At 28.6% G+C, this 230686-nt stretch carries 235 protein-coding genes, 4 tRNA genes, 1 other RNA gene, 2 pseudogenes and 2 riboswitches (2 of these 244 cut by a window edge); of the genes and pseudogenes, 99 read left to right on the forward strand and 143 right to left on the reverse strand.

Annotated features, from left to right (window positions below; translation table 11 throughout):
- Nucleotides 1–224 carry the 5' end (the start) of a molybdenum cofactor biosynthesis protein B gene (gene moaB / locus ACIJYH_RS04620; RefSeq protein ID WP_435095586.1) on the reverse strand. Its footprint begins 277 nt before the window's first position, so the window shows 224 of its 501 coding nt (coding positions 1–224); it begins with the start codon at nt 222–224; its stop codon lies beyond the left edge, outside the window.
- A gap of 14 nt (nt 225–238) precedes the next feature.
- Here moaB and ACIJYH_RS04625 point away from each other — a divergent pair, with 14 nt between their 5' ends.
- From ACIJYH_RS04625 to ACIJYH_RS04635, 3 genes are all read left to right on the forward strand, one after another.
- Entirely contained in the window at nt 239–985 is a 747-nt protein-coding gene (locus tag ACIJYH_RS04625) for a sulfite exporter TauE/SafE family protein (RefSeq protein ID WP_435162489.1), read from the forward strand.
- A 38-nt stretch (nt 986–1023) separates the two neighbouring features.
- Entirely contained in the window at nt 1024–1614 is a 591-nt protein-coding gene (locus ACIJYH_RS04630) for a putative 2OG-Fe(II) oxygenase (RefSeq protein ID WP_435162490.1), read from the forward strand.
- Nucleotides 1615–1705: 91 nt separating this feature from the next.
- Nucleotides 1706–1769: riboswitch (SAM riboswitch) on the forward strand.
- Between the two features lie 8 nt (nt 1770–1777).
- Nucleotides 1778–2680, forward strand: coding sequence for a homocysteine S-methyltransferase family protein (locus tag ACIJYH_RS04635; RefSeq protein WP_435162491.1), 903 nt, complete (start codon nt 1778–1780; stop codon nt 2678–2680).
- On the opposite strand, the gene ACIJYH_RS04640 is transcribed toward ACIJYH_RS04635, so the two are convergent.
- Together ACIJYH_RS04640 and ACIJYH_RS04645 are read right to left on the reverse strand one after the other, a co-directional pair.
- Complete coding sequence (locus tag ACIJYH_RS04640; protein ID WP_435095595.1) at nt 2673–3560, reverse strand: DMT family transporter; 888 nt, start codon at nt 3558–3560, stop codon at nt 2673–2675. The two genes, ACIJYH_RS04635 and ACIJYH_RS04640, sit on opposite strands and share 8 nt — an antisense overlap.
- Nucleotides 3557–4039 carry a YbaK/EbsC family protein gene (locus ACIJYH_RS04645; RefSeq protein WP_435162492.1) on the reverse strand — a complete coding sequence of 161 codons (483 nt, stop codon included), beginning with the start codon at nt 4037–4039 and terminating at the stop codon, nt 3557–3559. The genes ACIJYH_RS04640 and ACIJYH_RS04645 overlap by 4 nt, the downstream gene beginning before the upstream one ends.
- A gap of 135 nt (nt 4040–4174) precedes the next feature.
- Here ACIJYH_RS04645 and glnA point away from each other — a divergent pair, with 135 nt between their 5' ends.
- Nucleotides 4175–5581 (forward strand): type I glutamate--ammonia ligase, encoded by a 1407-nt coding sequence (glnA, locus tag ACIJYH_RS04650; protein WP_435087570.1) that lies wholly within the window; start codon nt 4175–4177, stop codon nt 5579–5581.
- Between the two features lie 7 nt (nt 5582–5588).
- Here glnA and ACIJYH_RS04655 read toward each other — a convergent pair whose 3' ends face one another.
- From ACIJYH_RS04655 to ACIJYH_RS04695, 9 genes are all read right to left on the reverse strand, one after another.
- Complete coding sequence (locus ACIJYH_RS04655) at nt 5589–5759, reverse strand: hypothetical protein (protein ID WP_435087572.1); 171 nt, start codon at nt 5757–5759, stop codon at nt 5589–5591.
- Nucleotides 5760–5825: 66 nt separating this feature from the next.
- Nucleotides 5826–6161 (reverse strand): HesB/IscA family protein, encoded by a 336-nt coding sequence (locus tag ACIJYH_RS04660; protein ID WP_435162493.1) that lies wholly within the window; start codon nt 6159–6161, stop codon nt 5826–5828.
- Nucleotides 6161–6460 (reverse strand): SUF system Fe-S cluster assembly protein, encoded by a 300-nt coding sequence (locus tag ACIJYH_RS04665; protein ID WP_435087576.1) that lies wholly within the window; start codon nt 6458–6460, stop codon nt 6161–6163. The genes ACIJYH_RS04660 and ACIJYH_RS04665 overlap by 1 nt, the downstream gene beginning before the upstream one ends.
- A 1-nt stretch (nt 6461) precedes the next feature.
- Nucleotides 6462–6926, reverse strand: coding sequence for a Fe-S cluster assembly sulfur transfer protein SufU (sufU, locus tag ACIJYH_RS04670; protein WP_435087578.1), 465 nt, complete (start codon nt 6924–6926; stop codon nt 6462–6464).
- Complete coding sequence (locus ACIJYH_RS04675) at nt 6923–8143, reverse strand: aminotransferase class V-fold PLP-dependent enzyme (RefSeq protein WP_435162494.1); 1221 nt, start codon at nt 8141–8143, stop codon at nt 6923–6925. Before ACIJYH_RS04675 ends, sufU begins: the two co-directional genes overlap by 4 nt.
- The gene (sufD, locus tag ACIJYH_RS04680; protein WP_435162495.1) at nt 8140–9378 is read right to left on the reverse strand and encodes a Fe-S cluster assembly protein SufD; all 1239 of its coding nucleotides are present in this window, start codon (nt 9376–9378) and stop codon (nt 8140–8142) included. Before sufD ends, ACIJYH_RS04675 begins: the two co-directional genes overlap by 4 nt.
- Nucleotides 9378–10112: a Fe-S cluster assembly ATPase SufC gene (sufC, locus tag ACIJYH_RS04685; protein WP_435162496.1), complete on the reverse strand. Its 735-nt coding sequence runs from the start codon at nt 10110–10112 to the stop codon at nt 9378–9380. Before sufC ends, sufD begins: the two co-directional genes overlap by 1 nt.
- Nucleotides 10113–11555: a Fe-S cluster assembly protein SufB gene (gene sufB / locus ACIJYH_RS04690; RefSeq protein WP_435162497.1), complete on the reverse strand. Its 1443-nt coding sequence runs from the start codon at nt 11553–11555 to the stop codon at nt 10113–10115. It abuts the gene before it with no gap.
- Between the two features lie 3 nt (nt 11556–11558).
- Nucleotides 11559–11984: an Rrf2 family transcriptional regulator gene (locus ACIJYH_RS04695; RefSeq protein WP_435087588.1), complete on the reverse strand. Its 426-nt coding sequence runs from the start codon at nt 11982–11984 to the stop codon at nt 11559–11561.
- A gap of 149 nt (nt 11985–12133) precedes the next feature.
- On the opposite strand from ACIJYH_RS04695, the gene ACIJYH_RS04700 reads away from it, so the two are divergent.
- Entirely contained in the window at nt 12134–12778 is a 645-nt protein-coding gene (locus ACIJYH_RS04700) for an alpha/beta hydrolase (protein WP_435164253.1), read from the forward strand.
- Here ACIJYH_RS04700 and ACIJYH_RS04705 read toward each other — a convergent pair.
- Entirely contained in the window at nt 12775–13923 is a 1149-nt protein-coding gene (locus ACIJYH_RS04705; protein ID WP_435162498.1) for an anhydro-N-acetylmuramic acid kinase, read from the reverse strand. The two genes, ACIJYH_RS04700 and ACIJYH_RS04705, sit on opposite strands and share 4 nt — an antisense overlap.
- Before the next feature lie 47 nt (nt 13924–13970).
- Between ACIJYH_RS04705 and tyrS the strand changes: the two genes are divergently transcribed.
- Nucleotides 13971–15200 (forward strand): tyrosine--tRNA ligase, encoded by a 1230-nt coding sequence (tyrS, locus tag ACIJYH_RS04710; RefSeq protein ID WP_435162499.1) that lies wholly within the window; start codon nt 13971–13973, stop codon nt 15198–15200.
- On the opposite strand, the gene ACIJYH_RS04715 is transcribed toward tyrS, so the two are convergent.
- The 3 genes from ACIJYH_RS04715 to ACIJYH_RS04725 form a co-directional block, all read right to left on the reverse strand.
- Complete coding sequence (locus tag ACIJYH_RS04715) at nt 15197–17620, reverse strand: hypothetical protein (protein WP_435162500.1); 2424 nt, start codon at nt 17618–17620, stop codon at nt 15197–15199. The two genes, tyrS and ACIJYH_RS04715, sit on opposite strands and share 4 nt — an antisense overlap.
- A protein-coding gene (gene prfB / locus ACIJYH_RS04720; RefSeq protein ID WP_435164256.1) for a peptide chain release factor 2 occupies nt 17617–18649 on the reverse strand; the annotation gives its coding sequence in 2 pieces (ribosomal slippage) (nt 17617–18132 and nt 18134–18649; 1032 coding nt in all). The genes ACIJYH_RS04715 and prfB overlap by 4 nt, the downstream gene beginning before the upstream one ends.
- Before the next feature lie 63 nt (nt 18650–18712).
- A complete protein-coding gene (locus ACIJYH_RS04725) occupies nt 18713–21049 on the reverse strand; it encodes a penicillin-binding protein 1A (RefSeq protein ID WP_435162501.1) in 2337 nt (778 codons plus the stop codon).
- Nucleotides 21050–21153: 104 nt separating this feature from the next.
- Between ACIJYH_RS04725 and ACIJYH_RS04730 the strand changes: the two genes are divergently transcribed.
- Nucleotides 21154–22980, forward strand: coding sequence for an Rne/Rng family ribonuclease (locus ACIJYH_RS04730; protein ID WP_435162502.1), 1827 nt, complete (start codon nt 21154–21156; stop codon nt 22978–22980).
- On the opposite strand, the gene ACIJYH_RS04735 is transcribed toward ACIJYH_RS04730, so the two are convergent.
- Nucleotides 22973–23749 (reverse strand): thiazole synthase, encoded by a 777-nt coding sequence (locus ACIJYH_RS04735; RefSeq protein WP_435162503.1) that lies wholly within the window; start codon nt 23747–23749, stop codon nt 22973–22975. The genes ACIJYH_RS04730 and ACIJYH_RS04735 overlap by 8 nt on opposite strands.
- Nucleotides 23750–23968, reverse strand: a complete 219-nt coding sequence (gene thiS / locus ACIJYH_RS04740) for a sulfur carrier protein ThiS (protein ID WP_435087600.1) — start codon at nt 23966–23968, stop codon at nt 23750–23752.
- Between the two features lie 16 nt (nt 23969–23984).
- On the opposite strand from thiS, the gene aroQ reads away from it, so the two are divergent.
- The 3 genes from aroQ to accC are packed head-to-tail and all read left to right on the forward strand — an operon-like array spanning nt 23985 to nt 26198.
- Nucleotides 23985–24425 (forward strand): type II 3-dehydroquinate dehydratase, encoded by a 441-nt coding sequence (gene aroQ / locus ACIJYH_RS04745; protein ID WP_435162504.1) that lies wholly within the window; start codon nt 23985–23987, stop codon nt 24423–24425.
- A complete protein-coding gene (locus ACIJYH_RS04750; protein WP_435162505.1) occupies nt 24422–24856 on the forward strand; it encodes an acetyl-CoA carboxylase biotin carboxyl carrier protein in 435 nt (144 codons plus the stop codon). Before aroQ ends, ACIJYH_RS04750 begins: the two co-directional genes overlap by 4 nt.
- Before the next feature lie 4 nt (nt 24857–24860).
- Nucleotides 24861–26198 carry an acetyl-CoA carboxylase biotin carboxylase subunit gene (accC, locus tag ACIJYH_RS04755; RefSeq protein ID WP_435095643.1) on the forward strand — a complete coding sequence of 446 codons (1338 nt, stop codon included), beginning with the start codon at nt 24861–24863 and terminating at the stop codon, nt 26196–26198.
- Here the strand turns inward: accC and ACIJYH_RS04760 are convergent.
- Together ACIJYH_RS04760 and ACIJYH_RS04765 are read right to left on the reverse strand one after the other, a co-directional pair.
- Nucleotides 26195–26599 (reverse strand): DUF2155 domain-containing protein, encoded by a 405-nt coding sequence (locus ACIJYH_RS04760; RefSeq protein ID WP_435162506.1) that lies wholly within the window; start codon nt 26597–26599, stop codon nt 26195–26197. The two genes, accC and ACIJYH_RS04760, sit on opposite strands and share 4 nt — an antisense overlap.
- Nucleotides 26562–26921: an NADH-ubiquinone oxidoreductase subunit NDUFA12 family protein gene (locus ACIJYH_RS04765; protein ID WP_435095649.1), complete on the reverse strand. Its 360-nt coding sequence runs from the start codon at nt 26919–26921 to the stop codon at nt 26562–26564. Before ACIJYH_RS04765 ends, ACIJYH_RS04760 begins: the two co-directional genes overlap by 38 nt.
- A gap of 114 nt (nt 26922–27035) precedes the next feature.
- On the opposite strand from ACIJYH_RS04765, the gene ACIJYH_RS04770 reads away from it, so the two are divergent.
- Nucleotides 27036–27860: a ribonucleotide reductase gene (locus ACIJYH_RS04770; RefSeq protein ID WP_435162507.1), complete on the forward strand. Its 825-nt coding sequence runs from the start codon at nt 27036–27038 to the stop codon at nt 27858–27860.
- A gap of 2 nt (nt 27861–27862) precedes the next feature.
- On the opposite strand, the gene aspS is transcribed toward ACIJYH_RS04770, so the two are convergent.
- Genes aspS through ACIJYH_RS04785 form a run of 3 tightly spaced genes read right to left on the reverse strand, consistent with a single transcriptional unit; the run spans nt 27863 to nt 31386 of the window.
- Nucleotides 27863–29647 (reverse strand): aspartate--tRNA ligase, encoded by a 1785-nt coding sequence (aspS, locus tag ACIJYH_RS04775; protein ID WP_435162508.1) that lies wholly within the window; start codon nt 29645–29647, stop codon nt 27863–27865.
- Entirely contained in the window at nt 29648–30310 is a 663-nt protein-coding gene (locus tag ACIJYH_RS04780) for a DNA replication protein (protein WP_435162509.1), read from the reverse strand. It abuts the gene before it with no gap.
- The gene (locus ACIJYH_RS04785; RefSeq protein WP_435162510.1) at nt 30307–31386 is read right to left on the reverse strand and encodes a hypothetical protein; all 1080 of its coding nucleotides are present in this window, start codon (nt 31384–31386) and stop codon (nt 30307–30309) included. The genes ACIJYH_RS04780 and ACIJYH_RS04785 overlap by 4 nt, the downstream gene beginning before the upstream one ends.
- Before the next feature lie 11 nt (nt 31387–31397).
- Here ACIJYH_RS04785 and purM point away from each other — a divergent pair, with 11 nt between their 5' ends.
- Nucleotides 31398–32429, forward strand: coding sequence for a phosphoribosylformylglycinamidine cyclo-ligase (gene purM, locus ACIJYH_RS04790; protein ID WP_435162511.1), 1032 nt, complete (start codon nt 31398–31400; stop codon nt 32427–32429).
- Nucleotides 32407–32985 (forward strand): phosphoribosylglycinamide formyltransferase, encoded by a 579-nt coding sequence (purN, locus tag ACIJYH_RS04795; protein ID WP_435162512.1) that lies wholly within the window; start codon nt 32407–32409, stop codon nt 32983–32985. The genes purM and purN overlap by 23 nt, the downstream gene beginning before the upstream one ends.
- Here purN and ndk read toward each other — a convergent pair.
- Together ndk and ACIJYH_RS04805 are read right to left on the reverse strand one after the other, a co-directional pair.
- On the reverse strand, nt 32975–33385 hold the full coding sequence (gene ndk, locus ACIJYH_RS04800) for a nucleoside-diphosphate kinase (protein WP_435162513.1): 411 nt from the start codon (nt 33383–33385) through the stop codon (nt 32975–32977). The genes purN and ndk overlap by 11 nt on opposite strands.
- On the reverse strand, nt 33378–34835 hold the full coding sequence (locus ACIJYH_RS04805) for a leucyl aminopeptidase (protein ID WP_435162514.1): 1458 nt from the start codon (nt 34833–34835) through the stop codon (nt 33378–33380). Before ACIJYH_RS04805 ends, ndk begins: the two co-directional genes overlap by 8 nt.
- A 61-nt stretch (nt 34836–34896) precedes the next feature.
- Between ACIJYH_RS04805 and ACIJYH_RS04810 the strand changes: the two genes are divergently transcribed.
- The 6 genes from ACIJYH_RS04810 to rsmA all read left to right on the forward strand — a co-directional run bounded on the left by ACIJYH_RS04810 (nt 34897) and on the right by rsmA (nt 42444).
- Nucleotides 34897–36012, forward strand: a complete 1116-nt coding sequence (locus ACIJYH_RS04810) for an LptF/LptG family permease (protein WP_435162515.1) — start codon at nt 34897–34899, stop codon at nt 36010–36012.
- A 1-nt stretch (nt 36013) separates the two neighbouring features.
- On the forward strand, nt 36014–37087 hold the full coding sequence (locus ACIJYH_RS04815) for an LptF/LptG family permease (protein ID WP_435162516.1): 1074 nt from the start codon (nt 36014–36016) through the stop codon (nt 37085–37087).
- A complete protein-coding gene (locus tag ACIJYH_RS04820; protein WP_435162517.1) occupies nt 37077–39779 on the forward strand; it encodes an LPS-assembly protein LptD in 2703 nt (900 codons plus the stop codon). Before ACIJYH_RS04815 ends, ACIJYH_RS04820 begins: the two co-directional genes overlap by 11 nt.
- A 123-nt stretch (nt 39780–39902) precedes the next feature.
- A complete protein-coding gene (locus ACIJYH_RS04825) occupies nt 39903–40709 on the forward strand; it encodes a peptidylprolyl isomerase (protein WP_435162518.1) in 807 nt (268 codons plus the stop codon).
- The gene (locus ACIJYH_RS04830) at nt 40699–41658 is read left to right on the forward strand and encodes a 4-hydroxythreonine-4-phosphate dehydrogenase PdxA (protein ID WP_435162519.1); all 960 of its coding nucleotides are present in this window, start codon (nt 40699–40701) and stop codon (nt 41656–41658) included. Before ACIJYH_RS04825 ends, ACIJYH_RS04830 begins: the two co-directional genes overlap by 11 nt.
- Nucleotides 41659–42444, forward strand: coding sequence for a 16S rRNA (adenine(1518)-N(6)/adenine(1519)-N(6))-dimethyltransferase RsmA (gene rsmA, locus ACIJYH_RS04835; protein WP_435162520.1), 786 nt, complete (start codon nt 41659–41661; stop codon nt 42442–42444). It abuts the gene before it with no gap.
- Here rsmA and gmk read toward each other — a convergent pair.
- The 4 genes from gmk to fabD are packed head-to-tail and all read right to left on the reverse strand — an operon-like array spanning nt 42433 to nt 45022.
- Entirely contained in the window at nt 42433–43065 is a 633-nt protein-coding gene (gmk, locus tag ACIJYH_RS04840; protein ID WP_435162521.1) for a guanylate kinase, read from the reverse strand. The two genes, rsmA and gmk, sit on opposite strands and share 12 nt — an antisense overlap.
- An 8-nt stretch (nt 43066–43073) precedes the next feature.
- The gene (locus ACIJYH_RS04845; RefSeq protein WP_008544320.1) at nt 43074–43313 is read right to left on the reverse strand and encodes an acyl carrier protein; all 240 of its coding nucleotides are present in this window, start codon (nt 43311–43313) and stop codon (nt 43074–43076) included.
- 48 nt (nt 43314–43361) lie between these two features.
- Nucleotides 43362–44099, reverse strand: a complete 738-nt coding sequence (fabG, locus tag ACIJYH_RS04850; protein ID WP_435162522.1) for a 3-oxoacyl-ACP reductase FabG — start codon at nt 44097–44099, stop codon at nt 43362–43364.
- Nucleotides 44096–45022, reverse strand: coding sequence for an ACP S-malonyltransferase (gene fabD, locus ACIJYH_RS04855; RefSeq protein WP_435162523.1), 927 nt, complete (start codon nt 45020–45022; stop codon nt 44096–44098). The genes fabG and fabD overlap by 4 nt, the downstream gene beginning before the upstream one ends.
- Nucleotides 45023–45109: 87 nt before the next feature.
- Here fabD and rpsF point away from each other — a divergent pair, with 87 nt between their 5' ends.
- The 11 genes and pseudogenes from rpsF (at nt 45110) to ACIJYH_RS04910 (ending at nt 56592) form a co-directional block, all read left to right on the forward strand.
- Nucleotides 45110–45463 (forward strand): 30S ribosomal protein S6, encoded by a 354-nt coding sequence (gene rpsF / locus ACIJYH_RS04860; RefSeq protein WP_435162524.1) that lies wholly within the window; start codon nt 45110–45112, stop codon nt 45461–45463.
- Between the two features lie 2 nt (nt 45464–45465).
- Nucleotides 45466–45738: a 30S ribosomal protein S18 gene (gene rpsR / locus ACIJYH_RS04865; protein WP_435085215.1), complete on the forward strand. Its 273-nt coding sequence runs from the start codon at nt 45466–45468 to the stop codon at nt 45736–45738.
- Nucleotides 45739–45740: 2 nt separating this feature from the next.
- Nucleotides 45741–46199, forward strand: coding sequence for a 50S ribosomal protein L9 (gene rplI, locus ACIJYH_RS04870; protein WP_435162525.1), 459 nt, complete (start codon nt 45741–45743; stop codon nt 46197–46199).
- Between the two features lie 68 nt (nt 46200–46267).
- Nucleotides 46268–47686 carry a replicative DNA helicase gene (locus ACIJYH_RS04875; RefSeq protein WP_435087648.1) on the forward strand — a complete coding sequence of 473 codons (1419 nt, stop codon included), beginning with the start codon at nt 46268–46270 and terminating at the stop codon, nt 47684–47686.
- Nucleotides 47687–47706: 20 nt separating this feature from the next.
- A pseudogene (locus ACIJYH_RS04880) lies at nt 47707–50098 on the forward strand (efflux RND transporter permease subunit).
- A gap of 6 nt (nt 50099–50104) precedes the next feature.
- Nucleotides 50105–50650, forward strand: a complete 546-nt coding sequence (locus ACIJYH_RS04885) for a CvpA family protein (RefSeq protein ID WP_435162526.1) — start codon at nt 50105–50107, stop codon at nt 50648–50650.
- The gene (gene purF, locus ACIJYH_RS04890) at nt 50604–52085 is read left to right on the forward strand and encodes an amidophosphoribosyltransferase (protein ID WP_435162527.1); all 1482 of its coding nucleotides are present in this window, start codon (nt 50604–50606) and stop codon (nt 52083–52085) included. Before ACIJYH_RS04885 ends, purF begins: the two co-directional genes overlap by 47 nt.
- A 64-nt stretch (nt 52086–52149) precedes the next feature.
- Complete coding sequence (locus ACIJYH_RS04895) at nt 52150–53445, forward strand: glutamate--cysteine ligase (protein WP_435162528.1); 1296 nt, start codon at nt 52150–52152, stop codon at nt 53443–53445.
- Nucleotides 53435–54361: a glutathione synthase gene (gene gshB / locus ACIJYH_RS04900; protein WP_435162529.1), complete on the forward strand. Its 927-nt coding sequence runs from the start codon at nt 53435–53437 to the stop codon at nt 54359–54361. Before ACIJYH_RS04895 ends, gshB begins: the two co-directional genes overlap by 11 nt.
- A complete protein-coding gene (locus ACIJYH_RS04905; RefSeq protein WP_435095730.1) occupies nt 54358–55218 on the forward strand; it encodes a DMT family transporter in 861 nt (286 codons plus the stop codon). The genes gshB and ACIJYH_RS04905 overlap by 4 nt, the downstream gene beginning before the upstream one ends.
- A gap of 57 nt (nt 55219–55275) precedes the next feature.
- On the forward strand, nt 55276–56592 hold the full coding sequence (locus tag ACIJYH_RS04910) for an MFS transporter (RefSeq protein WP_435162530.1): 1317 nt from the start codon (nt 55276–55278) through the stop codon (nt 56590–56592).
- An 8-nt stretch (nt 56593–56600) separates the two neighbouring features.
- Here ACIJYH_RS04910 and ACIJYH_RS04915 read toward each other — a convergent pair whose 3' ends face one another.
- Both ACIJYH_RS04915 and ACIJYH_RS04920 read right to left on the reverse strand, forming a co-directional pair.
- Nucleotides 56601–56972 (reverse strand): TlpA family protein disulfide reductase, encoded by a 372-nt coding sequence (locus ACIJYH_RS04915; protein ID WP_435095736.1) that lies wholly within the window; start codon nt 56970–56972, stop codon nt 56601–56603.
- Between the two features lie 66 nt (nt 56973–57038).
- Nucleotides 57039–58058 carry a D-2-hydroxyacid dehydrogenase gene (locus ACIJYH_RS04920; RefSeq protein WP_435162531.1) on the reverse strand — a complete coding sequence of 340 codons (1020 nt, stop codon included), beginning with the start codon at nt 58056–58058 and terminating at the stop codon, nt 57039–57041.
- Between the two features lie 71 nt (nt 58059–58129).
- Here ACIJYH_RS04920 and ACIJYH_RS04925 point away from each other — a divergent pair, with 71 nt between their 5' ends.
- A complete protein-coding gene (locus tag ACIJYH_RS04925) occupies nt 58130–58615 on the forward strand; it encodes a YajQ family cyclic di-GMP-binding protein (RefSeq protein ID WP_435162532.1) in 486 nt (161 codons plus the stop codon).
- Between the two features lie 290 nt (nt 58616–58905).
- Here the strand turns inward: ACIJYH_RS04925 and ACIJYH_RS04930 are convergent, their stop codons facing one another.
- Nucleotides 58906–59490: a hypothetical protein gene (locus tag ACIJYH_RS04930; protein ID WP_435162533.1), complete on the reverse strand. Its 585-nt coding sequence runs from the start codon at nt 59488–59490 to the stop codon at nt 58906–58908.
- Nucleotides 59491–59942: 452 nt separating this feature from the next.
- Here ACIJYH_RS04930 and ACIJYH_RS04935 point away from each other — a divergent pair, with 452 nt between their 5' ends.
- The 12 genes from ACIJYH_RS04935 (at nt 59943) to ACIJYH_RS04990 (ending at nt 68053) form a co-directional block, all read left to right on the forward strand.
- Nucleotides 59943–60269: a hypothetical protein gene (locus tag ACIJYH_RS04935; protein WP_435162534.1), complete on the forward strand. Its 327-nt coding sequence runs from the start codon at nt 59943–59945 to the stop codon at nt 60267–60269.
- 313 nt (nt 60270–60582) lie between these two features.
- A complete protein-coding gene (locus ACIJYH_RS04940; RefSeq protein ID WP_435162535.1) occupies nt 60583–60966 on the forward strand; it encodes a hypothetical protein in 384 nt (127 codons plus the stop codon).
- A gap of 63 nt (nt 60967–61029) precedes the next feature.
- A complete protein-coding gene (locus tag ACIJYH_RS04945) occupies nt 61030–61761 on the forward strand; it encodes a hypothetical protein (RefSeq protein WP_435162536.1) in 732 nt (243 codons plus the stop codon).
- A 255-nt stretch (nt 61762–62016) separates the two neighbouring features.
- Nucleotides 62017–63453, forward strand: a complete 1437-nt coding sequence (locus ACIJYH_RS04950) for a hypothetical protein (RefSeq protein ID WP_435162537.1) — start codon at nt 62017–62019, stop codon at nt 63451–63453.
- A gap of 1 nt (nt 63454) precedes the next feature.
- Nucleotides 63455–64285: a hypothetical protein gene (locus ACIJYH_RS04955; RefSeq protein ID WP_435162538.1), complete on the forward strand. Its 831-nt coding sequence runs from the start codon at nt 63455–63457 to the stop codon at nt 64283–64285.
- Complete coding sequence (locus ACIJYH_RS04960) at nt 64285–65259, forward strand: MotA/TolQ/ExbB proton channel family protein (RefSeq protein WP_435162539.1); 975 nt, start codon at nt 64285–64287, stop codon at nt 65257–65259. Before ACIJYH_RS04955 ends, ACIJYH_RS04960 begins: the two co-directional genes overlap by 1 nt.
- Nucleotides 65259–65948, forward strand: coding sequence for a hypothetical protein (locus tag ACIJYH_RS04965; protein ID WP_435162540.1), 690 nt, complete (start codon nt 65259–65261; stop codon nt 65946–65948). The genes ACIJYH_RS04960 and ACIJYH_RS04965 overlap by 1 nt, the downstream gene beginning before the upstream one ends.
- 160 nt (nt 65949–66108) lie before the next feature.
- Entirely contained in the window at nt 66109–66384 is a 276-nt protein-coding gene (locus ACIJYH_RS04970; RefSeq protein WP_435162541.1) for a hypothetical protein, read from the forward strand.
- Nucleotides 66381–66923, forward strand: coding sequence for a thermonuclease family protein (locus ACIJYH_RS04975; protein WP_435162542.1), 543 nt, complete (start codon nt 66381–66383; stop codon nt 66921–66923). Before ACIJYH_RS04970 ends, ACIJYH_RS04975 begins: the two co-directional genes overlap by 4 nt.
- 35 nt (nt 66924–66958) lie before the next feature.
- Nucleotides 66959–67138, forward strand: coding sequence for a hypothetical protein (locus tag ACIJYH_RS04980; RefSeq protein ID WP_435162543.1), 180 nt, complete (start codon nt 66959–66961; stop codon nt 67136–67138).
- Nucleotides 67138–67728 (forward strand): HD domain-containing protein, encoded by a 591-nt coding sequence (locus ACIJYH_RS04985; RefSeq protein ID WP_435162544.1) that lies wholly within the window; start codon nt 67138–67140, stop codon nt 67726–67728. Before ACIJYH_RS04980 ends, ACIJYH_RS04985 begins: the two co-directional genes overlap by 1 nt.
- Nucleotides 67729–67825: 97 nt before the next feature.
- Nucleotides 67826–68053, forward strand: coding sequence for a hypothetical protein (locus ACIJYH_RS04990; RefSeq protein WP_028036629.1), 228 nt, complete (start codon nt 67826–67828; stop codon nt 68051–68053).
- On the opposite strand, the gene ACIJYH_RS04995 is transcribed toward ACIJYH_RS04990, so the two are convergent.
- The 6 genes from ACIJYH_RS04995 to mobA are packed head-to-tail and all read right to left on the reverse strand — an operon-like array spanning nt 68046 to nt 74242.
- Complete coding sequence (locus ACIJYH_RS04995) at nt 68046–69098, reverse strand: threonine aldolase family protein (protein ID WP_435162545.1); 1053 nt, start codon at nt 69096–69098, stop codon at nt 68046–68048. The two genes, ACIJYH_RS04990 and ACIJYH_RS04995, sit on opposite strands and share 8 nt — an antisense overlap.
- A 1-nt stretch (nt 69099) precedes the next feature.
- Nucleotides 69100–70215 (reverse strand): serine/threonine protein kinase, encoded by a 1116-nt coding sequence (locus ACIJYH_RS05000; protein WP_435162546.1) that lies wholly within the window; start codon nt 70213–70215, stop codon nt 69100–69102.
- 6 nt (nt 70216–70221) lie between these two features.
- Nucleotides 70222–71439: an aminopeptidase P family protein gene (locus tag ACIJYH_RS05005; protein WP_435162547.1), complete on the reverse strand. Its 1218-nt coding sequence runs from the start codon at nt 71437–71439 to the stop codon at nt 70222–70224.
- The gene (locus ACIJYH_RS05010) at nt 71440–72345 is read right to left on the reverse strand and encodes a DMT family transporter (protein WP_435162548.1); all 906 of its coding nucleotides are present in this window, start codon (nt 72343–72345) and stop codon (nt 71440–71442) included.
- Between the two features lie 51 nt (nt 72346–72396).
- On the reverse strand, nt 72397–73641 hold the full coding sequence (locus ACIJYH_RS05015) for a molybdopterin molybdotransferase MoeA (RefSeq protein WP_435162549.1): 1245 nt from the start codon (nt 73639–73641) through the stop codon (nt 72397–72399).
- Nucleotides 73634–74242, reverse strand: a complete 609-nt coding sequence (gene mobA / locus ACIJYH_RS05020) for a molybdenum cofactor guanylyltransferase (protein ID WP_435162550.1) — start codon at nt 74240–74242, stop codon at nt 73634–73636. The genes ACIJYH_RS05015 and mobA overlap by 8 nt, the downstream gene beginning before the upstream one ends.
- 43 nt (nt 74243–74285) lie before the next feature.
- Between mobA and ACIJYH_RS05025 the strand changes: the two genes are divergently transcribed.
- The 6 genes from ACIJYH_RS05025 to ACIJYH_RS05050 are packed head-to-tail and all read left to right on the forward strand — an operon-like array spanning nt 74286 to nt 81892.
- Complete coding sequence (locus ACIJYH_RS05025) at nt 74286–74684, forward strand: iron-sulfur cluster assembly scaffold protein (protein WP_435162551.1); 399 nt, start codon at nt 74286–74288, stop codon at nt 74682–74684.
- Complete coding sequence (locus tag ACIJYH_RS05030; protein WP_435162552.1) at nt 74685–75161, forward strand: HPP family protein; 477 nt, start codon at nt 74685–74687, stop codon at nt 75159–75161.
- Nucleotides 75162–75164: 3 nt separating this feature from the next.
- Nucleotides 75165–76004: a formate dehydrogenase accessory sulfurtransferase FdhD gene (gene fdhD / locus ACIJYH_RS05035; protein WP_435162553.1), complete on the forward strand. Its 840-nt coding sequence runs from the start codon at nt 75165–75167 to the stop codon at nt 76002–76004.
- Nucleotides 76005–76017: 13 nt separating this feature from the next.
- Nucleotides 76018–77673: an NADH-ubiquinone oxidoreductase-F iron-sulfur binding region domain-containing protein gene (locus ACIJYH_RS05040; RefSeq protein ID WP_435162554.1), complete on the forward strand. Its 1656-nt coding sequence runs from the start codon at nt 76018–76020 to the stop codon at nt 77671–77673.
- On the forward strand, nt 77673–80441 hold the full coding sequence (fdhF, locus tag ACIJYH_RS05045) for a formate dehydrogenase subunit alpha (RefSeq protein ID WP_435162555.1): 2769 nt from the start codon (nt 77673–77675) through the stop codon (nt 80439–80441). Before ACIJYH_RS05040 ends, fdhF begins: the two co-directional genes overlap by 1 nt.
- 5 nt (nt 80442–80446) lie before the next feature.
- Complete coding sequence (locus ACIJYH_RS05050) at nt 80447–81892, forward strand: protein adenylyltransferase SelO (RefSeq protein WP_435162556.1); 1446 nt, start codon at nt 80447–80449, stop codon at nt 81890–81892.
- Between the two features lie 3 nt (nt 81893–81895).
- On the opposite strand, the gene ACIJYH_RS05055 is transcribed toward ACIJYH_RS05050, so the two are convergent.
- From ACIJYH_RS05055 to ACIJYH_RS05065, 3 genes are read right to left on the reverse strand one after another with little or no spacing between them, the layout of a single operon-like run.
- Nucleotides 81896–82405 (reverse strand): class I SAM-dependent methyltransferase, encoded by a 510-nt coding sequence (locus ACIJYH_RS05055; RefSeq protein WP_435162557.1) that lies wholly within the window; start codon nt 82403–82405, stop codon nt 81896–81898.
- Nucleotides 82406–82410: 5 nt separating this feature from the next.
- A complete protein-coding gene (locus ACIJYH_RS05060; protein ID WP_435162558.1) occupies nt 82411–83514 on the reverse strand; it encodes an NAD(P)/FAD-dependent oxidoreductase in 1104 nt (367 codons plus the stop codon).
- A gap of 2 nt (nt 83515–83516) precedes the next feature.
- A complete protein-coding gene (locus ACIJYH_RS05065; protein ID WP_435162559.1) occupies nt 83517–83984 on the reverse strand; it encodes a TspO/MBR family protein in 468 nt (155 codons plus the stop codon).
- 21 nt (nt 83985–84005) lie between these two features.
- On the opposite strand from ACIJYH_RS05065, the gene ACIJYH_RS05070 reads away from it, so the two are divergent.
- Nucleotides 84006–84767 carry an SDR family NAD(P)-dependent oxidoreductase gene (locus ACIJYH_RS05070; RefSeq protein WP_435162560.1) on the forward strand — a complete coding sequence of 254 codons (762 nt, stop codon included), beginning with the start codon at nt 84006–84008 and terminating at the stop codon, nt 84765–84767.
- Here ACIJYH_RS05070 and ACIJYH_RS05075 read toward each other — a convergent pair.
- From ACIJYH_RS05075 to ACIJYH_RS05120, 10 genes are all read right to left on the reverse strand, one after another.
- Entirely contained in the window at nt 84764–85312 is a 549-nt protein-coding gene (locus ACIJYH_RS05075) for a DUF3833 domain-containing protein (protein ID WP_435162561.1), read from the reverse strand. The genes ACIJYH_RS05070 and ACIJYH_RS05075 overlap by 4 nt on opposite strands.
- 18 nt (nt 85313–85330) lie before the next feature.
- Nucleotides 85331–86509, reverse strand: coding sequence for a class I SAM-dependent methyltransferase (locus ACIJYH_RS05080; protein WP_435162562.1), 1179 nt, complete (start codon nt 86507–86509; stop codon nt 85331–85333).
- The gene (locus tag ACIJYH_RS05085; RefSeq protein WP_435162563.1) at nt 86509–87273 is read right to left on the reverse strand and encodes a DUF1365 domain-containing protein; all 765 of its coding nucleotides are present in this window, start codon (nt 87271–87273) and stop codon (nt 86509–86511) included. The genes ACIJYH_RS05080 and ACIJYH_RS05085 overlap by 1 nt, the downstream gene beginning before the upstream one ends.
- Nucleotides 87266–88513 carry an NAD(P)/FAD-dependent oxidoreductase gene (locus tag ACIJYH_RS05090; RefSeq protein WP_435162564.1) on the reverse strand — a complete coding sequence of 416 codons (1248 nt, stop codon included), beginning with the start codon at nt 88511–88513 and terminating at the stop codon, nt 87266–87268. Before ACIJYH_RS05090 ends, ACIJYH_RS05085 begins: the two co-directional genes overlap by 8 nt.
- 10 nt (nt 88514–88523) lie before the next feature.
- Complete coding sequence (gcvP, locus tag ACIJYH_RS05095) at nt 88524–91382, reverse strand: aminomethyl-transferring glycine dehydrogenase (RefSeq protein WP_435162565.1); 2859 nt, start codon at nt 91380–91382, stop codon at nt 88524–88526.
- The gene (gene gcvH / locus ACIJYH_RS05100) at nt 91383–91763 is read right to left on the reverse strand and encodes a glycine cleavage system protein GcvH (protein ID WP_435087714.1); all 381 of its coding nucleotides are present in this window, start codon (nt 91761–91763) and stop codon (nt 91383–91385) included.
- Nucleotides 91760–92866 (reverse strand): glycine cleavage system aminomethyltransferase GcvT, encoded by a 1107-nt coding sequence (gene gcvT, locus ACIJYH_RS05105; RefSeq protein WP_435162566.1) that lies wholly within the window; start codon nt 92864–92866, stop codon nt 91760–91762. Before gcvT ends, gcvH begins: the two co-directional genes overlap by 4 nt.
- Before the next feature lie 77 nt (nt 92867–92943).
- A riboswitch (glycine riboswitch) is annotated at nt 92944–93033 on the reverse strand.
- Between the two features lie 23 nt (nt 93034–93056).
- Nucleotides 93057–93935 (reverse strand): DMT family transporter, encoded by an 879-nt coding sequence (locus tag ACIJYH_RS05110; RefSeq protein WP_435162567.1) that lies wholly within the window; start codon nt 93933–93935, stop codon nt 93057–93059.
- The gene (locus ACIJYH_RS05115; protein ID WP_435162568.1) at nt 93935–94879 is read right to left on the reverse strand and encodes a biotin-dependent carboxyltransferase family protein; all 945 of its coding nucleotides are present in this window, start codon (nt 94877–94879) and stop codon (nt 93935–93937) included. Before ACIJYH_RS05115 ends, ACIJYH_RS05110 begins: the two co-directional genes overlap by 1 nt.
- Nucleotides 94872–95546 (reverse strand): 5-oxoprolinase subunit B family protein, encoded by a 675-nt coding sequence (locus tag ACIJYH_RS05120; protein WP_435162569.1) that lies wholly within the window; start codon nt 95544–95546, stop codon nt 94872–94874. The genes ACIJYH_RS05115 and ACIJYH_RS05120 overlap by 8 nt, the downstream gene beginning before the upstream one ends.
- Nucleotides 95547–95574: 28 nt before the next feature.
- On the opposite strand from ACIJYH_RS05120, the gene ACIJYH_RS05125 reads away from it, so the two are divergent.
- Genes ACIJYH_RS05125 through ACIJYH_RS05135 form a run of 3 tightly spaced genes read left to right on the forward strand, consistent with a single transcriptional unit; the run spans nt 95575 to nt 97453 of the window.
- On the forward strand, nt 95575–96348 hold the full coding sequence (locus tag ACIJYH_RS05125) for a 5-oxoprolinase subunit PxpA (RefSeq protein WP_435162570.1): 774 nt from the start codon (nt 95575–95577) through the stop codon (nt 96346–96348).
- Nucleotides 96348–96836, forward strand: coding sequence for a tetratricopeptide repeat protein (locus ACIJYH_RS05130; protein ID WP_435162571.1), 489 nt, complete (start codon nt 96348–96350; stop codon nt 96834–96836). Before ACIJYH_RS05125 ends, ACIJYH_RS05130 begins: the two co-directional genes overlap by 1 nt.
- A 5-nt stretch (nt 96837–96841) precedes the next feature.
- Nucleotides 96842–97453 (forward strand): YjbE family putative metal transport protein, encoded by a 612-nt coding sequence (locus ACIJYH_RS05135; RefSeq protein WP_435162572.1) that lies wholly within the window; start codon nt 96842–96844, stop codon nt 97451–97453.
- Here the strand turns inward: ACIJYH_RS05135 and panB are convergent.
- The 9 genes and pseudogenes from panB to ACIJYH_RS05180 form a co-directional block, all read right to left on the reverse strand.
- Nucleotides 97454–98226: pseudogene (gene panB, locus ACIJYH_RS05140) on the reverse strand (3-methyl-2-oxobutanoate hydroxymethyltransferase).
- A gap of 4 nt (nt 98227–98230) precedes the next feature.
- Nucleotides 98231–98650: a VOC family protein gene (locus ACIJYH_RS05145; RefSeq protein WP_435162573.1), complete on the reverse strand. Its 420-nt coding sequence runs from the start codon at nt 98648–98650 to the stop codon at nt 98231–98233.
- Between the two features lie 22 nt (nt 98651–98672).
- Nucleotides 98673–100235: a glutamine-hydrolyzing GMP synthase gene (gene guaA / locus ACIJYH_RS05150; protein WP_435162574.1), complete on the reverse strand. Its 1563-nt coding sequence runs from the start codon at nt 100233–100235 to the stop codon at nt 98673–98675.
- Nucleotides 100225–100662, reverse strand: a complete 438-nt coding sequence (locus tag ACIJYH_RS05155) for a tetratricopeptide repeat protein (protein ID WP_435162575.1) — start codon at nt 100660–100662, stop codon at nt 100225–100227. The genes guaA and ACIJYH_RS05155 overlap by 11 nt, the downstream gene beginning before the upstream one ends.
- Nucleotides 100662–101738, reverse strand: coding sequence for an IMP dehydrogenase (gene guaB / locus ACIJYH_RS05160; RefSeq protein WP_435162576.1), 1077 nt, complete (start codon nt 101736–101738; stop codon nt 100662–100664). Before guaB ends, ACIJYH_RS05155 begins: the two co-directional genes overlap by 1 nt.
- Before the next feature lie 37 nt (nt 101739–101775).
- The gene (locus ACIJYH_RS05165; RefSeq protein ID WP_435162577.1) at nt 101776–102387 is read right to left on the reverse strand and encodes an RlmE family RNA methyltransferase; all 612 of its coding nucleotides are present in this window, start codon (nt 102385–102387) and stop codon (nt 101776–101778) included.
- On the reverse strand, nt 102388–103287 hold the full coding sequence (locus ACIJYH_RS05170) for a glycosyltransferase (protein WP_435162578.1): 900 nt from the start codon (nt 103285–103287) through the stop codon (nt 102388–102390). It abuts the gene before it with no gap.
- Nucleotides 103287–104093: a CDP-diacylglycerol--serine O-phosphatidyltransferase gene (pssA, locus tag ACIJYH_RS05175; protein WP_435162579.1), complete on the reverse strand. Its 807-nt coding sequence runs from the start codon at nt 104091–104093 to the stop codon at nt 103287–103289. The genes ACIJYH_RS05170 and pssA overlap by 1 nt, the downstream gene beginning before the upstream one ends.
- 2 nt (nt 104094–104095) lie before the next feature.
- Nucleotides 104096–104743, reverse strand: a complete 648-nt coding sequence (locus tag ACIJYH_RS05180) for a phosphatidylserine decarboxylase (RefSeq protein ID WP_435162580.1) — start codon at nt 104741–104743, stop codon at nt 104096–104098.
- Nucleotides 104744–104818: 75 nt separating this feature from the next.
- On the opposite strand from ACIJYH_RS05180, the gene ACIJYH_RS05185 reads away from it, so the two are divergent.
- Nucleotides 104819–106033 (forward strand): NADP-dependent isocitrate dehydrogenase, encoded by a 1215-nt coding sequence (locus ACIJYH_RS05185; RefSeq protein WP_435162581.1) that lies wholly within the window; start codon nt 104819–104821, stop codon nt 106031–106033.
- On the opposite strand, the gene alaS is transcribed toward ACIJYH_RS05185, so the two are convergent.
- From alaS to ACIJYH_RS05215, 6 genes are all read right to left on the reverse strand, one after another.
- The gene (gene alaS, locus ACIJYH_RS05190) at nt 106025–108691 is read right to left on the reverse strand and encodes an alanine--tRNA ligase (RefSeq protein ID WP_435162582.1); all 2667 of its coding nucleotides are present in this window, start codon (nt 108689–108691) and stop codon (nt 106025–106027) included. The two genes, ACIJYH_RS05185 and alaS, sit on opposite strands and share 9 nt — an antisense overlap.
- Before the next feature lie 100 nt (nt 108692–108791).
- Nucleotides 108792–109940 (reverse strand): recombinase RecA, encoded by a 1149-nt coding sequence (recA, locus tag ACIJYH_RS05195; protein WP_435162583.1) that lies wholly within the window; start codon nt 109938–109940, stop codon nt 108792–108794.
- A 107-nt stretch (nt 109941–110047) separates the two neighbouring features.
- Complete coding sequence (locus ACIJYH_RS05200; RefSeq protein WP_435162584.1) at nt 110048–111340, reverse strand: TolC family outer membrane protein; 1293 nt, start codon at nt 111338–111340, stop codon at nt 110048–110050.
- Nucleotides 111337–112266 carry a uridine kinase gene (locus ACIJYH_RS05205; RefSeq protein ID WP_435162585.1) on the reverse strand — a complete coding sequence of 310 codons (930 nt, stop codon included), beginning with the start codon at nt 112264–112266 and terminating at the stop codon, nt 111337–111339. The genes ACIJYH_RS05200 and ACIJYH_RS05205 overlap by 4 nt, the downstream gene beginning before the upstream one ends.
- Nucleotides 112267–112274: 8 nt before the next feature.
- The gene (locus tag ACIJYH_RS05210; RefSeq protein WP_435095870.1) at nt 112275–112640 is read right to left on the reverse strand and encodes a GFA family protein; all 366 of its coding nucleotides are present in this window, start codon (nt 112638–112640) and stop codon (nt 112275–112277) included.
- A gap of 14 nt (nt 112641–112654) precedes the next feature.
- Nucleotides 112655–112852, reverse strand: a complete 198-nt coding sequence (locus ACIJYH_RS05215; protein WP_435162586.1) for a hypothetical protein — start codon at nt 112850–112852, stop codon at nt 112655–112657.
- Nucleotides 112853–113022: 170 nt separating this feature from the next.
- Here ACIJYH_RS05215 and ACIJYH_RS05220 point away from each other — a divergent pair, with 170 nt between their 5' ends.
- Together ACIJYH_RS05220 and ACIJYH_RS05225 are read left to right on the forward strand one after the other, a co-directional pair.
- A complete protein-coding gene (locus tag ACIJYH_RS05220) occupies nt 113023–113418 on the forward strand; it encodes a translesion error-prone DNA polymerase V autoproteolytic subunit (RefSeq protein ID WP_023648087.1) in 396 nt (131 codons plus the stop codon).
- Entirely contained in the window at nt 113396–114673 is a 1278-nt protein-coding gene (locus ACIJYH_RS05225) for a Y-family DNA polymerase (protein ID WP_435162587.1), read from the forward strand. The genes ACIJYH_RS05220 and ACIJYH_RS05225 overlap by 23 nt, the downstream gene beginning before the upstream one ends.
- Nucleotide 114674: 1 nt before the next feature.
- Here the strand turns inward: ACIJYH_RS05225 and ACIJYH_RS05230 are convergent, their stop codons facing one another.
- The 7 genes from ACIJYH_RS05230 to ACIJYH_RS05260 all read right to left on the reverse strand — a co-directional run bounded on the left by ACIJYH_RS05230 (nt 114675) and on the right by ACIJYH_RS05260 (nt 122274).
- Complete coding sequence (locus tag ACIJYH_RS05230) at nt 114675–116072, reverse strand: hypothetical protein (RefSeq protein ID WP_435162588.1); 1398 nt, start codon at nt 116070–116072, stop codon at nt 114675–114677.
- A 130-nt stretch (nt 116073–116202) separates the two neighbouring features.
- Nucleotides 116203–117126: a hypothetical protein gene (locus ACIJYH_RS05235; protein ID WP_435162589.1), complete on the reverse strand. Its 924-nt coding sequence runs from the start codon at nt 117124–117126 to the stop codon at nt 116203–116205.
- 340 nt (nt 117127–117466) lie between these two features.
- On the reverse strand, nt 117467–118633 hold the full coding sequence (locus ACIJYH_RS05240; RefSeq protein WP_435162590.1) for a DUF1501 domain-containing protein: 1167 nt from the start codon (nt 118631–118633) through the stop codon (nt 117467–117469).
- The gene (locus ACIJYH_RS05245) at nt 118630–119376 is read right to left on the reverse strand and encodes a DUF1800 family protein (protein ID WP_435162591.1); all 747 of its coding nucleotides are present in this window, start codon (nt 119374–119376) and stop codon (nt 118630–118632) included. The genes ACIJYH_RS05240 and ACIJYH_RS05245 overlap by 4 nt, the downstream gene beginning before the upstream one ends.
- A complete protein-coding gene (locus ACIJYH_RS05250; protein WP_435162592.1) occupies nt 119343–120074 on the reverse strand; it encodes a DUF1800 family protein in 732 nt (243 codons plus the stop codon). The genes ACIJYH_RS05245 and ACIJYH_RS05250 overlap by 34 nt, the downstream gene beginning before the upstream one ends.
- A 2-nt stretch (nt 120075–120076) precedes the next feature.
- The gene (locus tag ACIJYH_RS05255; RefSeq protein WP_435162593.1) at nt 120077–120949 is read right to left on the reverse strand and encodes a glycosyltransferase family 2 protein; all 873 of its coding nucleotides are present in this window, start codon (nt 120947–120949) and stop codon (nt 120077–120079) included.
- A gap of 2 nt (nt 120950–120951) precedes the next feature.
- Complete coding sequence (locus ACIJYH_RS05260) at nt 120952–122274, reverse strand: glycosyltransferase family 39 protein (RefSeq protein WP_435162594.1); 1323 nt, start codon at nt 122272–122274, stop codon at nt 120952–120954.
- A gap of 79 nt (nt 122275–122353) precedes the next feature.
- Here ACIJYH_RS05260 and ACIJYH_RS05265 point away from each other — a divergent pair, with 79 nt between their 5' ends.
- Complete coding sequence (locus ACIJYH_RS05265; protein WP_435162595.1) at nt 122354–122875, forward strand: TraR/DksA family transcriptional regulator; 522 nt, start codon at nt 122354–122356, stop codon at nt 122873–122875.
- Between the two features lie 8 nt (nt 122876–122883).
- Here the strand turns inward: ACIJYH_RS05265 and ACIJYH_RS05270 are convergent, their stop codons facing one another.
- From ACIJYH_RS05270 to ACIJYH_RS05295, 6 genes are all read right to left on the reverse strand, one after another.
- Complete coding sequence (locus ACIJYH_RS05270) at nt 122884–123672, reverse strand: MOSC domain-containing protein (protein WP_435162596.1); 789 nt, start codon at nt 123670–123672, stop codon at nt 122884–122886.
- Nucleotides 123673–123744: 72 nt separating this feature from the next.
- The gene (locus ACIJYH_RS05275) at nt 123745–124371 is read right to left on the reverse strand and encodes a glutathione S-transferase family protein (protein ID WP_435162597.1); all 627 of its coding nucleotides are present in this window, start codon (nt 124369–124371) and stop codon (nt 123745–123747) included.
- On the reverse strand, nt 124368–125384 hold the full coding sequence (locus tag ACIJYH_RS05280) for an NAD(P)/FAD-dependent oxidoreductase (RefSeq protein WP_435162598.1): 1017 nt from the start codon (nt 125382–125384) through the stop codon (nt 124368–124370). Before ACIJYH_RS05280 ends, ACIJYH_RS05275 begins: the two co-directional genes overlap by 4 nt.
- Nucleotides 125385–125705, reverse strand: a complete 321-nt coding sequence (locus ACIJYH_RS05285; RefSeq protein WP_435087789.1) for a 2Fe-2S iron-sulfur cluster-binding protein — start codon at nt 125703–125705, stop codon at nt 125385–125387.
- Nucleotides 125706–125766: 61 nt separating this feature from the next.
- A complete protein-coding gene (locus ACIJYH_RS05290; RefSeq protein ID WP_435162599.1) occupies nt 125767–126768 on the reverse strand; it encodes a fatty acid desaturase in 1002 nt (333 codons plus the stop codon).
- A gap of 77 nt (nt 126769–126845) precedes the next feature.
- Entirely contained in the window at nt 126846–127613 is a 768-nt protein-coding gene (locus tag ACIJYH_RS05295; RefSeq protein WP_435085334.1) for a bacteriorhodopsin-like, read from the reverse strand.
- A 214-nt stretch (nt 127614–127827) separates the two neighbouring features.
- Between ACIJYH_RS05295 and ACIJYH_RS05300 the strand changes: the two genes are divergently transcribed.
- Together ACIJYH_RS05300 and ACIJYH_RS05305 are read left to right on the forward strand one after the other, a co-directional pair.
- A complete protein-coding gene (locus tag ACIJYH_RS05300) occupies nt 127828–129729 on the forward strand; it encodes a propionyl-CoA synthetase (RefSeq protein WP_435162600.1) in 1902 nt (633 codons plus the stop codon).
- The gene (locus ACIJYH_RS05305; RefSeq protein WP_435162601.1) at nt 129722–130054 is read left to right on the forward strand and encodes a DMT family transporter; all 333 of its coding nucleotides are present in this window, start codon (nt 129722–129724) and stop codon (nt 130052–130054) included. The genes ACIJYH_RS05300 and ACIJYH_RS05305 overlap by 8 nt, the downstream gene beginning before the upstream one ends.
- Here the strand turns inward: ACIJYH_RS05305 and ACIJYH_RS05310 are convergent.
- Complete coding sequence (locus ACIJYH_RS05310) at nt 130047–131354, reverse strand: dihydroorotase (RefSeq protein ID WP_435162602.1); 1308 nt, start codon at nt 131352–131354, stop codon at nt 130047–130049. The genes ACIJYH_RS05305 and ACIJYH_RS05310 overlap by 8 nt on opposite strands.
- 43 nt (nt 131355–131397) lie before the next feature.
- Here ACIJYH_RS05310 and ACIJYH_RS05315 point away from each other — a divergent pair, with 43 nt between their 5' ends.
- A complete protein-coding gene (locus tag ACIJYH_RS05315) occupies nt 131398–132288 on the forward strand; it encodes a YgfZ/GcvT domain-containing protein (RefSeq protein WP_435162603.1) in 891 nt (296 codons plus the stop codon).
- Nucleotides 132289–132292: 4 nt separating this feature from the next.
- Here ACIJYH_RS05315 and ACIJYH_RS05320 read toward each other — a convergent pair whose 3' ends face one another.
- Nucleotides 132293–133681 carry a dienelactone hydrolase family protein gene (locus tag ACIJYH_RS05320; RefSeq protein ID WP_435162604.1) on the reverse strand — a complete coding sequence of 463 codons (1389 nt, stop codon included), beginning with the start codon at nt 133679–133681 and terminating at the stop codon, nt 132293–132295.
- 62 nt (nt 133682–133743) lie between these two features.
- A tRNA-Leu gene (locus ACIJYH_RS05325) sits at nt 133744–133829 on the reverse strand.
- Nucleotides 133830–133885: 56 nt separating this feature from the next.
- Between ACIJYH_RS05325 and nadA the strand changes: the two genes are divergently transcribed.
- Both nadA and nadC read left to right on the forward strand, forming a co-directional pair.
- Nucleotides 133886–134875 carry a quinolinate synthase NadA gene (nadA, locus tag ACIJYH_RS05330; protein ID WP_435162605.1) on the forward strand — a complete coding sequence of 330 codons (990 nt, stop codon included), beginning with the start codon at nt 133886–133888 and terminating at the stop codon, nt 134873–134875.
- A 4-nt stretch (nt 134876–134879) separates the two neighbouring features.
- Nucleotides 134880–135713, forward strand: a complete 834-nt coding sequence (gene nadC, locus ACIJYH_RS05335; protein ID WP_435162606.1) for a carboxylating nicotinate-nucleotide diphosphorylase — start codon at nt 134880–134882, stop codon at nt 135711–135713.
- Here the strand turns inward: nadC and ACIJYH_RS05340 are convergent.
- On the reverse strand, nt 135710–136081 hold the full coding sequence (locus ACIJYH_RS05340) for a phosphoribosyl-ATP diphosphatase (protein ID WP_435162607.1): 372 nt from the start codon (nt 136079–136081) through the stop codon (nt 135710–135712). The genes nadC and ACIJYH_RS05340 overlap by 4 nt on opposite strands.
- 66 nt (nt 136082–136147) lie before the next feature.
- Here ACIJYH_RS05340 and fumC point away from each other — a divergent pair, with 66 nt between their 5' ends.
- Nucleotides 136148–137536, forward strand: coding sequence for a class II fumarate hydratase (gene fumC, locus ACIJYH_RS05345; RefSeq protein WP_435162608.1), 1389 nt, complete (start codon nt 136148–136150; stop codon nt 137534–137536).
- Here fumC and ACIJYH_RS05350 read toward each other — a convergent pair.
- The gene (locus tag ACIJYH_RS05350) at nt 137524–138819 is read right to left on the reverse strand and encodes a hypothetical protein (RefSeq protein WP_435162609.1); all 1296 of its coding nucleotides are present in this window, start codon (nt 138817–138819) and stop codon (nt 137524–137526) included. The genes fumC and ACIJYH_RS05350 overlap by 13 nt on opposite strands.
- A 230-nt stretch (nt 138820–139049) precedes the next feature.
- Between ACIJYH_RS05350 and ACIJYH_RS05355 the strand changes: the two genes are divergently transcribed.
- Both ACIJYH_RS05355 and ACIJYH_RS05360 read left to right on the forward strand, forming a co-directional pair.
- Nucleotides 139050–141086 (forward strand): ATP-dependent helicase, encoded by a 2037-nt coding sequence (locus ACIJYH_RS05355; RefSeq protein ID WP_435162610.1) that lies wholly within the window; start codon nt 139050–139052, stop codon nt 141084–141086.
- Nucleotides 141083–142777 (forward strand): M24 family metallopeptidase, encoded by a 1695-nt coding sequence (locus tag ACIJYH_RS05360; RefSeq protein ID WP_435162611.1) that lies wholly within the window; start codon nt 141083–141085, stop codon nt 142775–142777. Before ACIJYH_RS05355 ends, ACIJYH_RS05360 begins: the two co-directional genes overlap by 4 nt.
- On the opposite strand, the gene ligA is transcribed toward ACIJYH_RS05360, so the two are convergent.
- From ligA to ACIJYH_RS05465, 21 genes are all read right to left on the reverse strand, one after another.
- A complete protein-coding gene (gene ligA / locus ACIJYH_RS05365) occupies nt 142760–144790 on the reverse strand; it encodes an NAD-dependent DNA ligase LigA (RefSeq protein ID WP_435162612.1) in 2031 nt (676 codons plus the stop codon). The two genes, ACIJYH_RS05360 and ligA, sit on opposite strands and share 18 nt — an antisense overlap.
- 1 nt (nt 144791) lies before the next feature.
- Nucleotides 144792–145631, reverse strand: a complete 840-nt coding sequence (locus ACIJYH_RS05370) for an outer membrane protein assembly factor BamD (RefSeq protein ID WP_435162613.1) — start codon at nt 145629–145631, stop codon at nt 144792–144794.
- Nucleotides 145632–145677: 46 nt separating this feature from the next.
- Nucleotides 145678–146598, reverse strand: coding sequence for a UDP-3-O-acyl-N-acetylglucosamine deacetylase (gene lpxC, locus ACIJYH_RS05375; protein WP_435162614.1), 921 nt, complete (start codon nt 146596–146598; stop codon nt 145678–145680).
- 64 nt (nt 146599–146662) lie between these two features.
- Complete coding sequence (locus ACIJYH_RS05380; protein ID WP_435162615.1) at nt 146663–146995, reverse strand: hypothetical protein; 333 nt, start codon at nt 146993–146995, stop codon at nt 146663–146665.
- An 80-nt stretch (nt 146996–147075) separates the two neighbouring features.
- Complete coding sequence (locus ACIJYH_RS05385) at nt 147076–147357, reverse strand: hypothetical protein (protein WP_435162616.1); 282 nt, start codon at nt 147355–147357, stop codon at nt 147076–147078.
- Nucleotides 147350–148006 carry a cell division protein FtsQ/DivIB gene (locus tag ACIJYH_RS05390; protein WP_435162617.1) on the reverse strand — a complete coding sequence of 219 codons (657 nt, stop codon included), beginning with the start codon at nt 148004–148006 and terminating at the stop codon, nt 147350–147352. Before ACIJYH_RS05390 ends, ACIJYH_RS05385 begins: the two co-directional genes overlap by 8 nt.
- Nucleotides 147987–148901 carry a D-alanine--D-alanine ligase gene (locus tag ACIJYH_RS05395; protein WP_435162618.1) on the reverse strand — a complete coding sequence of 305 codons (915 nt, stop codon included), beginning with the start codon at nt 148899–148901 and terminating at the stop codon, nt 147987–147989. Before ACIJYH_RS05395 ends, ACIJYH_RS05390 begins: the two co-directional genes overlap by 20 nt.
- A 1-nt stretch (nt 148902) precedes the next feature.
- Nucleotides 148903–149808 carry a UDP-N-acetylmuramate dehydrogenase gene (gene murB / locus ACIJYH_RS05400; RefSeq protein ID WP_435162619.1) on the reverse strand — a complete coding sequence of 302 codons (906 nt, stop codon included), beginning with the start codon at nt 149806–149808 and terminating at the stop codon, nt 148903–148905.
- Nucleotides 149808–151202, reverse strand: a complete 1395-nt coding sequence (gene murC / locus ACIJYH_RS05405; protein WP_435162620.1) for a UDP-N-acetylmuramate--L-alanine ligase — start codon at nt 151200–151202, stop codon at nt 149808–149810. Before murC ends, murB begins: the two co-directional genes overlap by 1 nt.
- The gene (locus ACIJYH_RS05410; RefSeq protein WP_435162621.1) at nt 151192–152262 is read right to left on the reverse strand and encodes a UDP-N-acetylglucosamine--N-acetylmuramyl-(pentapeptide) pyrophosphoryl-undecaprenol N-acetylglucosamine transferase; all 1071 of its coding nucleotides are present in this window, start codon (nt 152260–152262) and stop codon (nt 151192–151194) included. The genes murC and ACIJYH_RS05410 overlap by 11 nt, the downstream gene beginning before the upstream one ends.
- A 1-nt stretch (nt 152263) precedes the next feature.
- Nucleotides 152264–153391: an FtsW/RodA/SpoVE family cell cycle protein gene (locus ACIJYH_RS05415; RefSeq protein ID WP_435162622.1), complete on the reverse strand. Its 1128-nt coding sequence runs from the start codon at nt 153389–153391 to the stop codon at nt 152264–152266.
- A complete protein-coding gene (gene murD, locus ACIJYH_RS05420) occupies nt 153381–154682 on the reverse strand; it encodes a UDP-N-acetylmuramoyl-L-alanine--D-glutamate ligase (RefSeq protein WP_435162623.1) in 1302 nt (433 codons plus the stop codon). The genes ACIJYH_RS05415 and murD overlap by 11 nt, the downstream gene beginning before the upstream one ends.
- Nucleotides 154682–155767, reverse strand: coding sequence for a phospho-N-acetylmuramoyl-pentapeptide-transferase (mraY, locus tag ACIJYH_RS05425; protein WP_435162624.1), 1086 nt, complete (start codon nt 155765–155767; stop codon nt 154682–154684). Before mraY ends, murD begins: the two co-directional genes overlap by 1 nt.
- 5 nt (nt 155768–155772) lie before the next feature.
- Entirely contained in the window at nt 155773–158610 is a 2838-nt protein-coding gene (locus tag ACIJYH_RS05430) for a UDP-N-acetylmuramoyl-L-alanyl-D-glutamate--2,6-diaminopimelate ligase (protein ID WP_435162625.1), read from the reverse strand.
- 2 nt (nt 158611–158612) lie between these two features.
- A complete protein-coding gene (locus tag ACIJYH_RS05435) occupies nt 158613–160304 on the reverse strand; it encodes a peptidoglycan D,D-transpeptidase FtsI family protein (protein ID WP_435162626.1) in 1692 nt (563 codons plus the stop codon).
- Nucleotides 160304–160609 (reverse strand): cell division protein FtsL, encoded by a 306-nt coding sequence (locus tag ACIJYH_RS05440; protein WP_435115944.1) that lies wholly within the window; start codon nt 160607–160609, stop codon nt 160304–160306. The genes ACIJYH_RS05435 and ACIJYH_RS05440 overlap by 1 nt, the downstream gene beginning before the upstream one ends.
- Nucleotides 160606–161616, reverse strand: coding sequence for a 16S rRNA (cytosine(1402)-N(4))-methyltransferase RsmH (gene rsmH, locus ACIJYH_RS05445; RefSeq protein ID WP_435162627.1), 1011 nt, complete (start codon nt 161614–161616; stop codon nt 160606–160608). The genes ACIJYH_RS05440 and rsmH overlap by 4 nt, the downstream gene beginning before the upstream one ends.
- Nucleotides 161617–161634: 18 nt before the next feature.
- Nucleotides 161635–163116, reverse strand: coding sequence for a cell division protein FtsZ (ftsZ, locus tag ACIJYH_RS05450; RefSeq protein WP_435162628.1), 1482 nt, complete (start codon nt 163114–163116; stop codon nt 161635–161637).
- Nucleotides 163113–163586, reverse strand: coding sequence for a division/cell wall cluster transcriptional repressor MraZ (mraZ, locus tag ACIJYH_RS05455; RefSeq protein WP_435164259.1), 474 nt, complete (start codon nt 163584–163586; stop codon nt 163113–163115). Before mraZ ends, ftsZ begins: the two co-directional genes overlap by 4 nt.
- Nucleotides 163587–163841: 255 nt before the next feature.
- Nucleotides 163842–164196, reverse strand: an RNA gene (gene rnpB, locus ACIJYH_RS05460) — RNase P RNA component class A.
- 41 nt (nt 164197–164237) lie between these two features.
- Nucleotides 164238–164789, reverse strand: coding sequence for an N-acetylmuramoyl-L-alanine amidase (locus ACIJYH_RS05465; RefSeq protein WP_435162629.1), 552 nt, complete (start codon nt 164787–164789; stop codon nt 164238–164240).
- Between the two features lie 290 nt (nt 164790–165079).
- On the opposite strand from ACIJYH_RS05465, the gene ACIJYH_RS05470 reads away from it, so the two are divergent.
- On the forward strand, nt 165080–165877 hold the full coding sequence (locus ACIJYH_RS05470; protein ID WP_435162630.1) for an MlaA family lipoprotein: 798 nt from the start codon (nt 165080–165082) through the stop codon (nt 165875–165877).
- Nucleotides 165878–165900: 23 nt separating this feature from the next.
- Nucleotides 165901–166485, forward strand: a complete 585-nt coding sequence (locus tag ACIJYH_RS05475) for an MlaC/ttg2D family ABC transporter substrate-binding protein (RefSeq protein WP_435162631.1) — start codon at nt 165901–165903, stop codon at nt 166483–166485.
- Between the two features lie 6 nt (nt 166486–166491).
- Here ACIJYH_RS05475 and ACIJYH_RS05480 read toward each other — a convergent pair.
- From ACIJYH_RS05480 to ACIJYH_RS05500, 5 genes are all read right to left on the reverse strand, one after another.
- A tRNA-Ile gene (locus ACIJYH_RS05480) sits at nt 166492–166569 on the reverse strand.
- A 59-nt stretch (nt 166570–166628) separates the two neighbouring features.
- Nucleotides 166629–166703, reverse strand: a tRNA-Val gene (locus ACIJYH_RS05485).
- Between the two features lie 7 nt (nt 166704–166710).
- A complete protein-coding gene (gene rpoD / locus ACIJYH_RS05490; protein WP_435162632.1) occupies nt 166711–168537 on the reverse strand; it encodes an RNA polymerase sigma factor RpoD in 1827 nt (608 codons plus the stop codon).
- Nucleotides 168538–168604: 67 nt separating this feature from the next.
- Nucleotides 168605–170380 (reverse strand): DNA primase, encoded by a 1776-nt coding sequence (gene dnaG, locus ACIJYH_RS05495; protein ID WP_435162633.1) that lies wholly within the window; start codon nt 170378–170380, stop codon nt 168605–168607.
- Nucleotides 170380–170841, reverse strand: a complete 462-nt coding sequence (locus ACIJYH_RS05500; protein ID WP_435162634.1) for a GatB/YqeY domain-containing protein — start codon at nt 170839–170841, stop codon at nt 170380–170382. The genes dnaG and ACIJYH_RS05500 overlap by 1 nt, the downstream gene beginning before the upstream one ends.
- Before the next feature lie 126 nt (nt 170842–170967).
- Here ACIJYH_RS05500 and carA point away from each other — a divergent pair, with 126 nt between their 5' ends.
- The 4 genes from carA to ACIJYH_RS05520 all read left to right on the forward strand — a co-directional run bounded on the left by carA (nt 170968) and on the right by ACIJYH_RS05520 (nt 178947).
- Nucleotides 170968–172161 carry a glutamine-hydrolyzing carbamoyl-phosphate synthase small subunit gene (carA, locus tag ACIJYH_RS05505; RefSeq protein WP_435162635.1) on the forward strand — a complete coding sequence of 398 codons (1194 nt, stop codon included), beginning with the start codon at nt 170968–170970 and terminating at the stop codon, nt 172159–172161.
- Nucleotides 172139–175363, forward strand: coding sequence for a carbamoyl-phosphate synthase large subunit (gene carB, locus ACIJYH_RS05510; protein ID WP_435162636.1), 3225 nt, complete (start codon nt 172139–172141; stop codon nt 175361–175363). Before carA ends, carB begins: the two co-directional genes overlap by 23 nt.
- A gap of 108 nt (nt 175364–175471) precedes the next feature.
- On the forward strand, nt 175472–177340 hold the full coding sequence (locus ACIJYH_RS05515) for a glycosyltransferase family 2 protein (RefSeq protein ID WP_435162637.1): 1869 nt from the start codon (nt 175472–175474) through the stop codon (nt 177338–177340).
- A gap of 2 nt (nt 177341–177342) precedes the next feature.
- Entirely contained in the window at nt 177343–178947 is a 1605-nt protein-coding gene (locus tag ACIJYH_RS05520) for an EAL domain-containing protein (protein ID WP_435162638.1), read from the forward strand.
- Nucleotide 178948: 1 nt separating this feature from the next.
- Here ACIJYH_RS05520 and ccoS read toward each other — a convergent pair whose 3' ends face one another.
- The 8 genes from ccoS to ccoN are packed head-to-tail and all read right to left on the reverse strand — an operon-like array spanning nt 178949 to nt 186363.
- Nucleotides 178949–179110, reverse strand: coding sequence for a cbb3-type cytochrome oxidase assembly protein CcoS (ccoS, locus tag ACIJYH_RS05525; protein WP_435085395.1), 162 nt, complete (start codon nt 179108–179110; stop codon nt 178949–178951).
- Between the two features lie 2 nt (nt 179111–179112).
- Nucleotides 179113–181332, reverse strand: a complete 2220-nt coding sequence (locus tag ACIJYH_RS05530) for a heavy metal translocating P-type ATPase (protein WP_435085397.1) — start codon at nt 181330–181332, stop codon at nt 179113–179115.
- Nucleotides 181284–181745: a FixH family protein gene (locus ACIJYH_RS05535; protein ID WP_435162639.1), complete on the reverse strand. Its 462-nt coding sequence runs from the start codon at nt 181743–181745 to the stop codon at nt 181284–181286. The genes ACIJYH_RS05530 and ACIJYH_RS05535 overlap by 49 nt, the downstream gene beginning before the upstream one ends.
- A 1-nt stretch (nt 181746) precedes the next feature.
- Nucleotides 181747–183168, reverse strand: coding sequence for a cytochrome c oxidase accessory protein CcoG (gene ccoG / locus ACIJYH_RS05540; RefSeq protein WP_435085400.1), 1422 nt, complete (start codon nt 183166–183168; stop codon nt 181747–181749).
- A 10-nt stretch (nt 183169–183178) separates the two neighbouring features.
- On the reverse strand, nt 183179–184057 hold the full coding sequence (gene ccoP / locus ACIJYH_RS05545) for a cytochrome-c oxidase, cbb3-type subunit III (RefSeq protein WP_435085401.1): 879 nt from the start codon (nt 184055–184057) through the stop codon (nt 183179–183181).
- Nucleotides 184041–184211, reverse strand: a complete 171-nt coding sequence (locus ACIJYH_RS05550) for a cbb3-type cytochrome c oxidase subunit 3 (RefSeq protein ID WP_435162640.1) — start codon at nt 184209–184211, stop codon at nt 184041–184043. Before ACIJYH_RS05550 ends, ccoP begins: the two co-directional genes overlap by 17 nt.
- Nucleotides 184208–184948, reverse strand: coding sequence for a cytochrome-c oxidase, cbb3-type subunit II (ccoO, locus tag ACIJYH_RS05555; RefSeq protein ID WP_435162641.1), 741 nt, complete (start codon nt 184946–184948; stop codon nt 184208–184210). The genes ACIJYH_RS05550 and ccoO overlap by 4 nt, the downstream gene beginning before the upstream one ends.
- Nucleotides 184945–186363, reverse strand: coding sequence for a cytochrome-c oxidase, cbb3-type subunit I (gene ccoN / locus ACIJYH_RS05560; RefSeq protein WP_435113492.1), 1419 nt, complete (start codon nt 186361–186363; stop codon nt 184945–184947). The genes ccoO and ccoN overlap by 4 nt, the downstream gene beginning before the upstream one ends.
- A gap of 80 nt (nt 186364–186443) precedes the next feature.
- Here ccoN and ACIJYH_RS05565 point away from each other — a divergent pair, with 80 nt between their 5' ends.
- A complete protein-coding gene (locus tag ACIJYH_RS05565) occupies nt 186444–186656 on the forward strand; it encodes a heme exporter protein CcmD (RefSeq protein WP_435162642.1) in 213 nt (70 codons plus the stop codon).
- 44 nt (nt 186657–186700) lie between these two features.
- Nucleotides 186701–186889 (forward strand): hypothetical protein, encoded by a 189-nt coding sequence (locus tag ACIJYH_RS05570; RefSeq protein ID WP_435162643.1) that lies wholly within the window; start codon nt 186701–186703, stop codon nt 186887–186889.
- 2 nt (nt 186890–186891) lie between these two features.
- Here the strand turns inward: ACIJYH_RS05570 and ACIJYH_RS05575 are convergent, their stop codons facing one another.
- From ACIJYH_RS05575 to ACIJYH_RS05610, 8 genes are all read right to left on the reverse strand, one after another.
- Nucleotides 186892–187575, reverse strand: a complete 684-nt coding sequence (locus ACIJYH_RS05575) for a 2OG-Fe(II) oxygenase (RefSeq protein WP_435162644.1) — start codon at nt 187573–187575, stop codon at nt 186892–186894.
- A gap of 11 nt (nt 187576–187586) precedes the next feature.
- Nucleotides 187587–188675 carry a ribonucleotide-diphosphate reductase subunit beta gene (locus ACIJYH_RS05580; protein ID WP_435113498.1) on the reverse strand — a complete coding sequence of 363 codons (1089 nt, stop codon included), beginning with the start codon at nt 188673–188675 and terminating at the stop codon, nt 187587–187589.
- Nucleotides 188676–188677: 2 nt separating this feature from the next.
- A complete protein-coding gene (locus ACIJYH_RS05585; RefSeq protein WP_435113500.1) occupies nt 188678–189100 on the reverse strand; it encodes a plastocyanin/azurin family copper-binding protein in 423 nt (140 codons plus the stop codon).
- Nucleotides 189097–189330, reverse strand: coding sequence for a hypothetical protein (locus ACIJYH_RS05590; protein ID WP_435087880.1), 234 nt, complete (start codon nt 189328–189330; stop codon nt 189097–189099). The genes ACIJYH_RS05585 and ACIJYH_RS05590 overlap by 4 nt, the downstream gene beginning before the upstream one ends.
- A 4-nt stretch (nt 189331–189334) precedes the next feature.
- A complete protein-coding gene (gene nirK / locus ACIJYH_RS05595; RefSeq protein WP_435162645.1) occupies nt 189335–190420 on the reverse strand; it encodes a copper-containing nitrite reductase in 1086 nt (361 codons plus the stop codon).
- Between the two features lie 173 nt (nt 190421–190593).
- Complete coding sequence (locus ACIJYH_RS05600) at nt 190594–190848, reverse strand: DUF6868 family protein (RefSeq protein WP_435162646.1); 255 nt, start codon at nt 190846–190848, stop codon at nt 190594–190596.
- On the reverse strand, nt 190836–191477 hold the full coding sequence (locus ACIJYH_RS05605; protein ID WP_435162647.1) for an aspartyl/asparaginyl beta-hydroxylase domain-containing protein: 642 nt from the start codon (nt 191475–191477) through the stop codon (nt 190836–190838). The genes ACIJYH_RS05600 and ACIJYH_RS05605 overlap by 13 nt, the downstream gene beginning before the upstream one ends.
- Before the next feature lie 322 nt (nt 191478–191799).
- Nucleotides 191800–191970: a hypothetical protein gene (locus tag ACIJYH_RS05610; protein ID WP_435162648.1), complete on the reverse strand. Its 171-nt coding sequence runs from the start codon at nt 191968–191970 to the stop codon at nt 191800–191802.
- Nucleotides 191971–192129: 159 nt separating this feature from the next.
- Here ACIJYH_RS05610 and ACIJYH_RS05615 point away from each other — a divergent pair, with 159 nt between their 5' ends.
- The gene (locus ACIJYH_RS05615; protein WP_435162649.1) at nt 192130–192573 is read left to right on the forward strand and encodes an Hsp20 family protein; all 444 of its coding nucleotides are present in this window, start codon (nt 192130–192132) and stop codon (nt 192571–192573) included.
- A 40-nt stretch (nt 192574–192613) separates the two neighbouring features.
- Here ACIJYH_RS05615 and ACIJYH_RS05620 read toward each other — a convergent pair whose 3' ends face one another.
- Entirely contained in the window at nt 192614–193330 is a 717-nt protein-coding gene (locus ACIJYH_RS05620) for a Crp/Fnr family transcriptional regulator (RefSeq protein ID WP_435162650.1), read from the reverse strand.
- Nucleotides 193331–193409: 79 nt separating this feature from the next.
- Between ACIJYH_RS05620 and ACIJYH_RS05625 the strand changes: the two genes are divergently transcribed.
- Nucleotides 193410–193937, forward strand: a complete 528-nt coding sequence (locus tag ACIJYH_RS05625; RefSeq protein WP_435162651.1) for a hypothetical protein — start codon at nt 193410–193412, stop codon at nt 193935–193937.
- 5 nt (nt 193938–193942) lie between these two features.
- Here ACIJYH_RS05625 and ACIJYH_RS05630 read toward each other — a convergent pair whose 3' ends face one another.
- Nucleotides 193943–194605, reverse strand: a complete 663-nt coding sequence (locus tag ACIJYH_RS05630) for a hypothetical protein (RefSeq protein WP_435162652.1) — start codon at nt 194603–194605, stop codon at nt 193943–193945.
- Nucleotides 194605–195549 (reverse strand): mitochondrial fission ELM1 family protein, encoded by a 945-nt coding sequence (locus tag ACIJYH_RS05635; RefSeq protein ID WP_435162653.1) that lies wholly within the window; start codon nt 195547–195549, stop codon nt 194605–194607. The genes ACIJYH_RS05630 and ACIJYH_RS05635 overlap by 1 nt, the downstream gene beginning before the upstream one ends.
- Before the next feature lie 21 nt (nt 195550–195570).
- On the opposite strand from ACIJYH_RS05635, the gene trxB reads away from it, so the two are divergent.
- The gene (gene trxB / locus ACIJYH_RS05640; protein ID WP_435089861.1) at nt 195571–196515 is read left to right on the forward strand and encodes a thioredoxin-disulfide reductase; all 945 of its coding nucleotides are present in this window, start codon (nt 195571–195573) and stop codon (nt 196513–196515) included.
- Nucleotides 196516–196556: 41 nt separating this feature from the next.
- The gene (locus ACIJYH_RS05645) at nt 196557–197576 is read left to right on the forward strand and encodes an NAD-dependent epimerase/dehydratase family protein (protein WP_435162654.1); all 1020 of its coding nucleotides are present in this window, start codon (nt 196557–196559) and stop codon (nt 197574–197576) included.
- Here the strand turns inward: ACIJYH_RS05645 and ACIJYH_RS05650 are convergent.
- The 3 genes from ACIJYH_RS05650 to ACIJYH_RS05660 form a co-directional block, all read right to left on the reverse strand.
- Nucleotides 197573–200002, reverse strand: coding sequence for an FAD-dependent oxidoreductase (locus ACIJYH_RS05650; protein ID WP_435087894.1), 2430 nt, complete (start codon nt 200000–200002; stop codon nt 197573–197575). The two genes, ACIJYH_RS05645 and ACIJYH_RS05650, sit on opposite strands and share 4 nt — an antisense overlap.
- An 83-nt stretch (nt 200003–200085) precedes the next feature.
- A complete protein-coding gene (locus ACIJYH_RS05655) occupies nt 200086–200742 on the reverse strand; it encodes an NAD(P)H-binding protein (RefSeq protein WP_435087896.1) in 657 nt (218 codons plus the stop codon).
- Between the two features lie 3 nt (nt 200743–200745).
- Nucleotides 200746–201933, reverse strand: a complete 1188-nt coding sequence (locus ACIJYH_RS05660) for a pyridoxal phosphate-dependent aminotransferase (RefSeq protein WP_435087898.1) — start codon at nt 201931–201933, stop codon at nt 200746–200748.
- 35 nt (nt 201934–201968) lie between these two features.
- Here ACIJYH_RS05660 and uvrB point away from each other — a divergent pair, with 35 nt between their 5' ends.
- Genes uvrB through pgsA form a run of 5 tightly spaced genes read left to right on the forward strand, consistent with a single transcriptional unit; the run spans nt 201969 to nt 207705 of the window.
- Nucleotides 201969–204140 carry an excinuclease ABC subunit UvrB gene (gene uvrB, locus ACIJYH_RS05665; RefSeq protein WP_435096082.1) on the forward strand — a complete coding sequence of 724 codons (2172 nt, stop codon included), beginning with the start codon at nt 201969–201971 and terminating at the stop codon, nt 204138–204140.
- Nucleotides 204122–204874, forward strand: coding sequence for an SDR family oxidoreductase (locus ACIJYH_RS05670; RefSeq protein ID WP_435087902.1), 753 nt, complete (start codon nt 204122–204124; stop codon nt 204872–204874). Before uvrB ends, ACIJYH_RS05670 begins: the two co-directional genes overlap by 19 nt.
- Nucleotides 204871–205296 carry a dihydroneopterin aldolase gene (locus ACIJYH_RS05675; RefSeq protein WP_435087903.1) on the forward strand — a complete coding sequence of 142 codons (426 nt, stop codon included), beginning with the start codon at nt 204871–204873 and terminating at the stop codon, nt 205294–205296. The genes ACIJYH_RS05670 and ACIJYH_RS05675 overlap by 4 nt, the downstream gene beginning before the upstream one ends.
- Nucleotides 205283–207118 (forward strand): excinuclease ABC subunit UvrC, encoded by a 1836-nt coding sequence (gene uvrC, locus ACIJYH_RS05680; RefSeq protein ID WP_435162655.1) that lies wholly within the window; start codon nt 205283–205285, stop codon nt 207116–207118. Before ACIJYH_RS05675 ends, uvrC begins: the two co-directional genes overlap by 14 nt.
- A gap of 2 nt (nt 207119–207120) precedes the next feature.
- Entirely contained in the window at nt 207121–207705 is a 585-nt protein-coding gene (gene pgsA, locus ACIJYH_RS05685; RefSeq protein WP_435087906.1) for a CDP-diacylglycerol--glycerol-3-phosphate 3-phosphatidyltransferase, read from the forward strand.
- Here the strand turns inward: pgsA and ACIJYH_RS05690 are convergent.
- A complete protein-coding gene (locus ACIJYH_RS05690; protein ID WP_435162656.1) occupies nt 207702–208583 on the reverse strand; it encodes a branched-chain amino acid aminotransferase in 882 nt (293 codons plus the stop codon). The two genes, pgsA and ACIJYH_RS05690, sit on opposite strands and share 4 nt — an antisense overlap.
- Before the next feature lie 71 nt (nt 208584–208654).
- Between ACIJYH_RS05690 and ACIJYH_RS05695 the strand changes: the two genes are divergently transcribed.
- Genes ACIJYH_RS05695 through ACIJYH_RS05705 form a run of 3 tightly spaced genes read left to right on the forward strand, consistent with a single transcriptional unit; the run spans nt 208655 to nt 211062 of the window.
- Nucleotides 208655–209092, forward strand: a complete 438-nt coding sequence (locus tag ACIJYH_RS05695) for a MarR family winged helix-turn-helix transcriptional regulator (RefSeq protein ID WP_435087910.1) — start codon at nt 208655–208657, stop codon at nt 209090–209092.
- Complete coding sequence (locus tag ACIJYH_RS05700; protein ID WP_435162657.1) at nt 209085–209762, forward strand: response regulator; 678 nt, start codon at nt 209085–209087, stop codon at nt 209760–209762. The genes ACIJYH_RS05695 and ACIJYH_RS05700 overlap by 8 nt, the downstream gene beginning before the upstream one ends.
- The gene (locus tag ACIJYH_RS05705) at nt 209743–211062 is read left to right on the forward strand and encodes an ATP-binding protein (protein WP_435162658.1); all 1320 of its coding nucleotides are present in this window, start codon (nt 209743–209745) and stop codon (nt 211060–211062) included. The genes ACIJYH_RS05700 and ACIJYH_RS05705 overlap by 20 nt, the downstream gene beginning before the upstream one ends.
- Here the strand turns inward: ACIJYH_RS05705 and ACIJYH_RS05710 are convergent.
- On the reverse strand, nt 211040–211285 hold the full coding sequence (locus tag ACIJYH_RS05710) for a hypothetical protein (RefSeq protein ID WP_435162659.1): 246 nt from the start codon (nt 211283–211285) through the stop codon (nt 211040–211042). The genes ACIJYH_RS05705 and ACIJYH_RS05710 overlap by 23 nt on opposite strands.
- A gap of 32 nt (nt 211286–211317) precedes the next feature.
- Between ACIJYH_RS05710 and lgt the strand changes: the two genes are divergently transcribed.
- From lgt to ychF, 7 genes are read left to right on the forward strand one after another with little or no spacing between them, the layout of a single operon-like run.
- Nucleotides 211318–212088 carry a prolipoprotein diacylglyceryl transferase gene (lgt, locus tag ACIJYH_RS05715; RefSeq protein ID WP_435162660.1) on the forward strand — a complete coding sequence of 257 codons (771 nt, stop codon included), beginning with the start codon at nt 211318–211320 and terminating at the stop codon, nt 212086–212088.
- A complete protein-coding gene (locus ACIJYH_RS05720) occupies nt 212078–213133 on the forward strand; it encodes an SAM-dependent methyltransferase (RefSeq protein ID WP_435162661.1) in 1056 nt (351 codons plus the stop codon). The genes lgt and ACIJYH_RS05720 overlap by 11 nt, the downstream gene beginning before the upstream one ends.
- Nucleotides 213126–213884, forward strand: coding sequence for a peptidoglycan editing factor PgeF (pgeF, locus tag ACIJYH_RS05725; RefSeq protein ID WP_435162662.1), 759 nt, complete (start codon nt 213126–213128; stop codon nt 213882–213884). Before ACIJYH_RS05720 ends, pgeF begins: the two co-directional genes overlap by 8 nt.
- 7 nt (nt 213885–213891) lie before the next feature.
- Nucleotides 213892–214824 carry a ribose-phosphate pyrophosphokinase gene (locus tag ACIJYH_RS05730; RefSeq protein ID WP_435096115.1) on the forward strand — a complete coding sequence of 311 codons (933 nt, stop codon included), beginning with the start codon at nt 213892–213894 and terminating at the stop codon, nt 214822–214824.
- 45 nt (nt 214825–214869) lie between these two features.
- Nucleotides 214870–215571, forward strand: a complete 702-nt coding sequence (locus ACIJYH_RS05735; RefSeq protein ID WP_435162663.1) for a 50S ribosomal protein L25/general stress protein Ctc — start codon at nt 214870–214872, stop codon at nt 215569–215571.
- A 37-nt stretch (nt 215572–215608) separates the two neighbouring features.
- Nucleotides 215609–216172, forward strand: coding sequence for an aminoacyl-tRNA hydrolase (gene pth / locus ACIJYH_RS05740; RefSeq protein WP_435087927.1), 564 nt, complete (start codon nt 215609–215611; stop codon nt 216170–216172).
- A complete protein-coding gene (gene ychF, locus ACIJYH_RS05745) occupies nt 216172–217245 on the forward strand; it encodes a redox-regulated ATPase YchF (RefSeq protein ID WP_435087929.1) in 1074 nt (357 codons plus the stop codon). The genes pth and ychF overlap by 1 nt, the downstream gene beginning before the upstream one ends.
- On the opposite strand, the gene ACIJYH_RS05750 is transcribed toward ychF, so the two are convergent.
- From ACIJYH_RS05750 to petA, 3 genes are read right to left on the reverse strand one after another with little or no spacing between them, the layout of a single operon-like run.
- Nucleotides 217222–217989 carry a cytochrome c1 gene (locus tag ACIJYH_RS05750; RefSeq protein WP_435164262.1) on the reverse strand — a complete coding sequence of 256 codons (768 nt, stop codon included), beginning with the start codon at nt 217987–217989 and terminating at the stop codon, nt 217222–217224. The genes ychF and ACIJYH_RS05750 overlap by 24 nt on opposite strands.
- A 13-nt stretch (nt 217990–218002) precedes the next feature.
- Nucleotides 218003–219265: a cytochrome b gene (locus ACIJYH_RS05755; RefSeq protein WP_435087932.1), complete on the reverse strand. Its 1263-nt coding sequence runs from the start codon at nt 219263–219265 to the stop codon at nt 218003–218005.
- A gap of 8 nt (nt 219266–219273) precedes the next feature.
- Entirely contained in the window at nt 219274–219783 is a 510-nt protein-coding gene (petA, locus tag ACIJYH_RS05760; protein ID WP_435087934.1) for a ubiquinol-cytochrome c reductase iron-sulfur subunit, read from the reverse strand.
- A 90-nt stretch (nt 219784–219873) separates the two neighbouring features.
- On the opposite strand from petA, the gene ACIJYH_RS05765 reads away from it, so the two are divergent.
- From ACIJYH_RS05765 to greA, 3 genes are read left to right on the forward strand one after another with little or no spacing between them, the layout of a single operon-like run.
- Entirely contained in the window at nt 219874–220332 is a 459-nt protein-coding gene (locus tag ACIJYH_RS05765; RefSeq protein WP_435087936.1) for a tRNA (cytidine(34)-2'-O)-methyltransferase, read from the forward strand.
- Nucleotide 220333: 1 nt separating this feature from the next.
- Nucleotides 220334–221161 (forward strand): oxygen-dependent coproporphyrinogen oxidase, encoded by an 828-nt coding sequence (gene hemF, locus ACIJYH_RS05770; protein WP_435087938.1) that lies wholly within the window; start codon nt 220334–220336, stop codon nt 221159–221161.
- Between the two features lie 3 nt (nt 221162–221164).
- The gene (gene greA, locus ACIJYH_RS05775; protein ID WP_435087939.1) at nt 221165–221641 is read left to right on the forward strand and encodes a transcription elongation factor GreA; all 477 of its coding nucleotides are present in this window, start codon (nt 221165–221167) and stop codon (nt 221639–221641) included.
- Here greA and ACIJYH_RS05780 read toward each other — a convergent pair.
- The 4 genes from ACIJYH_RS05780 to ACIJYH_RS05795 all read right to left on the reverse strand — a co-directional run bounded on the left by ACIJYH_RS05780 (nt 221638) and on the right by ACIJYH_RS05795 (nt 225554).
- On the reverse strand, nt 221638–222912 hold the full coding sequence (locus ACIJYH_RS05780) for a CCA tRNA nucleotidyltransferase (protein ID WP_435162664.1): 1275 nt from the start codon (nt 222910–222912) through the stop codon (nt 221638–221640). The two genes, greA and ACIJYH_RS05780, sit on opposite strands and share 4 nt — an antisense overlap.
- Before the next feature lie 3 nt (nt 222913–222915).
- Nucleotides 222916–222989, reverse strand: a tRNA-Gln gene (locus tag ACIJYH_RS05785).
- Nucleotides 222990–223022: 33 nt separating this feature from the next.
- The gene (locus ACIJYH_RS05790; protein WP_435162665.1) at nt 223023–223868 is read right to left on the reverse strand and encodes a 4-(cytidine 5'-diphospho)-2-C-methyl-D-erythritol kinase; all 846 of its coding nucleotides are present in this window, start codon (nt 223866–223868) and stop codon (nt 223023–223025) included.
- Nucleotides 223869–225554: a tetratricopeptide repeat protein gene (locus tag ACIJYH_RS05795; protein ID WP_435162666.1), complete on the reverse strand. Its 1686-nt coding sequence runs from the start codon at nt 225552–225554 to the stop codon at nt 223869–223871.
- A gap of 11 nt (nt 225555–225565) precedes the next feature.
- Between ACIJYH_RS05795 and ACIJYH_RS05800 the strand changes: the two genes are divergently transcribed.
- The 3 genes from ACIJYH_RS05800 to ACIJYH_RS05810 all read left to right on the forward strand — a co-directional run bounded on the left by ACIJYH_RS05800 (nt 225566) and on the right by ACIJYH_RS05810 (nt 228162).
- Nucleotides 225566–226285 carry a uracil-DNA glycosylase gene (locus tag ACIJYH_RS05800; RefSeq protein ID WP_435162667.1) on the forward strand — a complete coding sequence of 240 codons (720 nt, stop codon included), beginning with the start codon at nt 225566–225568 and terminating at the stop codon, nt 226283–226285.
- A gap of 141 nt (nt 226286–226426) precedes the next feature.
- Nucleotides 226427–226999 (forward strand): ribonuclease HII, encoded by a 573-nt coding sequence (locus ACIJYH_RS05805; protein WP_435162668.1) that lies wholly within the window; start codon nt 226427–226429, stop codon nt 226997–226999.
- Between the two features lie 92 nt (nt 227000–227091).
- Nucleotides 227092–228162, forward strand: coding sequence for a site-specific DNA-methyltransferase (locus ACIJYH_RS05810; RefSeq protein ID WP_435162669.1), 1071 nt, complete (start codon nt 227092–227094; stop codon nt 228160–228162).
- Here ACIJYH_RS05810 and ACIJYH_RS05815 read toward each other — a convergent pair.
- Nucleotides 228159–229310, reverse strand: a complete 1152-nt coding sequence (locus ACIJYH_RS05815) for an NAD(P)-binding protein (protein WP_435162670.1) — start codon at nt 229308–229310, stop codon at nt 228159–228161. The two genes, ACIJYH_RS05810 and ACIJYH_RS05815, sit on opposite strands and share 4 nt — an antisense overlap.
- A complete protein-coding gene (locus tag ACIJYH_RS05820; protein WP_435162671.1) occupies nt 229307–230290 on the reverse strand; it encodes an A/G-specific adenine glycosylase in 984 nt (327 codons plus the stop codon). The genes ACIJYH_RS05815 and ACIJYH_RS05820 overlap by 4 nt, the downstream gene beginning before the upstream one ends.
- Here ACIJYH_RS05820 and ACIJYH_RS05825 point away from each other — a divergent pair, their 5' ends adjacent.
- Nucleotides 230291–230686: the 5' portion of a DUF721 domain-containing protein gene (locus ACIJYH_RS05825; protein WP_435162672.1), read on the forward strand. The gene runs 93 nt beyond the window's last position; 396 of the gene's 489 nt are visible here — the first part of the coding sequence; it begins with the start codon at nt 230291–230293; its stop codon lies beyond the right edge, outside the window. It begins immediately after the preceding gene.

Raw genomic sequence — 230686 nt, forward strand, 5'->3', positions numbered from 1 at the left:
CCAGTAAGCCCTGTTCCTCCAGTGGTGATAACTACATCAATATCTTTTTTATTAATCCAATCTTTTAAAATTAAAACAATATCTTCTTTGTTGTCTTTGCATATTTTTCTATCAATTAATTTATGGTTAGCTTCTTTAATTTTTTCTACAAGAATAGCTCCAGATTTATCATTATCAAATGTTCTGGTATCTGTTACAGTCAATAAAGCAATATTTACATTCATAAAATTTTTTAAGCATGATTATATTATCAATATTTTTTCTTATAACATCAATATTATATTCTAGTGTTGGTTTTGGAGGTGGGTCTACTTATCTGGCTTTAATGTTAATATGGGAAATTCCTTTTTACATCATTCCAATATTGGCATTATGTTGCAACATCATTGTGGTTTCGGGTAATTCAATAAATTATATAAAATCTGGTAATTTTAGTCTCAATCTACTTTTACCCTACGTAGTGGGGTCTGTTCCTTTGGCATTTTTTGGTGCTTCATTATCAATTTCAAAAGAATTATTTGAAATATTGTTATTTATAATTTTAGCTATTGCTGGAATTCTATTATTAAATAAAAGTAAATTTTTTGATAGTAATAAAATTAAAATAAATCAAATCCCAAAAAAAATATCTATTCTTATTGGTTGTGTCATAGGATTTATTTCAGGAATTGTAGGTATCGGTGGCGGTATCTTTTTAAGTCCAATACTTTTTTTAATAAAAGCTGGTTATCCAAAACAAATTGCTACAACTGCATCCTTATTTATTTTAATCAATTCTATTTTTGGAGTGGCTGGACAATTAACAAAAGATATTGTTTTAAATCAATTTTTAAATTTCTGGCCTCTTTTCTTGGTAGTCTTTATGGGTGGTCAAATTGGTAATTTTTTAAATATTAAGTTTTTATCGAATAAAACCTTGTCCTTAATTACATCTTTATTGGTCATATTTGTGGCTATAAGGATGGGTTTAAAGCTATTACCATAATCTTGATTTAATTAACATTTACTATATCTAAACATTCAATGAAAAATATTAAACCTTTTGGGCCATCAATTGGAAGAGCAAGAATTTCGAATAAATTTTTTAAATGTCTAAATAATGAGTTTAATGAAAAATCTAAATCAAAAAAAATTGACTATAGTTCTAAATTAGCAAGCCAAATTAAAAAAGAATTAAAAATTTCAGAAAAATTTGTCAAAAAAAATCTAGAAAAAGAATTAATGAACCATATTACAAAATTTTTAAATAATGAAAAAATTAAGAATATAAAAGAAATTAAGATCTTAAATTTATGGGTTGTTCGACAATTTAAAGGTGAATACAACCCTATTCATTACCATGAAGGAGATTTATCAGGTGTGGGTTACTTAACAATACCTAAAAATATGACTAACAATAAAATGGTAAAGAATAAAAAGATTAAAACAAATGGAACTATAGATTTCATAAATGGACAAAAAGGTTTTTTAAGCAAGAGTATATATAATGTGGTACCAAAACTTAAAGAACTTATCATTTTTCCAAATTATTTACTTCATACTGCTTATCCTTTTAATATTAGTGGTGAACGTAGATCGTTTTCTTTTAACGCTAAAATTATATTAAAAAAATAATATACAAATACAAATATAATTAGTATAAATAATTTGCCGATTTGATCTTATTGCGGGCATAAACTGCTAAAAAGAATAATTCCCACAAAATCAATAAGCGAGGTAGTTGAACTATATTGTACACCTAGCATAAAGCTGAAGTACTAAAAAAGTAAGGACTAAAGTGGATTTAAATTTTTTCAAAAAAACAAGGGTGCTAGATGGTGGAATGGGCCAAGAACTTCTAGCAAGAGGCATGAAACCTAACGGAACATTATGGAGTGCTAACGCTATATTAGATGAAAATTACCATCAACTCTTATTTGATACACATAGAGATTTTATAAAAGCTGGTGCTGAAGTAATAGTCACAACAACTTTTACAACAAGACGAAAAAGATTAAGAGATAACAATGTTGAGGAAAAATTTGAATACTTAAATAAAAAAGCTGGTCAAATCGCACATGATGTTAAAAAAGAATTTCCAAATATTCTTGTAGCAGGTGGAATACCTCCTCAAAATTTAACTTACGAGGCAGATGAAAGAAGTGAAGAAGAGATTATTAAAAACTTTAATGAACAGGCAAAATTATTAGATCCTTATGTGGATTTTTTTTATTTTGATGTATGGAGTAGCATTAAAGAATTTAAGTGTGGAATAGAGGCAATTAAAGAATTTAATAAACCTTATCTCATTGGTATTCATATATCTGAAGGTACAAATTTACCGAGTGGCGAAAATATTTCAGATATTAAAAATATTATTGATGAACAATTACTTGGTATTATGCTTTCATGTGTGTCACCTGAAAACTATGAGGCTAATCTTGAGGAGCTAAAAAGTTTAAATGTTCCTTTTGGCTTTAAGATAAATGGGTTTATAACTACTAAACCCAAAAATGGTTACACCTCAACTTTCTCAAAATCTAATGGTAATCCAAATGAATTCTTAGGACAAAGAAAAGATCTTACGCCTAAAAAAATTGGAGAAATTGTTAAAAAATTTAAAGATAACGGTGCAACGATATTAGGAGGGTGCTGCGAAACTAGGCCAACACACATAAACGCAATGGCTGCAGTTAAATAGTTTTTTTATTATCAGCTTTTTTAACAAAATAGATACCAATACAGACAGCTATTAGAGATATTAAAACCTTAATCGTTATTAATTCTTTCAAGAATATATATCCAAGTATAGTGCCAAATATTGGTATTAGATACGATACTTGTGATTGAAAAATTAAACCATTGTTTTTTAAAATTCTGAATCTTAATAACCAAGCAACGCCTGTTGGCACTATACCAAGATATATAACTGATATTAATGAGTCAGTTCGTGGAATTGATTGCCAAGGTTGCTCTATAAAACTCATTAATGGTAATAAAATTATAATTGCCCAAATTAAAATTGACCCTGTTACATTTTCATTTTTTTTCTTACTTATCTTTAAAGTTAAAACACCACCAACAACATAACAAGTTGAACCAAGCAATATTAGTAATGCTGAGTTGAAATTATTTTCATCAATTAAGATATTGTCAGAAAATAAAAATACGATTCCTGAAAATCCAATTAAAATTCCAAATGTTTTTACCAAATTGAACTTTTCATTCTTAGTAAAAAAATGTCCAAGAACAGTAGAGCTTAATGGTGTAGTAGACATTAATATTGCTGCTAAATTACTTTGAACAGACTTTACCCCATATGCTATTAAAAAAAATGGCGCTACTAAGTTGATAAATCCAATCATAGCAAACCAATGCCAGTCCTTTGAAAATGCTTCTATTTTTATATTTTTGTAATAACAAAGAAGTAAAACTGGAATTGCTCCAAAAAAAACTCTTAAAAAAGCAATTGTCACGGGTCCAAATGAATATGTTGCAATCTTAATATTAAAAAAAGCTGACGCCCAAATTAAAGCTAATGTTGTTAATAAGATGTAATCTATTAATTTTGGTTGTCTCATTCTGTTATCTCTTTTATTTCACCGGTAGTTAAAATTTTTAATTGACTAAAATCTATTCTAAAGACACAATTTGGGTGCCCAGCTGCAGCGAAAACCGTTTTAAATCTATTTAAATTACTATCAATAAAAATTTTTACTTTATTTAGGTGCCCAACAGGTGAAACTCCTCCAATTGTGTAGCCAGTAATTTTTTTAACATCATTTGGATGGGCCATGGACACATCTTTTTCATCTAAAATTTTTTTAAGTTTATTTAAAGAACATCTTTTATCGCCTGATACCAAACAAAGTACAAAGTCATTACTTGAATTAAATAGTAAACTTTTAACAATTGCCCCAACATTACAACCTAAAGCTGTAGCCGCATCCTTTGCTGTTCTTGCTGTTTGCTCTAAACAAATAATTTTGAGATTTGGATCAAAATCTTTAATAGTTTTTCCAGCTCTTTTGACTGGTTCTTTTTTTAATAAAGGGTTCACTGTAAATAATTATTTAATAATATTGCATAAATACACCACTTATGTGAAAATTGCATAGGTGTTATTTGTTAAATAAGCAATATTTTTCAAGATTATTTTGTTATTTAGCAGTTATAAAATTATACAGGAGATACAATGAGTGCAGCAAATGTTTTAAAATTTATAAAAGAAAAAGAAGTTGAATTTGTAGACTTAAGATTTACAGACCCAAGAGGTAAACTTCAACATCTAACAATGGATGTAACTATTGTTGACGATGAAATGCTAGATGATGGAGTTTTTTTTGATGGCTCTTCAATAGCAGGCTGGAAAGCTATTAATGAATCAGACATGATTTTAAAACCTGACACTTCAAGAATGGAAATGGACCCATTTACCTCTCATAATACATTGATTCTGTTCTGTGATATTTTAGATGCTGTTAAAAAATCCCCTTACGAAAGAGACCCTAGAGGAACTGCTAAAAAAGCAGAGGAATATTTAAAATCTTCAGGTGTTGGTGATAAAGCTTTTTTTGGTCCAGAACCAGAATTTTTTGTGTTTGACGATGTAAGAATTAGCAATGACCCAAATAACACCGGATTTGTTTTAGATAGCAAAGAAGGTCCATACAACTCTGGAAAAGTTTATGAAAATGGAAATATGGGTCATAGACCTCCTGTAAAAGGTGGTTATTTTCCCGTACCTCCTGTTGATAGTGAGCAAGATATGCGAGGAGAATATTTAAAAAATTTAAAAGAAGTTGGAATTAAAGTTGAAAAACATCACCATGAAGTTGCTCCAAGTCAACATGAATTGGGAATGTATTTTGGAACATTGGTTGATCAAGCAGATAATGTTCAATTATATAAATATGTTGTACAAATGGTAACCCACTCATTTGGAAAAACTGCTACGTTCATGCCAAAACCTGTTGCAGGAGATAATGGTTCAGGAATGCATATTCATCAATCTATTTGGAAAGGGAATACACCTGTATTTTCTGGTGATGCATATGCCGGTTTATCAGAAACAGCTCTACATTATATTGGTGGAATTTTAAAACATGCTAAGGCGATTAATGCTTTTGCTAACTCAACAACAAATAGTTACAAAAGATTAATTCCTGGTTTCGAAGCACCTGTACTACTTGCGTATTCAGCAAGAAATAGATCTGCTTCTTGTCGTATACCAATTACATTAAGTAAAAACGGTGCTAGATGTGAAATAAGATTCCCAGATGCTTCTGGAAATCCTTATTTAACTTTTGCAGCAATGCTAATGGCTGGCCTAGATGGAATTAAAAATAAAATTCATCCAGGTGAATCATTTGATAAAGATTTATATGAATTACCTCCAGAAGAAGTTAGTGCTATCCCAACTGTTTGTGGCTCATTAAGAGAAGCTATGGAGAGTTTAGATAAAGATAGAGAATTTTTAACGCAAGGTGGTGTATTTACAGATGATCAAATTGATGCTTACATTGCACTTAAGTTTGAAGAAATTCACAAATTTGAACATGCACCTCATCCTGTTGAATTTGAGATGTATTACAGTAGCTAGTAATTAATTACTGTCTAGTTGTTGCGATTGTATCTTTGTTAACACCTTTTTTCACAACGTAGTCCTGCGTGCCGTTTGCACCAGTCTCTACTTCTTTACGAAGATCTTTAAAAAAAGTTCTTTGCTTTAAAGAATTTTTAAGGCTTTTAACAAGATTTTTAAACTCAAATGTGTTCATACGTGATTCTTACACTAGATATGCAAGATATGCAATACTGATATGCAAATAGTAGGACAATACGTCCTACTCTATCTTAAAAGACTCACCACACCCACAACGCTCAGTTTCATTTGGGTTATTAAAGACAAATGATGAAGATAATTCCTCTTTTTTATAATCCATTTCAGTTCCTAAGAGATACATAACTGCTGCAGAATCCACAAATACCTTAACACCTTTTTCTTCAATAACTTCATCGTTTGGATTAACTTTCTTGGTGTATTCCATAACATAAGACATTCCAGCACAACCACCTGTTTTAACTGACACTCTTACACCCAGTGAGTCTTTTTCAGCATTAGACATAATTTCTTTAATCCTAAATGCTGCATTATCACTTAGTTTTATTATAGGGTTCATTATAGATTTAGCTCCAATTTTGCTGCCTCTGACATCATATCTTTATTCCACGGTGGGTCCCAAACTAATTCAAGATCAACATCATCTATTCCCTCAACTTGCATAGCACCATCTTTGACTTCCTTGGGTAAACTTTCTGCTACTGGACAATTGGGTGTAGTTAATGTCATTTTAATTTTTGCAAAATTATCATTTTCGACTTGAACATCATAAATTAAACCAAGTTCATAAATATTTACAGGCAGTTCTGGATCATAAATCTTTCTGATCTCTTCAATAATTTTTTCTTTTTTTGTCATCTTAATTCTCCGTATTTACTTGATCTTTTTTATTTTCAAAAGCTGAGACTAATGTGTGCCATGATAAAGTTGCACATTTTACTCTCATTGGGTATTGTTTTACTCCAGATAAACACATTAGTTTTGTTTTTTCATCTTCTTCTAGATATTCTGATTTAAGTTCAGGGTTTTCTTTGATCATCCCTAAAAAATCTTCGACAATTTCTTTTGCTTCATTTTCGTTTTTACCTTTAATTAAATCTGTCATAATAGATGCAGACGCCATTGAAATAGCACATCCACTTCCTTCAAAAGAAATATCTTCAACTATCATTTGTCCATTAAGTTTTAAATAAACATGAACATTATCTCCACATAAAGGATTGTTACCTTTGGCATCTTTATTGAAACCATCAGTCTTCCTCAAATTTTTTGGATTTTTACCATGTTCCAATATTATTTCTTGATATAATTCTTTTAAATTCATTTTAAATTAAATATTTTTTTACAGTTTTTAATTGAGTCGTTAAGCTTATCTAAATCATCTTTTGTATTATATATTCCAACTGATGCCCGTGCACTAGCAGGTATATTTAATTTATCATGTAATATTTGGCAGCAATGATGTCCTGCTCTTATAGCAACACCATCTTCATCTAAAATAGTTGCAATATCATGGGGATGTATACCTTCAATAGTAAAAGATAAAACCCCACCTTTGTCTTTAGGGCTTCCAATTAATTTAACAGAATTATTTTTTTGTAAAAGATCTTGACCATATTCAACTAATTCTGCCTCATGTTTCATAACATTGTCTATTCCAACACTCTCTAAAAATTTAATGGATTGGTCAAATGCTATAACTTGTGCCGTAGCCATCGTACCAGCTTCGTATTTATTAGGTAAATCACCGTAAGAAATCATATCTTTTTTAACTTCTTTGATCATGCCACCACCTCCTTGATATGGCGGCAACTCCTCTAACCATTTTTTCTTTCCATACAAAACACCCAACCCAGTTGGACCATACATTTTGTGACATGAAATAGCATAAAAATCACAATTAAGATCTTGCATATCTAGTTTTAAATGAGGTGCGCCCTGACAACCATCGACTACAACTACTATGTTTTTAGAGTGAGCAAGCTCGGTTATTTCTTTAATTGGTAAAATAGCACCTGTAACATTTGATAAATGTGTGATTGAAATTACCTTTGTTTTAGGTGTCAATTTTTTTTCTATTTCTTCTAGTGTGATTTCACCTTCTTCATTAATTTCTGCAAAATTAATTCTAATATTTTTTGATTTTCTTAAAAAATGCCAAGGAACATAATTAGAATGATGTTCTAGTTCTGTAATAAGTACTTCGTCTCCTTCTTGAAGAAAATTTTGACCCAAAGTATTAGCAACTAAATTAAGTGCTTCTGTAGCACCTTTTGTAAAAACAATTTCATTTTTATCTTTTGCATTTATATATTTTTGAACAGAGCTTCTTGTCCCTTCATATAAATTAGTAGCAGCAACAGCAAGATAATGAACACTTCTTCCTACATTGGAAAATTGCTTTGTATAAAATTCATTTATTCTATCAATTACAACTTTTGGTTTTTGTGAAGAATTTGCACTATCTAAATAAACTAGATCATTATTTTGAATTTTTTCATCAAAAATTGGAAATTCTTTTTTTATATTATTTATGATCATTCTTGAATGCCTGTTAATTTTTTAACTAAGGATTTTACACTTTCATTTGTAATCTTTTCAACAACCTCATTTAAAAATCCATTTGTTAATAGTTTTTTTGACTGAACATGACTTAGACCTCTAGACATTAAATAAAAAATAGAGTTTTCATCTATATTGCCTGAAGTTGATCCATGAGAGCATTTTACATCATCAGCATAAATTTCTAATTCAGGTTTTGCATTAAACTCCACATCATCATTAAGCAATAGAGCTCTACTTAGCTGATAGCCATCAGTTTTTTGAGCCTTAGAGTTTACATAAATTTTACCTTGATAAACTCCTTTGGAATTTTCATGTAATACACTTTTTATTAATTGATAACTTTTACAATTTTCTTCGTTATGATTAATCGAAGTTTTAATCTCATGGTGTTTTTTATTATCTAAATCAATAACCCCATTAAGTACAACTGAGCCATGATCGTTATTAAGAGAACAATTAATATCGTGTTTTGCAAATTTTGAACCTTTTGATAAAATAAAATACTCTAAATGACTATTTTTATCTAAATCAATATCTTTAAATGAATACTTAATATTAGATGTTGGATTGATGTCTAAACTATAATTTTTAAGAGTAGCATTTTTACCGATATTAATTTTTTGTCTGAAATTTAAAAAATTATTTTTTGTAGTCTCGTTTGAAATGTTGATTACATCCATAGAAGTGCCATCTTCAAGATCAATGTCTAGTCTCATATTTAAACCACAACAGTCTAAATCTGATGTTAAATAATTGTATAAAACCAATGGTTTTTGTAACTGATATCCCTTATTAATTGTGATTTTAATATAGCTAGAAAGAAAGGCAGTATTTAAGTTTAGTAACACATTTTCATTCAGCTCATTATCCAGTTCTAAATTTTGGTTTATACTAATTTTTTCTTTATTTTCATAACCAAAATCAATCTTAGATACGTTGCCGTTAATAAAAACTATTTTATTATGCTTAAATTCATTAATAAAATCATCATTAATCCTTGATGTATTATTTTCTTTATAAAAATCTAATTTTTCAAAATTAGTTGAAATGATTTGGTTTAAATCAGAAAATTTCCAATCTTCTTTACGTTTATTTGGAAAGCCTTGTTCTAAAAATTTATTAAAATTTTTTTCTTTAATTTCTTTTTGTGAAATTGAATAATTTCCTTCACTTAGAGATTTTTCAAAATTTAATTTGATTTCATTTTGCATTAATTAAAATCCTCATATCCAACTTTTTCTAATTCTTTAGCTAACTCATAGTCACCTGATTTAATTATTTGACCATTTTTTAACACATGTACAAAATCTGGTTTAATGTAATCAAGTAACCTTTGATAGTGAGTAATAATTAAAAAAGAATTTTCTTTATTTCTTAACGAATTTACACCTTCCGAAACTATCCTTAAAGCATCAATATCTAGGCCTGAGTCAGTTTCATCTAAAATAGAAAGTTTGGGATTTAAAATTGACATCTGTAAAATTTCATTTTTCTTTTTTTCACCACCTGAAAAGCCTACATTTAATTGTCTACTTAATATTTTTTCATCAAATTTTAATTCTGCTGATTTTTGTTTAATCAATTTTAAAAATTCAATAGCATCTAATTCTTTTTCGCCTCTAGCTTTTTTAATTGCATTAATTGAAGTTTTTAAAAAAGTATTAGTGTTAACTCCTGGAATTTCTAATGGATATTGAAATGCTAAAAAAATTCCTTTATGCGCTCTTTCCTCTGTTTCTAAATCCAATAAATTTTCACCCTCAAAAGTAACATTTCCATTTACTTCGTACCCTTTTTTTCCTGATAAAATATTTGATAATGTACTTTTTCCAGAACCATTTGGGCCCATAATTGCATGCACTTCTCCAGGATTTATATTTAAATTTAATCCTTTTAATATTTCTTTTTCTTCAATCTTTGCTTCTAAATTTTCAATCGTTAACATTTAACCAACACTCCCTTCTAAACTAATTCCAACTAACTTTTGTGCTTCAACGGCAAATTCCATAGGAAGTTGTTGTAAAACTTCTTTGCAAAAGCCATTTACAATCAAGCTAACCGCCTCTTCTTGATTTAATCCTCTTTGATTGCAATAATATAACTGTTCATCACTTATTTTTGATGTGGTTGCTTCATGTTCAATATTTGATTTTAGGTTTTTGTTTTTAATGTAAGGGATAGTGTGAGCGCCACATTTATTGCCCATCAATAACGAGTCACATTGAGTAAAATTTCTTGAATTATCAGCCTTTGAAGAAATATCAACTAAACCTCTATACATCATATCAGAATTACCAGCTGATATTCCTTTAGAAATTATCTTACTTTTTGTATTTTTTCCTAAGTGGATCATTTTAGTTCCTGTGTCTGCTTTTTGATGATTGTTTGTAATTGCTATAGAGTAAAATTCTCCTACAGAGTTATCACCTTTTAAAATACAGCTTGGGTATTTCCATGTTATTGCAGAGCCAGTTTCAACTTGCGTCCAAGAAATTTTAGAATTTTTTCCCTTACACAAACCACGTTTTGTAACAAAGTTGTATATTCCACCTACGCCATCTTTATCTCCAGGATACCAATTTTGTACTGTTGAATATTTAATTTCAGCATCATCCAATGCAATCAACTCAACGTTAGCAGCATGCAATTGATTTTCATCTCTCATTGGTGCGGTGCAACCTTCCAAATAACTTACATAGCTTCCTTTATCAGCAATAATTAATGTTCTTTCGAATTGACCAGTTTCTGATGCATTAATTCTAAAATATGTTGATAGTTCCATTGGACATTTTATTCCCTCTGGAATGTAAACAAAAGAACCATCTGTAAATACTGCCGAGTTAAGAGTTGCAAAGAAATGATCTGTTGTTGGTATAACAGAACCTAGATATTTTTTGACCAAGTCAGGATGTTTTTGAATAGCTTCAGACATTGAGCAAAAAATAATTCCTTGTTTAGTTAATTCCTCTTTAAATGTTGTTGCAACAGATACCGAGTCAAACACAGCATCAACGGCTATACCATTTAATCTTGCTTGTTCTTGCAATGGAATTCCAAGTTTTTTATAAGTTTCTAAAAGTTTTGGATCAAGCTCATCAAGGCTCTTGGGTTTATCATCCATGCTTTTGGGTGCTGAATAATAATATAAATCTTGATAATCTATTTTTGGATACTTTGGTTTTTGCCAATTAGGTTCTTTTAATTGTTTGAATCTTTCAAATGCCTTAAGTCTAAAATCGAGCATCCATTGAGGTTCCTTTTTAATATTAGAAATAAACTTTATTACATCTTCATTTAGACCTTTAGGCGCTCTTGTGTTCTCAATATCAGTTGAAAAACCATATTTGTAATCTTTTAAATTATCAATTTCTTTTTGTCTGTTATCCATCTTTTAATTACTTTGATTGTTATTGTCTTTTAATAAATCCTCTAAACTTTTCTTCTCAAAAAAACTGTTAATATGTGTTTCCAACTCATCCCAAAGATTGTGAGTAGAGCATTTTGTGGTTTTACCATTACAGCCTTTTTTTGACTCTTTTTTACATTGAACAGTTTTTACCTTTTCATCGACAGCATGAAAAATATTGGTAAGCTTTATCTCGTTCGGTTTTTTAGAAAGCACATAACCACCTTGTGTTCCCCTGGTACTTTGAACAATTTGATTTTTTTTTAATTTAGAAAAAATTTGCTCCAAATAATCCAGAGATATGCCCTGGCGCAAAGAAATGTCTCTTAGTGATACAGGATTAATGCCATCAAACCTGGCTAAATCTGCTAATGCCATTACTGCGTATCTACTCTTTGATGTTAATTTCATATTACCCTTTAAAATTGTGCGTTTTAAACATACCTGACTAAAATGGTCAAGTATATATTGGTCTAAAAAAACTAACATATTGTCGCTCACTTATGATAAACGTAGTTTTTTTTTGAGAATAATAATCAATATCGCATATGGATAATAAAATTTTAGAAATATTTATTCCAGGTCCCGCTGGAAGACTAGAAGCAAAATACTATAAGAGTAAAAAAAATACATCTCCAATTGCACTAGTGTTACAGCCACATCCTCAATATGGAGGAACTATGAACAACAAAATTGTGGTAGATACTTTCCATACATTTATGGATAATGATTTTTCAGTATGTAGAGTAAATTTTAGAGGTGTTGGTAAAAGTGATGGTGAGTTTGATAACGGACAAGGTGAACTTGCAGATGCAGCTGCTGCATTAGACTGGCTTGAAAGAGAAAATTTTGACAACTCACAATGTTGGGTATCAGGATTTTCTTTTGGCTCATTAATTGCTATGCAACTATTAATGAGAAGACCAGAAATAAATAGATTTATTGCAATCTCTCCTCAACCAAATGTTTATGACTTTTCTTTTTTATCACCATGCCCTACCTCTGGACTAATGATTTATGGTAAAAAAGATGAATTAGTCCCTTTAGAATATATTACTGAACTAGACAAAAGATTAAGTGCTCAAAAAGGTATTAAAGTAGAATTTCAATCTGTCCCTGAAGCAAATCATTTTTTTTCAAAAACAGAAGAATCTTTAATTACAAATCTTGATAAATATATAAAAAAAGAAACTGCTCTTTACTAAAAGTTTTTAACTAACTTGCCACCTACTGTAGGTAATTCACAACCAGTAGTTTTTGGATATGATATTGGTAAATTTAAAAATGATCTAATTGCAAGATAACCAAATGCTTGAGACTCAATAAAATCTCCATTTAAATTATAATCATCAATAGAGTTTAAACTTATATTTCGTTTGTGTAATAAATAATCTTTAACACTTTGGATAAGAAAAGTATTTTTTCTCCCCCCACCGCAAACTAAATATTTTATTGGTCTAATATTGCTTCCATTAGCATGTTCAATACCTTTTGCTATAAGGTAAGCAGTAAAATTAGTGATTGTTGCACAACCATCTTCTAATGATAGTCCTCTTGCAAATGAAATATCAAAATCTTTAACATCTAAAGATTTATCAAAACTATCTATTTTGAAGTTATCAATTACTTGATTTAATATTAATTGATTAATTTTACCAGATTTTGCAATTGAACCATTCTCATCAAAATTATTTTTTGAATTTTTTCTTACCCATTCGTCAATCATACAATTGCCAGGACCCGAATCAAAAGCTTCTAAGTTCTCTTCTAATTTTTCATCTTTTTTAATTATTTTAGTAATATTAGAAATTCCTCCGATATTAAGAAAGCAAAGAGGAAAATTTATTTGGAGTTTTTCATTTATTCTTTTAGACAATAAGTTATGAAAAATAGGTGTTAACGGGGCGCCTTGACCTTTATTCGCTAGATCTTCTTGTCTAAAATCATAAATAACTTTTTTTTTAACTAATTGGGACATTAACCTTCCATCTCCTAATTGTTTTGAAATCTTTTGCTCAGGATTATGAAAAATTGTTTGCCCATGAAAACCGACAAAATCAATCTCATCTTGATATTTTAAAGACATCTCACTAACAATTTCACTGTGAAATATAGTAATTTCTCTTTCAAGCTCGTTTAATCTAGAAGAGTACAGCTTCAAATCGTTACTGCTTAAAATTAAATTTCTTAATTTAATTAATTGTTGATGTAAATTTTCATTATATTCAAAATATTCATCTAAAACATTGGTAAATTGATTAAATCCATCTGATCTAATCAATGACACATCAACGCCATCCATTGAAGTTCCACTCATCAACCCAATAGCTGTATATAATTTATTTTTCATTGATATTCTTTTTAATAAAAATTTGTATATTGTGTAACTATAAACTTATGAATAAATTTTTAAAAGAATTTAAAGATAGAGGACTCTTCTATCAATGTACAAATGAAGATGAATTGTCCAGCTTAATGGACAAGGAAAAAATTAAAGCATACATCGGATTTGATTGCACTGCTGAAAGCTTACATGTTGGCAGCCTATTACAAATCATGTGTCTTAGATTATTGCAAAAAAACGGGCATAGACCAATTGTGCTACTGGGTGGAGGCACAACAAGAATTGGTGACCCTTCTGGAAAAGATAAAACAAGAAAAATACTAAGTGAAGAAGAAATTGAAAAAAATATTAAGAATATAAAAAATATACTAATAAAATTTTTAGACAACAACGACCCAGAAACAAAACCTATATTTGTAAATAACTATACATGGCTTAAAAATTTGAATTATATTTCTTTTCTTCGAGATATAGGTAAACATTTTACGATTAATAGAATGCTAACTTTTGATAGTGTAAAGTTAAGATTAGATAGAGAACAATCGTTAAGCTACATGGAATTTAACTATATGATTTTGCAAGCTTATGATTTTTTAGAACTAAGCAAAAAAGAAAATTGTGCCTTACAAATCGGTGGCTCAGATCAATGGGGAAATATTGTTAATGGTGTTGAGCTTATCAAAAGATATTCAAACAAACAAAGTTATGGTCTAACGACTCCCTTAATTACTCTGGCCACAGGAGCTAAAATGGGAAAATCTGAAAATGGAGCAATTTGGTTGGATGAAAAATTTTTTTCAGCTTATGACTATTGGCAATTTTGGAGAAACACAGATGATAGAGATGTTGTAAAATTTTTAAAAAATTTTACTGATATGAAAATGGAAGATATTAAAAAAATTGAAAATAATAACATCAATAATTTAAAAATAATTTTAGCTAATGAAACAACCTCTATGCTTCATGGTGAAGAAGCTGCTAAAAATTCAGAACAAGCTGCAAAAGAAGCATTTTCAGGTAATTCACTTGGATCAAGCTCCCCTTCTATCAAGATTAATTCAAAAAATATGGATAATAAATTGGATATAATTGATCTAATTATTCTTTCTAAATTAGAAAAATCTAAAAGTGAAATAAGAAGATTAATTAAAGGTAATGCAGTAAAAATTAATGATAAAGTTATTTCTGATGAGAAGTTAATTATTACAAATGAATTTTTTAATAAAAACTACCTTAAACTTTCTATTGGAAAAAAAAGACATTTAAAAATTGAATTAGATTAGTTTTTTTTAATCTTTTCTAGCGTCCTAGTTATAAACCTTGGAGTTAATGTTTTTATTGGATTTACAGTTGTTTCAAGTTTTTTCGGAGGACCCTTCACTTTAAAACTTACGCCAAAAACACCTTCACCAGCTTTCTTTCCAATAAGCAAATCTCCAATTAATGGAATTGAAGCAATGGATCTATTAATTGTAGTCGCAGGAACCAATGTGCCTCTTAAACTAATTAAATCATTTTCATCAATATAACCTTCAATTAAAATAGATATTGCTGGTCCAATTGCATACAACTCTTTAATTGTCATAAGTTCATTTTTGTTTGTAAAATTCATTTCAAAATCTGTAAATCTAATACCTTCTCCTGTTAGTAAATCTGCTATCCCCTGAAGAGAAGCAAGGGCAAGTAACTTTGCCAATGCAGGAATTTCTTTGACTTTAAAATTATCTATAATCAATTTTGAATTTGCAATGCCATCCTTTTTTGAAGAATAAAAATCTAAATAACCCTCATTATTATCTTCAAAACCTTTTATAAATTTATATCTTTTTACAAGTGGTTTGGCCCTAGATGAAAATAGAGTGGTAATTTTTTCATCATCTTTGGTTTTTATTGTAAATGTTAAATTTTCACTATTATCATATAGTGCTGATATATTAGCTTTAGTTACTCTGTTATCAACAATTCGAAGTTTCCCATTTAAATTTTTAACAACGTTGTCATTATCAAGATAAACATTAGAAAAATTAAGTGTAATATTTATATTTTCTTTAAAAAGATCTAGTTGTTGATCATCTTTACTTTTTAGCAAACTCGTAATCAGACTATCAGCATTAAATAAGGATCCATTTAGCTCATAATCATTATTTTTAGTCCTACTAAATGTAAATTTGTTTTTCTTGCCACTATTATCAAAATAATCTAAGTCGATTTTATCCACTTTCACTAATTTATTGTTTTTGTCTATTATTAGATCATGAATTACCAGGCTGTTATTCTTTGATAAAAGACTAATCTTTTTAAAATCAAGTCCAAATTTTTTCGTGTAGTTTCCATTTATTCTTAATTGAGAATTTAAGTTTTTATCTTTTGTATAATTAATAAAGTCTATATTTAAAGGTGTGTCATTAATCTCTAAATTAGTTTCAAATTTATATTTGTTATCTTTTGTTGAAAAAAAATATTCTATTTTATTCAATTCTTTCTCTAACTTAATTTTACCTGAACCTTTCAGTGATAAATCATTACCTTTATAATTTAATTTAATTTTATGATCTTTTAAATTTAAGATTTCTTTTGTTTTAGGAAAGTAACCTTTAATTAGATTTTGGTTTTTAATATCTAATTCACTTAATTGAATATTTAATACTAAATTTAAATCAGAGTCGTTATTTGTGATTTCATAATCAATAAATTCAAATTTGTTTTGAAGCTTAACCTGTCCCTTTCCTTCAATCGATAATTTCTTATTAGTATATGATGCTTTTATCTCGTGATCTTTTAAATCAATTAAGTCATTAATTTCGCTGAAATTATTACTAATTAAATTATTTTTTTTAAACTGAGAATTATGAATTAAAATGTTTGAATTGATTGCCAAATTATCAACTTTTAGCTTATTATTAATATTAAATGAAAAATCATTATCTGACTCAAAGTTTGCATTAATTAGATTAAATTGAGGATATTTTAATTTGATTGTTTTAAGTAATTTTTCATTTAAGGGGGAATTTTTGTTTCTTATATTGCCTTCAAGAAAATAATCTTTTTTGTTTTTTTTTATATTTAGTCTCTCAGATAAAAAATTGATATTATTTGTATCAAAACTTATATCTGTAAAGCTAAAATTGTTTCCTGTAATATTAAAAAGAAAATTTATTTTTTCTAATTCATTTTTTTTAAATAAACTTATTTTACCATCTTTAAGTAATCCATTAACTTTATAATCTTCCCGGAGTTTACCAAACTCATCAAAATTAAACTCTAAATCAGCTATTAGATATCCTTTCTTTATAAATCGCTCTAAAAAAAATAATTCAGGCTTATCATTAATTGATCTTACAAATGATACAAAATTCTTAAGTAAAATTGGTTTAGTTGATATTTCTATGTGTGATGTAACTAATTGATTTTTGATTAATGAATTCAATGATATTTGAGTTTTTATGTATTCAAGCTCAATTATCTTGTCTCCAAAAATTATTTTAGTATCTATTGTTTTTGCGTTAAACTTAAAATTAAATGGGTCTAAGGTAAGTTTTATTTTTTTTAAACTAGTATCAAATTTATTATTTTTTTGCTTTACAAGATCTTGAATTTGTTTGTTAAATTTTTCTGTCTCGATACCAATAGTGCTCAAATAAATTATTAATAAAACAAAAATTCCTACTATTATAGATATATATTTTAATATTTTTTTACTCATTTGATTTGATACAAAGATTGTTCTAAAAATTCATCTAAATCTCCATCTAAAACTTTATCTGGGCTCGTGCTTTCAAAATTTGTTCTATTATCTTTCACAAGTCTGTACGGTTGTAAAACATATGATCTAATTTGGTGTCCCCATCCAATTTCAGATTTAGAATTTTCTGTGTTTTGATTTTCTTGTTCTTTTTTTTTAATTTCATAATCATATAATCTTGCTTTTAGCATGTTCATACATGTTTCTTTATTTTTATGTTGAGATCTCTCATTTTGACATTGAACAACAATTTTAGATGGCATGTGAGTAATTCTTACAGCACTATCTGTTGTATTTACATGCTGGCCACCTGCTCCACTAGATCGATATGTGTCAATTCTTAAATCTTTTTCAATAATTTCAATATTGATATTTTCATCAACTACTGGATACACCCATATACTTGCAAAACTTGTATGTCGTCTCGCTCCAGAATCAAATGGTGATATTCTAACCAATCTATGGATCCCAGAACTCTTTTTTAAGCCAACCAAAAACATAATCACCTTCAACTTTAATTGTTGATGATTTAATGCCAGCCTCATCTCCTTTATGTTCGCTAATTAAGTTTGATTTAAAATTTTTTTGGTCTGCCCATTTTAAGTACATTCTTCTCAACATTTCTGCCCAATCTTGGCTTTCGGTGCCACCAGCACCCGCGTGTATTTCTATGTAACAATCAAGAGAGTCTGCTTCATTTGATAAAAAACACTTAACTTCATTTTTTTTTACTAAAGTTCTTAGTTCTTTAATGTTTTGTAATACTTCTTTTTGTACAGACTCATTTTTTTCTTCTAAGGCTAACTCACTTAAATCATCTAAATCTGAGAGCTTTTCAATTGAAATTTGATAAGTGTTTAGCAGATCCTCAAATAATTTCTTTTCTTTAATTACTTTTTTTGAATTATCTTTATCTTGCCAGAAATTAGCTTCTAACATTTTAGAGTTTAATGCTTCAAGTTTTGAATGAATATTATTTTTTTCAAAGATACTCCTTAACTCTTGAGTTAATCTTTTCTATTTCTTTTTTATAATCTTGATATTTATCATCCATTAGTAAAATTTTAATATATTATTAGCATCTAATCTATCATTATTTGAATATAAAACTTTTCCATCAATCACATTTTGTTTTTTAAAGACTTCAATTATGGTATTTTTAGAATTAAATTTTGCTTTTTGACCAGTATTTGGATCAACCACCATCATTACCATCCCCTCTGCTGCTTTGAATGGTCTTGCATCTGATTTATTAACTGTTTTTTTAATAAATTCTTTAAAAATAGGTAAAGCTGTTTTTGAACCAGTTTCATACCTTCCTAGGGGTGAAGGATTATCCAAACCAACATAAACACCAATTAATAAATTAGAAGTATATCCAATAAACCAAGTATCAGTATTTTTATTAGTAGTGCCAGTTTTTCCTGCAATGTTTAACTCCAGATCTCTTAATTTTTTAGCTGTTCCTCTTTGAACAACCCCTTCAAGTATTGAGGTCATCTGATAAGATGTTTGAGGAGAAAAAATTTTTTTATAATTATCTTTTATAATTGGATAATCTTTACCTAAGTAAGAAATTTGATCACAATTAATACATTTTCTTTTACCATTATTAAAAATAGTTTTTCCCTCACTATCTTGAATCCTGTCAATTAAAATTGGGTCAACAAGTTTGCCTCCATTAACAAATACTGAATAAGCTGAGGTTAATTTTAACAAAGTTGTTTCAGTAGATCCAAGTGAAATGGACAAAAGTTCTTCAGGATTATCGTATATACCTAGATTTTTTGAAAAATTTATTATCTTTTTTACACCTAAATCTTGAGCTATTCTGACAGTCATCAAATTTCTTGATTTTTCTAAACCAATTCTCAAAGTTGAAGGTCCATAAAATTTTTTTCCATAATTTTCTGGTTTCCACATTTTAAGATCTTCTCCTTGATCTAAAACAATAGGAGCATCCAAAATTAAGGTTGTTGGGGTGTAATTATTTTCAAGAGCCAAAGCATAAACAAATGGTTTGAAAGCAGAACCAGGTTGTCTAAAGGCTTGTGTCGCTCTATTAAATTCACTTTTTTTAAAACTAAAGCCACCACTTAAAGCCAATACTCGACCTGTATAAGGATCCATAACAACTATTCCACCATTGATATTTGGTAATTGTTTCAAACTATAACTTTTAGCACCAATTTTTTTTACATAAACTATGTCTCCAACTTTGAATAATTGATCGAACTCTTTTTTTGTCCAAGAAATATCTTTGAATTCAATTTTTCCATTTAATTTATCTTCAGTTTCAATATTTACTGAAAATTTATTTAATTTTTTAATAATTGCTAATTTCCAATTAATTGAGTCTTCTAAATTATACTTCTCAAGATCCTTATTCCAATTTTTTGAATAATTTTTATTTGTTAATACTCCCCTCCAACCTTTTCTTTTATCATATGATATTAACCCATCTCTAAGTGTTTGGGTTGCTATTTTTTGAAATTCTAAATTTATTGGTGTGTTAATATTAAAACCTTGCTTGTAAACTTTGTCATAAGTTAAAGTCTCGATTACCTTTTTTCGAACATCTTCAATATAATATTGAGCGTCTTCTAAGAAAACTTTTTTTGATTTATTTAAATTAATTTTTTTATCTTTTAGATAATTGTATTTTTTTAAATCTATATATTTGTTTTCTAACAAGTTTTTTAAAACTAAATTTCTTCTAAATTTAGCTAACTCAATATCTCGATATGGATTATATTTACTTGGTGCCTTTGGAAGGGCGGCTAAAAGAGCTGCCTCACTATAGTCTAGATCTTTTATGGATTTGTCAAAATATTGTAAACTTGCTGCAGCAACACCATATGCACCGCTTCCAAGATAAATTTGATTTAAGTATAATTCTAAAATTCTTTGTTTAGATAGCGCTCTTTCTATTCTAAATGCTAAAATTGCCTCTTTAATTTTTCTGTTAAGACTAACCTCATTTGATAACAAAAAATTTTTAGCTACTTGTTGAGTTATTGTCGAAGCACCCTCAAGTCTTTTTGATGAAATTATGTTAGAAATATTGTTAATCACTGCTCTTAAAACTCCTTTTGCATCCACACCTGGGTGAGAAAAAAAATTTTTATCCTCAGCAGATAAGAAGGAATTAACTACATTTTTTGGAATTGAGTTAAATGGAACAAATATTCTTTTTTCTTTTGAAAAATCTGCAACAAGCTCCCCATCGCCAGAGTATACTTTGCTTGATACAGGTGGTTTGTAGTTTTTAAGAAATCTATAATCAGGAATATTTTTTGAATAAGTCCATAAAATTCCAAATATCAAAATACCTAGCAATAAAAGAAGAGATAACGAAATAAATAGTGTATTTTTTATAAATTTATTCATTTTATTTCCATTATATCTTGGAATTTGTTAAAGATAAGGCATTAGAAATAAACAAAATTTTATATACAATTAAAATATTAAATGAATCAATCAAATAAACAATTATGGAAAAAAATTTATATATCGATGCATCGCATCCTAATGAAACTAGAGTTGTTCTTAAATCAGATGACAATATTGAAGACTACGAGTACGAAGGTTTAAAGAACAATTTAATAAAAAATAATATATATTTAGGTAAAGTTAGTAGAATAGAACCATCCCTTCAGGCTGCATTTATTGATTTTGGACGAGATAGACACGGGTTTCTATCTTTTAATGATATTCAATCAGATTATTACCAAATACCTAAAGCAGATTTAGATAAAATTAAAAAAGAAGAGGAAAAAGCTAGAGAAGAACTTTCTAAGGAAGTTGAGGCTAAGGAGGAAGAAAATATTGCTGACGGGAAACTTGAAATGGATGACCCTATTAATATTGAAAAAGACCCCTCAGAGGAAAATGACAATGGTCTTGATGAAAAAAATAATTCAAATGAGGAAAAAAATAAAAAGAAAGAGACTAGATTTAAATTTAAAAGATATAAAATACAGGAAGTTATAAAACCAAATCAAGTTATTTTAGTACAAGTTATCAAAGATGAGCGTGGACAAAAAGGTGCAGCACTAAGTACGTTTATTTCAATTGCTGGAAAATATATTGTCTTAATGCCAAATACTCCAAAAGGTGGTGGAATATCTCGTAAAATATTTAATCCAGCAGATAGAAAAAAGATAAGAACTATTTTAAATGAAATTGAAATTCCAAAAGAAATGGGATTAATTGTAAGAACAGCAGGTAGCAATAAAACTAAAAATGAAATTAATAATGATTTAGAAACTCTAATCAAAACATGGAGTCAGATTAAAGATACTGCGATCAATTCTATAGCTCCATCATTAATTCATCAAGAAAGTGAAATTATAAAAAGAACTTTAAGAGATATGTTTGATGAAAATACTCAAAATATAATAGTTGAAGGTAACGAAGGTTATAAAAAAGCACAAACCTTTATGAAAATGATTATGCCATCTAGTGTTAAAAAGGTAAAAAAATATAGAGGTAAGGTTCCTCTTTTTATTGAAGAAAATATTGAACAAAAATTAAACCAAATATTTGACTCAGAAATAAAACTTAAATCAGGGGGATATTTAGTAATTAACCCTACCGAAGCACTTGTATCAATCGATATAAATTCTGGAAGCTCAATTAAAGGTAAAAATGTAGAGAGCACTGCATTAGATACAAATATTGAAGCAGCTGAAGAAATTGCAAGGCAAATTAAAATAAGAGATTTATCTGGTCTAATTATAATCGACTTCATTGATATGCTTAGTTATGGAAATAGAAGATTGGTTGAAAGGAAACTTAAAGAAAAATGTAGAACTGATAGAGCAAGGATCCAAATTGGAAGAATAAGTAATTTTGGTCTTCTTGAGATGTCTAGACAAAGGTTAAGGGAAAGCGCAATTAAATGGAAAGTAACTCTAACAGACGAGTCATTTGCTCAAAAATTACTTAAAACTGTTGAATTAAAAGCAGTAATTAATAAAGCTAAATTTGTTGAGCTTAAGGTGTGTGAGAAAATTTCTGATTTTTTAAAAGAGAATTTTGTTGATGATTTAACTTATTTTGAAAAGAAAAACAAAATGACAATAGATATTGTTAGCGATCCCACTCTTATTATTCCAGAATATATTATTAATATTCAAAATAAATCAAAAAAAACAATTGAACTCATCGAGCATTTTGAAAAATTAAAAAACTTAGAAATACAGATTAAAGAAGACAAGATTATTGATAAGAAAGAAGCTAAAAAATTTCACAAAAAACCTTTTAAAAAGAAACCTTATTTCAAAAAAAAGTTTGTAAAAAAAGCAGTAGCTATTTAATAATTCCTGTTTTTGGTGAAGATGCATTTCCGTATATATATTTATTGATACGTCCAGCTAAAAATGATTGTCTACCAGCAATCACAGCATTTTTAAATGCAAGCGCCATATCAAATGGTTTTTTTGCTTTAGCAATAGCAGTGTTAACTAAAACACCATCACACCCTAGCTCCATAGCAATAGTTGCGTCTGATGCTTGGCCTAAACCAGCATCTATAATTAATGGTAACTTTGTCTGCTTTCTAATAATTTGAATATTTGTTTTATTTTGAATGCCCAAGCCCGAACCAATAGGTGCGGCTAACGGCATGATCGCATCTGCACCTGAGTTTTCTAATCGTTTCGCCATTAATGGATCATCGTTGCAATAAACCATGACCTTAAAACCTTCCTTGGCCAAAACCTCTGTTGATTTTAAAGTTTCAATCATATCAGGAAATAAATTTTGCTTATCACCTAAAACTTCTAATTTAACTAATTTCCAACCACCAATTTCCCTAGCTAGCCTAAGTGTTCTTAAAGCTTCCTCTGAAGTAAAACATCCTGCTGTATTTGGTAAATAAGTAATTTTTTTTGGATCAACATAATCCATAAGAAGTGGTTTTTTTTTATCAGCTATATTTACCCTTCTAACTGCAACAGTTACGATTTCAGCTCCAGAAAGTTTAATTGCTTTTGCACATTCTAACATGTTTTTGTATTTGCCAGTGCCAACAATTAATCGAGAATTAAATTTTTTATTTGCAATAATTATTTTATCATTTTTCATTTAACCTCCTCCAATAAAATGAACTATTTCAATTTTATCATTCTTTTTTATACTAATTTTACTAATATTTTTTTTATCTATTATCTCTCGATTAAGTTCAATTGCCACTTTTTTTAATGGGATTTTTAGATCTTTTACTAAATCTAAAATTTTAAAATTATCAGAAATAGATCTTAATTTACCATTTACTTTAATTTCTATTTTTTTTATTTTTTTCATCGTATATAAGTGTTGAATGAATAATAAAATTATTATTATTAATGGTCCAAATCTTAATCTATTAGGTGAAAGAGAACAATCACAATATGGCTCAACTACCTTTAAGCAATTAAAAGAAAGCTGTTTAAAAAAGTCAAATGAGATTGATTTAGAATTAGAGTTTGTTCAATCAAATATTGAGGGAGAAATTGTAGATTTAATTCAAAATGCTAGAAAAAAATACGATGGTATGATTATTAATGCTGCAGGTTTTACGCATACTTCAGTTGCAATCAGAGATGCTCTTGATTTATTTAAAAAGCCAATAATTGAACTTCATATATCAAATATATATAAAAGAGAGGAATTTAGACATAAATCTCTTATAAGTGATATAGCAACAGGAGGAATTTTTGGTTTAGGAGTTGAAGGTTATATTTTAGCCATAATTTCAATAGAAAAGATCTTAAAAAAATGAAAATAGATAAAAGTATTATAAAAGAATTAAGTGATTATTTGGATGAGTTCAATCTCACTGAGATTGAAATTACTGAAAAAGATACTAAAATTAAAGTTTCTAAGAATAATGTATCTATTAGCAATCAGCCAGTCATTACAACAGCAAGTGCACAAACTGGAAATGAAAAAGTTTCTGAGAAACCAAATATAAAATCAGGTACCGAAATTACCTCACCAATTATTGGTACCGCCTACCACGCTCCAGAACCTGGTGCGAAAAAATTTGTTGAAGTTGGTAGAAAAATTAAAAAAGGTGACACTATAATGATAGTTGAAGCGATGAAAACAATGAACCATGTGCCTTCAACAGCAGATGGTATTGTAAAAGAAATTTGTGTTGAAGACGGTCATCCTGTTGAGTTTGGTCAAACCATTATTATTCTAGAGTAAAATAATGTTTAAAAAAATCTTAATTGCAAACCGTGGGGAAATTGCAGTTAGAATTATTAGAGCTTGTAAAGAATGGGGAATTCCAACTGTTGCTGTTCATTCTGATGTTGATAGAGAAAGTATGCATGTGAGAATGGCTGATGAAAGTGTGTGCATTGGATCTCACCAACCTGCAAATAGTTATTTAAATATTCCTAATTTAATGTCAGCAATTGAGCTTACTAATGCTGATGCGGTACATCCTGGTTATGGATTTTTATCTGAAAATGCTAGTTTTGCAAAAATTCTTGAAGAAAATAAAATAAGTTTTATTGGTGCATCATCAAAACATATTGAAATGATGGGTGACAAAATTCAAGCAAAGAGAATTGCTAAAGAGAATGGTTTACCAGTAATTGAGGGTTCTGAGGGTGGTGTTACTGATATAGCTCAAGCTAAAGAACTATGTAAAACAATTGGATTTCCTGTTTTAATTAAAGCTTCGGGTGGTGGTGGCGGAAAAGGTATGAAAATTGTTTACAAAGAAGAAGAGTTCGAAACTTTGTTTTCTACCGCAAAATCAGAAGCGCAAAAATACTTTGGTAATGATGAAGTGTATATTGAAAAGTTTTTTCAAAATCCAAGACATATAGAGGTCCAAATTTTAGCTGGTAAAAATAATGTTGTTCATCTTCATGAAAGAGACTGTTCTGTCCAAAGAAGACATCAAAAATTAATTGAGGAAACACCGAGTCCAGTTCTTAATGATGAAATAAGAAAAGATTTATTTGAAAGAACTGTGAAGATGGTTAAAAAAATTGGTTATTTGGGTGCTGGAACTGTAGAATTTATTTACGAAGATGGAAAATTTTATTTTCTGGAGATGAATACGAGAGTTCAAGTTGAACACCCTGTAACAGAAATGGTAACTGGTATTGACATAATAAAAGAACAAATTTGGATTGCTTTTTCAGGAGAAACAGCTCTCAAACAAAGTGATATTAACCCAAGAGGTCATGCAATTGAATGTAGGATAAATGCAGAAGATGCTAGCAAGAACTTTCAACCTTCCCCTGGCACTATAGGTATGTGTCATCAACCATCTGGTTTCAGAACAAGAGTAGATGGGGCTATTTTTCAAGGATATAAGGTTACTCCTTATTACGATAGTATGGTTTGCAAACTGATCTGTCATGGAAGAAATAGGACTGAGGCAATTCAAAGAATGAACAGATCTCTAGATGAATTTGTTATAGAAGGAATTACCACAACTATTCCTCTACATAAAAAACTACTTAGTCATAAAAAATTTATTAATTCTGATTTTAACGTAAGCTGGTTAGATAAAGATACTATAGTCTAATAGCATTTAACAAGCCAAACATCGTATACTGGATGATCAAAGGGAGTAATTGATGGACTTGATGAAAACATCCAGCCATTAAATACGAATACCTCATTATTATTTTCAGCAGTTAGATCTTTAACTTGTATATAGGCAGTAATTTCAGGATTATCATCAAATTCTGAATTTTTACACTTTAAACTTTTTATAGAGAGATCTTTAAATGTAATTAGCTCTCCATTTTTCAATTTTACTAAGGTATTTTTTGAACTAATTTTATCTAAAATTTTTAAATCTGTAAAAACACCTTCGGTGTTATCTTTTGCAAATGAGTGATTTATTAAAAAAAAATAAACTAAAATAAAAAGATAAAAATTAAATTTATTGTTTCCAGCTAGAATATTTTTTTTTGATTCCATCTTTATCTTTGTTTGGATAATAAGCTTTTTCAGTGCCAGTTAAATTAGATTGATGAGGTTTTTGCCAATCATATTTTTTAAGTTCATGCGTTTTTTCTATTTTATTAGGTGTGAAATGCATCCAAGAGTACCATTCAACTGGTATTTTAGAGGCATCGATAGTGTTTGCATAAATAACCCATCTCTTTCCATTTTTATTTTCATAATATTTGTTACCAAGCTCATCACTACCAACTAATTTTCCAAAAAAAATTGTTTTTAATCTAGTACCAAAGGTATCTTGATTCCACCAAGTGAAAATTTTTTTTAAAAGTGTCAACATAAAATATTTTTATTTATTCAATTAAAAATTGTATAATTTAAATTAGACTAAAATATGAATATGTATATAAATTAATTGATTCAATATTCAAATTAAAATTTAAATTGGAGTTAAATGGCAAAATATTTAGTTGAGACTTACTACACATGTACGTTTAAAGTTAATCATTACTTGGATGATATAAATGAAACAGAGTTAAAAAATCTTGAAAAAAGAGATGATGGAAAATTCGAGGTACTAGACGTAAAACTTGATAATCGTAAAACAAAAAGTCTTGATCCAAATAATAATAAAGTCATTGAAAGTAAAAAGGTAGAAGTCGTAGCTGAGGTAAACCAAGCTAGCACGGAAAATAAAGAAAACATTATTGCAAACTTCAATAAATCATCTGAAAGAGGTGGTAAAAGATTTGGAATGCCAGATAGAAGAAAAGGTTACATTCAGAAAGCTACTATTGGAAATCATAAAGTTTATCTACATACTGGTGAGTATGAGGATGGCAAAATAGGAGAAATTTTCATTGATACAAGCAAAGAAGGAGAATTAGTAAAAGCTCTAATGAACAATTTTGCAATCGCTGTATCATTAGGACTTCAATATGGTGTGCCACTTGATGAGTTCATAAGTGCATTTGTTGGCACAAAATTTGAGCCATCTGGAAAAGTGCATGGTAATGACAGAATACTAAGTGCAAGTTCAATACTGGATTATATTTTTAGAGAATTAGCAATATCATATCAAAATAGAGAAGATCTGGCTCATACACCTTCAATTGGAGGAAGCGAGTCAGCTACAAATGAAGAAAATCAATCTGAGGACCAAAACCAATTATTAAAAATTGTAAAAGATATAACCAGCAAAGGTTTTGTAAGAAATAATTATAAAAAAAATTTAGTAGATCTTTCAGATGTTAAAATAAGCTTAAAAGGTAAAAAATAATTTTATTTCTTATTTTTTATAGCAATACCTAGTTCTTTTAATTGGTCCTCGCTTACGTCAGATGGAGCTTTCATCATTAAGTCTTGTGCATTTTGGTTCATTGGGAACATTGTTACTTCTCTAATATTTTTTTCATTTGCTAGCAACATTACTATCCTATCAATACCAGGGGCTATTCCTCCATGAGGTGGGGCTCCATAACTCAATGCATTAATCATACCACTGAATTTTTCATCTACTTGTTTCTTGTCATACCCCGCAATTGAAAAAAGTTTGTACATAAGTTCTGGCTTATGGTTTCTTATCGCACCAGAAGAAAGTTCAATACCATTACAGACAATATCGTATTGATAAGCTAATATATCCAAAGGTTTTTCAAAATTTTCTTCATTTAAATTTCCCTGTGGCATAGAAAATGGATTGTGACTAAATTCAATTTTATTAGTTACTTCATCTTTCTCAAACATTGGATAATCAACAATCCAACAAAATGCAAAAACATCATCGTCAATTAAATCTAGATCTTTAGCTATTTTATCTCTAGCAAGTGAGGTAATTTTTTCTAGATCATTTTGCTTTCCGCATGCCATGAAAATACTATCACCTACTTCTGAGTTAGTTTGTTTCATAATTTCTTCTAAAGCTTCATGTGAAAAAAACTTTCCAATTGGTCCTTTAGCTGAAAGCTGATCTTCTTTTTCAAAAGTAAAATATGCTAATCCTGAAGCACCCTGTTCTTTCGCCCATTTATCAATATTGTCAAAAAAGCTTCTAGGTTTATCTTTTGTATTTTTAGTTGAAATACATCTGACTTTTGAACCAGATTTTACAAGTTTTTTAAATATCTCAAACGATACATCTTCTCTTGTAAATATTTCTGTAATATCATTTATAAGTAATGGGTTTCTTAAATCAGGCTTGTCACTTCCATAATTTAACATTGCATCAGCATATGAAATTTTTGGAAATTTATCGTAAAATAGTTTTTTATTTGAGAATTTTTTAAAGGTATTAACCATTAAACTTTCGACAACATTAAAAACATCTTCTTGTTCCACAAAAGACATCTCTAAATCTAATTGATAAAATTCCCCTGGACTTCTATCTGCTCTAGCATCTTCATCTCTAAAACAAGGAGCAATTTGAAAATATTTATCAAAACCAGAGACCATTATTAATTGTTTAAATTGTTGAGGTGCTTGTGGTAATGCATAAAATTTTCCAGGGTTTAGTCTGCTTGGAACCAAAAAATCTCTTGCACCCTCTGGACTTGATGATGTTAAAATTGGTGTTTGAAATTCTAAAAAACCAAGTTTAGTCATTTCATTTCTGATATATGAAATCACTTTTGATCTTAAGATTATATTTTCATGAATTTTTTTTCTTCTTAAGTCTAAAAATCTATATTTTAATCTTATTTCTTCAGCGTACTCTTGATCACTAAAAACTGGCATTGGTAATTCTTTGCAAGTTCCTAATATTTCAAATTCATTTATAACAACTTCAATTTCACCAGTTTCAATCTCATTATTAATCGTCTCATCAAAACGGCTAACAACTTTTCCACTTACTTTTATGACAGTTTCAAGTTGAGTTTTTTCTAAATCTAAAAAATTTTTATTTTCTTTATCTATAATACATTGGGTAATTCCGTAGTTATCTCTGAGGTCAATAAATAAAAGGTTCCCATGATCTCTTTTTTTATTAATCCACCCAGAGATTGAAATGTCTTTATCTAAATCATCTTTTCTCAATTCGTTACAATTATGTGATCTATATTTATTCAATTATTCTCCTAGGGCTTCTTTTATAATTTTAAAATCGATTGGTTTTTTTCGTTTTAAACTAATTTTGTCAATTTTATATATGAAATCAAAAATTTTGCCATACGATCTATCAATTCTTTTAATAATAAAATCAACTAATTTCTTATCTATAGATATTTGGCGATCAGATAAGTTTTTTAATATAAGCGCAAACATCAAATCATCTCCTGGTTTCTCAATATTACACAATAAAAAATTTTTTGATCTTGAATTTAAATCACTTAAATTAAAAGAGTGGTCAACAAGAGGAGTTTTCGAGGTTAAAATTAAATATTTATTGTCCTGATCAACAATATTAATTAAAGTAAATAATAAATTTTCATCAATTTTATCATTAAAATTTTCAATAATTATATTTTCAAAGACTTTAATTTTTTTTAGAAATTCATTATTGATTTCACTAGCCTCTATCTTAATTCCTTTAAACTTATGTAAAAAGATATTGACCAAATGAGTTTTGCCAGAAAAATTTTCTCCAATTAAATTTACAAAATTTTTTTCCCACTTGGGCCAACTATTTAATAATTTAAATGCAAACTCATTGCTTTTTGAAACATAAAAATCTTGATCTTTAAAATTTTGATCATAATCAAAATTTAATATTAATTGATTTAAATCACTCATTTAACTACCCAAATTTGATTTTGAATATCAAATTCATAATTCTTATTTTTCATAATTTTAAGAAAGTAATCTGGTGATCCATTAAATATAACTTTATAAAAATTATCTTTATTGTTTAATTTAAAAATATGATAATCATATATCAAATCTGTATTGTCTAATATTTCTTCAAACTTTGAAATTTCTGAATTGTCATTGTTATTAATTGAAATAGTTAAAGATATCTTTACCGATGTATTAATTTCATTTTTACTCTTCCAATAATTTTCATAAATACTTTTTAAACTTTCAATTAATTTATCTGCTTCTTTATAATTATCTATATTAAGATTTTGAAAACTAATATTTTTAAGATCTTCTTCTTGATTAAAGTTTATTTTATTTAAAACTTTAATTGCATTATTTTCTTTATAGATGATTGATATAATATAATCATCAAGACTATATTTTTTAATAATTTCATTAAAATTATAACTTTCCAAGATTTTTGAATATCTTTTTATTGAATTGAAATCATCTAGATCTTCAGTGGGTAAAACATATCTTAATAAATGATATTTTTGGTTATTAAAATTCCAATTATTAAAAATATAGTTTTCAGAAAAAATTGAAATTTCATCTTTATTTTTATCTACTAAGATTGGTAAAAAAAATATTTTTTTTTCAACTGGAAGAGATGGGAAAATATTTTTTTTTTCCATTAAATTTAATATTTTTTTTTTATTAAATGATACATTTAAAGATAAATAATAAACTTCATTAATAAATTTTTCCTCTTGAATTGAAAAAGTTTCAATCATACTTTTGATTAAACCAATTGGTGTTTTACTTAGTTTTTTTTGATCTTGTGTTTGCAATATGGATAAAGCCAACCTATTAAATGCCTGCGCAAAACCTTCGTCAATTATCTTATTTTTATCAAAATTAATCTCAAAAGGAGTTGATATTTCTATATCATTGATTGAGAAAGTCTTTGCTTGAATGTTTTCTGTGGAAAAAAAAATATTTAACAAAGCAAGTAAGCAAAAAAGAATATATAATCTTTTACAATTAAAAAGTTTAATATTAAATTTCATAAAACATATTAATGAATAATAAATTAATAACCTATAAAAAAAGTGGAGTTAACATAAATGCTGCTGATAAATTTGTTAATTTCATTTCATCTGTTTCATCAAAAAAAAGGGGCAAAAAAAAGTTTTCAAATATTGGTGGATTTGGTTCCATATCAGACATTCCCAATCATATAAAACAACCTAAAATTGTTGCCTGCACTGATGGTGTTGGCACAAAAGTAGAAATTGCAAACATACTTAATAAGTACGACACTATTGGTATTGATTTGGTTGCAATGAGCGTTAACGACTTAATTGTTCAGGGAGCTAAGCCTCTGCTATTTTTAGATTATATATCTATAAATAAAATTGATTTAAAGAAATTAAAATCCATCATTAAAGGCATTGTAAAAGGATGTAAGCTATCTCAATGTGAATTAGTTGGTGGAGAAACAGCTGAAATGCCTGGAACATATGAAAAAGGCAAGTTCGATATTGCAGGTTTTGCAGTTGGGATTGTTGGTAAAGATAAAATTTTAAGTAAAAATAAAATTAAAAATAATGATTTAGTTTTGGCTATTCCTTCAAATGGTTTGCATTCAAACGGTTATTCTTTGGTGCGTTATCTTCTTAAACAAAAAAAAATAGATATCAAAAAAAATAAATTTTTAAAAAAAGAATTAATTAAACCAACTAAGATTTATGTAAATGAAGTTTTGAAATTATTGGATAAAAATTTAATTAATGGATGTGCAAATATTACTGGGGGTGGTTTAGCTGATAATATCAAAAGAGTAATTCCGAATAAATTTTCAGCAGAAATAGATTTAGAAAAAATTAAAACATCTAAAATTTTCAAATGGTTACATAAAAATGGTATATCTAATAAAGAAATGCTTAAAACATTCAATTGTGGTGTTGGCTTTTGTTTAATAGTCAATCCAAAAAAATTAGATAAAATCAAAGGATATTTCTCAAATAATTTTAAACCGTATGTTATTGGAAAAATTACTAAAAATTTTAAAGATAAAGTTAAATTAAATGGCTCTGTCAACTGGATCTAATAAAATTAAAACAGCAATTTTTATTTCTGGAACAGGTAGTAATTTAAAATCTCTTATCAAATTTTCTAAACTTAAAAAATCACCAATAATCATTAAGATGATTATTTCTAATAATTCTAAAGCAAAAGGCTTACAATATTCAAAGATTTATAAAATTAAAAAAAAGGTATTTGATTTTAAAAACGTATTATCTGAAAAAAAAATTATCAATGAATTAAAAAAAAATAATATAGATTTAATTTGTCTTGCAGGTTTTATGAAAATTTTATCGAAAAGTTTTATTAAGAACTTTAAAGGAAAAATCCTAAATATTCATCCTTCTCTTCTTCCAAAATATAAAGGATTAAATACCCACGAAAAAGCAATCAAAAACAAAGATAAATATTCCGGATGTACTGTTCACTTTGTAAATTCTAGACTAGATTCTGGTAAAATTATTAGTCAAAAGAAAGTTAGAATTAGTAAGTTTGATACCCCTAGTATCTTAGCAAAAAAGGTTTTAATTCAAGAGCATAAACTCTACCCAGCTGCTATTTTAAAGATACTTAGTCTTTAAAGAAAAAGTCTATTTCAATTTTTGCATTTTCGACACTATCTGATCCATGTACAGAATTTTTATCAATAGAAATTCCATATTTTTTTCTTATAGTTCCTTCTTCAGCATCATTTGGGTTAGTAGCACCCATTAACTCTCTATTACCTAATACTGCATTTTCTTTTTCAAGTACCATTACCACAATTGGTCCTGAAGAAAGATAAGCACAAAGATCGTTATAAAATGGCTTTGTTTCATGAACCTTGTAAAATTTTTCTGCTTCTGCCTTTTCAATTTGAATCTTTTTTTCTTTTATGATTAAAAATTCTTTGTTTTTAAACATTTCTTTTATTTCATTATCTAAATTTCTCTCAACCGCATCTGGTTTGATAATTGACAATGTTTGCTCTGTATTACTCATAATCGTCCTCTATTAGTTTATTTAATAATCTTACTCCGTAGCCAGTTGCTCCACCAGAATTTAATGCACCTCCATATTTTGAAAAAGCCATTCCAGCTATATCTAGGTGTGCCCAAGGGGTTTTGTTTAAAACAAATCTTTGTAAAAATTGCGCTGCTGTAGTTGATCCTGCTCCACCAACGTAATTAATGTTTTGCATATCAGCATTTTTTGAATTTATTAATTTATCAAAATTTTTATGTAGTGGCATTCTCCACAACTTTTCTTCAACCTTATCTCCCGCTTCTAATAATTGTTTGGATAATTTGTCATCGTTTGAAAAAAGACCACCATATTCTGAACCAAGGGAAACTATAATAGCACCTGTTAGAGTTGCTAAATCAACTATAAATTTAGGTTTGAATTTTTTTTCAGTAAAAGTAAGAGCATCAGCTAAAACCAATCTACCTTCTGCATCTGTATTCAGTATTTCAATTGTTTTACCACTATAAGATTTTACAATGTCTCCTGGTCTTTGGGCATTTCCACCAATCATATTTTCAACTAGACCCACTACTCCAACAGCATTAATTTTTGCTTTTCTTACTGCAAGTGTTTTCATTAATCCAACAACTGATGCAGAACCAGCCATATCATAAGTCATGTCTTCCATAAATTTTGCTGGTTTTAAAGAAATACCACCTGTATCAAAACAAACACCTTTTCCAACAAATGCTAAGGGTTTAGAATTATTTCTTACACCATTCCATTCCATTGTAACAAGGTATGACCCTCTAATACTACCTTGGCCGACTCCAAGTAAAGCATTCATGCCAAGTTTTTTTAATTTTTTTTCATCATAGATATTAATTTTTAAACCAAATTTTTTAAGGGATTTAATTCTTTTTGCATATTCATCGGGGTGCAAAACATTACCTGGTTCTGAAACAAGGTCTCTTGCAAAAAAAGTTCCTTCTTCTAATGCTTTAAATCTTAATTTATCATGTGTAGATATTTTATTTTCATTTCCAATAATATTTACAGAAACAAGTTTTTTATTTTTTTTTGATTTATAAATATTGAATTCATAGGATTTTAATTTTAATCCATGTAAAAAAAATCCTACAAAATTATTTATTTTGCTATTGATTGTATCTGAGTTAACAAAATAATCGTTTTTCTTATTAAAATCTATATAACCATGAAATTTAGCACCCAAACTTTCTATATCAGATGTTTTAATATCTTTCTTAACAGACACTAAAAATATTGTTTTTGTTGAATTAATTTTGAAAAAAAGTAAATCTTTTTTTATATCACTAGTCTTTAATAAATCTGAAATGTATAAAAATTCAGAATTTGAAATATGGGTTTTTAATGCACTAATATTGAATTTTTCATTAACAAATAACACAAGATTTGACGAAACATTTTTTGAAATTGTACTTTTATAATTAATTTGAACTGTCATAAATTTTAAATACACTCCTTACGAGTAGGGTGCTATATATTGTTAAAATTAAGATATTTCAATGAAAAAAATTATATTTAGAAAACTATTGTTAGATTGTTTAACATATTTCCTACTAGCACTATTTGGTATCAGCACAATAATCTGGGTTTTCCAGGCAGTAAATTTTTTAGATATTATTATTGAAGGTGGTAGAAATTATAATATTTATTTTGAGTATACGCTACTAAACTTTCCAAAAATTGTCAGCAGAATTTTACCTTTTGCACTTTTTTTTAGCTTTTCTTATACATTTATTAAATATGAAGCCAACAATGAATTAATTATTTTTTGGAACCATGGTGTTAGCAAAATAAGTGTAGTTAATTTTTTTTTTTGGATTTCAATTTTAATCATGTTGATCCAAATAATATTTCTGTCAATCCTTGTTCCAAAATCACAGGAATTAGCTAGATCAACATTAAGAACTTCAAATGTGGATTATTTTGAGGGGTTAATAAAACCAAAAAAATTTAATGACAACATAAGAGGACTAACCATATTTGCCCAAGAAAAAGATGTTAACGGGGAGCTAAAAAATATTTATATAAAAAAAAATAATAAAACAAAAGGTTTTCAAATTACATTTGCAAAAAAAGGGATTTTTGAATTAAAAGGTAATAAAAAAATTTTAGTTCTCTATCAAGGTCAAACCTTAAATCAAAATGGTGAAAATGTTACAAACTTTAATTTTTCTAAATCAGATTTTGGAATAACAAATATGAACTCACATATTGTTACTTATGAAAAAATCCAAGATCAAACAACATTTATCCTAATAAAATGTGTTCAATCTATTTTTGAGATTAAGATAAATAATACAATAAGTTGCAAGTCACCAAAAATTATTTACAAAGAATTATTTCAACGATTGATAAGTCCTTTTTATTTGCCTGTATTAATTTTGATTTCCTTATTATTAATTTTAACTACAAAGGAAAATCAGAAATATAACAAAAATAAATTTTTTGTTTTTCTTGCAGGTTTTGCAATAATTGTTTTATCTGAAAGTTCACTAGGCTATATTACTAATAGTTTGACTAAGAATATTCTAATCTCAATTTTACCAATTATTATTACTTTGATCATTTACTTTATTTTTGTCTATAAATTAAAAATATCCTATAGAAAATTATAATATGAAAACTTATACAAAATTTTTAATAAATGGATTTATAAAATCGTTTCTTAACGTTTTCTTTATAATGGCTAGTCTAGTATTTATCTTAAATATTCTTAAAGAGATTGAGTATTTGAGTGATAAAGAAATTAGTTCATTATATCCGATTTATTTATCTATGATGAGTTCACCGTCTATAATTTTTGAAATGCTTCCTTTTATTTTTTTAATTGCAACTCAATTCTTTTTTCTTAAACTGTTTAACAATGATGAAATAATTATTTTTAAATATTCAGGTTTAAAAAATATTAAAATAATTAATATATTGAGTTTAGTTAGCTTTGTTATTGGAGTTTTAACTATAACAATTTTCTATTCACTTTCCTCCAACTTACAACATTATTATCTTCAAGTTAAAAATCAGTTTTCTAAGGATAAAGTTTACTTGGCAGTTATAAATAAAAATGGATTATGGATGAAGGATGTTGTTAATAATCAAACTAGTATTATAAATTCATCTAAAATTGATAATAACTTTTTATCCAATACTTTTATAACAACATTTGATGAAGAATTTAATTTAATCAGAAGTCTAAAAAGTGACAAGATTGATATTAAGGATAATGAATGGTTAATTTATGATGCCACAATTTTCAAAGATAATGTAAGTAAAAAAAGTGATTTGATAAAATTTCAATCAAATTTCAACCAAAAGAGAGTTGAAAGTTTATTTTCAAATTTATCTTCTTTATCGTTATTAAAACTTATTGATTTAAGACAAAACTATAAATCACTAAATTATTCTACGGTAGATGTTGATATGCAGATTTATAAAATCGCTACATATCCTTTATTATTAGTAATAATGACGATTTTATCATCAATAATAATGCTCAACACAAAAAAATCTAATAGCAAAATCATAAAGATAATAATTGGTCTATTTTTTTCAGTTGTAATTTATTATATAAATAATTTTTTTAATGTAATGGGTTCGACAGAAAAGCTTCCCTTAATGGTATCAATATGGACACCTATCGTTTTTTTGGGTTTAATAAATTCAATACTGTTGATTAATATAAATGAGAAGTAAATTTAAAAGTTCAATATATATTTTTCTTAGTTTTTTACTTGTATTTAATAGTGTAAATGCAAATGAGCCTTTTATATTTGATGCAACAGAAATTGAGATTTTAGAAGATGGAAATCAAATCAATGGTTATAAAGGAGGTACGGCAACCTCCAAAGATGGCAGCACCATTACAGCTAAAAAATTTTTTTATAATAAACTTACAAATATTTTAGAGACAACTGGTGATGTAAAATATTTAGATAAAGCAAAGAACATTCTCATCACAACTGATAAAGCGATTTATTTTAAAAATAAAGAAAAAATAAGTACATTTGGTAATTCAAAAGTTGTTAGTGACAAGAATATGATTACAGCATTAAATCTTGAGTATGATAAAACTAAAAACTTCTTTGAAGCAAAAAAAAATGTCATACTCAATGATTTTGAAAAAAACACAACAATTTATGCTGACGAAGTCTTATACTTAAAAAATGAAGAGAAAATTTTTACAAAAGGTAGAACTAGAGCCTTAATAGAAAAAAAATACATATTTAATTCGGAAAATGTAACTTATCATAGAAATTCAGAAGACATATTTTCTTTAAACAAATCATCAATAGAAGATGATAATGGAAATATTTATAACCTAGAAAACTTTTCGTATAATATTAATAAAGAGCTACTTAAAGGTAAAAAAGTTGAAGTTTTAGCAAAAATTGAGGAAAACAAAATTGATCGATATTTTTTTTCAGAAGGTTTTTTTAATTTTAAGGATAAAAGTCATTTAGCTAAAGAAACTAAAATTAAAACACATAAAGATATATTTGAAAATATAAATCAAGATCCAAGAATATATGGCTCATCTTCATATAGTGATCAAAGCAAAACTGTTGTTAATAATGCAATTTTTACTAGTTGTAAAATTAATGACAATTGTCCGCCTTGGAGCATAAAAGCTAAAAAAATAACTCATGATAAAATTAAAAAGAATATGGTTTACGAAAATGCAGTTTTAAAAGTTTATGATGTTCCTGTAATGTATTATCCTGTTTTTTTTCATCCAGATCCTTCAGTAAAAAGAAGAAGTGGTTTTTTGCAACCTCAATTTAATAATTCAGAAACTTTAGGTTCGTCATTATACATTCCTTATTTTAAAGTATTAGGACCTGATAAAGATCTAACATTTAAACCAACTTTTTTTGAAAAAATTACAAAATTTGAAAAAGAAAAATATATCTTGCAAAGTGAGTTTAGAAAAAAAGGTAAAGACTCGTCACTTATTGCAGATTTTGCTTTTTTAAGGGATTATAAATCTTCTACGGGAAATAAAACTAAAAATATCAATCATTTATTTTTGAATTATGAAAATGACCTAAAGATACCGAATTATATAGAGAGTAAATTTGAAACTCAAATTGAAAAAGTCACTAACGACACATATTTAAAAGTTTTTCAAAGTAATCTATTTGATACTCCCGTAATGCCAGAAAGCCAAACAACAATGAATTCAAATTTTAGATTATATCTTCAGCAAGAAGATCAAAATTTAACAACTGGAATTGAAGTGTATGAAAATTTAGGAACAAAACATAGTGATAGATACCAATATACTTTACCTTATTATGATTTTTCAAAAAATATAACTTCCATAATTTCAGATAATTCTATTAATGGTTCTCTTAATTTCTATTCGTCAGGAATTAATAAACTTTCGGATACAAATAATTTAAGAACTACTGTTGTTAATGATATTAATTATAGTTCTGACAATTTTATAACAAAATCAGGGTTTATGAATAATTTTGACCTTTATGTTAAAAATTTAAATTCAGTTGCAAAAAATGACTCAAAATATACTTCTGATCCACAAATAGATTCAATGAGTATTTTAATGATTGATACCTATTATCCATTAATAAAATCAAGAAATACAATTACAGAAACATTTACACCCAAAATTTCTTTTAGAGTAAATCCAGGAAATAATATGGATAATTACAGTGGATCATCAACGAACATTACTGCAAATAATGTGTTTGATATGAACAGACTTGGACTTTCAAATGATTTTGAGGCTGGAAGGTCTCTTACACTGGGTTTGAATTATAAGTATAATCAACTAGAAAACAATCTGTCAGAAGATGCAAGAAATAAATATTTAGAATTTAATTTAGCAACAGTTGTTAGAGATAAAAATGAAAATAATATACCAATAAGCTCAACACTAAATAGAAAAAATTCTGATTTGTTTGGATCAATCAACAATCAATTATTTAATAATGTTAATTTAACTTATGATTTTTCATTAGATAACGACATGAAAACTTTAAATTCTAATTCAATAAATGCTGAAATTTCAATAAATAATTTTGTGACAACTTTCAATTTTATTGAGCAAAGAAATGGGTTAGGGTCAACTCATTTACTCTCAAATACTACAAAATATGAAATTGATGACAATACTTCTTTAAAGTTTTCAACAAGAAGGAATAAAGAAATTAATTTGACAGAATACTACGATCTTAGTTATGAATATCAAAATGACTGTTTAACAGCAGCTTTGAGATTTAACAAAAGTTTTTATCAAGATAATGACTTGAAACCTACAGAGGATTTATTTTTTTCAATAACATTAATCCCTCTAACTACCTATGAGAGAGAAATTTATAAAAAAACACCAGGCCAAAATGCATTGAAAGGATGGTTTAGATAAATGCTAAAAAAAAATTTTTTGGTATATTTTGTTCTCATTGTTTTTATTTTAAACACAAATTCAAATAGTCTTGAGAACAAGATATTATTAAAAATCGAAAATCTAATAATTACCAGTTTAGACGTGAATAATGAATATAAATACTTGGTTGCATTAAATCCAAGTATAAGAAATTCAAAAGAAGAAGATATTTTTAAACTTTCAAAAAGATCAATTTTACAAGAAAAAATAAAAAAAATTGAAATTGAAAAAAATTTTAATAACCCAAAGATACCCCAAAAAATTTTAGAACAAATTTTACAAAATGCTTATTCTAGAATTGGCATTTCTAATCTTAATGATTTTAAAAAATATTTAACCAATAATAATGTAGATTTTAACGATGTAAAAAATAAATTAGAAATTGAAGCCCTGTGGAATGAATTAATTTTAATTAAATTTTCATCAAAAATTAAGATTAACGAAAAAGAATTAAGAGATAGAATAAAAAATAACAACAAATTTTTAAAATCATATTTATTATCTGAAATTTCTTTTGAAATTTCAAATCTTAAAGAGCTAGATAATAAATTTCAAGAAATCAGCAAAGTGATAAGTCATAAGGGTTTTGATTTTGCGGCTCTCAAATACAGTGTATCTCCAACATCTAATTTTGGAGGTAAGTTGAATTGGATTAATGAAAATTCACTGAACAAAAGTATTAAAGCAGCAATAAACAATCTAAAGATAAATGATTTTACAAAACCTATTAATGTGCCAGGTGGTTTTTTGATTTTACAAATTAATGATATAAAAAATACTAAAATTGAAATTGATATTGAAAAAGAATTTAAAAAATTAGAAAATTTTGAAAGAAATAATCAACTAAATCAATATTCAAAAATTTATTTTAATAAAGTTAAAAAAGATTTGGAAATTAGTGAACTATAAACCAATCATTATTGTTGCTGGAGAGCCCAATAGTATTTTTTTTGAACTTTTTTTTAAAGTCATAAGAAGAAAAATAAAATCTCCTATCATTTTGATTGCATCAAAAAAATTACTTTTAAAGCAAGCTAAAATTTTAAAGAAAAAATTTACTTTTAATATTACGAATGAACTAGAAATAATTAATAAAAAAGAAAATTTAAAAAAAATAAACTTAATTGATGTTGATTTTAAACAAGCCTCTGGATTTGATAAAATTACATCAAAATCAAATCATTATATCGCTAACTGTTTTAGTATAGCAATTAGATTGCTCAAAAATAATATAAGTAATAAATTAATTAATGGTCCTATTTCTAAGGAAACTTTTTTAAAAAATAAATATAATGGGATTACCGAATATCTTGCTGATAAAACCAACACAAAAGAGTTTGCAATGATAATTTATAATAAGAACCTTTCTGTTTGTCCTTTAACCACTCACCTTCCAATTAAATATGTTTCAAAAAAAATTAATAAATTAGAAATAATGAATAAAGTAAAACTTATAAATAATTTTTGGAAAAAGAAATTTAATAAGCAAGTTAAAATTGGTGTCACAGGATTAAATCCGCATTGTGAAAGTATTGACGATTTTAATGAAGATAAAAAAATTATTTTACCAGCAATTACGAAGTTAAAAAAGCTTAAATATAATATTGAAGGACCATTAGCAGCAGATACAATTTTTTTAAAAAAAAATAGAAAAAAATTTGATTTAGTAGTTGGAATGTACCATGATCAGGTTCTTGCTCCCATCAAAACTCTTTTTGAATACGATGCAATTAATATAACTATAGGTCTTCCTTTTATAAGAGTTTCCCCTGATCATGGTCCTAATGAATCTATGCTTGGTAAAAATAAATCTAACTATTTAAGTTTGTTTAACTCAATAAAATTCTTAGACTTTTAAGTGATTAGAGCAAAAAAAAGCTTAGGTCAAAATTTCTTAATTGATAAAAATATAATTGATAAAATAATTAATATTGTCTCGATCAATGATAATGAAGTTTTAGAAGTGGGACCTGGTACAGGAAACTTAACAAGAGAAATTTTAAAAAATAATCCAAATAAGCTGTACCTAATTGAAAAGGACACCTTTTTAGCAGAAAATTTAAAGGAAATAATTGATGAACGGGTTAAAATTTTTAACGAAGATATTCTTAAATTTGATGAAAATTCATTATCTAAAAATAAAATTATAGTATTTGGAAACTTGCCATACAATATTTCAACAGAAATATTAAGTAGATGGATTACAAATTTAAAAAATGATTATTGGTTTTCTGATCTTATTTTAATGTTTCAAAAAGAGGTAGCAGACAGAATTATAGCTAAATTTAACACTTCTGCTTATGGAAGATTATCAATTTTAGCTAATTGGAGACTTAATGTTAATAAAATTTGCGACATTACTCCCGAAAGTTTTTCACCAAGACCTAAAATACAAAGCTCATTAATTCACTTTACTCCTAAAAAAGACTTTGCTGAAATTAAAGATCCAATAAATTTAGAAAAAATTACAAGAATATTTTTTAGTCATAGAAGGAAAATGTTAAAAAAACCATTTAACCAAATATTTAATGGAAACACTGATTTACTTAATAAATTTAACTTAGATTTAAATTTAAGGCCTCAAAACTTAGATTTTGATACTTATTATAAATTAACAATTGAGTATGAAAAATTAAGAAGTTAATTTTTCAACATGATTTCGAATATATTCCAAGTCATAATCTTTAGATCCGTTAGAAATTTCAGCATTAATTAAATTGTTAATTTTAGAATAACAATTTTCTAAATTATCATTAACAACTACATAATCATAGTTTATCCAATGAAGGACATCTCTTCCAAATTGCTTCATTCTTTCTTCGGCAATTAATTTATCCTTCATATCTCTATTAGATAATCTTTCAAATAAAACTTCTTTACTGGGAGGCAAAATAAAAAATGTTACTAGTTTATAATCTAACTTTTTATTTTTAATTTGATCTGCACCTTGCCAATCAATATCAAATAAAACATTTTTACCTTTATTTAACCTATCTATTACAGGTGTTCTGGTTGTTCCATAAAAATTACTAAACACTTTTGCGTATTCAAGAAATTCCTGATTATTGATTAATCTTTTAAACTCATTTTCACTAACAAAATAATAGTCTTTATTATTTATCTCATCAGGTCTTGGCTGGCGAGTTGTGTGAGATATGGAAACTTCGTAGTTATCTAATTTAGACAACATTTTAACTAATGTGGTTTTACCCGCTCCAGATGGAGAGGATAAAACAATCATTACCCCATCATTTTCTGAGGGCATTTTAATTATTAGTTCGCTTTTCCTTCGATAAACTTAACCGCATCACCTACAGTTAAAATTTTCTCAGCTTCACTATCTGAAATTTCAGATCCAAATTCTTCTTCGAAAGCCATCACTAATTCTACAGTATCCAAACTATCAGCACCTAAATCATCTATAAAACTAGACTCTTCAGTTACTTTAGCTTCGTCAATCCCTAAGTGATCAGCTACAATTTTTTTTACTTTGCTTGAAACGTCTTCTGACATATTGATCCTTTTTGTTATAAATTCTTATTAGTTTAAAAAGTCATTTTGTCAAGCCATATACATGCCTCCATTAACATGTATTGTCTCCCCATTTATGTAATCAGACTGATCTGAGCATAAAAATAACACAGCATTTGCAATATCATCTGGTTCACCTAATCGTGCAGATGGTATTTTTGATACAATAATCTCTTTGAATTTATCGTCAATCTTATCTGTCATTGCTGTTTTAATAAATCCTGGTGAAATACAATTTACATTAATATGTTTCTTAGCATATTCTATTGCAAGACTTTTTGACATAGCAACAATCCCAGCTTTTGATGCTGTATAGTTTGCTTGTCCTAAATTGCCAGTATGGCCTACTACAGAAGTAATATTTACAATTTTTCCAGATTTATTTTTAAGCATTTTTTTAATAGCAAATTTACTCATTAAAAAAGTTGAAGTTAAGTTTATATTTATAACTTTTTGCCATTCATCCAAACTCATTCTAATTGCAAGGTTATCTTGAGTTATTCCAGCATTATTTACTATACCATCTAAGCTTCCACCTAATTCATTAGTAGCATTTTCAATAAACTCTTCAATTTTATCACTTTGCGAGATGTCAAATTTTAAGATTTTTATATTTTTGAAATTTTTTTTAAGCTCTTCTAGTTTTTCAATTCTAGTTCCAGAAGCCAAAATATTTGCACCCGATTCATTTAATTTTTTAATTATAGAGTTTCCTATTCCCCCCGATGCACCAGTAACAATGATATTTTTATTTTCTAAATTGCTCATATTTTTAAACTCTCAATATCTCCTTGATTATTAATAGTGTCTATTTTCACTTCCTTACTAATTCTTTTAACCAAACCTGATAAAACTTTTCCAGGACCTATTTCAATAAAATGATTTATATCATTATTAATCATATTAATCACACTTTCTCTCCATCGAACTCTATTCTCAATTTGTTTAATTAATAAATCCTTAAGCTCGTCAGTGTTTGATATTTCTTTTGCTGTAACATTTGAGATCAGTTTATTGTCACCTTTTATAAAGTTCAATTTATTTAGTTCTTCACTCATAATGTTTGTTGCTTTATTCATCAAATTACAGTGAAAAGGTGCACTTACAGGTAACTTGATATTCTTAATATTTTTTTCTTTTAAAACTAAAATTAATTTATTTAAATCTTCTATTTTTCCACTTAATACAATTTGACCTTCAGAGTTATCATTGGCAATTTGAGCATTTAAGTTTTGCTCATTATCATTTAATATTTTTTCAATTGTTTCAACAGTTGAACCTAATACTGCAACCATACCTCCCTGCCCTTTAGGAACTGAGTTTTGCATGGCGTCTCCTCTTATTCTTAAGATTTTTAAAGTATTAGAAAAACTTAGATATCCCGCACATGATAGCGCAGAATATTCTCCTAAAGAATGTCCAGCAAAATATTTTGCTTTACTTAAGTCGATATTAAATTCTTTATTGATTACGTTGTAAATTGAGTAGCTTATTAAAAAGATTGCTGGCTGAGTATTTGCCGTTAAGTCTAACTCATCTTTAGGGCCCTCTAGTATAAGCTTAGATATAGGAAAATTTAGCGTATCATCTGCTTCTTTAAAGAGATTTTTAACAATATCAAACTTGTCAAAGAATTCCTTTCCCATTCCAACCATTTGTGATCCTTGACCTGGAAAAATTACTGAAAACATATAAAAAAAACTATCTATTTTGCCTTTTTAACTATTGTAATTGAACATTTATAATAGTATATCCTCACTTTTTATTAAAGAACTTAAATGAATTTATACGAACATACTATTATAGCTAGACAAGATACTTCACCAAGTGAAATTAAGCAATTAACAGAAAAATATTCTAAAATTGTTGAAAAAAATGAGGGTGAAATTGTTAAAACTGAAAATTGGGGATTACTAAACTTATCGTACTTAATTAAAAAAAACAAAAAAGGTAGCTACATTCACTTTAAGATTAAAGGTAAAGGAAATGTAATAGATGAGCTGGAAAAAAATGAAGCAATTGATAAAAAATTATTAAGATACTTAACAGTAAGAGTTAAAAAATTTGATCTAGATGCTAATTACTTTACTAAAAGAGATGATGACGATAAAAAAGAAAGCTACAGAAATTAGTTATGCCTAAAAGACAAAGTGGAAATAAAAAAGGTAAGCAAAGCAACTTTGCAAAATTAAGTATCTTTCAACCAAATAAATATAAATTTAAAAAAACATGTCCATTATCAGCAAAAGGTGCACCTGCTGTTGATTATAAAAACGTAAGACTTCTAAAGAAATATATGTCTGAAAATGGAAAAATTTTACCCTCAAGAATTACCAATGTTTCTCAAAAAAAACAAAGAGAATTATCTCTTTCAATTAAAAGAGCTAGAAACTTAGCATTAATATAGAAATGAAAGTTATTTTATTAGAAAACGTAAAGAGAATTGGTTCTATCGGTGAAGTGATAGAGGTTAAAAGAGGCTATGCTAGAAATTTTTTAATTGCTAACAAAAAAGCATTGTACGCTTCAAAGGAAAATATTTCAGAAGTTGAAAAGATAAAAGCAGACTTATCAAAAAAAGATAGTGAAAAAAAGAAAGAAGCTGCCCAAATTTCAGAACAAATTAATGGCAAAGAATATGAGGTTAAAAAACTAAGCACTGAAAACAATGAATTATATGGATCAGTTAAACCAACTGAAATTTCAAAACTAATTCAAGATGAAAATAAAATTGACATTAAGCCTTCAATGATACAACCTGTTGAAGAAATTAAATCTTTAGGAAAATTTAAAGTAAAAGTTTCTTTGCACTCAGAAGTAGATGCTGAAATTACAATCAGTGTTACATCCGCTGATACGATCCAATAATTATACATTCTTTTCCCCAACAGTAATTAGGAATTTTAATTAAAAAATAATTCTGTAAATTGATATTTGTGGAAAACAATCTAAGCATCGTTAAAGATCAATTCAAAGAATTACCAAATAACATTGAAGCTGAACAAGCAGTTATTGGATCTATATTAGTTAGTAACGATATCTTTGATGAAATTAGTACAATAATTTCAAGTATTAATTTTCATGATCCAATGCACCAAAAAATCTTTGAAGCTATTGAAAGCTTGATTTATAAGGGAATGCTTGCAAATCCTATTACACTTAAAAATTATTTTGAAGATGAAAAAGATGATCTAAATGTTCCAGAATATTTGGTAAAGATAACAAAATTTTCTACATCAGTTCGTCAAGCAGTTGAATATTCAAAAATAATTTATGACATGTTTGTGAGAAGAGAGTTAATTAAAATTTCAGAACAAACCATTGATAGTGCAAAATTAAACGAATTAGATACCAATGGTCAAACTATTATAGAAAATTCTGAAAGACTATTATTTGATTTGGCAGAAAAAGGTTCTTTTAATTCTTCGCTAGTCAAATTTGATGAAGCTATGAAACAAACAATTGAGATGGCATCTGCTGCTTACAAAAATGAAGAAGGTATTGTGGGTGTTCCAACAGGTCTTAGAGATTTAGATGACAAACTTGGTGGTCTTCACCAGTCAGATTTAATTATTATTGCTGGACGACCTTCTATGGGTAAAACATCTCTTGCAACAAATATTGCTTTTAATGCAGCACAAAAATTACAAGACAGTGGAAAAAAATCATCTATCGCTTTCTTTTCACTAGAAATGTCTTCTGAACAATTATCTACAAGAATTATTTCGGAACAAGCAAGAATTAGCTCAAATGATATTAGAAGAGGAAGAATTTCAGATGAACAATTTGATAAATTTTTAGAAACTTCAAAAAATATAGCTGAACTTCCATTGTATATCGATGAGACGCCAGCAATCAGTATTGCCGCAATGAGTAATAGAGCTAGAAGAATTAAAAGATTGTTTGGTCTTGATATGATTGTAGTTGATTATATTCAGCTAATGAGAGGAACAACCTTTAACAAAGATGGGAGAGTTCAAGAAATCTCACAAATCACACAAGGTTTAAAAGCAATTGCAAAAGAATTGGCTGTTCCAGTTGTTGCTTTATCTCAACTTTCAAGACAAGTTGAACAAAGAGATGATCATAAACCTCAGTTAGCTGATCTTAGAGAGTCTGGTTCAATTGAACAGGATGCAGATGTTGTAATGTTTGTTTACAGAGAAGGATATTATTTACAAAGAAAAGAACCAAGAGAAGCAACAGTTGAACATGCAGAGTGGCAAGCAAAAATGAATGAAGTTGCTCACTTAGCTCAAATAATAATAGGGAAACAACGACACGGTCCAATAGGCAATGTAACTCTTGAGTTTGAAGAGAGATTCACTAAATTTAAAGATACTCAAATTAATTAAATTCCAATATAAAAGAGCTAATGATTGCTCAATTGTATCATAATGGAGTTCTGAAAAACCCAAAATCAGTATTTATTTTACTTATTATTGTAATATTAAGCTTTGGTTATTATTCCAAAGATTTCAGACTAGATGCATCTTCTGAAACACTATTGTTAGAGGGTGACCCTGATTTAACTTATCTTCAAGAAGTAACAGAAAGATATGGTTCAAAAAATTTTTTAATTCTTACTTATACTCCAAATGAAGGAATGGTAACTGACAGCTCAATTAATAATCTTTTAAGTTTAAAATATAAAATTCAAAGTCTTAATTGGGTTCATAGCGTTATCACTCTTTTAGATATACCTCTTTTAAGTAATTCAGAACTCTCCTCTACAAGAAAGACTTCAAAGTTTTAAAACATTAAAAGATGAGGGAGTAGATAAAAATCGTGGGTTTAAAGAAATTTTAAACAGTCCTGTGTTTAGAAATTATGTCATTAGTGAAAATGGTAATACGAGCGGCATTATAGTTAACATCAAAGAAAATAAAAAATTAGAAAATATTAAAGATTTATCAAAAGACGAAATAGAAATTTACAAAGATAAGATTAAAAAACAAAATCATGAAAATATATTAGAGATTAGACAAGTTATTCAAAGTTATGGTGATGTAGGTAAGATTTATCTTGGAGGAATTCCGATGATAGCTGATGACATGATGACTTTCATTAAAAGTGACATTATAGTTTTTGGTATAGGGGTTCTTTTATTCATTATTGCAACTTTATGGTTTGTCTTTAGACAGTTAATTTGGATTATTGTTCCAATTTGTAGTTGCTTATTCTCAGTTGTGATTATGATGGGCTTACTAGGAATTCTAGGTTGGAAGGTAACAGTTATTTCTTCTAACTTTATTGCATTAATGCTTATTTTAACAATGGCGATGAATATTCATATGAGTACTCGCTTTCTTCAGCTAAAAAAAGATTACCCTGCTAAAAATAATTTTGAAATTATATCTCTTACAACAAATAAAATGTTTTGGCCTATTTTATATACAGTCTTTACCACTGTCTTTGCTTTTTTATCTCTTATCTTTAGTGGAATTAAACCAATTATTGATTTTGGGTGGATGATGACTTTTGGATTAATCACGTCATTTATTATTACCTTCACCCTTCTTCCGACTCTTTTAAATTTTACACCAACAAAAAATACATCTCTTAAAAAAGAACAAGATTCTAAAATTACAAATTATTTAGGTCTGCTTTCAATAAATAATAAAAATACAATTTTTGGATTAACTGGAATTATTATTATTTTGAGCATAATTGGAATTAGCAAGCTCGAAGTAGAGAATAGCTTTATTAATTACTTTAATAAAAATACTGAAATTTATAAAGGAATGAAACTTATAGACGAAGAATTAGGTGGTACTACTCCACTTGAGGTAATTCTAAAATTTCCTACTGCTGAAAATAAAGATATATCAACTGAAGACGATGAGTTTGAAGATTGGGGTGATGAAGAGGATGAAAATGAAGAAAAATATTGGTTTACTAAAGATAAAGTTGATAAAATAGCATCAGTTCACAATTATCTAGATAGTCTACCAGAAGTTGGAAAAGTTTTATCTTTTTCATCTATCATTGATGTTGCAACACAGCTGAACAACAACAAGCCTCTTGGTACTTTGGAAATGGGCGTTTTGTATTCTAAAATTCCAGAAAGTATAAAAACAGAAATTATTGATCCCTATTTATCTATTGAAAACAATGAAGCTAGAATAAGTTTAAGAATAATTGACTCTCAAAAAAACTTAAGAAGAAATGATTTAATAAATAAAATAAATTTTGATCTTAAAGATAAAATAGGATTAGAGGAAAATGAATTTAAACTAGCTGGAGTTTTAATTTTATTTAATAATTTATTACAAAGTTTATTTAAATCACAAATTCTTACTTTAGGGTTGGTAATGATTGGAATTTTTTCAATGTTTGTAATTCTATTTAGAAATATCAAGTTGTCTTTAATTGGAGTAGTTCCTAATTTTATTGCAGCATTTTTTATTTTAGGAATTATTGGTCTTCTTCGCATCCCATTAGATATGATGACCATTACTATTGCGGCAATAACTATTGGCATAGCTGTAGACAATAGTATTCACTATATTTATAGATTTAAAGAAGAATTTGATAAGATTAAAGATTACAATAAAACTTTAAAAAGATGTCATTCAACCGTTGGTATTGCAATATTGAATACATCCATCACTATTGTTTTTGGTTTTTCAATTTTAGTTTTATCAAAATTTATTCCTACAATTTATTTTGGTGTGTTTACAGGACTTGCAATGTTACTTGCAATGATCTCCGTTTTAACTTTGTTACCTGCTTTGATCTTAACTATTAAACCTTTTGGAAGATAGTTGGTAATGATTGATAGTTTAAAAGATTTTTATAATTTAATATCTATAATTGATCTAATCTACATAATTATTACCTTCTTATCACTTGTTACTTGTTACAAAAAAGGATTTGTCTTAAGTATTTTATCAATGGCTAAATGGTTACTTGCCTACGTCATCACTCTAATTTTATTTCCAAGAATAAAACCATACATTGAGGATATTATTGATAACGAGTATGTCTTAGATATTGGGTTGGGAATTGCTATTTTTATATTGGTTATTTTTTTAGTATTACTTGTGAATAAAGGAATTAGTAAGGCAGTTAGTTACACTGGTATTGGAGGATTAGATTCTACCTTTGGATTCTTTTTTGGGTTTATTCGAGCATATATAATTTCAGTTTGTATTTTCTCTGGCTTTCATATTGTCTACAATTACGATAAATGGCCTATAAATATAGAGCAATCATACATCTTTCCTTACCTTGAAAAAGGTAGTAATTATCTCATAAAAGAATTTCCTAATGAAAAAACATATCAAGATTCTAAAGAAAAAATTAAAGAAATTTGATCCTAAATTAAAAGAAGAATGTGGTGTATTTGGCATAAGTAATTCAAAAGATGCCTCAGCTTTAACAGCTCTTGGTCTTCATGCTCTTCAACACCGTGGTCAAGAAGGCTGTGGAATAGTTTCTTTTGACGGTGAAAAGTATTACTCAGAAAAAAGATTTGGCTTAGTTGGAGACAACTTTAATAAAGAAAAAGTTCTTAAAAATCTTAAAGGAAATCATGCCATCGGTCATAACAGGTACAGCACAACTGGTGAAAATACATTAAGAAATATCCAGCCTTTTTTTGCAGATACTAATGCAGGTGGAATTGGAGTTGCTCATAATGGAAACTTAACAAACTCTATTGCACTTAGAAATAAATTGGTTGAAGATGGAGCTATTTTTTACTCAACATCTGATACAGAAACTATTGTTCAATTAATTGCAAAATCTAAACGACCCAAAACAATTGATAAAGTCGTAGATGCAGTGTTCCAAATTCAAGGAGGTTATGCCTTAGTGATGTTAACACAAAATTCATTGATTGGAGTTAGAGATCCATTTGGGATTAGGCCACTTGTTATTGGAAAATTAGGTAACAGCTATGTACTTGCATCAGAAACTTGTGCATTGGATATTATTGGTGCTAAGTTTGTGAGAGATGTTGAAAATGGTGAGATTGTTTTAATTGAAAATGATAAGTTAGAAAGTATCAAACCCTACCCTCCAAAAAAAGTAAGGCCTTGTGTTTTTGAATATATTTATTTTGCAAGACCTGACAGTATTCTTGACGGTAAAACTGCTTATGAGCATAGAAAAAATATTGGAATTGAGCTTGCTAAAGAAAATGATATTGAAGCAGATATAGTAGTTCCTGTTCCAGACAGTGGTAATGCAGCTGCTCTTGGCTTTGCCCAATGTTTAAAAATAAATTATGAACATGGTTTAATTAGAAATCACTATGTGGGAAGAACATTTATTGAACCAAGTCAAAAAATTAGAAGCTTAGGAGTTAAGCTTAAATTAAATGCAAATCAAACAACTATTAAAGATAAACGAATTATTTTAATTGATGACTCGCTTGTAAGAGGAACTACCTCTCATAAAATTGTTAAAATGTTATATGATGCAGGGGCTAAAGAAGTGCATGTTAAAATTGCCTGTCCTGAAATCAGATATCCAGATTTTTATGGGGTTGATACTCCAACCAAAAAGGAATTGTTAGCTGCTAATAAGACAAATGAGGAAATTTGTGAGTATATTGGAGCTAAATCTCTAAAATTTTTATCTCTTGAAGGATTATATAAAGCAATTGGTTTTGACAAAAGAAATGATACTTACCCACAGCTTACGGATCATTATTTTACAGGGGACTATCCTGTAAAACCTATTGATCAATTAGGAGACAATAAAGTAACTCAATTATCCTTATTAAGCACTGGTTCTAACAATTAAATAGAAAAATTAATTTTTTAATAATTATCTTTAAATTCTAAATTTAAATATTATCTAGATATATATGATCAAATCTAAAGAACAAATAATAGATTATTTTAAATCAGGAATTAAACAGACAAAAGATTTTAGGATTGGGATTGAGCATGAAAAATTTTTGTTCAGTAAAATTGATAATAAAAGAATTAATTATTCAAAAATTAAAGAGATGTTTGCTGCTCTTTTAGAATTTGGCTGGAATCCAATTTTAGAAAAAAAAAATATTATAGGGCTAAACAAAGGTGGCAAAAATATTACTCTTGAACCTGGAAACCAAATAGAATTATCAGGTGATAAACTTAATCATATTCATGAAGCTTGTGCAGAGTCTCAGGATTATCTATTTGAATTAAGACAAGTTACTCAAAAATTAGGTATTAATATTGTAAGTGCTGGATTTGACCCTATTTCAAAATTAGATGAAATTCCAAATAACCCCAAACAACGATATGAGTTAATGACTAAAGACATGCCTCTTGGAGGAGAACTAAGTTTAGATATGATGTATCGAACTTGCGGCACACAACTAAATATCGATTACAACTCTGAAGAGGATTTTATAAAAAAATTTAAAGTTGTTAATTCCATAGTCCCAATTTCAATTGCTTTATTTGCAAACTCAGCAATTGTTGAAAAGAAAAAAAGTAATTATTTATCATATAGATCCAAAGTTTGGCAAAGTACCTCGAGAGGAGGACTTCCTAAATTATTTTTTGAAGAATTAGACTTTGAAAAATATGCAGAATTTTCAATGAATTTTCCAATTTTATTTATTCAACATGAAGGATCATATATTTCTGGAAGAAAATATATTTTTAAAGATTTTATGGAGGGTAAAATTAATGAGATTGGAAACAGACTGCCGACCGAGAGTGATTTAACTACTCACTTAAGTACAATTTTTACAGAAAATAGATTAAAGAAATATATTGAACTTAGGTCAATGGATACTTGTGGTTGGGATTGTCTATGTTCAGGGCCTGCTTTCAATGTTGGGATGCTATATGGAAATTTAAACGAAGTTTATGAGTTAATTTCGACTTGGGATAAAGATAAAATTATTAATGCATATCTAGAAGCTCCCAAAAAAGGATTTAATACTCAACTTATGGGTAAAGATCTTCTTTATTGGGCAAGTACATTATTAGATTTATCTAAAAAAGGATTAGAGGACAGAGATATTTTGAATAAACATGGGAAAAATGAGACATTATTTTTAAATCATTTGCAAAAAGTAATTGATAATAAAACTACTAATGCAGATCATATGATTAGTAAATTTTCTAAAACTGAAGATTTAAGTGAACTATATGACAAATAAAATCGTTGCTATTCAAGGAAATCACCCCTCAAAATTAAACTCTGAAACAGACACAAGTGTTTTTCTTGCTCATGAAATTCAAAGCAAAAACTACAAGATATTTTATTATGACCCAAAAGATTTATCAGTAATTAATTCAAAAGTAATTGCCTCAGGATTCTTTATAAAGTTTAATTATAAAGATAAAAAATTTTTTAAAATCTTAAAAAAACAAAAACTTAATCTTATAAAATGTAAATATATTCTAATTCGTCAAGATCCTCCTTTTAATCTTGAATATATTTCAACAACATACATTCTCGATACAATTAAAGATAAAGTTAAGATTTTAAATAACCCTACTTCAATTAGAAATATATCTGAAAAACTATATTCTGTAAGATACCAAAAATTTATGCCAAGCACTATTTTCACCCAAAATATAAATGAAATTAAAAACTTTTTTAAGACACATAAAAAAGTAATTATAAAACCTATCCATAGTTACGGTGGAAATGACATTCATCTTTTAAACAAATTTAATTCAAAACTAATTAATCAATTTATCAAAAAGCATGATCACATAATGTGTCAAAAATTTTTACCTAAGATTAGCAAAGGTGATAAAAGAGTTTTTTTAATAAATGGTCAAGTATGTGGTGCAATATCTAGAGTTCCAAAACAAGGTTCTTTTTTAAGTAACATGAGCAAAGGTGCAAAACCAATTAATGTCCAATTAACCAAAACTGAACATAAAATTTCAAAATTAATTGCTAAAGATCTTAAAAAAGAAAATATTTTTTTTGCTGGAATAGATTTTATAGATCAAAAATTAAATGGTGATATCAATGTTACATCACCTACAGGATTAAAAACGTTATACGATTTATCAGGAGTTAATCTTGCAAAAATATTTTGGAAAGAATTAAAAGCATGACAAATTTATCAGACCAACAAAAAGGATCTTTTTTAGCATTTGTTGCAGTAATGTTTATTACACCTGATAGTTTATTTATTAGATTATCGAATGTGGATACTTGGGGTTTAGTATTTTATCGTGGAATGATTCCGTTTTTTACTGTCTTGATTGGAATGTTAATCGTTTATAAATCCAATTTTTTTAAGATGTTATTCAATAGTGGTTACCATGGTTTAATTTTTATAACTACTTTCTCTATTACTAATATTACTTTTGTAGTCTCTATCCAGAACACTAATGTAGCTAATACTTTAGTCATGATTGCAATGGCACCTATGTTGTCTGCAATTTTAGGTGCTATTTTCTTAAAAGAGATACCTGATCAAAAAACTTGGGTTGCAATTGCAGTAACATTTTTAGCTGCAGTTTATATTTTCTACGACTCGCTTCAATTAGGGAATGTTTATGGGGATATTTTAGGTTTTATCACAGGTCTTGGACTTGCAATTAATGCTGTGACCATTAGATCAGCTAAGAAAAAAAACTTACTACCTGCAGCAGTTGTCGGGAAATTGTGTGTTGCAATATTCGCTATGTTTTTTATTGAAACCTACACTTTAGTTGACCGAGATTTATTTATTGTACCATTAATGAGTATTATGTGTGTTGCTATTCCTTTTGTGCTTGTAACGATTGCTCCAAGATTTATTCCTGCTGAAGAGGTGAATTTATTCTTCCTATTAGAGACTATTATTGGTCCATTCTGGGTTTGGATGGTAATTAAAGAACAGCCTAGTATTGAGACCATTCAAGGCGGATTAGTCATCATTTTAACAATTGCGATTCACTCATTCCTAAAGCTTAGAAAATCATAAACCTCTAAATACATTTAACTTGATTTGGCCACAAATCAGAAATAGATACCGATTCAGATGGAAAAAGTATTAAAAAATTCATGGGCATTATTTTTAGGTATGGGGGCACTTATGCTTGCTTATGGATTTCAAGGATCCTTGCTTGGAGTTAGAGCTGTAAAAGAAGAATTTAGTTTAACAGCAACAGGGTTTATGATGTCTGGTTACTTTGTTGGTTACTTTATTGGTGCTAAAACTATTCCACAAATAATTTCTCGTGTAGGACATATCAGAGTGTTTGCAGCTTTTGCTTCTGTTGCTTCATTAGTAGTTTTAATTCATGCTGTATATGTGAGCCCTTTTGCTTGGTTTTTACTTAGAGTTCTTACAGGTATAAGTATGGTTTCTATTTATACTGTTGCTGAAAGTTGGTTAAACGACAGAGCGAGTAATAAAAATAGAGGAAGTGTTTTGTCAGTCTATATGGTTATCTTATATGGTGCTATGGGGCTTGGAATGTTTTTACTTAACTTTAGTGATCCACTAAACTTGGAACCTTTCATATTAATTTCAGTCATCACTTCAGCTGCACTAATTCCGATATTGCTTACAAAAAGAAAAGCTCCAACGTTTAAAAAGATATCAACTATGTCTTTACAAGAAGCATTTAACTCGTCTCCATTTGGAATGGTCAGTTCATTTTTTTATGGAACTATTCAATCTGCGTTATTCACTCTGCTAGCGGTATACGCAACAACAATGAATTTTTCTATTTTTCAAATTTCATTAGTTACATTTATGCTTGCGGTATCAGGTGCAATTTCTCAATGGCCTATTGGAAAATTGTCCGATATGTTTGATAGAAGAAGAGTAATTATTATAGTGACTTTTGCATCAGCATTCTTTGCTTTTTGTGCAATTTTATCTTCAAGACAAATGTATTTACCAGGTGAGTTAGCAACCAGTAAATTTTGGTTTTATGTTTTTTTAATTTTATTTTCTTTTTGTAGTCTTCCAATGTTCTCTTTAATTTTAGCACATACCAATGATTTTATCCCTAAAGAAAAATTTGTTGCAGCAGGTGCTAGTTTACAGTTTACATTTGGTATGGGTGCTATGGGTGGGCCTTTTTTATGTTCAGTTTTTATGGGTTTCGTTGGACCTAATGGATTTTTTATATTCTTAATATTTTTTCATTCTTTAATTGGAATTTATGGACTTTATAGATCAAAAGTTAGACCTGTTGTTGAAAATCCAGACTCTCAATTCGTTGCAATGCCACAATCAATTACACCAGCTGGTATTGAATTAAACCCTTCAACTGAACCTATTGAAGAACCTGTTAAACCATCCTTAGAACCTATAATTGAAGAAAACAAACCTAATAGTTTTTAGTATTTTAATTATTCTAAAGATTTGATCTGAGAGTAAATTTTATCTTTATTTGTTTGACCAATGGTTCGTGATAATTCTTTGCTATCTTTATAAACAACAATTGTTGTCCAATAATTAATACCTAAAGATTTTGCAATTTTTTTATCTTTCGTTTGTTCAAAGCTTAAAAATATTACATCTTTGAAATCTTGTTTGGCTTTGTCTAATACTTTTATTTGTTTAGCACAAGTTGTGCAGGTCTTGTTCCATGAATGGATTACAACAGTTTTTCCCTCTAATTGTGATTTTTCAAAAATCTCATTAGTAAAAGTAGTTTCTTTACTTACAGCAACTGAATTAAGGCCAAATATTAAAAGTATAAAGATTAGAATATTTTTCATAATTAGAAGTAATCTACACCCAACTAGTATTTCTGTAATTAAACAAATTGTCTCTATAACCTTACTTTAATAACCTAGCTTTCTATCAATTTGATTAATAAGTTCCTTTTTTTCTAAAAAAAGTTTGAGATTTTTAAAGAATATCTTTAACACCATTTCAATATAGTTGCCTTGACTATCTGATGAAATATGTGGTGTGATTATTAAATTTGGCGTATCCCAAAGATTAGAGTTTTTTGGTATGGGTTCGTGAGAAAATACATCTAAAATAGCACCTGCTATTTCATTTTTTTCTAATTTAATTCTTAAAGCCTCATAATCTAACACTGAGTGTCTGCCAATGTTAACAATTCCACACGTCGATTTAAGACTATCTAGTCTAGTCTTATTAATTAATCCTTTTGTTTCTTCTGTTTCAGGAACTGCGAGATATAAAAAATCAGCACTTGGCAATACTTCATCTATTTTATCAAAGGTAATTACTTTTGAGCAACCCTCAACACTTTTTCCTTTTCGATTAACCCCAATAACCTCAGCTCTGAGTTTACTTATATGCTTTATCATTGAGCCGCCTAAAGATCCGGTTCCAACTACAACAACTTTAAAATCTTCAATAGGTTTACTTAGCAATGTAACAAACTCTTTATTTTTTTGATTTGTAACAATTTTAGTCATTTGATTTTGAAGCATTAAGATGCTCATTAAACCAAATTCTCCTGCTTTTTTAGCATGCACGCCACTGCTGTTTGTTAAAACTAAATCTTCTTTCATCCAATCAAAGGGAGACAGATGGTTAACTCCAGCAGAACTTACATGTATCCATTTAAGCTTTGGAGCTATAGCTTTAATATTTTCTGTTGGAAATTGCCAACCAAGCAAAATATCTGCTTCTTTCATAGAAGTTAGATAATTATCATCATCCCAATCTATTAAATACTCTATCTTTTCTCTAATTTCTGGAAATTGACTTAGTCCTTTTTCAAATTCTTCTTTAGTTATTGTGCTATGCTTTTCACCTTCTGGATCACAAGGTAAAAAACCTTCTTTCCAGTGGTTATTTCTAATATGAATTTTAATTTTATTCATTTAATAATCATTATCTTATATTTAATTTATTTAATAAAAAATATATTATCATATAAATTAATAAAAAAATTATGCCTTCATTTGATGTGATCAGCAAAATAAATTATCAAGAATTTGATAATGCCCTAGCTAATTGCTTAAGAGAGATTAGTAACCGATATGATTTTAAAGGACTTAATATTTCAATTGAGCGAAAAGATAAAAATATTACTACACTTGCATCAGATGAGTTAAAACTAAAACAAGTCAATGAACTCTTAGAAACTCATCTTATAAGAAGAAAAGTAGATCCTAGAGTACTAAGTGTTAAAAATTCAGAAGGTGCAACAGGTGGAACCATTCGACAGATAAGTGAATTAAAAGAAGGAATAAGCCAAGAAAATGCTAAAAAAATAATTGGAGATATAAAAAAACTTAAACTTAAAATTCAAATCAAAATCCAAGGTGAAGAATTGAGAGTTGATGGAAAAAAAAGAGATGACCTTCAAGATGCGATAGCTGCAATCAAAACTATCGATATTGGTTTACCTATTGAATTTATAAACTTTAGAGATTAATTTTAAATAAATGAACAAAGAAAAACGTAAGCAAACTGTGGAAAATAATTCAATAAACTGGTGATTTGATGCAACACTTAAAGACAACACTCAAAAGATAAAACCTAATGGATCAGTTGCTACCTGTAATCTATATGATAGGAATTCTATTATTGGTTCTTCCTGCTTTTTTGCAGTCTAATTCAAAATTAAAACAACTATTAACCAATCTTACTATTTGGATTATCGTAATACTTGTAGTTTTGACTTTCATTTATATATTTTGAAGTAAGAGATAAATCAAACACATTTTAGCTAAGGTATTTATCTATATTTTCTGCTCCTATACACAAATCATAAGCCTCACTTATCTTTTCTGGATATCTTTCTAAATTCCACTCATTTGAAGTAACATCAAAATATTTTTCAACTTTAAATTCCTTATCATCCATTAACTCAATACTAAAAATTTTACTTGAATTATAAGCTTCCATTATTTCATCAGAAAAATTACTTAGCTCATATGATTGAGGTGAAGTTAACATTACAAAATGTGCTCTATTATTCAATGCAGGTGATACAACTACTATATCAGCCCTATTCATAATTCTTTCCTCATTTGTTTTTATAGATATCCTCTTCCCCTCTAAATTGTGAATTTCATTTGGAACATTAAATGTAAGAAATGAAAAAAGTACATTTAAAGATCTACAATTTCCTTTTTTGAGTATAAATCTTAACTTATCTCCATGAACTATTTCACCTGGTACTGATGCAATAACCATGTCTTGAAAAGATCTAACTTCCCATTCGTCTTCTTTGGCTTGTGCTTGATACGCTATAACCAATAAAAATAGAAATAAATGTAGTGATATAAAGATTGCAAAACGTTTCATGATTTAAGCTCCACGTTAATACCATTCTTTTTAAGAACTCTAATTATCTTGTCCCAAATAATGGCATTGTGGGTGCTAGGACTGATTTCAAACTTGAAGGTTTTTTTATAAACTGGACTACAGTTATCGTAAGCAACATAAGCACTTACATGACAGTATTTACAAATACGGTCTATTTCCATATATCGGAACTCCTATTGTTGGTTGATTTTCTTAAGGTTAATAATTTGTAGTTAGTAATGGTTTCACTCCTCTTCGTGGAAGAAAGTTTACGCAGCGAGGGAGATAATGAAAAAAAACATAAACGAGTGAAAAGGAATGAAATCCAATGCATTAGACATATTTATTAATAGTATTTGTTTTTAATCAGCCAAAAAAATGTTTTGAAAAAGGCAGTTTTAATTAGGTAAAAAAAATAGTGATTAGAAATTTAAAATTTGTTAATATTAATTATGTTTAAATGGTTAAGAGATAAAATGAACACTGGTTCAGAAGATGAATACCAAAATGGCTTGAAGAGAAATGCTAATTTTTTTCATTTTATAATGAATGAACTACCAATTTCTAGACCTGATCTTATCGAGGTTAGTCATGCTAGATTATTAGGAGACATAAATATAACAAAACTATTAGAAGAAAATAATAATCTTCTTAATCTTGGTTATTCTCCAGAAAATATGAGCCAATTACTTGATTTAGATATGACTTGTAGAAGAATTTGGGGTGTTACATTACGACAAAGTGATTTGAAATATAACAAAACATTTGATCCAAAATAGATAGTATAGGATAACTAGACCGCAAACTAGACCATTTAGAGATAGATCAATGTTTAGCAAGGTATGAACAAAGAAAACGCAAGTAAACTCTGGAAAATTATTCAGGAAGCTGGCGATTATTTGGGGGATTAGCGGTTCAACCTTACCTACTCTATCCTACATTAAACTACAGCACTTATGCGGATATTAAAAAGTTAACTTGAAATAAATCGCTTAAAGACTCATCAATTTAATTAAAAAACTTGATCCCAAACTTGTATCAAAAGAGATAAATCAAATAGTTAATTCTAGAAGTTTTTGATAACATTTTAGTATGAAAAAACTTCTATCAATCATAGTTCTCGGTTTGATGTTGTGTGGAAACGCCTATTCAAAAAATATTACAATTAAATGTGTAGATGAAAAAAGAGATGCTCAACTAATTCTAAATTTTGATGAAGGTGGAGACTGGTTAATGTTTAATGGACGAACAAAAGATGTTGCTGGTAGAAAAGAAACTGTATTTGGTGAGCAAAGAATTATTGTAGAAATAACTAAGGATAAAATTAAATATATGAGCATGATTTATAGTGCAGATACGTTCATGCAAATAATTATTAATAGATTTGATGGAAGTATGTATCAATATGGCAAAATAGATGGTGGTGAGAGGTATGACCACAATTATATGTGTGAAAAAAGTGACAGGAAGTTTTAATGCTTGAAGTATTAATAGCCTTGGAACTTGCATTTTTAGCTTACAAACTTTTGCAGGATTAATATGAAAAAACTTTTATGCGCTATATTTATAATTTGTTTTGGGATTAACAATGCTGTCGCCGAAGAAGTTCTAACATTCCCAATCTATGTTCACATTGTTGAGATAGATCAAAATATTAAACAAACTCAATATAAAGTGGATTCTAACGATAAAGTCACATCTTCTTCTATAAAGATGGTTCCATATAAAACATCAGTAACTAAGGAAATAATTAAAAAGGATTTTTTAAAACTTAATAAAATTTGGAGTCAGGCTAATATTAGATTTCATATAAGAGATATAAATTTTACAAAATCAGAAACAAAAAATTTTAAAAAGTATGGTGAGCTAGCATTTAAAAATTATGATAGTTACTCATACATTGACACCTCTTTAAGACACCTTTTAGAAATAATTGATCATAAAAGACATGACAATGAAAGAGGGATTAATGCTTACTATGTCCCAACAATGCTAGCTGATATTTGTGGTGCTTGGGATAATGATAATAATATTATGATAATTGGATCTAGCGAGGAAAAAAAATTTAATCCTATTGTAAAACTTTATGGAAAATGCAATAGAATAGAAACATTAGCTCATGAGTTCGGACATACTGTTCAATTAGATCATAGTGATATATCCCAAAATTTAATGATGAGTACTGGACTTGATGTAGATATGGGAACAAATTTAACAAAAGAACAAATTATTGAAGCTAGAAAGTTTATGAAAAAAGTTTTGGGTAAATAAAATATACCAAAAACAAATTCACTAGATATTCACTTACCTTAATTCCACCTGCTTCGATTCTATAGTCTTATTCAGCCGTACTGAGTTCGAACCTCAGACCTATTGATTACAAATCAGTAAGCTTTAAAATATTTCCTTTCAATACTGTTGATAATACTTACTTCTAAACACCCATCAAGTTAAGCTAATATAATTTACTTAATATTCACTTGATATTTTTCTTCAAATTTATCTTCGTAGATAATACTATTAAATATGATTTTCAAAAATGTGTGGTCAGGAATTAAAAATATTTTTTCAACAGAGGTTGAGCTGGGAGAACCTTTCTCATTTCCTAAAATTAAACCATTAAATGATGTAATCAAAGATCTTAAAATTGATGATTATGCTAAGAAAGATGGAGAAAAAAATTTACCAAGATCAGATAGAAAATCATTGGGTGCTACAGAGGAAAAAATTCTAGGTTTTTATAATCGTCTAACACAAGATAGTAAAGTTTTTGGTACTGAATATTCCAATAACGTTAAACAAAATATAGATAATAGTGGAATAATGAGTGTTTATGCAAAAATAGATAATTATAAAAAAACGACAACAAATTGGTTTAATGAAAAGAAAAAAGAGTCTAAAAATTTTAAATACTTTACTGATGAAAAAATTAAAGAAGCGGTAAATCGATATAAAGAATTTAGAAAAAATAATTCACTAAATAGAAGAGCTAACTATCCAGTATCAACAAGATTCTATACTGCGCAAGTTTTTGCAATTTTTGTCTTAGAATGTTTTATCAATGGATGGTTTTTAAAAGAAGTAACAACTCAAGGTTTATTAGGAGGTTTGTCTATAGCTATAATTATATCTGTTTTTAATGTTGGTTTTGGATATTTATACGGAAAACTTATTTTTCCTTTTAAAAACCACATCAATAGCTCAAAAAAAATATTTGGTAATTTAAGTATAATATTAATTAGTGTTTGGTTTTTGTTTGTTAACTTTTTTACAGCTCATTATAGAGAAGAGGTTATTGTAAATAACAATGTACCATTAACAGAAATTTTCCAAAAAATTTTAGAAAATCCAATGGCTATTAACGATATAAAGTCTTTTATGCTTTTAATCTTAGGTTTTGCATTTGGTATTGCTGCGGTAGGATATGGGTATAAATCAGATGATCCTTATCCAGGTTTTGGAAAAGCCCAAAGATTTCAAGATGAAACAATGAGAACATTTGCAAAAGACCACTGGAAATATTTTGAAGAATGTACTGAACAAAAAAATCATTTAATCAGAGAGATAAGAATTTTATATCAAGAAATGAGACTTAAATTTAAATCAATAAGAAAAATGTTAGATTTATTTACAACTCTTGATGAGAGATACAATATTCAAGTTAATAAAATTAACAGTGAATGCAAACAAGCTATTATGCATTACAGAGATGAAAATGAAAGATCACGATCAGATAGAGCTCCTAAATATTTTGAAAAAGAATTTAGCTTACCTAAGACAAGCGAGCTTAATATTAACATCAAAGATCAAGATAAAATGGTAAATAGTTTAAAAATAAAGATTACAAATATAGAGAAAGATCAAAGACAAATAGTTAAACATATTGAAAGCTCCTATGAGGATGCTATTTCAAAAGTTAAAGATTTAGTTGATTTCCAATCAGAAGCTTTAAACGAGGAATAAAATGCCTGATTTTGATGATGAAAAACAGAACCAGGATGCAAAAGGTACAAAACTATATTTATTTATTTTACTATTAATCATGACTATTGGTGGTTGGTTAATTTACAACAACATTAATACTCCCAAACTAAATTCCAAAGGATGTCCTGTTAAAGGACCCCACTCAGAGCACGTAGTTTTGTTTGATCAAACAGATACTGTTAAAGATAAGCCAATTGTTGCAAAGGACGCCAAACTTTTTTTAGAAAAGATAAAAACAGAAGTTCCTCAATATAGCAGATTATCTATCTATGTGATTAAAAATGACCCTGAGGGGAAAAATATTGAGCCAATAATTTCAGTCTGCAATCCTGGTGATGAAAAAAATTTAGGTTTTTTTGAAAAATCTGGAATTACCCTAACAGTAAAAAAATACATGGAAAATTGGGAAGAAAATTTTAGTAAAATTATAGATCCTGTTATCGTAAAAATGATGGATAAAACAACCAGCCCAACGTCACCAATATTTGAAATGGTTAATGCTGTAAGTATTAATAGTTTTAAACACTCAAAACCAAAAGACATTCATAAACTAATAATATTTTCAGATTTTATGCATCACACCGATGAATATTCTTTTTATGACAACTCTAATATAAATTTTAAAAAATTTAAGACTACATCATATTACAAAAAGGTTTTTACAAGTCTTAGGGATAATGTTTATGTCGATTTATATTGTTACAAAAGATTTGATAACAATCAGTGTGGAATGAAAGTTGAAACTTTTTGGAATAAATATTTTCAAGACATTGATACAAACAAACTAGATTTTCACCGTATAGGATCATAATGGCAAAAAATGAAGTCTCTAGTATAAAGTTGAGAAGAACAAGTGCTGGAAATTTAAGAAATTTCTTTTTCTTTTTTACTATTATAGGAATTGCATCTATTTTTTTTGTTAGAACTTTTAGTTCTGGAGATTTAATTTTTCAAATGGTTGTGCCAGGATTGGTAGTTATTCTCTATTCCATATTAATATTTCAAAAAGGAAAAAATGTACTTAGCCAAGATCAATTGGGAGATAGTGTATACTACCTAGGTTTTATATTAACTCTTTGGGCTCTAATTTTGGCGCTTTATGACTTGTCATCAGACCCTAAAGCAGAAGATATAATTTCTAAATTTGCTATTGCGCTGGTTACAACTGTAGTTGGTATCTTTGTAAGAGTATTTATGTCTCAATTTGCGCCTGCACAAGAAGACATAAATGAAATGTCTGAAAAAATGCTTTCAGATACTGCTTTAAATTTAAAGACACAGTTAGATGTAACAATTACAACTTTTACAGGATTGATAGATGAATTAAGTAGAAAAACTAGTGAAACTCTTGAAAAAAATAGTTTAGAATTAAGTGCTTTCTTAAAGGAAAATTCAGAAGAGTTTTCTAAATCATCAAAAAAGATAATAAATAACCTCAATAGTGCATCTGATGCATTAATAGAAAAATCAAGCTCACTAGATAAAACGTTAGAAAGTTTAAATACTACTACTGAAAGCTTTAATGAAAATTTAAGCACTCTTAACTCGGCATTAACCCAAAATAACCCTGCAAGAGAGATATCTAATCTACAAGATGTTTTTGATAATATGACTAAGTCAATGGAAGCTTATAAAGATATTGTTTCATCTGATATTAAGGAAATCTCTTCAAATAAAAAAGAAATTTTTAAATCATTAGAAGAGTCCAGAGAAGCTTTACAAAAGATGTATACCAATATGTCTAACATGTCAGACCTGATAGTTTCTAAACTGAAACGAAAATAATGTTAAATCTTCACAAAGTAAGAAGAGGACAGGTATTTAGCTTTACTCTTACTGAATTGATATTGCTAATACTTTTTATTTTACTGCTACTACTATGGGTCATTACAGATAAGAAAAATGAAGAGTTAAATAAATGGTCTAAGGTCACAGGAACAGAAACTCCAGAAGAATATGAAATGCTTTATCCAAATTTTCCAGATAAAACTACTACACCTGATGTTATAGATAGACTTAAAGCAGCTAATAAAGAATTAGCATTATTAAAAGATGAAAATAAAGAATTAAAAGAGATGCTTGAAAAATTTGCAGAGAAAACTGGTAAAGAAAATCCTGAGGATCTACCACTAAATACAAAATCTGTAATTGCAAAGGCTGAAAAAGGACTAGGTAGAAATCCTCCTTGCTGGCCAAAAGGATGGCCTCAAAATCCAGATTATGAAAATGCAGATAGAATATTTAATGTTTTATTTTTAGGTGTGGATCGAATTGCAGTTATTCCAGATTATCCAGTAATTTATAAAGATCAATATGGGTTGTTGCCTGTAAACAAGAATATATTAAGCTCAAATACTGATTTTAAAAATAATACTTTAAAAATTATTTCTTCTGGAGAATTTATTAAGAATTTTGATCGATTACTTCAGGTAAGTAAAAAAGAAATGGATATTAAACATAAGAATCTTCTTTAAGAAGAGATTGCCGACATGAAGTTAGACTGTTTATCGAAAACGAGAGTATATCTAGAAAGGAATATATAAGACTTAAAGAAGAAACAGTAGAATACGTTTTTGATACATTTAGATTTAGAGATGACAAATACGCAGACTATTTATTTAAGTATAAAAATTAATGAACAAAGAAACTTTAGATGAAAAAATATTAACTCTCAGAGCGACAGTGTTGAGCAGTTTATTAAGGAAAAAAAAAATAAAACACTCAGTTTCTGATCTTGAAAAAATGGTGATAAATAAAGATGATTTATCTGTTTATAATTATTTCAGCTCCAGAAAAAATAGAAAGAAAAAACTTATTTTCTATTTGATACCAATCATATTTTTATTAGCTTCATATATTACCTATAAATATTGGCCTCTATCAGTATTGAATGATATACTTATAAAATGAAGAAGTTTTTTTTATTTCTTTTATTAAATATATTATTTTTTACAAATTACTCATTTTCACAAGAAGTTAAAATTCTAGATGGAGATACAATTAAAATTAATGGCGAAACAATAAGATTTTCTGGCATTGATACGCCTGAAACAACTTATTATCGAAAATATAAACAAATTTGTTATTTAAATAATCAAAAAATATATTGTGGGGAAATATCAAAAAATAAGCTTATAGAAAAAATTGGTAACAATAAAATTAATTGCATAAGAGAAGAAAATAAAGATTTGTATGGAAGGACTTTGGCCGAATGTTTTGTAAATAATGAAAGTATATCTAGGTACCTAGTTAAAAATGGTTATGCTTTTGATTTTAAGAAATACTCAAAAAAAAAATATAATTTAGATCAGGTTTATGCAAAGGAAAATAAACTTGGTTTATGGACAATGAAATTCTTATATCCATGGGATTGGAGATCTAAAATCAGAAAATATAGAAAAGACAAAACTACTCTTAATGAAATTGAAAAATGGATGGAAATTAAGTAAATTATAGGAGTTATATTATACTTGAAATAAAACTCATGATAACGTTTAAAAAAACATTTGATTTTTATGCTACTGATAATGAGTTAGGCAACTATATCAGTTCAATGTTAGAGGTTGTTGAGGGAGATATCGATCCACAAATAGAGTTTGATGTCGAGAGTGATGATCAGCATCGTTATGTCATTGTTAATATTTTAGATAAGGTTTTGCATTAATGGTTAAAAAGAAAAAGATAAATAAAAAGAAATACAAAAAAGCATTAAATTTTACCTATAAGATACACATCAAACAAAACCGTAAGGGAACTGGAATTCCTTATTTTACTCATTTAGTTTCAGTTAGTAACAACGTTATAGAAGATGGTGGTACTACTGATGAAGCTATTGGAGGTTTATTACACGATGCTGTTGAAGATCAAGGTGGATTAAAAACTTTAAAAAAAATTAGAAAATTGTTTGGTAACAATGTAGCTAAAATTGTTGATGAGTGTAGCGATACTGTGGTTGTTCCTAAACCACCTTGGCTAACTAGAAAGAAAAAATATATTTCAGATATTAAAAAGAAAGGTCAATCATCTATGTTTGTGTCACTTTGTGATAAATTACATAATGGTACTTGTATTGTTAATGATCATAAAAGAGTGGGCAAAAAGATATGGAAAAGATTTACAGCAACACCAAAGCAAGTTGCTTGGTATTATGAGAGTTTATACAAAGAGTTTTCAAAACATTTAAAGGGCCATAAAGTTCTTAAGGGTAATTACTTAACGGTAGTTAAAGAAATTAAAAGAGCCTCAACTAAATGAAAAAACTTTTAGGGATCGTGGTTCTGGGTTATAGGATTTTATAGGATAACTTGTATCAAACTTGTATCAAATGAGATGAAACAAAAAATGGGTCAGTGTGAATAAAGAAAACGCAAGTAAACTGTGGAAAATGATACAGGAAGCTGGCGATTATTTACTGGGTCAGCTGCCCGACCATCCAAATCACCCTAAAGGAAGAAACCCCTATGCTCATGTTGCAATTTGTGTCAAAGATCATTTCGATGCAAGCTACAAAGATATTCCTGATGAAAAATTTGATGAAGTTGTAAAGTATATTGAATTTTTAAAACAAAACCCTAGTTAGAGTTTTTTAAAATTTCTAACAATTGATCGACATCACTATCTTGAGTATTCCAAGCAGTAACTAATCTTGTTGATTTTCCATCCAACTCATCTTCATTCATTTTATAACCTTCTGAATTTAAATGCTCGATCATGTTTCTTGGAAACTTTGCAAAAACTTCATTGGCTTCTGTTGGATATGAAAGTTTAATATCTGAATGATTAGATAATCCTTCACTTAATTTTTTTCCCATTTTATTTGCATGTTTTGCATTTCTCAACCAGACATCATCTGAAATATAAGCATCTAATTGAGCTGAAACAAAACGCATTTTTGATAATAAGTGCCCTGCTCTTTTCATTAAAAATGCAATATTACCAACTAAGTCTTTCTTAAAGAAGATTATTGCTTCTGCTGCAAGACAACCATTTTTGGTTGCTCCAAATGACAATACATCAATACCTGCTTTCCAAGTCATTTCAGCAGGTGTTACATCAAGGGAAACTAAAGCATTAGCAAATCTTGCTCCATCCATATGCATATTTAGATTATGATTGTGAGCAACATCTGAAATCTTTTTAATTTCATCTATTTGATATACCTCTCCAGTTTCACAAACTTGAGTAATACTTACAGATGAAGGTTGAGTGTGATGCACTATTCCTTTACCCCCAATTGACTGATCTAATTCCTTGGCTGTAATTTTTCCATCAACACCCTGTAAAGCAATTAATTTTCCTCCCCCTGTATAAAATTCAGGAGCGCCACATTCATCTGTATTTATATGAGATAATTTGTGACAATAAATATTACCAAATGATGGTGTCATTGTAGATAATGCTAATGCATTGGCAGCAGTTCCTGAGGCAGTTGGAAAAACAATTACATCTTTTTCAAATATTTCTGAAAACCTGTCCTGTAATTCAGTTGATATTTGATCGTTTCCATAAGGAGTACTATCACCATCATTTGCTTTTAAAATTGCATCTAATACTTCTGGACAAGCACCAGCAACATTATCTGAAGCAAATTTTACACGCTCCCTTTTTGTTTTAATCTTAGCCATATTATTGTTTTGGAAAATAATCCTTTAAAGTGCCCTCTCGATATACATCTGCTGTACAACAATGTAATCCTCCACCAAAAGCATAAGCATCTCTAAGCTCAACTGGTATGACTTCCATTCCAAGTTTATCAAGTTGTTCTGCTTGATAAACTTCACTTTTTTCAACACAAACTGTTTTAGGATCAAGCACTAATACATTCATTGATAACCATGTTGAAGAGTAACATAATGGCGGTGGTTCATTATGTGCTGGTTGTGCACTATCAACTATTTCCCAACCATTATCTTCAAATAATTTTCTTTGCTCTTTAGGCAGTCTTCTTTGAGGATTATTAATAATTAGTCCTTCTTTAATTGGAGTAAAAGTCGCATCAATATGAATTGGATAAGGGTCCCCTGGGAAATTAACCGCATGAACTCTATGGTCTTTGTAATGTCTTTTTAACCAATCAATTCCTTTTAAATTTGTTGTAAAACCATGTTGCACAACTAAATCTTTTCCAAATCTTAAAACGTCAGCTGCATCGAATAAAGGTTCCTCTTCTGTGGTTACAAAAAATTTATTTTCAGTCCATTCTAATCTTTTTTGAATACCAATTTTATCTGACAGGTAGTCTTTTCGATAATCTTTATCTGTTAACCTTGGTTTTGGAGCAGACTCGTGTCTCATATTAGGATCTTGATTATAATATTCTTGAAGTAAAGGTCGGTAACAAAGATATTCAAACCATCTACAACGATAACTCATCGTTGCTTCTAAAATTTCATTACCAACAGTAAGCAAAACATCTCTTGGCGGCATACAGCCAAACATCGTTTCAGCTTCCCAATCAGGCGTTGAAGTTTTTTTATTAAAATCAATTGGAGTTGGTCTATCTACTTTAACTCCTTTTTTAATCAGCATATTTGAAAAATCGTCTAAGAGTTGATTGGCTTTATCAACAGTATCTTTGGTTCTTGGACCAAACTGACCTCTCATATCACTATCCTCTGGAACTTTAGCATCAAGTGCTGGCTCTGGAGCTGGTATACAAGTTCCATCAGCTCTTCCTACGATCACATGTTTTAATGGATCCCACTCATTCCAACTATTAACAATAGTTTTGTTATCACTCATAATTTTTTAATTTTTTATAATATTATGTTCAGGCCCGAAAGGAAATTTTGTGATGTTTTCTGCGCCATCTTTGCCGATTACCAATATATCATGTTCTCTATACCCACCTGCTCCTGGATTTCCTTCAGGTATCATTATCATCGGTTCCATTGAGATAACCATGTTTTCTTCAAGGACAGTGTCAATATCTTCTCTAAGTTCTAATCCTGCTTCCCTTCCATAAAAATGAGAAAGAACACCAAAAGAATGTCCATATCCAAAAGTTCGGTAATGCAAATATCCTAGTTCTGCAAACAGTTCATTTAGCTCGTGACAAATATCAGAGCATTTAACACCTGGCTTAATAAGCTCTAAACCTCTTTTATGAACTTTAACATTTGCTTCCCATGCTTTCAATGATGCATCATCTGCATGCTCTAAAAATAATGTTCTCTCTAAAGCTGTATAGTATCCAGAAATCATTGGAAAAGTATTAAGAGATAAAATATCTCCGTTAATTAGTTTTTTGTTTGTTTTTGGATTATGTGCGCCATCAGTATTAATACCTGACTGAAACCAAACCCAGGTATCCATATATTCAGCATCTGGGTATGATTTTACAATTTCACGTTCCATTCGATCACGACCTGCAATAGCTATCTCAATTTCTGTATTGCCCTCTTTGATATTTTTAACTATTTCTTCTCCACCTAAATCAGCAATTCTTGCCCCATTTTTAATAATTTCAATCTCTTCATTAGATTTAATCATTCTTAGTTGCATCAAATCTTTTGAAATGTCGCTAAAAACTGAAAATATAAAAATTGACCCTATTTTTTCTCTCATATCTAAAGTGACATGATCATTTTCTAAACCAATATTTTTTGGAGGCTCATCTCTTCCAATGATAGATACTATAGCTCTTAAAAAATTATCTCTTTTCCAATCTGTATAAATTACATTATCACAATGTGACCTCCTCCAAGGTTGGCTAGCATCAATGTTTGCTGAGATTGTTGAAATTTTATTTTTTGTGACCACACATCCATAAGGTCTTCCAAAAGAACAGTAAATAAATCCAGTGTAATATGCAATGTTATGCATTGATGTTAAAATAACCATATCTAGATTATTTTTATCCATTACTTGTCTTAAATTATTAACTCTTCTATCGTATTCAGTATTTGAAAAAGGAAGTTTAACTTTCTCTCCATTTTTTAATGTAAAAAAATCTGGTCTTTCCATTTAATTTAATCCTATATATCTTTTATTCCATCTCATCACTAAACTATAATAAGTAAGTGAAATAAAAAGAAAGAACCCTCCAATAATAGTATTGGTTGTTGGAATTTCATTTATACCAAACAAAGGTAACCATACCCAGAAAATTCCTCCTATTACTTCAGTTAGAGATAATAAAGTTAATTCTGCTGCTGGAATAGCTTTAGATCCAATAGAGTATAAAATTAAACCTAAACATACCAAAGTTCCATGCAGAGAGAATAAGGAGCTGTTATAGCTTGATGAAAAGAAAACTAGGTCTTTATTTAAAATTACTATCGTTGCAAAAACAAAACAGAAAAAACCAGCAAATGCAGTTGTTGTAAACTTGGGTGTTTCTTTACGCCATCTTAAAGTCACTGAAAAAACTGCAAACCCTAATGAAGATGTGATACCAAAAACAAATCCTACAAAAGATGTTTGGGCGTTATTTCCAACAGCCATGATACCAATACCAACAGTTGCAATAAAGATCGATATCCAAACATTTAAAGAAATTTTTTCTCTTAAAAATAAAAAAGCAAGTAAGGCTGTAAAAAATGGCATAGCGGCAAGACATAAAAGAGTAATTGCTGCACTCGTATTTGTTATAGAAAACATAAAAGAAATCATCGCCACACCTAGACCTGATCCACCAATTAAACCAGATAAACCCATCTTAAAATAATTTTTGTAAAAATTTTTTCCTTCTTCAAAAAATAAATAAAGATTTAATAAAATAAATATTGTTAAGCCTCTGCCAAAAATATATTGCCAAGGTATTAAATGTGGATCATTCATATATCGAACTACCAATGGTCCAAATGACCAGATAAGACCAGCAAATAAAACAACGGGAGCAGCAACTTTAGGATTTTTAAGCTCAAACATATTCAGATATTTAATTCTAAATAGATTTAACTACAACAAAAATGACAATACCTATACTAGGGTTGAATTTGAGTTGTTGGGGAAAAAACAATCAACAATTTCTCCTTTTTTAAACTTAGTCTTACCTGCTGGCAATAATGTCCAAATATTTGATTTTACAAATGATCTAATTCTAAATGACTCTTGTCCTTTAAGAATCTCAACTTCTATTTTTCCATTTTTAGTTGTGTTTAATTTACTTTTAGCAAACCTTGTAAAGTTTTTCTTCTTCAAGAAACCATTTTTAAGAATAGCCTTGAAGGGCTTTTCACTACTTAGACCCAAAATATTTTCTATATAAGGATATACAAAAAATCTAAAGCAAGCAGCGGAAGACATTGGATTACCAGGTAATCCAAAAATTGTTTTTTGTTTACCTTTAATCTTAGCAAATAAAATAGGTTTTCCAGGTCTGATTGCTACACCTTTAAAAAAATAATCTAATTTAAAGGACTTTATAACATCAGGAATAAAATCAAACTTTCCAGCAGAAACTGCACCTGAGGTAATAATGATATCTATTTTGGAATTAAATGTTTTAGTAATTTTTGATTTAAAAATATTTTGATGATTATCTTTTAAAATTCCACCATCAATAAAATTAAACAAAAAATTTTCATTTAAGCTTTTGATATAATGGCTATTAGAATTTCTGACTTTCCAGTCAGGGATATCATCTTTATTTGATATTTCATTTCCTGTAGAGAAAAATAATATATTTATTTTTTTTTTGACTTTAATATTTTTAATACCCAGTGTTTTAAAAGCTAAAATATGATTAGCTTGAACAATTGTATTTTTTTTTATGACTAATTCATTTTTTTTATAATCAGAACCTGCAAACCTGACATGATTATATTTTTTAATCTTTTTATTAATCAAAATATATTTTTTATCTGCACTAAAAATAATTTTTTCTATTGGAATGATAGTATCAAAATCTTTTGGAATTATTCCACCAGTCATAATCTCGATAGCTTCAAATTTATTGATCTTTTTTTTAAAAGGTTTTGTTCCTGCAGCAATAGAACCTATAATTTTGAAATTTATTGATATTTTTTTTGTAATTTTTTTTGTATCGTTAGAATTTATTGCATAACCATCAAAGGCCGCATTATCTCCTGACGGATAATTAATATTAGAATAAATATTTTTTGACAAAACTCTGTTTAAAGAGTTTGTGCTCTTAATATCTTCATCTTTAATTTTGATGATTGCTTTCTTTAAAATTTTTTTTGAGTCTTGATAACTAGTCATTTTTTAAAAGTTCTTCAGCCTTAGCTAATTCTTCTTTGGTGTTAATATTAAAAAAAGGATCTTTATTATCAAAATGCATATCAATTGATTTAACCCCTATACTATTTGCCCAAATTTCAACCTTTCTCTCTCCTTTGTCTAAATCTTCTTCTAATTTATCTAATAGATCAATAGACCAAAGTCCAAATATATTGTGTCGTGTATTATTTGATTTAATGAAGAAAAGTTTGTTCTCATCAAAATTTATGGCTTGTAAAAACTTTTTTAATATATGCTTTTTAAAAAATGGCGTATCGGCTGGAAAAGTTGATATCCACTGATAATTTTTATTATTTTCTCTGACCCATTTCATAGCTGTCAAAACTCCCCCTAGTGGCCCTAAGTTTTTCTTAAAATCGTCTATTAATGTAATATTTTTAGATTTCTTAAAATTAATTGAGTTATTGGTGACCAATAATACCTCTTCAAATTCATCAATAATTTCCGATAAAATGTAATCAATCAATAATCTATCACCTAGTTTAACTTGACATTTATCTTCGCCAAACCTTTGTGACTTTCCACCTGCTAGTACTACTCCTAAAATATTGTTATGATCCATTAATCAAAATATAAAACATTAAAACTTGAATTAAAGAAATATAATGAACCTTAGAATTTTAGAAATCGCTTCTTATACTGAACATAATAAAATTATTGAAAATTTTACCCATAAATCAAAAAATAAAAATCCATTATGTGGAGATGAAATGGAAATAAGCTTAGTAGTTAAAAATGATGTGATTAAGGATATGGGTTATCAATGCAAATCATGCATTTATTGTCAAGCATCAGTTAGTTTACTCTCTAGAAAAGTAAAAGATAAAAGCGTAAAAGAAATTAAGGATTTTATAGCTAACGGTGAAAAATTATTTGATGATGTTAAGGTTAATATTGAAAAACACTGGAATGATTTTAAAGAAATATTAGATAAAAAAAATCTCTCGAGAAAAGAGTGTTTGTTACTTCCTTTAAAAACTATTTTAAAAGCTTTGAAGACTTAAATGTTAAAGATTACAAAACCAATTTTACAAAAAGCATTAATAGCAGGTTTTTTTTCTGCATTCACTATTGGTGTATTAACTGTGCTTACTTATAAAAGTACACTAGGATATTTTTTAGCAGGGTCTTTTGGCTCTTCAATGGTTTTGTTGTATGGTTTTCCTGAAAGTCCTTTTGCACAACCTAAAAATGTTTTTTTTGGTCATCTTATAACTGCCTTGGTAGGTATAATTTTTGTTAATTATATTCCACTTCCAATTTATATTAACATTGCTTTAGCTGTTGGAGCTGGAATTTTTTTTATGATCTTGCTAAATGTAGTTCATCCTCCTGCTGGTGGTAACCCTATTATAGTTATAATTGGAAGTGTGTCTTATGAATATCTAATTAGTCCAATAATTTTTGGATGTATTTTAATTTTGCTATTAGCAATTTTAATTAATAAATTTATTCTAAAAAGAAACTATCCTTTAAAATAATTCATGAGCTCAAAATATAAAATTTTAAAATTTAATTCAGGAAAATTTGAACAAGTTGATGATTTAGTTTCAATTGAAGAACCATTAGAAATTTCTTTAAAATTTAAAAAGCAAAACGATTGGATTACGCAAAATTTATCTATAACTATGAGAACTCCTGGTAACGATGAAGATTTAGTCAGGGGTTTTTTATTTAATGAACAAATAATTAAAAAGATTGAGGATATTAACTCAGTAGAAAGTTATGGAGAAAAAGTAGGACAATATAATATTCAAAATAAAATTTTGGCAACCCTTAATAATTCTGAGAACGTGAATATTTCCAAAATTAAAAGAGATTTTTTAACTAATTCTTCCTGTGGTGTTTGTGGTAAATCATCTTTAGATGCACTTGAGATAATTAAAAAAGATAAAACAAACTCATCTGAACCTCAAATTTCAGAGGAAGTCGTCATACAATCACCAAACACGTTAAGGGATAATCAGTCTGAGTTTAGCAAAACGGGTGGTATACATGCTAGTGGTCTTTTTACTTCTAATGGTGATTTAGTTGAATTAAGAGAAGATGTTGGAAGACACAATGCTCTAGATAAACTCGTAGGAAGTGTATTAGTTAATCAACAATTAGATCCAAAGTCACAATTTATAACATGTTCAGGTCGACTTAATTTTGAATTGGTTCAAAAGGTTTTAATGACCAATATTGGTATAATGATTGGGGTTGGTGCGCCAACTAGTCTTGCTATTGATTTAGCGAATAAATTTGACATGACCCTCATAGGTTTCGTAAAGAGGGACAGTTTTAATATTTACACAAATAACAAAAAAGTTATTGTGGGCTAAAAAAAGGGTATTTGTGTCAAAAAATATAAGCAATTTATCAGGAAGAATAGGTTTAAAAGATAACCTGTTCAAACAGATTTCGGAGAATACACTAAGCGACTCTCCTAAAGATATTAAAGAAATTGCTAAAGAACATAATTTAGGTGTTTCAACACTTCATGGTGCAGAATCTTTTTATGAATTTTTAAGACCTTCTCATAGAGAAAAAAAAGCATTCGTTTGTAATGGAAGTGCATGTATGTGTGCTGGCACTCAAGACAAGTTAAAGAATACTTTAAAAGAAAAACTTGGAGATGATAAAGTTGGTGAAATGTTTTGCTTGGGTCATTGCTATGAAAATAATGCCTTTCATTATAATGGTGAAAATTATGCAGGAAAAGATATTGAAAAAATTGATCAAATCTTAAAAGGCGAAGATGTTAAACAAGAAAAATTCTTCTCAAAAAGTTTTGCTACAACAAGTTTTTTAATGGACGATAAACTTTCATCAACAGATCAATTTAAAGATCAGTTAAATAAATTTTTAAAAACAGATAAAAAAGAAATAGTTAAATCTTTGTTAGACTCTAACTTAACTGGAAGAGGTGGTGCAGGCTTCCCTACAGGAATGAAATGGGATTTTTGCAGTAAAGCAAAAGGAGAAAAAAAATATGTTATCTGTAATGCAGATGAAGGAGACTCTGGAGCATTCTCAGATAGATACTTGCTAGAAGATCAACCTCTTAAAGTTATTTTTGGTATGGTTATCTGTGGACTAGTAATTGGAAGTGATGAAGGAGTTTTGTATATTAGAGGTGAATATCCAAAATCAATCGAAGCTATTAATGGAAGTATAAATAAACTTAAAAAATTAGGTCTACTTGGTGAAAACATCTTGGGAACAGATTTTTCTTTTGATTTAGGAATTTGTATTGGGCAAGGTGCTTATATTTGTGGAGAGGAAACTGCTTTGATTGCATCAATAGAAGGAAGACGTGCCGAGGTAGATGTTAGACCACCCTTCCCAGTAACAGAGGGTTTATACAAAAAACCTACTGTGGTAAACAATGTTGAGTCATTAGCAGCTGCAACTGGAATTTTGATAAATGGATCTGAAAAATTTTCAGCAATAGGAAATAAAAAATCTGCTGGAACAAAATTAGTTTGTCTTGATAGTTTTTTTAATAATCCAGGTGTTTATGAAATTGATATGGGAACTCCTATGAGTAAAATATTTAATGAAATTGGTGGTGGATACAAAGAACCAATTAAAGCATTTCAAGTTGGTGGCCCTCTTGGTGGTGTTGTTCCAATAAGTGAGATAGATAATTTAAATTTAGATTTTCAAGAATTTACTGCTAAGGGTTTTATGCTAGGACATGCAAGTGTAGTTAGTATTCCAAAAGATTTCTCAATGTCAGAATACATCCATCATTTATTTGAGTTTTCTGCAGAAGAGTCTTGTGGAAAATGTTTTCCAGGTAGACTTGGATCATACAGAGGTAAAGAGATGTTTGATCAAGCAAAGAAAAAAACAGCTAAAATACCCCTTAAATTACTTAATGAATTGCTTGTTACTATGCAGAAGGGTTGCTTATGTGCACTTTGTGGAGCTATCCCTACTCCAATAATGAACATCCTTAAGTACTATGGGGACGAAATGAAAAATGATATGGTTAAGGATAATTAATGAGTTCTGAAAAAAGAAAAATTGCATATATTGATGGAAAACCATACGAAATTGGTGCTAATCATACGTCTATTCTTAAATTCGTCAAAAGTTATGTTGGAGAAAAAAAAGTTCCTACACTTTGTGATGATCCTAATTTAGCTCCTTACGGTGCTTGCCGTGTTTGTTCTGTAGAAGTTGCTTTAGAGAAAGATGGTCCAACAAAAATTGTTGCGTCGTGTCATACTCCTGTTGCTGAAAATCAACACATCTTTACATCCAATGATGCTTTAACAAGTCTTAGAAAAAATATTGTTGAATTAGTTTTAACTGATCATCCTATGGAATGTGACAGTTGTGAGGTTAATAATAACTGTGAACTACAAACTGTTGCAAATGATTTAGGCATTTCTGATCACAGATATAATAGTCCAAAACAGCATAAAGGAATTCCAAGAGACACTTCTCATGATTATATGAGAATGAACTTAGATAATTGTATTAATTGTGGAAGATGTGTGCGTGCGTGTGATGAAATTCAAGGATCATTTGTTTTAACAATGAGTGGTAGAGGTTTTGAGTCTAGGATCACTACAGACAATGATATGATGTTCGGAGACTCTTCTTGTGTATCTTGTGGCGCTTGTGCTCACACTTGCCCGACAGATGCCATCTCTGATGTTTTCAAATCAAAATCAGTAGACGTAGATAAAAAAGTTAGAACGACTTGTTCTTATTGTGGTGTAGGCTGTAATCTAGAAGCTTCCATCAAAGATAATAAGGTTGTTGCAATTGACACTCCTAAAGAAACTGAAGTTAACGCAGGTCACACCTGTATTAAAGGAAGATACGCATTTAGTTTTTATGATCATCCTGACAGATTAAAAACACCTTTGATTAAAAGAAATGGAAAATTTGAAGAAGCAAGTTGGGATGAAGCTTATGATTTTATCAAAAAAGAAATGAATAGAATTACTAATGATAATGGACCTGACGCATTTGCTGGTATTTCTTCTGCAAGATGTACTAACGAAGAAAACTATGTTTTTCAAAAAATGATAAGAGCTGCTGTAGGAACTAACAGCGTTGATTGTTGTGCAAGAATTTGTCATTCCCCAACAGCGTGGGGTATGCAACAAACATTTGGGACAGGAGCTGCAACAAACTCTACAGAAGATATTTATTTTGCCGACTTGTTTTTAGTAATAGGTGCCAACCCTACTAACGCCCATCCAGTAACAGGTGCAAAAATTAAACAACAAGCAATGAAGGGTAAAAAATTAATTGTATTAGATCCAATTACTACTGAACTTGCTAAACTTGCTGATTACCATATTAAACTAAGACCAGGTACCAATGTTGCTGTTCTTAATATGATGCTACATTTTATTATTAAATCTAAATTACATAACGTTGATTTTGTAAGAGACCGAACTGAAGGGTTTGATAATTTTATTAGAGAAATTGAAAAGCAAGATGTAGATCAGTTGGCTAAAGTCGCTGGTGTTGATAAACAAATGGTCAAAGAAGCTGCAATTGCATACGCCACAGCACAAAACTCAATGGAATTTCATGGTTTAGGGGTAACAGAGCATGAGCAAGGTTCAAAAACAGTAATGTTAATTGCCGATCTTGCAATGATTACAGGAAATATTGGAAGAAGAGGTGTGGGTGTAAATCCACTAAGAGGACAAAATAATGTTCAAGGTGCAGCGGATATGGGATGTCAACCTCATCAAGGTGCAGGATACTTTGAAGTGGCTGATGAAAAAAACCAAAAATTTTATACTGAAAAATATGGCGTAACACACCCAACAAAACCAGGTCTTAAAATTCCACAAATGTTTGAAGCAGCAATTGATAAAGAATTAAAAGGCTTATGGATCATTGGTGAAGATATAGTTCAAACTGATCCTAACAGTGCACATGTAGTTGAAGCAATGAACTCACTAGAATTATTAGTTGTGCAGGAAATTTTTATGAGTGAAACAGCGAAACTTGCAACTGTAGTTTTGCCTGGAACAACATTCTTAGAAAAAGATGGAACTTTCACAAATACGGAAAGAAGAATTCAAAGAGTTAATAGAGCAGTTGAACCTCTGCCAGGAACAAAACCTGATGGAGTTATTGTAACTGATATGATGCAAAAATTAGGTTTTGATCAACCAACATATGATGCTGATCAAGTTTTATCTGAAATTGCTGATGTAGTGCCATTCTTTAAAGGTGTTACAAGAGAAAGACTTGGAAAATTAGGATTACAATGGCCTGTTCAAGAAGATGGAACAGATACCCAAATACTACACACAGAGACATTTAAAATAGGAAAAGGGCAACTTAAGAATTTTGATTGGAAAGAGTCCACAGAAATTGAAACTAATAAAAAAGATTACCCATTAATCTTAACAACTAGTCGAGTTCTACAGCATTACAATGCTGCAACTATGACTAGACGAACAAGCAATATAAATATTGTTAAAGAGGATGTTTTATTAGTTCATCCTAAAGATGCTGTAGAAAGAGATTTGAACACAGGTGATATTGGAAGATTGTATTCAGGTAGAGGTGAAGTTGCTTTGAAAGTAGAAGTTACAGATAAAGTTAAACAAGGTATCGTATTTACAACTTTCCACTTTCCAGAACATATGGTTAACATGGTCACTGGACATGGAAAAGATGAAGAAACAATGTGTGCTGAATATAAAGTTTCATCAGTGCAAGTTCAGAAGATTTCAAATCAATTTAAAACTGAAGTACAACCAAAAGAAAATCAGGCTGAAGTAAAGTAAATAAAATGACCATTGGTTGGCATTTTGATAACACCTATTCCAAATTATCAAATTCATTTAAAGAAGATATTAAACCTACCCCTGTGCATGACCCTGAGTTAGTAATTTTAAATGAGGAATTAGCGTCTAGTTTAAATTTAGATTTTTCAAAAATAGACAAAAAAAAGTTAGCAGAAATATTCTCTGGAAACTCCATTCCAAAAGAAACAAGTACTATTGCACAAGCATATGCTGGTCATCAATTTGGACACTTTACTATGTTGGGAGATGGCAGGGCAGTTTTATTGGGTGAGCATGTGGTTAACGATAACAATCGTTTTGATATTCAATTTAAGGGTTCTGGAAGAACTTCTTTTTCTAGAGGAGGTGATGGACGTGCTGCATTAGGACCTATGCTTAGAGAATATATAATCAGTGAAGCAATATATTCATTAAATATTCCAACTACCAGAAGTCTTGCTGTAGTTAAAACAGGAGAAAAAGTTGTAAGAGAAAATCTTCTACAAGGTGCAATATTAACAAGAATTGCTTCTAGTCATCTTCGAGTAGGAACATTTCAGTATATAGCAGCAACCCAAAATATTTACGATTTGAATACGTTAGTCGACTACACAATAAATAGGCATTATCCAGAAATTAAAACTTCAAAAACAAAAGTATTAGACTTGCTTAATCTTGTTATGGAAAAGCAATGTCAGCTAGTAATTAATTGGATCCGAGTTGGATTTATTCATGGGGTTATGAATACTGATAACATGACAATATCAGGTGAAACTATTGATTATGGTCCTTGTGCGTTTATGGATCATTATGATCCAAAAACTGTATTTAGTTCAATAGATAAATTTGGAAGGTACGCTTTCTCTAATCAACCACCAATCACAAAGTGGAATTTAGCAAGATTTGCAGAATGTTTAATACCTCTAATTGATAAAGATGAAGATACTGCAATTACACTAGCAACAAATTTAATAGATAATTTCCAAAATATTTATGAAGATAAATGGTTAAATATGATGAGAGATAAGCTTGGTCTATTTGGTGAAGATAAAAATGACAAAAAATTAATTAATGATTTGTTTGATTGGATGAAAAAAAATAAAGCAGATTATACAAATACTTTTTGTAATTTAATGGGTGTTAATTCTGATGTGGTTTACAAAAATGATGATTTTACTAATTGGAAAAAAGAATGGAAAAAAAGATCTGAATTCAATAATACAACTCAGGAAAAACAAAGTAAACTTATGCAAGCAAATAATCCAACGGTTATTCCTAGAAATCATAAAGTTGAGGAAGCTTTAACAGAAGCATATAAAGGAAATTTAGATAAAATGAAAAAGTTATTAACTATTTTAAAAAATCCTTATGACAATCATAGTAATATTGAAGAGTATCAAGTGCCTGCACCATTAAGCAATAAAAAATATCAAACTTTTTGTGGAACATAATTGTTACTTATGAGCAATTACATTTAAACTAATTAAAGGTCCATAAGGTGCAAAACTACTTGTGTCATTAAATATACCAAAAGTTTTTACTCTCTCATTTTTTTTAAATCCAGCATCTAATAAGTATGTATTTAAAAATTCATAGTTCCAACCAAAATAGTGATAGTCAAATTCATCTATTTGACCACCAAACATCATTCTCATAACATGGTATTTTACTTTTGGTGGTGCAGTTTTTTCTATAAAAATTCTACACAAAATATCTAAGTCAGGGACCGAAACATAAAATTTACCACCATTTTTTAAAACTCTATAAATACCTTTAAGTGTTTTTTTTATATTCTTTTGATCGATATGCTCTACAACGTGACTTGCATAAATTTCTTCTATTGATTCATCATCAAATTGAGATAAATCAGAAATACTACCAACAAAATCAACTCCATCATTTTTTTGTATATTTAGTATTTTCCAACTATCTTTTATTTCTTTTCCTCCTATATGTAATTTCATATTTTTTAAAGAACGTAAGGTTCTGGTCTTGCAGTTTTGCCTAAAATTCTCTCAACAGCAAAATCACTAATATCAATTGTTTGATATGAGCCTGTGGTAATTAATTCTGTTAAAGCTCTTCCAATTCCAGGTGCTTGCATTAAACCTCTACCCGTAAATCCAGATGCCATATATACATTTTCATATTTTGGATGTTTGCCAACTACAGCATTATTGTCTAATCTGTTACAATCATAATAACCTGCCCATCCTCCAGTTAATTTTAATTCTTCAAAAGCTGGTATTCTTTTTGCAAGTGCTGGCCAAACTAATTCTTCAAAATCATTCCATGCTGGCTCTAAATCATCAGCGTCAAATACAGAAAGAGGTGAACCTGCCAAGTACTCACCACCCTCTGGTCGCCAATAAACTCCGGTTGTTAAATCACCTGTTAAAGGCATTTCTTTTATATAAGTTGGGCATTTAACCCTAAAAACCGTATGTTTTTGAGGAACAACTGGAATATCTTCTAGTAGCTCTTTTGTCCAACAACCAGCCGCTGAAATAATTGTTTTAGCTTTGATTTCGGAAATACTTTTAACATCTCCTTTGATAAATTCAGCACCAAGCTCAATAGCTTTACTTTTAAGAGCGCTATGAAACATAAAAGGATCAATCCAACCTTCGCTTTGATTGTCGGTATAAGTTGCAGTTTCAATTCCTTCATTATTAACATAGGGAAACACTTTTGATAATTCTGATCCTTTAATATTTTTTGTTCCAGCATCACATTCTTTGTGATTTTCTAAAGCTCGGTATTGTTCTTCAGCATGTTCTGGACCAAACATTAAAAGATATCCATTTGTCACCATACTTGCAGTAGGATTTGGATTTTTTTCAGTTTTTAACAATTCAGGAATTTGATATATAAATTCTCTAGCAAACTTTCCTAATAAAATATTTTCTCTTTGAAAAAATTGTCTTCTAAAACCACCTAAGGATAAAGGAAATGAAGCAGTTTTATAAGTTGGATCTCTTTCTATTACTTTAACTTTTCGACCTTCCTTGGATAAAAAATAAGCACTTGCAGCCCCTATTATACCACCACCAATTATTACAACATCATCCATATTCAATTTAATATTATTAAACTAAAATTTAAAATCAAAGCAAAACTGCACCAAAGTACATAAGGAATCATTAAATAGGAACTTGCTATGTTGACACGATTAAATCTAATAATAAGAATAACGATTAGGCTAATTAGTATTATCAGCACAAATAAAGCTAATATCATGTTATGAAATACAAAAAAAACTATACTCCAAGTTGTATTAAAAACCAGATGGATAAAATAAATATAAACAGTGTTCATATCTCGGTTTTTGTTGTGCCAAAAAACCCATATTGCAATTGTCATCATCAAATATAGTGTTGTCCAAACAGGTGCAAATATCCAATCTGGAGGATTGAACACTGGTTTATTTAACAATGAGTACCATGGTTCTTTAAAGCTAATTGTCGCTAAGCCTCCAATGAAAGAAGCTGAAAATGTAACTAAACTAAAAAGTAAGAATGATATGAATTTGTTTTTTAACACATATCTATTATACAATAAATTATGGAAGAAAAAAAAGTTATTTGGATAACAGGTGCAAGCAGTGGAATAGGTAAAGCTGTTGCAATTAAATTTGCAAAAAATGGGTGGATAGTTGCCGTATCTGCAAGACGAGAAAATTTGTTAAATGAACTTAGAGAAATTAATGAAAATATTTATCCCTTTCCATTAGATGTTACAGATATTGATAAATGTAAAACAGTTGCAACAAACATAATTAATCAATTTAAAAATATTGATATTTGTTTATTTGGTACTGGAATGCATGATCCAAAATCAGAAAAAAAGTTTAATTTAGATAAGGTAAGACAAATTATGGAAGTAAATTATTTTGGAACAATGAATTCTATAAACTCTATCTATGATTATTTTTCTGAAAAAAAAAATGGTCAAATATCAATAATTTCTTCTGTAGCTGGCTATCGAGGTTTACCTGCTGCTGGAGCATATTGTGCTTCAAAAGCTGCACTTACTAGTTTTGCAGAAAGTTTGAATTTTGATATGCAAATGAAAAATGTGCGAGTTTCACTTGTTAGCCCTGGTTTTATTAAAACCCCAATGACAGATCAAAATAATTTTCCAATGCCAATGATTAAATCACCAGAATTTGCAGCGAATGAAATATATAAAGGGTTAACTGTGAAAAAAAGTTTTGAAATACACTTTCCAAAAGCTTTTACGTATTTTTTGAAATTTTTACAATTACTACCTAGTAGTTTGTATTTTAAACTTGTTTCAAAAGGTATGAAAAAAATAGATTACTAATCTTTTACAAAAACTACAGTTAACTCAGCCACTTTAAATCCAAACTTTGTCATTGTAGCTCTGTTAATTGCAACTCTGTCATCTTGTTTAAAAATCCAATCATCAAATGTGATCTTCATTTCTTTGCCTTTGACAGGTACTAATAGAACATATTCAAATTTAAATGCAGGTCCATAAGAGTATCCTATTGCTTTACCAACAACATCTCCTGCAGTACCTTCATAATTATTTTCATCTATCTTGTTGATAGTCCATTCTCTATTTTGCACTTCTCCATCATCCCAATTAAATTTTTCTTTTAAAATTAATTGCTTACCATCCCAAGTTCCATCTAAGTCGGCAGAGAATTGTCTTGTTACTTTACCAGATCTATTCTGGAGAACACCCCAGGCTTTTACATTTCCTGTTAAATATTCTTCAATTATTAATTTTGGTTCTTTATTTTTAAAATCTTCTGGTTTCATTGCGCTATTATTTGAACAACTTGTAATTAAGAATAATGAAATTATCAATGAAATTGATCTAATAACATTTAAATGACGCATTTGTATCTCCTCTATGTATTATTTATTTTGAAGTGAAAATTGAATTAAATCAATATTTTTTGATTTAAAACCGGCTTCACAATACGAAAGGTAAAACTCCCACATTCGTTTAAAAGTTAAATCAAAACCTTGGTTTTTAATCAAATCCCATTTTTTATTAAATTCATCTCTCCATAAAGCTAATGTATCTGCATAATGATCCGCATAAGAAACATACGAGTTCACAGTTAATCCATTATTAGACACAAGTTTATTAATAGTATTTTTATTAGGTAAAAACCCTCCTGGAAAAATATATTTTTGAATGAAATCTTGTTTATTTTTATACCTATCAAACAAACTATCATCTATGGTAATAGCTTGAATAGCAGCCATGCCTCCATCAGAGAGATTATGTTTGATTGTTTTGAAATAGCTCTCTAAGTAATTTTGACCCACAGCTTCAATCATTTCAATTGATGCTATGGAGTCATATTTTCCTTTTAAGTCTCGATAATCTTTAATTTCTATATTAACCTTTTCATTCAAACCACAATTATGAATTCTTTCTTTTGCATATTCAAATTGTCTCTTTGAGATAGTAATGCAATCCAATTTAACATCATAATTTTTACCTAGATACTCTGCAAAACCACCCCAACCACAACCAATTTCTAAAACTTTATCCCCATTGCTGGGCTGAATTAAATTAATTAACTTTTGGTACTTGTTATTTTGCGCATCAGACAAATTTTTATTTTGATCATCAAATATTGCACTTGAATATGTGAGAGTTTTGTCTAGCCAAAGAGAGAAAAAATCGTTTCCAAGATCATAATGTTTAGCAATATTTTTCTTACTTCTATTTTTTGTATTTTTAATAAATCTGTTTTTAATAAAATTTAAAAATTTTAAATCTAATAAACCAGCAAATTTATGTACAACATTAATATTTCTTGCAGTTAATTCAATTAAATCAGATAAATTATCAGTTTCAAATTCATCTCTCATATAGCATTCAGCAAATCCAATACTTCCTCCTTTGATTAAATTATAGTTTAATGCAGGAGTTTTAATTTTTAAATTAGCCTTTAGTTTATCATTTGGATTGCCAAATTTTAATACTTCACCAGAAAAAGTTGAGATTTCTAAATATCCAACATTTATTCTTTTAAGAATACTAAAAACTATTTTATCTGCAACGCTGTAAAGTAACATTAATTTTCGATTGTTATATTATTGTTAGTTTTAATTTTTTTTTTTATAAACTTAATTCCTTTTGTCCATAATTTAAACGCTTCATAATGTATCGCTAGGATGATCTTAAAAGTCATCATTGGATGTTTTAAATATGATTTAATTAAACATTTTGTATTAAAATCTGACCTAATTCCATCTTGTGAGGCATATAAAATTTTATCTTGAGCATCATACTGATCAATTATAACTGATATTTTATTCCCTGGTTTTAATAGTCGAAAAAAATAATTACAATTCATTTCAATAAATGGAGATACATGAAATTTTTTAGAGCAATTATTTTGTATTAAATTGGCATCCTTTTCTACTCGAAATATATAAGTATGTTGCTCGCCAAATGTATTTTTAACTTCATATAAAATTGAAATTAATTGATCTTTTAAATCATAAACATAAAAAACACTTAAAGGATTGAAAACAAAACCAAAAATTCTTGGATAACATAAAATCTTAATTTTTATATTTTCAGTAGAAATATTATTTTTTTTTAAATTATTATGTACCCATTCTACCAATGAAGATCCGTTTCTTTCACCATGATCTTTGTCATAAAAGCTGATTAAATTAATCTTATTATATGAAAAAAAATTAACTTTATTATGTAGTGTTTCCAATTCAGAAAGATCTATTAATAATGAAAAAACATTATATTTAAAATAATGAATCTTTGGTTTAAACCTTTTGTGTATTACCTGCCCGTTATATATAGATGAATTAATCATTTAAGGTTTTAAGCATTTCAATTGAAGATTTTATGCCATCTTCATGAAATCCATAACCAAAATAACTTCCTGCAAACAAAGTATTGTTAACATTCTGGATAGAATTTAATTTTGACTGATTTTTTAATGCATTTTCATCATAATATGGATGTGTAAAATCTATCTCATTATAAGTCTTATTAGGGTCAATTTTAAAAAAAGGATTTATTGTTAAAAAAATATTTTGATTAATCTTTAAATTTTGCAATTGATTTAACCAATAAGTAACTGATGAATTCTCTTTATTATTTGGATCTAATGATGAATTCCATGAACACCATGCTTTTTTATTATTTGGCATTGAGCTTTCATCAGAGTGAATTATTGCAATATTTTTTCTATATTTAAAATTATTTAATATCTGTTTTTCTTGATCAGAAGCATCTGAGATAATCTTTAAACTCTCATCAGCATGAGAAGCTAGTACAACTTTGTCATAAGTAAAAAATTCATGTTCTGATCCATAATAAACCTTTACCCTGTTGTCACCTCTTACGATTTTATTAATTTCATAATTTTTATAATATTCTCCACTTATATTTGATAAAATTTTATTAACATAAGTTTTACTTCTATTGGATACAGTGAACCATTGAGGTCTATTTTTAAGTTTAAACAATCCATGATTTTTAAAAAAATTTAAAAAGAATGATAATGGCATTTGCGATGCCTCGTATGGTGGCATTGACCATATCGCTGAAACCATTGGTATTATGTGATAATCTATAAAGAAATTAGTTTTTTTGATTTTTTGCAAATAGTCTCCAAGTGTAATGTTATTTTCAAGTGTATTAGGATCTAATTTTTCGCACCTTTTATAAAAATTAATTATTTCAAAAAACATTTTTACAAATTTATAATTAAATAAATTTAACTTGTTTGAAAAAATTCCATTTAAACCTTTTCCACAATATTCAATATTGGTTTCTTTAACATTGACTGAAAATGACATGTCACTTTCTTCAATTTCAATCTCATTTTCTTTAAAAAAATTAATTAAATTTGGGTATGTGATTTTATTAAAAACCATAAAACCAATATCAACGGCAACTTTTTCTTTATCATTATATTCAACATCTAATGTATAGGAATGACCACCAAAACGATCTTGCTTTTCAAACAAATCAACTTTATGTTTTTTTGATAAATAGTAAGCTGAACTTAGTCCTGATATTCCCGAACCTACTACTGCAATTTTCATTTAATAATTTTTATGCAGCAGTATCTTCGTACTCATCCATTGACGGACATGTACAAAATAGGTTTTTATCTCCATAAACATTATCTACTCTTCCAACTGGTGGCCAATATTTGGCTGTCTTTAAAAATTCAGATGGATAAGCTGCTTCCTCTCTTTCATATTTATGTTCCCACTTGTTGGAAGCTAATTCAAGATGAGTATGTGGCGCATTCTTTACTGGATTGTCCAATTTATCATATTCACCTGAATGTATTTTGTCGATTTCTTGTTTAATTTTTTGAAGAGTTGAGCAAAATCTATTTATCTCACTTAAACTTTCACTTTCAGTTGGTTCAATCATCATAGTTCCAGCAACAGGCCACGACATTGTGGGCGCATGGTAACCAAAATCTATTAAACGCTTAGCTATATCTTCCTCTGTAACACCTGTATCAGCTTTTATTTTTCTAATATCAATAATGCATTCATGGGCAACATTCCCACTTTTGCCTTTGTACAAAATTGGAAATGAGTCTTTTAATTTGTGAGCAATATAATTTGCATTTAATATAGCAACTTGTGATGCTTTCTTTAAACCTTCGGAACCCATCATTTTTATATACATCCATGAGATTGATAAAATGCTTGAGCTTCCCCAAGGGGCAGCTGAAACAGCACCAATTCCTGTTGTAGGTCCACAATCTTTAATCACTGAGTGTTTTGGCAAGAAGGTTTCTAAATGTTTTTTGCAAGCTATTGGTCCCATGCCTGGTCCTCCTCCACCATGTGGAATACAGAATGTTTTATGTAAATTTATATGACAAACATCTGGACCAAATTTTCCAGGTTTTGCAATACCTACTAATGCATTTAGGTTTGCTCCATCCATATAAACTTGTCCGCCATTTTTATGAATAAGTTCGCAAATATCAGTTATTTTCTCCTCAAAAACTCCATGTGTTGAAGGATATGTAACCATTAATGCTGCTAAATTATCTTTATGTTCTTCAGCTTTTTTCTTTAAATCTTCAAAGTCTACGTTTCCATGATCATCACATTTAACCACAACGACTTTCATCCCAACCATTTGCGCACTTGCAGGATTAGTGCCATGAGCAGAGCTTGGAATTAAACAAACATTACGATTAGCTTCATTATTTTTTTCATGAAATTTACGAATTACCATTAATCCAGCAAATTCGCCTTGAGCGCCAGCGTTTGGTTGCAGTGATACACCTGAAAAACCAGTAATTGATCTAAGCCAATTTTTTAAATCAGTAAAAAGCTCTCTATAACCATCCATTTGTTCTACTGGTGAAAAAGGGTGTGGCTGTGAAAACTCTTTCCAAGTTACTGGTATCATCTCAGATACTGCATTCAACTTCATTGTGCATGAACCTAAAGCTATCATTGATCTATTTAAAGCAATGTCTGCATCTTCTAGTTTTTTTAAATATCTTAGCATTTCAGTTTCTGAATGATAACTATTAAAAACTGGATGATCTAGGTAAGTTGAACTTCTTAATAAATTTTTAGGAATATTAGATAAGCTCTCATTCATAGACTTTTTAATTGTTTCAGAACAATTAAAAATTTTTAGTAATTGATTTGCTCTGTATAGATTTTTTCTTTCATCAAAAGAAACTGCAAGCATCTCTGAATTTACTTTTCTGATGTTAACACCTTCATCTAAAGCATTTTTATAAATCTTATCAGTCTTATCCAAAGTTTTTACAGTTACAGTATCAAAAAAATGATCTGAATAAAGTTCATATCCAGATTGTTTCAACTTATCAGCAAAATTTTTTGTTAACTGAGAAACACTTTCTGAAATTTTTTTAATTCCTTTAGGGCCATGATAAACTGCATAAGCTGCAGAAACAATTGCCAACAAAGCTTGAGCAGTGCAAATATTACTTGTAGCTTTATCTCTTCTAATATGTTGCTCTCTAGTTTGAAGAGCTAATCTATAAGCTTTTTTACCATGTCTATCTACTGAAACTCCAACTATTCTACCTGGCATCGATCTTTTGTATTCATCTTTTGTAGCAAAAAATGCTGCGTGTGGGCCACCATAACCCATTGGAATACCAAATCTTTGTGAACTTCCTACAGCGATATCTGCTCCTAATTCTGCAGGTGTTTTTAATTTTGCAAGAGCTAGCAAATCACAAACTAAAACTGCTTTACCATTTTTTTTATGTATTTTACTTATTGCTTCACTAGGATCTTTAATATCTCCTAATGTACCAGGATAACTGATTATACCACAGATAATCTCATCTTTGATATCAGTCTCCTCATCACCAATAATTATTTCTACCCCTAAAGGTTCGGCTCTTGTTTTAATGACTTCAATTGTTTGTGGGTGACAATTTTTTGATACAAAAACTTTATTTGAGTCTGTCTTAGATATTCTATAGCTTAATCCCATGGCCTCAGCCGCGGCTGTTCCTTCATCTAAAAGTGAAGCATTAGCTATATCCATACCTGTAAAATCAATAATCATCTGTTGAAAATTCATTAACATCTCAAGTCTACCTTGAGCAACTTCAGGCTGATATGGTGTGTAAGAAGTATACCACCCTGGATTTTCTAAAATATTTCTCAATATAACGTAAGGAGTGTAGGTTCCGTAATATCCCATTCCTATAAAACTAGAATAAACTTTATTTTTTTTTGAAATATTTTTTAATTTTCTGAGTGCTTTATATTCGGAATTTGGATCTCCTATCTCTAAATCATCTTTTAATAAAATGTTTTCTGGTACGGTATTTTTTATTAACTCATCTAGATTTTTATACCCTAACTCTTTAAGCATAATATCTTGCTCTTCAGTAGAGGGGCCGATGTGTCTTTGAATAAAATCTTTTTGAGCATTTTTTAACATTTAACTACCACTTTCTTTTGCAAATTTGTCATATTCATCTTTGTTCATTAAACTATCTAGTTCATTTTTATCTTTAATTTTCAATTTGAAAAACCAAGCTTCATTTTCTGGATCTGAATTAATTTTACCAGGATCGTCAACTATTGATTGATTATTTTCCATTACTTCACCTGATATAGGTGTGTAAACATCGCTTGCAGCTTTAGTTGATTCTACTACACCCGCATTTCCATCTTTTTCAACAGAAGTACCTACGTCAGGTAATTCTACAAATACAATATCTCCCAACATTTCAGTTGCATGTTGGGTAATACCTATTGTGCCAACATCCCCTTCTATTTTTATCCACTCATGTTCTTTAGAATATTTAACTTCACTCATTTAGTTGCTCCTTTCACATAACTTTTTTTATAAAATGGTAATCCACAAATATTTGCTGGATGTTTTTTTCCTCTTACCTCAAGAAAAACTTTTGTATCTTTTTGAGAAAATTCTTTTTCAACATAACCCATTGCAACTGGTCCATTCAAGCTTGGTCCAAAGGTACCACTAGTTACCTCACCAACAACCAACTCATCTTCATTGAAAATTTTTGTTTTCTCCCTTGCAATCAATCTTCCTTCTGGTTTAATGCCAACTCTAATTTGTGGAGTACCCTCATTAATTTGATTTATAATTTTATCTGAACCTATAAACCCACCATTTTTTATTCTTTCTTTAGATATTGCCCATTTAAGATTGGCTTCGATTGGAGTTTTATCCAAACCCAATTCATGGCCATATAAACACAGTCCAGCCTCTAATCTCAATGTATCTCTAGCGCCAAGTCCTATAAGCTGAGCTCCATTTTCAAGTAATTTTTTTGTAAACTCTTCAGCAAAATCATTGGGGATTGATACTTCAAAGCCATCTTCACCAGTATAACCTGATCTAGTTACAAATAATTTTTGATCTTTGTAATAAAACCAATTTCCTGACATAAAATTTAGGTCTTTTGCTCCATTAAGAATTAAATCTAAAATCTCTACAGACTTAGGTCCTTGTATTGCTATTAAAGATCTATTTTCTTCTAAATTCATCCTATATTTATCGTTAAGTAATTTAGATATAATTTTAAAGTCATTATCCTTGCAAGCAGCATTTAATATTATTAGATAACCGCCACCTATTTTTGTAATAATCAAATCATCATAAATTCCAGCATTTTCATTCATTAAAAAACTATATTTTGATGAATTTACTTTTAAGTCTTTTAAATTTAGTGGAAAAATTTTTTCTAAATCTGCGGTTAGACTATCATCACCATAAATAAACAATTGCCCCATATGCGAAACATCAAAAATGCCTGAGTGTGTTCTTGTAAATTTATGCTCTTCAACAATACCTTTGCTGTATTGTATTGGCATTTCATACCCTGCAAATTCTACAAATTTAGCTTTGTTGTCTTGATGAAGTTTGTTTAAAGATGTTTTTTTTATTTCCATACTAACTCTTTGTACCCATCTGTATATTTGCCTGAGAGTTTTGCTCCTTCGGCGAGAATTTAATCTCTTTCCAGAGTTAATATGTTACGGTCCATTTTACCTGAGAGTTTCCTGGGTGGTTGCTCCTTCGGTGTTACAAAATTTGTAATCTCTCCCGTTAATTATCAATTTATCAACTATTTACAGATGGTCAATGAGAAATACTTTTTTTACGCATACTTAATAGTGAATAAAATTGAACTAATACAGCAAAAATAATTATAGCTCCTCCTATCAACCCAAACATAGATGGTCTTTCACTAACAAATATAAAGGCCCAGATTGGTCCCAAAACAGATTCAGACAACATTATTATTCCAACCATAGCTGAAGGTGTGGTTCTTGCTCCAGTTGTAATAAATATAAATCCTAATCCAACTTGAAAACAGCCACCTAGAAAACCTAGGAAAATATCATGCGGTGAAATCATTATTTCTGTTGAAAGTAAAAAACCAATAAAGCATGAACATATACCTGCTACAAATTGTGCTGGAACCATATCAACTGTTGGAAATTTTCTCACAATAATAATTAAAACTGCAAAGGTGATAGGCATTGTAAATGCTGCAAGATTTCCTGAAAGCTCACCTGGTGTTAATGAATTTCCCACCATTAACAAAACGCCTGATATTGCTAAAATAATTGATGTTAACGTAATTGCAGAAATTTTTTCCTTAAGAAAAAAATAGCCAAATATTGCGAGAAATAAAATTTGAAGAGATATAATAAAATTCGTATTAGCAACTGTCGTGTTATACATTGCAAATACATATCCACAGAAACCAAAAGATAAAATAATTCCACCAATAAACCCTGGTAAACCAGAGTCTTTAAATGCTCTAAAAGTTTTCTTCTTATAAATGATTATTAAAAAAGCTAGAACTGTCAGAGAAAAAAATAAGGATCTCCAGAATAAAATTTGCCATAAAGTTGCACCTTCAAATGACTTAACTATAAGTCCACCAAAACTTAAACAGCAAGCACCTAAAAATACTAATAAAGGTCCTGGTAATTTTGTAATTATATTCATTAAATTTGTGAAATTAAATTTTGAGTTTCCATTTCATACAACTTAAACAAAGTTTCTGCATCAGATAATTCTATTTCTTTGAATTTTATTTTTGACCCAGGTGATATTTGAACCAATCTGTCATAATCAACACTAGCCACAACTCCTATTTTTGGATAACCCCCTATTGTTCCATGGTCTGATAGCATTATAATTGGATTACCATCTGCTGGAACTTGAATTGCCCCCTTTAATAAACCTTCAGATTTAATATTTGTATTAACAATGTTTTCTATTTCAGGACCATTTAGTCTCATACCCATTCGATCAGATAATTTTGATACTGTAAATTCCTTTTCAAAAAAAATTTTTTTTCCTTCTTCAGAAAAATAATCGAAATTAGTTCCTTTTATAACTCTTATATTTTCTACTTTTGAGTTTAAATAATTAGTTTTCTTTTTTTGTTGATTAGTGTTTATTTTTGAAATGATTAATTTTTGATTATGCTCTAATTTTTTACCCTCGTTAGAACCAATGTTGGCCTTAGTATTTATTGAACAGCTACCCCATTGTAATTTTAAATCAAACTCCCCACTAACAGCCAAATAGCCATAAACAGATTTGTTGGTTGATAAAATGTCAATCTCATCTCCATTTTCTAATTGATAATTTTCATAACAATTACCCTCTATTTCGTTATCCTTTTTTCTTATTTTAAAAACTACATCTCCAGCCACAGCTATAGTAATATTGTCTCCACTATACTTTAATGAAGGACCTTGATATGCAAACTCGATAACTGGTAAGTCTAATTTATTACCAACTAGTCGATTAGCTAATAGATAATTTCTATTATCCATGGCTCCACTGAAAGGAATCCCTATATGGTATAAATTATTTCTTCCCATGTCTTGAAATGTTGTATTTATACCAGCTCTTATTATTTCAAAATAATTGTTACTCATTATAATTTTTATATTCTTCAAATGTTATTTGTTTAAATTTTACAGTGTCACCTGGGTTAATTAAATTAGGATCTTTTTCTTTTGAACTATCAAACACTTCTAACGGGGTATTTCCAATGATGTTCCACCCTCCAGGACTTTCAAATGTATAAATATCAGCAAACTGTTCTGTTATTCCAACAGATCCTTTTGGCACCTTTACTCTTGGAGTTTCCAAACGTTGAACTCTCATATTTTCATCTAAATCACCTAAAAAAGGCATGCCCGCTATAAATCCTGTCATATAACAAAAAAATTCTTTATTAAAAAAATTTTCTAGAATTTTCTCTTTAGTTAAATTTAATTTTTTCTCTAATCTTTCCATGTCTAAAGAAAATAAAGCATCACAACAAACTGGTATTTCTAAATTTTTATTGGTTATCCTAAAAGTTTCTTGAACATTAAGTTTTTCAATTTTATCTTTAATTTCTTTAAAATTTGTTACACGGAGATCATAAGAAATAATCAGTTTATTGTAAGAAGGTGTAAGGTTATTAATTCCTTTAATATTTTTTTCTTTAATTGTATTAAAATACTTAATTACCTCAAAGTTAATTTGTTTATTAACTTCAGTTCCAAAATCACAGTAAAGAGCTGCGTCACCAAGATTTGATATATTTTTTATCATGTCATGTTATACTTCAACATTTAAGGCTATGGAAATTAATATAAATTGTGATTTGGGTGAAAAATCTAAACATCATTCTAATAAGTATGATCCTGATTTACTAGAGATAGTAAACTCTGCTAATGTTGCCTGTGGTTTTCATGCTGGAGATGATGAATCTATGAATCAAGTTATCCAGATATCAAAAAAAAATGGTGTAAGCATTGGTGCACATCCGTCATTTAATGACCCTGAAAATTTTGGCAGACAAAGAATAAATCTTTCTTCAGGTGAAATTACAAAATTAATAATTGATCAATATGATATTTTACAAACAATTGCAGACAATTATAAAGAAAATGTTACCCACATTAAGCCTCATGGTGCACTTAACAATATGGCCTGTGAAGATATAGATTTAGCAACCACTTTGGCTAAAACAATAAAAGGAATTAACAAAGATTTAATTTACCTTGTTCCAACTGGTTCGAAAATGGAAGAAGCTGCAAAAAAATTCAACATGAAAATTGCATGTGAAATTTTTGCGGATAGAAACTATGAGGACGATGGAAATCTAGTTTCTAGAAAAAAACCTCACGCATTAATAACTGACCCAGAGCAAGCAAAAAAACACGTGCTAAATATGGTTAAAAATCAGGTACTTAATTGTCACAGTGGAAAACAGATACCTTGTGAAATAGACTCTGTATGCATACATGGTGACAATGAAAGTTCATTAGCTACAGCAAAATTAATTAAAAATAATTTGATTGATAATGGACTTAAACTTAAACCTTTAAACTTAATGGAGAAATTTAATTAATGTTAAAAAAATATTTAATTGTATCATTTTTTATAACTTTATTTTCAATTAGTTCACAAGCTGCAGGAACAGATGATAATTCATCAAAAGTTAAATCTAATTATGACAAAGCTGTTTCATTTATTAAACAAGCAAAAAAATATGAGAAAAAAGGTAAAACTGATAAAGCTAATAAAAGATATGAGAAGGCTCAAAAATTACTTCTAAAATCTAATAAAAAAAAACCACTTCAAGCAAATACTTTAAATTACCTAGGTTTTACGACTAGAAAACTTGGTGATTATGTTAATGGAGAAAAATATTACCTGCTTGGTTTAGAAATTGATCCTAACCATAAAGGGATTAATGAATACTTGGGTGAACTTTATATTGCAACCAATAGAATTGATCTTGCAAAAGAAAGATTGAATGTATTGGCAAATTGTAACTGTGAAGAGTATGATGAACTTAAAGAAATAATTGATGGAACCAAAAAATCTAAATATTAATAATCTTGATTGAAGAACTCATTATTTTAACTAAAATTATTTTTATCACTATTATCTTAACAGCTGATAACGCAGTTATAGTTGGCTCAATTGCAGCAAACTTTGTACCCAAAAATAGGAAACAAATTATTTTGTGGGGTGTAGCAGGAGCTTTTGTATTCAAAATTTTTTTTGCAGTATTTGCTACTTACTTATTTAAATTTTATTTCATCAAAATTTTAGGGGGATTATTATTAATTTGGATTGTCAATGATTTAAGAAAAGATTTAGTTGATATTAAAAAAATTAAATCACAAACTAAAAAAACAAGAGAACCTTCTTACATAAGTAGTATTGGAAAAGTTTTATTTGCAGACATTATGATTAGCTTTGACAATGTTATTGGGGTTGTTGCGGCAGCTAAAGAATATTTTGGTTTTATGATTTTTGGCCTTATTTTATCTGTCATTTTAACTGGAGCCTTAGCGACCTACATGGCAAATTATATACAAAAACATATCTGGATTGCTTATATGGGGTTAATATTTATTCTTATCGTAGGATTGCAGTTAATAATTGGTGGATTAGTTGATCTAGAAATTTTAAAAATTAATGAAGAATTTATTAAATATTTTTAGTTAATAAGAGTGTTTCTTTAGTGGAAACTTTTTTTGCCTCACATCCTGAGAATAATTAAATACTGCTTTTTTTATTTCTTTTCTAACGTTGCTATATTTCTTAACAAACCTAACATCAATTGGGTTAAGTCCAATCAAATCGTCTAGTACCAAAATTTGCCCATCACAATTATTTGAAGCTCCTATTCCAATTGTTGGAACATTAATCTGACTTGTTACTTTTTTTGCTAGAGTAGTTTCTACACATTCAAGAACAATTGAAAATACACCTGCACTCTCTAGTAATTTGGCATCATTTAAAATCTTATTTCTTTCAGAAATTTTTTTTCCTTTGTATTTAAAAGTTTTGTCTGATTGAGGCAGTAACCCTAAGTGACCCATTACTGGTATTTTATTTTTAGTTAAAGCTTTAACAATATTATAAATTTTTTTTCCACCTTCTAATTTAACAGCATCACATTTTGTGATTGAAATTATTTTTTTTGCATTTTTAAGTGCTTCTTTAGAATTTCGATATGTGTTATGTGGCATATCAACAACCATTAAGCTTTTTTTTATACCCATTCTCACACTTTTTGAATGCTCTATCATGGTCTTTAAGCTTACTTGTCTTGTAGATTTATAATTGTATAAAACTGAACCAAGTGAATCTCCTACTAAAATTATATCGCAGAAGCTATCCAAGATTGAAGCAATATTCTTTGAATAGGCAGTTAAACTAACAATCTTTGATTTATTTTTTTTTTAATTATATCTAATATTTGCTTTTTCATCGACTTACCACGAGCCGGTATTTTCCATTGAAGCCCAAGGTTCTTTAGATTCTAAATTTCCTTCTTGAAGTATCTCAATTGAAATTTTGTCTGGAGATCTAACAAACGCCATATGGCCATCTCGGGGTGGTCTATTAATAGTATAACCCATATCCAGCAATCTTTGACAAGTTTCATAAATGTTATCAACTCTATAAGCTAAATGACCAAAATTTCTTGAACCTTCACCTAGTTCATCACCATCCCAATTGTGTGTTAATTCAATTTCTGCCCTTTCATCATTTTGAGCTGCAAGAAAGACAAGAGTGAATCTACCCTTTTCATTTTCTATACGTCTTGTTTCTTTTAAGCCTAACCCATCACAGAAAAATTTTAGTGACTCATCAATATTTTTAACTCTGATCATGGTGTGCAAATATTTCATATGACTAATTTATAGTTCAAAACTACTCTAATTCAATAGTACTAGGTGGTTTTGAGGTAATATCATAAACAACTCTATTAATACCTCTTATGCTATTCACTATTTGATTAGAAATTGTTTCCATGAAAGACTTTTTAAACTCATAAAAATCTGCTGTCATTCCATCTTCAGAAGTTATTGCTCTTAAAAGACATAAATACTCATAAGTACGATTATCACCCATAACACCTACTGTTTTGACAGGCAACAAAGCAGCATATGCTTGCCATATTTTATGGTAAAGGCCATGATCTCTCAAAGCTTGAATAAAATAAGAATCAGCTTCTTTAAGAATTTTAATTTTATCATTCGTAATCATCCCTGGCATTCTAATTGCTAAACCAGGTCCTGGGAAAGGATGTCTTGAGATAATATCCTTACTTAAATTTAATTCTAAACCTAATTTTCTAACTTCATCTTTAAAAAGAAATTTTAAGGGCTCGACAAGTTTAAGCTTCATCTTTTTTGGAAGTCCTCCAACATTATGATGTGATTTGATTTTCGATGTTTGACTGCCAGTTACCGATTTACTTTCAATTAAATCTGGATAAAGAGTTCCTTGAGCTAAAAATTTTACATTTTTAATTTTTTTTGCATATCTTTCAAATATTTTTATAAAAAGATTACCTATAATTTTTCTCTTTTTTTCAGGATCAGAAACATTGTGTAGCTTTTTTAAAAATTCCTTTTCAGCATTTACATAAATTAAGTTCATTTTTAAACGTTTCTTAAAAGTTTTAACAACTTGTACTTCTTCGTTTTTTCTTAAAAGACCAGTATTAACAAAAATGCAATATAATTTTTTACCAATGGCTTTATTAAGTAATTGAGCCACCACACTACTATCAACACCCCCTGATAAAGCACAAATAACTTTTTCAGATCCAACTTGATCTTTAACTTCCTTAATAAGCTGGATTTTTTGATCTTTAGAAGACCAATTACGTTTAATTTTACAAATCAAAAAAATAAAATTACTAATTAATTTTTTCCCATTTTCCGTGTGGGTTACCTCTGGATGGAATTGAATACCATAAAATCTTTTTAATTTATTTTCCACAATGGCAAATTTTGAATTAGTACTTGATGCTACTACTTTAAAATTTTGTGGAAGCTTTGATACCTGATCTGCATGGCTCATCCAGACCTTTTTAAATTTTTGTTTATTGAAAAAATTTTTAGTTAAAAGACTTTCATTTTTTTTATAAATATTTGCTAATCCAAACTCACGATGTTTTGATTGCTTAACTTTACCACCATTAAGCTTAGAAAGAATTTGATGACCAAAACAAATACCAAGAATTGGAATATTTAAATTTATAATTTTTTTATCAAATGAATATTTATTAATTTGATAAACGTTTAAAGGTCCACCAGATAAAATAATTCCTTTAATAGAGCTATCAACATCTTTAATTTTGATTTTTTTGTGACTTATTATTTCAGAAAAAACTCCTAGTTCTCTAATTCTTCTAGCAATTAATTGCGTAAATTGTGAACCAAAATCTATTATTAAGATTTTATCAAGATTTTGATCAAGACTCATTTTCTGGTTCTATATTTTTAAGAGACTTTTGAATTTCTTTATTTTCATCACATAATTCATCACAAACTTTTACAAATGTTTGCGAGAGATCTTTGACTTTAGAGTAATTTGATTTCTTTAAAGCTATTTTCATTAACATTAAAATAACTTCTTCATTATTTGGCTCAATTAATAACGCTGTGTCCAAATTATATTCTTCTTTTTTTTGATTTTTTTCATGATTATAAATTTTTGCTAAATACAAATACGATTTTGCATCTTTGGGGTTAAAAACTATATTACGCTCTAACATAAATCGTGCATCATCATATTTTTTATCTTGATACTTTTTTAATGCTTCGTCAAAAAAACTTTCTGCACTTAAGGCGAAGTTAACAGATAATAAAGAAAAATATATTAAAGCAATTAATTTAAAAATTTTATTCATTAATATTTACTGTCATTTTTAACTACATCTACATTGTGAACCATACTTTCATAAAATCCTGCTTTAGTAATCTTAACAAAGTTTGGTTTTATTCTAAGTTTAATTATATTTTTAGAACCAAGATAGCCCATAGATGATCTTAGTCCACCAATCAATTTATAAATAATACTTCCAACATCTCCTTTATATTTTGCAAAACCTTCAACTCCTTCTGGAACATATTTTGATGTATCTTTTTGTTTGGTTTGAAAATATCTATCTGCTGAACCTTTGTTCATTGCTCCTACAGAGCCCATACCTCTAAAGCTTTTAAATAATTTTCCATTTTTCTTTATTAATTTTCCTGGTGTTTCATCTGTACCAGCAAATAATGATCCTATCATTACAGCATCAGCACCTGCAGCAAATGCTTTTGCTAGGTCACCCGAATATTTAATTCCACCATCTGAAATAATTTTTATATTTTTATTTTTCAATCCATTTCTTACAGACAAAATTGCACTTAATTGAGGAACTCCAATTCCTGCAACTAATCTTGTGGTGCAAATAGATCCAGGGCCAATTCCAACTTTAATAATATCAACACCTAATTTAATTAAAAATTTAGCTGCTTCTGGTGTTGCAATATTTCCAGCACATAAAGCAATCTTTTTATTCTTTAATTTTTTAATAAATTTAATGATCTCTCCAACTTTTTTAGTATGACCGTGAGCTGTATCAACCACTATTAAATCAACACCTTCTTTTATTATAGCTTTGGACCTATCAAATTCGTTTGGTCCAGCTCCGACAGCTGCGCCAACTAATAATTTTTGTTTTTTAACCTTTTTAATTTCTATAATTTGTTTTTTGATGTCAAGATTTCTATGAATAACTCCTATTCCACCAGCTTTTGCTATAGCAATTGCCATTTTACTCTCTGTGACCGTATCCATTGCAGAGGATAAAAGAGGAATTTTTAGTTTAAGGTTACTAGTTAATTGGATGCCAGTATTAACCTCCGAAGGTAATATTTCGGAGTATTTTGGGACTAGGGTGACGTCATCAAAGGTGAGTGCTTCTTTTATAGGAACCATAATCTTTTATATACGATTCATTTTAAATTAAAAGTACCTATCTAAGACTACTACAAATGATAAAGCTTTCCTTAGAGTCTTTTCTGCTGGATTTAGGTTTAAAAACCTTAACTTCTTTGAAATATTTTTTTCCTTCTGCGACTATTTCATTAAAAGTGCCTCCCATAAAAATTTTTGAAATAAAATAACCTTTATCAGTTAAAAGATCCTTTGCAAAAAACATAGCTTCCTTACATAATTCACCAGTTTGAATTGAATCAATGTTTTTTATTCCTGTCGTGTTTACAGCCATATCTGACATGACTACATCTATTTTAGTTTTTACATGTTTTTTTATTTCGTCTTGGATATTTTCTTCAGTAAAGTCACCTTGAATTTGAACGGTATTGCCTATGGGCTCCATTTCTTTTAAATCTATTGAGATCAATCTGCCACTTTTTGCAGTTTTTGCCACATATTGTGACCAACTTCCTGGGGCAGCTCCAATATCTATAACGGAAACACCACCTTTAAAAATTTTGAATTTTTCATCTATTTCAATTAATTTATATGCAGATCGGGCTCGATAACCATCAACTTTTGATTGTCTAACATAAGTATCTCTTCTTTGTTTATTAACCCAGTTTTTTGAAATTTTATTTTTTTTCAATTAATTATTAAATCGTAATTTTTTATCGATTATATCACCATCGATGGTTTGTATTTTTGATATGAAATTTTTATCATTTCTAATTTGATCATTATTTTTTCCAGCAAAATGAACTATTCCAATTTTATGATTAGGTAAATAAGGTTCTACTAAAGTGTCTTGTATTTTGTCATATTTAAGGCCATCTATATTTGTCCAATTGCAATAAGCTGGAAGTATTTCTGCTGGTAAACCATCACAATAAATTGCTATATTCATTGCAATTTGTTCAGATCCCCAAATTTTTCCTGCTTTTAATGCAATCTTTAAATTTTTTTGCCATACTTTCCAATGAGGAGCTTTTGCTTCTAATGCAAAGACACCAATGTTTAAATGAGGTTTGAGAGCTACTTGTCTTGCAATTTTTTCAGAAAACCCAGAAGATTTTGCGTGTTTGTAATTCTGGGATTTAATTCTAGCAAAACTTCCAAGAAACCACTCAACTCTTAAAACTCTTCCGTAGGCTCTGTCTGCTGATGTTGCAATTGATAATTTATTATTTTCACAACCTTTAAAATATAATTCAATCGCTTCCCACGAATTAACCCAGGCATCGGCATCGATCCACAAATATTTTTCATAATCAGGAAAATATTTTGGAAGAAATGCTCTTGAAACTTGGCTTTTTAACCATTCTCTTCCTTTTATTTTAAAATCAGGAACCTCAATATCCCAGTCAGCAGGTTTTATTTCATCTACTTTTTTAGCAAGTATAGATTTTTGATTAGATGAAAGTCCTGCATCCATAATACAAATTGCAGTATTTTCACTTTCTTGAAAACTTTTTATAGAGTCTACTAATTCATTAAGCAATTCAAAATAATTTGAGTCTGCAAGTGATATTATAACATTTTTTTTCATTACAAAACATCTTCTAAATCATCATCATCATCAACTGGATTTTTATCGAGATGTTGTTTTTTTAATTTTTGATAATGAAAAAAACTAATCGGTAACATAATTAGATAAATAATTGAGCTTATTGCCATAACGTTAAAAGGATAAATCAAAAGTAACCCTAAAAATAAGACAATACCAAATAATAAAAAAATAGTTGTTTTTCTTTGTATAACAATCTTTTTAAATGAATAGCTGGGGAATTTACTTATTAATAGTAAAGAAATTATTATAAAACAAATTGGTACAATAATATCATAATTAAGTCTGAAATAATCAAAGTTTGTTATACTTATAATTAAAGGTGTCAAAACCAAAATGCCTCCTGCTGGTGAAGGAACCCCTTCAAAAAAATTATCTCTCCATGAAGGCTCTTGATTTGAATTAACATTGAACCTTGCCAATCTTAATGCCACACAACTTACATAAATCAAGCATAGCAACCAGCCGAATCTTCCTAATTCATTTAACTTCCAAAAATACATAATAAATGCTGGTGCTACACCAAAACTTATCACATCTGCTAAAGAGTCTAATTCTTTTCCAACTTCTGAAGTTCCTTTAATCAATCTTGCAATTCTTCCATCTAACCAATCAAATAAAGCTGCAAAAATTATTGCTATAATTGCAAATTCAAATTTTTCATCTAATGCAAATCTAATTGAGGTTAAACCAATGCAAACACCGACTAAAGTAAGTATATTAGGTAGAATTACTCGGGCATTTTTTTTATCTGCTATAATTTTTAGATTATTTTTGGGTTGTTCCATTTTTATTTTTTAGCCAACAAAGTCTCACCTGAAATTGTTTTTTGCCCAACTTTTACTAAAGGTTCATAATTCTCATAATAAACGTCTGCACGACTTCCGAATCTAATCATACCAATTCTATCACCTTGGTTAAGCTCTTGACCTTTATCTGTTTCACAAACAATTCTTCTTGCAACTAGGCCAGCTATTTGAACTACTATTATATCGTTTCCACTTTTATCTTTTATTTTGTAATAATTTCTCTCATTGTCTTCACTTGCTTTGTCTAAAGATGCATTAAAAAATTTGCCAGGTTTATATAAAATTTCCTCAACTTTACCCGAACAAGGTGTTCTATTTACATGACAGTCAAAAACGTTCATGAACACACTAATCTTTTTAAATTTTTTATTTTCTAAACCAACTTCTTTTGGTCCATCAACTTCTTCGACTTTTATCACTTCACCATCAGCAGGACTTACTAGATAATTATCATCTTCTATTATAATTCTTTCTGGATCTCTAAAAAAATAATAAACCCAAACAGTTAGCAATAAACCTATCGTTCCAAGAAAACCACTTAGAGATAATAAAATTATTGTAATGAAGCCTGCAATAACTAAAAATTTGTAGCCTTCTGTGTGTATCTTTGGAAATATCTTGCTAATCATTTTCTTCTATTTGCTAATTTTTGATTAATATGTATATAAACCATTCAAATTCAATTAATAAGATAAATTATTTTAATGAGTAAAATCAAGGTAAATAACCCTGTTGTAGAGCTTGATGGTGATGAAATGACCCGTATCATATGGGAGTTCATCAAGAATAAACTAATTCTTCCATATCTTGATCTTGGAATTGAATATTATGATCTTGGTATGAAAAGTAGAGATAATACTGATGATCAGATCACAATAGATTCAGCAAATGCCATTAAAAAAATTGGTGTTGGGATTAAATGCGCAACAATTACACCTGATGAAGATAGAGTTAAAGAATTTGACCTTAAGAAGATGTGGAGATCTCCTAACGGAACTATAAGAAATATTATTGGCGGTACCGTTTTTAGAGAACCAATTATCTGTAAAAATATACCCAAACTTGTACCTTCTTGGACAGATCCTGTGATCATTGGAAGACATGCTTTTGGAGATCAATATAGAGCAACAGATTTTAAAGTACCTGGTAAAGGTAAGATGGAAGTTAAATGGACTTCTGAGGATGGCAAAGATGAAATAAAATATGAAGTATTTAATTTTACTGGTCCTGGTGTTGCACTTTCAATGTATAATTTAGATAAATCAATTGAAGACTTTGCAAGGTCTTGTTTTAGCTATGGATTAATAAAGAAATGGCCTGTTTATATGTCTACTAAAAATACAATTTTAAAACAATACGATGGAAGATTTAAAGACATATTCCAAGAGATTTTTGAGAAAGAATACAAATCAGACTTTGAAAAAAATAACCTAACGTACGAACATAGATTAATTGATGATATGGTTGCTTGTGCAATGAAATGGAGTGGCAAATATATCTGGGCTTGCAAAAACTATGATGGTGATGTTCAGTCGGATACCATGGCACAAGGTTATGGGTCTTTAGGATTAATGACTAGTACATTATTAACACCTGATGGAAAAGTAATGGAAGCTGAAGCTGCACATGGAACTGTTACAAGACACTATAGAATGCACCAGCAAGGTAAAGAAACTTCAACAAACCCTATTGCATCTATCTTCGCTTGGACAAGAGGATTGGCACACAGAGGAAAACTTGATAACAATGATGAGTTAATAGAATTTGCTCAAACTATTGAGAAAGTTTGTATTGAATGTGTTGAAAATGGCGCAATGACAAAAGATTTAGCAATTTTAATTGGTCCTTCAAGTAAGTATTTAACTACTAATCAGTTTTTAGATGAGATTGACGGTAATCTTAAAAAAAAATTAAATTAAAGTTTTTAGCTTTTCAAAAGCATCATCAATTTTTGATTGATCCTGGCCACCAGCTTGAGCAAAATCTTTTCTACCTCCGCCCCCTTGACCTCCAATAATCTCTGATCCCACTTTAACAAATTTAACTGCATCAAATTTTTCTGTTAAACTATCCGTAACACCAACTGCAATTCCAACTTTATCATCTTTGCTAGCAAACACTATAATGATACCTTCACTTAATTCTTTCTTTCCTTTATCTACAAGTTTTCTTAATTCTTTTGGTTGTAATCCATCAACTTTTTGAAACCTTAGTTTAACTCCACTAATTTCTTCATCTTTAATAATGTTTTTTGATTTATCCTCTAAAATTGAATTAACAGAAATTGTCTCTAGTTGTTTTGATAAATTTTTAATTAATGTTTTTTGATCTGATTGATCTAAGTTTGGCTTTCCACCTAATTTAGATATTTGTTCACTTAATTCTTTAATAAGCTCATCATTTTTTTCTGAGGAAATATTGGATAATTTCTCTTTATTTTGTAAAAAATCCTCTAATTGCTTGTCTCTTAAAGCCTCTATTCTTCTCACTCCAGCTGCAATTGAAGATTGGCTAATTATCTTAAATTTTCCGATATCACCTGTATTTTTTACGTGAGTTCCCCCACAAAGTTCTGTTGAAAAATACTTCCCTTCATCATCTCCCATTGAAAGAACTCTAACCTCGTCACCATACTTTTCTCCAAATAGAGCTAATGCTCCGTTTTCAACTGCTTCATCTGGCGTCATTAATCGGGTTTTTACGTCTGATTTTTTTGAAACCATTGTGTTCACAAAATTTTCTATCTTATCAATTTCATCTGTTGGTATTGGTTTCATATGACTAAAATCAAATCTTAAACGACTTGGTTCAACTAAAGAGCCTTTTTGAGTTACATGATCACCTAATACTCTTCTTAAAGACTCGTGTAACAAGTGAGTTGCTGAATGGTAAGCCCTAGTATCATCTCTTCTTTTGGTGTCAATTTTAAGTTCAACACTTTCATCTATCTTTATTGATCCATTAATAACCTTTCCGTAGTGCACAAATAGATCGCCTAATTTCTTTTGAACATCTGTTACTTCAAAATTAAAATTATTTGCAATAATTTCACCCATATCCCCTACTTGACCTCCAGATTCTCCATAAAATGGAGTCTGGTTAACAATAATCATGCCCTCATCATTTTCTTTTAATTCATTAACTTCTTTATTGTTTGATAGAAGTGATAAAACTACTCCCTCTGCCTGGTTACTCTCATAACCTAAAAATTCTGTAGCTCCTAACTTATCTTTTATTCCAAACCAAATATCTTCAACTGCAGCATCTCCGGACCCTTTCCAATTTTTTTTCGCAAGTTCTCTACTTTCTTTCATCAATAATTGAAATTTTTCTGTATCAATTGACATTGATTTATTTCTTAAAATATCTTCTGTAAGATCTAATGGAAATCCATAAGTATCATATAATTTGAATGCTACTTCACCAGGTAATACTTTGTCTATTTTAGATACCTCATCATTTAAGATTTTAATTCCTCGATCCAAAAGAACTAAGAATTTTTCTTCCTCCATTCTTAAAGTTTCTTTTATTAAAGACTCAGCTCTAATTAGTTCAGGATAGTTTCCTGACATTTCATTTTTTAGTGTATCAAACAAATTAAAAAAAACTGGATCTTTAGATCCAAGTAAATGTGAATGTCTCATTCCTCTTCTCATTATTCTTCTTAGAACATACCCTCTACCTTCATTAGATGGTAGAACACCTTCTGCTATTAAGAAGGCACTAGCTCGTAGATGATCTGCAATAACTCTAAAACTAGATTGGTTAGATTGGTCTTGTTTTATTTTTATTATGTCAGATGCTGAGCTTATTATTTTTTTAAAATGATCTGTTTCATAATTGTCGTGCGTACCCTGAAGTAAAGCTGCTATCCTTTCTAGCCCCATACCAGTATCAACAGATGGTTTTGGTAGATCTATTCTTTTATCTTTCGAAATTTGTTCAAATTGCATGAAGACTAAGTTCCATATTTCTATAAAACGATCTCCATCTTCATCTTTGGTGCCAGGTAGCCCGCCAGTTAAATGATCTCCATGATCATAAAAAATTTCAGAACATGGTCCACAAGGACCTGTTTCGCCCATTGACCAAAAGTTGTCAGATGTTGCTATTCTTATAATCTTATCATCGCTAAAACCTGCTATTTTCTTCCAAAAATTAAAAGCTTCGTCATCTTCATGATAAACCGTTACGTAAAGTCTATTTTTATCTATACCAAAATCCTTGGTAATTAAATTCCAAGCATAATGGATTGCTTGTTCTTTAAAATAATCTCCAAAAGAAAAATTTCCCAACATTTCAAAGAATGTGTGATGTCTTGGAGTATATCCAACATTCTCTAAATCATTATGTTTTCCACCTGCTCTTACACATTTCTGTGAAGTGGTTGCTCTTTGATAATCTCTTTTCTCTAACCCTGTAAATACATTTTTAAACTGAACCATACCTGAGTTAGCAAACATTAAAGTAGGATCGTTATTTGGAACTAGGTTGCTAGACTCTATAATCTTATGATCATTCTTTTCAAAATATCTTAAGAATGTATTTCTTATTTCGTTTAAAGATTTGTCTGCCATATTTTTAAAATACAGCTTTTTTATTCTATGTCTAGATAACAGTAAGGGAAAAAAGGCGCTTAAATTAAGCGCCTTTTAATAATTAAAGATGACTTTTTAACTAATTTTTTTTAGTAGGAACTGCTTCCTCCTTAGTCTCTGCTTTTGGATCTTCTATTTGATCTTTCGCAGCTTTTTCGGGGTCTAGCGGATTTCCTTCAATCTTTTTTTGAATTACACCTGCTTTTTCTCTTATTAACAGTTCTATTTCAGCAGCTACTTTAGGGTTTTGTGCAAGATAAGTTTTAGCATTTTCTCTACCTTGACCTATTTTCTCACCCTTATAAGCATACCATGCTCCAGATTTTTCTATAATGTCTGCTTTAGAACCTAGATCAACGAGTTCCCCCATTTTACTAATCCCTTTTCCATACATTAAATCAAATTCAACAACTTTAAATGGTGGTGCTACTTTGTTTTTAACTACTTTAACTCTTGTTGAGTTTCCAATAATTTCATCTTTATCTTTAATTGCGCCAATTCTTCTAATATCCATTCTAACAGATGAGTAGAACTTCAATGCATTTCCACCTGATGTTGTTTCAGGGCTTCCAAACATAACTCCAATTTTCATTCTAATTTGGTTGATGAAAATCATCATTGTGTTCGTATTTGAGATTGAACTTGTTAGTTTTCTTAAAGCCTGACTCATTAATCTAGATTGAAGACCAACATGGTGATCACCCATCTCACCTTCAATTTCAGCTCTTGGAGTTAAAGCTGCAACTGAGTCAATTACAATAACTGAAATAGATCCTGATTTAACAAGAGTGTCTGCAATCTCTAAAGCTTGTTCACCCGCATCCGGCTGCGAAATTAAAAGTTCTTCTGTATTCACGCCTAATTTTTTTGCATAAACTGGGTCCAATGCATGCTCCGCATCAACAAATGCACAAATTCCTCCAGCTTTTTGAGCTTCAGCAACAACTTGTAATGCTAATGTTGTTTTTCCAGAAGATTCTGGTCCATAAACCTCAACAATTCTTCCTTTTGGCAATCCGCCTATTCCTAAGGCTAAATCAAGACTTAAAGATCCTGTAGAAACAGACTCAATATCCATTGCTCTTCTTTGTCCAAGCTTCATTACTGAGCCTTTTCCAAAATTATCAGTAATTTGTGCTATTGCTGCGTCTAATGCTTTGTTCTTTTCTTTAATATCCATTTCTTGATCTTTAGTAGATTTAACTACTTTTAGGTTACTTTTCGTCATTTTTTGCCTCTTTTTTTAATTTTTTTAACACTCGAATCATGAATTAAATGTACACATTTTGTTCTCATTAGCAATATATTAATTTTTTAGTCTAAAAAAACAAATAATTACTTCAGTTTTAGATATTGGCTGTTTAAAAGACCAACTGCTTTTAGCAGGTTATACTGAGCCATAAGATAATTTTTCTCAGAACTTGCTAGAGAAAGTTGAGCAGAAAGCAATAAAGCATTTGATTGAATAACATCAAGAGTTGTTCTTGAGCCTCTTTCGTATTCTGCAGCAATTCCTTCATTTGCTATTTGAGCTGCTCTAACTTGAACTTTTACAGAATTTAAAAAACCTTTAGAAGACTCTAAGCTTGACCATGCACTTGCAACATGAGTTTCATTGGTTCTTACAGTATCATCTAATAATAATCTTTTTCTTGTAGTTAAATTAGATTTTTTGTTAATTGTAGATTGTGTTTTTCCACCTGTGTAAAAAGGCCAGCTGACTGTAGCTTTTAAAACATCTTTTTCTCTTTGATCGATTGTTGAGCTGATATCATCAGCATAAGATCTTTCTAGAGATAATGATGCGGTAGGTTTTAAATCTGATTCTGAGATTGCAACATCCTTTTCAGATTGAGCTAAATCAAATTTTGCTATTTTAATATCTGGATTATTTTGTTTAGATAAATTAATTGCTTCATTTAAAGAAATCGGAATGCTTACAATCGATTTAGAATTTTTCTTTAATTGATTAGGATCAGCTATTTTTCCAATTATATTTTCATAAGTTAATTTAGCAATTAATAAATCACTTTTTGCTTGAGTAAATTGAGCTTGCGCACCAGCAAATGAAGATTCTGACTGTGCTAAATCAGTTATTGTAATTTGGCCACGGTCTAATCTAATTTTATCATTTTCAACCTGTCTTCTTAAAAGATTTAAATTTTTTCTATTAATACTTTGTTTTTCTCTTGCTAATATTAAATTTGAATAAGCATCAATTGCACTATGAAAAACATCTTGTTCTTTTTTAATCAATTTTGCTCTAGCTAAATCTAATGCTGTAATATTTTTTTCAAGAGTTAAATCTCTTCCATAGTCTAAAAGTGTTTGTTCTAGCTTTATTGATGTGGTGAATGGATCTACATCATTTATTGTAGCATCTCCTCCACTTTGATTGGTTAGTTTATTTGTATTCTCTAAACTTTTAGATCCACTTAAAGTAAGCGTAGGTTTGTAATCAGCTTTTGAAATATTAATATCTTCCTCTGATGCTTTTATATTTTCTCTTTCAGCATTCAACTGAATATTATTTTGATAAGTTTGATTTAAAGCATCATATAAAGTAACTGCAAAAGCATTACTAAAACTAAAGGCTATTAAACTAACTAATATTAATATTTTCTTCATTTTGCTTTGTATACCGCAGATTTAATTTGATGGTTACTATTTAAATTCAAAATAATAGACGCATATTTAGGCATTTTTTTAAACATATTTTCTGTAATTCTTTGATAAGTTTGCATAAAATTTATCACATCCCCTTTACTCATAATTTTGTGAATAGAAGACTTTTTGGTATTTAACCATAATTTGTGCTCCTGCTTTAATCTCCATTTTTGAAGTAAACTAAAGTTTTTAGCCTTTAAATAAATCATGCAATTAAGTTGAGAGTATAATTTCTTATATTTTGTCTTTAATTGTTGGTTTACATGTCTTCTCCAAATAAGTTTTTGGTCATTTACTTTTTCAAGTGAATTAATATATCTTTTAAGAGTTTTATTTTCTTCTGCCCTGGCTCCTACACACCATCCTTCAAATATTATTACATCAGGTTTTTCTTTTATTTTATACCAATTCTTTTTAGGGAATCTGTCGTCCACTGCTTTATTGAAATTTGGTAAATCAATTGTTTTAAAATTCTTGCTCTTCGCTTTTTTAAAAAAGTTTAACATCATTTGTACGTCATGGGTTCCAGGCACCCCCCTTGTCATTAGCATTGGGTGAACTTTTTTTGATAAATTTAATCTTTCTTTTCGAGTTTTGTAAAAATCATCTATAGATATTTTAAATACTTTAAGTTTAAAATATTTTTCTAATATAATTTTTATAATTGAGCTGATGGTTGTTTTACCTGTTCCTTGCCCACCCGCTAAACCAACAAAGTAAGGTCTTTTATTATTTACTTTTTTTGCAATCCAAAAACACATAGGAATTAAAAAAGACTTTAGCATCCCATCTTTATTACTAAACTTTTCTGTAGAAGTTTCTTGTGATTTAATAAATTTAAAACAATCTTTTTTAACCTTGCTAAAACACTCTTCAGTAACTTTCATCAAACTTATTATTTTTTCTGATCCATTGGATGGTTCTTTCCATCTATCAAAGTTATATCTTTTAAGTTTGCTACATCGACCTCATCAACACATCCTAAATTAAATCCAGTCATCGCAGTATTACTTCTTGGATTGTGATGGGTGTAAATTCCACATTCAGAACAAAAATAATGTTTAGCGACTTTTGTGTGAAATTGGTAAAGCTTTAATTTGTCTTCTCCCTTGGTAATTTTAAAATCTTCATTTTTAACCATACCCATAGTTGCACTTTTTCTTTTACAAATTGAACAATTACATTTTACTATTTTTGCTAATTCATTAATTGGAACATTAATTTCAGCTTCAACAGCTCCACAATGACAATTTAATTTCATATAACTCTCCTAACCTAATTTAATTGATACTCTTTATAAATTTGTTCTCTACTATCTTTGTTCATCGCTTTAGTTTTTTCTATAAATTCGTTTCTCAATTCTCTTGTTTTGAATATATAAAAACAAACCGTATCTTTGCTATGATAAATAGCTTTTAACTCATCATCTATATTATTTAACTCTTTTGGTATTTCAGTTTTAATGCAGATCATTTGTTTGTTTTTTAAGTTTAAACTATCTCTGGTTGAAGTTATCCACAATAGCACAAAATGTGGTTTCAGATGTTCACGTTTTGATTCACTTTTGATTCAGTTACAGACTCAAAATACAACCTCTTGAATGTATTGTATAAATAGTCTATAAAGTAGAACAAAACAAGAACATGAAACTAACTATCCCTTATTATCTACATAAAGCAGGTGCTGGTTTTCCATCCCCTGCAACTGATTATATCGAAGAAGATATTGATCTTAATATGCATTTAATAAAAAATGTTCCAGCAACTTTCATTATCAGGGTGCAAGGTAAATCAATGGTGGATGTTGGAATTAATGATGGAGATTTATTGGTTGTCGATAAAAGTTTGAAACCAAAAAACTTTTCAACAGTGATTGCTAATGTTCATGACGAACTTGTGGTTAAAAGCTTAGTTCAAGAAAGAGATAAGAAATTTTTAACGTCAGGATCCAAAGAGTTTACTGATAGAATTTTAATTAATGAAGAACAAGATATTTTTATCTGGGGAGTTGTAACTTATGTCATCCATTCTACGTACTAAAAAAATAGCATTAGTTGATTGTAATTCTTTTTATGTTTCTTGTGAAAGATTATTCAATCCTAAAATAAGAAGAAAACCTGTTGTAGTTTTATCTAATAACGATGGTTGTATTATTTCAAGATCTACTGAAGCAAAAGCTTTAGGGATTAAAATGGGTGAGCCTTATTTTAAAGCAAAAGATATTATTATCAAAAATAAAGTAGAAGTTTTCTCGTCTAATTATTCTTTGTACGGAGATTTATCTAGAAGAGTAATGCGAACTCTTAAAAGATTTAATTCAGATATGGAAATTTATTCTATTGATGAGGCATTCTTGGATTTATCAAATTTTCCAGATCAAGATATGGAAAAAATTGGAAAAGAGATTAGGGAAACAGTTTTACAATGGACTGGTATTCCAACTAGTATTGGAATTGCTAAAACAAAAACCTTGAGTAAAATTGCAAATCAAATTGCAAAGAAAAAGCAATCAGGAGTTACTAGTCTAATTGGAATTAATAACTTGGATCCTGTGCTTGAAAAAATTGAAATTAATGATGTCTGGGGTGTTGGCAAACAGTTAACAAAATTTTATAATAAAAATGGAGTTTATAATGCAAAGCAACTTAAGAATAAATCTAACAGCTGGATTAAGAAATCTTCTAATGTTTTGGGCTCAAGAACTGCAATGGAACTTAAAGGAATTCCTTGTATTAATTTGGAAACAACTACTACAAAAAGAAAAAGTTGTGTTGTCTCAAGATCGTTTGGGAAAAGAGTTGAAAGATTTCAAGAATTAAAAGAAGCAGTTGCAAATTATTGTTTAAATGCATCTGAGAAAATAAGATCAGAGTCGTTAGTTGCAAAAGCAATTACAGTATTTGTTAGAACGAGCCCTTTTCAAAGAAATTATGGATATTATTCGAATGCAAAGACAATTGATTTTCCAATTGCAACAAATAATAGTATCGAAGTAGTTAAAACTGCAGTTACCATACTTGAGAGTATATTTAAAAATGGTTACCAATATCAAAAAGCAGGTGTCATGCTAACGGGACTATCGAACGCCAATGATAAAACAAACCTATTTTCATCTGAAAAAGATGAGAAAATAAGTAGTTTAATGAGGTCTATTGATAACACTAATCACAGATACGGGAGATCTACTCTAAGTGTTGCAAGTGCTGGTGTTCAAAAAAGATGGAATATGAAAAGAGAATATTCTTCTAAAATAGATACAGCTGATTTTTTTAGTCTTCCAACGATTAGAGCTTGATTTATTTACCTTTTTTAATAACTGAGTGAGCTATTTTTTTCCAATTGTAGTCTGTATGCATTGAATTAATCACAACAATTCTTCCTAAATCAAAATCTATCATTATATGTTGACCACCAAAACCATTCATACCCATTACATTTCTTTTTTTCATTCCTGTATAATTTGTATAAAACTTTCCTGCATATGATTTTGGATTTAATGAAGACGTTTTGTCATCTTTCCATTTATTATTCATAGGAATTCTTAGTTTATGAATTTTTTTTAAATATTTTCCAACACAGGTATCATTTTGCCAATCATCTAACATTGCTTTAGCTATTCTTAGATAATCATACCTTGAAGCTCTAAATGAATATCTTAAAGGACCATCTTCATCTCTTACTTTGTACTCTTTTAAGATTGTATTATTTCTATTGTTAGCTTTAACAGTTCTGACATTCATTTTTAAAAACCATACATCATTTTTAACTTTTGCTTTGTTTACAAATATTTCATCTAAAAGATTTTGAAATTGACCTTCAGATTTAAACCAAACATAATTAATTAAAAGGTTGCTAAGAAAATTAGTATATTGATATTTCCTTTTCGCCTTTTTTGAATTTTTAAAAACTCCCTTCTTCAAGTGAAATTCAACAGTATTTGCGTTTGCATTTTTTTTATATTCATTTGTCTTTAAATCAAAATCAGCATATTTTTGGTGACCCATGGCCATATTAAGAAGATTGATTAATTTTTGATCATAAAAAAGTGTATTTTCTAATACGGGCCAATCATTTAATCTATGATCAACTCCGCTAATATATCCTTTGCATATTGCATGGCCCGTAACATAAGAAACTATGCTTTTTCCCACTGATGCACTGGTAAACTGGGTGTCGTTATTATACAAAATTCCGAGTCGATCTTTTGGTGAAATTTCATCTATTGTAATTTTATTATCTTCAAAAAGTAAATAACTAAGCAAAGCCGTTTTTTGCATATGTTTTTTAATGTATTTTGAAATCTTATCATCTCTAAGTTCTGTATTAAATTTATAAGGATTTTTTGACCCTTTAGAACCTGCTCGGTCATATGCATTTTCCACTTCCAAGTATCTAAATAAATAATAAAGTAAAGTATCTTTGTTTGGCTTTTTTCCCCAAGGTATTTCTGATGATTTATAAAATTTGATATCTAAAGTATTTCCTGATTTGATTTGATCACATTTATTATAATACCATAAATGAGAGTATCGTTTTTCTTCTTTGCAAATTTTAGGTACTTCATCATTATTTACATAACCATAATGACCGTTTTTAGTTAGCCAATCGTTAAATTGATCTATAAAATTATCATTTGCATACAGATGATTAATCCAAAAAAAAGATAAAACTATTAAAAATATAATCTTTTTCACTTTAAAAAGGCTATTTAAAATCTCCATATTTTACAACGCAAATTTTAATAAATAAGATACCTAAAAGTTTTTTCATTTAACCTTTAATTACTTAATGAAAAATTTTTTTCATAGTTTATTTTTAGTTTCTTTATTTAATTTGCAAAGTTTTTTTAGAGCCATCTTTATATTGAAATTCTACTTCTGTTTTTGAGACACGTTTTAGAGATGAAAAACCATCATAATTAGTAATAAAATCATTTAAATTTTTTCTACCCTTTTTACTCATCTTCCTACCTGGTGCATTAACACCAACATCAACAATAACATTCGCTCCGTTTAAAAATGCATTTATCCAAGCTTTTACTGGGGGACCACAGGTCATGGCTTCTGTTAACCAAATAGGCTTATCAACATCTACACTTTTTAATAAGGCTGCAAACTCGTCTACCCAAAGCTCTTTATCACATTTTCCATCAGGAGTGCTTATGTGATGAATGTTGGCAATATCAAAATTGTCTTTTATTTTTGGTAAAGCATATTTCCAAAATTTTTTATTTTCTGGAAACATTCCAGCAGCACCTGCCATAACTATTATAGAGTCTTTCTGTTTTTCTTTAATAATTTTTGAAGAAAAATTAAAAATTTCTATGAACTCATCTTTCTTTCCTTTAAAGAACATCTTAAATTCTGGTTCATTCATTATCTCCCAATATATAATTGGCTTAGTTAATCCTTGCATATCATTATTACCATCTCCATCATAACGATCTACTAGCGCTAAAAGAAAAGTTTTATAATTATCCATTGAACAAGGTTTGCTCAAATACTTTGAAAAATGTTTACCAAAAGGACTTCTTGCTTTTTTTCTTTTACAAGATTTTTGTTCCCAATTAGAGTACGGCCAAATAGTTGCTATAATTGTTTGATTGTGTTCTTGAGCATAAACAACTTGTGCATCAGCTTCATCCCAAGAAAAACTTCCTTGTTTCCTTTCAATTTTATTCCATACAAAAGGACCCGGATGAGGCCTTACCCATTGACCATCTTTTCCTCTCATTCTTTCATCACGCATTTCTGTTAATTCACCAAATCTTGATTCAGAATAAGAAAATTTTAATGAAAAAATTAAAAAAATTAAGATATTAAAAATTAAAACAATTATAATATTCGTTAATGACGTTGCAGTTTTAATCTTAACTGAGCCTGGCTAAGAAACCATTCATAAGAAATTTTACTACTTATGATTTTTAATAGACATAGTAAATTATTGTTTGAATACACAAATAATGAAATTAATATTCAATCTTTACGTGTAACAATTAAATTATTTTAAATAACGACATAATTAAAGATGGAATTAAAAATATAAATATAAAAATAATTAGAAATTTTTTTATTTTGATGATTGTTAATTAAGCTTTGAATAGCTTATCTGAAAGATTTTGTAAATTTTCGCCCCAAAAAACTTCTTTTTGGATACGTTTGAAATCTAAATCAAATACAGTCGACATTGCTGATGCATAAACGGATCTAGCATCAATCGTAGCGTTAAGATCTCTTCCTTGATACAGTTCTTTCTTCTTTAGACCTGGCCAATCAGTATGAACTTGGCTTTTCTTTATCAAGCCGCCTGCCATGAATATTGCTGTTCCATAACCGTGCTCTGTTCCATTTCCTCCGTTTTGCTTAATTGTTCTTCCAAACTCTGTTACTGTTAAAATGATTGTATCCTTGTAAGCTTCTTGAAGATTATCCCTTAGATTATTAATAATTTCATCCATCTCAACTAAACATTCTGTTTGAGTGCCATCTACTCCCCCTTGAGCAGCATGGGTATCAAAACCATTCACTTCGAATACAGCAACTCTTGGACCATCTGATTTTCTTAAATATTTAGCTGCTTGTCTTGCAAGATTTTTATTTTCTCTTTCTCCACGACGAAAGGAACCACTAATCATTTGTTCATTTTTTCTTTTTTTAATGAAGTCCATCATTTCTATAAGTTCATCCTCTGAGCTTTCGGCATAAACTGATCTTAAAAGATCAAGAGTATCATTTTGTGGAAGCTTTCCGTTTGTTGGAAAATAGTTGTTATTTTTTGGAACACCTCTAAGCAATAATGGCATTGGTAATGATAGTGCTAATCCATCACCTTGGAGTTTTGCTAACTTCATTGCTCTTCCAACCCACCCTGTTTTTTCTTGATAAGCAACTCTTCCTCCAGACTCCATTAGATTTTGACCTTCAAAGTGAGACCTTTGTGTGTAAGGAATACTTGTTGCATGAACTATTGATCCTGTATTATCATTCCAACATCTATTAAATCCTATTAATCTTGGATGCAAAGCAAAATCAGAATTAAGTTTTATTGTGTTTTCAATTAAGATATTTTTTCGTTTTTTTTCAAAATTTTTGTCTCCAATTACAGGTACTGCACAAAGTCCGTCCATACCTCCACGTAACATAATTACCACTAAGTTCTTTTTTTTGGATGATGAAGCTAGTGCCGGAAGGTTAAATCCTGCTAAAAATAAAGTTGTAGCTGAACCTTTTAAAAAATCTCGTCTTGATATCTTCACGCTCTTAATACCTCTGGTAAATTAAATAAAATCATGTGCTTTTCTTCATTACTCTTAGCTTTAGAAACTATCTTTAAAATTTTATCCGGATTATCAAAATTTGTTTGAATAATTTTTTCATGAATTTTAAGATCAAGCTGGTCCATCGTTTTATAAGTTCGAAAAGCCTTTTTAGCATACATTAATCTTCTTATTATTAATTCAGTAGACAACCAATCACTTGATAAATCTGAATATCCATTAGGCTGTTTGGATTTATATGGATGATATCCTATATCTTCTAACAACCGGTCAGGTTCTCTCAACTCTTGAATAGTTAAAGAACCTAATTCAAACTTATCCATCTTCTTTTCTGGTATTGGATAAGCATATTTGGCACCTGACATATTAATTACTTGTAACCACCAATTTTCAGGATTTTGGAATTTTTGAAATTTATCGTTATATTCAAACGCAACTTTAATAGCAGCCTTATGGACCTCTGGGAGATGTCCATCTGATTTTTCCCAAGCTTTAATAATTGGAGTAATCATTTCTTTTGTTGGTCTGTCGGTGATTAGATATCTGCAGAGCTTTGTTGCTATAAATTCTCTACAAGAGGGGTGATTTACCAAATCTTTAATAACAATTTTTAAACTTTTTTTTCCTGCTTTATACTCTTTACCAAAAACAGTTTTTTTTCCTGGTTCATGTCTCTTTCTCTCAAATCTTACATCATGACCATGATCTTTTTTTTTGTCCATTTGGGCCTCCATCCTGTCATTATTTTTGCCAACTCTATGATATCCTCTTGAGTATAGCCCGCTTTGGGTGAAACAGTGTGAAGTTCTAGTAATTCTCTTGCGTGATTTTCATTTATTGTTGCAGGTTCATTTTCTTTCTTTCGCCAATCTTCTTTTCCACTTATAGATTTAGGACCTACATTGTCTTTATTATCCAAATGCATCATCATTGGCCACGCAACAGTTGCTTCTTGAACCATTGTTTCAAAAGTTTTGTCCATATTGGCTCTTATAAATTCTCGATGATAAGCCCCAGTAGAAAATTCAGGTAAAGATTGGGTATCACTTATTGTGAAATGATTTGTCCAGAAATACCAAAGTTTTGCTAAAACTGGATTATCACTTCTGATCCCCTCTGCGTGTCTAATGCAAATTTCATTGTTAGGCCAGAATTTTGCACCTGTATCATTTTTTAATTGTTTTTCAGCTCTTCTTAAACCATCTGGATCATTTTTATATTTTTTTCTAAGAGTTGTATTTTCTTCAACCCTTTGTGTAATCCAATATTTTCTCATTTCTTTTTCTGAGTAAATATGTTTACCCTTCCAATTTAATTCAGGAATTGTTTCAACTTGTTTTTGAGCCCAAGTTAATGGATCTGATGGCGCTTGTTCATCTGGTTTTAATCCAAAAGCTACTTTTCTAAAAAAGTTTTTCATGACTATTTAATTTTATCAATATCATTTATGTTTTTCAATGAATTATCAAATTCATTCATATTTTCTCTTAGCGCTAGAGTAAAAATTGAATAAATCATTATTAATAATAAAACTAAAGGCAATGATGTAATTATTGAGGCATTATTTTTAATCAAGAGAATATAAAAAACTATAAATAATGCTGAACGTATTAAGACAGTTTTTTTAAAAATACTAATTATTGATAAAGAATGTTTTAGTAAATTAAAAAAACTCATCTTTGATGGTCCAAAATATCTAGTTCCTCTAATTGAAGGTATTGATAATAGGTCTTTTTCTACTTTTTTTAATGAGCCTGAAAAACTATTCCAAGTTGCTTTTTCATTAATCATTTTTTCAACTGTTGATTTTGACAAACAAGTAAAGTTGCCAAATTTAATAGATTGATTGGTAAAAACTAAAGTTAAAATTTTATGTGCCCGATAGCATGTCCTAAATATTAAACTTTCAGATCTTTTTACTCTTTCACCAGTTATACTTTTGTCTTCTGTTTGATTTGCAATTTGTATAAAATTTTTTATTTCTTCAGGTCTATCTTCACCATCTCCATCCATGGGTATTACATAATCAAATTCTTTTTTTTCAAAAATATATTTAAGTCCAGAAGCAATACATCTTGCATGACCTCTGTTTTCTTTCATATTTATAATTTCAATTGAATTAATATTTTCAGTATTTTGATACTTATCGATTATTTGTTGAGAAGATGCATCGTTAATAATAATAACTGATATCTCGGCATTAAGACTTTTAGCTTCTGAGTTAATATCTTCAATTAACTTAGTTAAACTTTCTCTATCATTATAAATTGGGATTAGAATTATATACTTTTTCATATTTATCTTGAGCCAACACAAACATTATCAAGACACATATAGTCTTTCAATTGATCAAGTTTTTCTCTTACAATAATTCCTTCCCAAACAGGTCTTGATTGAAGATGATATGATAAATTGCCAGCATTCCATTCATTTCCATAAACTACGTTTATCTTAGTATTAAACTGCTGATCCCAAGCATACTTTGTTTTTAAGGCAATTCCTTTGCCAGGATAATCAGTCCTTTTATCTTCTTTTGATAATGAGACATATGCATAAAATATTGGAGATAAAAAAAATAGAAAAATAAATCCAACCATGAATGGTTTTAGCTTTTTGAAGTTTATTTGAGCTTGAAATAAATAAACAAATAAAGTTCCAAAAAATAAATAAAACGGTGTCATCCACATTGTTCTAATTTTAGAACCAATAACTACTGAAGTTAAAAACATTAATATGATGGGAAGAATATTAATAAATAATAAAAAAAGTAGCTTCTTATCTTTAAAATTAAACTTAAATTTTATTTTTTTTACTAACAACCAAACCAAAACTAAAAATGGAATTAGTAATCCGATTTGTTTTGTCAAAAAAATAAATGGAAATTTAATATGGTCAAATACACTAGATTGCTCTAATCCAGTTCTTGCAAGTCCATATGTTATTGTAATAAATTCATTGTTATTAAGCCAGATTAAATGAGGTACTAAAATTATCAAAAATACTTCTAGTGTTATTAAATATTTAAAATCAAATTTTCTATCTTTCTTTATAAAAATTAAATACATGAATAATAGATCTATTGAAGCTAAAAGATAAACAAATAGATATTTGGATAAAAAACCAAAGGCTGCAAATAATCCAACTAAAAAACAATCAGAAAATTTTACCTCTTTGCTATTATAAATTTTCCATGAATAATAAACTGTAGCTGACCAAAATGGGAGTTGGCAAACATTCACATTAAATTCAGGAGTTGTAAAATTATAGAAATAGATAGCTTCAATAAGTAAAACTGAAATTAAACCTAATAAATTATTGTTAAAAATTTCTTTAGAAAATTTAAATACATAATAAAAAGAAATAAGTACAAAAATTTGACTAAGCAAATAATAAGCCCAATCTTGAGAGCCAAAAATTTGATAAAAAACTTCTGGAAAAAATGCACTCATTGGTGGATGTTTGTTAAATCCCCAATCTAAATTACTTCCCCAAGCTAATGCTTCAATGGTATCCAGTGGTAAATTGTGATTAGTTATAGATGGAACTAAAGTCCAAAATATTAGATGCGATATAACGAAAATATAAAAAATATTATTTATATTTCTGTTGTTATTGGTCATTTATAAAACATTTATAACAATTCAGCTTGCTTGACACCTCTAATTTGCTAAATATACTGCGAAAATTCAAATTTAAACAATGCCAAAGACTACTAAAACTATAAAAAAAGTTTCTAAGCCTAAATCAAAAGTTGTTAAACCAAAAACAAAAGTTGCGGCCAAACCTAAAGTTGCAGCTAAGGCTCCAATAAAAATTTCGAAAACTTACGTGCCAAAAGATACTGAAAAATATATGTGCGAAAAACATAAGGTGTTTTTCAGAATGAGATTAACGGAATGGAAAAAAGATTTAGTTAAAGCCAATAATGAGGCACTTTACTTTGGAAGTATGGACGATAATAGCATTTCTGCTGATGTTGTGGATCAAGCAAGTTCATACACTGATAAAAATGTAGAGATGAAGGCTATTAATAGACAAATTAAGTTAATATCTGAAATTGACAAAGCTTTGGCTAGAATTAGAGAAGATATTTATGGTTACTGCTTAGATACAGCAGAACCAATCGGATTAAAAAGGTTAATAGCAAGACCTGTTGCAAAATACACTATTGCCGCACAAGAAAAGCATGAAAAAAATGAAAAAGTTCATGCAGATGACTAAATTTATAATTAATCAAAATTAATTGAATCTCCAGTACTGATTTCACCATCATCTAAAGCTGTTAAAAATACACCCATATCAAAATGATTGTAAGTTTTTTTCAATAGCTGAAGTAAATCAAAAGAATTATCATCTGTTTGAGGTTTAAGATTGATTGCAACACATCTTGGAATATTTTTTTCAACTTTAAAATGAACATTGTTAATTCTTATTACCTTACTTAACCATTCTCTTTCCTCCCAAGGTTTAACTCCATCGATATAAATATTGCCTCTAAATATTTGCTGTTCTACCTCTTGATTAATTTTTTTTTCAAAATCTTTGATGCTTTGGATGTTTAAAAGAGAGATCGAGTTAGTAAAATTAATTTTTTTTGAAATAGATGTGTCAAAAAAAGGAAAGTTTTCATTTCTCATTAAAACTAGAGGTTGTTTTAAAGATTTTTCCAGTTCTGCAATTTTATCAGATAACTTTTGACGCTCAGTAAGCTGACTTACGTCAATGGTAAGTACTTTTTTATCTTTAAGGAATAATGTTAACTCATTATCTTCAAATATAAAATTATATTTATTTAGAACTGGTGAATTTTTAAGAGTTAAAATTTTATTCCACTTATCTTTTCTTTCATTGGGTTTTTTTTCAAATAATTTTACCTCATCTAAATTAAGGTTTTTAGAAAATGCAAAATTTCTATCTCCCTCAATTCCAATGTTTTTTTTAATTTTACATTTATTAATTTTTTGAAATGATAAAGATTTTACTGGGCAATAATTTAGAGATGAAATTTTTATATTCATAAAGTGATCTTAGAATAAAACTCAACTTAAAGAAAATTAATAAAAATTAATTAAAAAGATAGTTATTTATAATTAGAGCTTTGGAATTTGTGAGCCATTATTGTAAAGATCATAGCCCTTTATAACTGCATCACGGTTTGATATTTCTAAATACCATCTAGATAAATTCTTGTAATTTTTTAATCCAATATCGTGCCACTCATGTCTTGCAAACCAAGGGAAAGTTGCAATATCAGCAATTGTATATTTTTCTCCTGCTAGGAATTTTGTGTCTTTCAATCTATTGTCTAATTCCTTATATATTCTCTTTGCGATTTTAAAATATCTCTCTTCACCAAATTCACTTTTACCAGGATTATAATGATGAAATTGATGATGCTGTCCTATCATTGGTCCAATAGTTCCCATTTGTGCCATCAACCATTGATTTATTTTTAATCTGTCTTGTTGTTCGTAAAACTTTCCACTTTTTTCGCCTAGGTACATAAGAATTGCCCCAGACTCAAAAATGCTTTCTTTATTATCATGGTCAGTAATTACAGGGATTTTACTAAAAGGACTTAACTTTATAAATTCTGGTTTAAATTGTTCGTCTTTACTTATGTCTACTTTGGTTACTTTGTAATCATAACCAATCTCCTCAAGCATAATAGAAATTTTTTTACCATTTGGAGTATCAGCCGTAAAAAGCTCTATCACTTCTTAACACCTAATCTTTCTTGAGCAGCTTTTGATGTGGTTGTAAATTCAAATCTTAATTTTTCATCAGGTTTTGCATACTTAAAACATCCTCTTGCAGCTAATGCGCCCTCATGAAAACCTGAAAGAATTAATTTAAGTTTTCCGGGGTATGAACAGATATCACCAATTGCAAATATACCATCTATATTTGTCTCAAAATTTTCTGTGTTAACTGTAATTGTTTTTTTATCAATGTTTAATCCCCAATTTAAGATAGGACCAAGTTGCATAATTAATCCAAAAAAACCAAGCACATAATCTGTTTTTAATTCTTTTACTTCTCCGTCGTCGTGTTTAATTTTAACTAGATCAATATTTTTATCTCCTGAAACTGAGTCTATTTGATATTTTGTATATAGGTTAAGTTTTCCTTGATCATTTAACTCTTTAAGTTTTTGGACACTAGATTCTGCTCCACTAAAACCATCCCTTCTATGAATTAGATTTACCTTAGATGTGTTGGAAAGTTCTATTGCCCAATCAAGTGCTGAGTCTCCACCACCAAATATGGAAATTGTTTTGTCTTTAAAGACTGTCTTATCTTTAATTGAATAAAATAATGAACTACCCTCAAATTTTTCACATTCTTTCAAAGGAAATTTTCTAGGCTCAAATGACCCAACACCACCCGCAATAACAATGCTTGCTACATCAAACTCTTGATTACCACTTGTTTTAACATGCCATCGATTTTCAACTTTTTTGAGCTCTTCCACTCTTTCATTTAAGTGAGTTTTTACATTAAAAGGTTTTATTTGTTTTAAAAGATTGTTGGTTAATTCTTCTCCAGTACATTCAGGTACAGCTGGAATATCATAAATTGGTTTATCTGGATAAAGTTCAATACATTGGCCACCAGCTTTATCAAGATTATCAACTATCTCACAACTTAATCCAATGATCCCTAATTGATGAGCACAAAACAAACCTGTTGGTCCTGCTCCAATTATCAATACATCTGTTTTATTCATCTAACCTTGTTTTGATGGAATGTTTACAACTAGACCATCTAATTCATCTGAAACAATTAGCTGACAACTTAATCTGCTATTTTGTTTTGGCTCAAAAGCCATATCCAACATATCTTCTTCACCATCTTCTTTGGCTGGAAGTTTATCTTTCCACTCTTCATTTACATACACATGACATGTTGCACACGCCATTCCACCTCCACAATCAGCATCAATTCCTGGAATATCATTTTGAACTGCACCCTCCATTACTGTTAATCCATTTTGAACATCGATTGTGTGTGTTTTGCTGTCGTGAGTATTATATGTAATTTTTGCCATGGACTATATATAGGTTTTTATTTAGATAGAACAAGTGAGTAAAATCATACCAAGTCTATTTTCAGACATTTTGTAATTGAGGTATATCTTTTCTTATAAAATAACTCGCATCTTCTTTCTGTTTAATCAATGCTGGAATTATTTCTTTGTATGCTTCTATCAGCCCATTATTTGGTTTAGGCAATTGATCTTTTATATGGTGGTGAAGTTTATCTAAGTTATATGAAGGGACTGTTGGAAACATATGATGTGTCAAATGGAATTCCATTTTCCAATATAAAAAGCTTAATATTGGATTTAGATACATTTCTCTTGATGAAAATCTGTGATCTTTAACATTTCTTGCAAGTCCCGCATGTTGCGTAAATGCAACAAGTTTGTGTAAAGTTTTTCCATAAAATTGTGGCAATAAAAAATAAAGCATCGGTAGCCAAGATGACGCTAGTATTGACCATAAAATAATTAACAACCAAATTGCAACATAAATTCTTGAACTAAAAATTACTTTTGCTTGTGCTTTTTCAGGAATACAGTCTTCCATTACTTTTGTTTTAACTCCAAATGCATGTTGAATAATTTCATATGAAATATGTTTTTTAAAAAATATTAAATCTAAAAACGGAATTATATTTATAATTAATCCTTTTGGAGTTTCTTTTAAATTGTTTCCATATTCAATTTCATGATCAAAAGGATTTTCAGTTGAATAAGTATTGCCATGATGAACAAAATGAGTGTATCTCCATCTGATTGGTTCAAAATTAGCCATATAAGATGAAATATAATAAAAAATTTCATTTAAAAATTTTGATTGAAAGGCAGTTTTATGACCCGTCTCATGCCACAATGGATTTGAAAATGAATAGATGTTTCCATACACTAAAAACCAAAACACCGACCACCAGGTCCCCCAAGTTAAATACGCCAAACTTCCAGTTAAAATTAATAAACCAAAAAAAAGAGAGATATGTTGTAAACCTTTTATGTCAGATTTTTTTGAAAGCTCTTTAAGAACTTCAATATCGACTTTACACTTGTGCCATTTGTCTAGATTAACTTCCATAGCTTAAATTATTGCAGGCAAAAAAAAAGGGCAAGTACAAAATTGTACCTGCCCTTAATTTAAACTTTTAAGTAAAACTACTTAGCTCTACCAGGTTGTTGCATTGCTGCTGCCCAAATGATTAGACCGAAAGCGATCTTGTTCAAAAAGTCAGCTGCGTTGTAAATCACGTTAAGTGAGTTAGCGTCTACTCCACCTGTTAGGTAACCAAAAATGTAACCTAATGGGTAAATAGCCCAACCTACAGTAACGATCATTCTCATTGCACCAAAAGCAGTTACAAGTGCTTTGTTACCACTTTTTGCTGCTCTCTTACCTGCTTCACCAGAGAATACTTCATAAAGAATGTATACCCAACCAGCCATACCGATAATGAAACCAAGTGTAGCGTTGATGTATCCTGCTTCTCCTAAGTATCCACCTACTAGCATTACTAATGTACCAAGCATCAATCTCCAGAAAATTCCTGAATCTGCTTTGTTTACTGCTGATAGAACAAAATAGAATTCTAGCATTAGTAATGGAACTGTAATTAACCAGTCAATGTATCTGTAAACAGTTGGTGAATCACCAGTCATGATCCATACATCTCTCATGTACATGTAGTGTACGAATGCAATACCAGTTACTAGACCAGCAACCGTCATTGAAACTCTCCATCCAGCTGGAACCGAACTTCTTTCTAAGAAAAAGAATACAGTGGCAGCTAAACAAGCCATTGATACTAACCAAAATGAAATACCTACGAAATCATCTTGAGCTAACATAACGGTCTCAGCGTTTGCTACACCTGTAACACCCATTAGGGCAACAGCTGTAAGAGCAAACAATTTAAGTTTTTTCATAAAAAAACTCCCTCTTTAGTTAGTTTTTATTTATTTAGTTTATATAAACTAAGTTCGAGTTACCTCGAACAAAGATTTTGGTTAGATAGCAAATAAATTTAGATTTATGAAGAGTTAATTACTGTTAATTTACATTGATTTTACTTATTTTTTAAAATTAAATACAATTTGTGATTTAAAAACCAACAAAAAATAAGAATTCGAATCAAAAATTATGTCAGAGAAATTTCAAAAAATTTACGAACAATCTATAAATAATCCTGAAAAATTTTGGCAAGAAGCATCTAATGATATCTTTTGGTTTAAAAAACCTAGTAAAATTTTAAATAAATCTAATCCTCCCTTTTATAAATGGTTTGAAGATGGTGTGACCAACACTTGTTATAATGCTTTAGATATCCATATTGATCAAGGTAGAGGAAAAAAAACTGCTCTTATCTATGATAGTCCAATTACAGGAAATAAAAGTCAATTCTCATACGAAGAACTAAGATCAAAAGTTTCAAAATTTGCAGGAGCACTAACTGCACAAGGAGTTACTAAAGGTGATCGGGTGATTATTTACATGCCAATGATTCCTGAAGCAGTTATTGCAATGCTAGCTTGTGCTAGGATTGGAGCAATACACTCAGTGGTCTTTGGTGGCTTTGCTTCTAACGAACTTGCAAGCAGAATAGATGACAGTAAAGCAAAATTATTAGTCACAGCTTCATGTGGTTTTGAGCCCGGAAGAACTGTTGAATACAAACCTTTGGTGGATGAAGCTGTTAAACTTGCCAATCATAAAATTAATAAAATGATTTTATTTCAAAGACCAGGTCATGAAGTAAAATTAAATGGTCCAATTGAAGTTAGTTGGGATGAAGTTGTTTCAAATGCATCAAATGCTGATTGTGTTGAAATGAATTCAAATGAACTTGCTTATATTTTATATACCTCTGGTACAACCGGTACCCCCAAAGGTATAGTCAGAGATATAGGTGGCCACATAGTTGCTCTAAAATGGACTATGAAAAATATTTATAATATTGATACTGATGATATTTGGTGGTCAGCAAGTGATATTGGTTGGATTGTAGGACACTCTTATATTGTTTATGCTCCATTATTTAAAGGTTGCACTACAGTATTATTTGAAGGTAAACCAGTTGGTACTCCTGATGCTGGAACTTTTTGGAAAATTATATCTGACTATAAAGTTAAATCTCTTTTTACAGCTCCTACTGCTTTTAGAGCTATTAAAAAAGAAGACCCTGAAGGTAAGTTTTTTTCAAAGTATGATTTAAATAATTTTGAAAGCTTATTTCTTGCAGGAGAAAGAGCAGATCCAGACACAATTAAATGGGCAGAAAATTTATTAAAAGTTCCTGTAATTGATCATTGGTGGCAAACTGAAACTAGTTGGGCGATTAGCTCTAATTGCACTGGAATTGAAATGATGGAAACCAAATATGGTTCAGCCTGTAAAGCAGTGCCTGGTTATGATGTTAAGATCATTAAACCCGATCAAACTTTAGCGAAACCAAATGAAATGGGTGATATCGTGGTTAAACTTCCACTGCCTCCAGGAACTTTTCCAACGTTATGGAATGCAGATAAAAGATATAAGGAAAATTATATGTCAAATTATGAGGGTTATTACCAAACTTATGACGCAGGTCACATTGATGACGATGGTTATATTTGGATTATGTCTAGAACAGATGACATTATAAATGTTGCAGGTCATAGACTATCAACTGGTGCTATTGAAGAAGTTTTATCTGAACATCAATCAGTTGCTGAATGTGCGGTGCTTGGAATTGCAGATAAATTAAAAGGACAACTTCCTATTGGGCTTGTTGTTTTAAAATCTGGAGTAGATAAAGATAATGAAACGATTTCTAAAGAGTGTGTGCAAATGGTTAGAGATAAAATCGGACCTGTTGCAGCATTTAAAGTTGTAATTGTTATTAAAAGATTACCAAAAACAAGATCTGGTAAAATTTTAAGAGGAACTATTAGAAAAATTGCTGATGGTGTTAAATATAAAGTGCCTCCTACAATTGATGATCCTGTAATCCTTGACGAGATTAAGCAAGACCTAATTGATAACAAAATTCTAAATAATGATTAAAACATATTTTTTTTTATCTATTGCAATATTTTGTGAGGTAGCTGGAACAATGTTATTGCCAGTATCACAAAATTTTACAAAAATTATACCAACAGTTTGTCTTGCAATATTTTATCTTGCTTCGTTCTATTTAATGACTTTTGTTATGGATAAACTTCCGATAGCGATTGTGTACGCAACATGGAGTGGACTTGGTGTGTTTACAATAGCAATACTTGGGTACATATTTTTTAAACAAACTTTAGCTTGGCAGGCTATTTTTGGATTATTTCTAATTGTTATTGGGGTTATTCTAGTAAACAGCTTTACAGTAAAGCTTAGCTAAATTTCAAAGGTGTTCCATCAGGGTCACCTAGTATCTTACCATCTTGCATCTTAATTTTTCCAGCAATGATAGTTGAAGTTGGAGTTCCTTTAAATTTATATCCATTAAATGGAGTCCAACCACATTTACTCTCAATATTTTCATTTTTAATTTCAATTGTTTTATTCATATCGACAATTGTAAAATCAGCATCATAACCTTCTTTAATAAAACCTTTGTTTTGAATTCCAAAAATCTTAACTGGGTTTTCACATACTAAATTCATTAGTTGATTAAGAGAAAGCTTTCCATCGTTAACATGATTAAGCATAATTGGCATTAAGGTTTGAACTCCAGGCATACCAGATGGTGAATTAGGATAACTTTTTTCTTTATTTTCTCTTAAATGCGGAGCGTGATCTGAACCTATTGTGTCGTTCATATTGTTTCGCACACCATACCACAATCTATCATAATGAGATTTGTCTCTTAAGGGTGGATTCATTTGAGCGTAAGTTCCAAGTTTGTCATAACAGTCAGGAGCATAAATTGTTAAATGCTGTGGAGTTATCTCAAAGGTAATATTACCTTTATGTTGAGATAAAAAATCAATCTCTTCTTTTGTTGTTATGTGAAGAATATGTGCTTTTTTCTTATGTCTTTCTGCAATTCTAACAATTCGTCTTGTTGAGGATATTGCGCATTCTGCACTTCTCCAAACAGGATGAGAATGAACATCACCATCTTTGATTAATTTTTTATTAACATTTAAAATTGCTTCATCTTCAGAGTGAACCGCAACAACTTTTGAACTATTTTGAAAAACCTTATCAATATCATCTTCCTCCGCAACCAAAAGGTTTCCAGTTGAAGACCCTGCAAAAAGTTTAATTCCACAACAACCCTCTAAATCTTTTAAACTTGCTAAATCATTTGCATTGTCTGCAGTTGCACCAAAATAAAATGCATAATTGCAATACATTCTATTTTTTGCGAGGTCCAATTTTCTTTGAAATTCTTTCATATTAGAAGTTGGTGGATTAGTGTTAGGCATTTCAAATACACTAGTAATTCCTCCAGCAATTGCAGCTCTACTTCCAGAATGCAAATCTTCTGTATCTGTTGATCCTGGTTCTCTAAAATGCGTTTGAGTATCTATACATCCTGGTAAAACAGTTTGGCCTTGAGCATTAACTGTTTCCTTGGCGTCATCTGAAATTTGACCAATTTGATGAATTTTACCATCTTTAACAGCAACATCTACATCTTTCAATTCACCATCAATATAACATTTTCCGTTTTTAATTATTAGATCTAACATTTATGAAAAAAGTAATTATATTAAAATCATCAATCAATCAAATATGAATATTAAAAATGTATATATTTTGGATGACAGAGCCATTCTGTACTTAAACGGCGAGGATACAAAAGAGTTTCTTCAAAATTTAATTAGTAATGACATTAACAAAGTAAATCAAAATAATAGCTGCTTTTCTTCTTTGTTATCTCCCCAAGGTAAATTCTTATATGAGTTTATAATAGTTAAACACAAGTCTGGTTACATAATTGATTGTGAAAAATCTCAAGTAGATGGATTATATAAGCAATTAAGTATTTATAAACTAAGATCAAAAGTTGAAATTCTAAATCTTAGTAATGAATTTGTGGTCGCTGCTTTTTCTCATGAAAAATTCCTAACTTTTAAAGAAGCAAAAGATATTTCTGGGTTTACTTTAAAATATAGAGAAGATCCTATTTTTTTAGATCCAAGAAATAAACAATTAGGAGCAAGATTAATTATTAATTTAGAAAAACTTTATTTATCTCTAAAGAAATTAGACTTGTATGATGCAAATATGAATGAATATCACTCATTTAGTCATAAACTTGGAATAGTCCCAAAGGATTTAAACAAATTACAAAATAAATTATTTGGAATTGAATGTAATTATGAAGAATTAAATGGAATTGATTTTAAAAAAGGTTGCTATGTCGGGCAAGAAAATACAGCTAGAATTAAATTAAAAAATAAGCTTTCAAAAAGATTATTGCCAATAAATATTGTTAAAGGTGAATTAACTGAAGGTGAAAGTATTTATTATAATGATAATGAAATTGGCAAAGTATTAATAGATAAACAATATCCATTTGCTTTAATTAAATACTTAGATGAAAATTTTAATGAAAAAGCTAATTTTAATACAAAAAACGCTATAATTAAGATTGAAAAACCAAATTGGATAAAATCTTAAATAATTATTTCACTTCAAAAATATTTTTTATAATATTAAGAGACTCGGTTGCAGCCTTATCGTTATATTTTATAGTGCTTTTAATATCACAACATTCAGAGTAATAATTTTTTCTATAATTTTCATCTTTTAAAGAAAAATATGACCATCCATTAGGCTCTGTAGTATCAAAAACACCTTCTCCTATATCATATCTTGGATACGATGAATCTAGTTTACTTAAAACAAATTCTTTTTTCATCTCACTAAAAGATTTCATTGTTATTGGACTTTTTAATTCTTTCCAATCAAATCGATGAGTGGCTTCTGGAAAAACTTTGAGCACTGCATTCCCATTATTTTCTTTAATTTTTTTTACATAGTCCTCACAAAACTCATAAGGCGTTAATCTATCTTTTTCACCGACTAAAATATAAAGAGGTGCTTTGGTTGTCTTAATGTTTTTGTGTAAATAACATAACGGGTAATAAGCGATGTGCGCCATAAACCTATTTTTTGGTTTAATAATATCTATAAAAAAATTTTGATGAGTATTTATTACTGCCATTGCACCATAGCTAAACCCCATTACTGCTATTTTATTTTTATCAATTCTTCGGTCTTTGGCTATCTTATCAAGTGCAGCATACGCATCTATAGTCGCAGCCTCTTCAGATACCTCGTAGTGCCATTGGTTTTCAATTCCTCTGGATCTGAACGTTTGAATATCAAGAATAGCTATACCTAGATTATTAAAGTATTCAAAATGATGGCTGGGTACAAAACCCATAGATGGATGCAAGGTAATAATCAAAGGAATTTTTTTTTTATTTGTTTGTGGAATATATAAATCACCATAAACTTTTTGTTTTTTTAACCTCTTTAAACCCCCAAGCATTTCTTTAGCTGTTTTGGGTGAAAAACTATTAAATTTTACAATTTCGCTACTACAAATAAATTTACTATCTTTGAATTTATCCACTTTTATTATTTTAAGCTGAACCTCTTCTTTTTCATAGTCCCCATACGGAGAAGAGGATTTTACTGATCTTTTTGTAATATCAAAATTTTCAATTTTATCTTTATCAAATTTAATATTTATCTTTGCATTTTTTAAATCTTCCCAAAGTTTTACTGTGCCAGAGACCGAAAATTTTTTTCCGTTTTTTGATAATTTATATTTAAAATTTTTTCTATAATTTCCCTTAATTCCTTTATGGCAAGGAATATATAAATGTTCCAATTTACCTTCATTAAATTTTACGGTATCAGCGACAAGATATTCAGATTTATCTTTGTCTTTATAGGTCCATAAAAATTTATAAAAACCATCTGGTAAAAAATGTTTTTCATTTGCTTGGGAGTTGCTAAAGATGAAAAAAACTAAAGATATTGTAATAAAAATATTTTTCATGTTCTAATGCAAGTTATGCTATTTCTAAATTTTTATCAAAAAATTTAATCAAATTTACAATTTGGTGCGGTCGGAGAGACTCGAACTCTCAGGGACTAGGTCCACACGGCCCTCAACCGTGCCTGTCTACCAATTTCAGCACGACCGCAATATGTCTCATAATAAATGAATGACAAGTAACTTTCAAATTGGTAAAAAAACACTATGGAATTTACTCAAGAAGTGCAAAAAGCAACTGATCCAATTTACCAAAAGATTTCAAAGGTTATGCCTGAAATCGAATGGTCAGTGCATGCCCCATATATCCACAAAATTAACAAACTTAAAAAAGAAAAGAATGCAGTAATTCTTGCACACAACTATCAAACACCAGAAATCTATCACGGTGTAGCTGATTTCGCAGCGGACTCACTTGCTCTAGCAATTGAAGCATCAAAAACTTCTGCAGATATAATTTTAATGGCAGGAGTTCATTTTATGGCAGAAACAGCCAAACTAATGAGCCCTGAAAAAAAAGTTATATTACCAGACATGGATGCTGGCTGTTCATTATCATCATCAATTACAGGTAAAGATGTAAGATTATTGAAAGAAAAATATCCAGGAGTTCCTGTAGTTTCTTACGTTAACACATCTGCAGAAGTAAAAGCAGAAACAGATGTTTGCTGCACATCGGCTAATGCAGTTAAAATTGTAAAATCTCTTGGTGTTAAAAAAGTAATATTTTTACCTGATGATTATCTTGCAAAGTACGTTGCTTCTCAAACTGATGTGGAAATAATCTCTTGGAAAGGCATTTGTATTGTCCATGATCAGTTCAATGAAAAAGAAATACACGATATTAGAGAAAAGAACCCAGGGATTAAAATTATAGCCCATCCTGAATGTCCGCCTGAAGTTATTAATGCTAGTGATTTTGCAGGGTCAACTTCTGGCATGATTAAATATGTTCAGGATAACCAACCTAAAAAAGTAATGATGGTTACAGAATGTTCTATGAGTGATAATATTCAGGTAGAAAATCCAAATGTAGATTTTATAAAGCCATGCAACATGTGTCCTTACATGAAAAAAATTACGCTTCCTAAAATATTAGATTGCTTAGAAAATGAAACAGGCGAAATAATTATGGACAAAGATACAATTGATAAAGCTAGAGTATCAGTTGAAAAAATGGCAGCTATCGGCAGATAATTAAGTGTCAAAAATAAAACTTAGCAAAGATTTTATACGTAACACAGTTAAGAGAGCTTTAAATGAAGATCTCTACCCTTCTGGAGACATCACATCAAGTTTAGTAAAAAATAATAAAGTTATTAAAGTTAGACTTATTTCAAATCAAAATGCAATTGTTGGTGGGTTATTATTTGCAAAACAAACTTTTGATTTAATTGATAAAAAAATTAAATTTTTAATTAAAAAAAAAGATGGATCTATTGTTAGGAAAGGCTCTTTGATTGCGATTATTGAGGGGAATGCTAGAAATATTTTAATTGCTGAAAGAGTTGCTTTAAATTTTTTATCTCATATTTCAGGTATTGCTACAAAAACAAATCAATTTGTAAAACTTGCTGGTAAAAAATGTAAAATTTGTTGTACACGTAAAACAATTCCAAATATTAGAGTTATTCAAAAATATGCTGTAAAATTAGGAGGTGGTACTAACCACAGATTTAATCTTAGTGATGAATTTTTAATTAAAGACAATCATATTGCATCATCAAATATTAAAGATTTAGTTTTGTTAGCTATTAATAATAAAAAAGGAAGAAAAATTACAGTCGAAGTTGATAATTTAAAACAATTAAAAACAATTATGGGTCTTAAATTCAATACTGTTTTATTTGACAATATGAATGTTAAAAATTTAAGGACAGGTGTTAAGATCGCTAAAAAATATTACGAAACTGAAGCCTCAGGCAATATTAATCTAAAAACAGTCAAAAGCATTGCTAAAACAGGGGTGGATAGAATTTCTGTTGGAAGCATAACTCATAGTTCTGCTGCTATTGATTTAAAATTAGAAATCTAAGATACAAATTTAGACAAATCAGGTTTAAAATAATTTGGGCCCTTCATTACTTTTCCAGACTCATTATAAATAGGCTCACCTTTTTCGCCTAGTTTACTCATATTAGAGTTTTGAACCTCATCAAAACATTTATCTAAATCAATACCAAAGGCATGTCCTGCTCCATAAGTTACATATAGAATATCTGTTAGTGCATCAGCTACTTCTAGCAGATCATTATTATCCATTGCTTCTTTAAGCTCATCAAGCTCCTCCTTAATTAAATCAATCCTTAATTTATTGATTTTATCACTACTAAATGAGGGCTTAGTTTTGACCTCTTGGCCAAAAGTTTTCATAAAAGTTCCAACTTTATTAAAATTCGACATTTTGCTCCTGTAAGTTTTTTAAAATTATTGTATGTTAATAATTATTTATTACTTACAAATTAATCAATGAAATTAAGAAAAGAATTTGACAGTATTGGAAGTGTTAGTGTCCCAAATGATAAATATTGGGGTGCATCCACTCAACGATCAAACAAATTTTTTAATATTGGTAAAATTCTTGTCAATATCTCAATAATCAAATCTATAGCAATTATTAAAAGATCGGCTGCTATAGTTCATTCGAAAGATAAACTAATCAGTAATAAAATTTCTAAAGCGATTATTAAAGCTTCAGATGAAGTGATAAAAGGTAAGTTAGATGAAAACTTTCCTCTCAAAGTCTGGCAAACAGGCTCTGGAACCCAAACTAATATGAATGTTAATGAAGTAATCTCTAACCGAGCAATTGAAATTTTAGGTGGAAAAAAAGGAACCAAAAAACCAGTGCATCCAAATGATCATGTTAATAAATCACAATCAACAAACGATGTTTTTCCAACGGCAATGCACATTTCTGTGGCAGAAGAAACTTTAAAAAAATTAATACCAAGTTTAAAAATTTTAGAAAAAGAATTAAAAAGAAAATCAACTGAGTTTAAAAATATTGTAAAAATTGGAAGAACTCACTTACAAGATGCAACACCTCTTTCTCTTGGACAGGAATTTTCAGGTTATCACGTACAAGTTAAAAAAAGTATTGAGAGAATAGAGTATGCTCTTAAAGAAATTTTATATCTTGCACAGGGTGGAACAGCTGTAGGAACTGGTATAAATTCTAAAAAAAATTTTGATAAAAAGATCATTAAAGAAATTGCTAAATTTACAAAAATTCCCTTCAAACCAGCTGCAAATAAATTTGCTGAACTTGCAGCACACGATTCAATTGTTAATTTTTCGGGAACTTTAAATACATGTGCTGTAGCTTTAATGAAAGTTTCAAATGATATTAGATTTTTAGGATCAGGTCCTAGAGCAGGATACGGTGAGCTTATATTACCAGAGAATGAACCAGGTTCATCAATTATGCCAGGAAAAGTAAATCCCACTCAATGTGAGGCTGTTACTATGGTTTGTGTTAAAGTGATTGGCAATCATAATGGTATCACTATGGCTGGATCTCATGGACATTTTGAATTAAATGTTTTTAAACCTTTAATTGCACATAATATTTTACAATCAATTGATTTAATAGCAGACAGTACTCAAAATTTTGCCCTTTATTGTGTGAAGGGAATAAAAGCTAATAAGAAAAAAATCCAAGAACATTTGGACAATTCTTTAATGCTTGTTACAGCCTTAGCTCCTAAAATTGGCTATGACAATGCAGCAAAAATTGCAAAGACAGCGCTTAAAAATGATACAACACTTAAATTTGAAACATTAAAGACAGGTCTGATTAGCGAAAAAGATTACAATAAAATAGTAGATCCTAAAAAAATGATCTATCCCACATAATCATTCATTGCTTGGTTTATTAAACTTTTTAAGTAAATTTTATTTTGAAGATTGTTATCTTTTAAAATAATTTGATTTAAAGTTTTATTAACTTTTTGATTAATTGTTTCATCTACTTTAATGTCACTCAATTTAGCAATCATTTGATCAAAATTATAATTAAATCTAAACTCAATTTTTTTAATCTCTTTTCGATTATTGCGAGGTGTTTGTAAAATCCTATAAACTTCGTTGAAATCCTTAACATTAATAGAAATCAAAGCATCCAAAGTTAGATTGTTGTTATTAGCATAAAGTAAACTATCTGTTATTTTAATATCAGCATAATTTTTTAAACTAAATTTAGTTTCATTTATATCTACCAAACCCTCACTTATCTTAACATTGAGTGATAAATTAATAAGATCTTTTAAAGAAGTGGCTTTTTTTGTAATAATATTTGCATTTATATTCAAATTTTTATTATTAAGTAATCCTGTTTTTAAAAGTTGAGCCAATATGGAGTTTGAATTTAACAATTCATCTAAATTAATTCTATTTAAATTACCTGATAATTCTGAAAAAAAAGGTTTTAGGTTAATAAAACCATTGTATTTAAAATTTTGATCAAGAGATCTATCATAAAAATTAAACTTAAAAGAATTTTTTTTTAAGATGTATTTTCCTTCACCTTTATTTTGATTGTAAATAACTTTTAAAAAACCATCTTTTTCATCATTTAAATAATTTAAATTATTTTCAATATAAAGATTGATAAAATCTAAATTTATTTTACTGATAATCTTTTTTTTATTCGTATCATTTCTAATTTCAATTTTATAAGGTATATTAAAAATTTTATTATCAGCTAGTAAAATATTTTCGAAATTTTTGGTATCATAGAGGTATTTTAATTGATCAATTTTATTTATAAACAGCACATCATTTTCAATATTTTTGTAAAAGATATTACTGTTCTTAACCTTTAATGTAAAATTAGAAAAATCATTATTCAAAAGTTCAATAAAAAAATTATAGTTTTCTTTATTCAAGTTAAAATTCATTTTATCAAAAATAACTTTTTCTATTTTAATCTTATTTGGGAATAACAAATATTTAGGTGAGACATATATCTTTATCTCTCCTGAGTTTTTAACTCCATTTAAAAATGAACCATTTTCAAATTTAAAATTAGGCTTTGGAAAAAGATTATAGCTATAATTGTTTGATAAATTAAAATCTAAATTTAAATTTTTTGATAACTGATTCTTAATATTAATAACTAATTTTTTACTATTAAACAAATATGGTATGGAGAAATATGAAAAAATGGAAATAAATAAGACCAAATTTATAACAAAAATTCTTTTAAAACTAAAAAAACTTAATAATTTGTCTTTTTTAAAAATAAAATTTAATTTGTTTAAATTTTCCTTTAATAGACTATTTATAAAGTAGTTAATCTTTCTTAGGATTCTAATAAAATAATTATGCCTGTTCATAAAGCTATGAAACTTATAAAGAAATATTTTAAATGATAAACTCTGATTATTTAAAAAATCTGAATAATGCTCAAAAAGAAGCTGTATTACACTTAGATGGACCGTTATTAATTGTTGCAGGAGCAGGATCTGGAAAAACAAAGGTTTTAACCTCAAGAATTGCACATATAATCAAAGAAAAGAAAGCTTTTCCTAATCAAATCTTATCAGTAACTTTTACAAATAAAGCAGCTAAAGAAATGCAAATCAGAGTTAGTAAAATGCTTGGATCAGCTGCGACCGGGCTTTCATGGCTTGGGACATTTCACTCTATTTGTGCAAAAATATTAAGAAAACATGCTGCAGCTGCTAATTTAAATTCTAATTTTACAATTATAGATACGGATGATCAAACGAGACTTATTAAAAATATTTGTAAGAGTGAAAATATTGATATCAAGCAGTTGGCACCAAGATTTATATTAGCAATAATAGATCGTTGGAAAAATAAAGGATGTTACCCTTCTGAAGTTGTCATAAACAACAAAGATGTTTATGAAAAAACAATACTTCCACTATATAAAATTTATCAACAAAAATTAATAGATTTAAATTCGTGTGATTTTGGTGATTTAATTTTACATACAGTTAAAATTTTAGAAAACTATCCTGATATAAGACAAATTTATTCTACTAACTTTAAATATATTTTAGTTGATGAATATCAAGATACTAATTTTATTCAAAGTAAATGGTTAAATTTACTTTCTGAAAAAAATAATAATTTATGTTGTGTGGGTGATGACGATCAATCTATTTACAGCTGGAGAGGCGCAGAAATTAAAAATTTTTTAGAATTTGATCAAGTTTATAAAAACACAAAAGTAATTAGACTTGAGCAAAACTATAGATCTTCTCAGAATATTTTATCTGTTGCTTCTAACCTAATTTCAAATAACCAAAATAGAGTAGGAAAAACACTTACAACAAATATGGAAGAAGGAGATTTAGTTAAACTAAATTGCTATAAAAATGGTAAGGATGAGGCAATTGGAATTTCTGATGAAATAGAGAAAAAGTTAAAAAAAAAATACTCATTTAACGAAATAGCTATTTTAGTAAGAGCCATATTTCAAACAAGAGAATTCGAAGAAAGATTTCTTAAAATCGGTATGCCCTATAGAATTTTAGGAGGGACAAAATTTTATGAGAGAGCTGAAATAAAAGATTGTGTTGCATATTTGAGATTAATCCATCAAGAAAAAGATGATCTTGCCTTTGAAAGAGTTGTCAATAATCCTAAAAGATCAGTTGGAGATACAACTTTAAAAACTGTTCATGAATTTGGAAAAGAAAATGATTTAAGTTTAGAGTCTGCTTCAAAAAAAATGCTTGAGCAAAATTTAATTAAGCCAAAAACTAAAATAGGTCTTAGTTTTTTTCTTAATGCAATAAATAAATGGAGAAATGATCTTAATATTAAAAAGATAAGTCACATCAAATTACTGCAAATTGTTTTAGATGAGTCTGGCTACTCGGCTATGCTTAAAAATAAAAAAGATCTAGATAATGAAAATAGATTAGAAAATATAAAGGAATTATTAAGCGCGATGAAAGAGTTTGATAATTTAGAGAGTTTTTTAGAGCATGTTTCTCTTGCAACCTCAATTGATCAAGAATGGGAAGGTGAAAAAATTAATATGATGACCATGCATGCATCAAAAGGGCTGGAGTTCAATGTGATTTTTCTTCCTGGTTGGGAAGAGGGTTTATTTCCACATCAAAAATCAATCGAAGAAAAAGGTCAAAGCGGTTTAGAAGAAGAACGACGTTTAGCTTATGTTGGTATTACTAGAGCCAAAAAAAAAGCTATCATTTCTTTTTCCATGAATAGATTTTATCAAGGTGACTGGATTGATAGCATGGCCTCAAGATTTATAGATGAATTGCCAGATAAATATTTAGAAAAAAATTCTTTTTTTGAGGAAGAAGTTGACGATGGTCAAGATTTCGATTTTAATCAAGACTTTGAAATTGAAGAAGGAACAAGAAGTCCTGGATGGATAAGATATCAAAAAAGAATTAAATGAACAAAGAAGTAAAAGCTTTAAGGCAAAAATTTCACGAATATAAAATTGATGGATATGTTATACCAAAAAATGATGACTATTTTACAGAATATTCAAAAATAAATAGATTAAAAATTATTTCGAATTTTAGTGGTTCTGCTGGTTTAGCAGTTGTTTTAAAAAACAAATGTTATTTATTCACAGATGGCAGATACACCATCCAAAGTGAAATGGAGAGTGGAAAACATTTTAAAATTATTAGTTATGAAAATATAATTAATTGTAAATTATTTAAAAATTTAACATTAGGATTGGACCCAAAATTATTCACACATAAACAAGTTAAAAAATATTTTTTAAAACATAACAAAATAAAATTTTTATCAAATAATTTAATTGATGAAATTAAAACTCAAAAAATTGCTAAAAATATTCCTTTTTTTTCACTTGATGATGAAATAGTTGGAGAAAATAAAAAATCAAAAATAAATAAAATTGCAAATTACTTAAAAAAAAATAAAACTGATTATTTATTTGTAACAGCTCCTGAAAATGTTGCTTGGATTTTAAATATTAGAGGCAGTGATGGACCAAATAGTCCTATACCTAATTCTAGATTAATTATTAATAAATCAAAAAAAATTCTTTTGGTCACTGAGCAAAAAAAAGCAAAAAAATTAATTAAAGATAAAATTATTAATCAAAATCAACTGATTGCAACAAATGATCTACCAAAAAAAATTTTAGAATTAAATGGAGAAAAATTCATAATTGATGATAAATCTTGTTCAATTTTTTATGAAGATATTATTAGCTCAAAATTTATAATCTCCAAAAGAGAGGATCCAACTTATCTTTTAAAGGCAGTAAAAAATAAAACTGAAATTAATAATATGATTAAATCTCATATTTTTGATGGGGTTGCGCTAACAAAATTTATTTATTGGATAAAAAATTTAAATAAAAAAAAGATTACAGAAGTTGATGCTCAAATAAAATTAGAAAAATTTCGAAAAAAAAATAACAACTACTTATATCCAAGCTTTGAAACTATTGCAGGCTCTGGTAAAAATGGCGCTATAGTTCATTATAGAGCTAAAAAAGAAAACTGCAGAACCATAAAAAAAACGGATATCTTCTTGTGTGACTCAGGTGGTCAATATAAATATGGCACTACTGATGTTACTAGAACCATTTGCTTTACAAAACCAAAACAAAGTATCAAAAACATCTTCACAAAGGTATTAAAAGGACACATTGCTGTAGCAAATACTGATTTAAGACTAGAAAATACAGGCATAAAAATAGATAAAAGAGCCAGAAAATATTTGAACAAAAGTAAATTAGATTATGAACATGGTACTGGTCATGGTGTTGGTTTCTTTCTAAATGTTCATGAAGGCCCACAATCAATTTCCAAATTAAATAAGATTAAAATTCAAGAAGGGATGATTTTAAGTAATGAACCAGGTTATTACAAAAAAGGGTCGTTTGGTATTAGAATAGAAAATTTAGTTTTTGTTAATAAGCTTAAAAACAAAATTTATTTTGAAAATTTAACTCTTGCTCCAATAGATAAAGAATTAGTTAACTATAAACTTTTAACTAGCTTAGAAAAAAATTATCTTTTCAAATATCATTTTAATGTTTATTCAAAACTTTCAAAGTATCTTTCTCTTGATGAAAAAAAATGGCTAGCTAGTTATATTTAACATTTTCAAAAATTGATTTTGATTTAATATGGGGATTTGAAGTTCTTTAGCCTGATCTACTTTCTTTTTTGTTGGTTTGTCTCCTATGATTAAATAGTTTAATTTTTTAGTAATAGTACTTACAGAAGATCCAGAATTTTCTTCTATCAAGGATTTTACCTCTGCTCTGCTGATTCCATTCAATTTTCCTGTTACCATAAATGTTTTTTCTTTTAATAATCCATTTTTATCTTTAGTGACTGCATCTTTAATAATCAGAACTTTTTGTAATTCTTTTAGAATATTTAAATTAATTTTATTGTTAAAAAAACCTTTTACTGAATTAAGTTGAGTTTCACCAATTCCATCAATATCCAATATATCATCTAAACTTGTTCCGCTTGAAAAACTAACAAAATTTGAAAATGATTTAAAATATTTTGATAAAATTTTTGCATTTTCTACACCGATATGTCGTATACCCAAAGAGTAGATCAATTTTTCTAAAGAAATATTTTTTCTTTGATTAATTGAATATTTTAAATTTTCCATTGATTGTTTTCCCCAGCCTTCTAGGTTTTCTATTTTTTTAAAATCTAAATTAAATATATCTTGTGGTAATTTAATCAAATTAAGTTTCCAAAAATTTTCTACTATTTTCTTACCAAAACCTTCAATGTTAAAAGCTTCTTTAGAAACAAAATGTTTTAATTTTTCTATCACAATTTTTTCACACACATACCCTTCACTGGCACATCTTCTTACCGCATCCTCTTTTTTAGTAATATGATTAAATTCTTTAATAGTTTTTGAGCCACAGGATGGACATTTTTTTGGAAAAATAAATTTTATTGATTGTTTATCTCTTTTTCTTTTATCAACCGATAAAATATGCGGTATTACATCTCCAGCTCTTTCAATCGTCGCTAAATCTCCAACTCTAATATCCTTTCTATCAATTTCATCTTCATTGTGCAGAGTTGCATTGGATACTATTACACCTCCAATATTAACTGGTTTTATTTTTGCAACAGGTGTCAAAGCTCCTGTTCTTCCAATTTGAATTTCTATATTAATAATTTTAGAGATGGCTTTATTGGAGGCAAATTTATGAGCAATTGCCCATCTTGGTGCATTTGCAACATTCCCAAGTCTTTTTTGAAGTTCAAAATTATTAATTTTATAAACTATACCATCGATATCAAAATCAATTTTTGTTCTGTCTTTTTCTATATTAAAATAATTTATCAATAAATTATCAACACCTGTAACTAATTTATTTAATGGATTAGTTTTAAAGCCCCAATCGTTTAATTTATCTAAAAAATCTATTTGATTTTTTATTTTAAGACCTTTTTCAAAACCAAATGTGTAAGCAATGAATCTTAAAGGAATTTTTTTTGTATCATTTGGATTTTTTTGTCGTAATGATCCAGATGCTGCATTTCTTGGGTTAGCAAATTTTTCGTTTAAATTTTTAAAATCACTATTTTGTATAAAGACTTCACCCCTAATATCGATTTCTTCTGGAAAATCTTTTGAATGAATTTTTTTTGGAATATCTTTAATTGTTGCAAGATTAGCTGTTATGTCCTCACCTTCTTTTCCATCACCTCTGGATAAACCAATTTTAAATTCACTATTTTTGTATATTAATGAAGCTGATATACCATCTATCTTTGGTTCCGCGCTATAAGATAAATTAAAATCTGAATTTTTCGATAAAAAATTCAGTATTCTCTTTTCAAAATTAATTAAATCATCTCTTCCAAAAGCGTTTGCTAAAGATAACATCGGAACTCTATGTGCTGTCTTTAGAAAGTTTTTAGATGGCTTATATCCAACTATTTTTGAAGGTGAGTTTTTTGAATTGAGAAATGAATATTTGCTCTCTAAGATTAAAATACTATTTTTTAAATCATCATATGCTTTGTCAGTTACTGATGGTTTGCTAGCATCATAATAATTTTTATTATAATCAACTAATAACTTTATTTTTGTTTTATATTCAAATTCTATTTTCTTTTTATTCATCTCAATTAAATAGAGATTTAAATTTTTCTAAAATGGAATTATTTTCTTTCTTAATTTTTTTTATGGCAGTTTTTTTATAGTCTTTGTTAAAAATACTAAATGCTTTTTCATACCATTCAGAGGATTGATAATTATAACCTAATAAATTAGCATATTTCATTGCCTCTGTTTCAATCCCTATTGTATAGTATATTTCAACTAATCTGTGAATGGCTTCCTCTACATAAATTGTAGTATCATAATCATCAACAACAACTCTAAATCTGTTTATTGCTGAGATCCATTTTTTTCTTTCCATATAATATCTGCCTATAAACATTTCCTTGGCTGCTAAAGTTTCGTTAATAAGATCAATTTTGAATGCAGCGTCAGTAGCAAATTCAGTATTTGGATATTTAGTAATTAGACTATTAAAGGTTTTTTTAGCATTAGTTATGGATTGTAAATCTTTCTTCTCATCTACAATTTGTTCATAATAACACAATCCCAATAAATACTCTGCATAAACAATATCATTATGATTAGGGTAAACTCTTAAAAATCTAATTAGCTCAGCTATTGCATCACTATAATAATTTTGAGTGTAATATGAATAAGCAGCCATCAAAGCTGATTTTGGCGCATACTCTGACTGTGGAAATAAAATTTCTGCCTCATTAAATTTTTTTGCTGCAAATAAAACATCACCAGATTTAAGTTCTTTTAATCCCTCTTTATACGCCTCTATCATCTGAGCCTCTAAATTTACTTCATTAATTGTAGATTTTTCAATTTCTTTTTTGGAACAAGAAAAACAAAGCAAAGTAATTAAAAAAAAATAAAAATAATTACGATAGTTCATAGTTGAATATACCTTTAATTCTTATCTTTTGAAATATATGTTTAGTTTAGGCTATAGATTTAAGTATTTTTCTATTTATTAAAGTATGAGGTAAATTCTTTTCTTTTATTTCAAGAATTGAAAAATTATCTTTATTTTCAAATACTTTTCTTAGTAATTGATTAGTTAAATAGTGACCTCCTTGAGAACATTTTATTTTAGCAATTACCCTATAGCCAGATGTATAAAGATCACCAATACAATCTAGTATTTTATGATTAACAAATTCTTTATTATTTCTTAAACCCTCAGGATTTAAAATTTCATGATCTTTAACTACTATGGCATTTTGCAAACTTCCACCTTTTGCCAGTCCATTTTTTTTAATTAATTCAATATCTTCAAACAAACAAAATGTTCTAGAATTATAGACATCAGTCAAATCATCTTCAAAAACTTTGACTTTGTTGCTTTGATTTCCGATAATTTGATTTTTATATTTTAGTGTAAAATCTATTTCCAAACTTAAAGTAGATGGTTCTATCGAAATAAATCTCTCACCATCTGTAAATTTGATTTCTTTATTAATCTTAATTATTTTGATGGGGGCCTCACTAATTACCAACCCAGAATTAATAATTTTTTCAATAAATTCTTTTGCAGATCCATCTAAAATTGGGACTTCTTCATTATCAATTTCTATTAGTGCATTATCTATACCAAGACCAAATAATGCTCCCATCAAATGCTCAATAGTTGAAACTTTAACACCAAATTCATTTTCAATAGTTGTGTTTAGCGAAGTATTGGTAACATTCATAAAATTTGGATAAACTAAGTTATTTTCCTTGAAATCAACTCTTTTAAAAACTATTCCAAAATTAGGCTCAGCTGGTTTAATGCATATATTCACATCTAATCCGCTGTGTAATGCTACACCGTTAAATGTAACATTATTTTTAATTGTTTTTTGAGTTAAATAAGACACAGGTGTCTTTTAAGTTGCTTTTAATAAATTTTGAAAACAAAAAATATTACTAGAAAAAACACTTTTAGCTAAATAGTTGAAAAAATTTTTCAAAAAAACCTTTATTTTCTTTACCTTTTGAGACTAATTGAACTTCATTTATATTAAAACCATCATTTAGTTTATTTGCCATCACAAATAACTCTAACGATTTTCCAGATTCTTTATCGAAAAAACTTTTAATATAGCCACCTGACATATAGCGTTTAATCTTAATTTGGTGGTTTTCTAACAGCTTATTAAAATTAAAAGTGAAGTTATTTGAAATAGAAATAAAATTTACCTCAAAAAATAGATAATCATCATTGCTATTGACATTATTTAATGGAAAACTATTTTCTTTTTCAACAATAATCATGTGCATAATTATCAGATCTTGATAATTTTCTTTAAAGATATCTTTGACTTCAATTAAGCTGTTTTCTATCTGTTTTTGATTTATATTTTTTTCATAATTTTTTTTTTTAATGAGATACCTATATCTAAAACTTTATCATCTTCTATAATTAAAATAATACTTCTAATAAAGTTTTTTATTATTTTTTCAATTTTATAGATATTGTCATCAATAAATTTTGAAAGAATATTCAATTCTATCTCATCGTTATTCTCAATTTCTTCGTGGTATAAATTCTTTAAATTATTTTTATCATAAACAAATATTTGATATTTGTTTTTAGAAATATAAAGAAAAGTTTCAAAATCTGAATTTTCAATCATTTAAAATAATTTGATTTTTAATTCTTGCATCTATAAATTTATGATCATTTAAAAATTCTATTGCTAAATTAAGGGCAAGATTTATATTATCATTTGGTAATTTTATTATAGTATTATCTATTAATTCTAAATCCCATCTTTTAGATGGAAAAAAATATAAATTTTTTATTTCTGTGTAAGAAATTTTAGATTTATCAATAATTTCTTTAATTTTAAAAAATTCAAATACTTCTGGATTTCCAAAAATAAAAGGTAGTTCATTATTAAAAGAGTTATTTTTAATAAATTTTCCATTAGAACCTATATAAAAAATTTGGCCATTTTTATTTATTTTTGCTAAAAATTTAGTTTTCTCAATATTAATATCCAGTGAAGATGGATATCTTTTAAAAATAGCATAATTTTCTACTAAAGTATTTGATTCAATTTCATCTTTCAAATCAATCTTATTAATTAAAAAAATATTATTAAGATTAAAATTTTCAATTTCTTTAAGCAAAATTAATTTATTTTTAATATCTAATCCAGAAATATTAATATTATTAATATTTTGAAATTTTAAACCATTAAAATTGATATTATTTATTGAGCCAACTATCAGCAGTAAAAAAAAATATATTAAAATTTTTTTACTTTTTCGTTGTTGCATCTTTTAAAATCCACTCAATTAGTTTTATAAAGGATATTCCTTTATATTTTGCTATTTCTGGAACAAGAGATAGTCTTGTCATGCCTGGTTGAGTATTAATCTCTAGTAAATAAAATTTATTTTTATAAAATTTAAAATCTGATCTAGTAACCCCCTTACAACCTATGATTTTGTGAGCTTTAAGTGATAAATCCATTACCTCGTTTAATTTATTTTTTGGAAGCTCAACTGGAATAATATGTTCAGTTTTTGCATTTGCACTGTATTTAGCTTTATAGTCATAAAATTTTCTCTTTGGTTTGAGTTCTATTGCTCCTAATTTTTTTTTACCCATAATTGCAACTTGAATTTCTCTTCCACCAATAAATTCCTCTATCATTATCTCTTTATAAATTCTCATAGAATTTAAAATTCTTGAAATATTTTTTTTTGTACAAATAAAAACATTTACACTTGAACCTTCATTAATTGGCTTAATTACAACTGGAAATTTGAACTTCTTTTCAATATTTTTTATTAAATCAAAATTATTTTCTTCATAAGAATATTTAATATATTTTGGGGTATTAATTTTATTTTGTATAAAAATTTTTTTAGATATTGCTTTATCCATTGCCAATGAAGAAGCAATTACTCCTGAATGAGTGTAAGGTATTTTAAACCCTTCCAAAATAGTTTGAATATAACCATCTTCACCAAACTGTCCGTGTAAAGCATTAAATATAACGTTTGGTTTAAATTGATTAATATTTTTTGACAAATTACCATCTGGTTCAGAAATTTTTACTTTATAACCATTTTTTTTTAGCTCTTTTGCAACTTGTAAACCCGTATCAAGACTAATTAATCTTTCTTTTGAAATTCCACCAGCAAGTATTAATATTTTTTTTTTCAACTTATTCTAAAATTTTTATTTCTGTTTGTAACTTTACACCAGTTTTTTTTAAAACACTTTCAGACACAAATTCTATTAATTTTTTCATATCATCAAATTTAGCATTACCTTTATTTACAAAAAAATTACAATGTTTTTCAGAAATACCAGCATCGCCAAATGATTTTTCTAGAGGAACTGATTCTTTTATTAATTGCCAAACTTTTTTGTCTGATTGACCTAGTGGATTTTTAAAAGTGCTACCACTTGTTTTAATTTTTGTAGGTTGTGCTTTTTCTTTTTCTTCTTTTAATTCTACCATTTCATTCTTAACCAAATCTGATTTTTTTCTGAAACCCTTAAAAGATGCACTTAAAAAAATTAAATCATTAGGTAATCCACTATCTCTATATTTAAAATCAATTTCTTTTGCTGGAATTGTAACAACTTGTCTTGATTTATTTATAGCTTGTACTGAGATTAGGATATCTTTAAATTCTCTTCCAAAACAACCAGCATTCATTTTTATACCTCCGCCAACTGTACCAGGTATACAAGATAAAAATTCAAATCCACCTAAATTATTATCCATTGCAAATTCTGATAGTGATTTATCACTAACGGCACTTCCAGCTATAATTATGTCTTCTGACAGAAGGGAAATATTATTAAAATTATTTGAAAACTTGATTATGACACCATCATAAGTTTTGTCAGTAATAAGAGTATTTGAGCCCCCTCCTAAAATAAATATTTTTTCCTTATTTTCTATTAATTTTAAAAATTTAATTAATTCTTTCAAATTTTGTGCTTTGTAGAAAATTTTAGCCTTACCACCTATATTAAACCAATTCCTTTTTTTTAAATTATAATCAAATTTAATATTTTCATTAAATTCTGATAATAAATCATTTTGGTTTATGCTCATTATAAATATTTAGGCATTTCTCTCATCCAAGTTGAGATTGTACCCGCACCCATTCCAATAACTATTTTTTTTCCATAAATATTATTTTTAATATATTTCGCTAATTGAAATCTATCATCTGCTAAAAATAGTTTTACTTTTGAGTTTTTGATTATTTCTCTTGCAAAATTTTCATATTTAAAACCTAGTGATATTTTTTCTCCTGCTGTATAAATAGGAAGTAAGATTATTTTATCTGCATTTTTAAATGCATAAGTGAAATCTTTTTTTAAGTCTTTTAATCTTGATATTCTATGTGGTTGAAAAATACATACTTTTTCATATCCCTTATAAACTTTATTTACTCCTTCTAACACAAATTTGATTTCAGTTGGGTGATGAGCATAGTCATCAAAAAAGTCAACTTTATTAAATGTGAAAATTTTATTAAATCTTCTTTGAACACCCTTAAAGTTTTTTAATCCTTTTTTAATACTTGAAACTGTTAATCCAATTGTAATAGCCAAAGCTGATGCTGCAACTGAATTTCTGATATTGTGTATTCCTAATAAAGGTATTTTAATTTTTTTAATTAATCTTTTTTTAATATTTGGCAAAATTATCTTTAAATCAAACTCAGAATAATCTTTTGATTGTTTAATATTTCTAATACAAAAATTTGATTTTGTATCTGTTCCATATGTGTAAAAATTTTTATTACTAAGCCTCTTAATCAAATTTTTATTATTCTTATCATCAATACAAATAAAAGATTTTCCAAATGATGGAACTTTTTTTACAAACTTAATAAAATGATTATTTAATTCATCCATAGAGCTATAAAAATCCATATGCTCTCTATCTATATTGGTTATTATTGAATATGTCGGTGGAACGTGGACAAAACTACCATCAGACTCGTCAGCTTCTAAGATAGACCAGTCACTTTTACCAAGTTTTGCAGTATTGTTGATAGAATTTATTACACCTCCATTAATAATTGTTGGGTCTATTTTAGTTTCTTGAAAAATCGAAGCTATTAGTGATGTTGTTGTTGTTTTTCCGTGAGAGCCAACAACTACAATATTTTTTGTTAATGAAACAATATTTGCTAGCATTTCTCCTCTTTTATAAATCGGGAGTTGTTTTTTTTTTGCCTCTATTAATTCAGGATTGTTTTTTTTAATTGCAGAAGAAACTACTACAATTGTTGCTTTGTTAATATTTTGCTTTTTATGTCCAATTGTAATCTTAATTTTATCTTTTTTTAATCTTTCAATATTTTTATTGCTTGCAATATCACTGCCCTGAACTTTAAATCCTTTACCCTTCATTATAAGAGATAATCCGCTCATACCTATTCCACCAATTCCAATAAAATGAATAATTTCAGATTTTGCTAATTTAATTTTCATTAATAATATTTAATAAATTTTGATTAACATTATTCCAGGTGTTTTGATAATTTAATTTTTCTAAATTATTTTTTTTTATAAGTATTTCATCTTTATTGTTTAATATTTTTAATAACAAATCTTCAAATTTTTTTTTATCAAAATTAATTTGATCAACAATCCAGCAGCAACCTTTATTTTTATAATAATTAGCATTTTCTAATTGATGATTATCTTTAGAACTTGGTAATGGAATGGCAATAAACGGTTTTTTAAACAAAGAAATTTCAGCTAAACTAGAGGCACCAGATCTTGTAATACACAAATCGGCTTGATCTATTAGTAAATTAAGATTTTGATCATAACTAAAAACAGTATTATCAATCTTATTTTCTAAATATAGATTTTTGAGATTATCAATGTTTTTTTTATTTGTTTGGTGAATTACCTTTAAAGTTTTAAACTTCGATACTTTAATAATTGACTCATGCAAAATTTTATCAAATATTTGTGCACCTTGACTCCCTCCTATTATTATTAAAGTAAATTTATTATTATTATTATTTTCTTTTGATTTTTTATTATAATATTTTTTTCTTATTAGTGGATTTATAATATTTAATTTATTTTTATATTTTTTTGGAAAACTAATAATATTCTCTGAATAACATATAATTTTTTTACAAAATTTAAGAAAAAATTTATTTGCCCTTCCAATTACCATATTAGGTTCTAACAAATAAATTTTTATATTTAATATCCAGGCTGCCATACATAATGGTAGTGACATGTACCCACCAGTAGAAATAAGAATTTGAATTTTTTCTTTTTTTAATATTATCAAAGATTTTAAAACTAAAAAAAATATTTTTATAACTGATAATGGAAGTAAAATTAAATTATTTAACTTGGGTGTATCAATAACTAGTATCTTATAAAATTTATCATCAAGATATTTAAGACCTCTAACATCACTTGAAATTGATATGTCATAATTTTCTTTTAAATGATCATAGATTGTAATTGCAGGAATGACATGGCCACCAGATCCTCCAGTAGAGATTAAAATTTTACCTTTCATTTTAATTTTTTATTTTTCTTTTTGTTAAATTTAAGATTATGCCTGATATTATTGAGATACTTATTATTGAAGAACCTCCATAACTCAAAAATGGTAAGGTCATACCTGTGGTTGGAAACAATCTGATATTAACACCTATATGAATAGTTGCTTGCATTAAAATTAAACTCACACATCCGATTAAAACAAGTTTAATTTTATCATCTTTTTCCAAGTTTATTTTTTTAAAAACCATATAAATAAAAATTAAAAATAATAATAATATTAATATTATGGCAACAACACCAAACTCTTCAGAAATTACAGAGATTATATAATCAGTGTGTGCTTCTGGTACTCGATTTTTTAAAGTTCCTTCACCAATTCCTTTACCAAAGAAACCACCACTTGTAATAGACTCGATAGCTTTGTCAGATTGAAAATTATGTGTTCCTGTATCTCTATTAAAAAAAGAAAAAATCCTACCTTGAATATAATCAAACTTAGGTACGTACATAATTAAGTAAACTAACGAAATAATAGCAATAGTAGAAAGACCAAAAAGTAAAAAGATATTTACTCCAGATGTAAAAATTAAAACTGCCCAAGAGAAAATAACGAGAAGAGTTTGACCTATATCAGGCTGCATTATAAGAAATAAAGCAATTATAGATACCAAGATTGTTGATAATAAATATTTTAAATAAATATTTGAAGTTCTGACACTACATAAAATAGTTGAAATCATAATAACGAAAAAGGGTTTTAATAATTCAATGGGTTGAAATCTTGGTAAAAAAAATAAGTCTATCCATCTTTTTGATCCCTTAACTTCAACACCAATAATGGGAACTAAAAGTAAAGCAACCAAAGTAATAAAAAAAAGAAAATATGAGTAATGAAATAATTTATTAGTTTTTAAAGAAGAAAAAATAAAAATTATAAATATTCCAATAAAAATATAGATTAAATGCTTAAAAAAAAAGAAGTAACTATTTGTATCTAATTTATCAGAAGCAATTAATGATGTAGAAACTAACGAGAAAAAAAGTCCAATTATAAATAATAAGCTAATAAGTAAAAATATTGATTTATCTATATTCTTCCACCATTGATAATAAAATTTAAATATAAAAATATTATTTTGCATTAACAAATTTTTTAATTAATTGATTAAAATATTTTCCCCTATCTTCAAAATTTTTAAAACTATCAAATGATGCCCCAGCTGGACTAAATAATATGATATTTTTTTTTAACTTCTCATTCTTTAAATCAGAAAATATTTCTTTTAATATATCTTTTAAATATTTTAAATGATTAATAGAAATTTTATTTCTAACATTTTTTTTAAATTCTCTATAATGGTTACCAAATACAAATGTTTTAAAATTCTTGCAATGTTTTTTAGATAGATTTAATTTATCACCTTTTTTAGGAATGCCACCTAAAATCCAATAAACATTTTCTAAATTTTTTAATAAATTTTCTGATGATGCAAAACTTGTTGATTTCGAGTCATTAATTATTGTTAAATTTTTATTTTCATAGACAATTTGTTGTCGATATTTTAATCCTTTGAATCTATTTAAAGTTTTAATTAATATTTTATTATTTAAATTTAATTTTTCTGAAATCTTTAAAATAAATGATAAATTTTCTAGGTTACCTGCAGATAAAAAGTATTTATTTTTTATTAGTTTAATTATTTTATTAGCTTTTTTTAAATTAACTTTAATAATTTTTGGATTATATCTTTTACTATGTAACTTTTTGTTTATTAGCACGTCATTTTTTTTTACAAAAGCTATAGACTCCCTAGACTGTGTGTCTAATAATCTAAATTTAGCACTAATATAATTTTTTAAATTTTTATGCCTCTCTATATGATCAGGACTTATATTAAGTATTACTGAGTATTTAGAGGTAAATAATTGACTATAATCTAGTTGATATGATGAAGCTTCAACCACAAAAAAAGTATTTTTAGTAATTTTTTTTTCACATAATATTGGATTTCCAATGTTTCCAACCAATCTGCAGTCATACTTTTGGTCTGATAAAACTTCATGTAATACTTTAGCAGTGGTTGATTTTCCATTAGTCCCAGTGATAGTGATACTTTTATTTTTGTAAAATGTGTAGAATACATCTAAATCTGTATAAATTTTAGATTTACTCTTTTTAAGAAATTTAGATAATTTACATTTTAAAATATCAATTCCAGGGCTGATAATAACACCATCAAACTTAATTTTAGATATTGCCTGAATACTTTTTAACCTTTGATATGATCGATTTCTAAATTTTTTTGTTAAATCATCGTCAAATAAATATACTTTAGATTTATTCTTTAAAAATTTATATGAAGCAATTCCACTTTTTCCCAAACCATAAATTAATATTTTTTTTCCTAAAAAAATATTTTTATTTTCAATCATTACCTTAATTTTAAAGTGGCTAAACCTATCATTGCTAAAATGATTGAAATGATCCAAAACCTAATTACCACAGTTGACTCTGGCCATCCTTTTTTTTCAAAATGATGATGTATTGGTGCCATTCTAAAAATTCTTTTACCAGTTAATTTAAAAGAAATTACTTGTACCATTACCGAAACAGCCTCTAGAACGAATAAACCACCTGTAATTGCTAATACTATTTCATGTTTTGTAATTATTCCAACAGCACCTAAGGAGCCTCCAAGTGCTAAAGAGCCTGTGTCACCCATAAAAATTTTAGCAGGTGGAGCATTAAACCATAAAAACCCTAAACATGATCCTATTATCGCACCACAAAAAATTGAAACCTCACCAGTGCCTTCAATGTATGGAATTTGCAAATAATCAGAAAAAACAATATTTCCAGTTACATAACTTATAAACGCAAAACAACCTGCAACTAAAATTACAGGGACTGTAGCTAATCCATCAAGCCCATCTGTTAAATTAACTGCATTTGATGAGCCAACAATTACAAATACAGAAAAAGGAATAAAAAACCACCCAAGATTAATTATTAAATTTTTAAAAAATGGAAAATATAAATTTGTAATTTCTTGATAATCAACAAAATAAAGAAATAAACTAGTTCCCAATATAGCTAATATAACTTGTGATAATATTTTAAATTTAGATGAAATTCCTGAGGAATTATTATGTTTTATTTTTTTATAATCATCAAAGGCTCCAAGTAAACCAAATGAAATGGCAATGTAGATACAAAATAAAACACTTGTGTTTGATAAATCCCCCCAAAATAATACAGAAAGTAATAATCCAAACAAAATGATTACTCCTCCCATTGTTGGAGTACCAATTTTTTTTATAATATGATCTTGTGGACCATCATCACGTATAGGATTAACAATTTTTCTATTTGAAAAAAAATTTATAAAAGGTCCACCGATTAACAAAACTATAATTAATGAAGTAAATAAAGATAGTCCTGTTCTAAAGGTGATATATTTAAAAACGTTTAAAAACCCAAAGGTATCAACGAAATTAAGTAAAAATTGATAAAGCATTTATTTTATCCTTTAATTTCTCTTATTGTCTTATTAAATCCTGTTGCATTTGAGGCCTTAACCATAAGATAATCATTATTATTTAAATCATTTTTAATCAAATCAATAATTTGTGAGTTGTTATTCAACACCCTGCCTCTTTTCTTTTTTGAAACAGAATTGTATGTAAATAAAACTTTATTTCCTTTAACAAAGACTTTGTCTATCTTTGTGTTATTAATTATTTTTCCTATAGTTTGATGAAGCCTTTTTGAGTGTTTTCCTAGTTCTAACATATCACCCAATAATAGATATTTTTTTCCTTTGTTAATTTGAATTTTATCAAAATTTAAAATTGAAGATTTAAGAGACAACGGGTTTGAATTGTAACTTTCATCTACCAAGTTTAATCTTTTATTATCAATCTTAATTTTAGTAATATCTCCTCTACCATCTGGTGTTTTAAATCCCATAAAAATATTTTTATTCAATTTAGATATATTTATAAAAATACTCATTACAGCTAAAGTAGCTAAAATATTTAAGATATTATTTTGAAAATTATTAGAAATAAAAAAATAAGTTTTTAAATCATTTACTCTAATTATTGCTTTAAACTTATTGGTAATTTTCTTAATACTTACTAGTTTTATATTTGTATTTTGATTATCAATACTAAATGATAAAATTCTAAGTTTTCTTTTATTTGCTATTTTTTTATGCAAAGTATAAAAATCATCATCAGCATTTAAAACAATAAACCCATTAAATTTAATATTATTAATTATTTCTGATTTTGCTAAAGCAATTTGTTTTATATTCTTAAAATTCTTAGCGTGTGCATAATTAATATTTGTAATCACACCAACATCTGGTTTTACAATTTTAGACAGATAGTCTATTTCACCCTTTTTATCCATCCCAATTTCTAAAACTCCATATTTATTTCTTTGATCTAAATTAAAAAGACTTAATGGAACTCCATACTTATTATTATAAGATTTAGGTGAAATACCAACTGTAGATATCTGTTTTAATGAATTGCCCAACAATTCTTTTAAAGTAGTTTTTCCACAGCTACCAGTTATAGCAATAATTTTTGTTTTTATATTTTCTCTATATAACTCAGAACTTTTTGTTAAAAATTTTAGAGGGTCTTTGCTTTTAATTTGACGAGAAATATTTATTTTTTTTTCAATTTTATTAACTACTGCAATTGATGCTTTTTTTTTGAAAGCTTCACTTATAAATTTGTTACCATCATTTTTTTTTCCTTTAATTGCAAAAAAAATATCATTTTTTTTTATTTCTTTTGAATTAATTCTAGCTTTATCCAAAAAGATTTTGTTGGATATTTTTTTTTCTAAACTAAGCTCGTTAAATATATTAACCTTTAAATTATTTGATAAATTTGAATTTTTAATTTTTATTGCTTCAAGGATAATTTTTTTATCAGAGAAAAAAATTTTTTTTACACCAATTTCTTGAACTTTTTCGTGACCTTTTCCAGCTACAAGTAAAATCTCGCCTGTATTTAAGTGTTTTATTGCCTCTGCAATTGCTTTGGCTCTATTAGAAAATTCTAACACTTTTTGTTTTTTTATTCCCTTTTTTATGTCTTTTCTTATTTTACTAGGTTGTTCTAGTCTTGGATTATCATCTGTAAGATAAATTTTATCTGAAAAAAGATCAGCAATTTTACCCATTTTAGCTCTTTTATTTTGATCTCTATTACCTCCACAACCAAACACTAAAGTTATTTTTTTACTTGGAAATTGTTCTTTTATATTTGTAAGACAAGTTTTTAAAGCATCTGGTGTATGTGCATAATCTAAGATTACCTTTGAGTTATTTTTTATTTTACCAACTTTTTCAAATCTTCCCTCTACAGACTTAATTTTTGGTATTACACTAAGTATGTCTTTAATATTGATGCTACTTTTGATTGTGGCAATGACTGCCATTAATACATTTTTAAATTGAACTTTTCCTATCAGATTAAGTCTAATTTTATGAATTGAATTTTTATATTTTATCTCTAACAATTGAGACTCACCCTGATACTGATGAGATAACAATTGAAAATCATTTTTTTTATCTAACAATGAAAAAAGATTTAAATTTTTATTGGTTGCCATATCTTTTATTTTTTTGAATTCTGGTATTTGTTCATCGGTTATTATATTGCCTCTTTTTTTAATTAATTTTTCAAATAGATATAGTTTTGCTTTTAAATAATTTTTTGTATTTTTATGATAATCCAAATGATCTTGTGACAAATTTGTGAATATTCCTGTATTAAACAATAAGCCATCTAGCCTGTTTTGACTTAGACCATGACTAGATGCTTCCATAATAACATTGTTAATATTTTGTTTTTTTAATTTATTTAAAATTTTACTTAATTGAATTGGATCTATGGTAGTATTAGATAAATCTTTTTTATATTTTCTTGATTTAACACCCAATGTTCCAATTGATGCAACTTTTTTATCATTCAAATTTAATATTTGATAATAAAAATCGGCAATAGAGGATTTTCCATTTGTACCCGTAACTGCAATAATATTATTTGGTATTTTATTATTAATTTTAAATGATATTTCAGCTAATAACTTTCTAATATTATTTGAGTTAATAAATAGAATGCCATTTTTTAGTCCATTAATTTTTTTTTCAGTTACTACTATTTTTGCACCGTTAGAGATTGCAGATGGAACAAAGTCATTACCATCTATCTTATTTCCTTTAATTGCAAAAAAAATATTATTTTTTTTTATTTGAGTGCTGTCAAAAGTAATTCCTGAAAAAAAAAATTTTTTATAGGTTGCTTGAATGTTTTGAAAATAATCGCCTAGGAGCATAATTAATTAATTTCTAGATATTTTGTGGCTAAAATAGGCCCAATTTTATCCATTATTTTTCCAGCTACCTCTACCGAAGTCCATCCAGCACTATTATTTAATGTTCCTCTCCAACCACCCTTTCGATGTCTATATTTATAATAATAATCTTTAGATTTTCTTGGCCCATCTAGCATCACTATGAATACAAATTGAGGATTTGAAGTTGGAAAAATTGAAGCAAAAGTATTCACCTTTGCATCATCAGAATAAATACCATTTAAAACTTTATCTGCCGTTCCTGTTTTGCCTCCAATTTCATAATTTGGAACATTTGCAAACTTTGCAGTGCCTTCTTCGGTATTAACAATTTTTCTTAAAACTGTAACCACTTGATCAGATACACCACTATTTAAAAGTCTTGCACCTTTAGAATTTTCATTATCCTTATAAATTAAAGTTGGCTTAACATCATAACCACCATTAGATAATATTGCATATCCTTTTGCTAACTGAATGATGGTAGTTGCAATACCATGGCCATATGAAGCTGTAGCTAATTTACATTTACCAAAATCGTAGTCTTTTTGTGGAGCTACTTCATTAATATCAAAATCAATTGGGCTAAGGACACCAATTTTTTCTAGGAAAGATTTATACTTCTCTGGTCCAATTTTTTGTCCAATTCTAACTGAACCAATGTTTCCAGATCTAATAATTATTTGTTCGGCAGTTAAATCTGATGGAATTTTATTGTCATATTCTCCTATTCTATTTTTACCACATTGAATTGATTTTGGTAAATCTATGAATTCTGTTTCTGGTTTTATTAAATCTTCATTTAAAGCGCTTGCAAATGTGAATGGTTTGAAAACTGAACCAAGCTCATAAGTTCCTTTAGTTACTCTATTAATAAAATTAGCATCAGTTATATTTTGTCTTTCATTGGGATTAAAATCAGGTAATGAAATAAGTGAAAGTATATTCCCATTATTCACATTCATGAGTAGTGCAGCACTGCCTTTGCTTTTAAAAATTTTTTGATATTTAATTAGTTCTTTTCGTATTAAAAATTGTACATTCTTATCGACTGTAAGTTTTATTGGTTTTTTTGAATTTCTAAGAACCTCATCGAATGATTTTTCTAAACCTGAAATTCCATTATTATCATCATCTATTTGACCAATAATATGACTAAAAAGATTTTTTTGAGGATACATCCTTAAAACTTTTTCTTCAGGTTTTATAGAATTATCACCAAGCTTCATTAATTTTTCATAATTTTCCTCTGAGACTTTTTTTTCTAACCAAAAGAACTTTTTTGTATCGAGTTGCTTTTTAATTTTATTAAAATCTTTATTTGGAAAAAAGATATTTAAGCTTAATAAAAGTTTTTTCTTATCTATTATATCTGCTGTCTTTATGCCTATATCTATAGATTTGACCGTTTTAGCTAAATAATTGCCATTTACATCAATTATATCAGCTCTATAGAGTTTATTTGCAAACGTTGTCACATTATTATTTAATTCTATCTTAGATTTACGAGATCCAAGATGGATTAAATGAATAGTATAAATTAAATAAATAATAAAAAAGAAAAAGAATACAAACGCCACTCTATTAAATTCAATATTTAAACTTGTATTATTTTTTTTATAATCAAAATTTTTTTTATAATCTTCAATAATAATTTTCGATTTTAATTTTTCCATTATTCGCTAATTATTTTTAAATTTTTAATCTCTTTATCTTTATTTGTAATTTTAAAGACTTTTATATTTTCAATTTTTTTTTGTATTAAATCATTTTCAAAATATAATGATTGAAACTCTAATAATTTGTCAGAAGAACTCAGGTAATCAAACTCCAACTTGATCTTCTCAAGTTCTGAATTTAAAATTCTAATATTTTCTTTTACTGTGAAAAGTTTATCCTCATTTTTTTTGGCAGAATTTTTTATAATTGCGGTAAATAAAATTAATGAAAAAATAACTAAAACTAGGGCAATTTTTTTCATAACTTATTTCCAAAATTTTCTATCTCAATTAAGTTACTAAATTGTTCTAGAACGTCAGTTTTAAAATCATAAAAGTCATTTTTTTTAATCACATATCTAAGTTTTGCTGATCTTGATGGTAAGTTTTCACTTATCTCTTCATCAGAGGGTGTAATTGCTTTTTTTTCATTTAATTTAAGTAATGTTTCTGGCTGTTCTGTAATTGGGGCATATCTTGATATACTTTTTTTCTCAGAAAGACTTTTGAAAAAATATTTTACAATTTTATCCTCTAATGAATGGAATGTAACTACAGCTAATACACCATCTTTCTTTAAAACCTTGGTTGCATTAATTAGTCCAAAAATTAATTCACTTATTTCTCTATTAACTAAAATTCTTAAAGCTTGAAAAACTTTTGTAGCACTATGAACTTTAAAGTTCTTTTTTCTTTTTGTTTTATCTATGATTTCAACAAGTGTTTGAGTGTCTATTTTTTTCTTAGATCTTTCCTTAATAATATTTCTAGCTATAAATTTACTCTCTCTTTCTTCTCCAAAGAATTTGAATATTTTATCTAACTCTTTTTCATCAAGTTTGTTGATTACATCTTCGGCAGAATAATTATTCAAACCCATTTGCATATTCAAATTTCCTTTAGATTCAAATGACAGGCCTTTTTTAGGATCTTTAATTTGAACATAAGAATAACCAAGATCAAATATTACTCCTTTAACATTTTCGTTTTTAAGTTTTAGATTATTTAGTTGACTAAATTTAATGTTTTTAAATAAAAACCTGTCTTCAAATTTATTTTTTAGCTGATTAGCTATTACTTCACTTTCGATATCTCGATCTAAAGCTATTATTTTAGTGTTTTCAAACTCTAAGATTTTTTTTGAGTAACCCCCTTGACCAAAAGTACAATCAATAAATGTGCCACCATATTGAGGGGAAATAATGCTAATAATTTCTTTTAGCAGTACAGGATAATGCTTTTGCTCATCCAGTACTATGGTGGCGTCCATTTATATCTTTGAAGACCATTAATTTTTTTGTCTTCTTAAGAATGCTGGTATCTCAAGATCGTCATCTTCTTCTTCATGGCTTGAAGATATTAATTCATCAGAACTTGAATTTTCAGTTTCTGAATTAAATAAATCTGGTGCGTCTGAATCAACTCCAAATTCTTTAAGATCATTAGAAACATCCTCTTCAATATTTTCTTCCACTGTTTGTTCTTCAGAAGCTTCTATAGCTTCTTGAGTAAACGATTTTTCCATTTCATTTACAGAACTATCTTCAATAACACTTTCTGTTTCAAGATTATTACTATGCATTGTTTCCTCATTTGAAATATTAGAATTCAAATGTTCTTGATGTTGTTCTTGTATAATTTCATTATCTAGTTTGAGTGCATTGGCACCATGTGAAACGGGATTTGAAATTGAATTTGAAAAGTTAAAAGATGCAGATGATCCTATGTTTGAAAAATCTGAATAACCTGGATTTCTATTTTGAATACGGTGCACCATATTTATCACAGATTTAGTCTCAGGTTGCTGACCATCTAAAGATGTTGCAACAATTGAAACTCTCATTTTTCCATCTAATTCAGAATCAGTAATTGCACCAATAATCAATTCTGCTTCTGGGTCAACTTCAGCTCTAACTTTATTTACCGCCTCATCTACTTCAAAAAGTTTAAGATCTTTTCCACCTGTAATATTAACCAATAATCCTTTTGCACCTTTGAGAGTATAGTCGTCAATCAATGGATTACTAACAGCCATCTCAGCTGCTTTAAGAGCTCTACCTTCTCCTTCTGCCTCTCCAGTGCCCATCATTGCTTTGCCCATAGAAGCCATAACAGTTTCAACATCAGCAAAATCTAGATTAATTAAACCTGGTCTCACCATTAAATCAGTTATACTTTGAACACCGTGCATTAAAACATTATTTGAAAGATTAAAAGAGTCTTCAAATGTTGTTTGTTCATTTGCAATTTTAAACAAGTTTTGATTTGGAATAACTATTATTGTATCAACGTGTTTTCTTAATTCTTCTAAACCTTGTTGTGCCCTTCTCATTCTAGAAGGACCCTCATATAAAAATGGAAGGGTAACAACACCTACAGTTAAAATATTTAATTCCTTTGCAGCTCTAGCGATAACATGAGCAGCGCCAGTACCTGTTCCACCACCCATACCAGCTGCAATAAAAACCATATTTGCACCTTGCAAAGTATTTACAATTTCATTTAAAGACTCATCTGCTGCTGCTTGACCAATATCTAATTTGGCACCAGCACCTAATCCTTTGGTTAAATTTAAACCAATTTGAATTCTTGTTTTACATTTACTTAACTTTAAATCTTGTGCATCAGTATTGACTGCAATAAATTCTACACCTTGTAGATTATTTTCAATCATTTCATTTATTGCGTTTCCACCTGCACCACCAACTCCCATTACTAAAAGTCGTGGCTGTAATTCTTTAATTTCTGGTGCTTTAAAGTTAATTGTCATCTGTTATTCCCCTCGTTATTGTTAAAATGTTTTTCCCATTTAAGACTTGCTCGATTTAGATTTGCTTTTTTTTTTGCTATAGCCTTAAATTTTTCAAATGCTGTTGGTTCCCAAATTTGAAATGTTTGGCCCTGACCAACAAATAACATAATATTTTTAATTTTTGCATGCTTCAATAATTTTGATGAAAGTGATATTCTTCCTTCTCCATCAAATTGTAAGTTTGTACTTTCTGCTAAAATTGATGTTGCAAAAAAATCTCTTTTTTCCTCAAATGGATTTAAAGAGTCTATAGCAGAGGAAATTTTTTCTACTCTATCTTGGGAGCAAGCTTCAATAGAAGCGTTATTAAAAGAAGGATAACAAATAACTCCGTTGTATCCTAAATTTGAAAGATGAGATCTATAACTAGCAGGCACAGAAACTCTCCCCTTTTTGTCTAGTTTGTTCTCGTAAGTTGATAAAAACATATAATTTATAATTTTTAAATTCCATAATTGGGAATATGTGGGAATATATGGGTTATTTAATTTAGTGTCAAATATTGAATCTTGTAAATTTTGACTGTTTTTAACAACTTTTTTAATACTAAAAATAATAATTAATTCAAATTTTTTTATATTGAGAGCCATATATCTTGAGTTGAAAAAATAGAACATTATTGACTCATTAGTGAATCAAAGCGTGAACATCTAATTTAGATGTAATCTTAAACTGTGGATAATTTTGCCAGATAAACTATAAGCCGGGTTCTGTCATTTAAATCCATCATTTGTCTAGGCTTAAAATCACTCTTAAGCTCAAGCAACTAACCCTGATGACTAGCCAAGGATGGCTTTTAGTCTTTCGACAATGTCATCTCTACTTAGTCTTGCTCCCAGTGGGGTTTTCCAGCGTTCATTGTTACCAATAGAACCGGTGTGCTCTTACCACACCTTTTCACCCTTGCCATGTTATGGCGGTTTATTTTCTGTGGCACTATCCCTAGGGTTACCCCCGCCAGGTATTATCTGGCACTGTATCCTTGCGGAGCCCGGACTTTCCTCTTTAATAAATTAAAGCGATAAATCATTCATCTGGCAACTCCAACTTATTACTTAACTACAAAACTGCAAGAAATTTTAATTCAATTTTTTTGCTAGATTTTGACTTATAAGCAAACATTCTTGGTCAATTTTACCATTTATCAATTCTTGTCTAAATCTTCTTTGAAAGGCCGTAATTACAAAATTTAAAAATTTATCTTTTTTAATTTTTGTCGGGTTTTTGATTGAATATCCAATTTTTGAAATATTGTTAAAAAATTTTTTTTTATCTTTCTGGCTTACTTTTTTTCTTCTATATTTGATAAGATTTGCTTTTGATAACGAATGCCACTTACCAATTCCTATTTGAGCTAAATATTTCCATGGAAATTTTTCACCTGGATCTTTTTTTCTAGTTGCGGCAATATCGGAATGGCCTAAAATGTTTTTTTTATTAATTTTATATTTTTTAATCAAAAAATTACTTAGTTTTTTAATAGATCGAATCTGTTTTATAGAAAATTTTTTATAATTAAAATTATGACCTGGATTACTTATTTCAATTCCGATTGAATTTTTATTTAGAGATACTAAGTTTTTCCAAGATGACAATCCAGCATGCCAAGCTTCGTAAAGGTCTGGCACCATAATTACTATTTCTCCATTATTTTTAATTAAATAGTGACAGCTGACTTTAGATTCCGTGTTTGTAAGCCTTTCTATTGCGTCTGATTCTCTTTTTCATTCCCGTATAATGAAAAATAATAAATTTAATTTGATTTGGTTTTCTTTTTTTTATTTCAAAGTTTGGAGAATAATTCTTAATTATATTCATGCTCAATTTAGGTATAAATTTTGACCATTTATAAACACTTTGTAGACATTTTTTAGAATTAAATGTTATTTTTTAAATTATAATAATATATATATAATTGGCTATGCTAAAAAAACTAACGATAACCATAATTTATATTTTTTTATTGGTATTTAATGCAAATGCTGGGTCTGATGGTGAATTAGTATTAAAAAAAGATCAACCACAAGAAATAAAAGATTGTTTTGAAAAGTTGAATAGAGCGACTTTTGCATTTAATCAAAGTTTGGATAAAGCGCTTATAAAACCAATAGCAAAAAGTTATAGAGATTTACCAGATCCAATTCAAAAGGGTACTAGAAATGCAGTTAAAAATTTATCTAATCTTATAACAATACCTAATAATATTTTGCAGGGCGATGTTAAGATAGCAATAATAAATACTGGCAGATTAGTTGTAAATACAACAGTAGGACTTTTAGGAACTATTGATGTTGCAAATAAAATGGGTTTTCCTAAATATGAAAAAGAAGATTACGGTCAAACCTTAGGAAAATGGGGTGTGGGACCAGGCTGTTTCGTAGTGCTGCCTGTATTAGGTCCATCTACTGTTAGAGATACTGCTGGATCATTTGCTAATATATTAGGAGGTGACCCTTGGTATAACATATCAGTACATGGTAATAATGAGTTTTTAAGTGAAGGGGTTTTTATAGCATCCAGAGCTTTAGATGGTATTGATTTTAGATCAAATAATCTGGAGTCACTTGACAATCTTGAAAAAAATTCAATAGATTTTTATGCATCTTTAAGAAGCTTATATTTGCAAGACAGAGAAAATAAAATTAAGAATAATCAAAGAGGAAGGGTAGATGTTATCTATGAAGATGAAGGAGACTGGGAAGAAATAGATAACAAGTAATCCTAATAAAAAAATTAATTTTAATGAAAAGAATTCTTATAATCATAATATTTTTCAACCTATTTTGTGGGCATGTTTTTTCTACTGAGCCTAATATATTTGTACAATCTACTGTAAATAGGGCATCACAAATTCTATCAAAGAATATTTCAAAAGAAGAAAAAATAAATGCACTAAAAACTATTGCTAAGGAAACTGTAGATATAAAAGGAATAGGTTTTTATACCCTAGGTTCGGCTAGAAAAAATTTAAATGACAATCAAAAAAGAACATATTTTGGTTTATTTGAAAATTATTTTTTAAAAACTTTTTCTAGCAGACTGTCTGAATACACTAATCCCAAAATTGATGTTCAGAGTAAAAAAGTCATAAATGAAAATTATACAATTGTTAATAGTATATTAATTAGTACACCTGATAGACCTGAGGTAAAAATTGATTGGAGAGTTTATACAAAAAATCCTGACGAACCTTTAATTAGAGATCTGATAATAGAGGGACTCAGCTTAGCAAGAACACAAAAAGAAGAGTTTGCATCAATTTTGAATTCTAATGATGGTCAAATAGAAGCCTTATTTGAAATTTTAGAAAATTTTTCAAAAAACTAATAATTTTGGTGGGCCCGCCAGGACTTCGAACCTGGGACCAATACATTATGAGTGTACTGCTCTAACCAACTGAGCTACAGGCCCAAAACTTACTGTTAACTATAACATTTTAAAGAAGTTATCAATTATAGATAACAAATAAATGGTGGGCCGTGTTGGTTACGCTCCAACTACCCCTGCAATGTCAATGCAGTACTCTACTATTGAGCTAACGGCCCAGTAAAATTAACTTTCTAAGAAACTTTTTAATTGTTTAGATCTGCTAGGGTGTTTTAATTTTCTAAGAGCTTTTGCTTCAATTTGCCTAATTCTCTCTCTTGTTACCGAAAACTGCAATCCAACTTCTTCCAAAGTATGATCTGTATTCATTCCAACACCAAATCTCATTCTTAGAACTCTTTCTTCTCTTGGAGTTAATGTGGATAAAATTTTTGTTGTTGCTTCACCAAGATTTGATTTAATAGCTTGTTCCAGAGGTGCTAATGCTTTTGTATCTTCTATAAAATCTCCTAAACTACTATCTTCTTCATCTCCTACTGGTTTTTCCAATGAAACAGGTTCTTTAGAAATTTTTAATACTTTTCTCACTTTATCAAGTGGCATTCTAAGTTTTTGAGCTAACTCTTCAGGTGTTGCTTCCCTTCCAAACTCACTTAAAATTAATCTTTGAGTTCTTACGATCTTATTGATTGTTTCAATCATATGAACTGGAATTCTTATAGTTCTAGCTTGGTCAGCAATAGATCTTGTAATTGCTTGTCTAATCCACCATGTTGCATAAGTGGAAAATTTGTAACCTCTTCGATATTCAAATTTATCAACAGCTTTCATTAAACCGATGTTTCCTTCTTGAATTAAATCTAAAAACTGAAGACCTCTATTAGTATATTTTTTAGCAATTGATATTACTAATCTTAAATTGGCTTCAACCATTTCTTTTTTGGCGATCCTAGATTCTTTTTCACCTTTTTGAACTCTGCTAACTAATTTTTTAAAGTCAGTGACAGAAATCCCCAATTTATGACTAATTTCAATTAATCTTTCTCTAATATTTTTAAACTCTTCTTTGTTTTTATCAAAAAATTTTTTCCAAATTAAGTTGGTATCTAAAAATTTTTTAAGATTTGGATTAATCTCATTGCCAATATAAAATTTAATAAACTCATTTCTTGGAATGTTATTATCCATTGCTAATCTTAAAAGATTACCTTCTAGAGATATAATTTTTTTATTTTCAACATAGTGCTTTTGAACCAGCTCCTCTAAAACTGAAGGTGATAACTGAAGTGACTTAATATTTTCTAAAATTTCATCTACAATCTTTTGGTATCCTTTTTCTTTTGCAGGAGAAAAATTTTGAGAACTTAGAACACAATCTAGTTTTTCTTTCTGATATTTAATTAATTTTGTATATTCTTTTGTTAAAGTGTTTACTGTCTTTAACACCTTAGGTTTAATTTCAGTCTCCATAGCAGCAAGGGTTGGATTAAAATCATCGTCGTCACCATCACCAGAATTTTCATCTTTGTCTGTCTCACCTGCATTTTTTTGCTTTGCACTTGGTCCAGTGGACTCATCTTCCATGTAATTTGTATCGATATCAATAATTTCTCTAACTAAAATTTCATCTTTTTGTAATTGATCATTCCATTCGTAGAATTGCTGAGCAGTCATTGGACTCTGAGATAATGCAATCAACATCACATCTTTTCCAGCTTCAATTCTTTTAGCTATTGCAATTTCACCTTCTCTGGAAAGTAATTCAACACCACCCATTTCTCGAAGATACATTCTAATAGGATCATCACTTTTCTCCATTGTCTTACCTTCTTCTTTGGAGGATCCTTCTTTTTTTCTTAAAATTTTAAAATCAGATTTTTTTTCTACTAACGCTACACCTTCATCTAAAATATGAATGAATGCTTGAGATAAATTTTCATCAGATAGATTTCTTTTTCCAAGAGATTTATTTAACTCTTCATAAGTGATGAACCCTCTGTGGGTTCCTCTACCCATTAATCTAGCAAATGATTTAGTAATTATTCTTTCCACAGCAATATAAGTTTGAAAGACTTATATAATATCAAATTAACAAAAATCCATTGCTAATTTATTAAGATTAGTTGATTTTTCTCTCTTTTTTCAAGTCTTTTAGCTCATTAAATGTTGTTTGGCTCATATCTTTTGAAAACCTCGATTCTAGTTCTTGGATTCTGAACTCAAGATCGTAATTAAACAAATCTTTAGAAATATCATCAAGTAACTCTATTGCTTGATTGTCATTTTCAGATTTATTTTTCAGAATATGTTTAATTGGAGCAAATTTATTTATCTTATCCAATAGCTGTTTATCCAAATTTACATCTTCAATACTAATTTGCTCACCAGACTTTAATCTTTCAATAATGGAATTAAATATTTGTTTATTTATTTCTGTGAATAACTTTATATTTTCAATTAAATGAATATTTGCTTGAAAAAGAGATAGATTATTTAGAAGTAGATATAGTAAAGAAAATTCTTTTAGCTCTACACCAGTTATTGATTGGCTTTCGTTAAAATATTTTTTAGTTGAGTCCAGTGATTTTGTTTTTTTTATATAAAACTTTTTCTTATTTTGATTGGAGTGAGGAGTTAACTCTGCAATTTTTTCCAAAAAATATTCAAGCACATATTTTTTAATAAAATCATCTTTAATCGTATTTGCTATAGATCTAAGTTTTTTTTCAAATATTGCCATTGAAGATGGGTTGTTTTCAGTTTGTTTCTTGTAATGACTGAAAATAAATTGATGGATCGATAACTTGCTTTGTTTTGTAAAATCTACAAAGTAGTTTTTTCCATGTTTATTAACATAGCTATCAGGATCTTCCTTATCCGGTAAAAATAAAAAGGATATTTGTTTTTCAGGTCTTAATTCTTTTATAGAATTTTCAGCGGCTCTAAGAGCAGCTTTATATCCACTCTCATCACCATCAAAACAAATTATAATATCGTCAAAGAACTGATTTAAAGTTAAAATTTGTTTATCAGTTAGTGAAGTTCCAAGGTTAGCAACTACATTTTCAATTCCATTTTTACTCAATCCAACAACATCCATGTATCCTTCAACTAAATAAATGTGATCTAATTTATTAGATAATTTCCTTGCTAAATCTAAATTATAAAGATTTGAACCTTTTTTAAAAAAAGTTGTTTCAGGTGAATTAATATATTTTGCTAAGTAATCTAAGTTTTCTATTATTCTTCCACCTAAAGCAATTGGCTGTCCTGAAATATTATTTATTGGAAAAATTAATCTTCCTCTAAATCTTTCAACATATATTTTTTTCTTTTCATCTAGGTAAAACAATCCACTTTCTACTAAAGCTTGTTCACTAAATTCATTTTTTAATTTATCAAAAAAACTGGGATTTTTTTCTATGTAGCCAATTTTGAATTTTTTAACTTCTTCTCTGCCTAACGATCTATTCTTTAAATAATCTCTAGCATTTGAATAGGCTTCATTTTTTAATAGCTCACTGTGATAAAAATCAACATACTGACTATAAATTGATAAATATTCTTTCCATTTTTTTTCTCTTTCCTCGTCTTGTTTTGAAAACATGTAAGGTTGCATACCAGCTAGCTGAGCAAGGTGTTTAACAGCCTCACCAAATTTAAAATTTTGTGTTTTCATTACAAAATCAAAAATATTTCCATGCTCAGATGTTGCAAAACAATGATAAAATTCTTTTTCATCATTAACTGTAAACGATGGAGTTTTTTCAGTTTTAAATGGAGACAAACCTACGTATTCTTTGCCTCTTTTCTTTAAAGCAACTGACTTTGATACGACTGTTGAAACTTTGAGTCTCGTTTTAATTTCATCCAAGTACTCTTTGGGGTATTTCATTAACTACCCAATAGTTCCTTAATTAGTGGACCTGCTTTTGCAAAATCAATTTCATCAGCATGTAGTTTTTTTAATTCACCCATTACTTTTCCCATATCTTTAACTGAACTTGCTCCAAGTTTTGATATAACTTCAGCACATATTTTCTTAGTTTCTTCTTCGCCAAGCTGTTTGGGTAAAAACGCTGTTAAAATTTCATATTCATTTTGCTCAATTTCTAAAAGATCTGTTCTGTTGTTTTTTTTATAAATATCTATCGATTCGGCTCTTTGTTTAACCATTTTTTTTAAAAGCTTTTTAATATCTTCGTCATCAGTATCTTTTTTGTTAGGACCAGATCTGTTCACAATATCTAAATCCTTAATAGATGATAATATTAACCTGTAGGTTGATATTTTAGTTTTATCTTTAGCTTTTAGTGCGTTTTTATATTCAGTTTCGATAGTTTCTTTTAATGCCATAATTTTTTAATCTACTTCAAAGAAAAAAATCTTCAAAAGAAAAATTGTTTTTTTACAATTTTATATTACATCTCTGTTGCGATAATAATGCAATTATTGTATTAACCTCTAACTCAAGAGTTGTAATTGATCAAAAAAGCAAAAAAATCGAACTCAAAAAATTCACAAATCAGCACGGGCGTCTTAGTTCTTGAAAATAAAAAGGTTTTTAAAGGAATTGGAATTGGCTTCCAAGGAGAAGCAACAGGGGAAGTTTGTTTTAATACATCATTAACTGGATACCAAGAAATTATATCAGATCCATCTTATGCCGGGCAAATCATAAATTTTACATTCCCTCATATTGGAAATGTTGGCACTAATAAAGAGGACTACGAGTCTGATAAAATATGGACTAAAGGAGTAGTGTTTAATTCAGAAATAACATCACCATCGAATTACAGATCATTTCTTCATTTAGATGCTTGGCTTAAAAAAAATAAGATAGTTGGAATTACAGGGTTAGATACTAGAAGTTTAACTAATTTTATCAGAGATAAAGGTGCTCCCAAAGGAACTATTGCTTATTCTAAAACTGGTAAATTCAATATTAGTAAATTAACCAACTCAACAATTAAGTGGAGTGGATTAAAAAACCTTGATCTTGCAGAAAAAGTTACAACCCCAAAGAACTATGTTTGGAAAGGTCTTAAAACTTGGAAAAAAGAAACCGGTTATAAAAAAAATAATAAAAGTACATTTCATGTAGTTGCAATAGATTATGGAATAAAGAAAAATATTTTAAGATATTTTTCTGACTTTAATTGTAAAGTAACCGTTGTTTCATGCAAAACACCCTCTGATAAAATTTTAGCTCTTAAACCAAATGGTATATTTTTATCCAATGGTCCAGGGGATCCTGCGGCAACTGGTAAATATGCAATCAATATACTTAAAGATTTAATTAAAAAAAATTTACCGATATTTGGTATTTGTTTAGGGCATCAAATACTAGCCCTTACACTTGGTGCTAAAACAAAAAAAATGAAATTAGGTCACAGAGGTGCAAATCACCCAGTTAAGAATTTAGTTCACGACAATGTTGAAATAACAAGTCAAAACCATGGTTTTGAAATTATTAGAGAAAGTTTGCCAAAAAATATTGAAGTTACTCATAAATCTTTATTTGATAATTGTATTGAAGGTATCAGATTAAAAAATAAACCAATATTTTCAGTTCAATACCACCCTGAGTCAAACCCAGGACCACAAGACAGTGTTTATTTATTTCAAGAATTTATCAACAACATGAAAACAAATGCCAAAAAGAAAAGATCTTAAAAAAATATTAGTTGTTGGAGCTGGTCCAATTATTATTGGTCAAGCTTGTGAGTTTGATTATTCAGGTACACAAGCATGTAAAGCTTTAAGAGATGAGGGTTATAAAGTTGTGTTAATTAACTCAAATCCAGCAACAATTATGACTGATCCTGATGTTGCTGATAAAACTTATATAGAGCCTATTACTTTAGAGGTTTTAGAAAAAATTCTCAAAAAAGAAAAACCTGATGCAATTCTTCCAACCATGGGTGGTCAGACTGCTCTTAACCTTGCAATGGAAGCTGAGAAAAAAGGAATTCTAAAAAAATACAAAATAGAATTAATCGGCGCAAACTCTAAAGCAATATCTAACGCAGAAGATAGAAAAAAATTTAGAAAAAATATGATTGATATTGGTTTAGATCTACCTAAATCTGAAATCGTCAATAACATTAATCAAGCATCTAAAGTTTTAAAGAAAATAGGATTGCCTGCAATCATTAGACCTGCATTTACTCTTGGAGGCCTTGGTGGTGGGATTGCTAAAAATGAAAAAGAATATCTAAAAATTATTAAAAGTGGATTACACGAGTCTCCTGTAAGCCAAGTATTAGTTGAAGAGTGTTTGGAGGGCTGGAAAGAGTTTGAGATGGAGGTAGTAAGAGATAAAAAAGACAACTGCATCATCATCTGTTCGATTGAAAATATTGATCCAATGGGAATACACACGGGAGACTCCGTTACTGTTGCCCCTGCTCTCACCTTAACTGATAAAGAATATCAAGTAATGAGAAATGCATCCATTGCATGTTTAAGAAAAATTGGCGTTGAAACAGGTGGATCAAATGTTCAATTTGCAATCAATCCCAAAAATGGTCGAATGGTTGTAATTGAAATGAATCCAAGAGTGTCACGTTCATCTGCTCTTGCATCAAAAGCAACTGGGTTTCCAATTGCAAAAGTTGCAGCAAAACTTGCTGTTGGTTACACGTTAGATGAATTAAAAAATGAGATCACAAAAGTTACACCTGCATCATTTGAACCTAGTATTGATTATGTGGTAACAAAAATTCCAAGATTTACATTTGAAAAATTTTCAACTTCACCTGCAACATTGGGTACATCTATGAAATCAGTTGGTGAAGCTATGGCAATTGGTCGAAACTTTAAAGAGTCGCTTCAAAAAGCATTGGTGTCACTTGAAACAGGGTTTTCTGGATTAGATAGAATATTTGATCTAAATAAGAAACAAATTGAGAAGAAACTTAAAGAAAGTATTCCAAATAAAATTTTATTAGTTGCTGAAGCGATTAGAAAAAAAATCGATTTAAAGAGAATATTTACCTTATCAAAAATTGATCCTTGGTTCTTAGAGCAAATTAAAGAAATTGTAGATAATGAAACTAAGATTAAATATAAAGGATTACCTAAAGATTTTAATGAGTTTAACCGAATAAAATCTATTGGTTTTTCTGATAAAAAGCTGTCTGAACTTACAAAAACATCGGAAGATGCCGTTAGACGTAAAAGAACTGCTCTTAAAATATTACCGGTATTTAAGAAAGTTGATACTTGTGCAGCTGAATTTAAATCGTTTACTCCTTATATGTATTCTACATACCAAAGAAATTTTTCAATTAATTCTGAGTGTGAGGCCGATCCATCAGCTAAGAAAAAAATCATAATATTAGGTGGTGGACCAAATAGAATAGGACAAGGAATAGAGTTTGATTATTGCTGTTGTCAGGCTAGTTTTGCACTGAAGGATGCTGGTTTTGAGACCATCATGATCAATTGCAACCCTGAAACGGTTTCAACTGACTATGATACTAGTGACCGGTTGTACTTTGAACCTTTAAAAGAAGAGTATGTCTTTAATATAATTAAAAAAGAAAAAGAAAAGGGAAACCTAGTTGGTATTATTGCTCAGTTTGGTGGCCAAACCCCAATTAAACTTGCTAAATTTTTACATGATAACAAACTGCCAATTTTAGGAACGCAGTACACATCAATTGATTTAGCTGAAGATAGAGATTTGTTTAGAAATCTTCTTAATAAATTAAAGTTAAAACAAGCTGAAAGTGGAATTGCTAAAACATTCAAGCAAGCTATTCAAATAGCAGAGAGAATTGGTTTACCCTTAATGGTTAGACCTTCATATGTATTAGGTGGAAGAGCAATGGAAATTGTTCATGAAAAAAGCCAGCTTAAAAACTTTGTTGAAGAAGCTTTTAAGGCAGCTGAAGAAAACCCAATTTTAATTGATAAGTTTATTGATCATGCAATGGAAGTTGACGTTGATGCAATATCGGATGGAAAACAAGTTCATGTAGCAGGTATTATGCAACACATTGAAGAAGCAGGAATTCATTCTGGAGACTCAGCTTGTAGCCTACCTCCAATATCAATTAAGCCATTCTTGATTAAAGAAATTGAAAATCAAACTAAGAGATTAGCTTTAGCCTTAAAAGTTAAAGGTTTCATGAATATTCAATTTGCAATTAAAAAAGATGAAATTTATGTAATTGAGGTAAATCCTAGAGCTAGTAGAACGGTGCCATTTGTATCTAAAGCAAAAGGTCTGCCTCTTGCTAAAATTGCATCCCGTGTCATGGCTGGTGAAAAATTATCTAAGTTTAATTTAAGAGATAAATCTAAAGGAATGTATGCAGTTAAAGAAGCAGTGTTTCCTTTTAACAAATTTCCAAACAGTGATTTACTTTTAGGACCTGAAATGAAGTCAACAGGAGAAGTAATGGGATTTGATAAAAACTTTGGAATGGCGTTTGCTAAAAGTCAAATTGGTGCTGCCAACTCATTACCAAAACAAGGATTGGCATTTGTATCATTAAAAGATTCTCACAAAGATGAAGGAATAGATTTAGCAAAAGAGCTAATTAAATTAAATTTTACACTTTGTGCTACAAAAGGAACTGCGGAGTATTTTAGAAAACATAAAATTAAATGTAAAATCATCAATAAAGTAAGTAGTGGATCTCCTCATATAGTAGACGTCTTAGACTCTAAAAAAATCGCACTAGTTATTAATACGGGTGGAGGAAATACTGAGCACAGACTAAATGATGCAATAGCACTTAGAAGAGCAACACTTAAAAACAAAGTTCCATATTGTACAAATATGTCGACTGCTCAAGCATGCTTGGAAGCTATAAAATCTCTTAAAACTAGAAAATTAGAAGTAATTTCACTTCAAGATATCTAAAATACCCAAAATGAAGGTGTTAAATCTTCAAAAAATTTTTTTTTTTATAAAAATGCAAAAATACTAATTAATTTTTGATGATTATTTTTTAATAGAAAGTAATAAGCAATGATACACGTAGATAATACACAAATTTTATCATTTCCAAGGTTCAAAATTATAAAGAACGAAAAATTAAAAGTTAGAAATTATAAAGGGTTTAATTTAACAAATCTAACACCTGAATTAAAAAAAATATCCCAAAAGATAATTAATAGAAAAATAATTTCATATTTAGATTATTACAAAAATATAGCGAGTCTACATGGTTATGATTTCATTTTACATGATGAAATTAAAAAAAATAAAAATATATCAAGAAATTTATTAAATTTTAGAAAAAAAAATAAACATATTTCGTACCTTGAAAATAGATGTCACCCTTTTGCAAAGCAAGATGGTAAAATTTTAATTTTAGCAACAAATATAGATAGAGAATTAATAGATTTTTTATTGTCTGAATATCAAAAGGATCAAATAAAAATTGTATTAACAACACCTAGAGACCTGAAATTATTTTTTCAAAAAATTTATAAAAGAACAGATACTAACAATGCATCTGAATTACTTCATGACAGAGATCCCAAATTATCTGCAAAAAAAGTATTTTCCTTAAAACTTACAATTGTTTTATTGTTATTAATTGGAACGTTAGTCACCTGTGGCTATAAATATCCAGCTGAAACCTCTTTTTGTTTTGCCGCTTTTTGTACGTGTGTTTTTTTAATCAATTCATCATTTAGGGTTTGGCTTTTTGTAGTGGCTATTTATTTGAAATTTAAAAATAGATATAAAAAAGAAATTCCCATTTTAGGACAAAAGAATCTACCTACGTACTCAATATTAATTCCTATATATAAAGAAACTGAAGTTTTAAAAAAACTTATTAAAAATATATCTGCATTAAAATACCCAAAGAAAAAGCTTGATGTAAAATTAATCTTTGAAGAAGACGATTTAGAGACTATTGAATTAGCAAAAAAATTAAATCCACCTCATTTTTTTGAATTCATTATCGTACCTAAAAGTTATCCACAAACAAAACCTAAGGCATGTAATTATGCTTTAACATTTTGTCGGGGTGAATATGTTTGTATTTATGATGCTGAAGATAAACCTGAGACAGATCAATTATTAAAAGCTGTAGCTAAATTTAGATCTTTACCTGATGATTATATTTGTTTGCAGGCTTCTCTTAATTATTACAATCGAAGTTATAATTATTTAACTCGATTATTTTCATTGGAATATGCTCAATGGTTTGATTGGTTTTTGCCTGGTTTAAATAAAGTTAATTCTCCAATTCCTTTAGGAGGAACATCTAATCATTTTAAAAGAAAAAAATTATACGAACTTTATAATTGGGACTCGTACAATGTAACTGAAGATGCGGATTTAGGTGTTCGTATTTATCAAAAAGGATTTAAGACAACAATTTTGAACTCTACTACATGGGAGGAGGCAACTGGCACCAAAAGAGCTTGGATTAAACAAAGAACAAGGTGGATTAAAGGACACATGATAACTGTCTTAATTCATAATAGAAATCCATTTAAATTCTTATGGAAAACTGGTTTAAGGGGATTTATAGGATTTCACTTATTTTTAACACTACCATTAATAAATTTCTTAATTAATCCTTTGGCTATTTTACAAGGGTTTTTCTTGCTTACATCCCCTGATTATTCAAGTTGGGTAGGATTTGGAGATGATTTGTTAACATATTTTATTTATGGAATACTTTTATACAATTTATCTAATATTTTTATGTCAATGGTTGCAGGCATAAATAGAAAATTTAGTAAATTATATTTTATCTTACCGCTAGTTCCTATTTACTGGATGCTGCATAGTGTTGCGGCATTCATCGGAATTTTTGAAGTAATAACCAAACCACATTATTGGGCCAAAACTACACATGGTAAATATTTAACTTAAATATGATAAAATTATTAATAAGTTTAAAAAAAACACATAAAGTTTTACTTTTATTAATTTTATCTATTGTAATATTTTCAGGTTTTTTTTTAATTCATTTATTCTCACCTGTTCACGATCATGAGTTTGAAAGTATTAATGATATTATCAAAAATAATTTTATTATTGTTTTTTATTATGAAGCTGTATTTGTTTTTATAATATTTTTTTTATTAGTAATATTTTTATCTTATGTTGTAATTAAAACAGATAAATTGGAAAGAATAGTTAATCTTGATGAACTTACAAATGTTCAAACAAGAAGAAGTTTCTTTTTGAATAATGGTGATAATAATAAAAGAACATTTGATTATTTAATTCTAATTATTGATATTGATTATTTTAAAAGTGTTAATGATAGTTATGGTCATGAAGTTGGTGACAAATATTTAAAAAAATTTGGTCAAGAACTAATAAAAATTGGAGTAGATAGTTTAAATTCTGTAAGATTAGGTGGTGAAGAATTTGCACTACTTTTCAATTTAAAAGATATTGAAAAAAAATATGAAACTGCAAAAGGATATAAAGATTTTACTCTATCTCAAAAGATAAATAAATTTTCAAAATCTATTCATAATAAATTGAATAGTATTTTCTTAGATGATAATAAGATATTAATACAAAAAACGTGTTCATTTGGTTCTGCGTTACTTCCTGTTGATGGTAAAATTTCAGATGCTTTATCATACGCCGACAGAGCTTTGCAAGTTGTTAAAAAAAAAGGTCGTAATAATTATAAATTTGCAGATGATAAATTTATTGCTACCTCTATGGAATTAAATGAAATTATTACACTTGATGGATTAAGTGAAGCTCTTAAAAAAAGTCAATTAAGTTTTTATTTTCAACCTATTATTGATGTAAAAAATAATTCAATTAAATTTTTTGAATGTTTAATAAGATGGACTAAGCCTAATGGTACTATACTTTTACCAAAAGATTTCTTATCTAAATTTATTCACTTAAATGCAAGATCTATGAAAGAAGGTACTAGAATATGGAGAACGGTTTTTGATAAAAGTTTTAAAAATATTAATATCGATAAAAGGATAAAATTTTCAATTAATTTTCAAATGTCTCACTTTGCAAATATTGGAGCAGGAAAGCTAGTGATGGAAGAAATAGAATATATAAAAACTTTAATTGATAATGAAATAATAGTAGAAATTACAGAAGCGCAAAATACTAGAATTGATGACAAAGCGGCCAATAAGGAAATACAATATGCGAAAAATCAAGGAGTGTCAGTTGCTTTAGATGATTATGGAGTAAAAGGAAGTAATCTTGAACGTTTGATTAATACACCCTGGAATATCATTAAATTAGATAAACAGTTAATTGATAATGTTGTAACTAATAAACGCTCTCGTGTTGCGGTAGAAGGAATTAAAACAATGGCAACTAGATTAGATAATCAAATAATAGCTGAAGGAGTTGAAACTAAAGAGCAGCTAAAATATCTAAAAGAAATTGGTATAAATTTAATACAAGGTTTTTTATTTTCCAAACCAATGCCAGGTAATCAAATTGAAGGATATATAAAACAATTTTCTGCTAAATATCAATAGACTAGTCTCTATCATTTTTTTCTTTTTCTTCTTCAATCAAAATTCTTTCAGAAGCTCCTTCTAGATCTTCGTATTGATTATTTTTTAACGTCCATAAAAATGCTAGTAACCCTATTAAACCAAGAGTAAGTGCAATAGGTATAAGATAGAGCAAAATATTCATGATTAAATTTTTTTCCTTTTTAGATTTAAACGAAAACTATTTCCAATTACAAATAATGAAGAACTTGACATTGCAATAGCTGCAATTAATGGTGTAACTAAACCTATGATCGCCATAGGAATAGCAAAGATATTATAAATAATTGCCATTAAAAAATTTTGTTTGATTAATAAAACTGATTTTTTTGCAACTTTAATACAACTAATAATTGGAAATAGTTTTTCACCTTGAAAAACAATGTCTGCAGTATTTTGGGTAATATCCATTGCGGTTGATGGTGAAATAGATACATCAGCTTCAGCCAGCGATGGGGCATCATTCAAACCATCTCCAACCATCAGAATTTCTTTATTTTGTAATTTTAATTTTCTAATAAATTCACTTTTCATTTCTATTGAAAATTCAGAATAATAATCATTTATACCAAGGTGTTCTGCTATTCTTTTTACTACTTCATTTCGATCACCAGATAAAATTATTGGAATAACTCCTAATTTTTTAATCTCATCAATTACATCCTTGGTGTCTTCTCTTAATTGATCCTCAAAACTAAAACAGATTTTTTTTTCATTTTCTACCGAAAGCCATATCTCTGAAAAAATTTCATCTTCATCTTTTTGAGAAGGACAAGACCAATTTTTTTTTCCTAGTTTTAATAATTTACCTTTAAAATATCCTTCCACTCCACAACCAATTATTTCTTTTACATTATCTAAATTAAGTAATTTGCCATTAAATTGATTACAAATAGATCTTGAAAAAGGATGCTTGCTATAATGTGCTAACGATGCTGCAATTTGTAGATCTTCTTCTGAGTATGATCCTATTAAATTAGGCTTACCCACTGTTAGTGTTCCTGTCTTATCTAAAATTACATACTTCACTTTTGATAATTTTTCCAAAGCATCACCAGATTTTAAATAGATACCTTTTTTCATAAGCGAATTATTTGCTAATACCTGAACGACTGGAACTGCTAAACCTAAAGCACAGGGACATGTAATAATTAATACGGTTACCGCTATTAAAAGTGAGGGTTGCCAAGCTAAATCAGCGAACATCCACCATCCAATAAATGTAAATAAGCCAGCTAAATGTACTATTGGTGTGTATAATTTGGCTGCTTTATCAGCAATTCTGGTGTACTTGGATTTACTTATCTCTGCTTTTTCCATTAGTTTCACAATGTTTGTGAGTAAATTATTTTCTGTAGATTTAGAAACTTCAATTTGAATTGGTGCTGAAATGTTAATTGTACCGGCAAATACATTATCATTTATATTTGCTTTTTTAGGTAATGTTTCACCACTAATAAGACTTAAATCTATTTCTGTAGATCCGTTTAGAATAATTCCATCTGCAGGTATTTTTTCTCCTATAGAAATTGTAATAATATCTCCTGCCCTTATGTCTTTTACCGGAACAATTACTTGTTTTTCATCCTTTATAACTGTTGCAGTTCCACCTAAGGCTGACAGTAATTCTTTAGCAGATTTTTTTGCCTTACCTTTTGCTAAAACATCTAGATACCTGCCAATAAGTAAAAAAAATAATAACATTATTGCAGAGTCGAAATAGATATGTTCACCATTATTAACTGTTTCAAATAGACTTATTAAACTAGTTAGAATTACTGCTAATGAAATCGGCACATCCATATTTGTATTTTTTTTTAGCAAAACCTTTAATGCTGAATAAAAAAATGGTCTCCCAGAATAAATTATAGCTGGTAGTGCAATTAAACTTGAAATCCATTGAAATAGTTCTCTTGTTGCAAATCCCATTGTCTCAACTGATGATGACCACAAGCCAACTGAAATTAACATTAAATTCGCTGCTGCAAAGCCTGACACTGCAATAGATCTTATCAAGACTTTTTTATTCTCTTCAAAATCATTATCTAAATTATCAACATCATACAAACTTATTGGATATCCCAACTCAGATACAATTTTAGCAAATTTATCTGCTAATTTTTTTTCACCTACCCACTTAATTTCTAATTTTTCAGTAGACATATTCACTCTTACAAAAAAAACATTTTTTAAAGTGTAAAGTGATTTTTCAATAAGATGGATACATGAAGCACAATGAATATTTTTTACTTTAAAAATAATACTATTATTATTTTTTGGATCAATTTTAACAAAAGGAGAAAATAATTTATTTATATCTACTTTATTAAAATTCGTTTTATTGTTTGATATTTGTGTTTGTTCCATATTACTAAAATCTTTACATCCCACTGTCCTTTTAAAGGAAATTTAATTAATTTTTGGAATTTACCATTTGTTTTTTTTTCTAATTTAATTGAAAAATCATAACCAGTTTGAGTTGGTCTAACTAAAAAAGCTGTAACAGAAGCTCCATCAAAACTATCTTTTTTTTCATTTTCTAAATAAAAATTTAGAAAATTATCTTGATAAATGATTTCACTTTTCCAATTTAAATCATTTTGTTTTTTACTAGCCTCAATTATTTTATTGTAATTTAATCCTTGATTGTAAGCGTTCTCAGTTACTACACCTCTATGAGTTGAGGTTGCTAAATAAACAAATATGCTATCTAAAATTATCAAAATAACGAAGAAAACTATAAAATAATGAGGAAAACTGTTATTTTTTTGCTTAATCATACTAATATTTCCCACTAATAAATATGTTTTCTACTGTATCCGATATTTCATCATCTAATTCTTTAATATTAAAAATTACTTTTTTTCGAACCTCTTTATTTTTATCAGCTATAAGAAAAATACGATAATGACCAACACTATTAGCCACAACAGGTAAGTTGTTAGAAGATAAACTTTCTATACCTTGAATTTTAATTTTTGAATTTTTTAAACCTTCAATAGAAAGTGAATATTTCTTACTTTTAAATGATTTGTTGAGAATTTTAATATCATAACTATTTCTTATTTGACCATTTGAAAGTTTTACAAATAATGGATTTCTATCATGTAAAACATTAAGTTCTAAAATTGATCTATTCAACAGTGTATAAAGAATTGCTGCACTTAAAATAAGAAGGATTAATAAATAACTATATGTGCGTCCCCTTAATAAGCCTTTTTTTTCTTTTTCATTTCTAAAGCGTCTACCTTTATTTTTTTCTGTATCATATCTAATCAATCCTGCTGGAAGATTAATTTTATTCATAATCTTATTACATGCATCTATACACAAGCCACAGGCAATACATTCCATTTGCAGACCTTTTCTTATATCAATGCCCATAGGACAAACTTGAATACATTCTGTACAATTAATACAATGGCCTTTGTTCTCCCAACTATCACCGGCTTTATGTTTGCCTCTTGGCTCTCCCCTAAATTCATCATAACTTATAATTAATGTATCCCTATCAAACATTGCTGACTGAAACCGAGCATAGGGACACATATAAGTACAAACCTGCTCTCTTGCAAAACCAGCCATCAAATAAGTTGAAAAAGTTAAAACTACAATCCAGCTTAAAACAGACCAAGGAACATCAAAATTTATAATTTGTTCTAATAATGTTGGTGCATCATTAAAATAAAAAACCCACGCACCTCCAGTTAATATTGCAATTACGATCCAAACTATATGAGTTGATAGTTTTCTCCATATTTTGTTAAAACTGATCGGTGCATTGCTTAATTTCATTCTAGAGTTACGATCTCCTTGAAAAATTCTTTCCACCCAAACAAATAAATCAGTCCAAACAGTTTGTGGACACGCATAACCACACCAGGCACGCCCTACAAGACTTGTGCTTAAAAATAATGCTACTGCTAAGAATATTAATATTCCAGTTAAGAAATAAATTTCCTGTGGCCATATCTCAATGAAAAAAAAGTATGCTCTTCTATTCGGCATATCAATTAATATTGCTTGATTTGGTATCTGTGGACCTCTATCCCATCTTATCCAAGGAGCAAAATAATAAACAAACAATGTGCAAGTCATGATAATCCATTTTATTTTTCTAAATTTTCCCCAAACTCTTTTTGGAAAGATGATTTTTTGCTCAGAAAACAAACGTAGTGGATTTTTTTCCAAACTTTCTTGCATAATTAATGTCTTATTGTGACGCTGATAGTGAATAAATATACAAAGCTAACATTCTTATAGTTGGGTCATCTAAACGATTCTCCCATGCAGGCATAATTCCATGTTTTGGCTTTTTAATTTGAGAAATAATGCTCGATTTATCACCACTACTATAAAACCAAATATTATCTTTCAAATTAGGAGCACCCAATTCTTGAATTCCCTCACCATTGTTTCCATGACAAGCAGCACAATTATCAGCAAATAAGGTATTTTCACTTGATTGGTTGTTATTTTCATTGAGAGATAAGATGTATTCAGCCAACTCTTTAATTTGCTCATCATTTAAAACTTCTGCAAACTCTGGCATTTCAGAATATTTACCTTCATCATGACCAGATCGAATACCATATTTTATGGATGAATAAATTTGTTCAACGTTTCCTCCCCATAACCAATCATCATCGTTTAAATTAGGATACCCCTTCGCTCCAGCAGCACCTGATCCATGACATGTTGCACAATTATCTCTAAATGCTGCTTTACCTCCTGCTACTGCATAAGTATAAGATTTTTTATCTTTAAGTATTTCGTCAAATAAAGTTGCTTTAAAAAACTCTTTATAATTTTCTCTAATGTCTAATATTTCTTTTTGATTATCTCTTAATTTTTTGTATTGAGTCCAATCTAGTATTCCAACTGTCCCTCCACGATAACCACTTCCAGTTAAAGTTGGCCAAGAAGGGTAAACAATCCAATAACCAACTGACCAAATTACTGTAACTATAAATACCCATATCCACCACCTTGGTGCAGGTGTATTTAATTCTTTTAAACCATCCCACTCATGTCCAGTAGTTTCTTGGCCTGTTATTTTATCAATCTCTTTATTATTATTTTTTTCGGACATAGATTACTTTTTCATTTTTAATTGGTATAAATTTATGTGACTCAATTTTTTTCTTAAAATTTGGATTAAATAACCAAATAACAACTATTGAAAAAATAGAGAAAAAAATAATTAAACCTAAAACACCTGCATTGTCAGAAATAAAACCTATCATTTTTTTACCTCTTCAACTATTTGGGGGTCATAATTTTTTATATCTGCCATACTTCCCAAGACTTGAAGATAAGAAATCAATGCATCTAATTCTGTGGGTATATTTTCGTTACCATCAAAATTTCTGATATTTACTTTTTCTCCGTATCTATTTCTTAAATTTTCTGCCAATTCTGTTTCTGGTCTTAATTGTGCAAGACCGTCCTTTGAGGCATTTTTAATCATCTCTTCTGTATAAGGAACGCCTGTAATCTTTAATGCTTTCAAATGTTTTCCCATATCTTCAAAGTTTAGAACACGATTACCTAAATGTTTGTAACTAGGCATAATCGACTCTGGAACTACATTTTGAGGTTTGATTAAATGTTCTACATGCCACTCATCTGAATATTTGCCTCCTAAACGTGCAAGGTCTGGCCCTGTTCTCTTTGATCCCCATTGAAATGGGTGATCATACATACTTTCTGCTGCTAAAGAATAATGCCCGTAACGCTCAACTTCATCTCGTAATGGTCTGATTTGTTGACTGTGGCACGTATAGCAACCTTCTCTTAAATAAATATTAAATCCTTTAAGTTCTAAGGGTGTATAAGGTCTAACACCTTTGATTGGTTCAATTGTAGTCTCCAATCTAAAAAGTGGAACGATTTCAATTATGCCCCCAATTGAAACAGCTATAACTGTAAAAATTAATAATAGAATTGAGTTTTTTTCTAATTTTTTATGTTTTTCCATCATTGGATTTGAGCCTTTTGAGAAATTGTTGATTTATTTGTGCTGGGTATCTCTAAAGTTTTGATTAAATTGTAAATCATGATCAAAACTCCAATAAAGAATAAAACTCCACCAATACCTCTAATTAGATAAAATGGCTTCATCGCCATAACCGTTTCAACAAAAGAATACTCTAAAAACCCAAGATTATCGTAAGCTCTCCACATCAAACCCTGCATAATTCCTGATACCCACATTGAAGATATATAAAAAACAATACCAATAGTGGAAATCCAAAGATGAATATTAACTAATCTTAGTGAGTAAAGATTTTTTTTATTCCATAAAACTGGAAACAAATAATAAATTACACCAAAACTAATAAATGCTACCCAACCTAATGTGCCTGAATGAACATGGCCAATAGTCCAGTCAGTATAATGACTTAAAGCATTAACTTCTTTAATAGACATTAAAGGACCTTCAAAAGTACTCATCCCATAAAATGCTAGAGAAATTATCATAAATTTTAAAACAGGGTCTTCTCGAAGTTTGTACCACGCTCCAGATAACGTCATCATTCCATTTATCATTCCGCCCCAACTAGGCATCCAAAGCATAATTGAAAAAGTCATACCCAATGTTTGAGCCCAATCTGGTAAGGCTGTGTAATGTAAATGATGGGGACCCGCCCAAATATATAAAAAAATTAAAGACCAGAAATGTAAAATAGATAATCTGTATGAGTAAATTGGTCGATTAGCTCTTTTTGGAATAAAATAATAAACCATTCCAAGAAATCCAGCTGTTAAAAAGAATCCTACGGCATTATGTCCATACCACCATTGGATCATTGCACTTTGAACACCTCCCCATAACGGATAACTTTTTGCACCAAACAATGATACTGGAATAGAAACACCATTAACCAAATGTAGAACTGCAACTGTAACTATGAAAGCAAGAAAAAACCAATTAGCTACATAAATGTGAGGTTCTTTTCTTTTTGTAAGTGTAACTAAATAAATTATTAAATATATTACCCAAACTATTGTTAACCATAAATCAGCATACCATTCTGGTTCAGCATATTCTTTACCTTGAGTAACTCCAAATAGATATCCTAAACCAGCCATTAAAATAAATGCCTGGTATCCCCAAAATGTAAAATTTGCCCATCCATCACCTGACAATCTAGTTTGGCAAGTTCTTTGAACTACAAAATAACTTGTTGCAAATAATACATTTCCACCAAAGGCAAATACTACAGCAGAAGTGTGTAGGGGGCGCAACCTACCAAATGTTAATAATGGTTCAAAATTTAATGATGGGAAAACCATCTGAAAAGCAATTAGTAAACCCGCTGCTAATCCTGCTACAAGCCAAAATATAGATGCAATAGTAAATTTTTTAACTATCTCATCATTATAGTTGATCATTAAAAAGATATATCTTTTTTATTTTTTATTAGATTTGATGCAGATCAATCTTTATTTAAAAAAAAAGGTTAAAAAATAATATGATTAATGAAATATTATATCTAAATGGCTATGGAATTTATATTTGGTCTGCATATATTTTTACACTTATAAGTTTTTCAATTTTACATTATTCAATTAAACGACAGTTTGAGAAAGAGAGAGAAATCTTTCGTAAAAAATTTGGTTTACTTGATAATGAAAAAAAACAAGCGGCTTACGGACAAGAAACTAATAGAAAATTATTGGCTTAAAACATAGCTTTTTGACAATATTTAGATTTATTAGATAGGAATTGATGAAAACAAGTTACTCAGGTCTTATTTTTTTATTTCTTGGAATTATATTTTTGTGGAAAGATATTAACCATGTAGCAATGATATCTCATAGCAACACCTTATTTTTTATCAATGAAATGACTTGGATGTGGTTTTCAATGGCATTAATTCATTTCTTTCTTGTTAAAGAATGTAATTGTAAAAAATAATTTTAATTCATTTTATAAAGTTCACTAGTACTTTTCCAATCACTTGATACATAATTTATAATCAAATTCCTTCTAACTCCAAAAATATATTGTTTAGGCACCCCATGCCAAGTGTCTTTACCCGGAACAAACATAAATCCTGTATTCTGCTTATAGGGTACTTTTGAATTGAATGTTAAATCTTTATTATAAATTGTAGTTCCCCAGTCTTTTGCATATGTGTTTGTATCACTTGAAAGATAAATTAAGAATGTTAACATTTTTTCTTTAATATCTAAATGTGGTTCTAGCCAAAAATCACCTGTATCTAATGTATACTCAATACGAAGTTTTCCTTTAGATAATTCTCTACCACTAATTAAACTTAGTGTATTAATAATTCCATCACTATTAAAAATTTCTGCAATTTCTTCCATACAATCATATTTTTTACAATTTTCATTATCAAAAAATATTCGTGTTTTATTATTGCTTTCTCTTTTACCCGAATAAGAATTTATAACTGGTGGATCAATTGGAAGTTTAAGAAATTTATCTACTAAATCTTTTGGTAGAACTTTATCAAATGCCCAGTGATTGAATGGGTCTTTAATTGATAAAGCATTATTTAAATTCTTTCTAACATCATTGTATTCTGAAAAATTTTCACATATTGGTTTATCTTTTATTTCATTTTTATTTAACATTTTATTTCCTACTAATGTTTGGGTTTAAAAAATTCTGTTTCACCAATTATCTTATTTTTTTCAAGTAAATCAAAATAAGGTGATTTTAATTCTTCAAAAGCTTCCTGCCATGTACCTTGAGTTGCAGCTTTTGAATATTCAGTAGATCTTCCTTCAAAAAAGTTCATATGCTCAACGGCATTTAATATTGAATCTAACCAAGTTAATGGATTTTTTTTGATATTATAAATTCTATCAAGTCCTAATTGAACAAGTCTTCTATCTGCAATCCATCTTATATAATCTTTTACTTCTTGTGCCTTTAGATTTTCAAGAGGTCCCATTTCAAATGAAACATCGATAAAGGCATCTTCCTGTGATACTGCTATTCTACAGGCCTCATAAATCTCATTTTTTAATTTATCTGTCCAAATTTCTTTATTTTCCTTAATGAACTCCTGAAACAATCTTATCATTGAATTGCAGTGCAAAGTTTCGTCTCTGACTGACCAAGTTATGATTTGTCCCATTCCTTTCATTTTATTATGACGTGGAAAGTTTAGTAAAATTGCAAAACTAGCAAATAGTTGAACGCCCTCAGTAAAAGCGCTAAATATTGCCAGTGTTTTTGCTATATTATGAAGAGAATTAACATCACATTTTTGAAGGTAATCGTATTTATCCTTCATAGCTTTAATCTTTAAGAATTCTGAATATTCTGTTTCTGGCAAACCTATTGTGTCTAATAAGTGAGAATAAGCAGCAATATGAACTGTTTCCATCGCAGAGAATACAGACAACATCATTTTCACTTCTGTCGGTTTAAATACATTCATGCAGTGCCCCATATAATAGTTATTCACCTCAACATCTGCTTGTGTAAAAAATCTGAATATCTGTTTTAATAAATTTTTTTCTGAAGCAGAAATTACTTTTTGCCAATCTCTTACGTCATCTCCTAACGGAACTTCCTCTGGCAGCCAATGAATTCTTTGTTGTGTTAGCCAAGCATCATAACACCAAGGATATCTAAAGGGTTTATAAATTGGATCACCAGTCATTAATCCACTTTTATTTGGGAGCTTAGATATATCAGAATTATTTTTTACTGTTTGTGCCATTTTTATATTTGATCAATTAATGCTTGAGCTAATTTTTTAGACTGTCCAAAAAATCTTATTTTTTTAATCAAGTCTAAATTAGATCTATCATCACCAACGATGACAAACCCTATCATTCCTAAGCTCTTATGAGGAGTGCACCAATAGGCATAAATACCTGGAATAGTAAATTCATAACTTACATCTTCATTTAATCTTGATTTAAATTTTTCTACACCATCAGGTACGCCACCTTTTATAAATTCAACATTATGCCCCTTGTCTGTTGATTCCCAAAAAACTTTGTCACCAACATTAATATTGATAATTTTTTTAGAATAAACCATTCTTTCTTTGTCTAGCTTATTCAACATTTTAATATTTATTTCTTCACTCATTGCGTAATTAGAAAATATTAAAAAAAGTATTAATATATATTTTTTCATGATGTAAATAGTTTTCTCCTTTGTGTTTTTTTTAGATTTTTAATTTCTCTATTTAAAATATCAGTATTATTTTTATAAAACTCAATCTCTCTTTTAAGAACACTTATAGTTTGTATAAACTTTTGCGATTCTTCATCCATTTCGTCTTTGAGATATTTGTTTTCATTTTGTAATTTTGATATTTTTTCTAGCGTTATACTTTCATTCAAGCTTTTATCGGATACATACATATTATTAATCTGCAATTCTTGTAGGCTCCATTAGTTGTTCCATTAAATCATTATTCCATTTACCTGTTACTTTCACTTCAGCTTTTGCCCCCAAGATAAACGCTTCAATAAGATTGTGATTTAGATAAACATAAGTTCCTGGTTGTCTAAATTTATAAACCATTGCTCCAGCTGCGCCTCCTGGTACAAACCAAGTTTCTAAATTAGTTCTTGGAGGATCATTAAACGATCCGTTTGGCCATACATAATCACCATGTCCACCAATTAAGTGAGGTCGTGTATCTCTATTTGCTTGTGCGTGGATAAACATTACCGTTTCACCTACTTTTGCAGTCAAAGCGTTGTCTCCCTCTAACGCACCTTCTGATCCATTAAATACAACATGGGTAGGTGTTAATGTTTTCATCACCTCTAAAACATCGCTAAAACCATCACCAGGGTGAATATATTCTTTGTAATTTCCGTTATCATCTTTTGGAAGATAAAAATCCTGTTCTCCAATGTAAAATGCTTTGTCATATGTGATTGGATTTCCCTCTCTGTCTTTCAGTCCATCTCTAGGTAAAACCATAACAGCACCGTTCATTCCTTTAACAACGTGCCAAGGCACCATGGCACCACCTGGTGCACAGTGATAAACAAAAACCCCTGGTTTAGTTGCCTTCCATCTTAGTATTACTGCTTCACCTGGTAAAATATGTGTAAGACCTCCTCCACCTAAAGCACCTGTTGCTGCATGAAAATCTAAATTGTGTTCAAAGTTATTTTTTTTAGGATTGACTAATGTTAACTCAATATAATCTCCAACATGAGCAACGATAAGTGGCCCTGGAACACTATCGTTAAAGGCAAAAACTCTGAACTTTGTTCCTTGTTTATCAATAGTGATGACTTTTTCTGTAATACTCATTCTCACTTTAATTACTTTAGGTCCCCCTTTTGCAACTATGTTATGAGCTGGAACTGCTGGTGCTGGCACCAGCTCCTGAATTACTACAGGAAGCTTATCTGCTTCACCACTTTTTGCCTGTAACGTAATTGAAATTAATATTAAAGAGATAAAGATAGATATATATTTTTTTGTATTCATATTTTTGCCTGTAATGTAATTGAAATTAATATTAAAGAGATAAAGATAGATATATAATTTTTTGTATCCATAAATATTACCTTAAAGACTGATTCAGAATTTTATTTGATCTTGATCAAAGTTTTTATAATTTGATTTGTGTCAAACGTTAGGTAGATAAAAATTTTATGAGATTAAATTGAATATCTTAAAACAATATAAGGAATCAAAACAAAAAAAACTGTTAAGGTTACATGGAGAATGATTCCTTTGTAATGTGCTTTTACAAAATCTTTATGTGAAACTTTAAAGAATGAATGATGTATCTTATAAATAAAACTTTTAGGATAACTTCCAAATATAAATACTCGAAAAATTATAAATAAGAAATTAGCTATGATTAGCCACGCTAAAAAATTTACTAAAAAATTTAAATCTAGCTCGCCCATTGATCCCAAAGTTGATTATAAGTGTACTTTTTTTTAATAAATAATTTGCTATGTGGAAGTGTTGCAACCAAATGTATTCTATCTTCTTCTCCACCATTAAAAAAATTATGGTATTTTTTTGCATTAACTATCCATACACCCCCATCTGCAGGTAAATGAAAAGATCTGTCTTCAATTACAAATCTACATCCTGGATTAGTAATAATTGGTATATGTAACCTTGGTTCTGGATCTTTGTGCCAACTCAAGGTTGATCTTGGTCCTTTTTTTAATATTCGAGTTCTTCCTAAAGCAAATCTTCTGGATAATATATCGTAAACAAATTTAAAATATGTGTTTTCAAACTCTGGTAAAAACTCTGTGAAATTATTTTCCTCTATATAATCTGCTCTGGCCACCTCTTGACCTGAGCTATCTGGTTTCGTCCAATAAAGTCCCCATGAATATTTTCCAGATGTACTATCATCATTACCTGGAATTTTATTAAGAGAAATACTATCTATATGTGACACTGACCCATCACCTTGATCAAATTCTTTTTTTCTTTTGATTTCTCTATAAGTGTCAACCAGTCTACTAACATCAAATGATAAACCTGGAACTTTATAAACTAGATCTTTAATTGACATGATTTTTTTTTAAAGAAATTTAAAAAGAAAAAGTTGATGTGAATCAAAAATATTAAGATTTATTCTGTTACAAATTAGTAGGTCTCACCATGTATCTACCCTATAGAGTATCAACATTGTCTCTGAAATGGTGGGGCCTATCCTAGAAAAGATATGGTGAAATCCAAATTGTAGCAAAAGTAATTAAAGAACTTATGGCTATGGCTAGTATCAAAGTTTTTACAAGATTATGTATTTTCATAATTGCAAAATAGATGTTTTTTAAAATTTGATATTGATTTAAATCAAAATTGACACTGGGATACAGACCCATCTATTTTTTTTATGGTATTTGATTGTAATCTAAATCAGTGCCACCTACTCCAGTCTTAAGATTAGAAGTAAATTTTGGCATATAAACAGCAATCAACGTGACCGCTAATACAATGAACATCATTGCAATCGCAATATTAGCTTTACCGTGGTAAGGCCTGTTAGTTAACATGTAGTTCATTATTACTCTTTTGTTGTAAGTATATTTAAACGATTAATTTTTGTGCTGATATGCATCAAAAAATATCAGTTTTGATCAAAATCAATAATTCATAATTTTGATTTAAACCAAATTTTTTTTTTTATTTTTTGTTAGTTTAAATTAATGGAAAGGAGAAACATGAAATCACTATCAATTATAGACTCATTAAAACCTTTTTCAGTTGGTTTTGATGATATGTTTAAACATTTTGAAGATATTCATCATAGAGAATTGGATGCCTTTGAAACAAACAGAGGTGGCTACAATATTACTAAGATAGGAAAACAAGACTATAATATTGAAGTTGCATTGCCTGGTGTTGATAAAAAAAATGTCAAAGTCAGTGTTGAAGATAATGTTCTTATAATAAAATCTTCCTCAAATAATAAAATTGAAAAAGATGATAAAGAATATCTTTATAAAGGTGTTGAAAAAGAAAACGTCTGTGCCAGCTTTATTATAAGCAAGGATATAAAAGTCAAAGAGGCGATCATGGAAAAAGGTTTATTATCAATTAAATTAAGAGAAGAAAAACCTTTGCCAAAATATGTTAAGGAAATACCAATTACTAGCAGGCAATAATATTATGAATAGTCTCAGTTAAATGCTGAGGCTATTTAATTTATTTTGAAAGATTAGATAATTTATCGAAATCGTTAATATAGATTTGCTTAGAAGATAAGACTTTAACTATGTTCGAAGTTTTTAATTTAGAAACTTCTCTACTCACTGTTTCAATTGTTAAACCTAGGTAATCAGCTATATCTTGTCTTGTCATTGGTAAACTTATCGGATTGTTTTGCCAGCCAATTCTTTTTCTTTGATCTGAAATATTCATTAAAAACTTAGCAAGTCTCTCTGTAGCATCTAGTTTTCCAAGAACACCCATTCTATCTTGAGCCAGTGTTAACTCATGAGATGTTTGATTCAAAAGCTCTTTTGCAAGAACCATATTTTTATCAATGTATTCATCTAGTTTTTTCTGTTCAAAAACACATACACGCACCTGGCCAATAGCTTCTGCACAATAATTGTATTTACCATTTTTATAAGAACCAAAAAAATCTCCAGGATAGAGAAAACCTATTATCTGAATACGACCATCATCAATTAATTGATAAATTTTAACATTCCCTTCAGTAATATTATAAATATTTTTTGCATCATCCTGTTGCAAAAAAATGTTTGCTTTATTTTGAAATTTTTTTTCTGATGAAATATTTGAAAATTCTTTAAGCTTTTCCTCCTGTAGACATCTGCAAAATGAGTATGGTCTAATATTGCACTCTGAGCATCTACTCTTTTCGTTAAATTCTTTATTCAATTGTGCTGACTGCATACCAAAATATATAAACAAAGTATAAATTGTTATTGATCCAGATCAAATAGTTCTTTTAAATTTAGGATAGATACAAAGTGTGCTTAGTACAAATAATACAAACAATCTGCCAGGTCTCAATATTTTAAGATTTCAAGATAGTGACTTAAACTTAATGGGTATTTTACCTTTATTAGCTGAAGAATTTCCGTCTTGGGGGTTAGACAGATTAAAAAGTTATATTAGATTAGTTCTAAAACAAGAGACAAACGGCATCTTGGTTGCAAAAAATAATTCTTTGTACAATGTTGGTTTGCTAATTTACTCAATGCAAGACATTATAAATAAGGATTTTCCAATAAATGATAAGAAAGAATTTTCTAAATGTTTAGTTGTAGAAAATTTAATCTCCTCAAGTCCTGTTTTAGAAAAAAAAGTTTATCTGCAACTTACCAATAGAGCTGTTGATATTGCTGAAAACAATAGCTGTGAAATTGTTGAACTACCTAGATTTAATTCTTCATTTGATTTGGTAAAAAAAAAATATGAAAAAAAAATTGTTAACTCAGATGGGTGGAGAACATTCATTAAAATTAATAAAATTTTAACTGCTAATAAAGAACTTTAATTTAATTAAAATACTTTCCAATCAGTCTTAAAGGTAACATAGTTTACCTGGATGCAGCGTCTTTCTTTGACTATTTTCTTCTTTTCCATGCCATGCCAAGTATTAGGCCCACTAGTAAACATATATCCATAATTATTTTTGTATGGGACTGTTTTTACTTTTTCTAATTTATTATTATAGAAATCTGTTCCAAGTTCTTCAGATTCATTGGCATTATTCACAAATATTAATCCTGACATTAATTTTTCTTTAATGTCACAATGAGGCTTTAACCAAAAACCCTCTCGATCACAAATAACTTCAACTCTAACATATGAGTTTGATAAATCTTTATTAATCATTTTTGAAATAGTTTGATGCACTTCTTTAGATTGAAGTTCATTAATGAATTTAACTAAATTCGGAAATTGTTTTTCATTTTCTTTTGTCACAAAACATCTGAATTTTATAGCCTCTCCACCTGAAGCTATTCCTTCTCTAAATTCAGCGGCCCCACCGTCAATTGCTCTAGTTCCATCATAATTTAAATTATGTTTACTTACATCTGGAATATCTGCTTTAATAATTTCCTCTATTGCACCATTAGTAAGTGCGTTATGGTATTCCCAGTGATCAAAGGGAAATTCATGTTTTTTTGATTGGTTTTGAATTGAGTCTAAAAGTGACATTATGAATTAATTTGTTGTTTGATAATACTTGCTACTCTATTTGTTTCGTCTAATTTTTGATAGTTCCAATTTTCAATCTCTTCACCTAAAATTCTAGTTATATTTAATTCTCTAAATAAATTTCTAAATCTTTGAAATCTTTTGTCATTTTTTTTAGGCAAAATATTGGCTACATAAATAGGTTTTCCCGTTAAAGCTGCCTCAGAGATCATTGAGCTAGAATCGCATGTAACAATAATATTCTCTGCAAGTGCTAGAGCTGACAGGTAAGCTTTTTTATCAACATCCATTATAACTGTATGATTATCTCCAAAAAATTCTTTGGCATAATGAATTGTGTTTATTGGCGTTCTCATTGAAGGGATTATAACTAGTTGAAAATCATGTTTTTTTAGCAATTTGTATAACATCGTAAAGATATGTTTCATATTCTTTGTGGAATAATCGTAATACTTTGTTGGGCCACCCATAATTAATGTCCAAATTTTTCTTTCATCTTTTTTAACAAATGAATTTAAGTAATCTTTATTTTTAGTAATTTCATTTTCTGTGAGATAATGAATGGCTCCTTTGGTGTTGATAACATTTTGACCTTCTAATCCATCGTGTTCTGGGGCAACAATAAAGTCAAAATGATTTAAATCTACTTTTGGATCTTGAATATGAATGTTAAATACTTTTTTATTAGCTTTATTTTTTAAATGAATTGAGGGAATTACACTTTTACGTCCACAAGATATAATTATATCAAAGTCATCTTGATTAATTTTTTTATACACATTTTGTGAAATAGGTGTCAGCTTAGGTGGCAGCACTTTCCAAAAACTATTTGGTTCAACTGTATGGTGTGTAAAATCGATATCTAAAGCTTTAGCCAAACCCTCTACCTGACTAATCATGCCATGCATTCCTTGAGTTAATAATATGCCTTTTAATTTAGTCATTAATCACTATATAGCTTTCATATGAGTCAAAATCCAACAAAACACACAAAAGTGTTAATAATAGGATCTGGTCCTGCCGGATACACTGCAGCAGTTTATGCGGCACGTGCAATGTTAAATCCAATTTTAGTTTATGGTGTTCAACCAGGTGGGCAATTAACAACAACTACAGATGTTGAAAATTTTCCAGGTTTTGCAGATGTAATTCAAGGTCCGTGGTTAATGGATCAAATGAAAGATCAAGCTAAAGCTGTTGGAACAGAAATGATTGAGGATCATATCTCATCAGTAAATTTAAAATCTCAACCATTTGAAGCTGTTGGCGATAGTGGTCAAAAATATACGGCAGATAGCATTATAATTTCTACAGGTGCTCAAGCTAGATGGTTAAATTTAAAATCAGAACAAGAATTCAGAGGTTTTGGAGTTTCAGCTTGTGCTACTTGTGATGGTTTTTTCTTTAAAGATAAAGAAGTTGCAGTTGTCGGTGGTGGTAATGCTGCTGTTGAAGAAGCAATGTTTCTCACAAAATTTGCATCAAAAGTAAAATTAATTCATAGAAGAGATGAACTAAGAGCTGAAAAGATGCTTCAAAAAAAATTAATGGAAAATAAAAAAATTGAAATTATTTGGGATAGTGCTGTTGATGAAGTTATCGGAGATAATGATCCTAAAAATGTTAAAGCAATTAAAGTTAAGAATTTAAAAACTAACGATATTCAAGAAATGAAGATTGATGGGTTATTTATTGCGATTGGACATGATCCAGCAACAGCTTTATTTAAAGAACAATTAGATATGGATAAAGAGGGTTATTTATTAACTAAACCAGATTCTACAGAAACTAATGTCCCTGGAGTTTATGCTGCTGGAGATGTTAAAGACAAAACTTTTAGACAAGCTGTAACAGCTGCGGGGATGGGCTGTATGGCTGCGCTTGAAGCTGAAAAATTTTTATCTCACTGATAAGAAACATTAAAACTTAATACAAACTAAAGGAAAACAAAATGACTGATAAAGTACTGCTAACTGGAATAAGTGGCTGGATAGCGAAACATATAGCAATTGAATTATTAAATTCTGGATATAGAGTTTTGGGAACTGTTAGAAGTCAAAATTCATTAGAGAAAACTAAAAAAACTATAAGCGAATATGTTTCAACAGATAAATTATCATTTGTTGAATTGGATCTTTTAAAAGATGAAGGTTGGAATGAGGCTGCTAAAGACTGTAAATATATTATACATACTGCTTCTCCTTATCCCATGAAAAGTTCAAGAAATAGAGAAGCTTTAGTTCCAGCTGCTAAAGGGGGAACTTTGAGAGTTTTAAATGCGGGTATAGAGGCTAACATTGAAAAGATAGTTCTAACATCATCAATAGCCGCAATGTTTAAAAGACCAAATAGAACCAACCCTTACAATGTCGGAGAAAATGATTGGTCAGATACTGAATGGAGTGGTTCTAACGATTATATTATATCTAAAACTAAAGCTGAGAAAGTTGCCTGGGAATTAATGGAAAGCAAAGGATTGAAAGATAAATTAACTGTAATTAATCCAGGTGGTGTTAATGGTGATGCATTAGATGATAAAGAAAATACATCGACTAAATATGTTCAACTTTTCCTTAAAGGAAAATATCCAATGGCTCCAAATTTTGGAATATTAATTTCTGATGTAAAAGATGTAGCAAAAGCACATGTACTTTCATTAAAAAATTCTAAAGTAAATGGAAGACGTCTATTAATTGGTTCAGAAGTTAAAAAAATGCTGGAAATTTCTAAAATTATGCAAGAAGAGTTTCCACAGTACGCAAAAAAACTACCAAAAAAAGAAATGCCAAACTTTATGTTAAAATTAATTAGTTATCTGGATTCATCTGCAAAACTTATGGTACCAGAACTAGGCATTCTAATGCAAACAGATACTTCATATGCTGAAGACTTATTGGGGATAAAATTTAAACCAGCACGAGATAGCATCAAAGATGCTGGAAACTCAGTAATAAGACTTGGGTTGATTTAAGATCTTAATCGATCGTTATTTTTGTCAAAGATAGGTTCGTCAATTATTTTTGCTTTGATTTTTGCTCCTTGAATTTTGATAAATAACTCATTTCCTATGTTTGCACAATCTGGCTTAACATATGCAAAAGCTAAACTTTTTTTAACTCTAAAACCATAAGCTCCAGAAGTAGTAAGTCCCACTTTCTTATCATCAAAGTACACAGGTTCATTTCCATGTGCATCAGCATCTTTTGCTTCAACCTCAAGATATACCAGCTTAGTTTCTATTCCATTATCTAGTAATTTTGTTACTGCTTTGGACCCTTTAAATTCATTTTTCTTTTCAAGATTAAAAAATTTATCAAGACCTGCTTCAACAACACTAATTTCAGGAGTAAGTTCAGTTCCCCATCCTCTATATCCTTTTTCAATTCTCATAGAATTCATTGCTCGAGTTCCAAAGTCAATAATACTTTCTTGTTTACCTTCTTTAATAATAAGATCATAAATTTCACTCATCTGATCTATTGAATGATGAAGCTCCCAGCCTAATTCTCCCATGTAATTAACTCTGAGTGCAATTACATCTATATTATTAATCTTTATATGCTTTGATTTTAACCATGGAAAATTTTCATTACTTAAATCTGAATCTGTTAATTTTTGAAGTACATTTCTAGATTTAGGTCCTATTAAACCTAAAACTCCTTTTTCAAGAGTTACATTTTTGATTATAACTCTCTCACCTTCTTGTTTATTATGATTTAACCAGTCTAAGTCTCTTATTTCTGAAATAGCTGCGGATAAAGCATAATAATGATTATCTTTTAATTTAGTAATTGTAAACTCAGTTTGAATTCTGCCAATATCATTTAGAGCATGGGTTAAAATAATACTTCCATCTTTTTTAGGAATTCTATTCGAGCATAATCTATTTAAAAATTGATAACTATCCTCTCCTGTAATTTCAAATTTAGAAAAACTACTTAAATCAATTACACCAACATGATTATGAACATGCTCACATTCATTTTGAATATATGGAAAAACGTTATTTCTTTTGTAACTTAAAGCTTCTTTAACATTATCTTTATTAAACCAATCAGGTTTTTCCCATCCATATAAATCAAAATATTCTGCACCTTTATCTTTAAGTTTTTGATATATTGGCGTGGTTTTCATTGGCCTTCCAATTTCAATTTTATCATGAGGCATTGGAGTGACATACATTCTTCGATATTGTTCCTTTGACTTTTCAACAGAATAATCTTTATTGACCCAACTCATGTAACGTCTTGGTTCAAATTCTTGCATGTTAATTTCTGAGTCTCCATGAACAATCCATTGAGCCATGTATTTTCCTGCTCCACCTCCATGTGCAATACCAATGCTTGCAGCACAAAACATCCAAAAATTTTTAAGGCCAGGCGCTGGTCCTGCTAAAAAATTATCGTCAGGTGTATGAGTAATAGGACCACATATTATTCTTTTTATTCCAACATCTTTAAATTCAGGGATTCTATCCATACCTTTTTCTAAATGATCTGCAATTCTATCTAAATCAGGTTCTAGTAATTCCATATCAAATTTCCAATCCATTCCATCTAATGCCCAGGCTGCTACATCTTTTTCATATGGGCCAATTAATAATCCTTTGCCTTCTTGTCTTAAGTAAGATGAAGAGTCTGGATCTCTAACAACTGGTAATTCTTTATCTAATTTTTCTATTTCAGGATGAGCTTCCGTTACTAGATATTGATGAACCATATTAATACTTGGCACATTTTTTAACCCAACCATTGCAGCTACTTCAGGACAAAAACTTCCAGCAGCATTTACAACATGCTCACAAATTATATCTCCTTTTTCAGTAATTACTTTCCACTCACCCGAGGATGTTTTTTTAATGTCGGTTACTCTATTTTTTCTGTAAATTTTAGCTCCTCCATTCCTAGCGCCTTTAGCCATTGCATTCGTTGTGCTCGTAGGATCAGTATAGCCATCTTCAGTTGTTAAAAATGCTCCTTTAATTCCATCAAGTTTTATAAATGGATGATATTTTTGAATTTCTTCTGTAGAAATTATTGAACAAGGCGCACCTACTATATCCAATACTCCTTTAGTGTAATCAAACCATTCCAAATCATCATTTGTATATGCAAGTCTTAAACTTCCTGTTTCATGAAAACCAGTTGGCTGACCAGTCTCTTTTTCAAGATTTTTATAGAGATTTGTTGAATGAAGATGAATTTTTGCAAGATTCAAACTTGTTAACATATGTGGACACTGACCTGCGGCATGCCAAGTAGAACCAGAAGTAAGTTCGCTTTTTTCAATTAAAACCACATCACTCCATCCTTCTTTGGTTAAATGATATAAAAGACTTACACCCATTATACCACCTCCAATAATTACTAACTTTGCATGTGATTGTATTTTGTCCATAAATTTTAATAACAATATATTTTAGTTAGAAATAAATATATATAAATTTTCTACATTTTGAGGACGTGTGATGAAGATTAAAATTATGAACTACTTAAGTCAGCTATCTCATCAGACTCAAAAATTGTTTTTGAAACTTTATTTTGAGTAATGGCAATCATTGCTTTTGCAACAGTTGCTGATTGAATGGGTTTCATTTTCTTTAGAGGCCCTAAAAATAGAGGAGATAATAATTTAAATACAAAAATTCCTATTTTCTCGCCTATTCTCTTTTCTTTTCGATCTCCTAATAAAAAAGAAGGTCTCATTATTCCTAGGTTTGGAAAATTAAGTCTTTTTAATTCTTCTTCTACTTCTCCTTTGAATTTTAAATAATCTCCTGAACTTTTTGGATCTGCATAACCAGATGAGATAAAAACAAATGAATTTACTGAGTTTGATTTTGCAATTTGAGCAACTTGTTTTGGAACCTCAAGCTCCACTCTTTTATATTCATTTTTATCTGGTGAATTTTTCTTTGTAGTGCCAATACAAAAGAAGCAATCATCCCCTTTGATATCTTCTCTATGATTTTCTAAATTATTAAAATCTGTTTGAATAATTTCGATCTTTGGATCACTTGTATCTATTGATGAACGAACAAATAACTTAATCTTAGAATAGTTATTATTGCTAATTAATTGATATAAAACATGGCTTCCAACTAACCCAGATGCACCAAATAATAAGGCTGTTTTCACTTCTTAAGATAAACTTTCACAAAAAGTTTTTATTCTCTCCATTGCTTTTTTTAAATTTTGCATTGAAGTAGCATATGAAATTCTAAAATAACCATCTAATCCAAAGGCTGATCCTTGCACTACGGCAACATTTGATTTCTCAAGTAATTTTTGAACAAAATCAGTATCTGTGTTTAATTTTGTTTTTTTGTTTAAGAGACCTTTGCAGCTTGGAAATACGTAAAAAGCACCATTAGGTGTTAAGCACTTAATGCCTTTAATATTATTTAAACTTTTAACAACAAAATCTCTTCTTTCTTTAAAAGCTTTTGATCTTTTTTGAATAAAACCTTGATTACCATTTAAGGCTTCAACAGCTGCTGCTTGACTTATTGAAGATGGGTTAGATGTAGATTGTGATTGAATTTTACCAATCGCTTTAATTACATCTTTTGGACCTGCCGCATAACCTATTCTCCAACCAGTCATTGCATAAGATTTACTAACACCATTCATAGTAAGAGTTCTATCTTTTAATTTTGAATTTTGTGCGATGGTATAAAAATTAAAATTATCATATTTAATATGCTCATAAATATCATCACTCAAAATATGAACTTTTTTATTTTTAACTAAAACTTTTGCCAATTCCTCAATTTCTTTTTTAGTGTAACCTGCACCTGTTGGATTTGAGGGTGAGTTTAAAATTAACCATTTTGTTTTTTTTGTAATAGCTTTTCTTAATTTTGAAGGTGTAAGTTTGAATCCCTCTTGTTCAGTACATTTAACTATTTTTGGCTTTCCTCCAGATAATAAAACCATATCTGGATAAGACACCCAAAAAGGTGCTGGGATTATAACTTCATCACCTTTGTTTAAAGTTGCCATGAATGCGTTATATAAAACTTGCTTACCACCAGTTCCAACAGTGATCTGATCTGCTGTGTAACTTAACTTATTTTCTCTTTTAAACTTTGCTATAATTGCTTTTTTTAAAGCGGGAGTTCCATCCACTGCTGTATATTTAGTGTCTCCATTTTTAATAGCTTTAATTGCTGCATTCTTTACGTTGTCTGGAGTATCAAAATCTGGTTCACCAGCACCAAGGCCAATTACATCTTTGCCTGCAGCTCTTAATTCTCTTGCTTTTTGAGTAACAGCAATAGTTGGTGATGGTTTAATTCTTTTTAAACTGTCTGATATTATGCTCATTGAAATATAATTTTAATCTACTAGTTTTATAAATAATGCAGAATACTTATCAAGATTTAATTACCGAAATTCAAAATAAAAATCCTGGGATCAGCCCTAAGCTTGAGGGAGGTAAAAAGTTTCAGATGAAAACTGATTTTAAGCCTGCAGGGGATCAACCTGAAGCCATTAAACAATTAGTTAATGGCGCAAATAAAGATCAACTTAGTCAGGTTTTACTGGGTGTTACTGGATCTGGAAAAACTTTTACTATGGCTAAGGTTATCGAAAAAACTAATAGACCAGCTTTAATTCTTGCTCCAAATAAAACATTGGCTGCTCAACTATATGGAGAAATGAAATCTTTCTTTCCAGATAATGCAGTTGAATATTTTGTATCTTATTATGATTATTACACACCAGAAGCATATGTTCCACGTTCAGATACTTATATTGAAAAAGAAGCTTCAATTAATGAGCAAATCGATCGAATGCGTCACTCGGCAACAAGATCACTTCTTGAGCGAGACGATGTTATTATTGTATCAAGTGTTTCTTGTATCTATGGTCTAGGATCTGTTGAGGCTTACAGCAAGATGACTTTAAGTTTAAAGACTAATTATGATTACAACAGAGAAGAATTAATAAAATCTTTAGTAGCACTTCAATATAAAAGAAATGATCAAAATTTTTATCGAGGAACTTTTAGAGCCAGAGGAGAATACCTTGAAATTTTTCCTTCTCACCTAGAAGATCGTGCTTGGAGATTAAGTTTATTTGGAGACAAATTAGAAAAAATAGAAGAGTTTGATCCTTTAACAGGTGATTTAGTCAGTGAACTTGATGTAATTAAAGTTTATGCAAATAGTCATTACATCACACCCAAACCAACTATTGAACAAGCAATAATTAAAATTAAAAGAGAACTAGAGGCAACTTTAAAAAAATTTAAAGAACAAAATAAATTACTTGAAGCACAGAGATTAGAAGAAAGAACTAAATTTGATCTAGAAATGATTGAAGCAACCGGATCTTGTGCTGGAATTGAAAACTATTCAAGATTTTTATCTGGAAGAAAACCTGGAGAGCCTCCTCCTACATTGTTTGAATATTTTCCAGACAATACTTTAATTTTTGTTGATGAATGTCACGTAACTGTGCCCCAATTAAATGGGATGTATAAAGGTGATAGATCAAGAAAAAGTAATCTTGCAGAGTACGGTTTTAGACTACCTTCTTGTATGGACAACCGACCACTTAAATTTGAAGAATGGGATGCAATGAGAACTCAAACAGTTTTTGTATCAGCTACACCAGGACCATGGGAACTAAAACAAACAAAAAATAAGTTTGTCGAACAAATCATTAGACCCACAGGATTAATAGATCCTCCAGTTGAAATTAGGCCTGCAAAAAACCAGGTTGATGACTTAATGCATGAGTGTGTAAAAGTAATTAACAACAACTTTAGAGTATTAGTTACTACTTTAACTAAAAAGATGGCCGAAGATTTAACTGAGTATCTTCACGAAAATGGTATCAAAGTTAGATACATGCACTCTGATATCGACACCTTAGAGCGTATTGAAATTATGAGAGATCTAAGGCTTGGAGTATTTGATGTATTGGTTGGAATTAATTTACTAAGAGAAGGACTTGATATTCCAGAGTGTGCATTAGTTGGAATTTTAGATGCAGATAAAGAAGGCTTTCTAAGATCTGAGACTTCTTTGGTTCAAACTATTGGAAGAGCTGCAAGAAATCTAGAAGGTAAAGTTATTCTTTATGCAGATAAGGAAACAAAAAGTATCAAAAATGCAATCAAAGAAACAGATAGACGAAGGACTATTCAAGTAGCTTACAACAAAAAACACAAGATTAGTGCAACAAGTATAAAAAAAGAAATTGGAGATGTGCTTGAAAGCGTTTATGAGAAAGATTATGTAAAAGTTGGAACTGATGAAAATATTGGTGGCAATCTTAAGAAACACCTAAAAGCCCTGAATAAAAGAATGAAAGAGTCAGCAACTAACCTAGAGTTTGAAGAAGCTGCAAAAATTAGGGACGAAATAAGAAAACTTGAGGCATCTGAGCTAGAAATTACTTTAAATCCAAAAGTAAAAAAATATAGTTCAAATAATAAAATGTATCCAAAAGGTAGATCAACTATGGGTCTTCCAGGAACAAGAGCGCAAAAAGGTAAAAAAAAGTGGAAGCAAACAAAATAATTATAACAGGAGCAGCAACTAGAATGGGTGCTGCGATTGCTAAAAAGCTATCAGGTCCAAATGTGGAAATTGTTATTCATTATAATAAATCAAAATTAAATGCTGAGAAATTACAAAAAGAACTAAAGAAAAATAAAACAAAAGTTTGGTTGATTAAAGGAGATCTATCCAAAGAAAATGATTTAAAAAAAATTATCAAGTTTGCAAAATCAAAATTAAAATACTTTGATTGTTTAATTAATAACGCTTCATTGTTTGAAAATGATAATTTAAAAAATTTTACATCTAAAAGTTGGAATAATCATTTAGATGTAAACTTAAAAGCTCCTGCTTATCTAACAAAAGAATTTGCAAATAATATTAAAGGTAAAAATAATAATATCATAAACATTATTGACCAAAGAGTTTTTAAACTAACTCCATTTTTTACTTCATACACATTAAGTAAAACTGGACTTTACACATTAACAAAAACAAGTGCTATGAGTTTGGCTCCCAACATAAGAGTAAACGGTATAGCTCCTGGACCAACAATAAAAAATAAGCGTCAAACAGATAAACATTTTAAAAAACAATATTTAGCTACACCTTTAAAGCAACAGGTGAATGTTAAAGAAATATGTAATGCTGTTGACTTTTTTATTAAAAACAGTTCTATTACAGGTCAAGTATTAGCTATTGATAGTGGACAAAATTTAAACTGGCAAACACCAGATGTAATTGGAAAAGAATGAAAAAAAGTAATTTTAAAGTTGTAAAAATAGACAAAAATAAAAGTTTATTTAATTACGAAAAAAAAATTCTTATTAAAGAATTAACCTTAGATCTAAAACTTGGTTATTACGAATTTGAAAAAGAAAAACCTCAAAAAGTAAAATTTAGCCTTGAAATTGATTATGAAGATAAAAAACCAACCAGTGACAAAGATATCAAATCTATTGTAAATTATGGGCAAGTTGTAAAATTGATCAAAAAACTTACCAAAAATAAGCATTACAATTTCTTAGAAACACTTGCGGAAGATGTTTTTGATATTTTATTTAAAGATAAACGTATTGGTAAAATAATGCTTCAAATTGAAAAATTAGAGATTTTAAAAGAATGTACGTCAGTTGGTATTCAAATTACCAAAAAAAGAAGTCATGAAAAGCTCTGAACTTGGAAAAGAAGTAATAAAAAAAGAGCTTCCATTAATTCCTAAAAGCCCTGGTGTTTACCGAATGCTCAATCATAAAGATGATATTCTTTATGTAGGTAAAGCCAAAAATTTACCGAATAGATTAAAAAGTTATGTGGCAGAGAAAAACCACATCATTCGGACAGAGAGAATGTTGTCTCAGACTTTTAAGCTTGAGATCACAACTACTGCAAATGAGAGTGAAGCCTTACTTTTGGAAGCAAATCTAATCAAAAAACATAAACCAAAATTCAATATTTTACTTAAAGATGACAAATCATTTCCCTTCATATTTATTGGTGAAAAAGAACAATGGCCAAGAGTTACAAAACATAGAGGGAAAAAAGAAAAAGAAGGATTTTACTTTGGTCCCTTTGCGTCTGCAGGCACTGCAAACTGGACTATTAAGATGCTTCAAAAAATATTTCAATTAAGAGTTTGTGATGATGGAACTTTTAAAAATAGAACAAGACCTTGTATACTTTATCAAATTAAAAGATGTTCGGGTCCCTGTGTGGGATACATAAATAAAGATGACTATAAAAGTTCGGTAGATCAAGCAATTCAATTTGTGTCTGGTAAATCTAGAGATATCCAAAAAAATCTCTCAAAAGAAATGGAGGCCGCAAGTGATCAACTTGATTTTGAAAGAGCTTCAATTTTTAGAGATAGAATAAAATCTCTAAATATCATTCAATCTTCACAAAGAATTAATGAGGCAAACCTAGTTGATGCTGATGTGATTGCTGGATATAAAGAATCTGGGAAAGCTTGCATTCAAGTTTTCTTTTATAGATCAAAACAAAATTGGGGTAATCAAGCTTACTTTCCAAAACATGATCCAGATCAAGAAATTTCGGAAATTATGTCTTCTTTTTTAATGCAATTTTATGAAAATAAAACTGTTCCTAAATTAGTTATTATTAATAGTGATATCAAAGATAAAAAATTAATAGAAGAAACTTTAAGTAAAAAAGAAGGAAATAGCATTTCCATCAATACAGCAAAAAAAGGAACTAAAGCAAAAGTTGTTGCAATGGCAGAAAAAAATGCAAAAGAGTCTTTAAATAGAAAACTTTATGAAACAAATAATAATAAGAATTTATTTGAAGGTGTTGCTAAAAAATTTGATTTAAAAAATGTTATCAATTTAGTTGAGGTTTACGACAATAGTCATATTTCAGGAACCAACAGTGTTGGGGCAATGGTTACATTTGGCAATGAAGGTTTTGTTAAAAAGAGATATCGAAAATTTGATATTAAAACAAAAGGTGCAGAGCAAGATGATTTTGCTATGCTTAAAGAAGTTTTATCTAGAAGATTTAAAAGAGCAATTTTAGAAAAAGGTAATTATTTAACCTTACCAGATTTAATACTGATTGATGGTGGAAAAGGACAGTATTCTTCAGCAAAAGAAGTGCTAGATGAATTGGGTCTACATGACCTTCCAATGATTGCTATTGCAAAAGGTAAAATGCGAAATAGTGGAGACGAAACATTCTTCTACAATGGTAAAAGCTATAAATTTGAAAAAAATGATCCAACTTTATTTTTTATGCAAAGACTTAGGGATGAAGCACATAGATTTGCAATTACCTCACATAGAGCAAAACGAGCTAAAGGATTATCGAAATCATTGCTAGATCAGATCGATGGTATTGGCGCTATTAGAAAAAGGGCATTATTAAACCATTTTGGTTCAGCAAGATCCGTTGAGTCTGCTAGTTTTGACGAGATAAAGTCTGTAGAAGGTGTTGAGGAAAAAGTTGCAAAAAAGATATATAACTTCTTTCACGAATAATTATGCTTAGAAAAATTCCTAATATATTAACCATTGGGCGAATAATAATTGTCCCTTTCTTTGTCTTGGCTTTTTATCTACCAGGCTTTTATGGAGATTTGACTGCGCTCATATTGTTTATAATTGCCTCGTTCACTGATTTTTTAGATGGAATGTTGGCTCGAATGCTTGGGGAAGAGTCTAAATTGGGTGAATTATTAGATCCAATTGCAGATAAAATTATTGTAGCTACAGCATTAATCTTATTAGTTATGGATGGTACCATAAGAAATTATGAGGTTATTGCTGCTATAATTATTCTTACACGTGAAATTTTAATTTCAGGATTAAGAGAATTTTTAGCTAAAGGTCAAATAAAACTTCCAGTATCAAATCTTGCAAAACTAAAAACTGTTTTACAAATGGTATCGATTGGTCTTTTGCTCTCAGGAGAGACGGGAAATAAGATTATTAATTTTCAAGATTATAATGCACAAACTATAGGAATTATTCTTCTTTGGCTTTCAGCGTTTTTAACACTTTTCACTGGGTATGATTATATGCGTAAAGGAATAGATCACGCGATGTCAGAAGACAACAAAGATTAGGCTGCTTTTTTCTTTCTTACTAAAGCTTGATAACTTTCATTTAAATCAATTATAGTTTCACATACCTTAAATTGATTTTCTGCAATGCATGATACTGGTGTTACTTCCGCAGCTGTTCCAGTTAAAAAACATCCAACAAAATTAGAAAGTTCTGATGGACTTATTTTTCTTTCATGAACTTTAATATTTTTAGATTTTGCAATTTCAATAACTGTTCTTCTTGTTATTCCATCTAAAAAAGAGTCCGGAATTGGAGTGTGAATTTCTCCATTTTTATCTTTGAAGAAAATATTTGCTCCAGTTGCTTCAGCGACATTTCCATCATGATCTAACATTAATGAATCGGTGTATCCTTGTTTTTCTGCTTCATGCTTAGATAAAGTACAAATCATATAAAGACCTGAAGCTTTTGTATCCCAAGGAATTGTATTTGGAGCAGGTCTTCGCCAATTTGAAATATTTAATTTTATTCCTTCAACTTTAAGTTTTGGATCAAAATAAGAGCCCCACTCCCAAGTTGCTACAGCAACATGAATTTTTGTTTGTTGTGCAGAAATTGCCATCATCTCGCTACCCCTCCAAATAGTAGGTCTTACATATCCATTTTCTACTTTTTGAACTGAAATAATTTTATTGCAGGCATCATTTATTTCTTTTTCACTGTAAGGAATTGTCATTCCCATTCTTTCTGCTGAATAAAAAAGTCTTGAAGTGTGTTCTTCTAATTTAAATATCGAACCATCATACACCCGTTCACCTTCAAAAACACAACTGGCATAATGAAGTCCATGATTTAAAACGTGTATCTTGGCATCAGCCCAATCAACTAGCTCACTATTATACCAAATTTTTCCAGATCTTTTATCGTACGGTACCATGTATGAAATTTTTTAAATTATTAGTGAAAATTATCTTTGTATCTTTAATATGTCAATATAACTTACCTATAATGAAAGAACTTTTATATTTAAAAGACGAACAACTAAAAGATTTAATTGAAAAATTATTTGTAAGCTACAGAGAAACATTTTCAGACGCCAAAAAGGTATTAGATAGATATTCAATTGGTTTAGCTCATCATAAGGTTATTCATCTATTATCAATGTACCAAGGTATTTCAATTTCAGAGCTTTTAAAGCGCTTAAAAGTAACAAAGCAAAGCCTAAACAGGGTGCTTAAAGATCTAATTAAATTAGAAATTGTAACTTTTAAAAAAGATGATCAAGACACTAGGGTAAAGCATGTTTTTTTAAATGAAAAAGGAAAAAAAATATTTAATGAAATTTTCGATCTACAAAAAAAAAGGATTTATAAAGCATTACTTGATTCAAATTCAGAAGAAGTAATTAATTTTGATAATGTCTTAACCAAAATTATAAATGGATAAATTTATTGCACATATTTTAGTTGTTGATGATGATGATGGAATTAGATCTTTGGTTAAAAAATATTTGAATGAAAATAATTTTTTAGTCACGACTGCTGATAGTGCAGAAAATGCATCAGAAAAAATTAGTATCATTAAATTTGACTTAATAATTTTAGATATAATGATGCCTGGAAAAAATGGACTAGAGTTTATAAGAGATCATAAAAAAAAATTAGATACGCCTATTATTCTTTTGACTGCTAAAGGTGAAGCAAGTGAAAGGGTCGAGGGATTAGAGGTTGGGGCTGATGATTATTTACCAAAACCATTTGAACCAAAAGAATTAATTTTAAGAATTAAAAATATTTTAAATAAAACTATAAAAACTGAACAAGTTAGAATTATAGAGTTTGAAAATGTTAAAATTGACTTAAATAAACTATTAATTATTAAAAATGATAATGAGTTTAAAATTAACAATACAGAGAAAATAATATTAGAAAAAATGATTAATAATCCAGGTAAAACATTTTCGCGAGAGAATATTGGTCAATTAATAGAGCTAGATAAGGAAAGATCTATAGATGTAATTATTACAAGATTAAGAAAGAAAATTGAAATTGATCCCAAAAATCCAAAATTTTTACAAACAATAAGGGGTGCAGGATATGTTCTTTGGATTGAGTAATTTTTTAAAAAAAATATTACCTAAAAGATTGTTTTACAGGGCCCTTTTAATTGTAGCTGTTCCTGTCTTAGTTCTTCAATTAATCATAACTATTGTATTTTTTGACAGCCTTTGGATCAAAACTAATAAAGGAATGACCAAGGCGTTAATTAATGAAATTAATTTATTTGTTGAAGTTTATGATAATCAAAAAATTGATAAAGATGAATTAAAGAATCTCTTTTCTCTATTTATAGATCTAAATATAGAGCATGTTAATAATAAGAATTTTAATAGTGAATATAATAAAAGAACATTCAGTCCAATTGATAGGACTCTTAGAAGAGAATTAAAATCAAACTTTAATCTTGGTGAGTTTTGGTTTGATACAACAAGTTACAAAGAATTAATTGATATAAGAATAAAATATGAAGATGGATACTTTAGATTTTTAGTGCCTAGAGATAGGGTTACCAGTTCGTCAGCAAGAATATTTGCACTTTGGATAACTGTTCCAGCAATTATTATGGTTATGATTTCATTAATATTTTTAAAAAATCAAACTAGACCAATTACTAATCTTGCACGTGCTGCTGAAAAATTTGGTAAAGGTGAAGAAATAGTAGAATTCAAACCTTCGGGTGCATTGGAAATAAGACAAGCAGGACATGAGTTTGATAAAATGAGAAAAAGAATTCTTAAACATTTAAATCAAAGAACCGAGATGTTATCTGGCATAAGTCATGATTTGAGAACACCTCTTACAAGGATGAAACTACAAGTTGCTTTCATTAAAGATAAGGATTTAGCTAAAAAACTAACAGAGGATATTAATGAGATGGAAAAAATGCTTAATGAATATCTGCAATTTACAAGTTCATCCTATATTGAAAAAGATGAGATGTTTAACTTATCAGAATTGATAGAACAAATTGTTAACAAATATAATAACAAGAATATCCAAAAAGATTTAATACCCAGAGTTTATCTCAATGGTAGAAAAAATTTAATTAATCGATGTCTTAATAATATAATTGATAATGCGTTAAAATATGGAAATAAAGTTGAAGTAAAACTTAACAAAGAAAATACAAATTTGTTAATTGTTATTGATGATGATGGTTCTGGCATTCCAAAAAAAGAGCATGAAAATGTATTCAAGCCATTCTATAAAATTGATAAAGGTAGAGCAGAATCCAAGTCAAGTGTCGGTCTTGGATTATCTATAGCGTCAGATATTGTCAGATCTCATGGGGGAAATATTGTTCTTGAAAAATCTAAAATGAACGGACTTCGTGTTAAGATTTTTTTACCTGTTTAGTTTTCTTTTTTGTATCCATTTTTTTAATTTTATTTTCTAAATTTTCAACTCGTTTTGATAACACATCAAATTCGTCCTTACTGACGAGTTTCATTTTAAAAACAATTTCATCTCTTTTAGATTTCAAGATATTAAAAAGCTCTGAACTAAGATCTTTTGAGGAGATAATACCTTGTTCAAAAAGTTTACCAAGTTTATCAATTATAAATTTAGAGTTTTTCATATTTAAGATATATAATATAAGTATTTTTTAAAATGTTCATCAATAATTTTGACCCAGTCGCTTTTCAAATTATGTCATTTGAAATTAGATGGTATTCTCTAGCTTACATTTTGGGAATTGTTATTGGTTGGTCCTTATGTAAAAAAGTATTTATCAAAGATTCAGATATAAATGAAAAATTTGATGACTATATAGCTTATCTCATCATTGGAGTAATTTTAGGTGGAAGATTAGGATATATTATATTTTATAACTTTTCATATTATTTAGATAATATATTTGATATTTTTAAGATATGGCAAGGTGGAATGTCATTTCACGGAGGATTATTAGGAGTAATCATTTCAAGTTTCTTTTTTGCAAAAAAAAATAATCAAAATCTATTTTCTTATTTAGATCAGGTGTCACTAGTAGCGCCAATAGGAATTTTTTTTGGAAGATTGGCTAATTTTATAAATTCTGAACTTTATGGAATAGCTACAGATATTCCATGGTCAGTTATCTTTATAAAAGTAGATAATTTATCAAGACATCCATCTCAATTGTATGAAGCAATTTTAGAGGGTATAATTTTATTTTTAGTGTTGATGTACTTTTTAAAAAAAGACTATTTGAGAAAACCTGGTTTAATTTCAGCATTATTTTTAATTTTTTACTCTTTGTTTAGATTCTTTATTGAATTTTTTAGAGTGCCAGATGAACAGTTAGGCTATTTAGTTTTCAATTTAACTATGGGGCAAATAATTAGCCTAGTGTTTGTAACGATTGGAACAATTCTTTTTTATCTTAAAAATGAAGATTAGTAGAACAACAAATTTACCTTTAGACCAATTTATAGAATTTGCTCTTTATGATAAAGATTCTGGATACTACATGAAAAAAAATCCTTTTGGAAAAGAAGGGGATTTTATTACTGCACCAAACATTACAAGACTATTTTCAGAAATGATTGCTATTTGGGTATTGACCTTTTGGAAAAGTATCGGATCACCAAAAAAGTTTAATTTACTTGAACTTGGAGCTGGAAATGGTGAAATGATGAAAGTCATAATTGAAACATTAAAAAATTTTTCAGAATGTTTTGAAAATTGTAATTTTCAAATACATGAAAAAAGTGAACTTTTGAGAAAAAAACAACAGTTAAATTTAAAATCTGAAAAAATAACTTGGGTAAAAGATATAAAGATGAATAATTTATATCCAACGATATTTTTAGCTAATGAGTTTTTTGATGCACTACCAATTAAACAATTTTTCAAAAAAAAGGAAGGTTGGGTTGAAAGATATGTATATTTAAAAGAAGAAAACAAAGCTGAATTTAAAGAACAACTAACAGAAATAAAAGAGATTGAACAGAGTCTAAACTTTGAAATCTCAAAAGATCAAGAAATTATTGAATATTCACCAGGCGCATTTGATTATTTAAAAAATATTTGTGATCTAATAAAAAAAAATAATGGTGGAATACTAATAATTGATTATGGATATTTAAATTTTAAAATGCATGAAACGCTCCAAGCTATCAATAATCATAAATATTCAAATGTTCTAGAAGATATTGGAGATTCTGACATAACTTATAATATTAACTTTGGTTTATTTAAAAAATTTGTTAATCAATTTAGTGATTTAAATTCAATAATTACTAATCAAAAAAAGTTTTTGACTAGTATGGGAATAGTTCAGCGAGCAGAAATTATAAGTGAAAATATACCTTTCTCAAAAAAATCAGATTTATTTTATAGAATTAGGCGTCTTATAGATGAAAAACAAATGGGCGAGCTATTTAAAGTGATGTTGATAAAAAAGACAAAAAATGAATTTAAGATAGGTTTTGAAATTGATTAGATCAAAAAAATTAGTGGGATTAAGAGATTTAAAGCATGGCTTTTTTAATAGTAGTGGCGGCCAATCAAAAAAAATTTATAAGAGTTTAAACTGTGGACCTGGCTCGTCTGATAAAAAAACTGATATTAAAAAAAACTTACAGATTGTAAGAAAAAAAATTAGCAATAAAGCAAAAAATATTTTTTTAGTTAAACAATTTCATAGTAACAAATTCATATACATCGATCAAAAATATAAAAATAAAAATAAACCTAAAGCTGATGCTATTATTACTAATCAAAGATACTTGCCTATTGCTGTATTAACAGCTGATTGTGCCCCAATATTAATTTATGACAACAAAATAAAAATGATAGCTGCAATTCACGCAGGTTGGAAAGGAGCCTATAAAGGCATAATAAATAATGTAATTAAATTTATGATCAAAAAAGGTTGTAATTTAGAAAATATTACTGCAGTCGTAGGTCCGTCTATTTCTCTTAAAAACTATGAAGTAAAAGAGGATTTTAAGAAAAAATTTATCAAAAAAGATAAAAAAAATTTAATATTTTTTAAGAATAAAAAAAACAAATTATACTTTAATCTAACTGGTTTTATATATAAGTCCCTTAAAGCTATTAAGGTTAAGCACGTAGATGTTTTAAATATTGATACTTTTGATATCAAAAATAAATTTTTCAGTGCAAGAAGAGCTTTAAAATTGAAACATAATGATTATGGTAGAAATATTTCAATAATTATGCTTAATTAGTTTTTTAATGAAATTATTATCCGGAAATAGCAACAAACCTCTTAGTAAAAATATTGCAAAATATTTAAAGTCTAAATTAGTAAACTCTAGTATCAGAAACTTTTCTGATGGTGAAATTTATGTTGAGATTAATGAAAATATTAGAGGAAACAGTATTTTTATTATTCAGTCAGTTTCATCGCCAGCTAACGATAATCTTATGGAACTTTTGCTTTGTATAGATGCTTTAAAAAGATCCTCTGCAAAAAATATTACTGCTGTAATTCCATATTTTGGGTACGCAAGACAAGATAGAAAAGTTGTTCCAAGAACTTCCATTTCAGCAAAACTGGTGTCTAACCTAATAACTAAAGCGGGTGCTGATAGAGTTGTGACGGTAGATTTACATGCCGGTCAAATCCAAGGATTTTTTGATATTCCAGTTGATAACTTATTTGCAACTCCTATTTTTGCAAGACATGCAAAGAAAAAAATAAAAAATAAAAATATTATTTGTGTTGCACCCGATGTTGGTGGAACTGAAAGAGCTAGAGCCTTAGGAAAACTATTAAATGTAGGACTGGCAATTGTCGATAAAAGAAGACCAAAGCCAGGTCAATCACAAGTGATGAATGTAATTGGAGATGTTAAAGGCAAAACTTGTGTAATTGTTGATGACATTATTGACTCAGGTGGAACAATAGTGAATGCCGCAAAAGCACTAAAAGATAGAGGTGCAAAAGAAGTTTATGTTTACATTACGCATGGAGTGTTAAGTGGTGAAGCTGTAAAAAAAATCAAAAATTCTGTAATTAAAAATCTTGTCATTACAGATACGATTGACAACTACGACAAAATTAAAAGTGCTAAAAACATTGAGGTTCTGCCTATTTCAGGCTTAATGGGAGAAGCAATCAAAAGGATATCTAATTCAACATCTGTTTCAGATTTATTTAAATAATTACCTTGAGTTATTAAAGAACTTGGGCTAAAAACCCATGATTTTATGATTTCATTAGAAGCAAACATTAGAAACACTAAAACTAAGGGTGAACTTAGTGCACTTAGAAACAAAGGTGGTGTACCAGCTGTAATTTATGGTGGCGAAGCACAAAACGAAACAGTATCAATTTCAAAAAAATTATTAAAATCTCTAATTGATAAGGAAAATTTTTTATCAAATATAGTAACTCTAAATGTTGATGGAAAACCACAAAACGTTCTTCCAAGAGAGATTAAATATCATATCATTTCAGATGAACCAATTCATGTTGATTTTTTAAGAGTAGTGCCAGGTGTAAAAATACGTATTGAAGTACCTGTTCAATTTATTAACCATGAAAAATCTCCAGGTTTAAAGAGGGGTGGAGTTTTAAACATTGTTAGAAGAAAAGTAGAATTAAGATGCCCAAGTGAAAAAATTCCTGAAAGTTTGGTAATTGATCTTGATGGTGTTGAGATTGGTGAAAGTTTTAAGATATCATCAATTAATTTAGAAACAGATGTAACTCCAACAATTAAGGGAAGAGACTTTGTTATAGCAACACTAGCAGCACCTACAGTAATGAAGGAACCTGAAAAACCAGCTGAAGAAGAAGCTGCAGAAGGTGAGGCGGGAGCAGATGCAGCAGCAGATGGAGATAAACCAGCAGCTGAAGGTGAAAAAAAAGAGGGTGACGATAAAAAAGCTGCCGAAGAAAAGAAATAAACTGTTAAAGTTAAATTTTACTATCCATTAAAAAAATATGCTTTTATTTGTAGGCCTAGGTAATCCAACACCAGACAGTGAAAATAATAGGCACAACGTTGGCTTTAAGATTATTGATTCAATCAACAAAAAATTTAGTTTATCAAAACAAAAACCTAAATTTAAAGGACTACTAACAACTGGAAATGTTGGTGATCAAAAAGTTTATGCGATTAAACCTCTAACATTCATGAATAATTCCGGAATTTGCATAAGAGAACTTATTGAATATTTTAAAATAGATGCAGAAGATGTGATTGTTTTTCATGATGATTTAGATGTTGAATTTGGAAAAATTAAAGCAAAATTTGGTGGATCAAGTGCGGGACATAATGGAATTGCTTCAATTGATAAGTTCATAGGTAAAGATTATTCAAGAGTTAGAATTGGTATAGGCAAACCAAAAGAAAATATTGAAGTTGGAGATTTTGTTCTTCAAAATTTTGATGATGATGAATTGAATAAAATAGAAAAAATTTCAACTGATATCAATAATTCTATTTCCATATTAGTAGAAAAAAAATTAGATCTATTTTCTAGTACAGTAAATAATAATAAATAATGAGCTTCAAATGTGGAATTGTTGGTTTGCCCAATGTTGGTAAATCTACTTTATTCAATGCTCTAACAAATTCCAGTAAAGCTCAAGCAGCAAATTTCCCTTTTTGTACAATTGATCCAAATGTTGGGGTAGTCCCCGTGCCAGATGAAAGATTAAACAATTTATCCAGAGTATCAAAATCAAAAAAAATCATTAACACCACCATTTCATTTGTTGATATTGCTGGACTCGTAAAAGGTGCATCAAAAGGCGAAGGATTAGGTAATAAATTTCTATCACATATCAGAGAAGTAGATGCAATCATTCACATGATAAGATGTTTTGACTCTGATGATATTCAAAATGTCAATCCAACAGTGGATCCAATCAGGGATTTAGAAATTATTGAGACAGAAATGATGTTGGCTGATTTAGAGTCAATTCAAAAAAGATTAGAAAAAAGTAATAAAAAAAATGTTGATGAAGAACAATTAAAAATACTAGAGATTGCATTAGATTGTATTAATAATGATAAAGATATCTCAATTCTAAAATCCCAATTTGAAAGTAAACAGCTAAATCAAAGTGGTTTATTATCAATTAAACCAAAAATATTTGTATGCAATGTAGACGAACAAAGTGTTCAAGAAGGCAATCAATACACAAAAAAATTTATAGAAAAATTTGGTGAAGAAAATACTTTAATTGTATCAGCAGATATAGAAAATCAAATCAATGAACTAGAATCTGAAGAGAGAAAAAATTACATGGAAATGATTGGTTTAAAAGAGACTGGATTAAGCATGTTAATTCAGAAAGGATATAAAATTTTAGAACTAGACACTTATTTCACGTCTGGTGTAGAAGAAACTAGAGCATGGACTATTCAAAAGAATTGTACAGCCCCAAAAGCAGCTGGTGAAATTCATACTGATTTTGAAAAAGGTTTTATAAGAGCAGAAACAATTTCGTATGAAGATTTTGTAGCAAATGATGGGTGGGTTAATTCCAAAACTAATGGAAAAATGAGATTAGAAGGTAAAGATTATATAGTCAAAGATGGTGATGTATTAAACTTCAGATTCAACACGTGACCATATTTTTTTCATACTAAAATAAACTAAGATAGTTAAAATAATTAAGTAAACAATCGCTTTAAAGCCCATTTGATGTCGAGACTCTAAATGTGGTTCTGCCGCCCACATTAAAAATGTTGTTACATCTTTTGACATTTGTTCAACAGTTGCTTTTGTACCATCTCCATACTCTAATATGTCATCTGAAAGCGGTGCTGACATCATAATTTTATTACCATACATATATTTATTATAATGTACTCCTTCGTCCAAAGTCATTCCACTTGGGGCATCTTCATAACCTTGAAGTAAAGAATAAATATAATCTACCCCACCCCCTCTTGCTTTAACTAGAACAGACATGTCGGGCGGATAAGCACCACCATTAGCAGCTTGGGCTGCTTTAACATTTTCGTATGGCATTACAAATTTGTCTGATAGTTTTGCAGGTCTTACAAACATTTCACCATCTGCATTAGGGCCATCTGTTACTTCAAATGAAGCTGCAATTGCTTTTACTTCAGCTTCTGTAAATTCTGGTCCACCTTTTTCACCTAAGTTTCTATAACTCACATATTTCATTGAGTGACATGAAGCGCACACCTCTGTGTAAACTTGATATCCTCTTTGCAAGGCACCCCTGTCAAATTTTCCAAAAAGACCTTTAAAACTCCAATCAGTTTTTAAAAGTTTAGCCGTCTCTGCAGAATTAGAGTGTGTTGTTGCAAAGGTAATTAAAGCTAGAATTGACAATAATTTTATTAAATTTTTCACTTTATTTATCAAAACTTTCATTATGTTTAGCCGTAGCTAAGTTAGGAGAGCCTCCAAGCACTGGTTCTGTAATACTTAATGGAACAGGTAGTGTTTTTTCTTTAAATCCTAAAACAGGTAAAATCACTAAAAAATGAAGAAAGTAATATGCTGTAGCTACTCTCGCAATCAACAAGTAAAGCCCTTCAGCTGGCATAGCCCCCATGTATCCTAAAATTAGAACATCAGCTACAAGTATCCAGTAAAACTGTTTGTACAAAGGTCTGAATACCGCAGATCTAATTTTTGAAGTATCCAACCAAGGTAGCACTGCTAAAATTAAAATAGCTGAAAGCATTGCCACAACTCCAAGTAATTTGTCAGGAACTGATCTTAAAATTGCATAAAAGGGCAACAGATACCACTCAGGAACAATGTGAGCTGGAGTAACCATTGGATTAGCTTCAATATAATTATCAGCATGACCTAAAATATTAGGTGAATAAAAAACAAAAAAAGCAAAAACAATCACAAACATTAGTAATGCAAAACCATCTTTAATTACGATGTAAGGATGGAACGGCACAGTATCTTTTGAAGGTTTCTTTATATCAATTCCAACTGGGTTGTTATTTCCAGGAACATGAAGTGCCCAAATATGCAAGACTACTAATCCCAAAATTAAAAAAGGAATTAAGTAATGAAGTGTAAAAAATCTTGTTAATGTAGGGTTGTCCACTGAATAACCACCCCATAACCAAGTGACAATTCCTTCACCCACTAATGGAATTGCACTAAATAAATTTGTTATAACTGTTGCTCCCCAGAAACTCATTTGACCCCAAGGTAATACATAGCCCATGAATGCAGCAGCCATCATTAATAAATAAATAATTATTCCAATAATCCAAATAATCTCTCTTGGAGATTTGTAAGATCCATAAAATAAAGACCTAAATATATGAATATAAACTGCTAAAAAAAACATTGATGCACCATTTGAATGAATGTACCTGATCAACCAGCCATAGTTTACATCTCTCATGATATGCTCAACACTTTCAAAAGCCATATCAGCGTGAGCTATGTAATGCATTGCAAGCGTTAAACCAGTGACAATCTGGGTTATTAAACAAAAAGTTAAAATTCCACCAAATGTCCACCAGTAGTTTAAATTTTTTGGAGTGGGATAATCTGTTAAGTGATTTGCTAAAGTTAAAAGCGGAAGCCTATCGTTAAACCATTTTCCAACTTTTGACGTAGGTGTGTATTCGTGATCACTCATAATATTATTTATCCAATTTTAATTGTGTTAGCGTTAACAAATTCATATTTTGGAACTTCCATATTTAAAGGTGCAGGACCTTTTCTAATTCTACCAGATGTATCATAATGCGAACCATGGCATGGGCAGAACCATCCATCATAATCACCTTTGTCATTTAATGGTACACAACCTAAATGAGTACAAACTCCAAGCATTACTAACCACTCAGGATCTTTAGCTCTGTCTTCATCTTTTTCAGGATGTTTTAAATCTTCCATTTTAACAGATTTTGCTTCTAAAATTTCTTCTGGCGTTCTTCTTCTAATAAAAACTGGTTTACCTCTCCAAAGTACAGTTATTGTATTTCCAGGTTTGACTGAACTTACGTCAACTTCCGTGCTTGCTAATGCTTTTACAGATGCGTCAGGATTCATTTGATCTACTAATGGCCAAACCACTGCACCAACACCAACTGCACCAACTGCGTACGAGGCAGTAAATAGAAATTCTCTTCTTTTAGGCTTTTTATCTGACATTTTTTTAAATATTATTGTTAAAAAATTACTTAATATACGATTTCTTATAAGATAATAGTTTTTTTTCTACTGAAAGAATGACACATAATTATGAGCCATAGACCCATTATTGCATTATATGAACCAGATATTCCTCAAAATACAGCAGCAATAATTAGAACATGCGCTTGTTTGGGCGCTAAACTTGAAATTATTGAACCATGTGGTTTTCATCTCAGTGATAAACGTTTTAAAAGAGTAGTTATGGATTATATGGATTGGGATAAAATTGATTTATATCAAAGTTCAAAACATTTCTTTGAGGCAAAAAAGAATCATAGAGTTATTTTAATGACAACAAAAGCATCGATATCTTATACAAAGTTTAATTTCAAAAAAGATGATACAATATTGTTTGGGCGAGAAAGTGCTGGTGTTCCTGAAAATATTCATCAATCTATAAATGATCGTTTGAAGATACCAATGAATGAAAATGCTAGATCACTTAATATTGCGTCCTCGGTTGCAGTTGTTTTAGCAGAAAGTTTAAGACAAACAGGGTTAATATAATATGGATAATGAAATAAAAAAAGACATCACTAGTAATTGGTTCAAGCTTTTACAAAATGCTATTTGTGATGATATTGTTAAATTAGAAAAAAATAAAGTTAAATTTAAATCAACGACATGGCAAAGAAGTAAAAGTAAAGATGAAGGTGGTGGTGAATATAGAATTATTAAAAATGGAAAAATTTTTGAAAAAGTAGGAGTAAATTTTTCAAAAGTTTATGGAAAATTTCCAAAACAATTTCAAAAAAATATTCCTGGAGCAAGTAAAGATCCAAGATTTTGGGCGTCTGGAATTTCGATAGTAATGCATATGCAAAATCCCCACATTCCAGCTATGCATTTCAACACTAGATATATTTGCACAACTGAAAATTGGTTTGGTGGAGGGATGGATGTAACACCTTCAATTAAAGATGTTAAAGAAAAAACCAAATTTCATCAATCACTAAAAAAAATGTGTGATCGTCACAGTAAAAAATATTATAAGAAATATAAAGAATGGTGTGATGAATATTTTTATTTACCACATAGAAATGAGGCAAGAGGAATTGGTGGAATTTTTTTTGATTATAAAAAAGATAATTTTGAAAAAGATTTTAAATTTATAAGAGATGTAGGAGTTACATTTCAAATGATTTTTAATGATATTATTGAAAAAAAAATCACAAAAAAATGGACTTTAAAAGAAAAAGAGATGCAGTATATTAAAAGAGGTAGATACGCTGAATTTAATTTATTGTATGATAGAGGAACAAAATTTGGCTTACAAACAGGCGGAAATGTTGAGGGTATATTGATGTCATTACCACCAATTGCTAAATGGAAATAAAAAATGGATAAAGAACCAATAACTCTAAATGGTTTAAACAAACTAAAGGAAGAATTAGTTTATTTAAAAGAAAAAAAGAGACCTGAAATTGTGGCTGCGATTGCAGAAGCAAGATCACATGGAGATCTCAAAGAAAACGCAGAATATCACGCAGCTAAAGAGGAGCAATCTCACAGTGAAGGTCGAATAACAGAAATCAATGATATCATTGCAAGAGCCAACGTCATTGATGTTACAAAATTAAATAATGATGGAAAAATAATCTTTGGTTCAACTGTATTTTTAGAAAACCTGGATAATGGTGAAAAAATTAACTACAAAATTGTTGGCAAAGATGAAGCTGATTTAAAACAAAAACTAATTTTTTTTCAATCACCAATTGGAAAAGGTTTAATTGGAAAAAATAAAGATGATCTGGTGGAGATTACCACTCCCGCTGGAGTTAAAAACTTTGAGGTAAAAGACGTCAAATATATTTAGCTTTTAATGATTTTTTGAATTTGTTTTTCTGAGATTTGAAAACTATTTTGAACCCAAATTTCTTCTATTAATTTTAACTTATTGCCCAATATCTTTCCCGCAGGAATATCATATTTAGTCATTAAAGTGTTTGCATTGATCGGTAGAGTTGGAATAATTTTATCTTTATAGGTCTCCACTAATTTAAGTAATTTTTTTTCAACTTTAAGTGATGTAAATAGTTTAAAATTGATAATATCAAGTACAGTTTGTTTGCCATTAAAGTAAAAAATCTTATTAAAATTCTTTTCATTAAAATTTTTTATACTTACGTTTTCTTTATAGAAAAAATCAATTGATCTTAATCTTTTTTGATCTTTTTTAGAGAGATTAAATTTATAAATAAAATAATCCGTATTATCAGTTCCATCTACAATCATTAGTGAAAGTAAAAAGATAAAATCAATCTTGGATAAATTATCAAGAGCATAAGAATTTAATTTTTTAAAATTTTCTAAATTTTTAAGTTGAGGAAAAATAATTTTTATAAGCTCTAAACTAATCTCATCTTTGAATATTTTTAAGAATGCATTCGATTTTATTAATTTTTTAAATTCATCTAATAATCTTTCTGAAGATAATTTTGAAATCCCCCCAATATTTTTTTTAATTATTTTAATTATTTTATTGTTATGACTTTGATTTGAATAATTTATAAAAAATCTCACATATCTAAGAATACGTAAGTAATCTTCTTTAATTCTATTTTCTGCATCTCCAATAAAATTAATAATTCCACTTTCAAGATCTTTTTTACCATTAAATGGGTCAAACAAATTTCCATCTTTGTCGGAGTATATTGAATTTATGGAAAAATCTCTTCTAGCTGCATCTTCTTTCCAATCTGTGGAAAATTCTACTTTTGCATGTCTTCCATCTGTAGAAACATCTTTTCTTAAAGATGTAATTTCATATTTATGCTTATCAATTATTGCCGTGATAGTTCCATGATCAACGCCTGTTTCATAAAAATTAATCTCTTTTTTTTTTAAAGCATCACAAACTTCACTTGGTTTTAGATTGGTGGCTAAATCAATATCATCAACAATTTGTTTTTTTATAATTTTTCTTACACAGCCACCAACATATCTAACTTCACTACCTTCCGAATAAGTATTAAGTGCTTCAAAAATTCTATTAGCAGGTGTTTGGTTTGTTAAATCAGTAAGATTTTGACTTATATAATCAAGATTACGAGATCTAAAAAAAATTTTATCTAAAAAATTATCCATATTTGGCTGGGGCGCTAGGATTCGAACCTAGGATGCCGGTACCAAAAACCAGTGCCTTACCACTTGGCTACGCCCCAATATTGTTTTCATATAACATAAAAAAATAATATTTATATAGTTTTCGATGCATTACACCAATAATTTTTAAATTTTCTTTTAAATTTAACTTTGGCTAATTCACAATCTTGATTATTTTGATAATACGCAACTATTACCGACCCAGAGCCTGTCATTCTCACAAATAGAGGTTGGTTTAAATTTTCCATAAAAGATTTTAATTTTTTTAGTTTTGGATATTTTGAAAATGCAACTTTTTCTAGAGCATTTTCTTGTTTTAATAAAAATCTTAAATTTAACATATTCTTATTTGGATTGCTCAATACTGGTTTACTAAACTTTTTTACACCTGAATAAATTTTTTTTGTAGAACATCCAAAATTTGGACGCACAAGTAAAATATAAAAATTAGAACTTTTTAAAAATTTTTTAATACCTCCACTGGATGACAAAATAGTACTTTTTTGAACTATACCTAAAATCACATCTGAACCAATTAAATTTGTTATTTGTAAAATTTTTTTTTGGTTAATTTTGACAAATTTTTTTTTAATCAAAAAATTTAAAATAGTTGCTGCATTCATTGACCCACCACCTAGGCCTGCTTCCTGTGGAATATTTTTTTGAATTTTTATTTCAAATTTTTTATTATTTAATAATTTCTTGTCATCTAAAATTTTAAATAATTTATCAACAGTGTTATCCTTTTTAATATTTCTAGAAAAAATTCCACTAAAAGAAATTTTATGTTTATTGCTGTCAATTCTCTTAATTGTAATTAAGTCATGCAATTGTATAAACTTTATGATACTTTCAATCTTATGTAGTCTAATTAGTTTACCCGTAACATGCAAAGCTAAGTTTATTTTAGCAAACGATTTAAGTTCATAAATTTTCATTTAAGAATTATTGAGGCCTTCTATAATTTTAATATTTATTTTTTCTTTAATATCTTCATCAGTGTCATCTAATTTTAAAACGTAGTTCCAAAAGTATCTTGCTTGAATATTCCTATTTAATTTCCATAAAATATCACCATAGTGATCGTTAACAGTTGGATCTTCAGGCATTAGTTCAACTGCTTTTTTTATATATTTTTCTGCCTCGTTATAATTTTTTATCAAGTAATGCGCCCACCCTATTGAGTCCGTAATATAAGGATCATTACTTCTTAAAGTGTAAGCTTTCTCCAACATTTGCATTGCTTCATCTTTTTTATAATCACGTTCTAACCATGAATATGCCAAATAATTTAAAACATAGGCGTCATCTGGATTTATTTCAAGTGAGTGTTTTAAATCTGCGTCTGCTTTTTGGTAATTACCCAATCGCTCATAACTACCACCTCTCCTATACAATAAATCAGATTTAATCTCCGAATTGACACTCAAAGATGAGATGATTTCAGTGTAGTATTCAATTGCTTTTTCATAATTTTTTGAATTTTTGTAAAAGTTTGCAATATCAAAAACCATTTTCACATTCGGATTTTTAATTTTACTAAACTTTGAACTTATAAAGTTTATGCCCTCATTATATCCTTTATTTTTGATAATTATCTGAGCTTCTTTTTTTACTCTAAACCAATAATAAAATTCATATTGCTTATCAATTTTTTTTAGAATTTTTTTAGCCTTGTCATATTCGTCGTTAAGATAAAAGTTTTCAGCTGCAAGTGTTGAATTTAAAATGAATTTTGGATTTAAGTAATTTGAAAGATTTAGATAAAAATTGGATTTTTCAATATCATCCTGAGATGAATAAAGATTTGATATTAAAAATAAAAATTCACCAATTATGTCATTATGGTTATTGCATGAAAAAATTTTACCAAACTCTTTAAATTTTTTATTTTCCACCCAACTCTTACTTTGGGACAACAGAAGTGTAGAATTTATGTATTCAAGTTGATCAGCGATTGCCTTTACTTCCTCAATTTGATTGTTCTCAATTAAATAATTGATATAAAAAAATATATATCTTGAATAATCTCCATCAGAATTATTTATTAAATTTAAAAAAGATGATCTAGTGTTTTCTTTTTTCAAATAGCATCTTTGAAATGCTTGGTTTATGATAGAGATATTACCAAAGTTTTTTTTATTAATTAAAATTTTTTTATTTTTAAATGTATGAAGGTATTGTCTTAAAGTTTCAAATATTACTAAATTAAATCTATTTTCATTTTGAAATTTTAAACTTAAATTTAAATATTTTTCAGCTTGATCTAAATTATTTTTTTTTAAGCTATCAGCTATTAAAAGAATATATGCATCAAAAAAATCTAAATTACTTTTGTTATTACCATTTTTTATTACATTAATAGCTTGAGCAACTTTATTTTCCAGAACCAAAGAATAAGCATATCGTTTTAAATATGCATCATGTTTATTAAGTAGTACCTTAGAAGCATTAAAAAATTTTAATGCATCAGAATTATCGTTATTCTCAAAGGCAATAATTCCTGAAAAATAATTTGATAGATCTCTTGAATTGAAATCATTAAAACTAGCACTTTTAGAATATACAGACGTCTGATAGAATAACCCTAAAACTACTATTAGTTTTATTAGTTTATTAAACATTTAATCATTGTATGACTAAAAAAGTGATAAATCAAAAAGGCAAATTCGACGAGGAATTAATAAATACTATTGAGCCTAACTTTGTATTTAAAGATAAGCCAATAAATAGATTTAACATTATCGAAAATAGCAATGACAGCAATCAAACAAATAAAGCTGAGCTACTAGAAGAATTAAAAAAACAAATAAATTCAATCGAAAATTGTAATTTAAAAGATAATTCTCAAAATCTTGTCCTTGGAGATGGAAATATCAATAGTTCAATTATGTTAATTGGTGAGGCCCCAGGAATTGAAGAAGACAAATCTGGTACAACATTTAAAGGTGAGGTTGGAGACTTATTAAACAAAATGCTGCTCGCAATAGAAATAAAAAAACAAAATATTTATTGTAGTTATGCTATAAATTTTAGACCTCCAGAAGATCGTAAACCTACTACACAAGAAATTAAAAGATACTCAGTTTTCTTAAGAAAGCATATTTCTATTATTAACCCAAAAATTATTATTCTTATGGGCAGCTCAGCAATGGAAGCTGTAACAGGTATTAATAGTAAAATATCTTCTGAAAGAGGCAAATGGAAAGAAACAATATTAAAAAATAAGACCTACCCAGTGATGATATCATTTAATCCATCCTATTTAATTAGATTTCCAGAAAATAAAAAATATTCTTGGGAAGATTTAAAAAAAATTAAACAGAAAATTAATGACATGAAAATTATTATTTAAATTTATATGATTAAATTACATAAAAGATATGTTTATTGGTGGAAAGAAAAACTCAATATCTCTAATTATGGCCTTCTATGGATTTCTTTTATAAAAGGAATTTTAGTTGGACTACTAATTTACTACCTCTTAATTGTTTAAATGAAAATAATAGCTGGTGTCGATGAAGTTGGAAGAGGAAGTTTAATGGGGCCAGTTTATGCAGCTGCTGTAATATTAAATAAAGATATTAATAAAAAGTTATTAAAAGACTCTAAAACTATTACTAAAGGTAAAAGAGAATTATTATCAAAATATATAAAAAAAAATTCTATTTGGGTAATTGGTAAAGCATCAGTTAGAGAAATAGATAAAATCAACATTCTACAAGCAAGCTTGCTTGCAATGAAAAGAGCAATTAAAAAACTTAAAAAAAAACCTACACAAGTTTTAATCGATGGAAATAAAATTCCTTATTTAAAAAATTATAATTTAAAAGCAATAATTAAAGGTGACCAAAAAATTCCTTCTATTTCTGCAGCATCCATTGTTGCTAAGGTTGCTAGAGATAAATTCATAACTAAATTGGCAAGCAAGAATAAAGGTTACGGTTGGGATCAAAATTTTGGTTATGGAACTAAACAACATTTAAAAGCTATTAAAAAACTTGGAATAAATAAGCATCACAGGAAAACCTTTTCTCCGTTATCTAAATTAAAGACACACAATATCTAGTTGCCCAATATTAAGTCAGCACAAAACGAATCCAAATAATTCAATCTCAGGTTGACGCTGGAATCCATTTGGAGTCTAATTATTTTATATAAATGAATACTGAATTCAAAAATAAAATTGTTAATGGAGATAGTCTTGAGGAGTTAAAAAATATTCCAAGCGAAACTTTTGATCTAATTTTTGCAGATCCTCCATATAATTTACAATTAAAAAATGAATTAATTAGACCAGATAGATCTAAAGTTAGCGCTGTGAACGATAAGTGGGATCAATTTAAAAATTTTAAGAAATATGATGAATTTACATATGCTTGGCTAGCAGAGTGTAAAAGAATTTTAAAAAAGGATGGAGCGCTATGGGTGATAGGAAGCTATCATAATATATTTAGAGTAGGAACAGCAATTCAAAATCTAGGATTTTGGATATTAAACGATGTCATTTGGAATAAAAATAATCCAATGCCTAATTTTAGAGGAACGCGTTTTACTAATGCTCATGAAACCTTAATTTGGGCATCTAAGAGTGAAAAATCAAAATATACTTTTAACTATCAGTCTTTAAAATGTTTAAACGATGATCTTCAAATGAGATCTAACTGGAATCTGCCAATTTGCAATGGAACTGAAAGATTAAAAAAAAATGGAAAAAAAGTACATTCAACACAGAAACCAGAGGCACTATTACATAGAGTTTTACTCGCTTCATCAAATAAAGATGATTTAATTTTAGATCCTTTTTTAGGGTCAGGTACAACAGCAACAGTTGCAAAAAAATTGGGTAGAAATTATTACGGTATAGAAAAAGAAAAAACATATTTTAAAGCTGCCAAACAAAGATTAAAAAATACCAAACCTATTGAGGATGATTTCTTAGATACTTTGAAAAATAATAGATCTAAACCAAGAATACCTTTTGGTTCATTAGTAGAGCTAGGTATAATTAAACCAGGTACAAATATTTTTGATAACAAAAAAAAAATTACTGCGAGAATAATGGTTGATGGAAGCATTAAGCATAATCAAGCAGAAGGATCTATTCATAAAGTTGCGGCAACTATTTTAGGTGCAGAAAGTTGCAATGGTTGGACTTATTGGCATTGTGATATTAACGGAAGAACCTATCCAATTGATTATTTAAGACAACGATTAATTTCTAAAAATTAATTTTTATAAATTCTACCTAAATAATTTTCCAAGAATCTCTTATTTTTAGTTAATATCTTTAAGCTAATATTTCTTAAAAAGACTATGACTGGGTTAGATAAGTGAAAAGCAAATTGATTTAATTTTGATCTATTATTAATCATTTTAACTTTTAAAATTCTATTATCATAAAAATTATTTTTATTATTTGTGATACAGTCAAACAACTCTGAACCACATTCAATCGATTGAGAAGCACCTTGTGCAAATGAAGGTGGAAAAGCATAAAATGCATCACCAATTAAGAAAATATTTTTCCCAGGTTTAACAAAACCTTTGCTTACAAATATTGGAAAACATTTAATATTTGTAAGATGATCTAAAATAGTTGAGGAAGTTTTGCTTTGTAAATTGTCTTTAATACCTTCAAAGAAAGTCACATCTTTAAAAAGACTATAATTTTCAAGCTCATTTGCTGTTAATTTATACTTTAAAACTCCAATAAAATTGAATGCTTCATTATTGTTATTAACCGGATAAATTACATAATGAAAATTATGACCCATAAATAAAGAAATATTTTTTTCATTTAACTCATTGAGTTTATTTCTTGAGATATTTCCTCTAATCGCAATGGAATTATTAAAAACTGGTTTTATTTTATTGTCAGAAATTAATGATTTTCCTTTAGAAAAAACACCATCAGAAATAATTAAATGATCACAAATTACTTTGTTATTTTCGTTAAAAATTAAATTTATTTGCTCATTATTTTTTTCAATTTTTGAAATATTATGATTATATTTTAATAAATTAATATCCAGCCTATCCTTTAAAAATTTAATTAATTTAGATCTCTTAAGTGCTGTATACTTGCAATCTTCAGAATTAAATTCTGAAATGTTAAGATCACATATTTTTTTTTGTTGCTTAAGTTCATAAAAATCAATTTTTTCTGGGTTAAATTTGTCTTTATTGTCTAAAGAATTAAATCCAATTCTGTTGAGAAGCTTAATGCTGTTATTAGATAACTGTATTCCATACCCCTCATCCGATTCAATAGAACTATTTTTTTCATAAATAGTGACGTGATAATTGGGATTTTCTTTAAATAAATTTGCAATAAACAAACCTGAAATACCCGCTCCAATTATTGCAATTTTTTTCATTTATAGTTTTCCAGATAAGTAACAATTTTTTTTGTAAAAGTTGGCAAAGTGTAGTTTTTTAATTTTTTAGGATCAATCCAATAAGAAAATGGGATTGGCTTAATAATCTTATCATTTTGAATTTTAATACTCATATTCATATTAGACATTTTAAAATTTAAATTTTGTTTAAAATTTTTAGGCTTGATTAATTCCTCCATTGGAAAAATATTAAAGTTCTTTAAAAAATTAAAATTTTTGTTTTTAACTAATAGATATTTATTATCTTTTTTATAAACCTTAAGTAAAAAATATTTTTCTTTGTTTTTTTTTTTAAATTTAGACAATTTAAAATCTTTTTTTATAAATGATTTACACTTTTTTGTTATAGGGCACTTTTCACAATAAGGATTTGTGGGCTTGCATATTAATGCCCCCAATTCCATCAATGCTTGAGCATAATCACTAGCTCTAGCAGATGTGCCCAAAAAAGTTTTTTGTTTGATTAAATTTTTCTTTTCAATTTCATTTTCATTTTTTAAATAAAGATATCTTTTCAACACTCTTTCAATATTACCGTCTAAGGGAATAATAGGTTTATTGAATGCGATAGCTAAAATTGCACTTGCTGTATAATCTCCAATACCAGGAAGTGACTTAAGATCTAAAAAATTATCAGGTAAATTTTGATTAAAATCTTTAATAACTTTTTGTGCAGTTTTTTTGAGATTTTTAACTCTTGAATAATACCCAAGACCTTCCCAAAGTTTAATTAGTTTTTGATTATCGCAATTTGCTAAACTTTCTAAATTGGGAATTTCTTTAATAAATCTATTAAAATACGGAATCACTGTTGCAACTTGTGTCTGCTGCAACATAAATTCACTAACCAATGTATAATATTGTTTTTTTTTAGATGAAGTTTTTTTTCGCCAAGGTAATGATCTTTTATTTAAATCATACCAATTAAGAATTTTATTTGTTATTATCAATTCTTTCATATGCAATTTAAAGATAATACTAAGCAGAGAAATAAAACCATTCAAGGCCTAAGATCATTTAAAGACACTTTGCCAAAGAATGTAAAAAAAATCATAAATAAAAAAGGACATATTTATTCTGAAACTTTAAATAACTGGAAGTACATTGTTGGTGAGAATTTGTTTAAAGTTTGCTATCCAAAAACATTTAAAAATTCAAATAAATTTGGAGTAAGCACTTTATTGATAATGGTTAAAAGAGGTCATGAAGTTGATATGGAATATTCAAAAAAAGATATAATGGATAAAATGAATAGTTTTTTTGGTTACTCAGTAGTTGAAAAACTTAAATTTATTAGCTTTGATGATGAGCAAAAAATTTTTATTAAAACAAACACTTCTCGCCAAAATGACGCA

The organism is Candidatus Pelagibacter bacterium nBUS_25 (genome assembly GCF_051200975.1).
In the GTDB taxonomy this organism is placed as follows: Bacteria; Pseudomonadota; Alphaproteobacteria; order Pelagibacterales; family Pelagibacteraceae; genus Pelagibacter.

What these genes read in the sequence shown, in the direction of transcription:
- gcvT (WP_435162566.1), bottom strand. Translation starts at nt 92,866, where the DNA reads ATGGAAATAAAAAAAACATCTTTAAACAAACTTCATCAAGACAACAAA.
- ACIJYH_RS05590 (WP_435087880.1), bottom strand. Translation starts at nt 189,330, where the DNA reads ATGTATGTATCCGATAAAAGCTTGAATGAAAGTATAACGCTAGAAAAA.
- ACIJYH_RS05120 (WP_435162569.1), bottom strand. Translation starts at nt 95,546, where the DNA reads ATGATAAAAAATATATCAAATCTTGGTGACGCAGCTCTTTACTGTGAT.
- ACIJYH_RS05355 (WP_435162610.1), top strand. Translation starts at nt 139,050, where the DNA reads ATGATAAACTCTGATTATTTAAAAAATCTGAATAATGCTCAAAAAGAA.
- sufD (WP_435162495.1), bottom strand. Translation starts at nt 9,378, where the DNA reads ATGCAAAATGAAATCAAATTAAATTTTGAAAAATCTCTAAGTGAAGGA.
- ACIJYH_RS05215 (WP_435162586.1), bottom strand. Translation starts at nt 112,852, where the DNA reads ATGATCTGCATTAAAACTGAAATACCAAAAGAGTTAAATAATATAGAT.
- ACIJYH_RS05755 (WP_435087932.1), bottom strand. Translation starts at nt 219,265, where the DNA reads ATGAGTGATCACGAATACACACCTACGTCAAAAGTTGGAAAATGGTTT.
- ACIJYH_RS05180 (WP_435162580.1), bottom strand. Translation starts at nt 104,743, where the DNA reads ATGATTAGCAAGATATTTCCAAAGATACACACAGAAGGCTACAAATTT.
- ACIJYH_RS05535 (WP_435162639.1), bottom strand. Translation starts at nt 181,745, where the DNA reads ATGATTAAGCAAAAAAATAACAGTTTTCCTCATTATTTTATAGTTTTC.
- sufU (WP_435087578.1), bottom strand. Translation starts at nt 6,926, where the DNA reads ATGAATTTAAAAGAATTATATCAAGAAATAATATTGGAACATGGTAAA.
- ACIJYH_RS05070 (WP_435162560.1), top strand. Translation starts at nt 84,006, where the DNA reads ATGGAAGAAAAAAAAGTTATTTGGATAACAGGTGCAAGCAGTGGAATA.
- tyrS (WP_435162499.1), top strand. Translation starts at nt 13,971, where the DNA reads ATGAATAAATTTTTAAAAGAATTTAAAGATAGAGGACTCTTCTATCAA.
- ligA (WP_435162612.1), bottom strand. Translation starts at nt 144,790, where the DNA reads ATGAATAAAAAGAAAATAGAATTTGAATATAAAACAAAAATAAAGTTA.
- purF (WP_435162527.1), top strand. Translation starts at nt 50,604, where the DNA reads ATGAAAAAACATATCAAGATTCTAAAGAAAAAATTAAAGAAATTTGAT.
- ACIJYH_RS04925 (WP_435162532.1), top strand. Translation starts at nt 58,130, where the DNA reads ATGCCTTCATTTGATGTGATCAGCAAAATAAATTATCAAGAATTTGAT.
- pgsA (WP_435087906.1), top strand. Translation starts at nt 207,121, where the DNA reads ATGCTTAGAAAAATTCCTAATATATTAACCATTGGGCGAATAATAATT.
- ACIJYH_RS05650 (WP_435087894.1), bottom strand. Translation starts at nt 200,002, where the DNA reads ATGGACAAAATACAATCACATGCAAAGTTAGTAATTATTGGAGGTGGT.
- ACIJYH_RS05605 (WP_435162647.1), bottom strand. Translation starts at nt 191,477, where the DNA reads ATGTCAATTAAAGATCTAGTTTATAAAGTTCCAGGTTTATCATTTGAT.
- dnaG (WP_435162633.1), bottom strand. Translation starts at nt 170,380, where the DNA reads ATGAAATACCCCAAAGAGTACTTGGATGAAATTAAAACGAGACTCAAA.
- ACIJYH_RS05390 (WP_435162617.1), bottom strand. Translation starts at nt 148,006, where the DNA reads ATGCAACAACGAAAAAGTAAAAAAATTTTAATATATTTTTTTTTACTG.
- ccoG (WP_435085400.1), bottom strand. Translation starts at nt 183,168, where the DNA reads ATGCAAGAAAGTTTGGAAAAAAATCCACTACGTTTGTTTTCTGAGCAA.
- ACIJYH_RS05580 (WP_435113498.1), bottom strand. Translation starts at nt 188,675, where the DNA reads ATGGCACAAACAGTAAAAAATAATTCTGATATATCTAAGCTCCCAAAT.
- guaB (WP_435162576.1), bottom strand. Translation starts at nt 101,738, where the DNA reads ATGGTTCCTATAAAAGAAGCACTCACCTTTGATGACGTCACCCTAGTC.
- ACIJYH_RS05125 (WP_435162570.1), top strand. Translation starts at nt 95,575, where the DNA reads ATGGAAATTAATATAAATTGTGATTTGGGTGAAAAATCTAAACATCAT.
- ACIJYH_RS04785 (WP_435162510.1), bottom strand. Translation starts at nt 31,386, where the DNA reads ATGAAATTTAATATTAAACTTTTTAATTGTAAAAGATTATATATTCTT.
- ACIJYH_RS05710 (WP_435162659.1), bottom strand. Translation starts at nt 211,285, where the DNA reads ATGAAAAACTCTAAATTTATAATTGATAAACTTGGTAAACTTTTTGAA.
- ACIJYH_RS04820 (WP_435162517.1), top strand. Translation starts at nt 37,077, where the DNA reads ATGAGAAGTAAATTTAAAAGTTCAATATATATTTTTCTTAGTTTTTTA.
- ACIJYH_RS05615 (WP_435162649.1), top strand. Translation starts at nt 192,130, where the DNA reads ATGAAATCACTATCAATTATAGACTCATTAAAACCTTTTTCAGTTGGT.
- ACIJYH_RS05550 (WP_435162640.1), bottom strand. Translation starts at nt 184,211, where the DNA reads ATGATAGGTTTTATTTCTGACAATGCAGGTGTTTTAGGTTTAATTATT.
- ACIJYH_RS05080 (WP_435162562.1), bottom strand. Translation starts at nt 86,509, where the DNA reads ATGTTACTTTACAGCGTTGCAGATAAAATAGTTTTTAGTATTCTTAAA.
- ACIJYH_RS05370 (WP_435162613.1), bottom strand. Translation starts at nt 145,631, where the DNA reads ATGAACTATCGTAATTATTTTTATTTTTTTTTAATTACTTTGCTTTGT.
- ACIJYH_RS05570 (WP_435162643.1), top strand. Translation starts at nt 186,701, where the DNA reads ATGAAAACAAGTTACTCAGGTCTTATTTTTTTATTTCTTGGAATTATA.
- ACIJYH_RS05155 (WP_435162575.1), bottom strand. Translation starts at nt 100,662, where the DNA reads ATGAATAAAATTTTTAAATTAATTGCTTTAATATATTTTTCTTTATTA.
- gshB (WP_435162529.1), top strand. Translation starts at nt 53,435, where the DNA reads ATGACAAATAAAATCGTTGCTATTCAAGGAAATCACCCCTCAAAATTA.
- ACIJYH_RS05055 (WP_435162557.1), bottom strand. Translation starts at nt 82,405, where the DNA reads ATGAAATTACATATAGGAGGAAAAGAAATAAAAGATAGTTGGAAAATA.
- ACIJYH_RS05090 (WP_435162564.1), bottom strand. Translation starts at nt 88,513, where the DNA reads ATGAAAATTGCAGTAGTAGGTTCGGGAATATCAGGACTAAGTTCAGCT.
- ACIJYH_RS04780 (WP_435162509.1), bottom strand. Translation starts at nt 30,310, where the DNA reads ATGAGTGATTTAAATCAATTAATATTAAATTTTGATTATGATCAAAAT.
- ACIJYH_RS05060 (WP_435162558.1), bottom strand. Translation starts at nt 83,514, where the DNA reads ATGGATGATGTTGTAATAATTGGTGGTGGTATAATAGGGGCTGCAAGT.
- ACIJYH_RS04980 (WP_435162543.1), top strand. Translation starts at nt 66,959, where the DNA reads ATGATAACGTTTAAAAAAACATTTGATTTTTATGCTACTGATAATGAG.
- ACIJYH_RS05465 (WP_435162629.1), bottom strand. Translation starts at nt 164,789, where the DNA reads ATGGTGCCAGACCTTTACGAAGCTTGGCATGCTGGATTGTCATCTTGG.
- carB (WP_435162636.1), top strand. Translation starts at nt 172,139, where the DNA reads ATGCCAAAAAGAAAAGATCTTAAAAAAATATTAGTTGTTGGAGCTGGT.
- fdhD (WP_435162553.1), top strand. Translation starts at nt 75,165, where the DNA reads ATGAGCTCAAAATATAAAATTTTAAAATTTAATTCAGGAAAATTTGAA.
- ACIJYH_RS04750 (WP_435162505.1), top strand. Translation starts at nt 24,422, where the DNA reads ATGAAAATAGATAAAAGTATTATAAAAGAATTAAGTGATTATTTGGAT.
- ACIJYH_RS04985 (WP_435162544.1), top strand. Translation starts at nt 67,138, where the DNA reads ATGGTTAAAAAGAAAAAGATAAATAAAAAGAAATACAAAAAAGCATTA.
- ACIJYH_RS05050 (WP_435162556.1), top strand. Translation starts at nt 80,447, where the DNA reads ATGACCATTGGTTGGCATTTTGATAACACCTATTCCAAATTATCAAAT.
- ACIJYH_RS04970 (WP_435162541.1), top strand. Translation starts at nt 66,109, where the DNA reads ATGAACAAAGAAACTTTAGATGAAAAAATATTAACTCTCAGAGCGACA.
- ACIJYH_RS05115 (WP_435162568.1), bottom strand. Translation starts at nt 94,879, where the DNA reads ATGAGTAACAATTATTTTGAAATAATAAGAGCTGGTATAAATACAACA.
- uvrC (WP_435162655.1), top strand. Translation starts at nt 205,283, where the DNA reads ATGAAAAGCTCTGAACTTGGAAAAGAAGTAATAAAAAAAGAGCTTCCA.
- ACIJYH_RS05185 (WP_435162581.1), top strand. Translation starts at nt 104,819, where the DNA reads ATGAGTAAAATCAAGGTAAATAACCCTGTTGTAGAGCTTGATGGTGAT.
- ACIJYH_RS05470 (WP_435162630.1), top strand. Translation starts at nt 165,080, where the DNA reads ATGCTAAAAAAACTAACGATAACCATAATTTATATTTTTTTATTGGTA.
- ACIJYH_RS05810 (WP_435162669.1), top strand. Translation starts at nt 227,092, where the DNA reads ATGAATACTGAATTCAAAAATAAAATTGTTAATGGAGATAGTCTTGAG.
- ACIJYH_RS05620 (WP_435162650.1), bottom strand. Translation starts at nt 193,330, where the DNA reads ATGCAGTCAGCACAATTGAATAAAGAATTTAACGAAAAGAGTAGATGC.
- uvrB (WP_435096082.1), top strand. Translation starts at nt 201,969, where the DNA reads ATGCAGAATACTTATCAAGATTTAATTACCGAAATTCAAAATAAAAAT.
- ACIJYH_RS05410 (WP_435162621.1), bottom strand. Translation starts at nt 152,262, where the DNA reads ATGAAAGGTAAAATTTTAATCTCTACTGGAGGATCTGGTGGCCATGTC.
- glnA (WP_435087570.1), top strand. Translation starts at nt 4,175, where the DNA reads ATGAGTGCAGCAAATGTTTTAAAATTTATAAAAGAAAAAGAAGTTGAA.
- ACIJYH_RS05820 (WP_435162671.1), bottom strand. Translation starts at nt 230,290, where the DNA reads ATGAAAGAATTGATAATAACAAATAAAATTCTTAATTGGTATGATTTA.
- ACIJYH_RS05585 (WP_435113500.1), bottom strand. Translation starts at nt 189,100, where the DNA reads ATGAAAAAATATATATTAATACTTTTTTTAATATTTTCTAATTACGCA.
- ACIJYH_RS05500 (WP_435162634.1), bottom strand. Translation starts at nt 170,841, where the DNA reads ATGGCATTAAAAGAAACTATCGAAACTGAATATAAAAACGCACTAAAA.
- ACIJYH_RS05305 (WP_435162601.1), top strand. Translation starts at nt 129,722, where the DNA reads ATGATTAAAACATATTTTTTTTTATCTATTGCAATATTTTGTGAGGTA.
- ccoN (WP_435113492.1), bottom strand. Translation starts at nt 186,363, where the DNA reads ATGATCAACTATAATGATGAGATAGTTAAAAAATTTACTATTGCATCT.
- ACIJYH_RS05415 (WP_435162622.1), bottom strand. Translation starts at nt 153,391, where the DNA reads ATGCAAAATAATATTTTTATATTTAAATTTTATTATCAATGGTGGAAG.
- ACIJYH_RS05565 (WP_435162642.1), top strand. Translation starts at nt 186,444, where the DNA reads ATGATTAATGAAATATTATATCTAAATGGCTATGGAATTTATATTTGG.
- gmk (WP_435162521.1), bottom strand. Translation starts at nt 43,065, where the DNA reads ATGCCCTCAGAAAATGATGGGGTAATGATTGTTTTATCCTCTCCATCT.
- ACIJYH_RS04885 (WP_435162526.1), top strand. Translation starts at nt 50,105, where the DNA reads ATGATTGATAGTTTAAAAGATTTTTATAATTTAATATCTATAATTGAT.
- ACIJYH_RS05645 (WP_435162654.1), top strand. Translation starts at nt 196,557, where the DNA reads ATGACTGATAAAGTACTGCTAACTGGAATAAGTGGCTGGATAGCGAAA.
- ACIJYH_RS04665 (WP_435087576.1), bottom strand. Translation starts at nt 6,460, where the DNA reads ATGACAAAAAAAGAAAAAATTATTGAAGAGATCAGAAAGATTTATGAT.
- ACIJYH_RS05320 (WP_435162604.1), bottom strand. Translation starts at nt 133,681, where the DNA reads ATGAAAAATATTTTTATTACAATATCTTTAGTTTTTTTCATCTTTAGC.
- ACIJYH_RS05030 (WP_435162552.1), top strand. Translation starts at nt 74,685, where the DNA reads ATGTTAAAGATTACAAAACCAATTTTACAAAAAGCATTAATAGCAGGT.
- ACIJYH_RS04940 (WP_435162535.1), top strand. Translation starts at nt 60,583, where the DNA reads ATGAAAAAACTTCTATCAATCATAGTTCTCGGTTTGATGTTGTGTGGA.
- ACIJYH_RS05430 (WP_435162625.1), bottom strand. Translation starts at nt 158,610, where the DNA reads ATGCTCCTAGGCGATTATTTTCAAAACATTCAAGCAACCTATAAAAAA.
- rpsF (WP_435162524.1), top strand. Translation starts at nt 45,110, where the DNA reads ATGAATTTATACGAACATACTATTATAGCTAGACAAGATACTTCACCA.
- ACIJYH_RS04810 (WP_435162515.1), top strand. Translation starts at nt 34,897, where the DNA reads ATGAAAAAAATTATATTTAGAAAACTATTGTTAGATTGTTTAACATAT.
- ACIJYH_RS05780 (WP_435162664.1), bottom strand. Translation starts at nt 222,912, where the DNA reads ATGGATAATTTTTTAGATAAAATTTTTTTTAGATCTCGTAATCTTGAT.
- ACIJYH_RS05735 (WP_435162663.1), top strand. Translation starts at nt 214,870, where the DNA reads ATGATTTCATTAGAAGCAAACATTAGAAACACTAAAACTAAGGGTGAA.
- ACIJYH_RS05700 (WP_435162657.1), top strand. Translation starts at nt 209,085, where the DNA reads ATGGATAAATTTATTGCACATATTTTAGTTGTTGATGATGATGATGGA.
- lgt (WP_435162660.1), top strand. Translation starts at nt 211,318, where the DNA reads ATGTTCATCAATAATTTTGACCCAGTCGCTTTTCAAATTATGTCATTT.
- ndk (WP_435162513.1), bottom strand. Translation starts at nt 33,385, where the DNA reads ATGAGTAATACAGAGCAAACATTGTCAATTATCAAACCAGATGCGGTT.
- ACIJYH_RS04930 (WP_435162533.1), bottom strand. Translation starts at nt 59,490, where the DNA reads ATGAAACGTTTTGCAATCTTTATATCACTACATTTATTTCTATTTTTA.
- ACIJYH_RS04895 (WP_435162528.1), top strand. Translation starts at nt 52,150, where the DNA reads ATGATCAAATCTAAAGAACAAATAATAGATTATTTTAAATCAGGAATT.
- ACIJYH_RS04955 (WP_435162538.1), top strand. Translation starts at nt 63,455, where the DNA reads ATGCCTGATTTTGATGATGAAAAACAGAACCAGGATGCAAAAGGTACA.
- ACIJYH_RS05340 (WP_435162607.1), bottom strand. Translation starts at nt 136,081, where the DNA reads ATGTCGAATTTTAATAAAGTTGGAACTTTTATGAAAACTTTTGGCCAA.
- ACIJYH_RS05255 (WP_435162593.1), bottom strand. Translation starts at nt 120,949, where the DNA reads ATGAAAAAGTATATAATTCTAATCCCAATTTATAATGATAGAGAAAGT.
- ACIJYH_RS05205 (WP_435162585.1), bottom strand. Translation starts at nt 112,266, where the DNA reads ATGAAAGTTACTGAAGAGTGTTTTAGCAAGGTTAAAAAAGATTGTTTT.
- ccoP (WP_435085401.1), bottom strand. Translation starts at nt 184,057, where the DNA reads ATGTCCGAAAAAAATAATAATAAAGAGATTGATAAAATAACAGGCCAA.
- ACIJYH_RS05520 (WP_435162638.1), top strand. Translation starts at nt 177,343, where the DNA reads ATGATAAAATTATTAATAAGTTTAAAAAAAACACATAAAGTTTTACTT.
- ACIJYH_RS04725 (WP_435162501.1), bottom strand. Translation starts at nt 21,049, where the DNA reads ATGAATAAATTTATAAAAAATACACTATTTATTTCGTTATCTCTTCTT.
- ACIJYH_RS04730 (WP_435162502.1), top strand. Translation starts at nt 21,154, where the DNA reads ATGGAAAAAAATTTATATATCGATGCATCGCATCCTAATGAAACTAGA.
- ACIJYH_RS04950 (WP_435162537.1), top strand. Translation starts at nt 62,017, where the DNA reads ATGATTTTCAAAAATGTGTGGTCAGGAATTAAAAATATTTTTTCAACA.
- nadA (WP_435162605.1), top strand. Translation starts at nt 133,886, where the DNA reads ATGGAATTTACTCAAGAAGTGCAAAAAGCAACTGATCCAATTTACCAA.
- aroQ (WP_435162504.1), top strand. Translation starts at nt 23,985, where the DNA reads ATGAATAATAAAATTATTATTATTAATGGTCCAAATCTTAATCTATTA.
- ACIJYH_RS05380 (WP_435162615.1), bottom strand. Translation starts at nt 146,995, where the DNA reads ATGATTATTGTTGAAAAAGAAAATAGTTTTCCATTAAATAATGTCAAT.
- murC (WP_435162620.1), bottom strand. Translation starts at nt 151,202, where the DNA reads ATGAAAATTAAATTAGCAAAATCTGAAATTATTCATTTTATTGGAATT.
- ACIJYH_RS05695 (WP_435087910.1), top strand. Translation starts at nt 208,655, where the DNA reads ATGAAAGAACTTTTATATTTAAAAGACGAACAACTAAAAGATTTAATT.
- murD (WP_435162623.1), bottom strand. Translation starts at nt 154,682, where the DNA reads ATGATTGAAAATAAAAATATTTTTTTAGGAAAAAAAATATTAATTTAT.
- recA (WP_435162583.1), bottom strand. Translation starts at nt 109,940, where the DNA reads ATGACGAAAAGTAACCTAAAAGTAGTTAAATCTACTAAAGATCAAGAA.
- rplI (WP_435162525.1), top strand. Translation starts at nt 45,741, where the DNA reads ATGAAAGTTATTTTATTAGAAAACGTAAAGAGAATTGGTTCTATCGGT.
- mraY (WP_435162624.1), bottom strand. Translation starts at nt 155,767, where the DNA reads ATGCTTTATCAATTTTTACTTAATTTCGTTGATACCTTTGGGTTTTTA.
- ACIJYH_RS05720 (WP_435162661.1), top strand. Translation starts at nt 212,078, where the DNA reads ATGAAGATTAGTAGAACAACAAATTTACCTTTAGACCAATTTATAGAA.
- ACIJYH_RS05800 (WP_435162667.1), top strand. Translation starts at nt 225,566, where the DNA reads ATGACTAAAAAAGTGATAAATCAAAAAGGCAAATTCGACGAGGAATTA.
- ACIJYH_RS05110 (WP_435162567.1), bottom strand. Translation starts at nt 93,935, where the DNA reads ATGAATATAATTACAAAATTACCAGGACCTTTATTAGTATTTTTAGGT.
- rpsR (WP_435085215.1), top strand. Translation starts at nt 45,466, where the DNA reads ATGCCTAAAAGACAAAGTGGAAATAAAAAAGGTAAGCAAAGCAACTTT.
- ACIJYH_RS05635 (WP_435162653.1), bottom strand. Translation starts at nt 195,549, where the DNA reads ATGACTAAATTAAAAGGCATATTATTAACTCAAGGAATGCATGGCATG.
- ACIJYH_RS04935 (WP_435162534.1), top strand. Translation starts at nt 59,943, where the DNA reads ATGTTTAAATGGTTAAGAGATAAAATGAACACTGGTTCAGAAGATGAA.
- ACIJYH_RS05675 (WP_435087903.1), top strand. Translation starts at nt 204,871, where the DNA reads ATGAAAAAAAGTAATTTTAAAGTTGTAAAAATAGACAAAAATAAAAGT.
- ACIJYH_RS04765 (WP_435095649.1), bottom strand. Translation starts at nt 26,921, where the DNA reads ATGTTGACACTTTTAAAAAAAATTTTCACTTGGTGGAATCAAGATACC.
- murB (WP_435162619.1), bottom strand. Translation starts at nt 149,808, where the DNA reads ATGAGCATAAACCAAAATGATTTATTATCAGAATTTAATGAAAATATT.
- ACIJYH_RS05210 (WP_435095870.1), bottom strand. Translation starts at nt 112,640, where the DNA reads ATGAAATTAAATTGTCATTGTGGAGCTGTTGAAGCTGAAATTAATGTT.
- ACIJYH_RS05270 (WP_435162596.1), bottom strand. Translation starts at nt 123,672, where the DNA reads ATGAATATAAAAATTTCATCTCTAAATTATTGCCCAGTAAAATCTTTA.
- ACIJYH_RS04910 (WP_435162530.1), top strand. Translation starts at nt 55,276, where the DNA reads ATGGAAAAAGTATTAAAAAATTCATGGGCATTATTTTTAGGTATGGGG.
- ACIJYH_RS05730 (WP_435096115.1), top strand. Translation starts at nt 213,892, where the DNA reads ATGAAATTATTATCCGGAAATAGCAACAAACCTCTTAGTAAAAATATT.
- sufC (WP_435162496.1), bottom strand. Translation starts at nt 10,112, where the DNA reads ATGTTAACGATTGAAAATTTAGAAGCAAAGATTGAAGAAAAAGAAATA.
- ACIJYH_RS04915 (WP_435095736.1), bottom strand. Translation starts at nt 56,972, where the DNA reads ATGAAAAATATTCTAATCTTTATACTTTTAATATTTGGCCTTAATTCA.
- ACIJYH_RS05260 (WP_435162594.1), bottom strand. Translation starts at nt 122,274, where the DNA reads ATGACCAATAACAACAGAAATATAAATAATATTTTTTATATTTTCGTT.
- ACIJYH_RS05385 (WP_435162616.1), bottom strand. Translation starts at nt 147,357, where the DNA reads ATGATTGAAAATTCAGATTTTGAAACTTTTCTTTATATTTCTAAAAAC.
- ACIJYH_RS04965 (WP_435162540.1), top strand. Translation starts at nt 65,259, where the DNA reads ATGTTAAATCTTCACAAAGTAAGAAGAGGACAGGTATTTAGCTTTACT.
- ACIJYH_RS05290 (WP_435162599.1), bottom strand. Translation starts at nt 126,768, where the DNA reads ATGGAAGTTAATCTAGACAAATGGCACAAGTGTAAAGTCGATATTGAA.
- ACIJYH_RS04960 (WP_435162539.1), top strand. Translation starts at nt 64,285, where the DNA reads ATGGCAAAAAATGAAGTCTCTAGTATAAAGTTGAGAAGAACAAGTGCT.
- ACIJYH_RS05000 (WP_435162546.1), bottom strand. Translation starts at nt 70,215, where the DNA reads ATGAGTGATAACAAAACTATTGTTAATAGTTGGAATGAGTGGGATCCA.
- ACIJYH_RS05285 (WP_435087789.1), bottom strand. Translation starts at nt 125,705, where the DNA reads ATGGCAAAAATTACATATAATACTCACGACAGCAAAACACACACAATC.
- trxB (WP_435089861.1), top strand. Translation starts at nt 195,571, where the DNA reads ATGAGTCAAAATCCAACAAAACACACAAAAGTGTTAATAATAGGATCT.
- ACIJYH_RS05575 (WP_435162644.1), bottom strand. Translation starts at nt 187,575, where the DNA reads ATGTTAAATAAAAATGAAATAAAAGATAAACCAATATGTGAAAATTTT.
- ACIJYH_RS05235 (WP_435162589.1), bottom strand. Translation starts at nt 117,126, where the DNA reads ATGCGTGATGAAAGAATGAGAGGAAAAGATGGTCAATGGGTAAGGCCT.
- mobA (WP_435162550.1), bottom strand. Translation starts at nt 74,242, where the DNA reads ATGGATCATAACAATATTTTAGGAGTAGTACTAGCAGGTGGAAAGTCA.
- ACIJYH_RS05705 (WP_435162658.1), top strand. Translation starts at nt 209,743, where the DNA reads ATGTTCTTTGGATTGAGTAATTTTTTAAAAAAAATATTACCTAAAAGA.
- ACIJYH_RS04655 (WP_435087572.1), bottom strand. Translation starts at nt 5,759, where the DNA reads ATGAACACATTTGAGTTTAAAAATCTTGTTAAAAGCCTTAAAAATTCT.
- ACIJYH_RS05265 (WP_435162595.1), top strand. Translation starts at nt 122,354, where the DNA reads ATGCCAAAGACTACTAAAACTATAAAAAAAGTTTCTAAGCCTAAATCA.
- thiS (WP_435087600.1), bottom strand. Translation starts at nt 23,968, where the DNA reads ATGAAAAAAATAAAAAAAATAGAAATTAAAGTAAATGGTAAATTAAGA.
- ACIJYH_RS05010 (WP_435162548.1), bottom strand. Translation starts at nt 72,345, where the DNA reads ATGTTTGAGCTTAAAAATCCTAAAGTTGCTGCTCCCGTTGTTTTATTT.
- fumC (WP_435162608.1), top strand. Translation starts at nt 136,148, where the DNA reads ATGAAATTAAGAAAAGAATTTGACAGTATTGGAAGTGTTAGTGTCCCA.
- nirK (WP_435162645.1), bottom strand. Translation starts at nt 190,420, where the DNA reads ATGAATACAAAAAAATATATATCTATCTTTATCTCTTTAATATTAATT.
- greA (WP_435087939.1), top strand. Translation starts at nt 221,165, where the DNA reads ATGGATAAAGAACCAATAACTCTAAATGGTTTAAACAAACTAAAGGAA.
- mraZ (WP_435164259.1), bottom strand. Translation starts at nt 163,586, where the DNA reads ATGTTTTTATCAACTTACGAGAACAAACTAGACAAAAAGGGGAGAGTT.
- ACIJYH_RS04640 (WP_435095595.1), bottom strand. Translation starts at nt 3,560, where the DNA reads ATGAGACAACCAAAATTAATAGATTACATCTTATTAACAACATTAGCT.
- alaS (WP_435162582.1), bottom strand. Translation starts at nt 108,691, where the DNA reads ATGGCAGACAAATCTTTAAACGAAATAAGAAATACATTCTTAAGATAT.
- ACIJYH_RS04905 (WP_435095730.1), top strand. Translation starts at nt 54,358, where the DNA reads ATGACAAATTTATCAGACCAACAAAAAGGATCTTTTTTAGCATTTGTT.
- ACIJYH_RS05250 (WP_435162592.1), bottom strand. Translation starts at nt 120,074, where the DNA reads ATGAAAAACTTTTTTAGAAAAGTAGCTTTTGGATTAAAACCAGATGAA.
- ACIJYH_RS05630 (WP_435162652.1), bottom strand. Translation starts at nt 194,605, where the DNA reads ATGTCACTTTTAGACTCAATTCAAAACCAATCAAAAAAACATGAATTT.
- ACIJYH_RS04630 (WP_435162490.1), top strand. Translation starts at nt 1,024, where the DNA reads ATGAAAAATATTAAACCTTTTGGGCCATCAATTGGAAGAGCAAGAATT.
- ACIJYH_RS05130 (WP_435162571.1), top strand. Translation starts at nt 96,348, where the DNA reads ATGTTAAAAAAATATTTAATTGTATCATTTTTTATAACTTTATTTTCA.
- ACIJYH_RS04625 (WP_435162489.1), top strand. Translation starts at nt 239, where the DNA reads ATGATTATATTATCAATATTTTTTCTTATAACATCAATATTATATTCT.
- ACIJYH_RS05295 (WP_435085334.1), bottom strand. Translation starts at nt 127,613, where the DNA reads ATGAAAAAACTTAAATTGTTTGCTCTTACAGCTGTTGCCCTAATGGGT.
- gcvP (WP_435162565.1), bottom strand. Translation starts at nt 91,382, where the DNA reads ATGTTAAAAAATGCTCAAAAAGATTTTATTCAAAGACACATCGGCCCC.
- ACIJYH_RS04995 (WP_435162545.1), bottom strand. Translation starts at nt 69,098, where the DNA reads ATGGCTAAGATTAAAACAAAAAGGGAGCGTGTAAAATTTGCTTCAGAT.
- ACIJYH_RS04715 (WP_435162500.1), bottom strand. Translation starts at nt 17,620, where the DNA reads ATGAGTAAAAAAATATTAAAATATATATCTATAATAGTAGGAATTTTT.
- hemF (WP_435087938.1), top strand. Translation starts at nt 220,334, where the DNA reads ATGGATAATGAAATAAAAAAAGACATCACTAGTAATTGGTTCAAGCTT.
- ACIJYH_RS04695 (WP_435087588.1), bottom strand. Translation starts at nt 11,984, where the DNA reads ATGAAATTAACATCAAAGAGTAGATACGCAGTAATGGCATTAGCAGAT.
- ccoO (WP_435162641.1), bottom strand. Translation starts at nt 184,948, where the DNA reads ATGATGGAAAAACATAAAAAATTAGAAAAAAACTCAATTCTATTATTA.
- ACIJYH_RS04920 (WP_435162531.1), bottom strand. Translation starts at nt 58,058, where the DNA reads ATGAATAAAATTAAAATTCATATTAGAAATAACCACTGGAAAGAAGGT.
- ACIJYH_RS05225 (WP_435162587.1), top strand. Translation starts at nt 113,396, where the DNA reads ATGTCATCCATTCTACGTACTAAAAAAATAGCATTAGTTGATTGTAAT.
- guaA (WP_435162574.1), bottom strand. Translation starts at nt 100,235, where the DNA reads ATGAGTCTTGATCAAAATCTTGATAAAATCTTAATAATAGATTTTGGT.
- pssA (WP_435162579.1), bottom strand. Translation starts at nt 104,093, where the DNA reads ATGGAACAACCCAAAAATAATCTAAAAATTATAGCAGATAAAAAAAAT.
- ACIJYH_RS05025 (WP_435162551.1), top strand. Translation starts at nt 74,286, where the DNA reads ATGAACCTTAGAATTTTAGAAATCGCTTCTTATACTGAACATAATAAA.
- ACIJYH_RS05790 (WP_435162665.1), bottom strand. Translation starts at nt 223,868, where the DNA reads ATGAAAATTTATGAACTTAAATCGTTTGCTAAAATAAACTTAGCTTTG.
- ACIJYH_RS05660 (WP_435087898.1), bottom strand. Translation starts at nt 201,933, where the DNA reads ATGAGCATAATATCAGACAGTTTAAAAAGAATTAAACCATCACCAACT.
- ACIJYH_RS05075 (WP_435162561.1), bottom strand. Translation starts at nt 85,312, where the DNA reads ATGCGTCATTTAAATGTTATTAGATCAATTTCATTGATAATTTCATTA.
- ACIJYH_RS05600 (WP_435162646.1), bottom strand. Translation starts at nt 190,848, where the DNA reads ATGGGCGAGCTAGATTTAAATTTTTTAGTAAATTTTTTAGCGTGGCTA.
- ACIJYH_RS04735 (WP_435162503.1), bottom strand. Translation starts at nt 23,749, where the DNA reads ATGAAAAATGATAAAATAATTATTGCAAATAAAAAATTTAATTCTCGA.
- gcvH (WP_435087714.1), bottom strand. Translation starts at nt 91,763, where the DNA reads ATGAGTGAAGTTAAATATTCTAAAGAACATGAGTGGATAAAAATAGAA.
- ACIJYH_RS05245 (WP_435162591.1), bottom strand. Translation starts at nt 119,376, where the DNA reads ATGGACAAAAAAAAAGATCATGGTCATGATGTAAGATTTGAGAGAAAG.
- ACIJYH_RS04760 (WP_435162506.1), bottom strand. Translation starts at nt 26,599, where the DNA reads ATGGAATCAAAAAAAAATATTCTAGCTGGAAACAATAAATTTAATTTT.
- ACIJYH_RS05765 (WP_435087936.1), top strand. Translation starts at nt 219,874, where the DNA reads ATGAGCCATAGACCCATTATTGCATTATATGAACCAGATATTCCTCAA.
- purN (WP_435162512.1), top strand. Translation starts at nt 32,407, where the DNA reads ATGGCTCTGTCAACTGGATCTAATAAAATTAAAACAGCAATTTTTATT.
- ACIJYH_RS04660 (WP_435162493.1), bottom strand. Translation starts at nt 6,161, where the DNA reads ATGAACCCTATAATAAAACTAAGTGATAATGCAGCATTTAGGATTAAA.
- ACIJYH_RS05200 (WP_435162584.1), bottom strand. Translation starts at nt 111,340, where the DNA reads ATGAAGAAAATATTAATATTAGTTAGTTTAATAGCCTTTAGTTTTAGT.
- accC (WP_435095643.1), top strand. Translation starts at nt 24,861, where the DNA reads ATGTTTAAAAAAATCTTAATTGCAAACCGTGGGGAAATTGCAGTTAGA.
- ACIJYH_RS05170 (WP_435162578.1), bottom strand. Translation starts at nt 103,287, where the DNA reads ATGAAAAAAAATGTTATAATATCACTTGCAGACTCAAATTATTTTGAA.
- ACIJYH_RS05300 (WP_435162600.1), top strand. Translation starts at nt 127,828, where the DNA reads ATGTCAGAGAAATTTCAAAAAATTTACGAACAATCTATAAATAATCCT.
- ACIJYH_RS04770 (WP_435162507.1), top strand. Translation starts at nt 27,036, where the DNA reads ATGGCAAAATATTTAGTTGAGACTTACTACACATGTACGTTTAAAGTT.
- ccoS (WP_435085395.1), bottom strand. Translation starts at nt 179,110, where the DNA reads ATGAATATTTTGCTCTATCTTATACCTATTGCACTTACTCTTGGTTTA.
- ACIJYH_RS05015 (WP_435162549.1), bottom strand. Translation starts at nt 73,641, where the DNA reads ATGACTAGTTATCAAGACTCAAAAAAAATTTTAAAGAAAGCAATCATC.
- ACIJYH_RS05690 (WP_435162656.1), bottom strand. Translation starts at nt 208,583, where the DNA reads ATGGTACCGTACGATAAAAGATCTGGAAAAATTTGGTATAATAGTGAG.
- ACIJYH_RS05145 (WP_435162573.1), bottom strand. Translation starts at nt 98,650, where the DNA reads ATGAAATATTTGCACACCATGATCAGAGTTAAAAATATTGATGAGTCA.
- ACIJYH_RS05530 (WP_435085397.1), bottom strand. Translation starts at nt 181,332, where the DNA reads ATGGAACAAACACAAATATCAAACAATAAAACGAATTTTAATAAAGTA.
- fabD (WP_435162523.1), bottom strand. Translation starts at nt 45,022, where the DNA reads ATGTTTTCAGTAATTTTTCCAGGTCAAGGATCACAAATGGTTGGAATG.
- ACIJYH_RS04945 (WP_435162536.1), top strand. Translation starts at nt 61,030, where the DNA reads ATGAAAAAACTTTTATGCGCTATATTTATAATTTGTTTTGGGATTAAC.
- fdhF (WP_435162555.1), top strand. Translation starts at nt 77,673, where the DNA reads ATGAGTTCTGAAAAAAGAAAAATTGCATATATTGATGGAAAACCATAC.
- ACIJYH_RS04675 (WP_435162494.1), bottom strand. Translation starts at nt 8,143, where the DNA reads ATGATCATAAATAATATAAAAAAAGAATTTCCAATTTTTGATGAAAAA.
- ACIJYH_RS05815 (WP_435162670.1), bottom strand. Translation starts at nt 229,310, where the DNA reads ATGAAAAAAATTGCAATAATTGGAGCGGGTATTTCAGGTTTGTTTATT.
- ftsZ (WP_435162628.1), bottom strand. Translation starts at nt 163,116, where the DNA reads ATGACAATTAACTTTAAAGCACCAGAAATTAAAGAATTACAGCCACGA.
- ACIJYH_RS04815 (WP_435162516.1), top strand. Translation starts at nt 36,014, where the DNA reads ATGAAAACTTATACAAAATTTTTAATAAATGGATTTATAAAATCGTTT.
- sufB (WP_435162497.1), bottom strand. Translation starts at nt 11,555, where the DNA reads ATGGATAACAGACAAAAAGAAATTGATAATTTAAAAGATTACAAATAT.
- pth (WP_435087927.1), top strand. Translation starts at nt 215,609, where the DNA reads ATGCTTTTATTTGTAGGCCTAGGTAATCCAACACCAGACAGTGAAAAT.
- rsmH (WP_435162627.1), bottom strand. Translation starts at nt 161,616, where the DNA reads ATGGACGCCACCATAGTACTGGATGAGCAAAAGCATTATCCTGTACTG.
- ACIJYH_RS05315 (WP_435162603.1), top strand. Translation starts at nt 131,398, where the DNA reads ATGAATATTAAAAATGTATATATTTTGGATGACAGAGCCATTCTGTAC.
- ACIJYH_RS05610 (WP_435162648.1), bottom strand. Translation starts at nt 191,970, where the DNA reads ATGAACTACATGTTAACTAACAGGCCTTACCACGGTAAAGCTAATATT.
- ACIJYH_RS04805 (WP_435162514.1), bottom strand. Translation starts at nt 34,835, where the DNA reads ATGACAGTTCAAATTAATTATAAAAGTACAATTTCAAAAAATGTTTCG.
- ACIJYH_RS05085 (WP_435162563.1), bottom strand. Translation starts at nt 87,273, where the DNA reads ATGATTAATTCATCTATATATAACGGGCAGGTAATACACAAAAGGTTT.
- ACIJYH_RS05310 (WP_435162602.1), bottom strand. Translation starts at nt 131,354, where the DNA reads ATGTTAGATCTAATAATTAAAAACGGAAAATGTTATATTGATGGTGAA.
- ACIJYH_RS05220 (WP_023648087.1), top strand. Translation starts at nt 113,023, where the DNA reads ATGAAACTAACTATCCCTTATTATCTACATAAAGCAGGTGCTGGTTTT.
- purM (WP_435162511.1), top strand. Translation starts at nt 31,398, where the DNA reads ATGAATAATAAATTAATAACCTATAAAAAAAGTGGAGTTAACATAAAT.
- ACIJYH_RS05440 (WP_435115944.1), bottom strand. Translation starts at nt 160,609, where the DNA reads ATGAAAAAAATTGCCCTAGTTTTAGTTATTTTTTCATTAATTTTATTT.
- ACIJYH_RS05805 (WP_435162668.1), top strand. Translation starts at nt 226,427, where the DNA reads ATGAAAATAATAGCTGGTGTCGATGAAGTTGGAAGAGGAAGTTTAATG.
- ACIJYH_RS05280 (WP_435162598.1), bottom strand. Translation starts at nt 125,384, where the DNA reads ATGAATAAAACAGATGTATTGATAATTGGAGCAGGACCAACAGGTTTG.
- ACIJYH_RS04975 (WP_435162542.1), top strand. Translation starts at nt 66,381, where the DNA reads ATGAAGAAGTTTTTTTTATTTCTTTTATTAAATATATTATTTTTTACA.
- ACIJYH_RS04845 (WP_008544320.1), bottom strand. Translation starts at nt 43,313, where the DNA reads ATGTCAGAAGACGTTTCAAGCAAAGTAAAAAAAATTGTAGCTGATCAC.
- ACIJYH_RS05475 (WP_435162631.1), top strand. Translation starts at nt 165,901, where the DNA reads ATGAAAAGAATTCTTATAATCATAATATTTTTCAACCTATTTTGTGGG.
- ACIJYH_RS05515 (WP_435162637.1), top strand. Translation starts at nt 175,472, where the DNA reads ATGATACACGTAGATAATACACAAATTTTATCATTTCCAAGGTTCAAA.
- ACIJYH_RS05795 (WP_435162666.1), bottom strand. Translation starts at nt 225,554, where the DNA reads ATGTTTAATAAACTAATAAAACTAATAGTAGTTTTAGGGTTATTCTAT.
- ACIJYH_RS05005 (WP_435162547.1), bottom strand. Translation starts at nt 71,439, where the DNA reads ATGGAAAGACCAGATTTTTTTACATTAAAAAATGGAGAGAAAGTTAAA.
- fabG (WP_435162522.1), bottom strand. Translation starts at nt 44,099, where the DNA reads ATGAGCAATTTAGAAAATAAAAATATCATTGTTACTGGTGCATCGGGG.
- ACIJYH_RS05360 (WP_435162611.1), top strand. Translation starts at nt 141,083, where the DNA reads ATGAACAAAGAAGTAAAAGCTTTAAGGCAAAAATTTCACGAATATAAA.
- ychF (WP_435087929.1), top strand. Translation starts at nt 216,172, where the DNA reads ATGAGCTTCAAATGTGGAATTGTTGGTTTGCCCAATGTTGGTAAATCT.
- petA (WP_435087934.1), bottom strand. Translation starts at nt 219,783, where the DNA reads ATGTCAGATAAAAAGCCTAAAAGAAGAGAATTTCTATTTACTGCCTCG.
- ACIJYH_RS04705 (WP_435162498.1), bottom strand. Translation starts at nt 13,923, where the DNA reads ATGAAAAATAAATTATATACAGCTATTGGGTTGATGAGTGGAACTTCA.
- ACIJYH_RS05435 (WP_435162626.1), bottom strand. Translation starts at nt 160,304, where the DNA reads ATGGAAAAATTAAAATCGAAAATTATTATTGAAGATTATAAAAAAAAT.